This window comes from Roseateles sp. UC29_93 (assembly GCF_042695725.1).
GTDB classification, from domain to species: domain Bacteria; phylum Pseudomonadota; class Gammaproteobacteria; order Burkholderiales; family Burkholderiaceae_C; genus Roseateles; species Roseateles noduli_A.
Map to the genome: position 1 here is coordinate 4,248,243 of NZ_CP170545.1, position 225,434 is coordinate 4,473,676.

Here is a 225,434-nt window from a genome sequence, read left to right on the forward strand (position 1 = left end):
AGCACCAGGCCGATTACGGCATCGCGCTTGACGGCGATGCCGACCGCCTGCAGATGGTCGACGGCGAAGGGCGGCTCTACAACGGTGACGAGCTGCTCTATGTGATGGTCGCGGACCGCCTGGCTCGCGGTGAGCGGGTTCCCGGCGCGGTCGGCACGCTGATGACGAACATGGCGGTCGAACTGGCCTTGCGCCAGCGGGACGTCGAATTCGTCCGCGCCAAGGTCGGCGATCGCTACGTGCTGGAGGAACTGGCCGCCCGCGGCTGGCAACTGGGCGGGGAGGGCTCGGGTCATCTGCTGTCGCTGGATCGGCACACGACCGGCGACGGCATCGTGAGCAGCCTGCTGGTCCTCGAAGCGGTCTGCCGCAGTGGCCGCCGCCTGGCGGACCTGCTGGACGGTGTGACGCTGTTCCCGCAGACGCTGATCAATGTCCGCCTGCAGGCGGACCACCAGGACTGGAAGAGCAACCCTGCGCTGGCCCGCGTCGAAGCCGAAGTCACGGCCGAGCTGGGCGACCGGGGGCGGGTCTTGATCCGCAAGTCGGGCACCGAACCGCTGCTGCGGGTCATGGTCGAGGCCAGCGACGCCGACCTGGCGCAGCGCTGTGCCGAACGCCTGGCGGACGCCATCCGCGGCGGCTGACCCCTCCACCTCCAGCAAAAAGAAGGGCCGCCGGCGCGGGAGCGTCGGCGGCCCAATTTGCATTGGTCGGGTCGCGTCGAGCGCGACTTCTTCGGGAGCGGGGCGGGCAGATCCTTTCGCCTCATCCCCGTCGCCGTGGCGCCGTCATGAGGTCCGGAGGGTTTTCCCGCACGTCCCGAAGGCTAGAGATCGAAGATGACAGCGGGGTGAATCGAATATGACAATGATCGATCGACGACCGCCGAAGTGCCGTTTCTCCTCTGGGCGCTGTACGTAACGACATTTTTCCGGATCCTGGGTGGCGTCACGGATGTGTCACATTGAGGTCATAGCATCCGCTCCGTTCGCCAACCAACCCAAGCGATAGGACTGAATGATCATGAATCAACTGCGTGCTGGCCTGCTGTTCGCCGCGTGCGCCGCGATGTTCTCCGCGGCCCATGCTCAAGAGGTGACCGGTGCGGGTGCTTCGTTCCCGGCCCCCGTGTACGCGAAGTGGGCTGATGCCTACAACAAGGCCACCGGCGTCCGCATCAACTATCAATCGGTCGGTTCCGGCGCCGGCATCAAGCAGATCCAGGCCAAGACCGTCGACTTCGGCGCGTCCGACGCCCCCCTGAAGGACGACCAACTGGCCAAGGACGGCCTGGTCCAGTTCCCCACCGTGATCGGCGGCGTGGTGCCGGTGATCAACGTCAAGGGCATCGCCGCGGGCCAGCTCAAGCTGGACGGCAAGGTCCTGGGCGACATCTACCTGGGCAAGGTCACGAAGTGGAATGACCCGGCCATCGCCGCCCTGAACTCGGGCGTCGCGCTGCCGGACGCCGCCATCGCCGTGGTCCGCCGCGCCGACGGTTCGGGCACCAGCTTCCTGTTCACGAACTACCTGTCCAAGGTCAACGCCGATTGGAAGGACAAGGTCGGTGAAGGCACGGCCGTGAACTGGCCCACCGGCGCGGGCGGCAAGGGCAACGAAGGCGTGTCGGCCTTCGTGACGCGCCTGCCGAACTCGATCGGCTACGTCGAATACGCCTACGCCAAGCAGAACAAGATGACCTACGTGCTGCTGAAGAACGCCAGCGGCGCCTTCGTCAGCCCGAGCGACGACGCCTTCAAGGCGGCCGCGGCCGGTGCCAAGTGGGAGCAGTCGTTCTACCAGGTGCTGACCGAGCAGGCCGGCAAGGACAGCTGGCCCATCACCGGCGCCACCTTCATCCTGATGCACGCCGCCCAGGACAAGCCGGCCCAGGCCGCCGCGTCGCTGAAGTTCTTCGACTGGGCCTACACCCAGGGCGACAAGATCGCCGACGAACTGGATTACGTCCCCCTGCCGGCGGCCGTGAAGGACCTGGTCCGCAAGCAATGGACCGGCCAGGTGAAGGACACCGCCGGCAAGGCGGTCAGCTTCAAGTGATCGTCGTCTGACGAAGCAGCCCGGTGCTCCTGTTGCGGGACACCGGGCTTTCGTTCAAGACGAGTTGAGGCGCGAAGGTGCAAGGGCGCCAGAAGAAGATCTCGACAGAGACATCGTGACGGACGCGTCGGACCGGCCGGAGGAGGCGGGCGGCGCGCCAGATTCCAAACATTTCAGCGGAGGCCCCGTGGCCGCAATACTTCCAGCCAATTCCCTCGATCGAGGCCAGGAGCGCGCCAAGCCGGACGGACGTCCGCCGCAGCGCCGCCGCGTCGCTCCCTGGGCCGACACCGTGTTCTCGCTGCTGACGCATGCCGCGGCCTGGGTCACGCTGGCGCTGCTGGTCGGCATCATCGGCTCGCTGCTGGTGGGCGCCGCGCCCGCGATCAAGCAGTTCGGCCTGGGCTTCCTCGTGTCCACGGACTGGGATCCGGTGCAGGAGAAGTTCGGCGGACTCGTGATGATCTACGGCACGCTGATGACCTCGTTCATCGCGCTGCTGATCGCCGTCCCGGTCAGCTTCGGCATCGCGCTGTTCCTGACGGAACTGGCCCCGGGCTGGCTGCGCCGCCCGCTGGGCATCGCGATCGAGCTGCTGGCCGCCGTGCCGTCCATCGTCTACGGCATGTGGGGCCTGTTCGTGTTCGGCCCGCTGCTGGCCACCTACGTCCAGGCGCCGCTGCAGAGCCTGCTCGGCGGCGTGCCGGTCCTGGGCGGACTGGTCTCGGGCCCGCCGGTGGGTCTGGGCATCCTCTCGGCCGGCATCATCCTGGCCATCATGATCATCCCGTTCATCGCCTCGGTGATGCGTGACGTCTTCGAGGTCACCCCCGCGATGCTCAAGGAGTCCGCCTATGGCCTGGGCTCCACCACCTGGGAGGTGGTCTGGAAAGTCGTGCTGCCGTACACCAAGACCGGTGTGATCGGCGGCATCATGCTGGGCCTGGGTCGCGCGCTGGGCGAGACCATGGCGGTCACCTTCGTGATCGGCAACATGAACCAGCTGAGCTCGCTGTCGCTGTTCGAGGCCGCCAACACGATCACCTCGGTGCTGGCCAACGAATTCGGCGAATCCGGTCCCGGCAGCCTGCATCAGGCCTCGCTGCTGTACCTGGCCCTGGTCCTGTTCTTCATCACCTTCGTGGTGCTGGCGTTCTCCAAGGTCCTGCTCAACAAGCTCAAGAAGAACGAAGGAGCCCGCACATGAGCGCCACCACCGCCGACCGCATGGCGATGTACCACAAGCGCCGCCGGGTCAACATCATCGCGCTGACGCTGTCGCTCGCGGCGATGTCGATGGGCCTGGTCTGGCTGATCTGGATCCTCTTCGAAACCATCACGCAGGGCATCGGCGGCCTGAACTGGGCCACCTTCACCCAGATGACGCCGCCGCCGAACACCGACGACGGCGGCCTGGCCAACGCGATCTTCGGATCCGCGCTGATGGTGGCCCTGGCCACCCTCGTGGGCACGCCCATCGGGGTGCTGGCGGGGGTCTACCTGGCCGAGTACGGCCAGAAGACCTGGCTGGGCAGCTGCGTGCGCTTCATCAACGACATCCTGCTGTCGGCCCCGTCGATCGTGATCGGCCTGTTCGTGTACAGCCTGATCGTGCTGCGGTTCAAGGGCTTCTCGGGCTGGGCCGGCGTGATGGCGCTGGCGCTGATCGTGATCCCGGTGGTGATCCGCACAACGGAGAACATGCTGAACCTGGTGCCGAGCGCGTTGCGCGAGGCCGCCTATGCGCTCGGCACGCCGAAGTGGAAGGTCATCATGACGGTGACGCTGAAGGCCGCCCGCGCCGGTGTCCTGACCGGCGTGCTGCTGGCCCTGGCCCGCGTCTCCGGCGAGACCGCGCCGCTGCTGCTGACGGCGTTCAACAACCGCTTCTGGTCGACCAACCTGTCGGGTCCGATGGCCAACCTGCCGAAGGTGATCTTCGACTTCGCCATGAGCCCGTACCAGAACTGGCAGAAACTGGCCTGGGCGGCGGTGTTCATCATCACCATCGGCGTGCTGCTCCTGAACATCCTCGCGCGCTTCGCCTTCAAGCAGAAGCATTGATCCGAACCCGGTCCACGAATCCAACGAATCGAGAAACAACATGGACGTCAAAGTCGACATGCCGGTGACCGAGAAGGCGAAGCTCTCGGTGAAGAACCTGAACTTCTACTACGGCAGCTTCCACGCGCTGAAGAACATCAACCTGGACATCCCCGAGAACAAGGTGACCGCGTTCATCGGCCCGTCGGGCTGCGGCAAGTCCACGCTGCTGCGCACGCTGAACCGGATGTTCCAGCTCTATCCGGAACAGCGCGCCGAAGGCCAGATCCTGCTGGACGGCGAGGACATCCTCACCAGCAAGGAAGACGTGTCGCTGATCCGCGCCAAGGTCGGCATGGTGTTCCAGAAGCCGACGCCGTTCCCGATGTCGATCTACGACAACATCGCCTTCGGCGTGCGGCTGTTCGAGACGCTGTCGCGCGTCGAGATGGACGAGCGCGTCGAATGGGCGCTGAAGAAGGCCGCGCTGTGGAACGAGGTCAAGGACAAGCTGAACCAGAGCGGTTCCGGCCTGTCGGGCGGCCAGCAGCAGCGCCTGTGCATCGCGCGCGGCATCGCGATCAAGCCGGAAGTCCTGCTGCTGGACGAGCCGTGCTCGGCGCTGGACCCGATCTCGACCGGCAAGATCGAGGAGCTGATCCACGAGCTCAAGCACGACTACACGGTCGCGATCGTGACCCACAACATGCAGCAGGCGGCGCGCTGCTCGGACTACACGGCCTACATGTACCTGGGCGACCTGATCGAATTCGGACCGACCGCGGAGCTCTTCATGAAGCCCAAGCGCAAGGACACCGAAGACTACATCACGGGTCGTTTCGGCTGATCAACAGGGAGCACACACCATGACCGACAAGCATCTCTCTACCCAATTCGACGCCGAGCTGAGCGGCATCTCCACGCGCGTCCTCGAGATGGGCGGCCTGGTCGAATCGCAGGTGGCGCAGGCCGTCGAGGCGCTGGGCAGCTTCAGCGGCGACATCGCCAGCCACGTGCTCAAGCAGGAAGAGATCGTCAACACGATGGAGATCGAGATCGATCGCGACCTGTCGACGATCATCGCCCGCCGCCAGCCGACCGCGCGCGACCTGCGCCTGCTGATCGCCGTGTCCAAGACGATCGCCAACCTCGAGCGCGTCGGCGACGAGGCGGCCCGCATCGCCCGCACCGTGCAGCGCCTGATCAACACCGGCGTGTCGAGCCGGCTGCGCCTGCCGATGTCGGACCTCTCGTACGAGGCGGAGCTGGCCACCGCGCAGCTGCGCAAGGCGCTGGACGCGTTCGCGCGCCTGGACGTCGATCGCGCGCTGGAAGTGCTGAAGGCCGACGACCAGATCGACAAGGAGTTCGACGGCCTGATGCGCAAGCTCATCACCTACATGATGGAAGACCCGCGCACCATCTCGTCGTCGATCGACCTGGTGTTCGTCGCCAAGGCGATCGAGCGCGTCGGCGATCACGCCAAGAACCTGGCCGAAGTCATCATCTACGTGGTCAAGGGCACCGACGTCCGCCACAACTCGCCGGACGCCGTCGAGAACATGGTGCGCTGAGCACCGACAAGCGATCACCCGTCCGGCCCGCCCGCTACGGGCACGCCGGCGGGACCCAATAAGAGGAGTTACCCCGCATGAGTCGCATCCTGGTCGTCGAGGACGAATCCGCCATCGCCGAGCTGATCTCCATCAACCTGCGCCACGCCGGTTACGAGGTCACATTGGCCGGCAATGCCGAACAGGCCCAGCTGGAAGTGGACCGCGTGCTGCCCGATCTGGTCGTGCTCGACTGGATGCTGCCGGGCCAGACGGGCCTGGCGCTGGCGCGTCAATGGCGCGGCGCCACCCGCACCCGCGAGCTGCCCATCATTCTGCTGACGGCGCGCGCGGAAGAGGTCGACAAGGTGTCGGGCCTGGACGCCGGCGCGGACGACTACCTGACCAAGCCGTTCTCGACGAACGAACTGCTGGCGCGCATCCGCGCGGTGCTGCGCCGCAAGGCGCCCGAAGCGCTGGACACGGCCGTCGAGGTCGGCGGTCTGGTGCTCGATCCCGGCACGCGCCGCGTCAGCCGCGAAGGCGTCGAGGTGAAGCTCGGTCCGACCGAGTTCCGCCTGCTGCACTTCTTCATGACGCATCCGGAGCGCGTGCACAGCCGCTCGCAGCTGCTGGACCGTGTCTGGGGCGACCATGTGTTCATCGAGGAACGCACCGTGGACGTCCACGTCAAGCGCCTGCGCGAGGCGCTCGAGAAGGTCAGTTGCGCGCGCATGATCGAAACGGTCCGTGGCGCCGGCTACCGGCTGACCCAGCAGAGCAGCAGCGCCCTGTCGGCCTGAGGGCGCATCCATGGCATGGATGTTCTCTCGCGTCCTGATGCTGGTGCTGGGCACCAGCGTCGCGGGCGGCCTGGGGTACTGGTTGGGCGAGTGGACAGGGATGCCGCATCTGGCCGCGGCGCTGGCCGCGGCGACGGCCGTCATCCTGATGGCGGTCTGGGACGCGGCCCGGGCGCACCGGCTCGTGCACTGGCTGCGCGGCGATCAGGACGACGATGCGCCGCGCCTCGGCGGCCTGTGGGGCGAGATGGCCTACCGCGTCGAGCGCGGCCTGCGCGACCGCGAGCGCCGTTATGAGCGCGAACGCCAGCAGCTCGAGCAGTTCCTGCTCGCGATCGAGGCTTCGCCCAACGGCGTGATCCTGCTCGATGGGCAGGACCACATCCAGTGGTGCAACGTCGTGGCGGGCGATCATTTCTCGCTGGATCCGCAACGCGACAAGCTGCAGCGCATCACCAACCTGGTCCGTTATCCGGCCTTCGTGTCCTATCTGCAGAACGGCAACTTCCAGCAGCCGCTGACACTGACCAACACCCGCGCGAAGTCGACGCTGCAGGTGCTGGTCCGCGATTACGGCGTCGGCGGGGAGTCGCGCAAACTGGTCCTGTCGCTGGACGTCACCGACCGCGAACGCAATGAAGCGATGCGGCGCGATTTCGTCGCGAATGTCTCGCATGAGATCCGCACGCCGCTGACGGTGCTGGCGGGCTTCATCGAGACGATGGCCAGCCTGCAGTTGACCGAGGCCGAGCGTAGGCGGGTGCTGCATCTGATGCAGCAGCAGACGACGCGGATGCAGACGCTGGTCGGCGACCTGCTGACGCTGGCGCAACTCGAGGGCAGTCCGCGGCCGGGCGCGGATCACTGGATCTCGCTGGATCCGCTGTTGCAGCGCGTCGGCGCGGACGCGCAGGCGCTGTCGAACGGGCGGCATGAGCTCGTCTGCGAACGTCATACGGGCGTCGAGCTCGCGGGCGTCGAAACGGAAATCCTCAGCGCGATCGCGAACCTGGTGAGCAACGCGGTGCGCTACACCCCCGAGGGGGGGCGCATCGAACTGCAGTGGCGATGGCTGCCGGACAACGGCGGCGAGATCTCGGTCATCGACAACGGACCCGGCATCGCGCGCGAGCACTTGCCGCGACTGACCGAGCGCTTCTATCGCGTCGATGGGAGCCGCTCGCGGGACACCGGCGGCACCGGTCTGGGACTGTCGATCGTCAAGCACGTCGTGCAGCGCCATGGCGGTGAGCTGCGCATCGAGAGCGAGCCCGGGAAGGGCTCCAGGTTCAGGTTGCTGTTCCCGGCGGCGCGTGTGCGTCTCGTCGATGCGTCGGCCATGGGCGATGAAGCGGCGCCGGCCGCACTGGCGGGGGGCGACGATCTCTGAGGTCGCCTTTGAGCGTCCACGAAAGAATGGCTCCGCTCGGAGCCATTCTGCTTTCGGGAGGTCGGCGCGCTTGGCCGCGGATGCATGGGGCCCGGACGGCAAGCGTCCAAACCCCATGCATCCCCGTCCCCGAACCACCGAGGACTTTCACGGTCTGGGACCGAGGGATGGCTCGATGTTGGATCGAGGACTGCGCGGGAGGGGCGCTGATCAGCGATCCTTCTGCATGACCAGGTAGGTGCCGAAACGGTCGGTCGGGCGGCGGACCACGCCGAGTACGCGCCAGCCGCTTGGCGGCATCGGGGTGCTCTCCGCCTGCACGGTGATCGCAAGGGGGCAGGTCGTGCGGTCGAGGCCCTGTGTCGCGTCGACCTTCCAGTGGCCTTGGAACTCCAGGGCCGCCAAGGCATGGGTCGGGAGGCCGGGGGCGGCGATGCACTCGACGTTCGCCGGCACATGCGCGGCGATGCGGTCGATCAGCGGCTTGTTGCTGCGCGCGTAGTTCAGCGTGTGCAGTCCCAGTGTCATCGCCAGCAGCCAGGCCAGCGCCACGCCGCCAGCCGGCAGCGCGAGGCTCTTCCAGAGCGCGTGACGGTGCCGCGCAGTGCGCCAGCGCACCAGCCACAGCCAAGCCAGCGTGCCCAGCACGGCCACCACGAAGGTGAGCAGGCTGAACTGCGGCTCGTAGCCCTGCGCCAGCTTGCGGACGTTGGCAAGGAGCTTCGCCGGCCAGCCGATCTGCAGGGCCATGTAGTACAGCCACAGGAAGATGGCGCCGACGGTGAAGAAGAAGACCGAGAACCAGTCGAGGAGGGCACTCGCGCTGCGCTGGAAGGTCGGCAGCGCGAAGCTGGCCAGCACCGCGAGCGGCGGCAGTGCGAGCAGCATCGCGCGGTCGTCGGCCCCCATCAGCAGGCTGGTCAGCAAGGGCACCAGCGAGGCCAGCAGCGGCACCGACAGGTGGCGGCGCATGAGGTGGGCGCGCCAGCGCCACAGCGACCAGGCCGCCAGCGGCCAGGCCGGCCAGCAGAACCAGCCCAGGAGCCGCAACCAGTCCAGCACGCTGCGTTCGCTGGCCTTCACGCGCCAGGCCCAGCCGTGCATCGGCCATGCGACCAGCGCGGCCAGCACCATCGCGGCGAGGATCCAGGGCAGGAACTTGCGGGCGTCCTCGTAGGTGGAACGGAAGCACAGCCACAGGGCGCCGACGGCCAGCGCCAGCGCGACGACGGGCGCGCCGCTGGTGGCGAGCACCGGCAGCGCCACGAGCATCGCCGTGCGGGCCTTCCAGGCCCGGAAGGGCAGCGCCGCAAGGCTGTAGACGAACAGCGTGATGCCGAGCAGCTGGAGGATCTCCGGCGTGATCTCGTGCCCCAGGCGCAGCAGTCCCAGGCTGGCGATCAGCGCGAGCAGGCAGCCGTCGGCCATGGCGCGGGCGTAGTCGACCGCGTGGGCCTCGCCGCCGAAGGCGAAGGCCACCGGTTGCGCGGCCTCGGTGCGCGCCAGGTGCAGGCAGCTGTACCAGGCCAGCGCCAGCACGGCGGCCAGCATCAGTCCGAAGGGGATGCGCGCCGCGACGGAGGGGATCGAGGAAGGGCAGCAACTTGACGCCGAGCGCGCCGACCCAGTACGGCAGGAGGCCGCCATCCGCGGGCAGGCCGGCGATCGCGGGCTGCAGCCACGGGGCGTGGCCTTGCGCGATGCTGGCGATGAAGCCGAAGGCGGTGAGGTCGGCATTGCGCCAGGGATCGCGGCCGAACAGGCCGGGCAGCACGTAGGCGGCGCACAGCAGCAGCAGGGCCCAGCGCGGGATCGGGTGCGTGCTGCGCTCGGCCACGACGGCCGGGGTGGGCAGATTCATGCGCGTCTGTCTCGTTGTCGTTGTGGATGCCGGTGCGCATCATGCCGCAGCTTCGCCGGGCTCAGGACGAGTCTCCTGACACCCTGCGGTAAAGGCGGGCGAAGCCATGTCCCGGGACGCGACGACGTATCGCGCCCCTCAGTCCGGCATGGCGGAGGCGGGCTCCGGAGCGGCCATGAAAAAAGGCAGCCGGTGGGGCTGCCTTTTTGCGGTGACCGGATCAGATCCGGTCGGGGAGGGCCGCTCAGGCCTTCTGCGCAGGTTCGCAAACTTGTTGCGGAACTTCTCGACGCGACCGCCCAGGCTGTCGACGCTCTTCTGGGTGCCCGTGTAGAACGGGTGGGATTCGCTGGAGGTTTCCAGCTTGACCAGCGGCAGTTCGCGGCCGTCGTCCAGCTTGATCGATTCCTTCGTCTGCACCGTCGAGCGGATCACGAACTGGGAACCATTGGACTGGTCCAGGAAGACCACGTCGCGATAGTTGGGGTGAATGCCTTCTTTGGCCATTTGAAAATCCTCGCTGCAGTGCCGCCAGCCACACTGCCCCTTGCAGCGCACTTGTCGACAGCGGAAAAACGCGGAGTATAGCTGAAATGAGAGAAGCCGCCCAGGGGCGGCTTCCGTGAAGTCCGGAGACCGGGCTGAATCAGCCCCCGCGTCTCATCATGTCGAAGAAATCGTGGTTGTTCTTCGAGGACTTCATCTTGTCGAGGATGAACTCCATCGCCTCGATCTCGTCCATCGGATACAGCAGCTTGCGCAGGATCCAGGCCTTCTGGAGGATCTCGGGCTTGAGCAGCAGCTCCTCGCGGCGGGTGCCCGACTTGTTCAGCAGGATCGACGGATAGACGCGCTTCTCGGCCATGCGACGGTCCAGATGGATTTCGCAATTGCCGGTGCCCTTGAACTCTTCGTAGATCACCTCGTCCATCTTGGAGCCGGTGTCCACCAGCGCGGTGCCGATGATGGTCAGCGAGCCGCCTTCCTCGATGTTGCGCGCGGCGCCGAAGAAGCGCTTGGGGCGCTGCAGCGCGTTCGCGTCCACCCCACCGGTCAGCACCTTGCCGGAGCTGGGCAGCACGTTGTTGTAGGCGCGGGCCAGGCGGGTGATCGAGTCCAGCAGGATGATCACGTCCTTGCGCAGTTCCACCAGGCGCTTGGCGCGCTCGATGACCATTTCCGCGACCTGCACGTGGCGCGCGGCCGGTTCGTCGAAGGTGGAGCTGATGACCTCGCCGCGCACGGTGCGCTGCATCTCGGTCACTTCCTCGGGGCGTTCGTCCACCAGCAGCACCATCAGGTGGGCGTCGGGATAGTTGGCCGCGATCGAGTGCGCCAGATGCTGCATCATCATCGTCTTGCCCGACTTGGGCGGGGCGACGAGCAGCGCGCGCTGGCCTTTGCCCAGCGGGGCGATCAGGTCGATGATCCGGCTGGTGATGTTGTCGTCGCCGCGGATGTCGCGTTCGAGCTTGAACTGCTCCTTCGGGAAGAGCGGCGTCAAGTTCTCGAACATGATCTTGTGCTTGGACTCCTCCGGCGTCAGGCCGTTGACGCGGTCCACCTTGACCAGCGCGAAGTAGCGCTCGCCGTCCTTGGGCACGCGCACTTCGCCTTCGACCATGTCGCCGGTGTGCAGGTTGAAGCGGCGGATCTGGCTGGGCGACAGGTAGATGTCGTCCGTCGAGGCCATGTAGCTGGCCTCGGGCGAGCGCAGGAAGCCGAAGCCGTCTGGAAGGACTTCCAGCACGCCGTCGCCGAACACCTGCTCGCCGGCCTTGGCGCGCTTTTTCATGATCGCGAACATCAGCTCCTGCTTGCGCAGGCGGGCGACGTTGTCGATCTCCAGCTCTTCGCCCATCTGGATCAGGGCGGAGACGTGAAGCGCCTTCAGTTCAGAAAGATGCATGGGGGGTTTGACCCGGTCTGTCGTCCAGGGCCTGCCAAGGCCAGAGACACAAACAACGGCGAGCCCAAGGGACGCGCATCCGCGTTGCGGCGGACTTGAGGAAAGCGTGGAGACTTGGGCGCCGAGTCCACGCGCTCACCCGGAAGATCGACGGCGTCCGGAAGACGCCGTTGGGCCCGGGAGGGCGTGGTGGCAAGTTGTTCGCCAGGACCGCTTGGGCCCCGACGAATGGAATCATTATAGGTTGGCGTCGAGGAAGGACGTCAACTGGGCCTTGGACAACGCGCCGACCTTGGTCGCGGCGAGCTGGCCGCCCTTGAACAGCATCAGGGTCGGGATGCCGCGGATGCCGAACTTGGCGGGCACTTCGCGGTTGTCGTCGACGTTCAGCTTGGCGATCTGCAGGCGGTCGCCGTAGTCCTTGGCGACTTCGTCCAGGATGGGGGCGATCATCTTGCAGGGGCCGCACCACTCGGCCCAGTAGTCGACCAGCACGGGTTTGTCGGACTGGATGACGTCGCTGTCGAACGAGGCGTCGGAGATGTGTTTGATCTGTTCGCTGCTCATGGGAATGGTCCTTGCGTGATGTCCCTGCCGGGCGGATGCCACGGACGGGCGGCCAGCCGGGCGACAATGTGTACCGCCTCGGGGGCCCCAGGGTTGCAGGGTGAGACGATTCTCACACAAGCCCGGAAACCTCGGCCCGAGTAGGCGCTCATCCGACATGCAGGTGCGCGGGCGGATCTCAAGTCGCCGGGCGCCTGGTTTTCACTATCGTCGCGATGCGCGGAATCTTCGGCGGCGCCTCCGGGCCCGCCGCCGTTGCCGCCGTTGCCGCCATTGCCGCTGTTGCCTGCCGCCACCGCCACCATCGTCACCGCCAGTCCCACCGCCTTGTCGACCACGCCGCCGCCCTCGATGACGTCTCCGCCGCCGGTCGGCTTTCCCCAGTCGCCGGTCGACTTTCCGCAGTCGCTGGCCGACTTTCCGTTGTCGCCGGCCCACACCAGCGCCGCGATCTGGGATGGCGTCGCACGCCGCGCGGCCGAATGGCTGGAGGCCCACGGGCTGTCCGCGCGGGACGCCGTGCTGTTGCTGCCCTTCGCGCAACATCTGGCACCGGCGCGGCGCGCCTGGATGAAGCTGTCGCGCTGGCAGCCCCGCATCGAGACGACGCACAGCCTCGCGTCGGCGCTGGGGCCGAGCGCGCTGCCCCAGGCGGACCAGTTGACCGGCGACGCCGCGATCGATGCGCTGGCCGCCCGCGCCCTGATGCGCGGCCAGAGCTGGGCCGAGGCGCTGCGCAAGGAAGATCCCCGTGCCTATGACGCCGCGGTGCAGCGGCTGGTCGAAGCCGCGCATGCGCTGGCGCGGGCCGCCGCGCTGCGCGATCCGGTGCATCGCCATGAGTTCTGGGAACAAGGCCGGGCGGCGCTGGCGCTGCAGAGCGGCGTCGGGCACCTGGAGCGCGCGCTGCTGGCGGTGGCGCTCGAATGGGCCGCGGCCGACCCCCCGCGCGCCGGCCACCGACGCGCTTTTCACGCTGCGTCCGAGCGCCTGGCTGCACCTGCAGTGCGGCGGGCCGGATCCGCTCGCGCAGGCGCTGCTCGCGAGCGCGGAGGCTGGCGGCGTTCCCTGCCTGCGCCTGAACGCCGATCTGCCGCTGGACGCCGCGTTCGACGGCGGCGCGCCGGTCGGGCGCATCGAACAGGCCGTGTGCGACGACTTCGAGGACCTGGCGCAATGCAGCGCCGCGTCGGTGCTCGATCACCTGCAGGCGGGCCGCGCGCCGGTCGCGCTGATCGCGCAGGACCGCGTGCTGCTGCGGCGCGTGCGCGCGCTGCTGGAGCGCCAGGGCCTGGGGCATCCAGGACGAGACCGGCTGGACCCTCGCGACGACCGCGCCGGCCGCCCAGCTGATGGCGATGCTGCGCGCCGCGCGCCGCGAGGCGACCGTCGACGATTGGCTCGCCTGGTTGAAGACACCGCTGGCCTCGTCGCTGCGCGAGCGCGGCGGCAGTGCCTCGCTGAGCGCGCTGGAGGCGCACTGCCGCAAGCGTGGCTGGTCCACGCCGCAGGCGGTGCGCGCCGATCGTCTCCCTCCGGGCAGCGAGCGGCTCTGGAGGCCGCGCGCGAGGCGCTGGTGCCGCTGCAACTGCGCGGCGCGCAGGCGCTCGACGCCTGGATTGCCGCGCTGGGGCAGACGCTCCAGCAGCTCGGTGCCGACGAGCAGCTCAAGCGCCAGCCCGCCGGCGGTCCGCAGGTGTTGGAAGCCCTGTGGCTGAGCAAGACGCCCTGGCCGGGTTCCGGCCACGAAGCGGTCCTGCGAGGCGCGCAGCTGACCGCCTCCGAGTTCGTCGACTGGGTGTCGCAGACGCTCGAGGCCGGCGAATACAAGCCGCCGCTCGAAGGTGGTCTACAGATCATGATCACGCCGCTGGCGCGGACGATGCTGCGCCCGTTCGGCGCCATCGTGCTGCCGGGCGCGGACGCCGCGACGCTGGGGCCGGTGCCGCCGGGGCCGGTGCTGATCGGCGACACGTTCGCGCGCGAGCTCGGCCTGCCGACCGTCGAAGGCAAGCGTCATGCGCTGGCCTGGCAGTTCGCGCAGCTGCTGCGCGCGCCGGCGGTCACGCTGCTGCGTCGCGGGCATCTCGGCAGCGAGCCGCTGGCGGCGAGCCCCTTGCTGGACCGGCTCGACCTCGCACTGCAGGCGGCCGGCCACGTGCTGCCGCATTGGCACGATCCGCGCCTCGACGCGACCGTGCCGGCCGCGCAGGTCGACCGCGCCGCCGCGCAGGCGGAAGGTCGGCTGCCTGCCGCGCTGAGCGCGAGCGCGGTGGAGTCGCTGCGCCAATGCCCGTACCAGTTCTTCGCCCGCGTGCTGCTGGGCCTGCGCGAAGCGGGCGAGCTCGATGTCCAGGCCGACAAGCGCGACTACGGCACCTGGCTGCACGCGGTGCTGCACCAGTTCCACACCGAGCGCGCGGAGCGCCGCGATCCCCATCTCGACGACGACGCCCGCCTGCAGCGCGCCGCGCAGGACCAGATGCGCGAGCTGGGCCTGGCGCCGGCGGAGTTCCTGCCGTACTCGGCGAGCTTCGCGCGTTTCGTGCCGGCCTACCTCGGCTGGCTCGCGGAGCGCGAGGCCGAGGGCCAGCGCTTCGAACGCGGCGAGGTCGACCGCCGCGTGCGTCCCTGGGCGGAGATCGAGCCTGCGCTCGCGGAACTCGCGCTGCTCGGACGCATCGACCGGATCGACGACGCGCCCGATGGCCGGCTGCTCGTCGACTACAAGACCGGTAGCGTGAAGGGGTTGAAGGACAAGGTCGCCAATCCGCTCGAAGACACACAGCTCGCCGTCTACGCCGTGCTCATGGGAGTCGGCCAGTTGCACGACCTCGGCCCGCTGCGTGCGCAATACCTGGCCCTGGACGACGCCAAGGGCATCGCGGAGATCGAGCACGACCACGTCGAAGAGACGGCGGCCGTGATGCTGGACGGCTTGCGCCGGGACCTGATGGCCATCCACGCCGGCGATCCGCTGCCGGCATTGGGCGAGGGCGTCGCCTGTGCCTACTGCGAGATGCGCGGCCTGTGCCGTCGCGACGATCGGGATGGAGCCGCGCCGTGACCGCCCCGACGAATGCCCCGATGAACGCGCCGATGACGAACGCCGCCACGTCGAACGCCGCCACGGCGGATCCGCTCGGCGCGGCCGCCTACACGCTCGACGGTGCGCCGGTCGCGCGCGAGCGCTTCTACGAACTGGCCTGCGACCCGGCGCGCAGCGTCGTCGTCGAAGCCTGCGCCGGCGCGGGCAAGACCTGGATGCTGGTCTCGCGCATCCTGCGCGCGCTGCTGGACGGCGCGCGACCGCAGGACATCGTCGCGATCACCTTCACCCGCAAGGCCGCCGGCGAGATGCGCGCGCGCCTGAACGAATGGCTGCACGAGTTCGCCCACTGCGACGACGCGGGTCGCGTGCTCGCCCTGCGCCAGCGCGGGCTGCCGCAGGCGCAGGCCGTTGAACTCGCGCCGCGCCTGGCCACGCTGCAGCAACGGCTGCTGCAGGACGCGCGGCCGGTGGAGATCCGCACCTTCCACGCCTGGTTCTCGCAGCTGCTGCGCGCCGCGCCGCTGGAACTGCTGCGCGCGCAGGGCCTGTCGCCGGAACTCCAGCTGCTGGAGGACGAAAGCGACCTGATGCCCGAGCTCTGGCAGCGTTTCCACGCCGCGGTGCTCGAGGACGACGCGCTGCTGACGATCTACCGCGACCTGAGCCTGATCCACGGCCGCAACAAGCTGCTGGACTGGCTGACGTCGGCCTTCGAGAAGCGGGTGGAACTGCGCCTCGCCCACGCGCACGGCCGCCTGATGGACAGCATGCCGACGGCGGCCGAGGTCGTGCCCGAGCTCGCCGCATTCGCCGCGCCGATCGAGGCCTTCGCGCCCCTGCGCGCCGAGTTGCAGGCGCTCGCGATCGAGCTCGGCCAGTCGACCAAGGTCACGCCGAAGAAATGCGCGACCGCGCTCGAGCAGGCGCTGCAGCTGCCTGACGAGGAGGCGCTCGCCGGCGTGCGCCAGGCGCTGTTCACGGCGGAGGGCGCGCCGCGCAAGAACCTCGGCGACTCACCCACGTTGTCGGCGGCGATGGACCGTCTCCAGCGGCTGCTGCTCGCCATCGAGCAGGACCGCGCGCGCCTGTGGCACCAGCAGATGTGCGCGCTGGCCTTGACGCTGCTGGATGCGTTCGACCGCCTCAAGCGCGAGCGCGGCATCGTCGACATGAACGACCTGGAGCACGGCGCGCTGGCCCTGCTCGGGGATGCGGACCTGTCGGGCTGGGTGCAGGAGCGGCTCGACAGCCAGGTCCGGCACCTGCTGATCGACGAATTCCAGGACACCAGCCCGCTGCAATGGCACGCGCTGCACGCATGGCTGTCCGGCTATGTCGGCGCGGGCGGCGGCGCCAGCGGACAGCGCCCGCCGTCGGTCTTCATCGTCGGCGACCCGAAGCAGAGCATCTACCGCTTCCGCCGCGCCGAGCCCCGCGTCTTCGCGGCGGCGCGCGATTTCGTGCGCGAAGGCCTGGACGGCGTGCTGCTCGCGTGCGACCACACGCGGCGCAACTCGGTCCCGGTGCTGGCGGCGGTGAACGCCGTCTTCGAATCGGCGAGCCTGGCGCAGCAGTACAGCGGTTTCCGCCCGCACACCACGGAGTCGGGCAGTGGCGATCCGCTGGACGGTGTCTTCTTCATCGCCGGCGACCAGACCTCCGATGACGAAGCGACCGAAACGACGCGGGAGGAGGGCACCTGGCGCCCGAGTCTGACCGAAGCGCGGCGCGAGCCGGAGCTGCATCGCCGCGAAGCCGAGGCCGGGCGGATTGCCGCCTGCATCGGTGATCTGCTGGCCAAGCGCGAGGTGCAGCCGGGCGAGATCTTCGTGCTGGCGCGCAAGCGCGAGGGCCTGCGCGTGCTCGCGCAGATCCTCAAGGGCCAGGGGATCGCGCATGCGGCGCCGGAGGACATGGCGCTGCTCGACGCGCCGGACGTGCGCGATCTGCTGGCGCTGCTGGATGCCTTGGCGTCGAGCGGCCATCAGCTGTCGCTGGCGCACGCGCTGCGCAGTCCGCTGTTCGGTGCGAGCGAGGCGGACCTGCTGTGGCTCGCCGCCGAATCACGTTCCGTGAAGTGGCTCGGTCAAGAGCAGCAGGAGCAGCAGGAGCAGCAAGCGGAGCAGGCGGAACAGGAGCAGCAGGAGCAGCAGGAGCAGCAGGAGCAGCCTCCCGCGGACAGAGAACCAACGCAGGCAGCGGGTGCTGCAGGACCGGCATGGGGCTTGGGGGTCCTGGAGGGATCCCCCATGCCCCGTGGAGGGCCCGCTGAGCCGGAGCAGGTGGGCGATCTCCCGCCTGCGGACCCACGTCCGGAGGCGCCGCAGCAGGAAGGTCCGACGACCCGCTCCTGGTGGGAGACGCTCCTCCAAGCCGATCCTGAGGCCCTGAGCGAGCCACTACGCCGCGCGCAGGGGTTGCTGTCGCGCTGGGCGTCGACGGCGGTGCTGCGCAGCCCGCACGATCTGCTCGACGCGATCGTCCATGAGGGCGACCTGATGGCGCGCCTGGCGGCTGCCGTGCCGGCCAGCGAGCGCCGCGCGCGGCTGCATGCGGTGGAGGCGCTGCTCGCGCTGGCCCTGGAGCTGGATGGTGGCCGGTACGCCGGCCTGTATGGCTTCGTCCGCGCGCTGAAGAGCCGCGCGCTGAAGCTGGCGGCCCCCGCCGAGCCCGATGCCGTGCAACTGCTGACGGTGCACGGCGCCAAGGGGCTGGAGGCGAAGGTCGTGATCCTGATGGATGCGGAGGCCGGCCCGGCGCGCTCGGAGAGCATGGCGCTGGCGATCTCCTGGCCGGTGCAGGAGGCCGTGCCGCGGACGGTGGCCTTCCTCGTGTCGGAGGCGAAGCCGCCGCCGTCGTTGCAGGCCCTGCTCGACGACGAGAAGGACCAGCGCCAGCGCGAGGAGCTCAACGCGCTGTATGTCGCGATGACGCGCGCGCGGCACCGGCTGCTGCTCAGCCGCACGCCGGCGAAGCGTCAGAGCTCATCGGGGACGTGGTGGACGCGGGTGCAGCCGCAGGCCGAGGCGATGGCGGTGCCGGAGGTCGCGGATGGCCTGCGCGTGCCGGACGAGGACGTCGCGCGTCTCAAGGTGCTGCCGCGGGTCGAGCCGCTGCCGGCGGAGGTGGCGAACGCCGGCGCGGACGTCGGCCAGAGTCCCGACGAGGTCGACGACAGCGCCGCCCTCGGCGAGGCGCTGCATCGCGTGCTCGAATGGCACAGCGGGCCGCAGGGCGGCGCGCATGCGCTGGACCGGCTGATCGGCGGCCGCGGCGCAGATGTACGGCCTTGACGCGCGCCGCACGGAGCGCCTCGAGCGCAGCGTGCGGGCGATCCTCGGCAGCGGGGACTGCGCGCCGTTCTTCGATGCCGCCGCGCTCGACTGGCACGGCAACGAGGTGCCGCTCAGCTGGAACGGCCACGACATGCGGCTGGACCGGCTCGTCAGCCGCCGCGACGGCGCGGGCGTGCGCACGTGGTGGGTGCTCGACTACAAGCTCCACCCGGCGCCGCAGCGCAATCCCGAGTACATCCAGCAGCTGTGGCGCTACCGCGAGGCCGTGATGGCGCTGCAGCCCGGCGAGCCGGTGCGCTGCGCCTTCATCACGGGGCATGGCCGGTTGATCGATTGCACCGAGGCGGTGGCCGGCGCGGCCGACCTCTTCTCCTAGTGCTCTCCCTCTCCCGCTTGCGGGAGAGGGCAGGGGTGAGGGCGAGCTGCGGTGGAAGTACGCCAGCTCAGGCCGGCGAGCCGTAATCCCCTTCGGACGGCCGGCTGTGCCAGGCCACCGACGTCGTCGTCGGCCACGGTCCGCCGTCGCCCAGACGCTGATGCACCGCCTGCGCGCTCAGCGCCGCGGCCTCCAGCACGCGCGTCAGCGCCTGGAGCTCCGCCATCGCCGGCTCCGCCATCGACGTGCGCAGATAGACGTTGCCGCGCAGGCTCAGCAGCACGAACGGACGTCCCTCCACGAGGATGTCCTGCGTCGCCTGGGCCAGCCGCTCGGACAGGTCCTTGTCGAGCCAGGCCATGACCAGCTCGCGGTTGATGCCCACCGCGCCGAAGCGTTGCCGCACGAGCTTGGACTCCATCTGCGAGTGCTTCGGGAACATCACCAGCCAGCGCATCTCCTCGGGCGTGTCCGTGTCCACGCGCGTGCGCAGCGTGTCGGTGTAGGCCTCGAAGACGCTGCTCTCCAGACGCTCCATCAGCTTGCGCTCGATGAGCATCATCTGCATGTCCGGATTGATCTTGAGCTCGCAGCGCATGCGCAGCTCGAAGCCGTCGATGTAGCTGCGCTGCGAGGGCCCCCACTCGATGCGGGTCAGGCCGGGCAGCGTGCGGGGCAGGTCGATGACGAAACCGCGCCCGTCGCGGGCGTGGCGCAACTGGCCGCCGCGTTCCGAGGCCCACTCGCTCAAGGGACGCCACCGGGCCGCGTTGGCACGGGCGGCGAACCACTGTTTGATTTGTTTGATTACCATGAGGCGGGACGATGCGCGTGGGGCCCGGGGTCCGTGCATTGAAGCGTCGACGGAGTGGTCGATCGACATGTGGACGAACAGGGCTTCGCGCCCGAACGGAGAACGCTTGATGATCGAAGTGTATTCATGGCCCACGCCCAATGGCCACAAGGTGCACATCATGCTGGAAGAGTGCCGCCTGCCTTACCGGGTGATTCCCGTGGACATCGGCGCCGGCGACCAGTTCGATGCGAAATTCCTCGCCATCAGCCCCAACAACAAGATCCCCGCGATCGTCGATCCCGACGGGCCGGACGGGCAGCCGATCTCGCTGTTCGAGTCCGGCGCGATCCTGCTGTACCTCGCCGGCAAGACGGGGCAGTTCCTGCCGCCGGACACGCGCGGCCGCTACGAGGCGCTGCAGTGGCTGATGTTCCAGATGGGCGGCGTCGGACCGATGCTGGGCCAGACGCATCACTTCCGCATGTACGCCCCCGAGAAGATCGAGTACGCCATCGACCGCTACACCAACGAGGCCAAACGCCTCTACGGCGTGATCGACCGGCGGCTGGCGCGCAGCAAGTACATCGCGGGGCCGGCGTACGGCATTGCCGACATGGCGATCTTCCCGTGGCTGCGCGGCGCGAAGAACCAGGGCGTGGAGATGGCGGACCACCCGCACCTGAAGGGCTGGTTCGACGAGATCGCGAAGCGGCCCGCGGTGGTCCGCGCCGTCGAGGTGCTGGCCGAGAAGCGCCGTCCGCTGGTCGACGACAAGGCGCGCGAAGTGCTCTTCGGCAAGACCCAGTACGAGCGGCGTTGAGGACCGCAGACCCGGTCCGGCCGGGCGCCGGCGCACGCTGATGTGGCCGGATCGACCGAGGCCGCGCCGCTTCGTCGGCGGGGTCAGATCTTGCCCAGCCGCGCGCGGTCGCCGAGCTCGGTGAGCCAACGGCGGCCGTCCTCGCGGATGGCCGTCGCCAGGCCCTTGTCCTGCAGCCGCTGCTGCATCTCCTCGCTGACCGGCATGCCGCCGGGCGATTGGGGGAGGAAGTACAGCGCGGCGCGCTCGTCCTCGGTGATCACCAGGTCGGGGGGCGGGACGGGGAAGCTGAAGGTCGGCGGCGTGGACATGCGCCGCAGTATCCCTCAGGGTCGGGCTCCGTTCAGACCGTGGCCGCGGCCTTGATCGCGCGGGTCCGGCGACGGCCCGCGAGGCCCGCCGCCAGGGCGGCGATGCCCAGCAGCGCCAGCGAACCCGGCTCCGGCAGCTCACCCGCGGCGAAGGCCAGCGAATTGGCCATCAGCAGCGCGCCGTCGCTCGACGGGACCCAGCCGCCGGGCGACACGTCGCTGGAGGTGGGGAACATGTTCAGCCCGACGACCACGCCCTTGTGGTCCATGCGGTAGCCGGCCAGCGCCTGTCCGTTGCTCCAGTCGGCGACGATCTCGGTGCCGGCCTTGGCCGTGAGGCGGTAGCACAGCGCGGACGCGCCGCCGTTGAAGCTGGTGATGTCGCGCATCAGCGGGCTGTCGGACCGGACCACCTGGCCCAGGCCGCCGCAGGAGTTCTGGTTGTTGCTGGTGTTGAAGACGTCGTAGTTGGCGGAGACGAAGCGGCCTTGCATGCCCTTGAATCCGGAGGTCGCGTGCGACAGGCCGGCTTCCACGACGCCGCCGCCGAGGTCCACGTAGTCCGCCAGCACGTTGCCCAGCTGCAGGGCGCTGGCGAAGGGCACGGTGGCGCTTTCGTTGTAGACCAGCACGGCGTCGTAGGCCGTCAGCATGGCGAGCGTGGGGGTGCCCGTGGCGACGTTGAAGACGTCGACCACGCCGCTGACCACGCCGGTGGCGGCGATCTTCGACTGCACATCGGTCAGGCTGCCCGCCTGCACGGGCGCACCGAGGATCAGCACCGAGGCCTGCGCGGCCGCGGCGGTCGCGCACAGCAGGGTCGCGGCCAGGGTGGCGCGGAGAGGGGAAGGAGGGTCGAGCGCTTCATCGGGGGTTCTCTCTCGGACGGTCGTTCTTGTGGTCGTTGGCGGGAGGCCACGGAAACGGGAGGCTAAAGCAACATCCAAGCCATTGGGTGCGAATTCCCGGTGCCTCAAGCACTTGCGCCGGTTGTCCCCGGAGCAGGGGTCAGCGGGTGTAATCAATCCCGACACTTCCGGCGTGGAAGTTGCTTCGCGGAGCGCCCGGCCGGGCGCTTGCCGGCCTCCCTTGTAATGCGGGGGTAAAACACCGTCGGCGCGCGTGGCGCCGGGCGACGGTTGGAGGGAAACTTGCCCAGGCGTGAAGGTGCAACCTGCTTGTCAGCGGGGCGCGATCCTGATCACACCGCGATCACAACGCAAAAGGAGTCCTCATGTCAGCCAAGCCAGACCACACCGACGCCGTCGGGGGCGTCGAGAGTCACAACGGACGCTGGTTCGTCCGCGAAGTCGTCGGCGAGGCACCGCCGTTCCGGGCCCGTTACCTGGTGATCGCCGCGCACGCCGCGAACGGCGGCAAGCCGGAACTCAACGGCTACTGGCACGAGCTCGAACGCAGTTTCGACACCTGGAGCTATGCGGCCGACGCGGCCTTGGAGGCCGCGCAGCGGACGATCGATTTCAGGCCCTGAATCAGGGCCGCGTTGCTCGGCTTGGCATGTTCTTCGGCGCTCGATGAGCGTCCCAGGCCAAGCGGCGCGCGCTACATCGCGCGGCCAGGCCTCACGGCGCCGGCGCGCAAGGCCGCAGTGCCGTCACATGCCCGCGGTGATCTTCTTCTGCAGCGCCTTGTACTGCTCCAGGCGCGGGCCGCCGAGCGCGACCGCGCGCTCGATCGCGAGCGAGGCCTTGTAGCGCTCACCCTGTTCCATCAGCACCTGCGCCAGGTTGTTCCAGCCTTCGGGCAGGTCGGGCCGCACGTCCGTGAGCCGCGCATAGTGCCGGGCGGCAGTGCGGCGGTCCTTGGCCGCGTAGGCGGTGTTGCCGGCGCCCAGCAGCAGCACGGGCTCGCCGGGCCAGCGCGTCAGCGCGGCCGTGTAGCCCTTGCGCGCGGCCGGCGCGTCCAGACGTTCAAGCGCCGCCAGCGCGGCGCCGGTTCCCGCACCGTCCAGCGAGGCCGGCAGCAGGTCGGGCGGGAGCGTCGTCATCGCCCAGTAGTCGCCACGCGCCCAGGTCCGCTCGAAGACCGGCAGCTCGATCTCCTGCCGCGCGGTCTTGCCGCTGTGCAGCAGGATCGTCCGGCGCTGCTTGTCGTAGCCGACGGCGACGGCGTAATGCCACACCGGCGCGACGTCCAGCGACAGGTTCTGGAACACGATCACCGGATGCCCGGCGGCGACCTCGGCCAGCAGCGCGTCCAGCCGCGGCGGCAGCACATAGGCCGGCAAGCCCTGGCGGCGCGTCGCGACCAGCATCTCCGTCTGCAGCGAGCCCTTGCGGCCCGGCAGGAAGACCTGCGGCTTCAACTGCTCGACCGTCGTGGACTTGCCCGCCGTGCGCAGCAGCATCGCGAGCGCGGCCGGGCCGCATTCGTAGTCGTCCTGCGCGATGAACGGCGTCTTCGCGGACAGGTCCACGCGCGCCGGCAGGTCGGCGGGCCATTGCCGTTCCAGCGCTTGCAGCTGCGGCGGCGTGCTCGCGCAGCCGCCCAGCAGCAGCGCCAGCGCCAGCATCGGCGCGGCCAGCGGAATCAGCGAGCGGGAAGTCCGCGCGGAGCGGACGAGCCGGACGGGCCGCATGATCGACATGAAGACCTCAGCGGATCGATCGCGTGAACGGGAAGACCTTGGTGAAGCCCAGGATGTCGGTGATCAGCAGGATCACGAACACGGTGAAGATCAGGCCCAGCACCTCGCCGCCGGCGGGGGCTTCGGCGATGCGGCCGTCGAGCGCGCGGATCTCGTCGTCGGACATCGCGTCCACGCGCGCCTGCGCGGCGGCGGCATCGACGCCTTCCTTGACCATGGCCTGACGCACATCCTCGCGGGCGAAGAAGGCGTTGACGCGGACGCGGCTGTCGGCGGCGGTGCCGGTGGGCGCGGCGGGCTGCACCAGCGCGTCGGTCGGCACGACCTGCGCGCTCGCGTGCATCGGCAGCGCCATCAGCGTGCAGGAGGCGATCAGCGTGGACGCGATCGCGCGCTTGGCCAGGGAGGGGCGCGAAGCGGTCACGGTAGCGATGGCGCCGGAGCAGGCGGTTTGGGAAGCTTGTTCTTGTCGGTTCATGGTCGGACCTGGAGGGAGGATGGAGAAATCCTAGGTCCGCGCCCGATGCTGTTACAAGTTCGATTACCGGGCGTCACATCGGATGCAATTCCCGGGTGATCGGGTGTCAGGACAGGCTTGAAGAACGTGATAAGGCGATGCCGCGCCAACGCGGGTCACGCTCCGCGCGTTGCCGCTCCCATCGGGCTTCAGTGGCTCAGTGGCTCTGTACTTCAGCGCTTCATCGATCGCAGCGTTGGCCGCTGGCGCTGCGCAGGATCCAGCGCTCGCCCTTGCGGGACAGCAGCGCGGTGGAACTGAGCGTGCCGAGGTCGCAGGTCGTCGCATCGACTTCGGCGAACTGCGCCAGCTCGACGGTGTCCGCGTCGCGCCAGCGCATGAAGCGGAAGCTGATCGCGGTCTGCTCCGGCGTGGGCTGGAAGCGGTAGCGCTCGACGAGGCGGCCGTCCTCGCCGGCTCCAGAGGACCACGCCGTTGAACTCCTGGCCCGGCGACGCGTGCGTCACCACCAGGAAGCGACCGTCCGGCGACGGGTTGACGTTGCCATGCATCTCGTAACGCGTGCCGTCGGCGCGGGAGATCCACAGCAGTTCACTGCCGGCCGGCAGCGTCGCGCGCACGACGTAGAACTGGCCGTCGGGCGACAGGCCGTCGAGGCGGAAGTCCACGGAAGGCAGTGCCGGATCGGCGGGATCCGATCGCTGGCTGTCGAGGACCACCGGGCGGCCCTTGACGACGGGCAGCCACAGGCGCAGGTCATCGCGGCGTGCCGCCACGCCGAGCCGGCGTAGCACCTCGGCCTCGGCCTGGGCGCGGAACTGTTCGTCGGAGCCTTCCTCGGCGACGACTCCGCCAGCGGTCGCGGTCGAGGGCGCGAACAGCATGCCGCGAGGCGCGAGTCCCACCGAACCGACGGGGCGGGGCGGTGCGGGCCAGGCGTTGGAGGAGGCTTCGGCGGCGACGCCCGTGAGCATCAGCGCGACTGCGATGGCGGCACGAAACGCGCGGCCGACGCGGACGGCGGGAACCATGGCGGAAGCGGCGGCCGGGAGAACGGCTGGCAGGGCAGCCGGAACGGCGGGCGAGGCGGACAACATCGGACGAAGGCGCGGGCGCGGGCGGAACGGGGGGACGGAGTGACCAGGCGCCGCAGTCTAAAAGGGCCTCCGTGCGCTGGCCCACACACGTTACGCATGGTGACAAGACCTGCCCCCGGGCGGGGTCAGGTCGTGAGGTCGGCCCCCCCGAACGGGCAGGTCAGCGCTTGCAGCGCGGCGCCGTGACGTCCTTGAGCGACCAGTTGTCGCCCTCGCGGGTGAGCACGACCAGCGTCTCCTCCATCGCGTCGCGGCAGGTGAGGGGATCACCCTGCGTGGTCCGTTCGAGCTCGATGGTCCGGTTGTCCTTCCAGCGCATGAAGCGGTAGAGCGCGTAGCGCTCGCCGGGTTCGTGGCGGAACTTCTCGACCAGTCGGCTCGAGGCGCGCTCCCAGATCAGGATGCCGTTGAAGTCCATCAGCTCGGAGGCGCTGACGACCGCGAGCAGGCTGCCGTCCGGCGAGGGCTTGGGCGTGGCGCGCAGCCGGTAGCGCTCGCCGTCCTGGCGCGAGACCCAGATGACGTCGCTGCTCTCGTAGTAGGTCGCGCGCACGACGAAGAACTCGCGATCCGGCGACAGGCCGTCGAAGCGGTAGTCCTCGTAGGCGGCCTCGCTGTGACCGCTGGCGTTGGGCCAGACGCTGTCGAAGATCTCCGGCCGGCCCGACACGGTGGGCAGCACCAGCCGCGAGCCGGTGCGCTTGATGAGGTCGTGCCGGCCCGCCGCGTTGGCCTTGCGGATCGCGTCGGCCTCGGCCTTGGCGCGGAAGGCCTCGTCGGAGCCTTCATTGCCGGCGGCCTGGCCCGGGTCCGCCTCTGGCCGCGCGCGCTGCAGGTCCTTCGTGAAGTCGCCCTTGGGCGCGATGCCGGACGGCTTCGGCAGCGGGGGCGGCTTGTAGGTCTGCTGCTGCGCGGGACGCGGGACCGGCGGCCGCCGCCACCAGGACGGCGAGCGCGGCCAGCGCGGTCGACACAGTCGACGCGCGCGGGGCGGCGGAGCGGGCAACGGATCGGACGAAGGAGCGCATGAAGGTCTGTTCAGTTCAACCGTGTATCGCCGCGGCGACGATCTGGCCGATGGAGATGCACATCGCCGCGACCACGACGGCCAGGGCCATGTTCTTGTGCTCGACGATCTCTTCCCACAGCTTGTACGGGGTCAGCTTGTCGATGACGACGAAGCTGATCCAGAACACCAGCACGCCGATGAGGGCGTACAGGATGGAGCCCAGCACGATCGCGGGCTTGAGCCATTCGAAACCTTCCATGTCGTTCTCCTGATCGGTCCTGATGTCGGACGTGAAGTCGGTGGGGAACGGCGGGCGGAGATCCGAGCTGCCGGAGTGTCTCCGCGATTGCCGTCGTCGTCGTGGTGACTCTGGGTGAGACTGGTGACTACTTGTGGCCGCCGCCGCCGCTGCTGTAACCGCCGTACGAGCCGCCGCTGGAGCCCACGTAGCCCACGCCGGAGCCGCGGCTGCTGCGCTTGCACTGCTGGTACTCGGCGCTGGTCTCGCCGTAGGTGTCCTTGTAGCGGTCGCAATCATCCTTGCTGCAGGCGCGCAGCATCGCGAACAGCACCGCGATGATGAAGATCCCGATGATGATGTTGCGCAGCAGCTTGCCCTGGTCCATGCCCGACGTCACGTCGCGGCGCAGCGCCGGCATCTTGTCCTCGGGCAGCGCGGAGAAGCGGCGCACCTCGGCGGCGTCCACGGCGCGGCCGTGGCTCCAGGTGACCTCGTTGCCGGCCTGCTCGCTGCTGAGCAGCTCCAGCCGGGTGCCGTTGCGCCATTCGTAGTCGCGGACGAGGGCGCGTTCCTCGCGCTTGACGCGCCAGTAGAACTCGCCGAGCACATAGGTGACCTTCGCGGTGTAGGTCCACTTGTGCTTGAAGTCCTTGTCCTTGTAGCGGACGGATTTCGCTCCCGCGTTCGACGGCGCGCCGGTGATCGGGCGCACGACGCTCCAGCCGTCCTCGGTGTCGACGAGGAAGGCGAAGCCCTCCATGCGGCTGAACAGCAGGTACTCGCGCCAGAAGGTCTGTTCGTCCTCGCTGGACTCGGGGAGGTCGCAGCGCTCCAGGTAACCGACGACCTGCCAGGGCTTGGGCGTGCCGCCCTCGATGGCGAGCATGCCGGTCGTGCCGAGCGGGATCTGCGGCTCGCCGCCGGTGTTCTGGCGATAGGCGGCCAGGTCGGCGCCGGCGCCTGTCGAAACATCGACGACGGACTTGCACTGGCCGCAGACGATGGACTGCGTCGTGCCGAGTTTCGGTTCGAGCGCCGCGCCGCAGTTGGGGCAGGGCAGCGCCTTGGATTGCAGCGTGGCACCGCTTTCCTGGCGCAGACCGGTCAGCGCGAGATCGGCGAGCTGGACCGCGCGTCCGATCGACCAGGTGGGCTGGGCCGGATCGCCGTACTCGAGTGTCGCGACCTCATCGGCGGTGTTGCGCAGGTCGACGACGGGGTAGCTCTTCGCGAGCTGCGGCGGGTGCGGCAGTTCGCCTTCGGCGGCGGCCAGCGTCGCATCGACGATGGACGCGACCTGCCACGCCGTGCCGGCCAGCATCTGCAGCCCGCCGGGCCGCAGCGTGGCGGGATCGGGCGCGCGCTCCTGCAGCGGCGCCTCGAAGCTGATGACGAAGCTGCCGTTGTCCTCGGCCAGCCAGCCGCTGCGGGGCGGCTGGTCGGCGCTGGCGTCGAAGAGGATGTGCCACTCGTTCCAGCTGCCGTCGGCATAGGCCATCTGCAGCCGGCCGGCCACGACGAAGCCCGCGCCCGCGTAGCGCCCGGCGGCGCCGAGCTGCAGCGGCGAGTAGTCCTCGAACAGTTCCGAACTGGTGCCGATCTTGCGCAGCGCGTCGCCCTCACGCAGCAGCGTGGAGCGGCAATAGCTGCAGACCGCGCTGGCGGACGCGGCCGAGGCGAACTCGACCGGCGCCCCGCAGTTCGGGCAGTGCGCCTGCCAGCGGCGCTGGGGGGAAGCGGTAGCCAATCAGGACCCGGAACGAGACGCGCCGGGTGGCGTCAGCTGAGCTTCTTGAGCAGCTCGGCCTTCTTGGTCGCGAACTCCTCGTCGGTGAGGATGCCCTTGGCCTTGAGGTCGCCGAGTTTTTCCAGCAGCAGGAGCACCTCGTCGGCGCTGGCGCTGACGGGTTGCGGCTGCACGGGAGCGGCGGCTTGAGCGGCCGCCTGGTTGGCGCCGGTCAGGCCCTGCTGCAGCTGTTGCGCCATGGTCTGGCCGAGCGCCAGCCCGGCGCCCAGGCCCATCGCATCGCCCGCGATGCCGCCGCCGCCCGAGCCCACGCCTTCGGCGAGCTTGGGGATGGCCTGCGCGGTCTGGTACTGCATGAACTGGCCCATGTTCTGGCCGATCATGCCCATGCCGATCTTCTGGTCGAGGATCTTCTGCAGCTCCTCGGGCAGGGAGACGTTCTGCAGGGTGACCATCTCGAGCTTGAGGCCGAGCGCGTCGAAGGACGGCGCGGTGGCTTCCATCAGCGCCTTCGCGAACTCGACCTGGTTCGCGGCGAGGTCCAGGAAGGGGATGCCGGACTGGGCGACCGCGTCGGAGATGTGCTGCAGCATCAGGCCGCGGAGCTGGCCGTCGAGCTCGGTGACGGTGTAGCGCTCGCGGGTGCCGGAGATCTCGGTGTGGAACTTCTTCGGATCGACGATGCGATACGAGTAGTTGCCGAACGCGCGCAGGCGCACGGCACCGAAGTCCTTGTCGCGGATGGTGACGGGCTGGGTGGTGCCCCAGCGCTGGTCCACCTGCTGGCGGGTGGAGAAGAAGTAGACGTCGCTCTTGAAGGGGGACTCGAAGAGCTTGTCCCAGTTCTTGAGGTAGGTGAGGACCGGCAGCGTCTGCGTGGTCAGCTTGTACATGCCGGGGCCGAACACGTCGGCGACCTTGCCTTCGTTGACGAAGACGGCCATCTGCGACTCGCGGACGGTGAGGGAGGCGCCGTACTGGATCTCGAAGTCCTGCATCGGGTAGCGGACCGCGAGGACGCCGTTGTCGTCCTCCGTCCACTGGATGATGTCAATGAACTGTTTCTTGATGAAGTCCATCAGGCCCATGGCGCTGCTCCACGAAAGGCACGGTCCAAGTCGACCGTCGCGAGGGAGTATCCCTCAGCGGCGGGGCGACCTTGGTCACCCTGAGGGGGGAGGTTTGTGCGGATGGAGCGACGCCGTCCGACCTACCTCGAGGTTCCGCAACCGGCCGCCGTCGGCGTCCATAGGGTCGGCGTCGAGGCCGGGTTCCAGCCGGCGCCGGCCCACGCGGTGTGCGTGACCAGGGCCTTGTAGGTCTTGCCCTGGTAGCTGACGACGGTGCCGACGTTGAAGGTCTTGCCTTCGCTCCATGCGGGGCAACTCGGCGCGGGCGCGGGCGAAGGGGCCGGTGCGGGCGACGGTGCCGGGGCCGGTGAGGGCGCTGGAGAGGGAGCCGGAGCAGGAGACGGCGCTGGGGACGGCGCAGGAGAAGGGGCGGGCGCAGGCGGCGGCGGTGGCGGCGTGGCCCCGCTGGTGTCGGTGCCGTGGGTGGCGGTGGTCCAGCCGAGGAACTCGAACCCGCCCTGGTCGGGGCCGTGCGAGCGCACGTACGACTGGAAGTTGGGGATGGCGACGCCGCGGCTGACGTAGCCGTTGAGCGCCAGTTCGGTGTAGCCCGATTCGGTGTGATAGCTGCGGCAGTCGCGCACGCCCGATCCGTTGTTCAGCGACCTGGCCATGTACTCCAGGCCCATGGCCAGGCGCGGGAGCGCGTCCTTGGCATTGGGCTTGTGCATCCAGACCGAGTTGTCGCCCTGGTTCGCGGCCATCTCGGCGGCTTGCGCGATGCCGATCAGGTTGTACTGCGGGTGCCAGCAGTCGCGGGCCTTCAGCTCGTTGATCTCGCCGTTGCCGTAGATCGACACCGGGATCATCTCGATCAGCCGCGTCAGCCCCGCGGCATAGCGTGTCGGGTTGTCCTGGAAGACGCCGGTGGCCATCATGCCGAGCGCGGCCGAGACGGCCCAGTTGTTGACGCGCGATTGCGCCTTGGCGGTCTCGGTGTAGAGGCGGTCAACGAAGCCGTTGAAGCGCGTGACTTCGGCGGCCGGCCAGTTGCCCAGGCCGCCGCCGTGATGCCGCAGGATCTCGGCCGCGCTGATCCATACCGGCAGCATCCACGCCGCTTCCAGCTGGACCTGCGCGGCGTTGGTGCCGGAGGCGACGGTGAAGCCGCGGAAGGTCGTGGCCCAGTCGTTGAGGATGGCGACGGCCTTGTCGCGATGGCGCACGTCGTTGGTCTTCACCCATCGCAGGGTGTTGAGGTAGGCGGCCATCGCATCGTTCTTGAAGCGCGATTCCTGCGGACCGCGGGCGCTGCCGACGACCTCCACGGTGGTCAGGGCCTGATGCGCATACGTGTAGTTGCTGCGCGAGTCGGCGAGGACCACGGCATAACCCGTCTTGATGCCGCTTCCGGACGGGGAGTTGGCCGAGGCCTTGAACGTGTCCAACCGCGCCTGGCTCATGAAGATGCCCGGGTGCCGGAACTTCGCGGGGGCCTTGGCCTGGATCGTGGCGCGATCGCCGTCGTCCTGCGCGTCGGGCGCGGGCGCCGCGTCCTGTGCGGCGACGCGCGGGTCGAGTCCCTCGCCACCGCCACAGGCCGTCAACGCGGCCAGCAGGATGGGCGTGAGCGTCCATCGGAAACGTCGGGCCAAGGTCGCTTGTGGCGAGTGTGCGTGGCGCTTGGAAGTGTCCAGTCCGATCATGTTCGTGAAGCTCCGCTGATGAGGGCGAGGCGACTTTACGAACCTGAAATCCTGAGGGATGTGACGGTGGGTAATGAGATGCGAAGGGTGAAACGACTGCGCGGCGGAGCTACCCAGAAAGGGGTAAGCGGGCGGTGTTCACTCGCCCAGATAGCGGTATTGCTTCGTGAACGGAACGCCGTTGAACGTGTGCGTGCAGCAGCGGCAGGTCGGCGCCAGCGTGGACGGACCGAACTCGGGATTCACGATGCGCAGGACACCGTCGTCATCGACGTAGAGGCCGCTGAAGTAGGTCGATTCGCCGGTGCAGACATAGTCCTCCCGATCTTCCTCGCGCAACGCGACCATCCAGAAGATCGGATCGGCGCGATCGAGTCTTTCCGATGGCCTCCGAATGGACGGCCGACCAGGGTTGGCCCACCTTGGACAGCAGGAACCGATAGAGCGGCGTGTAGTCGCGGCCACGCTGCTTCTTGCCATGCATGGGGCGGCGATTGGCTTCGGATGTCTGCTCCGCCTTGGTGTTCCGCGCATCACCGAAATCGCGAGCCCGATGCCGGCTGCGCATCGTGTGCGCGGTCGTGTTCTCCTTGCGATAGAGCGGCGGCTTGGACTTGTTCATCAGGGACTCTGGCTTGGATCACTGCCGTGGGCCGGCGCGTCGCGATAGAGCCGCAGGAAGCGGAACATCTTCGGCCACTCTTCGCGCGGCTTGAAGGCGATCGCGACTTCTTGATGACCGAGCGCTGATTCGGTGAGGACGACATGGTCCTCGACCTGCTTGGCCTGTTCAAACTCCTTGGCGCTCACCTTGCAGACCGCCTTGAAGAACGGGCCTGGATCCAGCCAGCGGGCCACCTCGGGGGTGTCACGGAACTTGAGGTATCCCGCCAGGGAGGCATGCGCGGCCGCGACCATCGCGAATCCGAGGGGAATGTCGTCTCGTATGAGGATGTACATCTTCATGGGGCGCCTTGATCCGATGCTCTGCGGGTTTGGATGCTCGTTGCCCGTGAGGGAAGAGCGCTTGCAGCGTTGTAATCGAATCGTCCGTTGAATCGGCAAGGCGTGTCACGGCCTGCGGATGGCGCCGGTGAACCGACGCGTAAGGCGGCTGGATGGGGCTCGTCCTAGTCGCTTCGAGCTCGACCCCATCGTTTCAATCCTCGGGCGCAGATGCGCCAAGCTGCGACCACGGCAAGGATCACCGCCACCAGGATCAGCGGGATGACGAACAGCAACTCGCGCCCGAAGAACTGGACGAAACCGAAGAGGTCGGGCCGCTTGCCGCTGGGAAGCGGATAGTTCCACCACCAGAACATGATGAGCACCATGAGGACCAGAGCCAGTGCAGCCTTGACCAAGTTGCCGAGCTGCCGATCCTCTTCTGACGGTGGTATCTGTTCCTTCATGTCCGGGTCCGCTGAAGTCGAAGGAATCTACCTCACGCCATGCGATCTGATGGGCATCAGGGTGCCAGTGATGGCCGTGGACGCAAGGCCGAAGAATGGCCCTGTCAGGCCAATCGCCCTTGCGCCGCTTCCACCCGCGCGAGCACAGCGGCCACCTCGAAGAAGACGAGCCGGCGCCGCGTCTCGATGCGGGTGAACTCTTCCGCCGACGGCACGAGCTCCAGATCGCCGAAATGGGCGTGGCGCAGCCAGCCGCTGAGGCAGGCCTGCGCGATGAGCAGGGCGCGGTCCGTCGACACGCCGTCGGCGGCTTCCCCCGCGATGCCGAAGATCGCGCGCAGCGGGATACCGGCCGCGTCGGCGGCGAAGAACTCCTGGGGGACAAGCGCCGGCGCTCGTCGTGACGAGTCGCCGGGGAGGCGGTCGTTGGCAGTCACTGGCGGCGCCCGTTGGGAAGGGATCGCCAGTCTGTCGGGCCGCCGCCCGCCTCGCGTCCGTGGAAACCCGCCGCAAGCGTTTGGCTTTGAGCGTTGCCCGCACGGAGCGGCGCGACGGAGCGACCGGCGCGCAGAGCGCGCCTCGACATCGTCATCCGGAGGGCGCAGCCGTGACGATCCTGGGGAAGGTCAGTAGCCACTAGTCTCCGCCGGCGGATTCCCCAGCCGCACCTGCTCGCGGGCGCGCGCCTCTTCCTTCATCAGGCGGCCGTTCGCGACGTGTCGCACCAGCCACGGCAGCGTGCGCAGCTTGGCGCCGCTGGCCGTCGCCGGGATCCAGGCCTTCGCGCATTTCTCGAAGAGCTCCGCGTTGAGCGCGAGCCGCGACGGCGTCATCCCCAGCAGCAAGACCTGACCCGCATGCAGCGCCACGTTGCCGCCATCGGCCAGCGCGGCCGGCAGTTGCGACAGGTCGTCGGTGGGCCGCGCCATGTGGCCGAGTTGTCGGATCTGTTCGTCGAAGACCGGCGGCATCGATCCGCCGAAGGCCGCCATCTGCCGGCAGAACGGGCCTCCGCCGACGAGCACCGCGCAGACGTCGGGCCGAGCGGCGTAGACCGTTCGATGAAGCGCCAGCGCGCCCGTGCCGCGGCCCTCGGCCGGCGCGAGCGGCATCGTCCGCATCGAGGCGTCCGTGGCCGTTCCCCATCCCAACTGGCCGTTCGCGGGATCGCGCAGCGAGAGACTGTCCGCGGCGTCCGGCATGAGTCCGCGCGCCAGCAGCCGCTGCCGGAGGCTGAGCCACGCATCGCGGAGCGCGTCGTCGCTCATACCAGCGCCATCACGTCGTCGAAGCGGTTCAGCGCGTCGTCGATGACCTCGTCGGTGTCGGCCAGGCTCGTGTAGAGACGGCTGCCCGCGACCGAGATCAAGCCGTGCGCGGTGAACGCCGCACCCATCTCCTCCATCATGTGCTTGCGACGCTTGGCCTCGTCCTTGACCTTGATGAGCTTCCACAGGCTGCTCGTGTCGAGCAGCAGCACGCCCGAGGTCTGCAGATGCACGATGGAGCCGAGGTTGTAGGCCACATATGGCAGACCGCGCCGCTGGATGATCTCCTCCAGTCCCCTGCGCAGGCGCTCGCCGGCCCGACCGGCCACGGCCGGCGCGTTGGTGCGCTCCACCTCCAGGAGCGAGTGATAGCCCGCCACGCAGCTGAGCGGATTCGCCGACAAGGTCCCGCCGACGAAGGCGCGCCGCGAGGTCGTCCCGATCCCGCCGACGAGCGACATCATGATCTCCCGCTTCCCTCCGATCGCGCCCGCCATCGGGTAGCCGCCGGTCAGGCACTTGCCCAGCACCGTCAGGTCGGGCGTCACGCCGAAGTAGGCCTGCGCGCCGCCCATGCCGGCGCGGAAGCCGGTCACCACCTCGTCGAAGATCAGCAGCGCCCCGAACTCGTCGCAGAGCGCGCGGACCTGCGCATTGAACTCGCGGTGCACGGGCCGCGTGCCGCTCTCCGGCCCGAACGGCTCCAGCAGCACCGCCGCCGTGCCGCCGCGCAGGCGGTTCCAGCGCAGCAGCCGGCGCAGCGCCTCGGGATCGTTGGGCAGGCACTCCTGCGTGTGCGCCGTGGCGCCGCGCGGGATGCCGATCGCTTCCATGCGGCCTGTCTTCGGCAGCCGCATGCCGTAGACGAGCTGGTCGCTCCAGCCGTGATACGCGCCGCCGATCTTGATGACGCGCTGACGCCGGGTGAAGGTGCGGGCCAGCCGCACCGCGCCCATCACCGCCTCGGTGCCGGAGCCCAGCATGCGCAGCATCTCCACGCCGGGCATGTGGCGGCAGACGAGCTCGGCCAGCTTGACCTCGTACTCGTGCAGCAGGCCGGTGACCGGGCCGCAGTCGTCGAGCAGCGCGTGCACCGCCGCGCGCACCGCCGGCGGATTGCTGCCGAGCAGCGTCGGGCCGCCGGCCTGCAGGAAGTCGATGTAGCGATTGCCGTCGATGTCGGTGAGGTGCGCGCCCTCGGCGCGCGTGATCGCCAGCGGGAACGGGTGGTTGAAGGCGAGGTTGTGCTGCACGCCGCCCGGGATCACGGCGGCGGCCTGCTCCGCCAGGCGCTTCGACCCGGCGCAGTGATCGTCGAACCAGCGCAGGACCTTGGGCATCGCGTCCGGCCGGATCGGCCGCATCGGCTGGTTCACGAGCGCCGCAAAGCGCTCGTAGAGCGCGTGCGTGTCCGGCCAGGTGGGCACGGCGGGCGCGTCCGGCGGCAGGGCGCCGGATGGCGAAGCGGCATGTCCCCCGCCTTGCGCGGGCGCGGCGATGCCGGCGGCGGTGGGCGAGGTGGGGTCTGCGGGCGAGGTGGGGGCGGAGGCAAGCGTAGACATCACGGTCCCTTGAGATGAAGCAGCAGATCGCGCACCGGGGCGAGCCTGCCTCGGAGGGCGGGCTCGCGGTGGGCGCGTTCGTCGATGCGCGCCGCCAGCAGGTCGCGGGCGAGCGTCTCGAGGCGCTCGACGGCTTCGAGCGCGGTGGGGCTGTCCGCGGCGCAGCACAGGATGCCATGGTTGCGCAGCAGGTAGACCTGTCGATCCGGGCTGACGGCCTTGGCGAGCTTGCCCGCCAGCCAGGCGGTGCCGGACGGCGCATAACCGACGACCGGCACCTCCTCGCCGAGCCAGCGCCGCAACGCTTCCGGCACGACCAGCGGCTGGCCGATCAGCGCGCAGGCGCTCGCCAGCGGCTGGTGCGTGTGGATGCTGCAGCCGACGTCCGGTCTGGCGCGCAGCACGCGGGCATGGAGGGCGGTCTCGACGGAGGGCTTGCGGGCGCTGCTCCTCGCATCGATGCTCGCGTCAGTGCTCGCGTCAGTGCTCGCGTCAGTGCTCGCGTCAATGCGCGCGGTCGTGCGCGCGTCGTCGACCACGGCCAGGTCCGACAGCCGCAGCACGCAGACGTCCTCGGGCCGCATGACGAGGTAGTCCGTGGCCGACGGCGTGACGGCGACGAGCTCGTCATCGATGCGCAGCATCAGGTTGCCGCCCGTGCCGGCGAAGTAGCCGCGCTCGGACAGGCGCAGGCAGAGGTCCACCACGTGCCGGCGCTCGACCTCGTGTTTCATGTCGCGGCTCCTGTCGCCGGGGCGGTCCTGACGCCTGCCGCCGCGTCCGTCTCGGGGACCCGGTTGATCCGGTGGTACAGCGGCGCCAGGCGCATGCGGACTTCCTTGAAGGCTTCGAACTTGTCGCCGTAAAGCCGGCTCAGCGCGGTGGCCGGCTCATAGAGGCGGCGCGTGCGGCGCAGCGTCGCCAGATCGCCGAAGCGCAGCGCGCCGGTGCCGATGCCGGCGAGGAAGGTCGCGCCGATCGCGTTGGCCTGGATCGGATGCTCGAGCTGCCGGATCGGCTGGCCGGTGACGTCCGCGAAGATCTGGCACCAGACGTCGCTCTGCGCGCCGCCGCCCACCGCCGCGATCGTGCCGGGCGAGCGCCCCAGCAGCCGCGCGAAGGGCTCCATCATCCAGCGCGTGTTCAGCGCGACGCCCTCCAGGAAGGCGCGGAAGATGTCCTCCCGCGAATGTTCCAGAGAGAGGTTGATCAGACCCGCCCGCAGCAGCGGATCGTCGACCGGCGTGCGCTCGCCGAAGAGCCACGGCGTGTAGATCAGCCCGCGCGACCCCGGCGGCACGCGCGCCGCGATCTTGTCCAGCAGCTCGTAGACGGCGGGGTGTTCCTCGTCGGAGGCCAGCTCGTCGGGGTGGTACAGGATGCGGTCGCGCAGGAAGGACAGGTTGGCGCCGGCCGTCGACTGCAGCGCGAGCGCGAGATAGCGATCGTCGACCGCGCAGGGCACCGCGGCGATCTTGTGGCGGACGTCGGTCCGCATCTCCGGCACGTGCGCGCCCAGCCACGACGAGGTGCCCAGGTACAGGTGGGTCTCGAAGTCCGACACCGCGGCGCCGACCGCGACGGCGGAGGTGTCGACGGCGCCGGCCACGACCGGCGTGGACGCGGAGAGTCCCAGCGCCGCGGCGACGTCGGGGAGCAGCGGGCCCAGCACGTCGGTGGACCGCACGATCGGCGGCAGCTTGCCGGCGTCGAGTCCCAGGCCGCGGATCAGCCGGTCGTCGTAGCGGACGCGTGAGGGATCGCGGTTGTCCGTGACCCAGCTGGTGAGGATGGAATCCTGCGTCGCGCAGAGCCGTCCGCAGAGACGGTAGTTCAGGTAGTCGAGCGCATTGAGGAAGCAGCGCGTGGCGTCGTGAACGGCGGGCATCTCATCGCGGATGAAGGCCATGTGGCCGGCGGCATCGCGCCCGCTGAGCGACGGCGCGCCGCCGGTGAGCCGCAGCCAGCGCCAGAGCTTGTGCGGCGCGTAGCCCTCGATGTTGAGCCAGCGCCCGCGCAGGCGACGCTTGATCGCGGCGGCGCCGCGCGCGTCCAGCCAGCTGAAGGCCGGACCGATCGCGCGGCCGTCGTGGCCCAGGCAGACGGTGACCTCGGTCTGCGTGGAGCAGCACACCGCCGTCACGCGCCGCCGCCGCGCCGCGTCGGGCGCAAGCACCTCACCGGCGGCCTCGAGCAAGGCCCGCCACCAGGCTTCCGGATCCTGTTCGGCCCGCGCGCCGTCGACCACCAGCGCAACGGGACGGAAGGCCCAGGCCAGCACCTCGCCGTCCAGGCTCACCAGTGCGCATTTGCAGCCGCTGGTGCCGAGGTCCACCGCCAGCACGAGCGGCGAGTTCGGCGAGGTGAACGAGGGGAACGAAGGGACCGACGATGTCATCAGAACTTGCGCGACACGGAGACGACCAGCGTGTTGTTGTCCTGGCGCTTCCAACCGTCGCCGTCGGGGATCATGAAGAGTTCGGGCCGATGCGTGCTGGTGGCAACCCATTCGGCGGTGAAGTTGAGGCCCCAGCGCTGATGGGTGATGCCGATCGAGTAGTCGCTGAAGTCCGCCTCCTTGAAGTGGCGGATCTTCTGCGTGCCCGCGTGCAGGTTCAGCGTGGTGGTGGGTGTGAGCGGATGGCGGTAGGTGAGGTCGTAGAGCAGGCTGCCGCGCGAGTTGTGGTCCCCGCGCGCATAGCACTCGAGCGCCGGCGTGGGATCGACGGCGGCGACGAGGATCTGGCCGCAGACGCCGCCGGTGTCCGCGCCGCGGTAGGTGCGCGAGAGCACGTTGAGGACGCGCCCTTCGAGCCTGCCCCAGCCGATCTCCAGCACGGCGTAGGCGGTGTCGTAGCGCGTGCGGCGGAAGTCCACCGGCACGCCGGCTTCCATGTCGATGCCGTGCGGCGCGTCGAACTTCGCGCCGGGGAAGAACTCCTTGGCCAGGCCCACGCCGAAGTGCCAGCCGTCCGGATCGCCGAAGCGGTAGCCGGTGCCGAGCAGCAGGTTGACGCCGTCGCCGTCGGTGAAGGCCTTCTTGCTGACCGTGGAGAGTTGCGCGAGGCCGATGATCCCGGACTCGTGCGCGAGCTGCACGCCCAGCTGCAGCGACGGCTTGCGGCCGGAATCCGACACGCCGCGGTTGCGCAGGTCGGAGAGCAGCTTCACTTCGGTCTCGACGCCCATCGTGGCGGTGCCGGTCTCGTCGGCGCGGGCGGTCAAGGGGCAGAGCGCGCCGAAAGCGGCGGCGAGCAGGAAGGCGGAGGTCGTGCGGGTCATCTCGGGTCTCCTCGTTCTGGTGTTCAAGATTTGCAGACGGGCGAGCCGGGCAGCTCCGCCACGCGCTTCATCTGCTCGGTCTGGCCGAGGATCTCGGTCCCGATGTAGGCGCGGATGTAGAGGTCGCCGCTCTTCACGCGCAGCGCGCCCTTGTATTTCTTCTTGTCGCGCGGGTCGTAGACCCAGCCGTCGCGCCAGGCCTCGTTTTCGTAGCGGTCCAGCTGCGCGATCTGGATGCCGCAGGTGTCGTTGGCCTTGCCCGCGTCCTTGTCCCAGACGATGCGGCCGCACAGCGCGGCCGGCTTGTCGTCGCAGGGCTTGAACTCGATGACCGCGCCTCCATCGGCGCTCAGCCATCGGCCCTTGGCGTCGTCCGGGCCGGCGGCCATCGACAGGCCGGGGATCAGCGCGGCGCACAGCGTCGCGATCACGATTCCCGTGGCGGGCCAGGGCCGGATCCCAGGGAAGCTTCGTCGAGAAAGGGCTGGTCGAGCTGCCATCGCGTCCTCTCCGGAGGGGTTCGCCCTCTCGTCATTTGGATAGTGATGGCTATGGTATAGCGATGACTATCGAATTTGATTTGCGGAGAAACCCTGGCGGACTGCGGTCGTCGGTCGCTGTGGCAGAGCTGAAGCCTTCTTGCTGACTGCGCAGGCTGCTGGCCCTCACCCCCACCCTCTCCCGCAAGCGGGAGAGGGGGCAAGAGGAGCCAGCGCCGCGGGTCGAGCCGGTCGGACTCCCTCTCCCGCTTGCGGGAGAGGGCGGGGGTGAGGGCCAGCGGCGGTGGCAGTGCTGAAGCCTTTTCGATCAATCCGCCAAAGGCCGGGCGGGCGCGCGCGTCAGCGGCAGCGCCAGGATCGCCAGCGCCGCGAAGCCCGCCGCCACGAAGGGCACGGGGGCGACCTCGTCGCCGGTGACGACCAGCGAGGCCATGAGCGGCCCGAATGCGCTGCCGAAGAGCTGGGCGGCGGGCACCAGGGACGCGACGCGTCCGCTGCCGTCGACGCGGAAGGCGAGCGCCATCTGGAAGGGCAGCATGAACAGCCAGGTGAAGGTGAACAGGCCGCACAGCGCGGCGAAGACGGCAGTGCCGCCCGGCCCGGTTCGCGCGATGCCGAGGGCGCAGAGCCCGAGCACGACGGCGCATCCCAGCAGCACGGGACGCACCGGCAGACGCCGCACGAGCCAGGTGCCGGCGCTGCCGCCGACCACCTGCATGCCGAGCCCTGCGGCGATGAGCGTCTGGACGGCCAGCGCGGAGAAGCCGGCGCGGGTGCCGAGCGGCTCGGCATAGGCCCACAGCGCGCCGAGCGTGGCGAGCTGCAGGAAGACGACCAGCAGCGTGCCGATGCGCGGCCGGGTCCAGGTCATGCCGATGCCGACCTGGCTCACCGTGGGCGTGAGCGGGCCGAGCGGCCGCGCGAACAGCAGGGCGAGCAGGGCGGCGAGACCGCAGAGCCCGCCGAGCACCGCGAAGCCGCCCGGCCATCCGTGCGAGGGAATCACGAGATGCGCCAACGCGAGGCCGAGCAGGGATTGCGCCAGCGTCTGCACGACGAAGAAGAGCCCGGCCAGCCGCTCGGGCACGGCGGCCCTCACGATGACGGCGGTCGTGCTCCAGACCATGAGGCCTTCGGTGAGACCGGCGCCGGCGCGGACCAGTCCCACCGCCAGATCGCCCGCGACCCGCATGGTCATGAGGTCCAGCGCCGCGGCGGACAACGCGGCGATGACGGTGATGACGCGCAGCGACCGCACCGGCAGCGCCAGATCGCCGATCAGGACGCCGAGGCCCAGGGCCACGATCTCTCCCATGGCCACGAGGCCGACGCCCTCCAGGGTGACATGGCCGGCTTCCAGCAGCGCGCCCAGCAGCAGCGGCTGCAGGCCGAGCATCAGCAGCGCCACCGAGCCGACGACGATCGCCAGCGTCTGCGCGCCACGGGTGCTGGTCGAAGCCGCGGCCGGAGTCGTGAAGGGGAGTGTGCTCATCTCGGCGCAAACCATACGTTGGAAGATGGCTGGAGATCTTATAGTCATGGCTATCGTTCCGGGGTGCTCGCCAACCCTGGAACAATCCCGCAGAGCCCACACCCGCCCATGCCCATGCCTGCTTCGCGCCGCAAGACCTCCGAACCTGCTCCGGCTTCAGCCCTCCCGGTGGGGTCGGCGATCGCGCTCGGGCCCGACACCGAGACGGACACCGAGTCCACGCCGGATGCCGTGACGGCGCCGACGCTCGCCGCCAAGAAGCTGCCCGCGCAGCAGCGCGCCACGGAGACCTATGAGCGCATCCTGGAGGCGGCGGCGCAGACCTTGATCGAGGTGGGGGTGGAGCGGCTCTCCACCAACCTGGTCTGCATGCGGGCGGGGCTGTCGCCGCCGGCGCTGTACCGCTACTTCCCGAACAAGTACGCGCTGCTGTTCGAGCTTGGGCAGCGCCTGATGCAGCGCCAGAACGAATGCGTGGCGAAGTGGATGTCGGTGGAGGTGGTCCAGCGCGGCGTGCCGGCGCTGGAAGAGGCGCTGGCGGGGCTGCTGCTGGACACCTACGCGGCGACGCGCGACACCCCGGCGGGCGTGTGGATCATGCGGGCGATGCGGGCCGTGCCCGCACTGCAGGAGGTGCGGCTGACCTCGCACGCGGCGGTGACCGAGGCGCAGACGCGGTTGCTGGTGAAGGCCTTGCCGGGGGCGAAGCGCGCGGAACTCAAGCTCGCGAGCCGCATCGTCGTGGAGCTGATCTACGCGACGGTGGAGATGCTCTTCGACGAGAGCCTGAAGCCCAAGGAGGTCGCGCGCATCGCGGCGGGGATGATGGCGAGTCACCTGGCGAAGGTGATGCGCTGAGAACTCATGCTGCGCCTCTTGCTCCCTCTCCCGCTTGCGGGAGAGGGTCGGGGGTGAGGGGCGCGCCAAGCGCGCGGGCTCTCGGCAGTCATGCAGCAAAGCTGCTCTCCGAAGCCTCAGCGGCAAACCTCGTCGATCCACTCGCGGGAGCCGGGTTTCAGCGGGACCAGCCGCTGGCCTTGCGCGCCGTCGGCGGCGAGGCAGAACTTGGTGCCGTAGCCATGCGTCGGATCGGACGGATCCGACGGGCGGCCGTTCAGATAGACCAGATAGACGCGGTCGGGCTGCAAGGGGGCCGGCGGCGTGTTGGTCTCCGCGCCGGGCGGCACCTGGCCATAGGCGATGCAACTGGCGTTCGACATCGGTGCGCCCTGCGCTGGATCCACGCTCAACGACCACACCTTGGCCACCGGCTTGGAAGAGGCATCGGAGACGACCACCGTCTGCAGTCTCACGCCGGGATCGCGCTTCGCTTCCTTGGCTGTGAGCGTGAAGCAGGGCTTTCCGCCTTCCATCCGGACCTCGGCCTCACCGCGGCGGGACGTGGCGCAGGCCGAGCAGATCCAGGCGGACAGCGCGAGCAGCAGAAGCGGCTTCAGCGGTTTCATCGACTTCATGGACGTCATGGGCTCAGGGCAGGTTGGCCTTGTCGGCAGGATTGGCGATGAAGGTCTGGAGCACCTCTTCGAAAAGGGGCAGGCTCTTGGCGTATTGCTTCTGGCTCATGGCATCTGACGAACCCAGGTGCTTGAGCGCGAAGTAGTCGGCGAGCAGGTCCCCCTGGGCTTCCATGTTGTAGTCGCCCAGGCTCTGCCCGGACTTCAACTCGTACTGGTAGGACAGGCCGATCCGGATCGCGCCGCGCAGGCGCACCCAATAGCCGAGCTGGTGTTGCCACACATGGACCATCTCGTGCATGAACCAGTGCTTGTCGCCGTCTTCGCCTTGGGAGAAGTCTTCCTTGAAGTAGCTCTTGTTGAAGTACATCTCGCCATTGGGCGTCATGGCGGTGTCGTCGGGCTGCAGGCCGAAGGGCAGGTACTCGTCCTTGTGGACCTTGATGGCGGTGTAGTCGAGCGCGTCCTTGAAGAGCAGGCGCGCCATCGCGATCTCGCCGGTGGTGAGCCCGCGGGCGGCGCCATCGGGCGTGGCGAGGGGCTTCTGCGGCGCGGGCACGTACGGGGCGTTGGCCGGTGGCGTGAAGTCCGCAGCCACGAGCAGCCAGTTGTCGCCCGCGGACGCGTCCAGGCCGATCGGCCCGGGGCGGGGCGAGTCGCCAATCCACTTCGTGCCCGGATCGGACATCAGTCGAGCGACGTCCAACCCGATCGGACCAGGAACGACGGCACGTGCCATGTGAAGCTCCCTGCAGGGCGCCGCGGAGAAGTCCGGCGGCGAGCGGCCCATGTTGCCCGCTCGGCGGGGTGGGCGCAAATGACTCTTGGCTAGTCGCGACGCGGGCCGCCGGGCAGCGAGGGCGGCCAGGGCTCTGGGGGCCGTCGACGGCGGGTTTTGCCGACCCTTCGGGACGGGGAGCGGAGGAGATACTCCGCGCCGTAGCCGCGCGTCGCGGCGCTCGTCGGGGTAGGGAGTCATGAGTATCCAAGTCGAGGCGGCCGGCGAGATGCTGGTGGGAGCCGCCGTTGCTCAGGAGATCGCTGGCGGCAGCGGCGCCGGAGCCGAGGCCGATGCCTCCAGGCATGCGCACGGGGCCTGCGCCAACTGCACCGCGCCGCTGCAAGGCGCGTTCTGCCACCGCTGCGGCCAGGCGGCTCATGTCCACCGCTCGCTGGCGCATCTGGCGGAGGAGTTCCTGCACGGCATTCTTCATTTCGAGACCAAGGCCTGGCGGACCGTGCCGATGCTGCTGCTGAGGCCGGGCAAGCTGACCCGGGAGTACATCGACGGCCGACGCGTCCGTTACGTCTCGCCGCTGGCGCTGCTGCTGTTCCTGCTCTTCCTGATGTTCCTCGTGTTCTCACTGACCAGCCCGACCGTGACGTTGGGGGGCAACCTGAACCCGGAACAGATGGCCAAGCTGAACCAGACACTGGAGGCCAGCCGCGCGAAGCTGGGCGAGCTGGAAGCGCAACTCGCCGCACTGCCGGCAGGGGACACGTCGCGCCGCCGCGTCGAGTCGGCCATTGCCGAGCAACGGGAGGAGGTCGCCGGGATCGAGCAGGCGCAGCTGTTCCTGGACCCTCAGCAGGCCGCGAAGGATCCCGAGGCCGCGCGTGCCGCCGCGCAGCAGGTCCGAGCCTCGCTCGCGCGTTATCTGCCGTGGCTGTCCGCGCCCGGCATCGAAGGCCGGATCGACCGCGCGCTGAGCCAGGCGCAAGGGCCGATGCTGCAGATCGAAGGCACGTCAGGGATGCCGGTCTTCGAGCGCAAGCTCAAGCATGCGCTGGAGAACAAGGAACTCGCGCTCTACAAGATCAAGGGCGCGGCGGCCAAGTTCGCATTCCTGCTGATGCCGATCTCGCTGCCGTTCCTGTGGCTGCTGCTGGTGACTCGACGCCGCTTCGGCATGTTCGACCATGCCGTGTTCTCGCTCTATTCGTTGTCGGCGATGGCGTTGCTGATGAGCGCGGTGGCGATCTGCGGGTACTTCGGGTTCGCGGGCGTGGCGGTCCTGCTCGCGACGGTGGTGCCGCCGCTGCACATGTTCGCGCAGTTGCGCGGCACCTACGCGCTCGGCATAGGCGCCGCGGCGTGGCGCACGGTGGCGCTGCTCTTCATCGCCGGAGGATCGATCCTGATCTACAGCCTGATGATCGTGCTGGCGAGCATGTGAGGGGCGTCCTGAGACGTGGTCCCAAGCGCTTACCACTTGCTCCAGCACACCACGGTGGCGATACCCAGCACCAACGCGAAACAGGCGGCGATCTTGATCCAGCGACGCCAGAAGTCTTTTGGATCGTCGGATCGCCGCACGATGCGTTCCGATTCGGTGCGGATCTGACCGGTCATCAGCGCCCAGAGAGGCCCCAGCGTACAAGTCCCCAACCAGAGCAGCCAGATGACCAGGAGGGCGGGGCGACGCATCGCGCCCGTTGGCAGGCCAAGCTTCGCGACGACGCAGGTCGCGATGAGCGTGAACGCCATGAAGGACAGTGCTGCCCACTGGCGCCCTGTCATCGCGTGGGACGGTCGTCGCCTGCGTGCATGGACGTCCGGCTGTGTCCGCCAGATTATTCTCGCCAACAGGAACAGGACGCTCAGGAGGGTGGCGTGCGCCAGCGTGTTGACGATCAGCATCCCTGGCGAGTCGGCCCAGGTATATGAGCGTCCTGTGGACAGCTTGCTGAACTCGACCATGCGCCCGTCCACAAGCAGAAGCAGCAGGGCGACGCCATAGACCACGCCAGTGCCGGCAAACACGGCAGTGCATATCCAGGTGAAGAAACGATCGAGGCGCATGGATCGGGGGAATCGAGGAGGCGAATGATAGTGGTGAGCGCTCAGCAGGCCGGGGGCGGACCTCGCGGTCGAAGGTCACACGAGTCGCACCGCTTTGGATGAGCAACTGTTTGCTTCTGCCTACCTCGGTCAAGCACCTGTTCTCCGATGAACAGGACCATCGCTCCCGCGGATCGGGCCTGCACACGCTCGTGGCCTCACTCGGGCGATACCCCGCGAACACGCATCACGTCCAAGGCGTGGGTCGCCGCGGCTTCGAGGTGTTGCCACTCCCGCAAGCCGAAGGCTGCCTCTGAATCCTGGATCGTTTGAGGCGTAGCGGCGCAGAACCGCTCGACCGCTTCTCGGACCTCACCTGCAGCCAGCGCTTCCTTGGCCGTGTAAGCCGGCTCGCCATAGAGTTGGACGTCGGACAACTCCTCGACGTTCCAGTCGTACCACTGGTTGATCACCTCGTTGAGGTCGACAGGCGTTGGGTCGCGCCTGATATCGACGATCCTCTGGAGCCAGAACATCACTTGGTTCCGCACCCTTCGGTGCACGATGTCGCTGTCATCGGACATGAAAACCCCAGGCGGCGAGATGGCCGCGGCGGCCGGTTGAACGTCGCGTTTCGCCTGCCACCCGGGGCAGGCGCTCGCAAGCCGAAGTTTAGTGACCATGGACGTATCAGCTCATGCGGCGATGAATGTGGATGACGAGATTCTCAGAGTGCGCACCGGCGAGACCGCGGGGACGTCAACCTGAGACGAGTTGCGTGGGCCTCCAGACCTCACTGACAAGTCCTGACCCTCAAAGGTAGGAGCCCGTCCCCCCAATTCCCTCTATGGAACGAACCGCCAGAAGTCTTTGACATAGATCAGAGATCGAAGTCCCGATCGGACGCAGCATGGACTCCGGTGTTTCAAAAGCGCCGTGCAATTCCGGCACCGATCCTGCGATCGGTGTCCGCGTCCCTGATCTCTCGATCATGGGCGAGATGGGCCACTCCGCGAGGACGGCCATCACGTCATTGCCGTGCTTTTGACATCTCGCCCACCTCTCCGGTCGATCCGAAGGCATGTCGCCTTCAACGTCGGAGCCGGTGGTGTCCAACATTGACCGGGGTACGACGACATGGGAAGTTTCCAACAAGCACGCATCGACGAGTCCGACAAGCCGATGCGCCAGCGCCTTCCGCTCGCGGGCTGCGATCAGCAGACGCTGATTCACCTGCAACACGACTGGGGCATGACCGAGCCGCAGATTTTCGGCCCGCGACTCGGCTCCGATGCGATCTGCCTGCGCGCGGATCTGACGATGGGCTCGGCGCTGGCCAACCTGCGCGCACTGCTGGTGAGCGGCGCGTCGATGCTGTCCATGCTCTCCGACAACTGCGCGGAGGGCGATCCGGCCAAGCACGTGGCCAACGCAGTGAAGGAGTCGCTGCGCGAGGGCCTGGGAATGCTCGGCGTGGTGGAGCGCGCGGTGGATGAGGATCGGAGGAAGGTCGCGTCTTGAGAGCGAGTTCCGGAGGCCGCGAGGTGAGGGGAGTTCACCTCGCGTGGGTCAAAGGCTCAGCCTCGCGAATCCGGAACGAAAAGCCCCGATGCTTCATCACGCTTGAACGCCGAGCCCGCCGGCTCGTCCAGAAGGTGAAGGACCGAATCGTCCCTCGACAGCACGGCGCCCAGGGACACGTAGCCGATGTTGCCGGTGTCCTCCATGTACTCGTCCGTCTCGTCGCCGGCCGTGAACCGCCAGCCGCTGTCCTGGTCTTCGTCCGGTGACTCTCGATAGAGGAAGCAGATCGCCTGGCCGTCATGAAGAATCCGGTTCGTCACGAAGGCGCGCTTGATGAACCTGGCGGTGAAGTCGTGGGGATCGCGGTGCTCGGTATTGATGATGTGCCGCGCCTCGAAGCTCACCGGATCGCCAGCCTGGAGACCCCTGATGTGGCGGGGCTCGTTGTCCAAGCGGCCATCGAAGCGTGCGCCAGGGTGGACAGCGTCGACCAGGACCCACATGCGCTCGACGTGGACGTCGTCAGCGTCGTCGCCACGACCTCGGAAGATCAGCTTCACGACCTCGCCGACCGCGACCTTGGCGAGGACTTCCGGCGACGGCTTGTAGAAGGTGTACCTGTTCGCCGCCGCGGTCTCGGTGGGATCGTCGAGCTGCCAGTTGAGCATGGGAAAGGAACGGTAGAGCGGACAACGCAGCCATTGTGATCGCGCTGCGGCGCAGAGGATCAGCGGTGCCCCAGCCTCGTTGGCTACGGCACCGCGACGCGCAGCGTGCGGAACTGCTGCTTCGCCTTGTCGGTTGAACCACAGGTGGCCTCGGGCTGCTTTGATCCGTCATCGCTGAGTAGGTCGACCTGCTTGGATCCAGGGACCGGGAGGAGGGCCTCGGGGAAGTAGCCTGCAGGCAACTTGAGCACCCTCTCGGGCCGCTTGCCGGGATCGCCTGACCAGCGGAACAGGGCGAAGCTGCCTGTGTCTGCGACCGGCCCGCCGACGATCAGGTAGGTGTTGCCCACCTTGTCGATGCTGCGGATGCCTCGGCCACCGAGGTCGACAAGAATGGGCCTCTCGAACTTGGCCGGGATGCCCTCTCCCTTGATCAATTCAGCGGGGTTCCTCAGCGGCACGAGGGGCGCCTTCCCTTTGACCAGCGGGTTCCGGAACCCGATCAGAAGGCCGTCGCCCTTCCAGGTCGCGAGCCCTTCGATGTTGAGGCCGCCGGGCTGTTCGGGCAGTTCCTTCGCTGCGGCGGCGAGTTGAAGCTCGCTCAACTCGGGAGACCGGATCATGGCGTCGAGCAGGCCGGTGTACGGGTGCAGGTGCGCGACCAGGGACGGTGTGCCGTCGACCTTGGCGACCCGGGTGGCGAAGAACTGCTTGCGCCAGTCGCGAGGCTTGCCGGACTTCGGCAGGCTGTGCGACGAGATCCAGTAGACGATGTCGCCGATGATGGCGCCGCCCTCGATGTCGGAGGCCTTGTCCCCGGTCTTCAGGAACTCGGCAAGGTCGAGTCCGGAGCCGATCGGCTGGGACTGGCCGCGCGCATAGACGAGCAAGGTGTTGCACTCGTCCTCGGCCACTGCGAAGTGACGCTCGTCGAGCATGACCGCCGCCGAGGCCTCGGCCATGCCGCGGTAGGACGTGCCCGCCGCTGGTTGGGCGCTGCCATGGAGGGCAACGAGCGCCAGCGCCGCGGCTGGCCAGTGCGCCCATGGCGCCCGTTGACTTCTTGCTGCCATGGGACCTCACTGTCTGGAACCTTCGAGCGGACTCAGAACTTGAAGTTTCCGTCAGAACGGGCCTGGGAGCCACTCGCGCAGCTCGTGAACTCGCGGTTGCCGCTGCCGGTGGTCTGGTTGCTTTCCCAGACGGCGGTCGAGCCGTTCCACTTCACGTACTTGTATTGGATCGCCGTGCCGGCGGGCAGGTTGACGGTCCCCGCCCACGGCACGTTGGCGCCCGAGCCCTGGATGGTCAGCGCGAAACCCGAGCCCGGCGCCCAGGCGCCCAGGCCGGTCACGTTGCCCACCACGCGCAGGTTCTGGCCGACCACCGTGTTGGCGTTGGCGATGGTGAAGGTCACGGCGCAGTTGCCGGTGCCACCACCACCGCTGATCTTCTGGCCCGTGTAGATCGCCACCGCGGGCGTGCTGCCGCTGGTGTTGGCCGGCACCGTGAAACTGGCGTTGCCGCTGCCGTCCACGGTCACCGAGTCGGCCGTGCAGCCGGTGCCGGCGGCGTTCTTGGTGCCGTTGATGACGTTGCAGTACGTGCCGGCGGGCAGGCCGGTGGCGAAGCCTCGGGTCCAGGCGCTGCCGCTGTTGTTCAGCGCGACGAAGCCGACGTTGCCGCGGCTGAAGGCGACCTGGTTGCCGTTGTCGCCGACGATCCAGTTCTGCTGCGCCTGCCCGATGCTGGCATTGCGGAAGCCCACCATGTTGGCCAGCGGCGTCCAGCGGTGGGCGAAGTCCCACACCACGTTGATCTGCGGCACGCCGCCGCTGTAGGGGCTGGTCGTGGGGCGGTCGGCGTCGGTGTTGCTGAACTTGAAGCCGGAGTACAGCTGCGCCTCGGCATAGCCCTGGGCCAGCATGAAGATGTTGGCCAGCGTGTAGCGCTGGTTGGCGGCGTCGTTGCTGGCGGCGTTGTTGATGTTCAGTGAACTGCCGTTGCGCTCGGTGTCCCAGTTGGTGACGAAGACCGTGGCGTTCTGCGGCTGGATGAAGCCCCAGCTGCCGCCCCAGTTGCCCCACGTGCCCATGATGCCGGGGATGCTGGACAGGGTGTTGCCGTTGTTGCCCCGGAACACGTCGCGCATCGCGTACGGGAACTGGAACTCGTTGATCGTGCCGATGGGGAAGTAGCTGGGCCGGTCCACCTCGCCGTCGTTGATGATCTCCTGCGTGACCCAGATGTTCTCGCCCTGCAGCGTCGTGGGGTAGGTCGTCTTCACGGCGCTCATGATGGACGTCCAGGCACCGGCCGGCATGTGCTTGGCCGCGTCGATGCGGAAGCCGTCGACGCCCAGCGCCAGCAGGGCCTTCAGGTAGTTGACGATCTGGCCCTGCACGTAGCTGCTCTCGGTCGCCAGGTCGGGCAGGCCGCCGAGGCGGCAGTTCTGCACGTTGCTGCGGCCGGCCGGCGAGTTGTAGTCGGCGTCGTTGATGGTGCAGTTGGCGTGGAAGTCGCTGGCGCTGAAGAAGGGGTAGCTCAGCGTCGCGGCGTTCCACGTCGATCCGTCGGTGGCCGTGCCGCTGCCATCGGCCATCTGATTGACGACGATGTCGGCATAGACGCGCACGCCGGCTGCGTGGCAGGCGTTGATCATGCTCTGCAGCTGCGCGGGCGTGCCCATGCGGCTGGTGAGGTTGGCGTAGTTGACGGGCTGGTACACGCCCCACCAGCCGTTGGCGTTCTTGGACGCGCCCGGCGGCGAGAGCTGCACGCCGCCGAACCCCTTGGGACCCAGCCATTGCGTGCATTCGGTGGCGATGTCAGGCCAGGCCCATTCGAACATCTGCACCGACGTGGCGTTCGGATTGAGCGCCTGCGCGGGGTTGGCGAAGGCGGCAAGCGCGACGCTGGCGGCGGCTGTCAGGGCGTGGGCGAGCCTGCGGCTCGAGAAGGGCAGCTGGGGCATGTTGTCTCCGGTATTGATAGGCCGCCGCCCTCGTCGCGGGGCGGCTGGTTCGGGCCATTCGACTGCATGCCATGGCCGGCTTTCCGAGGTCGGAAGGTGGCTCGACTTTAGACACGCTCTCGCCAGAATTCCGTAGGAAAACTACCAAGTCGCGCCGTTTGCCCCTGGTAAAGAGACTGATGAGTTGTTTCTGCCCGTAGTTTCGCTACTCAACGGCAGCCGCAGGCTCGTTCTCCGTATGCCGCTCAGGCTCCGTGGTGCGGAGGATTTCGTTCAGGACGGACGTGGCGTAGTTCCCCGCGGGCAAGGAGAACGTGAGCACCAGTTGATCGGCTTGCGGCCATTCCCATGTCATGTCCACCGGGCTCGCCACCAGGGAGCGGCGCTCCTGATCCAGCCCCGCGTGTTCCATGCCGTCGCACAAGGTGGCGTGAGGCTGCGCCACGCCGTTCTCGAGCGCCTGGGCTTCATCGGTGGTGCTCACGCGGCCGCGTCCCCAGAGCGGTCCGGTGGGCCGGCCCGCCTCGTCCATCACGTCGCCGGGCAGGGTTTTGCCCCAGAGTCCCTGCCGGATGCGCAGCGCCAGCACCTCATTGAAGACGAAGGAGCGCACCGCCGACAGGTAGATGCCTTTCTTCTTCGGGTTGCGCACGCGGATCTCGCGCGCCAGCATGGCCCGGCCCTGCTCGACGTTGCCGCCGTCGTGGCCGAAACGCTGAGCGCCGAAGTAGTTGGGCACGCCATGCGCCGCCACGGACTTGAGATTGGTCTCGATGGCGTCGCGGTCGCCGGTCACGTCACGCAGCACGATGCGGAAGCGGTTGCCCTGCAGATCGCCCGGGCGCAGCTTCTTCACGTGGCGGGTCTGGCTCAGCACCTTGAATTCCGGGTGCTGAAGCAGGGTCAGGTCTGGCGTCTCGCCCTTCGGCAGATAGATGCTGAACCACTGACGGGTGATGGCGTAGCGGTCCTTGAGGCCGGCATAACCCACGTCCCTTTCCTGCACGCCGGTGGCATCGGCCAGTTGCAGGGCGATGAAGGCGGTGTTGGCACCGTTCTTCTCGATGTCCAGCCAGATGTGCTCGCCCTCGCCGGAGGGCAACTGCAGCGGCAGTTCGGTGACGATGAAGTCCTCGTTGTGGAGCTTCAGCGTGGCGCTGGCGCCGCTGGCCGGGTAGGCGTTCGGGCCACTGCGGCAGGGTCGTGTATTGGGCGTCGGTCATGGGCCGGGATTCTCTCCCGGCACGCATGCCTGTCGAACGTCCTCGTCCGGCAGGAGAAGCGCTAGCGCACGAGCGCCTTGGCAATCTGGCCCAAGGTCCTGAGCGCGCCCTCGACCTGCGCATTGTCCGGATGCCCGAAGTTGAGCCTCAGGTGGTGCGTGAAACGGTGGTCGGCCGAGAACAGATGCCCCGGCGCGATGCTGATGTCATGAGACAGGGCGACCCGGTGCAGTTCCAGCGCGTCGATCTCGGCGGGCAACTCGACCCAGACGCAGTAGCCGCCCTCCGGTTGCGTGACGCGGGTGCCTGGAGGAAAACACTTGGCGATGGTCCTCAGCATGGCTTGACGGTTCGTGACGAGCGCTTGCCGGAGCTGCCGCAGGTGCCGGTCGTAGCCGCCACGACTGAGGTACTCGCTCAAGCCCTCCTGCATCGGCACGGGGGTGGCCAATGAACTCATGAGCTTGCGACGGCTGACATCCCGGGCGAACCGGCCCGCGGCCGCCCAGCCGACGCGGAATCCGGGCGCCAGCGACTTCGAGAACGAACTGCAGTGCAGCACCAGGCCGGTCTTGTCCCAGCCCTTGGCGGGCCTGGGGCGTGAACCGAAATACAACTCGCCGTAGACGTCATCCTCGATGAGGGGAATCTCGCGCTCGGCGAGCAGCGCCACCAGCGCCGCCTTGGCGGCATCGGGCATCAGGCTGCCCAACGGGTTCTGGAAATTCGGCATCAGCCAGCACGCCTTGACGGGGTGGCGATCGAGGACGGCCGCCAGCGCCGCCACGTCGACGCCGGTGCGCGCATGGGTGGCGACTTCGACCGCCTTGAGCCCGCGGCGCTCCAGCGCCTGCAAGGCGCCATAGAAGGTCGGCGACTCGATGGCGACGAGGTCTCCCGGCTTCGTGACCGCTTCCAGGCACAGGTTCAGGGCCTCCATCGCGCCGTTGGTCACGACGATCTCGTCCGCGTCGACCTTGCACCCTGCGCCCAGGTAGCGCAGGCCGATCTGGCGCCGCAGTTCGGCGCTGCCCGGCGACAGGTCCTCGACCGTGCGCCACGGGTCCAGCCCGCGCGCGGCCTTGCCAAGCGCCAGGGCCAGCTTGTCCAGGGGGAACAAGGTCGGGCTCGGAAACGCCGAGCCCAGCGGCACCACGGCCCGGTTGCGCGACAGCCCGAGCACCTGGAACACCAGCTCCGACACCTCGATGCTTCGCTCCTCGGCCAGCGGATCCGACGCGTGGGGCTCAGGGTGCGGGATCGCCGCCTGACTGACGAAGTAGCCGGACCGCGGCCGCGCTTCGATCAGGCCGCGGGCCTCCAGCAGGTAGTAGGCCTCGAAGACGGTGGAGGGGCTGACACCGCGGTCCTTGCTCGCTTGGCGGACCGAGGGCAGGCGGTCTCCGGGTCGCAGCTGCCCCGCGGCGATGGATGCCGCCAGGTCATCGGCCAGGACTTCGTAGCGCTTCATGAGGTGGGGTGCTGATATGGTCTGTCGCGTGGAACGACCGCACTGTATCGGCTGCCTCCCGGCCACTGTGATTTCCCTCTCAGTCGCCCATCTGATCCGGTGTTCTTACAGGAATCTGAATCTGTATTTATCGGACGGGCGGGCGCACAGTCACACCATCATGGAATGGGTCCCTACACTCTTCATCGCCTTCAAGGCTACCGTGCTGTGCATCGGCATGTTCTACGCCGTCAAGTGGCACTACGACCAGGGCAAGAAGAACGGCGCGGAAAAGCAGCGCGCGGTGCTCCTCGCGTGCGCCAAGCTGGTCGGCATCTTCCTGGTGCTGGCCGTGGTCCTGTTGGTCCTGACCTTCGGCGTCGGCAAGTGGCTCGGGCTGGATCTGAACTTCTGACGGGAACGCCGAACGGAAGCGGCGCGATTCCGTACCAGACGTCAGCGCCAACGCAACGCGTCCAGGTCGAGGGTGAAGGGTCGGGTGTTGAGGGTCGCGCTTTCCTCGTCCCCGACCTTCGTAACCACCTGGCCACCGGTCACGACGATGTCTCGATCTGAGCTGAGCGCTGCGCGGTGCTTGTGAATCCAGCCCGGACCTTCGCCTGCAATCGTGAGGCGTTCCATGTGCCAGTCGCGGATGTTCAGTGAGAACACTTGTGTCGCACCATGCGCGCGGGCGCTCGGATAGCCCAGTGAGCCGATCACGATGATGCGATCACCCACTAGGGTCGCCGTGTGGAAGTCGGTAGGCGGGAACAGCGATTCGGGTACCCGAAGATCTGCAGTCGACCATCGGGATGATGGACGAAGACATCGTTGTAGATGCAGAAGTCGGGATCGTATCCATCCTCGTGTTCGCCAGCGATCTGGACCACTCGGCCGTCCGGCAGGAGCGTGAGCGACTGACCCCATGCGATCGGCGCACCAGACCGGGCGGGCGCGGTCGCACGCCTCTGCGCCAAATTGATTGGCGGCCTGGTATCCGGTCAACCCCGAGCGCACCATGGCAAGCCACAGCGGAACTTGCATGGGCTGCGCATTGCACTCGCCGAAACGGCGTGTGCGATCGCGCTCGAAGTCGACAAGGGCGAGCCCTTCGAACGGATCTCGTTCAGCGCCGATGGTCGCCTCCAGGAACAGTCGCTGTTGCTCTTGGCGCAACGCAGAGGGATCGGCGCCAGCCTCCAGCAGGCGAATCGCCATCGTGCGGGATTCGACACAGCCTAGAGCCGGAAAGCCGACTTGCTCGTGGTCCGGATCGGCGCCGGCAGACAGCAGCAGCTCCACCATCGCGTGATCGTCCGTTTCCACCGCGTCCACGAGCGGGGTGCTGCCACCGTCGTCCGTCGCATCCACCTTCGTCTCGCCACGCTCAAGCAGCCAACGGACGACTTCCGTCCGCCCGGACATCACGGCATGAAAGATCGGAGGACGGCCGACGTGATCGGTGGGCTGGCTGTCTGCTCCTGCATCAAGCAGCACTTCGGCCACGTCGAGTCGCCCGAGCGCAAGGGCAAGCACATAGGCGGTTCGCGACCAGCGGTCTTTCGCCTCCAGCTCATTCGGACAGGACTCCGCGCGTGTTCGAACAGCCTCGACTGTTCCGTAAGCGACTTCGCGGAACAGCGGCGACCAGACCAGCAGGCCCTCCGGCGCTCCAAGCTCCAGCAGGACTCGAATCGCGTCGAAACGGCATTTCCGCGACAGGACGCTGAGGCCGATTCGCCGTGCGACGACTGGGCATCGAGAGGAACACCGTGTGATGCCAGCAGACGAATGAGGTCGGGCAGCTCGACATCGCGCGCCGGGCCGCGTCCAAACACCACCGTCTGCATCGCGTCGTAACCATACTGGTCACGATATCCGACCACGTCCGCACCCGCATCGATGGCGGACTGGATGTCGGCGAGCCAGCCGCTGCGCAACAGGTCGCCCAATGAAGGACTTGCAGTGGAGGGAGTCGCGGAATCAGACATGGTCTGGACGCCAGTGGTGGTGCGCAGGAGCATACCGTTCGAAGACGTTTCGTCTCCGCGCAATCCGCGCCTCAGTGCGTTGACAGGCGGATCACATGCCACGTGAGCGTTTGGGTCTCGCCGCCGACGAACCGTTCCTCACCCCCTTGACGAGCCCCACCGTCACGATCCCCGCCGCGGCCAGCAGCAGCGACCCGCCCAGATGCATCGTCACCGCGATCGCCGCCATGGCGGGGCGCTCGCGAATTTTTGGAATGCTCATGGTCCATTGATTGGACAGGCCACCGTGAGCGACCGAGAGAATACGAACGTGCGCCCTAGTCGAGAGTCTTCGGAGCTGGAAGCGTGAGTAGGACGCCAACGGAAGGGTAGAGCTCGCTACCTCGTGTCCGAGTGGGCTTTGGTGGCGCCTTTGCGCAGGAACACTAGTTTTCGACCAATCCTCGCGAGGGGGCAGGTCTTTGCCGAACCCTTGTCGCGGGATGCTCTGAGTGCTTTCCGCTTCGCGCGAAGACTTTAAGTTCTGACCGGGAAGACTGATGTTGATCCACCAATCTTCGACGCCTGCGGGCATAGCCGTGCGCTTAAATCGGCTGCCCTATCCCAGGGCAGGCCAGATGCGTTCCGGCGGTCGTGGAGGTCGTTGGCTAGAGGTACTCAGTTCCTGGCTTGTCCGCATAGAAACTCAGTACTCGCCTCCTTTTCGCAGAGATTTGCTAGTCTTGGATGGGGAACAGGTTTTGGCTCAGCGCCTGATCAGCGCTTTCAGCGCCGCACCTTCCCGTCATCCGTCAGGATGGTCATGTCCACATACCGCGATCCGGCGTGGCGTTGGCCCGAGAAGCTGATGAAGAAGCCGCCCAGGTCGAGCTGGCTCTGTGCTTCCAGGCCGGTGATGATGTTGGCCGGCGTCGGGTCGTTCCCGGCGCGCTTGAGGCCTTCCACCATCGTCTTGGCGGCGACGAAGCCTTCCATGCCGGTGTAGCTCACGTCCACCTTCGCGGCCTTGGCGCGCTGCAGGTATTCGCCGGCGATCGGCGTCAGGCCCGAGAACGGGAAGGGCACGACCTGTGACACCACGACGCCGCGCGCGTCCTTGCCCAGCTCCGACGCCAGCGCCTGCGCGCCGACGAACGAGAAGTTGTAGAAGTTGCCCAGGAAGCCGGCCTTGCGCGCGCCCCGGATGAAGGCCGCGCAGGACTTGTAGGCCGCCACCTGCACGATGCACTCGGGCTTGCCCGCCATCACCGCCGTCAGCGACGCGGCCACGTCCACGGAGTTGCGCTCCACCGTGCCTTGCGACACCGGGGCCAGGTTGTGCTGCTTGAGCGCCGTCGTCACCGCCGCCAGGCCGGCCTGGCCGTAGGCGTCGTTCTGGTAGAAGACCGCCACGCGCGTGATGCCCACCGAGGTCAGCTGCTTGACGATCTCCGCCGCCTCGTCGTTGTACGACGCGCGGATGTGGAACAGGAAGCGGTTGAACGGCGTGCGCAATGCCTCCGCGCCGGTGAACGGCGCCACCAGCGGGATCTTGGCCGCCGTCAGCAGCGGCACCGCCGCCAGCGTCGTGGGCGTGCCCACGTAGCCGAACAGCGCGTTGACGCCGTCCTCGATCAGGCGCCGCGTGTTGGCGGCGCAGCGCTCCGGCTCGTAGCCGTCGTCCATGCTGCGCAGCTCGATGCGCTTGCCGTTCACGCCGCCGCGCTGGTTGACTTGGTCGAAGACCAGCATCGCACCTTCCTTGAACTGCTCGCCCAGTTCCTTCGCCGGGCCGCTGAAGGGCGCGGACTGGCCCAGCACGATGCGCGAGTTGTCGGCGAAGGCAGGCAGGCTGCCGGCGCCGGCGAGGGCGGCGAAGTTCTGAAGCAGGTGGCGGCGGTTCATGGGGCTGACTTCCTGGCGCTTTTGGAAAGGCCAGGATCTTCGGTGACGACGCTGACGGATTCGCTATGCAATAACCGCAACCCCGGATTTTCCCGTTCAGGTGTGGACAACGTCACATCCGCTTCATCTTGAAACATGTCCCCTCGGGCGGGGTATTGACGCGCCGCCGGCGGGCGGCAACGGGCAACAGCGGGTGGTCTTTATGCAATCTTGATACCCCGGCCTCCAGCTTCTACAGGCCCTTGAGGCCGCCGTTCCTAGAGTTCATCCATCCCATCACGCCCTCATGGAGGGGGCATGGGACCCCAAAAAAATGGATGCACTCTTTCTCGGATTGAGCGTCGTGCTGTTCCTCGTGGCGGTGGGCCTGGCCGTGGCCAGCCATCGCCTGGAGGCCAAGCCATGAGCGCGCTCTACTGGTTGACCGGGCTGATCTCCGCCGGTCTGTTCGTCTATCTCCTGGTCGCCTTGTGGCGGGCGGAGGAGTTCTGACATGACGAACCTCGCGTGGGCCAACCTGGCCCTCTACCTCGCCGTCACGCTGCTGCTCGCGTGGCCGCTGGCCCGCTGGATCACCGCACTCACCAAAGGGCAGATGCCCGGCTGGATCGCCGCGATCGAGCGCCCGATCTTCCGCCTCGCCGGCGTCAAGCCGGAAGAAGGCATGGGCTGGAAGCAGTACGCCATCGCGCTGCTGATCTTCAACTTCATCGGCGTGATCGTCGTCTACGCGCTGCAGCGCCTGCAGGGCGTGCTGCCGTTCAACCCGCAGGGGATGGGCGCCATCAGCCCGGACTCGTCCTTCAACACCGCCATCAGCTTCGTCGCCAACACCAACTGGCAGGGCTACGGCGGTGAGTCGACGATGAGCTACCTCACGCAGATGCTCGCGCTGACGGTGCAGAACTTCCTGTCCGCCGCCACCGGCATCGCGGTCGTGTTCGCGCTGATCCGCGGCTTCGCTTCGCGCCTGAGCGGCCACGTGGGCAACTTCTGGGCCGACATCACGCGCTGCACGCTGTGGCTGCTGCTGCCGCTGTCCATCGTGATCGCCGTCGTCTTCGTCCAGCAGGGCGTGATCCAGAACTTCGACGGCTACAAGACCGTGCAGACGGTCGAAGCGCAGGACTACCAGACGCCCAAGCTCGGCGCCGACGGCCAGCCGCTGAAGGATGCCAAGGGCGAGCCCGTGATGGAGAACCAGCACACGCAGGAGCAGTCGCTCGCGATGGGCCCGGTCGCGTCGCAGGAAGCCATCAAGATGCTGGGCACCAACGGCGGCGGCTTCTTCAACGCCAACTCCGCGCATCCGTACGAGAACCCGACCCCGTTCACCAACCTGCTGCAGATCGTCGCGATCTTCGTGATCCCGGCCGCGCTGTGCCTGAGCTTCGGCCAACTGGTCGGCGACCGCCGGCAGGGCGCCGCGATCCTCGCCGCGATGAGCGTCCTGTTCGTCGCCGGCGTGCTGGTCGCCACCCCCGCCGAGCAGGCCGGCAACCCGCTGGTCGCCGCGCAGGGCGTCGACATCCAGGCCACCGAGCTCCAGGCCGGCGGCAACATGGAAGGCAAGGAAACGCGCTTCGGCATCTCGGCCAGCTCGCTGTTCGCCGTCGTGACCACCGCCGCCTCCTGCGGCGCGGTCAACGCGATGCACGACAGCTTCACCCCCATCGGCGGCGCCGTGCCGCTGGTGATGATGCAGCTCGGCGAGGTCGTCTTCGGCGGCGTCGGCACCGGCCTGTACGGCATGCTGGTCTTCGCGATCCTGGCCGTCTTCATCGCCGGCCTGATGATCGGCCGCACGCCCGAGTACCTCGGCAAGAAGATCGAGCCCTTCGAGATGAAGATGAGCGCCGTCGCCATCCTGGTGACGCCGATCGTCGTGCTCGCGGGCACGGCCATCGCGGTCCTCGCCGCGGATGGCAAGGCCGGCATCGCCAACCCTGGCGTGCACGGCTTCAGCGAGATCCTCTACGCCTTCACCTCCGCGGCCAACAACAACGGCAGCGCCTTCGCCGGCCTGTCCGCCAACACGCCGTTCTACAACACGCTGCTCGGCATCGCGATGTGGCTCGGCCGCTTCCTGGTCATCGTCCCGGTGCTGGCCATCGCCGGCAGCCTGGCCGCCAAGAAGCGCATCCCCGTCGGCGAGGGCACGCTGCCCACCCACGGTCCGCTGTTCGTCGTCCTGCTCATCGGCACCGTCCTCCTGGTCGGCCTGCTGAACTACGTGCCCGCGCTCGCGCTGGGTCCCGTCGTCGAGCACCTGATGCTCTGGAAGTAAGCCTTCGGAGCCCGTCATGACCAATCAACTCAAGACCCTTCATACCTCGGTGCCTGCCTCGGCACGCACCGAGGTCCTCGGCGGCGCCAAGGTCTCCACGGGACCGCAAGGTCCGCAAGGATCTTCCGGCCCGCAAGGACAGGACCCGCAGCCCCCGCGCCCCAACGCCAGGACCGGCATGTGGGACCCCGCGCTGGTGAAGCCGGCGATCCGCGATTCGTTCGTCAAGCTCGCGCCGTCGGTGCAGCTGCGCAACCCGGTGATGTTCGTCGTCTACGCCGGCAGCATCCTCACCACCGGCCTGTGGCTGGCGAGCTTCGCCAAGCCCGAGCTGGCCGGCGCCGAAGGCCCCGGCTTCATGCTCGCGATCGCACTGTGGCTGTGGTTCACCGTGCTGTTCGCCAACTTCGCCGAGGCGCTGGCCGAAGGCCGCTCCAAGGCGCAGGCCGCGTCGCTGCGCGGCTTGAAGGCCAAGACCTGGGCGAAGAAGCTCGAGACCCCGCGCCATGGCTCGTCCTGGCATCCGGTGCCGTCCGAGGAGCTGCGCAAGGGCCACGTCGTGCTCGTCGAGGCCGGCGACCTGGTGCCGCTGGACGGCGAGGTCATCGAAGGCGTCGCCTCGGTCGACGAGAGCGCCATCACCGGCGAATCCGCGCCGGTGATCCGCGAATCCGGCGGCGACTTCTCCGCCGTCACCGGCGGCACGCGCGTGCTGTCGGACTGGGTCGTCGTGCGCATCGCCGTCAACCCGGGCGAGGCCTTCCTCGACCGCATGATCGCGATGGTGGAGAGCGCCAAGCGCCAGAAGACGCCCAACGAGATCGCGCTGACCATCCTGCTGGTCGCGCTGACGCTGGTGTTCCTCGTGGTCACCGTGACGCTGCTGCCGTACTCGCTGTTCAGCGTGGAAGCGGCCGGCGCCGGCACCGTCGTGTCCATCACTGCGCTGGTCTCACTCCTCGTCTGCCTGATCCCGACGACCATCGGCGGCTTGCTGTCCGCGATCGGCGTGGCCGGCATGAGCCGGCTGATGCAGGCCAACGTGATCGCCACCTCCGGGCGTGCGGTCGAGGCCGCCGGCGACGTCGACGTGCTGATGCTCGACAAGACCGGCACGATCACGCTGGGCAACCGCCAGGCCAGCGCCTTCGTGCCGGCGCCGACGCTGCAGGAGCAGCTGCTGGCCGACGCGGCGCAGCTCGCTTCGCTGGCCGACGAGACGCCGGAAGGCCGCTCCATCGTCGTGCTGGCCAAGCAGCGCTTCAACCTGCGCGAGCGCGAGCTGGCGACGCTGCAGGCGCACTTCGTCCCGTTCACCGCGCAGACCCGCATGAGCGGCGTCGACTTCGGCGATCCCGCGGCGCCCAAGCGCCAGCTGCGCAAGGGTGCGGTGGAGGCGATCCGCCGCTTCGTCGAGCAGCACGGCGGCCAGATGCCGGCGCAGGTCACCGCGGTGGCCGAGGAAGTCGCGCGCCGCGGCAGCACGCCGCTGGTCGTGGCCGACCTGAACGAGGGCCAGGCCCGCGTGCTGGGCGTGGTCGAGCTCAAGGACATCGTCAAGGGCGGCATCAAGGAGCGCTTCGCGCAGCTGCGCAAGATGGGCATCCGCACGGTGATGATCACCGGCGACAACCGCCTCACCGCCGCGGCGATCGCGGCCGAGGCGGGCGTCGACGACTTCCTCGCCGAGGCGACGCCCGAGGCCAAGCTCAAGCTGATCCGCGACTACCAGGCCGAAGGCCGCCTGGTCGCGATGACCGGCGACGGCACCAACGACGCCCCCGCGCTGGCGCAGGCCGACGTGGCGGTGGCGATGGCCAGCGGCACGCAGGCCGCGAAGGAGGCCGGCAACATGGTCGACCTCGATTCGAATCCGACCAAGCTGCTGGAGATCGTCGAGACCGGCAAGCAGCTGCTGATGACGCGCGGCTCGCTGACGACCTTCTCCATCGCCAACGACGTGGCCAAGTACTTCGCCATCATCCCGGCGATGTTCCTGGGCGTGTATCCGCAGCTGGCCGCGCTCAACGTGATGGGCCTGCACAGCCCGGCGTCCGCGATCCTGTCGGCCGTCATCTTCAACGCGCTGATCATCGTCGCGCTCATCCCGCTGGCGCTCAAGGGCGTCGCGTACCGGCCCATCGGCGCGGCCGCGCTCCTGCGCCGCAACCTGTGGATCTACGGCCTGGGCGGCCTGATCGTGCCGTTCGTCGGCATCAAGGCGATCGACCTGCTGCTGGTCGCGCTCCACCTCGTGTGACGCGGAGGACTCCATCATGACAACCGCGCAATCCACCGCTTCGTCGGCTTCAACGTCGACCTCGGCGTCGACCTCCCATTCGCCGTTGCGCATGCTGCGCCCCGCGCTCGTCGGCTTCGTGCTGCTGAGCGCCGTCACCGGCCTGCTGTATCCGGCCCTGGTGACCGGCGTCGCCAAGACGATGTTCCCGTTCCAGGCCGAGGGCAGCCTCATCCTGCACGACGGCAAGGTGGTCGGCTCCGAGCTGATCGGCCAGAACTTCTCGTCGCCGCGCTACTTCTGGGGCCGTCCGTCGGCCACCGGTCCGATGGCCAACAACGCCACCGGCTCCAGCGGCTCCAACCAGGGCCCCACGAACCCGGCGCTGGTCGATGCCGTGAAGGGTCGTCTCTCGGCGCTCAAGGCCGCCGATCCGGGCAACACCGCGCCGGTGCCGGTCGACCTGGTCAGCGCCTCGGCCAGCGGCCTGGATCCGCACATCAGCATGGCCGCGGCGCGATACCAGGCCGCCCGCGTGGCCCGCGAACGCGGCCTGCCGATCGAGGCCGTGCAGCGCCTGATCCAGGCCAACACCGAGGCCCGCGACCTCGCCGTCCTCGGCGAACCGCGCGTCAACGTGCTCAAGCTCAACCTCGCGCTCGACAAGGCGCAACCCGCTCATTGAACTTCATGAAAACTCGTCTTCTCTCGCTGTTCCTGATCTCGTCCTGCTTCCTGCACGCCGCCGCGCGCGCCGAAGGCGAAGCCCCGGCGGCCGCGCCCGCGCCGGCGCCCGAGCACACCTTCACCGGCAACGTGGCCTTCGTCAGCGACTACCGCTTCCGCGGCATCAGCCAGACCTGGAAGCGCCCGGCCGTGCAGGCCGGCTTCGACTACAGCCACAGCAGCGGCCTGTACCTGGGCACCTGGGCGTCCAACGTCTCGGGCAACAGCTACAACAACGGTGCCGGCATGGAGTGGGACCTCTACGGCGGCTACAAGCTGCCGGTGACCGAGGCCGTCACGCTGGACGTCGGCGCGCTGGCCTACGTCTATCCCGGCGCGCGCCTGAACGCCGCGCCCGGCCAGCCGACCTCGAACAAGTACGACAACGTCGACGTCTATGCCGCCGTCACGGCGGGCACGTTCTCCGCCAAGCTGTCGGTCGCCGCGACCGACTACTTCGGCCTGGACAGCGAGACCGCCGGCTACGCCTACTTCAACGCACTGCCGGCCAAGGGCTCGTCCAAGGGCACGGCCTACCTGGACCTCAACTACGGCTTCGAGCTGGGGCAGGGGGTCAACGCCGGCGTTCACCTCGGCCACCTGTGGGTGCGCAAGTACGGCGACCTGTCCTACACCGACTGGAAGCTGTCCGTGAGCAAGGAGATGAAGGACCTCGGCGGCCTGACGCTCAGCCTGGCCGTCGTCGGCACCGACGCCGACAAGGCGCTGTACCAGGCCGGCGACTCGTCCGCGCAGCGCGCGAAGCGGCTGGGCGACACGGGCGTCGTGCTGAGCGTGTCCAGGACCTTCTGACGCGACTCGCGCAACGCCGCGGGGCATTCGCACACTGATGCGCGATGGATCGACTCGCGAGCCCCGTGGCATGAACCCCAGTTCCTTCAACAGCTCGTTCGACCGCTCGTTCAACAGTTCGTTCAGCAGCTCGGACGACAGCTTTTGCGACAGTCCGCATGACGGCCCGCATCACAACCCGCAGGGGCGCTCGTTCGAAGAGACGGCCGGCGACCTGCCGTCGAGGCGCGGGCCGTTCCTCTCCGGTGCGCGCCCAGGGGCCGTGGAGGTGTTCGGCTCGACCTTGGGGCCGCCTCATGCGTTGATGCTCGAACGACCCGCGCTGTGCGTCGATCCGGACTCGCGATCCGGCGACGAGGCGGTCCGCATCCGGGCGGACGGGGCGCGCTGGGACCTGTCCACGGAAGGGCAGGCGGCGCTTCACGCCCGCGTGCCCGTCGAGCAGGCCGCCTGGACACGCCGCCTGGTGTTCGCGGAGATGCCCGATGCGCAGGACTGGCGATGGCTGCCCGCGTATGTGCAACGTTGCCCGAACCTGGTGGAGATCGTGCTGCCCGGCGGCAGCGAGCGGGTGGTGCCCGATCTGCGCACGCACGGCGACCGGACACCGGACGGTCGCTGGCTGCTGCGCATCGCCAGGCGCGAGGACGGCGTGGGCGGTCATGACCTGCTCTGCGCCGCGCTGCGCCGCACGCTGGGCGATTCGGTGCGACGGCCGCAAGTCCTCGGCGCGATGGGGCGCCCTCCGCTGTTCGAGCGTCTGGCGCGCGATGTCGAGGCGATCCGCGCCGCGGCGCCACCCGATCCCGCCTTGGGCGATCGGATCGCCGCGTTGGTGCGCGCCATCGTCGATGACGATCAGATCGCCATCCATTGCGCGCTGATCGCGAAGGAGCAGCGGACACCCCCGGACCGTCTGGCGGCGATGGAGGAGATGGTCGCCGAACTGCAGCGCGCGCCGCTGGTCACGCTGCCATCTCCGCGCGTCGAGGGACTGTCGTTCGGGAGTTCGCATGCCGCCGTCGGCTTGATCGTCCGCATGAACGCGACGCATGCCCGTCCGCGCGGGCGCGCGGCCCATGGCCGGATCGGCAGCGACGAAGCGTCGCGTCCGACATCGCTGACCGCCACGGAGCGCTGGACAGCCGTGGAGTTCCTGAATCGCGTGCCCGCGTCGGTCATGACGGCGACGATGCGTTTCGTTCGCGACTGCGCGTTGCGGATCCTGCAGGCGGACAGGGCCTTCGCCGACACCGTGTTCCTCTCCTTCGCGGAGGAGGATGTCCTGATCGACGCCCTCCATCTGGCCCTCCAGCCCGAGTGCCGCGTGATCGGAAATCCCTGGCTCGAACGCGCCAGGCTGGAGGCGCTTCCTCCAGAAGTGCGCGCGGCGCTGGCGGCGTTGACGGACTGGGTGGCCGGCGCGACCGGCATCGACGGCCTCCGCCGCGAGCGGTGGCATTGGCACATCCTCAGCCAGACGCATTGGCACACGCGGGAGCGGACACCGGTGCCCGGCCTGCTGCGTGGCAAGCCGGGCGAGCCGGATCTGGATGCGCCGCCGAGCCCGCCCATCGCCGCCATCGCGACCTTCTGGGGGCGGGCGCTCTGGCTGGATCTGCACTGGCTGGGAGAGCCCGTGACGAGTGCCGATGCGGTGAATCGCGTGCTGGCGGAGCGCTTCGCCTTCGGGTTGGGGATCCGGCGCGCGCGTCTCGTGGGCGACCGCATCCCGGAGCGCTTGCGCTGGGAGGATGCGGAACGGGTGGAGATCCACCTGACGGAGCAGGAATTCACCTGCCCGGACCGCCTTCTCTACATTCAAGCGATCAGGCAGGCCGTGGCCGCCGATCTTCCGAACGCGGTCGCGTGTCAGTTCTGCTGTCCGACCCAGGACGTCACCGTGGTGATGGACACGCCCGTCACCTTCGACCGGGCCGCGTGGGACAAGCGGGTGGACGACATCGGCGGGCGACTCCCCGGCGTCCTGTGGAATGGCCGGCAACGCAATCGTCTGAGGACGCAAGCGGCATTCCGGGACTGGTTGCACGGGCTCTATGCGCTGTCGGACAGGTCGAACGCCGGACCACCCCTGGCGGCACTGGTCGCGCCCGTGGTGCTCCGCGTCATCGAGGACGAGGCCTTCGCGGCGCGTGGCGCGGACCAGATCCTCCAGCAGGACGGGGGATGCGTCGATGCCTATCGCCGCTCGCTGTATCGACTGGTCGTGTTGAGCAATGGCGGCCTGACCGGCGATGCCCACACGGCCGTGCTGGCCGCCTTCCAGCTGGCCTGCATGCTGCGCGCCGACGGCGCGGCCCAGGCGGCCGACCCCGAGTACCACGAGAACCTGGAGGACGCGCTGCTGCTGCGTGTGGCCGTCGCGCAGCGCCTGCGCGACCGGCTTGGCGACGATGTCCAGGTGCTGGAGGACGTGAGCTTCGGCCATCTGGGCAGGGAGGGCGCCCGGTGGAACGACGCCTCCGGGCGCGCGGCGCGATCGCGGCGGGCCGACGCGATCATCGAGGCGGAAATCGCCAGCGGCTTCGCCACGTCCTTCGATTGCCTGGACCCCGACGGCCTGATCGGCGACCTGTTGACGAGGCGTCTGGATCAGGAGATCGGCAATGCCGCGCTGGAGGAAGGGCTCCGCGCGGAGGCGCGGGCGCGCTATGAGCACGCGTCCGCGCAGGCCGGCGACGATGCCGTGGCCCAGCAGGCCGCCGACGATGCCATGACGCGGGACCTGGACGGCCTGAGCGCCGCGCTGCAGGCCCGGCGTCGACAGCATCTCGACGGCGCCATCCGGACGCTGAAGGACCGCCTGTCGGCCACCCGACCCACCGACACCTTGCCGCCCGCGATCTGATGCATGCCGCTGCGTCGATCCGGCCACTGACCCTGCGTCGATCACCTCGATCGCTCAGCAGGAGACTCCGCGTGCATCCGATGTCCAACAACCCCTTGTCCCCCTGGATGGTCGACGCCTCGCCGCGGACGTCAGCGGGATCTTCCGGTCCGGTCCCCGCAAAGAGGCCCCGGCTCGAAGCGGGACTGGCGTGGCAGTCGACGCTCCAACTGGAGCGGCCGGCCCTCATCCAGCCTTTGGGGTCGACCGCCGCCACGACCGGCAACAGGACGGGCAACACGACCGGCAACACGACCGGCAACATGGCGAACGACCCGGCGGACGATTCAGCGGACGACTCGGCGGACGATTGGCTCTCCACCTTCATCCGCCATCGCCACCCCAACGCCCCGGAGAACGATCGAATCTCTCCGGCTGGCCAAGCCTGGCAACTGGGCACCGCCGCACTGGACACGCTGTCCGGGCGGCTGCCCGCGACAACGGCGGCCTGGACACGACGCCTGGAGTTCGCCGGATGTCCGGACGTCCAGGACTGGCGATGGCTGCCCGCCTATCGGCAGCATTGCCCGAACCTGATGGAGATCGTGTTGCCGAAGGACAGCCACCTGGTGGTGCCGGCGCTGATGGACCATGCCCGTCGTGAGGAGGACGGTCGATGGGTGCTGAGCACTCCGGGTCGCCACGACGGCGTCGGCAAGTTCCAGCGCCTCTGCAAGGTCCTGGGACGATCCCTTCGCGATGTCGTGGATCGACCGGACGTGCTGGGGTCCTGCGGGCGTCCGCGGGTGTTCGACCGGCTGGCCCGGGACGTCGTGGCGCTGAGCGGCACGGCGCCGGTCAAGCCCGCGCTCGCTCAGCGCATCGAGAGGCTGCTGTCCGCCATCGTCGACGACAGTCAGGTCGCCCTGCGATGCGGGCTCGTCGCGCAGGCGCCAGGGACCCCCGCGGATCGGCTCGCGGCCATGGAGGCGATCGCCGCCGAACTGCGAAGGGCGCCCTTCGCCCTCCCGAGGAGCACCTGCCCCTTGGACGTGCAGGACGAGGTGGCCGGCATGATCGACGGGCTGTCCCGCGCCACGGACGTCGGCGCGTACACCAGCGAGACGCTCTTCTCCCCCGAGGCGACCGCGGTGGCTGGACCGCGCCGAGGCCGCCGCCATGTCCCGATGCCTGAAAGCCGTGCCGGCCGCGGCGCTGACTCCCGCCCTGCAGGCGCTCCGCGATGCCGCCGTGCAGGTGTTGAGTCCTGACCCCGTCTTCGAGGATCTCGTGTTCCTGTCCCGGGAGGAGGAGGACGTGGTGAGCGACGCGCTCCATCTGGTCCGCCTGCTGGGCCTGCGCATGGTGCTGCGGCCCCCTGGAGGCCTGCTGCCAGAAGCGATGCCCGGCAGCTCGAGGCGGCCCCTGGCGGCACTTCGCCGGTGGATGGACGAGGCCCCGTCCCGGGGACGCCCTGCGGCGGGAACGCTGGTATGTCCATCTGGCCGGCCAGGCGCATCACGGCGCGTGCCAGTCCTTGCCGACGGCGGGACTGCTGCGCGGCAACGCCTGGGTGGCCGACCTCGATGCGCCACCGGCGGCCTTGATCGCGGACATCGCCCGCTCACGTGGCGAGGCGCTGGGATTGACGCTGGACTACCGGGGAGAGGCCGTGTTCGATCCCGGCGAGGTCAACCGTGTCCTGGCCGAGCGGTTCTCCTTCGGCATCCGGTTCAGCGGCGCGCACCTGGAGGCGGAGCGCGCGCCGGCAGCCCTGCGATGGCCGGAAGCGGACTCGCTGGACATCGACTCGGCGGGCGAGGGATGGCCCCGGGACGCCTGGCGACGGCGCGTGGTCGCGGGGCTGGTGAGCGACTTCCCCCGACTGTCCCGACTGTTGTTCGGCGGCGGCGAGTTTCCTCGCGGCGACGATCCGGAACTGGTCCGCGACCTGGATGTGCTGTCGGTACGGGGCCGGATGCTGGACGAAATCATCCGGCTGACGCCGAGCCTGATCTGGACGGGCAGGCAACGCGGTCAACTGACCGATAGGCCGCACTTCCTGTCCTGGCTGGTGCGGCTCATCCGGTGGCACCGGGGGGCGACGGAGCGCGACGAGAGGGCCGCGCTGCGTGCGCGCGTCGGTCCGGTGCTCCTGCGCGTACTGGACGACGGGGCCTTCGCGTCGCAATGCGAGGCGATGATCCGCTCGCAGGACGGCGGCTGCGCGGACGCGTACCTGCGGGTTCTGCATCAGATGGCCCTGCTGAACGACGCCGGGGAGGCAAGCGACACCGCCGCGGCGGTCGAGATCGCGCTGCGTTTCGCCTGCGGGTTGCGCGCCGATCAGTGGGTGGTGGAGACGCACGGCGACTTCAACGAGACCCTCGAGGAGGCGATGCTGCTCCGGCAGGCCGTGCGGACCCGCCTGGGAACGCGACTGGGGCATGCGCCGGCCGAGGCCGCCGACGTCGGCGACACGCCGATCTATGCGCACCTGGGCATCGCCGGCGACCGGTGGCGTGATGACGAGGTGACGCGACGACGCGACCGGCAGGCCGACGCCTTGATCGACGCGGAGATCGAGAGCGGCTTCGCCACCTCGCACGACTGCCTGGTGCCGGGCGGACTGGTCGGCGACCACCTGTCGAAGGTGCTGGACCGCGAGTCGGGACATCGCGCGCACGAGGCTCGCCTGCTGTCCGAGGCGCAGGCCCGGTTCGACGCCGTGATCGACGCCGCCGGGGACGACGACGAGGCGGTCCGCGCCGCCAACGACGCCGCGTCGCAGGCATACGCCGACATGGTCGCCGCCTTGGCGACGAGGCGGCGGGAACAGGTCCTCCCTCCTCTGGCGGCGCTGGCCGCACGCCTGTCGCCACGACGAACCGATGACACGCCGTCCGCGGCGCCCTGACACGACAATCACCTTCCATGCGCAGCCCCACCGACGACCGACCCGACCCCGACGCGCTGCTGGCCCACCTCCAGCGGCAGGAGCAGTCCGAGGCGCGCGGCCGCCTGCGGATCTACTTCGGCGCCTCGGCGGGCGTGGGCAAGACCTTCGCGATGCTGCAGGCGGCGCGGCACCTGGCGGACCAGGGCCGCGCGCCGCTGATCGGCGTCGTCGAGACGCACGGCCGGGCCGACACCGCCGCGCTGCTCGACGGCCTGCCGCGACTGCCGATGCGGCAGGTCGACCACCGCGGCCGCGCGCTGCCGGAGTTCGACCTCGACGGCGCGCTGGCGCGTCTGAAGGACCAGCCGGACGCGCTGATACTGGTCGACGAGCTGGCGCATTCCAACGTCGCCGGATCGCGGCATCCGAAGCGCTGGCAGGACGTCGAGGAACTGCTCGCCAGCGGCATCAGCGTCTACACGACGGTCAACGTCCAGCACCTGGAGAGCCTCAACGACGTCGTCGGCGGCATCACCGGCGTGCGGGTGCAGGAGACGCTGCCCGACACCTTCTTCGACCGGGCCGACGAGGTCGTGCTGGTCGACACGCCGGCCGACGAACTGCTCGCGCGGCTGAAGGCCGGCAAGGTCTACCAGGGCGCGCAGGCGGAGCGCGCCGGCCAGCACTTCTTCCGCAAGGGCAACCTGATGGCGCTGCGCGAGCTCGCGCTGCGCCGCACGGCCGACCGCGTCGAGGACGACGTGCAGGCCTGGCGCAGCAACGAGCGCATCGCGCCGGTGTGGAAGACCGAGGCCGCGATCCTCTGCGCGATCGGGCCCGGCGACGAGGCCGAATCGGTCGTGCGCAGCGCCGCGCAGCTCGCGCAGCAGCTGGCGGTGAGCTGGCATGCGGTCTACGTCGAGACGCCGGCGCTGCACCGCCTGCCCGACGCGCGCCGCGAGCGGTCCCTGCGCGCGGTGCGGCTGGCGCAGGACCTCGGCGCCACGACGGCGGTGCTGGCCGCGCAGGATCCCGCACAGGCGCTGGCCGAGTACGCACGCGAGCACAACCTGTCCAAGCTGCTGATGGGGCGGGGCGCGCCCTCGCCGCGGCGCTGGGGCAGCCGCGACCTGGCGGCGCACCTCGGGCGCGCGGCGCCGGAGCTGGACCTGATCCAGGTCGGCGCGTCGGCGACGCAGCGCAGCAACGAGGACGACCCCGGCCCGACCTTCGGCGCCGCGCCGCGGCGCTACGTCTGGGCGACGCTGGCCTGCGTCGGCGTGGCCGCGGTCTGCTGGCCGCTGTCGCACCGCATCGCCAACGACAACATCGTCATGCTGTTCCTGCTCGGCGTGGTGGGCGTCGCCATGCGCTGGGGGCGCGGACCGGCCGTGCTGGCCAGCTTCCTCAGCGTCGCGCTGTTCGACTTCCTCTTCGTCGCCCCGCGGCTGAGCCTGGCGGTCAGCGACGTGCAATACGTGATCACCTTCGTCGTGATGCTGGCGGTCGGCCTGATCACCGGCCAGCTGACGGCGGGACTGCGCTATGAGGCGCGCGTGTCGTCGGAGCGCGAGGCGAGGGCGCGCGGCCTGTTCGAGCTGACCCGCGAACTCGCCGGCGCGCTGCAGACCGAGCAGGTCGTCGCGACGGCGGAGCAGCAGCTCGCGTTGCAGTTCGGCGGACGGGCGCTGCTGCATGTGCTCGACGACGACGACCGCCTGCAGCCGTCGCCGACGGAGGAGACCCTGGCCGTCGGCGATCGCTCCGATGCCGGGACCGCGCGCTGGGCGCTGGATCACGAGCAGGCGGCGGGCCTGGGCACGGACACGCTGCCGGGCAGCCAATGGTTCTATCTGCCGCTGCGCGCGCCGATGCGCACGCGCGGCGTGCTCGCGCTGCGCCCCGGCGACGCGCAGACGCTGATGCTGCCGGAGCGCCGCGCGCAGCTGGAGACGGCCGCGCGCATCGCGGGGCAGGCGCTGGAGCGCGTGCACTACGTCGAGGTCGCGCAGCAGGCGCTGCTGCAGATCGAATCGGAGCGGCTGCGCAACTCGCTGCTGTCGGCGCTGTCGCATGACCTGCGCACGCCGCTGGCCGCCCTGCAGGGGCTGGCCGAGACGCTGGCCAAGCGCGATCTGGACCCCGGCGCGGCCGAGACCGCGCAGGCGATCGAGCAGCAGTCGCTGCGCATCAACGCGATGGTGCACAACCTGCTGGACATGGCCCGGCTGCAGAGCGGCGCGCTCAAGCTCAACCGGCAGTGGCAGCCGGTGGACGAAGTCATCGGCAGCAGCCTGCAGCTGATGGGCACGGCGCTGGCGCGGCATCGCGTGGTGCTGGACGTGCCGGCGACGCTGCCGCTGGTGGAACTGGACGCGGTGCTCATCGAGCGCGTGCTGGCCAACCTGCTGGAGAACGCCGCGAAGTACACGCCGCCGGGCAGCGAGATCCGCGTGATCGCGCGCACGCACGGCGCGGGCGATGCGGGCGACTTGAGCGTCTTGAGCGGCTCGCACCGGTCGAGCGGCTTGAACGTCGACGGCGACGTCGTCGCCGGCCGGGGCGAGATGCGCCTGTCCGTCGAGGACAACGGCCCCGGCCTGCCGCCCGGGCGCGAAGAGGCGCTGTTCGAGAAATTCACGCGCGGCCACAGCGAGTCGCACCTGCCCGGCGTGGGGCTGGGGCTGGCGATCTGCCGTGCCATCATGCAGGCCCACGGCGGCCGCATCTGGGCGGAGCGCGCGACGCCGCAGGGCGGGGCGCGTTTCAGTCTGGCGCTGCCGCTGGGCGAGCCGCCGGCGCTGCCGGCGTTCGAGGAAGACAGGGAACTCCAACCGTGAGTCAATCGTGAGCGAGTCGCCGCTGAGCGTCGTCCCCGTGGCGCTGATCGTCGAAGACGAACCGAACATCCGCCGCTTCGTGCGCCTGGCCCTGGAGGGCGAGGGCTGGTCCGTGCACGAGACCGGCACCTTGCGCCAGGGCCTGATCGACGCGGGGACGCGGCGGCCGGATCTGGTCATCCTCGACCTGGGCCTGCCGGACGGCGACGGCCAGGACTTCCTGCGCGACCTGCGCGCGTGGTCGGCGGTGCCGGTGATCGTGCTGTCGGCGCGCGGCGCCGAGGACGACAAGATCGCGGCCCTCGACCACGGCGCCGACGACTACCTGAGCAAGCCCTTCGGCGTCGGCGAGCTGATGGCGCGCGTGCGCGTCGCGCTGCGGCGCAGCCAGGCGCGGTCCGGCGAGCAGCAGGACCCGGTCTTCCGCTTCGGCGACGTCGAGATCGACCTGGCCGCGCGCCGTGTGCGCCGCGCCGCCGAGGACGTGCACCTCACGCCGATCGAGTACCGCCTGCTCAGCCACCTGATCGGCAACGCCGGCAAGGTGCTGACGCACCGCCAGCTGCTGAAGGCGGTGTGGGGGCCGTCGCAGGTGGAGCAGAACCACTACCTGCGCGTCTACATGGGCAACCTGCGTCAGAAGCTCGAGGCGGAACCGGCGAGTCCGAAGCACCTGCTGACGGAGACCGGGGTCGGGTATCGCCTGATGCCCTGAGCGGCGCAAACCACATGCCCGCGCACGAAGCGCGCGTCGCCTGTAGCATTGGCCGCACGCCCGCATCGGGGCGCTGGACCGACCCTTCCGGTCGGCTCCGCTCAACAAGGAGACATCTCATGATCCAACAGGCTCAGGTTGAACTCGCCAAGACCTTCTTCGAGCAGTCGAAGAAGGCGTTCGAACAGAACTACGTCGCGTGGAGCACCGTGCTCTCATCGCAGAAGGCCATCCTGGAATCGATGCGCGCAGGCGGCCCGCCCTTCGACGTCGCCGCCGACCAGTTCCAGAAGCTGATCGATTTCCACGAGCAGCAGTTCCGCGTCACCACCGACTTCATGACCAAGCTGCAGGCGGACTACGTCAAGGTGGTGCAGCAGAAGACCAAGTGAACGGATCGAGCGCGTGAGCGCTCGAACACCATCCGTGGAGCGAACTGCGGCGGGTGTCGTTCGACTACGGGATCTCCATTGCAGGAGATCCCATGCGCATTCCATTTTCATCTCTCGAGGTCGTCGGGCACCGCGTCGGCGAACCGGTGGATCGTGCGCCCGCCGCAGATGTCGCCGCGGTGGACGTCGCTTACGCCGGTCTGCCTTTCAAGGTCCGCGCCACCCATGATGCTGCGATCGCCGAGCGATTGCGAAGGCAGTTCGCCGGACGCGCCCAGCGGAGTCATGCCCAGATCCTGCAAGGCCAGCCCGCCGGCCCTTTGAGGACGTACGGCGCCCGCGCGCAAGATGCGAAGGCGGCAGAGTCGGCCAGCGCGGAAGCGCTGCGACAGGTGCATCTTGCGCTCTACAACCGCAGATTCGGAGCGCTCAAGTCGGACAACAAGATGAGGTCGGGGGAGGCGCCGCCGATCTTTCCGAGGGAGTGCTATTCGGGAGCCACCAGCTTCGGCTACTCGCCGGTCGCCGCCGTGGCTCACTCGGCCAGCGTCTGGCAGGCCACCACCCACAACTGCACCGAGCTGGCGATCGCTGCACAAGACGTGTTGGCGCATCGCCATCCCGAGCTCCCGACCAGCCTCGTCATGCTCGCGGGAGCGCATTCCCTGGCCGTGATCGGAGCCCTCGACGCGGAGACAGCGTCCCGCCCCATGGCGACCTGGCCGCCGCATCTCCAGGTCTGCGACCCCTGGGCCAATCTCAACTGCCGCGCCTGCGACTACCCCCGCTTTTTCACCGAAAAGATGGAGCAATGGGCAGCGGGCAGGAAGCTGATCCGTGAGGGGAGCGATTGGCACCCTGCGAATGACAAGGCGTGGCTCGACATCGTGAACCAGGCCCCGCAGGTGCTTGCGCGCCTCACCCATCGGAACGGGCAGTTCAGGAACGTGCTGCTGCAGAGCAGTGGCAGCTCACAGGAGCGAGATACTGGCATCTGAGGCGATGGCGCTGGCGATCTCCGCAACAGCGACGATGCCATGGATCGAATGAACTCTTCCCCGTTCTCCTTTCCGTTCAACCGCGCGCATGCTCGCGTCTTTCGGCCCGGCCGGCTCACGGTCGGGCTGATGACGCCCGTCGACGCCAGCCCCGACCGGATGGCCGATGTCGGCGAGGCGATCGCGCTGGCCGCGCTCGCGGACCGGCTCGGCTTCGCGGCGCTGTGGACGCGGGACGTCCCGCTGATGGTGCCGCAAGGCAGCGACAACACGGCGAGCGCGCTCGACGATCCCTTCCTCTGGCTGGCCGCGCTGGCCGGCGCGACGCGCGACATCGCCGTCGGCGCCGCGGCGATCGTGCTGCCGCTGCGGCATCCGCTGCATGTGGCGAAGGCCGCGCTGTCGCTGGACCGGCTCAGCGGCGGACGCTTCATCCTCGGCATGGGGTCGGGCGACCGGCCCGCGGAGTTCGCGGCCTTCGGCGAGGACCTGGACCAGCGCGCGGAGAGCTTCCGCAGTCGTTGGGCCATCGTGCGCGCGGCGCTGTCGCCCGACGCCGATGAACGCGCGGCGGTGGTCGCCGCGACCGGTGGTTTCGAGGTGCTGCCCGCGCCGGCGCAACGGATCCCGATGATCGTCGTGGGCTCGGCGCGGCAGTCGCTGCAATGGACGGCGACGCATGCGGATGCGTGGGCCACCTATCACCGCGAGGAAGCGCGGCAGGAAGGCCGCATCGAGCTGTGGCAGCGCGCGCTGGAGCAGAAGGGTGTCGGCGCCAAGCCGTTCGTGCAGTCGGTGCAGCTGGAGCTGCTCGCCGATCCGGATCTGGCCCCGGAGCCGCTCGAGCTCGGCCTGCGCACCGGACGCCACGCGCTGATCGGCTATCTGCGGCGCCTGCACGCGATGGGCGTGGCCCATGTGCTGTTCAACCTTGGGCGAGGGCGGCCGGCGCGCGAGGTCATCGAGGAGCTCGGCCGCGAGGTGTTGCCGGCGCTCGCGGAACCGTTGTCTGCCGACGGCGACTGAGTCTCTCCCGACACTCGCGACTGGTCAGCATGCTCCCGCCCTGGAACCCATTCACTTCGCGAGAGCTGTCTCACGATATCGGCAAAGACCGGCGGGATGCCGACGAAGACTGGCGGATGTTGCAGTCGTTCCGATCTGACGCGGGGCTCGCTTGCGATGCATGGCCGCCTGCTCTCCCTCTCATGGGATCGGCTGCCGATGCGGAGAAGGCCAGTCGATTGCGGACGCATGGCGCCTCGAGGGCCTGGAATACCTTGCGACGGGTCGACGCAGGTGAACCGGCGGGTGTTCCCCGCGAGGTCGCGGATGGCGATGACAACTCACAGGCGGATATCAACCGATTGGCAGCATCCGAGGCGTTGGAGGACGTCCGGCTGGCGCTGCACAATCGACGGTATGTAGAGAGAAAGTCGACGAACAAATGGTCGGTCAACGATCGGCGAGATCCGGCATTTCCAGGAATCCGCCACCTGACCCCGGGTCTGCAATCAGACACCCGACTCAACGCCCGACGTTCGGTGGACGTGTGGACCAATGACGTCAGCAACTGCGAGCGATTGGCTTGGGCGGCCCAGGACCTGATTGGGGAGCGATTCCCCGGTGTGCAGACATCGAGAGTCCACTTCAGCGTCGATCATCTGGCGGCCGTGGTCGGCACCTTGGATCAGCGTTTCATCACGCGACCATTGGTCGATTGGCCGAAGCACCTCTACATCTGCGACCCTTGGGCCAACATCGCCTGTCCGGCGCCGGAGTACCCGGAGCAGTTCGCGAGGAAGATGGATAAGTGGATGCACGACGACAAGCGGATCCGGACGCGCGAGAGCCCCGCCTGGGGGCTGCCCGCCCCCGCGTTCAGTGCCGGCATTGCAAGCGCGCCGAACCTGCTGCTGTTGCGCACGACGTTCTCCAGCGGTCAGATCCAGGAGCACGTGCTGACGGCCGATGGTAAGAAGAAGGATCGGACCATCACGTCGTGATGACACTGCGTCGCTGTGTTCCCGTTTCCGACCAAGGCCGCCCGAGTGGCCCGTGCCCCCGATTCCTGTGTCGGATCCATGCGTCATTGCTGTTTGGCGCGGGTTGACGCGACGAACCCCGCGTTGAAGAATCGCGCCCACGCCGGACGGCTCCGTCCGCGCGCGTTCCAACCTCTTCACTGTCCAGGAGGTGCCCCATGAAGATCCGTACGTCCATCCACTGCTGATTGCCGACGACTGCATCTCTGCAGCATCGTGTCGGCGCCGTCTGCGCCCGCGAAGGCTGCGGCACCGGTTCCTGACGCCCCCGACGCCTGCCATGAGGCCGGCGGGGCACGAAACCTCCCGCGACTTCCCCCAGCGACTCTGCCCGCTCCTGCGGAGCGGCAGCGACTCGACCGCGCCCGCGACACGTCCGTCGGTTTCCTGACCCCACCAGGACCCGCGCGCGCCAACAACGCGGCGGGTGACGGACCCGATGCATTTGCAATCCCTGCCGCTGCTGCGCTATCCACGCACGGCGCACCTCGCGGGCAGCCGCCTGCAGGCGGGCGACTCCGCCCATGACCAGATGCCGCTCGCGGCGCTCGACGGCTGCCAGGTCGTCATCGAAGAAAAACTCGACGGCGCCAACGCCGGCATCTCGTTCAGCGACGGCGGCGATCTGCTGCTGCAGTCGCGCGGCCACTACCTCATCGGCGGATTCGGCGAACGCCAGTTCAACCCGATGAAGATCTGGGCGCTCGCGCACGAGCACCGGCTGATCGAGCGCCTCGAGGACCGCTACGTCCTGTACGGCGAATGGGCCTACGCCAAGCACAGCGTCTGGTACGACCGGCTGCCGCATTACTTCAACGAGTTCGACGTCTACGACCGCGCCACGTCGCGTTTCCTGTCGACGCCGCGCCGTCATGCGCTGCTCGCCGGATCGCCGGTCTTGTCGGTGCCCGTGCTGTATGCGGGACCGATGCCGACCGATCCGAAACTGTTGTGGAAGCTGGTGATGCGCTCGCTGGCGAAGTCGCCGGACTGGCGCAACGCGTTCGAGGCCGCGACGCGGCGCGAATCGCTGCCGCTCGATCTGTGCTGGAAGCAGACCGACAAGTGCGACCAGTCCGAAGGCCTCTACCTGAAGATCGAGGACGACGAACAGGTGCTCGGTCGCTTCAAGCTGGTGAGGCCGTCCTTCACGCAGACGATCCTTGACAGCGAGACCCACCATGCCCGGCGACCGATCTTGCCGAACGCGCTGGCGCCGGGGGCGGATCTCTTCGCCGAACGGCCGACGGTGACGTGGGGCGATCTCGGGTTGGAGACGATCACGTCGTTGTCCGCGCTGAAGGCCATGGCGGCGATGAAAGCCGCCTCGCGCAACGAGTACGAACGCCGATGTCCCTGAACGGGACGGAGGAGAGAAGCATGAACATTCAATGGAAAGACATCCAGGCCCTGGTGCCTGAAGCGGGCCGGTCTCCGGACTTCGCGGCCTGTCTGGCTGCGTTCCCGGTGCTGGAACTCGCGAAGACCACGCCGCAGGATCCGCGCCATCACGCCGAGGGCGACGTCTGGACGCACACGATGATGGTGATCGAGGAACTGCTCGCCTTGCCTGACTACCAGGCCGCGAGCCGCGCCGACCAGGAGGTGCTGTTCCTGGCCGCGCTGTTGCACGACATGTCCAAGCATGCGACGACCGTGATCGATCCGGAGACGGGCGCCATCGGCCAGCCGGGCCATTCGCGCATCGGCGCGATCGATGCGCGCGTGCTGCTGTGGGACGCGGGCATGCCGTTCGAGCAGCGCGAGGCGGTCTGCCGCCTGATCGCCGTGCACCAGGTGCCGTTCTTCGCGCTGGCCGATTCGAAGCGCGGTCTGTCGCCGGAGTTCATCGTGCGCGAGCTGTCGTGCCGGCTGAGCCTGCCGCTGCTGGCCGCGCTGGCCGAAGCCGACATGCGCGGTCGCGTCTGCCAGGACCGCGACCGGGTGCTCGATCACATCGAACTGTTCCGGGAGTTGGCGCGGGAGGAGGGCTGCTACGGACGGCCGCGCGCGTTCGTGAACGCGCACACGCGAGTCAGCTACTTCCGCGGTGCGGACGTGCACCCCGAGTACGCGCTGTTCCAGGAGTCCGGCGCTCGCGTCACGGTGATGTGCGGTTTGCCTGCGTCAGGCAAGGACACGTGGATCGCGGCGCACCGGCGCGGCCTGCCGATGGTGTCCTTCGACGACGCCCGCTCGGAACTCGGCCTGCGGCACGGGCAGAACGAAGGCAAGGTCGCGCACGCGGCCGTGGACAAGGCGAAGTCGCTGCTGCGCGCCCGGGCGCCGTTCGTATGGAACGCGACCCACCTCAGCCAGCAGATGCGCGACAAGACGCTGGATCTGCTCTTCGCGTACGGCGCGGAGGTGGAGATCGTCTACCTTGAGCGGCCACGCGCGGAGCTGTTGCGTCGCAATGACCGGCGGGATACGTCGCTCTCCAACAGCGCGCTGCAGGGCATGCTGCGGAAGTGGGAACTGCCGGTGCCGACGGAGGCGCATGTGGTGCGTTACTGCCCGGCGGACTGAGGCCAGTCCGCCATCCAGCGGTCGACGACCGCGCCGAGCGCGGCGCGCAAACCCGTGCCATGCGTGGCGGCGTCGCGCCGCAGCGCGTCCAGCGGCACGCGCGCCTGCGCGAGCTCGCCGGCGTGGCCGATCAGCCATTGCTCCAGGCGTGCGGGATCGCTTTCCAGATGGAACTGCAGCGCGAGCGCGAAGCCCTCGATCGCGAAGGCCTGGTTCGGACACAGCGGCGTGGTGGCCAGGCTCGTCGCGCCTGCCGGGATCTCGAACTGGTCGCCATGCCAGTGCAGCACGGGTTGGTCGACCACGCCGCTCGCACCGCTCGCAGCACTCGCGAGCGGCGCGAGCGCGGAGTCGCGGCCGGACCCGGTGAGCGTCAGCGGCGCGAAGCCGATCTCCTTGCGGCCATGCGGCATCGGCCGCACGTCGGCGCCCAGCGCCCGCGCCATCAGTTGCGCGCCGAGGCAGATCCCGAGCAGCGGCCGCCGCGAATCGAGGCGTCGGCGGATGAGCGCGATCTCGTCGTTCAGATACGGATACAGCGCGTCGTCGTATGCGCCGATCGGGCCGCCGAGCACGACCAGCAGATCGACCGCATCGAGGTCCACGTCGCGCAGATCATCGACACCTGCGTCCCGCGTGAGGAAGCGATCGAAGCCGCGCTCGGCCAGCACGGGCTGCAGCAGGCCGAGGTCTTCGAAAGCCAGATGGCGGACGGCAAGGACGGTCTTGGGCGTGGACATCGGAATGACGCGCGACGGGCGCGCGAGGAGGTGAGGACGGGCGCAGTATCCGTGCCCGCCACGCCCGTCACCGTTCAGGACGCATCCGATCGTCCAGCCGACGCGTCCATTCGTCCATCGGACCCTCCGCCAATTCGGCAACTCGTCCTTGCGTCAACTCGTCGATTCGCGCCGACGCTGCCCGACGTGATCTTCAGCGGTCCGGGCCGGGAGGTGATCCGGATCGGATCAGGCGGGATGCGGCTGCCGTCCCGCCGAGGGGCCCTTGCGGATGCGCCAGGCCTGCACGGCCATCAGGATCACGAAGAGCAGGAACACGACCCCGATCGCCTTCTGCAGCGCCGGGTCGTCGGGGCCGGTGAACAGCGGGGCGCCGACCGGCACGCGGGTGAAGGTCTCGTTCAGGCCGGGGATCATGTGGCAGAACAGCGTGAAGCTGTAGCCCAGCGTCTCCGCATACGGCGAGAGGCCGCCGAGGAAGCGCGTGCGATGCGCCGCGACGGCGACGGCCAAGGTGACCAACGTGACGATCGCCAGCACGTGGGCGATGTTGAAGCCGCCATGACGGAAGATGCCGAACGCCGTCAGGCAGGTGATGACGGTGCACCAGAGGTAGGTGCGACCGAGCGTGGACTGGCCCTCGATGCGGCCGGTCCGGAAGATCAATGCGTAGCCGGCCACCAGGGCCACCAGTGCGAACGCCGTGTGGACAGCGCCAAGGAGGGTCAGACCGAACATGTGTGCTCCCTGCTGAGCCGCGTCGCCGCGGCGGGCCGGAGCGCGGCGCGCTCCTGCGGACACCTTAGGGGGTGCCCGGGGGCGCGCGCATCGGTCGGATGGGGGAGGACTCAGGGCGGGGTTTCCCGGAGGCGATCACCCGCAGTAGACGGTGCCGCCCGGCCGCCGGTTCAATCGATCTCACTCTGGCGATATCGGCGAGCGGGGAGCTCCGGCCCGTTGCCGCGACCGACATCGCCAACGACGCCGAGTCGCCCCGTATTTCGCAGGGCAGTGCCCTCGAAGACGTCCCCATGGCGACGCGCTTCGTCAACTCGCGGGGTCCGTGCCGGCCGCAAGGTCGCGGGACGATCCATGCTCGGCGTGGGCGCGGCATACGCGCCGGACGCGCGGTTGGAGATGCTGGGAAGAACGCCGTTGCCTGCAGGCAGCGCGGCGAGGCCCGACGGCAGGTGGGTGGCTGGCGCCTTTTCCAGTCGCATCGGGTCGTTCTGCCCGTTGGCGACTCGGCCTTGCTCGCCGGGCACCTGGTTGGACGGCAACCCGGCTGCCCCCCGTTGCTCCCACGGTGTCCGACAGTCGCTTTCGGCCTGCTGGTAAGGGGCCATGTCCTGGTAGTCGGACAGGGAGCTGTAGTCGGTGGTGCGGCTGGTTTTCATTGATGATTTCCTGCTGGTTGATGACACGCGTGCGTCACTCATGGGCGGCGGCGCACGGGGTCAGTGGAAATCCATCGACGTTGATTCGACCGCTGCCCCGTCGGAGTAATCAATTCCGATCAGGCCGGTCGGATGCCACAGGGGAGGGGGGCAGGTACTCGACCGCCATGCGAAGAAGACCGGTCAGGATCAGGCGGCGCGTGCGCGACCGAAGACGGGTGGCCGCTCCAGTTGTCCGATCCAGTGTCGATAGACGCTCGTCGCCGCGCCGCGCAGGCGCGCGAGGCGCTCGGGCAGGGCGGCCAGGATCTCGGCCTCGCTCTGCACCGTCACGCCGCGTCCGCGGCTCAGCTCTTCGCGTCCCTGCGCGCACCAGTCGCGCAGGCTTTGCTCGGTCACTTCCAGGTGGCTCTGGAGTCCGATGTGCGGGCCCAGCGAGAACCCCTTGTTCAGACAGTTCGAGCCGAACAGCGTCCGTGTCGCGCCCGCCGGGATCTGGAAGCTGTCGTAGTGCCAGTTGAAGCTGAGCAGGCGATCCTCGCCGCCGAACAGTCCGCGCGCGCGGCGGGCGTGATCCACAGCTCGCGCCAGCCGATGTCGGGCCGCGGATTGCGGGCCACGCCGGCGCCCATCGCGCGCGCCAGCTGCTGTGCGCCGAAGCAGTGGCCCAGGATCGGCCGGCTATGCCGCAGCGCGTCGATCAGCAGGGCCTGCTCCGCGCGGATCCAGGGCGTGCCGTCGTTGACGCCGTGATCGCTGCCCAGCAGCACCAGGCCGCTGAACGCGCCTGCGGTCCGCGGCAGGGTGTCGCCCAGGTCGGGCCGCAGCAGATGCACCGGCACGTCGTGCGCGCGCAGGCACTGGAGCAGGTAGCCCGGACCTTGCGCGGGTTCGTGCTGAAGGATCAACACCGGTCTCATGCGAAGGGGCGCGGCGTGCGCGCCGTTGTTGCGAGGTCTCCAGCGTAGGGAGCCGCGCATCAAGGTCGGGGCAAGACCCGGCCCTCGTGTCTCAAGAATGCATCAAGAGCCTGGGCCAGCATCACTTCTCGGCCCAGACAGACAGGAGTTCCTCGAACTCTCGCGCCAGACGATCGTTCTCGGTGACCAGGGCCGCGTTCTCATCCTTTAGGCGGAGCAATTGTTCGTGAGAGCCGGTCTTGATCTGCATCACATCGCGAGGGCCGCGAATCCGTTGGTTGCCGGGATAGAGGTTGTGCGCCGGATCGAACCAGACCAAGTTGAATGCTGTATTCCATAGGAACCCGTGCAGGCGCCCCTGGTTCTTGCCCATGCTGACCTCAAAGGCCTGTTGAACGATGTGGAGCGCGTCCTGTTCAGGGTCCAGGGAACCCTGTTCCCTGCTCAGCATCGTGGCGATGCGGGCAACGATACGTCGTGGAAATGCGTCGCGGCTGCCAGTGTCCGTCTTGAAGATCGCTTTGCACCCGAGGCCGGGAATATGCCGCTTCGACATCTGCTCAACCGTGCAGGTCTGGATGGTCTGAAGGCAAGTGAATAGGCGCACGTAGAACTCGGCGTCGAATCCATGCAGGAAGAACAGGTCTGTCTCCCAGTCAATGAACTCGAATGACACGCGCAGGAGCGGCGGCTTCTGTTTGTAGGTGGCGGCTCGATCGAATCGAGGGAAGCTATCGTTCATCTTCGGGGAGCTGCGTGAGGAAGTACTTCCGCATGGCGTCCTTGCTGATGAGTTCGCGGCTGCCCATGTTTTCCGGCAGGCCATTGCGCGCATCGAGCCAGGGAGCCTCGTTGTGGGTCATGTTCGACAAGGCTGCCCCGTCGAACCGGCCAAAGGCGGCAACGACTTCTCTCACGGTCTGATAACCCGGAGCGTCTTCCAGCGGCGTGTGCCACTGCGCATCGATCGGGTGCCATTGAAGACTCCCATACTTGGCGTGAAGCTCCGCGATGGTGGGGCCGTTCTGACGCGCCTCGAAGTCCTCCGGAAACAGTGCGCGACCCTCCGCCAAGCTGTAGCCCTGGGCGTAGTAGCAGAGCTTCTGCAGCTTGTTGGGGGAGGGGCTTTCGTCGAAATACTTGCGATGGCATTCGATGATCAGTCGGTGGATGGCGTCCAGTTGCGGTGAGATCGACATGAGGCTTCCTTGAAGACTGGAACGGCAGATCTTGAGAGCTGTTGGTTTCATGCGAAATGGCTCGTACAAGTGCAATCCAATCGTCCACCCACTGATGTCGATGGCGACGCCCACTTGAATCGGTGGGCGAGCGGGCCTGCGGACGTCAGGCGCGGTCGACGCAGCGCCCGAGGCCGTGAGGGCGCAATGCCACAATCCCGGAATGAACTTGCAGTTCCCGCGCCCGCCGCGCGCCATCGTCCAGACCGCCGACTTCGACCTCAGCGCCGAGACGCTGGCGCTGCGCGCCGAGGACGGCGGCGTCGGCGCGGTGGTGAGCTTCGTCGGCACGGTGCGCGATGGCGCGGACGGCACGCCCGTCTCGCTGATGGAGCTCGAGCACTATCCCGGCATGACCGAGGCCGCGATCGAGGCCATGATCGACGAGGCCTTTCGGCGCTTCGACATCCGCGGCGCACGGGTCATCCACCGCGTCGGGGCGCTGCAGCCGCGTGACCAGATCGTGCTGGTGCTCGTGAGCTCGCGCCACCGCGGCCAGGCGTTCCAGGCCTGCGAGTTCCTGATGGATTACTTGAAGACGCAGGCGCCGTTCTGGAAGAAGGAACACGGACCGGACGGCGCCCGCTGGGTGGACGCGCGCGTCGCCGACGACGAGGCACTTGCGCGGTGGGGCATCAACGTGGAGGGGAACGGTCGATGAGCTGGATGCAAGTGGCGGCGGTGTCCGTCGGAGCGTCGGGCGGCGCGCTCGCGCGCTGGGGCGCGGGGTTGATGCTCAACACGAAGTGGCAGGGTTTTCCGCTCGGCACACTGGCCGTCAACATCGTCGGGGGCTTCCTCATCGGCATGGCGCTGGAGTGGTTCGGGCGCTATCCCAACGACATGCTCAAGCTGCTGCTGGTCACCGGCTTCCTCGGCGGCCTCACGACCTTCTCGTCCTTCTCCGGCGAATCGCTGTCGCTGCTGCAGCGCGGCGAGTTCCTGATGGCGCTCTCGCACTCCGCCGCCCACGTGGTGGGATCCCTGGCCGCCGCGGCGGCCGGGCTCAAGGTCATGCAGATGCTGACCCAATCCCTCGCATGAAGTGAATGGCTCCCGCCCCGTGGGGGCGGGCGGGGGGTGGGGTGGCTGCGCCCCGCCCGCTTGGAGGGCGGGGATGGGGTGGGAGCGAAACGATAAAATCTTGGGCGCGTCTCTTGCCGGAGCCTCCTCTTGAAAATAGGGGTCACACTCCCCACTTCGGTCGCAACGGAGGTTATTTCCCATGCGAGTCGACAAGCTCACCACGAAGTTTCAGGAAGCGCTGGCCGAGGCCCAAAGCCTGGCGGTGACGCGCGAGAACCCCTACATCGAACCCGTCCACGTGCTGGCCGCGATGCTGGCCCAGGACGAGGGCCCGAAGGCGCTGCTGGAGCGCGCCGGCGTGAAGGTCCCGGCGCTCAAGAGCGCGCTGGACGGCATCCTCGGCGGCCTGCCGCAGGTGCAGGGCGAGGGCCAGCAGGTCCAGCCCAGCCGCGACCTGATCGGTCTGCTCCAGAACGCGGAGAAGGAAGCCTCCAAGCGCGGCGACCACTTCATCGCCAGCGAGATGTTCCTGCTGTCCCTGGCCGACGCCAAGAGCGACCTGGCCGGCATCGTGCGCGGCCACGGCCTGACCCGCAAGGCGCTGGAGACGGCGGTCGAAGCCGTGCGCGGCGGCCAGAAGGTCGACAGCCAGGAATCCGAAGGCCAGCGCGAGGCGCTGAAGAAGTACACCCTGGACCTGACCGAGCGCGCCCGCGCCGGCAAGCTCGACCCGGTGATCGGCCGCGACGACGAGATCCGCCGCGCGATCCAGGTGCTGCAGCGCCGCACGAAGAACAACCCCGTGCTGATCGGCGAACCCGGCGTCGGCAAGACCGCCATCGTCGAAGGCCTGGCGCAGCGCATCGTCAACGAGGAAGTGCCGGAAAGCCTGAAGGGCAAGCGGGTGTTGTCGCTGGACATGGCCGGCCTGCTCGCGGGCGCCAAGTTCCGCGGCGAATTCGAGGAACGCCTGAAGTCGGTGCTCAAGGAAGTCGCCGCCGATGAAGGCCGCATCATCCTGTTCATCGACGAGATCCACACCATGGTCGGCGCCGGCAAGGCCGAGGGCGCCATGGACGCCGGCAACATGCTCAAGCCCGCGCTGGCGCGCGGCGAGCTGCACTGCATCGGCGCGACCACGCTCGACGAATACCGCAAGTACGTCGAGAAGGACGCCGCCCTGGAGCGCCGCTTCCAGAAGGTGTTGGTCGACGAGCCCACCGTCGAGGCCACCATCGCCATCCTGCGCGGCCTGCAGGAGAAGTACGAGGTCCACCACGGCGTCGAGATCACCGACCCGGCCATCGTTGCCGCGGCCGAGCTCTCGCATCGCTACATCACCGACCGCTTCCTGCCCGACAAGGCCATCGACCTGATCGACGAGGCCGCGGCCAAGATCAAGATCGAGATCGACTCCAAGCCCGAGGCGATGGACCGGCTCGACCGCCGCATGATCCAGCTCAAGATCGAGCGCGAGGCCGTGCGCAAGGAGACCGACGAGGGCTCCCAGCGCCGCTTCTCGCTGATCGAGGAAGAGCTGCTCAAGCTCCAGCGCGAGTACAACGACCTGGAAGAGATCTGGACCACCGAGAAGGCGCAGGCCCAGGGCTCCGCGCATGTCAAGGAAGAGATCGACCGCATCAAGTTCCAGATCGAGGAACTCAAGCGCAAGGGCGACTTCAACAAGGTCGCCGAGCTGCAGTACGGCAAGCTGCCCGACCTGGAGAAGCGCCTGAACGAGGCGCAGGCCAAGGAGATGGGCAAGGCCAAGGACAAGAGCCAGCCGCAACTGCTGCGCACGATGGTCGGCGCCGAGGAGATCGCCGAGGTGGTCGCCCGCGCCACCGGCATCCCCGTGGCCAAGCTGATGCAGGGCGAGCGCGACAAGCTGCTGCAGATGGAAGAGAAGCTGCATGAGCGCGTCGTCGGCCAGGACGAGGCGATCGTCGCGGTCGCTGACGCGATCCGGCGCTCGCGCGCGGGGCTGTCCGATCCGGACAAGCCGCTGGGCAGCTTCCTGTTCCTCGGCCCGACCGGCGTCGGCAAGACCGAGCTGTGCAAGGCGCTGGCGGGTTTCCTGTTCGACAGCGAGGACCACATGATCCGCATCGACATGAGCGAGTTCATGGAGAAGCACTCCGTGAGCCGCCTGATCGGCGCGCCTCCGGGCTATGTCGGCTATGACGAGGGCGGATACCTGACCGAGGCCGTGCGCCGCAAGCCCTACAGCGTGCTGCTGCTCGACGAGGTCGAGAAGGCGCATCCGGACGTGTTCAACGTGCTGCTGCAGGTGCTGGACGACGGCCGCCTGACCGACGGCCAGGGCCGCACGGTCGACTTCAAGAACTGCGTGATCGTGATGACGTCCAACCTGGGCTCGCAGCACATCATGGCCTTGCAGGGCGAGCCCGACGAGGTGATCCGCGACGCGGTGTGGGGCGAGGTCAAGGCGCATTTCCGGCCCGAGTTCCTCAACCGCATCGACGAGACCGTGATCTTCCATGCGCTGGGCGCGGACCACATCAAGTCGATCGCGCGGATCCAGCTGCGTCAGCTCGAGCAGCGGCTCGACAAGCTGGAGATGAAGCTCGACGTCAGCGAGGAGGCGCTCGCCGAGTTGGCCAAGGTCGGCTTCGATCCGGTCTTCGGGGCGCGGCCGCTCAAGCGCGCGATCCAGCAGCGGATCGAGAACCCGCTGTCCAAGCTGATCCTGCAGGGCCGCTTCGGTCCGAAGGACGTGATCCCGGTGAGCGTCGAGACCTCACCCGCCGGAGAGCCCGGCGAGTTCAGCTTCGGACGCGTCGTCCACTAAGCCCGCAGCCCCGCTTTGGGCGCACCGCGTCGTTGCAAATCCTCGCCATAGCTGGGCTATGGCTGCGGTTTGCGCCTAGCGGTGCATCCCAAATCGGGGCCGCGTGCTTCGTGGACCTGATCAGCTGCACAGAGCCCGTTTTAGCGGAGCTTCTCGAGCACTTCCGATCTGAACTCGCGCTGGTACAGCACGTAGAGCACGCCGGCCGTGGACAGGGCCAGCGCCCAGGGCGAGAAGAACCAGGCCACGACGGGGAACGCGAGGTAGTAGCCGCGCAAGCCGTCGTTGAAGGCCTCGGCCGCCATGCCGACGACCGCGCCGGCGCGGTCGGCGAATTCCTCCCGCGCATCCGGCCCCAGTTGCGCGAACTGGCCCGCCTCCGGCGCGGACGCCACCAGCAGCGCGCCGAAGGTGTACTGCCGCATGCTCCAGGTGAAGCGGAAGAAGGCGTATACGAAGATGCCGGTCAGCAGCGCGAGCTTGATGTCGAAGACCAGCGTGCTCGTCTTGACCGCGAACGGCAGCCCCAGCACCAGGGCGCTGGTCTGCTCGCTCGCACCCAGCGCGGCCAGCAGGCCGCCGATGATCAGGATGGTCGTGGAGGCGAAGAAGGACGGGCTCGACAGCAGCGCCTGACTGACCGCGCCGTCCAGCACCCGCATCTCGCGGTAGGTCAGCTGCAGCATCCACTGGCGCCGCACGCGGTTGGTGATGGCCAGCAGCGAGCCGCGCCCGTCCGCATGGCGCTTGGAGAACTGGGCATAGCCGATCCAGGCCAGGAAGAACAGGCCCAGCGAGGCCCAATCGAGCAGCGGCAGCGCGGCCAGCAGTTGTCGAAGCGATTGCATCGCGCGAGTGTAGAGGCGCCCTGCGAGCGCCAAGGGGCGCTTCACGGATGCGCTCCCAGAGCGCGGTGCCAGGGCCAGCGCCAAGGCCGCGCTCAGTCGGCGTTCAGGCGGCGCGCTTGCGGCGCACGGCGTCGGGCAGGACCGCGGAACCCGCGTCGTCGAGCGCGATGCCGCCGGCATCGGCCAGCGCGGCCCAGTGGGGCCAGCACGGCTCGAGCAGCGCGATGGCGGCGTTCAGAAGGGCCGTCGCCGCCGCGGCGCTCAGCCCGCGGATCACCGCGACGACGAAGCTGCCTTGCGCTTCGTCCGGTATCGACGTCGGCAGCATGAAGTCGATCGTCTGGCAGTTGGTGCACTCGTAGTGGCCGGTCGAGGGATCGAACAGGATCTCGACCACGTGCCTGGACGTGGCGACCCGGGCGTACACCAGCGGCGCGTACTGCCCGCGCTGGCGGACGCGGATGCCGTGGTCCTCGGGCCAGTCGGCGAGGCCCGTCAACTGGCGGATCAGCGACGGCAAGGCGGCCGGGAGGGCCGCACCGACGGGATCAGCCGTGAGGGGTGGCATCGGGAAGGTCAGGGCGCCGGGCTTCATCCGCAATCTCCATCCGTCGGCGGCCCGCCGCGGCATGCGACGGGTCCGCCTCTCGGAGTGAAGCGACGAAGTGCCGGGCCCGGGCGGGCAGGTTCACACCCGCCCGCCGGGCTCAGACCGGCAGGTCGAACACCAGCACCTCGGCGTCCTGGCCGGCTTCGACCGTCACGCCCGCCTCCTTGGCCAGCTGGAGCGCGTCGCCGGCGCCCAGCGCTTCGCCGTTCACGGTCGCCTGCCCGCGCACGACGTGCACGTAGGCGATGCGGTCCGCGGCCAGCGGCAGCTCGGCGCGTTCATCGCCGTTGAACAGTCCGGCGTACAAGCGCGCATCCTGGTGGATGGACACCGAGTCCTGCGCGCCGTCCGGCGAAGCGACCAGCCGCAGCTTGCCGCGCTTGTCGGCGTCGGCGAAGTGCTTCTGCTCGTAGCCCGGCGTCACGCCCTGGCGGTCCGGCATGATCCAGATCTGCAGGAAGTGGGTCTGGCCGTCCTTCGAGTGGTTGAACTCGCTGTGCCGCACGCCGGTGCCGGCGCTCATCCGCTGCACGTCGCCGGGACGGATCACGCCCGCGTTGGCGCCGCCGGGCGTGCCGTTGCCCATGCTGTCCTGGTGCGCCAGCTCGCCGCTGAGCACGTAGCTGATGATCTCCATGTCGCGGTGGCCGTGCGTGCCGAAGCCGGTGCCGCCGGCGATGCGGTCCTCGTTGATGACGCGCAGCGGGCCGAAGCCCATCCGGCGCGGGTTGTGATAGTCCGCGAACGAGAAGCTGTGGAAGCTCTTGAGCCAGCCGTGGTCGGCGTAGCCGCGATCCGAGGACTTGATGACTTCACGCATGTCGATGCTCCTTGTGTGGCCCCCCGGTGTGGTGGAGAGGGCCTGCTGGTTGGCGATGGACTCACTGTAGGGAAGCAGGCCTCTGCCGAGGGGGAGGGGGCTTGAAGCCAGCATTCAAATAAGATGAAGGAATGGCTCAACAAGACAAACGACGGGTGCTGACGCCGGAAGCGCTGGCGATGATGGACAGCATCGCGCGCAGTGGCAGCTTCGCCGCGGCGGCGCGGGAGATGGGCAAGGTGCCGTCGGCGCTGACCTACTCGGTGAGGCAGCTCGAGGACGCGCTGGACGTGCTGCTCTTCGACCGCAGTTCGCGCCAGGCGGTGCTGACGGCGGCCGGGCACGAGCTGCTGACCGAAGGTCGCCGGCTGCTGCAGGAGATGGATGCGGTGGCGAACCGCGTCAAGCGCGTCGCCACCGGATGGGAGAGCGAACTCACCATCGCCTTCGACGATGCGATCGCGCGGCGCGCGATCTTCGACCTGATGGAGGCCTTCTATCTCCAGGCCGAGGACGGCAAGCCGCCGCCGACGCGTCTGAAGCTGCGCACCGAGGTGCTGTCGGGGACCTGGGAGGCGCTGATCTCCGGCCAGGCGGATCTGGCGATCGGCACCAGCGCGCAGCCGCCGGGCAGCTCGGTCGTCTGCGAGGTGCTCGGGCCGATGGAGATGGTGTTCTGCGTCGCGCCGCATCACCCCCTGGCGGGGTTCGAGGGGGTGCTGACCTCGGCCGAGATCGCGCGGCATCGCATCGTCGCCGTGGCGGACACGGCGCGCAGCCTCGCGCCGATGACCGTCGGCGTGGTGCCCGGGCAGGAGGTGCTGACCGTGCCGTCGATGGCGATCAAGCTCGAGGCGCTGCTGCGCGGCCTGGGCGTGGGTTCGCTGCCGACGCCGATGGTGCGGCGGCACGTGGACGCGGGGCGGCTGGTCCAGAAGGAGACCTTCCAGGGCAAGCGCATCTCGCCCATGCACTACGCGTGGCGCAACGGCCATCGCCCGGCCAAGGCGCTGGCCTGGTGGCTGGACCGGCTCCGGAGCGAGACGACGCGGCGCTCGCTGATCGAGCAGCACGAGGGCCTGCTGCTGTGATGCTGGCGGACCGAGCGGCGGACCGGGCGGCGGGCCGCGGCTACGTCGGCCGGTTCGCGCCGTCGCCCACGGGGCCCTTGCATGAGGGCTCGCTGGTCGCGGCATTGGCGAGCTGGCTGGATGCCCGGGCGCATGGCGGGCGGTGGCTGATCCGGATCGAGGACGTCGACCGGCCGCGGTGTCCGGCGGGTACCGATGCCGTGGTGCTGTCGCAGCTCGCCCAGGTCCGGCTGCTGCCGGACGAGCCGCCGATCTGGCAGTCGAAGCGCGATGCGGCCTACCAGGCTGCGTTGGATCGGCTGATCGCCGCGGGCTGGGCCTACCCGTGCGGATGCTCGCGCAAGGACATCGCTGAAGCGATCGCCGCCCTGGGCGGCCAGCGGGAGCGGCATGGGGAACTCGTCTATCCGGGCACCTGCCGGCATGGACTGCACGGCAAGCCCGCGCGGGCGTGGCGGCTTCGGAGCACGTCGACCGTCGATGGCGAGGCGCCTCTGCGCATCGACTGGCGGGACCGCCGCCTCGGCGGGCAGTCCCAGGACCTGACCGACGAGGTCGGCGACTTCGTCCTCCAGCGCGCGGACGGGCTCTGGGCGTATCAGCTGGCAGTCGTCGTCGATGACGGCTGGCAGGGCATCACCGACGTCGTCCGCGGCGAGGACCTCGCCGACAACACGCCCCGGCAGATCCGGCTGCAGGAATTGCTCGGCCTGCCCCAGCCCCGCTATCTGCACACGCCGCTGGTGCTCGGCGAGAACGGCGAGAAGCTCTCCAAGCAGAACGGCGCCCAGGCCCTGGACCTGGGCGACCCGCTTGCCGGATTGCGGCGCGCCGGCGCTCGACTCGGGTTGCCGGCGCTGGAGGCGCGGACGGTGTCCGAGTGGCTCGCCCGCGCCGTGGCGGCGTGGCATGTACGGCAGCGCCCGGTGTAAGGACCTTCGGCGGCTGGCATGATCACGCCTTTGCGTTTCGGGACGCGAACCAGCGTCCCCCTTTCCCTTTCAAGGAACCTTCGATGAAGACGACCGACAGCGGCCTGCAATACGACGACACCACCGCCGGTACCGGCGCGACCGCCCGCGCCGGCCAGGACGTGAAAGTGCACTACACCGGCTGGCTCTTCAAGGACGGCGAGAAGGGCACCAAGTTCGACTCCAGCAAGGACCGCGGTGAACCGTTCGAGTTCGAACTCGACGGCGGCATGGTCATCAAGGGCTGGGATGAAGGCGTCCAGGGCATGCAGGTCGGCGGCACGCGCGTGCTCGTCATCCCGCCGCAGCTCGGGTATGGCGCGCGGGGCGCCGGCGGTGTGATCCCGCCCAACGCGACGCTGATGTTCGAGGTGGAGCTGCTCGGCGTGTCCGGCGGCGTGGAAGCCATCGAACTGAACAAGCTGGCGACCACCGCCAGCGGACTCCAGTTCGAAGACGTCAAGGAAGGCGAAGGCGCCGTCGCCGAAGCCGGCAAGCGCGTCACCGTCCACTACACCGGGTGGCTCTACAAGGACGGGCAGCGAGGCCGCAAGTTCGATTCCTCCAAGGATCGGCGGGATCCGTTCCGCTTCCACCTGGGCGCTGGGGAAGTCATCAAGGGCTGGGATGAAGGCGTCCAAGGGATGAAGGTCGGGGGGACCCGCTTCCTCGTCATTCCGTCGGAACTGGGCTACGGCGCTTACGGCGCCGGCGGTGTGATTCCGCCGCATGCAACGCTGCTGTTTGAAGTGGAATTGCTGGCTGTTTGATCGGGTGAGGGGATCGGCCGATCGGCTGATCGGCTGATTCTTGATCGGCCGGTCGGCTGAACTTTCTGCTCCCTGCACCCCGCCGGGTCTCGGCCCGGCTGCCGAGTCCCTTTGTCAGCCGACAAAGGAACCAAAACGGCTCTGACGACGCTCATATGCGCTCGCTGTGTGGCCGTCGTCGCTCTCACGCTACGCTCGCGAGACTCCTCCAACGATGCCCTCGAACGGCCACCACCGGAGTCCTCGCACCGCCTCTCTCTACAGGCTTGCTCGCTTCGCTCGTCGCGCCAGCCACTCAACGCGGTCCGCGTCCGCCTTGCACGCTCGCCCCTAGCGGGGTCTCGCAGCGAAGCGGTCCTCTGTCGTTGTCGTTATCGTGGCGGTGGCCGTTGCCGTTGCCGTTGCCGTTGCCGTTGCCGCTGCCGCTGCCGCTGCCACTGCCGTGGTCGTTGCCGTCGAGTCGTGGTGTGATGAATGGCATCCGCCATCGAGGGTGCGAGACTGGCTGGTGACGCTCCGATGGCGTCAGCGGGGAGGCGTCATGAAGCAACGGATCATGTACATCGAGTCGAAGAGTGGTGGACTCACTGGGCCAGCACGCATTGGTCGCGTCACGTTCTCGAAGACGGGCGCGACGCTGTACTACGACGGCAGGTCCTTCCAGAGTCAGAAGGGCCAAGGCTTCAAGTCGAATTACTTCGACGTGGAAACGGGCGACATCTACTGGATCTCCGGTCCGCGCAAGGATGGACAGGACAGTCTCTATGCGACTCACCAGCGACCCGCGGTCGATGCCGATGTCTGGGACGAGTACTGGACCACGATACGCGGACACGAGCGGCCGCCGAAACGCCGAAACCTGGACGACCTCTGAACCAGACAGTCGAACGTGAGCTGCCGAACGTGGGCTCCCGAACGGTGAGACGTTGCGAGACCCCGCTAGGGGCGAGCGTGCAAGGCGGACGCGGACCGCGTTGAGTGGCTGGCGCGACGAGCGAAGCGAGCAAGCCTGTAGAGAGAGGTGGTGCGAGGACTCCGGTGGTGGTCGTTTGAGGGCATCGTTGGAGGAGTCTCGCGAGCGTTAGCGTGAGAGCGACGACTGCCACACAGCGAGCGCATATGAGCGTCGTCAGAGCCGTTTTCGGTTCCTTTGTCGGCTGACAAAGGGACTCGGCAGCCGGGCCGAGACCCGGCGGGCTCTCACGCGGTGAGCAAGCCTGATTTCACCCGCGAGCCAACGCGATGACTTCTTGAGCGGCCTTGCCGGTTTCCCCCCCGCTACCGTCGAGCATGGTGACCCGCGGCGCATTGGCGAGTTGCGGAAAGTGGTTGGTGAGCGATCGTTCATATCCGGGGTCGTAGTGATCCCGCATGAGCTCCCCGAAGACTTCCGCCCACTGTCCGCTGAGTGCCATGGCTTGCCACCGCCCCACGCGGTCCCGGCCGCGCAGCGCGACCAACCCTCCGATCAGCGAGTTGAACGCCTGCGGATCCGCCTTGAAGTGGGCGTAGTCTTCCAGCAGCAGTTGCACCCGCCCTGGGTCGGCCATGTCGATCCAGACGCAGCGCCCGTGCTGCCTCAATCGCAGATGAAGCGGTTCGGGCAACTGCACCCCGCCGATCTTGCGGCTCTCGCTTTCGACGAACACCGGCCGTGACGGATCGAGCTTCACCATCGTCTGCCACAACGCCGTATCGAAGGCCTTCTGGCTGGGCTGCGGCTGATCGGGCAGGCCGCCCAGCACCGAGCCGCGATGGCGCGCGATGGCCTCCAGGTCCAGCACCTGCTCGCCGCCGGCAGCAAGCGCCTGCAGCAGCCGCGTCTTGCCCGATCCCGTCCGCCCGCACAGCACGACGAAGTCGAATCTCGCCGGCTGCTCCGCCAAGGTCTTGATCACCTCGCCGCGAAAAGCCTTGTAGCCCCCCACCAGTTGCAGCGACTTGAACCCGATCTGGTTCAGGAACCAGTTCATCGCGCCGGACCGCTGGCCGCCGCGCCAGCAGTAGACCAGCGGCCGCCAATGCTTGCGCATCAGCGGCCGGTTGGCATCGAGATGGTTGGCGATGTTGCGCGCGACGATCGCCGCGCCGAGCTTGCGCGCTTCCAGCGGATCCTGCCGGTAGAGCGTGCCGACGACGCGCCGCTCGTCGTTGTCGAGCACGGGCCAGTTCAGGGCGCCGGGCAGGTGGTCTTCCTCGAACTCCCCGGGCGACCGCACGTCGATCACGCTGCTGAACTCGTCGAGCCGGGCGAAGGCCTCGGCCGACGGGATCACGTGGTACTGGCTCATCGCCTCACTGCACCGCGAGCGCGTCCAGCAATTCCGTTTCGATCTGCAGCTGCATCCTGTTCTGCTGCAGAGCCGCGCCGTCGAGCAGGAACGTGTCTTCGACGCGCTCGCCGAGGGTCGAGACCTTGGCGAGCTGCAGGTTGATGCCATGCCGCGCCAGCACGCGGGCGATGGCGTACAGCAGACCCGCGCGGTCGGTGGCGCTGACGGACAGGAGCCAGCGTTGCGCGCGTTCATCGGGCCGCAGCGCGATGCGCGGGGTGAAGGGGAAGCTCTTCACGCGCCGCGAGAGCCGACCCTTGCGGGGCTCGGGCAGCGGCCCCGGGGCGACCAGCGCCTGGCCGAGCTTGGACTCGACCAGCGCGGTCAGGTCGCGGTGGTGCAGATCGAGCTCGGGCGCGATCACCTGGAAGGTGTCCAGCGCATAACCGCTGCGTGTCGTGTGGACCTTGGCGTCGAGGATGTTGAAGCCGGCGCCGTCGAAGTAGCCGCAGATCCGTGCGAACAGGTCCTGCTGGTCCTTCGCGTAGACCAGCACCTGCAGGCCTTCGCCGACCGGTGACGGCCGCGCGTGGACCACGGGCACGGTGCTCTCGACATGGCGCCACAGCGCCCGCGCGTGCCAGGCGAGGTCGGGCGCGTCATGACGCGCGAAGTAGCTCAGGTCCAGCGTCTTCCACAACGCGTCCTCGGTGCCCGGCAACTGCGCCTTGAGCGCCAGCTCCTGCCGCGCCTCCTGCTTGCGTGCCTCGATCTCGGCGGCCATGTTCAGCTTCGCACCGCCCAGCGCGCGCAGCGTCAGCCGGTAGAGGTCCTCGAGCAGCTTGCCCTTCCACGCGTTCCAGACCTTGGGTCCAGTTCCCCGGATGTCGGCCACGGTCAGCAGATAGAGCGCCGTCAGCGTGCGCTCGTCCTTGACGAGCCGGGCGAAGTGCTGGATGACCTCGGGATCCGACAGGTCCTCCTTCTGCGCGACGCGCGACATCGTCAGGTGGTGCTCGACGAGGAACACGACCAGCGCCGCGTCCGCCTTCGGCAACCCGTGCGCGCGGCAGAAGCGTTTGGCCTCGGCCGCGCCGAGGTCGGAATGATCCCCGCCGCGACCCTTGGCGATGTCGTGGAACAGCGCCGCGACATAGAGCGCCGACGGCCGGTCGAACTGCGCCGCCAGCTGCGAGCAGAACGGGTACTCGTGCGTGTGCTCGGGGATGAAGAAGCGTCGGATGTTGCGCAGCACCATCAGGATGTGCTGGTCCACCGTGTAGACGTGGAACAGGTCGTGCTGCATCTGCCCGACGATGCGGCGGAACACCCACAGGTAGCGCCCCAGCACCGAGGTCTGGTTCATCAGCCGGAAGGCGTGCGTCTGGCCCTGCGGCTCCTCCAGGATGCGCATGAACGTCGCGCGGTTGGCCGGATCGCGCCGGAACGCGCTGTTCATCTGTCCGCGCGCGTTGTAGAGCGCGCGCAGCGTCTTGGCCGACAGCCCCTTGATGCCGGGCGTCTGCTGGTAGATCAGGAAGGTCTCGAGGATCGCGTGCGGCTCGCGCTCGTAGAGATCGTCGCTCGCGATCTCCAGCATGCCGCTGCGCTCCAGGAAGCGCTCGTCCACCGGCCGCAGCTCCTTGCCGAGGGTGCCGTTGATCTGTTCTTCCAGGTTCAGCAGCGTGATCTGGTTCAGCTGGGTGACCGCCTTGGCCGCCCAGTAGTAGCGGCGCATCAGCTTCTCGGAAGCCCGCAGCGAGCGCGTCGACTCGTAGCCGAAGCGTTCCGCCACCGAGGTCTGGAGGTCGAAGACCAGCCGGTCTTCGCGCCGCTTCGCCGCCAGGTGCAACTGGCAGCGGATGCTCTTGAGCACGCCCTCATTGCGCTGGAGCTGCCGCGCCTCGAAGGGCGTGATCAGGCCTTTGGCGGCCAGCTGGGGCCAGGTCTTGCCCAGTCCGGCCCCTCGCGCGATCCAGATCAGCACCTGCAGGTCGCGCAGACCGCCGGGGCTTTCCTTGATGTTGGGTTCGAGCGCGTAGGGCGTCTCTTCGTACTTGGTGTGGCGCTGGCGCATCTCCAGCGTCTTGGCGCGCATGAACGCGCGCGGATCGACGGCCGCGCGGAAGGCCAGGTCGAAGCGCTTGACCAGCGGCCGGGCGCCCGCCAGCCAGCGGGACTCCAGCAGCGCGGTCTGGATCGTGACGTCGCCCGCGGCCTCGTCCAGGCATTCCTTGACCGAGCGCACCGAGGAGCCGATCTCCAGCCCGATGTCCCAGCAGGCGGTGATGAAGGCCTCGATCGCGTGCTTGAGCGGACCAGGCTGGTCCGATGTGACGCCGTCCGGCAAGGTGTCGGGCAGCAGCAGCAGGACGTCGACGTCCGAATGTGGGAACAGCTCGCCGCGTCCGTAGCCGCCGACCGCGACCAGGGCGGCTTCAGGCGCCGCCGCGGCGATGCCCGATTGCGTCCACAAGGCCTGCAGCGTGCCGTCGACGTGTTTGGCCAGCAGCCGCATCAGGCGCGCTGCCGCGGACACGCTGGCCTTGGCGGCCGCGAAATCGTCCAGCAGCAGCTGCTTGCCGCTCTTGAAGTGCTGGCGCAGTTCGGCGACCGACAGGGCGGCGGACGGAACGTTCGACGGAACGCTCGACGCGACGTCTGAAGAAACGCCGACCTCGCCGGGCGTCCTGGCGTTCATGGGCGACCTGCGCGGATCAGGCCGGAACGGCCTGGGGCTGGACGAAGGCCGGCGGCGGCGGCGTGCCGGCCGACTGCGTGAGGATCTCGAAGCCGGTCTCGGTGACCAGCACCGTGTGCTCCCACTGCGCCGACAGCGAACGGTCCTTGGTGACGATGGTCCAGCCGTCGCCCATCTCGCGGATCTCGCGCCGGCCGGCGTTGATCATCGGCTCGATGGTGAAGACCATGCCGGGCACCAGTTCCTCGAGCGTGCCGGGGCGGCCGTAGTGCAGCACCTGCGGCTCTTCGTGGAACTTCTGGCCGATGCCGTGGCCGCAGAACTCGCGCACGACGCTGAAACCGGCGTTCTCCGCGAAGGTCTGGATCGAATGGCCGATGTCGCCCAGTCTGGCGCCCGGCTTGACCTTCTGGATGCCCTTCCACATGGCCTCGTAGGTGAAGCTGCACAGCCGCTTGGCCGCGATCGAGCCCTCGCCGACGACGAACATCCGGCTCGTGTCGCCGTGCCAGCCGTCCTTGATGACGGTGACGTCGATGTTGACGATGTCGCCGTTCTTCAGCGGACGGTCGTTGGGGATGCCGTGGCAGACCTGATGGTTGATCGAGGTGCAGATCGACTTCGGGTAGGGCGTGTAGCCGGGCGGCTGGTAGTTCAGCGGTGCGGGGATGCCCTGCTGCACGTTCACGATGTAGTCGTGGGCCAGCTTGTCGAGGTGGTCGGTCGTGACGCCCGGCTTGACGTGCGGGGTCAGCATGTCCAGCACCTCGGACGCCAGTCGGCCGGCGATGCGCATGGCGTCGATGTCGGCGCCGGTCTTGATCGTGATGGTCATGGGGCCAATTTTAGCTGCCGCCGGATGAAATCGCCGGGCCTCCGGCGGAGGCCCCGGCGGTGGCCGACTTTTCAAGCGGAGCCGGAGATCTGGCGCTGCCAGGCTCACGGGCGCGCCCCCTTGGGGAGGGGCGGCGAAGCCGGCAGGGGGAGCCTCATTCAGCCCAGACGATGACGCCCGTGTAGGCGGTGACGAGCACCACGATGCCGAAGGCGATCCGGTACCACGCGAAGGGCACGAAGCTGTGGCTGGCGATGTACTTCAGCAGCCAGCGCACGCAGATCCAGGCGCTGACGAAGGAGAAGAACAGCCCCACCGCGAACAGCGGGATGTCGCCGGTCGACAGCACCGAGCGCTCCTTGTACAGGCTGTACAGGCCGGCGCCGATCAGCGTCGGGATCGCCAGGAAGAAGCTGAAATCGGTCGCCGCCTTGCGCGACAGGCCCAGCAGCATGCCGCCGATGATGGTCGCGCCGGAACGGCTGGTTCCCGGCACCATCGCCAGGCACTGCACCAGACCGACCTTCAGCGCGTCCATCGGCGACATCTGGTCGACGTCCTGGATGCGCACGGCGGACTGCTGTCGGCGTTCGGCCCACAGGATGATGAAGCCGCCGATGATGAAGGTGCTCGCCACCACGATGGGGGTGAACAGGTGTTCCTTGATCACCTTGCCGAACAGCAGGCCCAGGATGACCGCCGGCAGGAAACCGATCGCCACGTTCAGCACGAAGCGCCGGGCGCGGACGTCGCTGCCCAGACCGGCGGCCGTCTCGCGCAGGCGCTGCCAGTACACGATGATCACCGCCAGGATCGCCCCGGTCTGGATCGCGATGTCGAACACCTTGCCCCGGGCGTCCTCGAAGCCGCCGAGCAGCGCGCCCGTCAGGATCAGGTGACCGGTCGACGAGATCGGCAGGAATTCGGTCAGGCCTTCGACGATCCCCATGATCGCGGCCTTGATCAGCAGCACAGTGTCCAAACTACGACTCCAGAATGCCGCCTCGCTCGGGGTGGAGGCGGGTCGGCGGGGATCATAGCCGTGGCTCGAACCGGGTTTGCGGCGGTGCAGCACCCGGATGGGCGGTCTCGCGTGAGGGGGGCGTGAAGGTTCGCAGTGCCTTCCGCAGTCCCTTCAAAAGGGCGCCCTGCGGGGAGGGCGCTTGACCGGCCCGAAAGCCGGCCGCTACATTACTGACCGGTTAGTCAGTTAGTCCCCCGCCGTCCACCATGCCTCGCGCCCCCGCCAAGCCCGCCGCCCCGGCGCCGTCGTCCCCCCGACAGCGGCGGAAGGAGGCGCGGCCGCAGGAGCTGCTCGAGGCCGCGCTGTCGCTGTTCGTCGAGAAGGGCTTCGCCGCCACCCGTTCGGAGGAGGTCGCCGCCAAGGCGGGGGTATCCAAGGGGACGCTGTACCTGTACTACCCCTCGAAGGAAGAGCTCTTCAAGGCGGTGGTGCGCGAGGCCATCGGCACCAAGATCGCCGAAGGCGTCTCGGAACTGGGCAAGCACCAGGGGTCGATGGCGGAGCTGCTGACCTGGATGCTGTGGAGCTGGTGGGAGCGCATGGGGCTGACCCCCGCGGGCGGCATCCACAAGATCATGATGAGCGAGGCCGGCAACTTCCCGCAGCTGGCCGCGTTCTACAACGACGAGGTCATCGAGCCCAGCTGCGCGCTGCTGGCCGAGGTCGTCCGGCGGGGCGTCGCCTCGGGCGAGTTCCGTGACGTGGACCCCGATGCCTGCGTGATGGTGCTGATCGGTCCGGTGCTGCATCTGGTGCTGCATCAGCATTCGATCGGCGCGGCGGGCGTGGTGCACGATCACAAGCCCGAACCCGAGACGGTGCTGAAGCTGCAGCTCGAATTGATGTTCGAGGGACTCCTCAACCGCCCGCACCGCCCCATCGATCCGGCCACGCCCCGGCCGGCCGCCTAGAATACCGCCCGCATTCCCGACCGCATTGGCGCGCCGTGCGGCGCCAGAGGACTGAACATGAATTTCGAACAAGCCCGCTTCAACATGATCGAACAGCAGATCCGCCCCTGGGATGTGCTGGACACCTCGGTGCTGGCCCTGCTGGCGGTGGTCAAGCGCGAGGACTTCGTGCCGGCCGCCTACCGCAACGTGGCGTTCACCGACGTCGAGCTGCCGCTGGCCCATGGCCGCAAGATGCTGCCCCCGCGGGTCGAGGCCCGGTGGATGCAGGAGCTGCAGATCGAGCGCCACGAGAAGGTGCTGGAGATCGGCACCGGCGCCGGCTACCTGGCCGCGCTGCTGGGCCACAAGGCGCAGCAGGTCTTCAGCGTCGAGCAGGACCCGCAACTGGTCGGCGCCGCCCGCGACGCGCTGCGCCGCAACGGCGTGCTGAACGTGACGGTGGTCGAGGGCGACGGCGCCAAGGGCCTGCCCGGCGAGGCGCCTTTCGACGTGATCCTGCTGTCGGGCTCGGTGGCGCAGGTGCCGCAGGTGCTGCTGGACCAGCTCAAGGTCGGCGGTCGCATGGGCGTGATCGTCGGGGAAGAGCCCGCGATGACCGCGCGCATCATCACCCGCACCGGCGAGCGCGAGTTCGCGACGAAAAACCTGTTCGAGACGGTGGTGCAACGACTGGACGGTTTCGACACGGGCTCGCACTTCACGTTCTGAGGACGCTGCAGTCGGCGCTTGCAGCCCGTCGCGCGTAATTGCCGTCAGGGGGTGCGAAGACTGCAAGTCGTCGCATTTCTTTCGAGAGAGGCGGGGGAGGTGATCTATAACCTCGCCCGCGGCACCGGGGCCGGATCGGAGGCGATCGATCCGGCGGTGCCGAGGTACTGAATCCCGGTCGCGGCCTGTCCGCGGCCGGTCCGCAGTTGGATCGATCCGAAGAACATCACATCGACACGAGGATGCCTCATGGCCGCTGAACGCCGTCCGTCTCCGATCTCCCGCCTGCCGCGGGTCACGCTCCTGGCCGCGGCGCTCGCCTTCGCGGCCGGCGCGGCCCAGGCGCAGAGCCTGCAAGAGCTGTACGACGCGGCCCGTGCCTACGACGCGACCTTCCTCGCCGCGCGCGCGGTGGCGGATTCGGCGCAGTACCGCTACGGCCAGGCGCAGGCGCTGGCACGTCCCAGCGTGGGCCTGGGCGTGGGCGCGACGCGCAACGAGGTGGACCTGCCGGCTATCTCCAACGGCCAGGGCGGCACGGTCAATTCCGGTTGGCAGGGCAACACGGTCAGCAACGCCGGACTGAGCGCGAAGTACGCGATCTTCAACCGTCCGAACGCCGGCAGCATCGAGCAGGCCCGCCTGGGCGTCGACGTCGCCCAGTCCGACCTGGAGACGGCGGAGCAGGATCTGATCGTCCGCGTGGCGCAGGCCTACTTCGACGTGCTGGCCGCCAAGGACACGCTCTCGACCTCCAGCGCCAACAAGGCCGCGATCGCGGAGCAGCTCGCCTCGGCCAAGCGCAACTTCGAGGTCGGCACCGCCACCATCACCGACACCCGCGAAGCGCAGGCCCGTTATGACCTGGCGACCGCGCAGGAACTCGCCGCCGACAACGACCTGCGCGTCAAGCGCGTGACGCTGGACCAGCTGGTGGGTCGCGTCGGCGTCGAGCCGCGCCCGTTGGCCGTGCCGGTGGCGTTGCCGCCGGTGGCGCCATCGTCGGTGGAGCCCTGGGTCAGTCAGGCCGAGGGCGCCCATCCGGCCATCCGCAAGGCCCAGTTGGGCCTGGACATCGCCAGGATCGAGATCGAGCGCGCCCAGGGCGCCCGTTGGCCGACCGTCGACCTGAACGCCTCGCTGGGCGTGCAGCGCCAGACCGGCGAGGGCGTCAGCTACACCGGCAACACCAAGCAGGGCTCGCTGGGCGTGTCGGTGAACCTGCCCGTGTACACCGGTGGGCAGATCACCAACCGCATCAAGGAAACGATGTCGCTGGAGGAGAAATCCCGCAACGACCTCAACTTCGCCCGCCGCAGCGTCGAGGAGAGCACCAAGCGCGCGTTCTTCGGCGTGCAGTCGCTGCAGGCGCAGGTGAAGGCGTATGAGGCGGCCGAGTCGTCCTCGAAACTGGCGTTGGAAGCGACGCAGTTGGGCTACAAGGTCGGCGTGCGCGTCAACCTCGATGTGCTCAATGCGCAGACGCAGCTGTACACGACGCAGCGCGACCTGGCCAAGGCGCGCTATGACGTGCTGGTGAACAGCCTCAAGCTGCGTCAGGCGTCGGGGCAGTTGCGGCCTGAGGACATCACGGCGATCAACACGCTGCTCGCGAAGTAATCGCGACCGAGCGCCGGCGGAAGATCACCCGGGGCCGGCGGAGCGGCCTCGCTGGGCGCCAACTCGCGCCGCTCACCTGCGGTTCGCTTTGCTCGAACAGACGGCGCCCCAGTCAGTCCAGGGCTCGGCCACTCCGCCGGCCCCGGGTGATCCTCCGCCGCAGTGACACCGCTCAAGCCGCCTTCGGGCGGCTTTCGTCCATCAGGAGGGATGGTGACAGGTCTTGCGTCGTGGACGCGCGACAATCCGGGCCATGCTTTTCGTGATCTCACCCGCGAAGTCCCTGGACTACGACACTCCGACACCCGACGCCGTCGCCGCGCTGGCCAGTCGTCCCCAATTCGTGCCGCAATCGGCCGAACTGATCGAGATCCTCAAGACCCGCTCCACCTCTGACATCGGCGGGCTGATGGACATCTCCGAAGCCCTCGCAAGCTTGAACGTCGCCCGCTACCACGCATGGTCGACACGCTTCACCGACAGGAACAGCAAGCCGGCCGTGCTCGCTTTCAATGGCGACGTGTACGACGGACTGCAGGCATCGACCCTGTCGCTGGACGACCTGCAGTGGGCGCAGCGCCATCTGGCCATCCTGTCCGGCCTTTACGGCGTGCTGCGGCCGCTGGACCGGCTTCAGCCCTACCGTCTCGAGATGGGCACGGCGCTGAAGAACGACAAGGGCGGCAATCTCTACGCCTACTGGGGCGACACGATCGCCGAGCACCTGAACGCCCAGAGCGCGCAGTTGCAGTCGCCAGTGATCGTGAACCTGGCGTCGCAGGAGTACTTCAAGGCCGCCGCCCGCAAGGTGCTGAAGCCGCGCGTCATCGAATGCCAGTTCGAAGACTGGAAGAATGGCCGCTACAAGATCATCAGCTTCTTCGCCAAGCGCGCGCGCGGCCTGATGGCGCGGTATGCGATCCAGCATCGCATCGGCACGCCGGCCGGATTGCAGGACTTCGCCGTCGACGGCTACGCCTATGCGCCCGACGCGAGCGAGCCGGAGCGGCTGGTCTTCCGCCGTCGTATCGTCGAGTGATGGCAGAGTCATGGCCGATCGTCATGGCCCAGCGTCATGGCTCAGCGTCGTGGCCGGGTGCTCGACGACGAATGCGCAGCGAAGCGTAAGCGGCGCCCCTTGTCGGGCACACCGGGATACAGGCAGACACCGATCAGTTTGATACCGTCGCGGATATGAGTAACTCGCAATACCTCACGCCGGAGTTGCGCGAATGGGTGGCCGCGCAGCTGCGCAACGGCATCACCCGCGAAGCGCTGTACCAGGCCATGCTGACCAGCGGCTGGCAGTCCGACTTGGCGCAGCAGGCGCTGGCCGAGCATCGACCCTTCGAGGCGCCGTTGACGCTGCCCGAGATCCCGGAGCCCGCGATCGAAGCCGGCTCCCTGCCGGAGCCCGACCTGGGCGAGCAGCGCAGCGTGCTGCTGCCCGACGGCCATCGCGTCGAGATCCTGATGGCGCTGCAGCGGCCGCGGGTGATCGTGTTCGGAAACCTGCTGTCGGAGCAGGAGTGCGACGCGATCGTCACGAACGCCGGCCAGCGTCTGGCGCGATCGGAGACGGTCGCGGCGCAGCGCGAAGGCAGCGAGGTCAACTCGGCCCGCACCAGCGAGGGCATGTTCTTCGAGCGCGGCGAGAACGAGGTCGTCGCCCGCATCGAGCGCCGCATCGCGACGCTGCTGAACTGGCCGGTCCGCAACGGCGAGGGCCTGCAGGTGCTGCGCTACCGCGCCGGCGCCGAATACCAGCCGCACTACGACTACTTCGACCCGCGCCACGCCAGCAGCAAGGCGATCCTGGAGCGCGGCGGCCAGCGGGTCGCGACGATCGTGATGTACCTGAACACGCCGCCGCGCGGCGGCGCGACGGTGTTCCCCGACATCAAGCTCGACGTGATGGCGCAGAAGGGCAACGCGGTCTTCTTCAGCTACGACCGGCCCGATCCCGCGACGCTGACGCTGCATGGCGGCGCGCCGGTCGTCGAGGGCGAGAAGTGGGTCGCCACGAAATGGTTACGTCAGGGCGAGTTCGTTTGACGCGGCCTTCACCGGCCGCCCGCTAGACTCCCCTCATCATCACGAGCGCCGGCCCCGGTCGGCGCGTCCCGAAGAAGGAAATCCACATGAAGTCGTTGATCGCCGTCCTGGGCACCGCACTGCTGACCACGCTCGCGCAGGCGCAAGCCCAGCCGCAACCGGCGCCTCCCGCCACGGCGCCGATCGCGGCCGCGCACGCCGACATGGCCGCGCCGGCGTCGCCCGCAGCCAAGCCGGCCAAGGCCGGCGGCAAGCACAAGGCCACCGGCAAGACCGCGAAGCAGGGCGGCAAGCACGCCGCCGCCAAGAAGTCCGGCGCGAAGAAGAAGCCGACGCAGCATGCCTCGTCGGGCAAGTCGGGCTCGAAGAAGGTCGCGAACGCCAAGCCGAAGAAAAGCAAGCAGCGTCACGCCGCCGCTTGAGGCCGGATCCCGGAAAGCAAAAAAGCAGCCCTCGGGCTGCTTTTTGGTTGGTGCCGGGCCGCTGGGCCCGGGCACGGTGCAGGCGTCTCAGACGCGCTTGCGGTACTCGTGCGTACGCGTGTCGATTTCGATGTTGTCGCCTTGCGCCACGAAGATGGGCACGGGGATCTCGAAACCGGTGGCGATCTTGGCGGGCTTCAGGACCTTGCCCGAGGTGTCGCCCTTGACGGCCGGCTCGGTCCAGGTCACTTCACGCACGACGCTGGTCGGCAGTTCCACCGAGATGGCCTTGCCGTCGTAGAACACCACTTCCACTTCCATGCTGTCCTGCAGGTAGTTGATGGCGTCGCCCATGTTCTCGGCTTCCACCTCGAACTGGTTGTACTCGGTGTCCATGAACACATACATCGGATCGGCGAAGTACGTGTAGGTGCACTCCTTCTTCTCCAGGATGATCTGGTCCATCTTGTCGTCGGCCTTGAAGACGACTTCGGTGCCCGAGTTGTTCAGCAGGCTCTTCAGCTTCATGCGCACGGTGGCGGCATTGCGGCCACCGCGGCTGTACTCGGTCTTCAGCACGACCATGGGGTCCTTGCCGTGCATGATCACGTTGCCGGCGCGAATTTCTTGAGCGATCTTCATGATGATTCCGGGAGATTGGGTCCGGGCACAGTCATCTGGATGCTTGGAGATCCGAACTGTTCCGGCGGTGTGAGGCGTTCCGTATCGGATCCCGCAGCCCGTGGCCATCGCCTGGAGCTGTTCGAGGAGCCGCGCAGTCAGAACGCGGAAAAGCCGCGCATTCTAGCCCGAAAGGCCCCTCACGCGCCACTCGACAGCCCGGCGAAGGCCTGGAGCCGTGAGCTCAGATCCAGTTGCCCGCCCAGTTCCGCACGCCAGGCCCGGGCGTGCGCCGTGGCGGCGGTCAGTTCGCGGAGCGCGTCGGCGGCCTGCGATGTCCACGGCGCCAGGCCGTTCCAGGCGCGGGAGAGGGCGCTCCAGTTCGTGCGCAGCGCCTCGGGGGCGCCGGCCAGCGACTGCGCGAGAAAGGCCTCCAGCTTCGGCCCATGGGCGCCGTCGTCCTGGAAATAGATCTGCCAGAGCATGGGTTGGCCGGCCCATTGCGCGCGGACGAAGGAGTCCTCGCCGCGCACGAGGTTGAGGTCGCATGACCACAGCAGCCGGTCGTAGTCGGCCTGGCTGAGGTGGGGCAGGGCGATCGCGCGCTGCCCCGTTCGCAGCAGCGGCGGCGCTTCCGCCTGCGGCGCACCGGGGCAGAGGAGGAGCAGCCAGCCCGGGCCCAGCGCTTCCAGGAACTCGGCCAGTGGCGCCCGCGGATACGCGAACAGGCTCAACACCCTTTCGCCGGGTTGGCGCCCCCAGCCGCGCGTTGCGAGCCAGGCGTCGCCGTGATGCGAGGTCGCCGCCTCGATGAGGCCGGGCTCGCGCAGCAGTCCGCCGGTGCGCTCGTTGAAGCCCGGGTAGAAGAAGCGCTTCTCCAGGCCGGCGCCGGGGCCGGAGAACTGCGGCGACCTCAATCCGTGGCTGCGCTCGACGTAGCTTTCCGCGCTGAGGTACTCGAGGTTGATCCACGCCGGCGTCACCGGCCGTGCGGCCATCGCCGCGACGAACGCCTCCGGCAGCTCGCAGCCGAAGGTCTCGACGACGACATCGCCCGGCTCGGCGCGCGCGCTGTCGGCCCAGGGCCGGCAGGACAGTCCCTCGACCGGCTCCGGCTGCATCCAGGCCAGCGGCGAGAGGTCGTCGCTCCACAGACGCGCCTGCGCGCCGCGTTGCGCGAGATCGCGCGCCAGACGCAGGCACACGCCGAGATCCCCGTAATTGTCGATGACGCGGCAGAAGATGTCCCACGTCGGCTTGTCAGGAGTCTGTGCGGCGGAAGAGGATTCGGCGGGGCTGTCGGGCATCGAAGAATTATCAGGCGGCACAATCGCCCCCCATGAGCACGACCCCCGCCGGCGCCAGCGAAGTGCCGGAGCCGATCCCCCGATCCTTCCCCGCAGCCGCTGCGCCTGCCGCCTCGCACGCCGACGAGTGGAACGCCCAGTCCGCAGCGATCGAGGCCGCCGAGTCGCGCCGCGTCGCCGACATGGAGCGCGCCGCGCGCGAAGGGCGCGACCGCCTGCTGGCCGAGGTGCTGGCGCTGCCGGCGCTGCCCGGCGTCTACCGCTACTTCGACGCGCAGGACCACGTGCTCTACGTCGGCAAGGCGAAGAACCTCAAGCGCCGCGTCTCGAGCTATTTCCAGAAGGACCACGGCGGCACGCGCATCGGCATGATGATCGCGCGCATCGCGCGGCTGGAGACCACGGTGGTGCGCACCGAGGCCGAGGCGCTGCTGCTCGAGAACAACCTGATCAAGGCGCTCAATCCGCGGTTCAACATCCTGTTCCGCGACGACAAGAGCTACCCCTACATGCGCCTGTCCGGCCACGCCTGGCCGCGCATCAGCTACTACCGCGGCGCGGTGGACCGGCGCCATCGCTACTTCGGCCCGTTCCCCAGCGCCTGGGCGGTGAAGGAGTCGATCCAGCTGATCCAGAAGGTCTTCCAGCTGCGGACCTGCGAGGACACCGTCTTCAACAACCGCAGCCGGCCCTGCCTGCTGCATCAGATCCATCGCTGCACCGCGCCCTGCGTGCCCGAAGGGCAGAACGACGACTACCGCCGCAACGTCAGCAACGCGGAGCGATTCCTGCTCGGCGAGACGCAGGAGGTGATGGACGCGCTGCAGGCGCAGATGATGACGCACGCCGAGCGCTTCGAGTACGAGCAGGCGGCGGGCATCCGCAACCAGATCACCGCGTTGTCGAAGGTCCTGCAGCAGCAGGCCGTCGACGAGAACAGCGCGACCGGCCGCGACCGCGACGTCGACATCCTCGCGGTGAAGCTGCAGGGCGGACGGGCCTGCGTGAACCTGGCGATGGTGCGCGGCGGGCGGCACCTGGGCGACCGCGCGTATTTCCCGAAACACGTCGACGACGCGACCGCCGTCCAGCTGCTGGACGACGACGAACTGACGCCGGTCGAAGGCGAGGACGGCCGCATCCGCGTCGAGCCCGCGAGCCCCGAGCGGCTGGTGCTGGAAGCCTTCATCGCGCAGCACTACCTCGAGATGGCGGTGCCGTCGCTGCTGGTGCTGTCGGAGGCGGTCGATCCGGCGCTGGCCGAGGCGCTCAGCGCGCAGGCCGGTTACCGCGTCACGACGCAGGCCCAGCCGCGCGGCCAGCGCCGCATCTGGCAGGAGATGTGCGTCAAGGGCGCGGAGATCGCGCTGGCGCGGCTGCTGTCGGAAGAGGGCTCCCAGCAGGCGCGCACGCGGGCACTGATCGAGGCGCTGGACCTCAGCGTCACCGAGCTCGACAAGTTCCGCATCGAGTGCTTCGACATCAGCCACACGGCCGGCGAGGCGACGCAGGCCTCGTGCGTCGTCTTCGAGGGCCACCAGATGCAGAGCGCCCAGTACCGGCGCTTCAACATCGAAGGCATCACCGGCGGCGACGACTACGCGGCGATGCGCCAGGTCCTGACACGCCGTTACAGCAAGATGGCCGAGGCCGCCCAGAATGGCACCGGTCGCATGCCGGACCTGGTGCTGGTGGACGGTGGCAAGGGGCAGGTGTCGATGGCGCGCGAGGTCTTCGAGGAACTCGGTGTCGACCTGAGCCTCATCGTCGGCGTTGAAAAGGGCGAGGGGCGCAAGGTCGGCCTCGAGGAACTCGTCTTCGCCGACGGGCGCGAGAAGGTGTACCTCGGGCGCGACTCGGCGGCGTTGATGCTCGTGGCCCAGATCCGCGACGAGGCTCACCGCTTCGCCATCACCGGCATGCGGGCCAAGCGCGCGTCGATCCGCACCGGCGGTTCGCGCCTGGAGGACGTGCCCGGCGTCGGGCCGAAGAAGCGCGCGCAGTTGCTGCAGCGTTTCGGCGGCGTGCGTGGCGTGGCCGGCGCCAGCGTCGAGGAGCTCTGCAGCGTCAAGGGCATCTCGCGCGAGCTGGCGGAAGAAATCTATCGCGCGCTGCATTGAACGGCGCGCGGCTTGTTGGGAACAGACATGACAACGATCGATCAGATGACCCCGGTGAGCCTGCGACACGTCGCACGCTGGAGCGGCAAGCTGGTGCTCGCGCTGTCGCTGGCCGCATGCGGCTCGCCGACGCAACGTCAGCCGGTGCGTCCTCCGGTACAGGACGCGCCGCGCGAACCGGCCGCGACCCCCATCGCGCCCGCCGGGCCGGTGCCGACCTCGCCGGCCGTGCGCCGCGGCCTGCCGCTGCCGGCACCGCATGCGGTCAGCACGCATGAGGACCTGCGCCGCCAAGCCGCGCAGCGCATGGTCGCCGCCAACCCCGACGGCACCTACATGGGCGAGGTGCCGCCGGAGCTGCTGGCCATTCCCGTGCTGGAGGTCGAACTCAACCACGACGGATCCATCAAGCACATCCGCGTGCTGCGCAAGCCGACCCAGGCCGAGGACACGATCGAGGTCGCCATCGCGGCGGTGCGCCGCGCCGCGCCGTTCGGCGACGTGAGCCGGCTGCCCAAGCCCTGGAAGTTCGTCGAGGTCTTCCTCTTCGACGACGACCGGCGCTTCAAGCCGCGAACGCTGGACGATTGAGGCTCGACGATTAAGAAGCGGCCGACGGTTTCGCGCCGTGAAACCTGGGCACAATGCCGCCCATGTTCTGGACGCTGCCAACCCTGCTGACCTGGGCCCGCATCGTGGCCATCCCGCTGATCGTCGGGGTGTTCCACCTGCAGATGTCGCCCGCCCATCAAAACCTGCTGGCCACGGTCCTGTTCATCACGGTGGCGCTGACGGACTGGGCGGACGGCTACCTGGCGCGCAGGCTCAACCAGACTTCGTCCTTCGGCGCGTTCCTCGATCCGGTGGCCGACAAGTTCCTGGTCTGCGCCGCCTTGCTGGTGCTGCTGGAGCAGCAGCGCGTGGACGCGCTGGTGGCGCTGGTCATCGTCGGGCGAGAGATCGCGATCTCCGCGCTGCGCGAGTGGATGGCGCAGATCGGCGCCTCGCGCTCGGTGGCGGTGCACGTGCTGGGCAAGCTCAAGACGACGGTCCAGATGGTGGCCATCCCCTTCCTGCTGTTCGACGGCAAGCTGTTCGACGTGATCAACACGCGGATCTGGGGCACCTGGCTGATCTACCTGGCCGCGGTGCTGACCATCTGGTCGATGGTCTACTACCTGCAGAAGGCGCTGCCCGAGATCCGGGCCAAGGCGCGCTGAGCGCGCGGCTCAGCGGCCGCGCCATCCGCACTCATCCCCCGTCGTGCCTCATCGGACCTCATCGGGCCTCATCTGTCCCGGTCGATGCCAGTCCAAGTTTCCGGACGATCCCCCGTTCGCGGGGAGCGATGAAACAGCGTGTGACGAGTGCGTTCGAATGCGGCGTTTCAAGCGGGGCGCTGTCCCCTGGGCGACTGTCGGGCGCCCCCCTTGTATCGGGACTTCCCCCTTGTCTGAGCCCGAGGGCAATGCGTCTAGAATCCGCTTCCCGCGCCGTTCGGGCGGCCTGGCAAACCAATGAGGGGGTACCTTCGTGAACAAGTCCGAATTGATCGAGCACATCGCCAAGCAGGCGGACATTTCCAAGGCGGCCGCGGGGCGCGCACTGGAAGCCGTAATCGGCGGTGTGAAGACCACGCTCAAGAAGAACGGCACCGTGTCGCTGGTGGGCTTCGGCACCTTCAGCGTCACGAAAAGAGCGGCGCGCACCGGCCGCAATCCGCGCACGAACGAGGCGATCAAGATCAAGTCGGCCAAGGTGCCGAAATTCCGTCCGGGCAAGGCCCTCAAGGACGCCGTGAACTGAACAGATTCCGGGCGCTTAGCTCAGTTGGTAGAGCACCTCCCTTACACGGAGATTGTCGGCGGTTCGAGCCCGTCAGCGCCCACCAGAAAACCGAGGCCTGTCCACGTCATCCGTGGACTAGAATGCCGCGGCCCAAAGGCGAACCCCGGTTCGCCTTTGTCGTATGTGAAATGACCTGAGGTTGTTGATGTTTGATTTCGTACGCAAGCACACGCGGTTGTTGCAGTTCCTGCTGCTGATCCTGATCGTGCCGTCCTTCGTGCTGGTCGGCCTGGAGGGCTACAGCCGCTTCATGGAAGGCGGCAACGCGGCGGTCGCGTCCGTCGACGGCCACAAGATCACGCAGGCCGACTGGGACGACGCGCAGAAGAAGCAGGTCGAACGCATGCGCATGGAAGCGCCGACGATGGACCCGAAGGTCTTCGATTCGCCGGAAGTGCGCAAGGACGTGCTCGAGAACCTGCTGCGCGAACGTGTGCTGGCCGCCAAGGCGGCCGACGAGCATCGCACCATCAGCAACGACCAGTTGCTCGAGCTGATCCGCACGGATCCGCAGCTCGCGCCGCTGCGCGACGTGGAAACGGCCAAGCGCATCGCCGCGCAGCAGGGCATGACGGTCGACGGCCTGTTGCAGAGCGTGCGCCAGAACCTGCAGATCAACGGCGTGCTGGCCCCGATCGCGCAGAGCGCGCTGCCCACGCAGTCGAGCGCCGGCCTGGCCTTCGACGCGCTGCTGCAGCAGCGTGAACTGCAGTTCCAGACCTTCGCCGCGAAGGACTTCGCCGCGACGCTGACGCCCAAGGACGCGGACCTCGAGTCCTACTACAAGGACCCGAAGGTCGCCGCGAAGTTTCAGCTGCCGGAAAGCGCGGACATCGAGTACGTCGTGCTGGACGTCGGCGCGCTGCAGGCCGGCGTGACGATCAATCCGGAGGACGTGGAGAAGTACTACAAGGCCAACGAGCCGCGCTTCACGACGGACCAGGAACGCCGCGCGAGCCACATCCTGATCAAGGCCGGCGCCGACATGTCGGCGGCGGACAAGGCCAAGGCGAAGGCCAAGGCCGACGAGCTGCTGGCCGAGGCGCGCAAGAACCCGGCCGGCTTCGCCGAACTCGCGAAGAAGAACTCCGAGGATCCGGGCTCGGCCCCGAACGGCGGCGACCTGGACTTCTTCGGCAAGGGCGCGATGGTCAAGCCTTTCGAGGACGCGGTCTACGCGCTGAAGAAGGGCGAGATCAGCAACGTGGTCCAGTCCGACTTCGGTTATCACATCATCATGCTGACGGACGTGCGCGGCGGTCAGCTGCGTCCGTTCGAGACGGTCAAGGCCGGCATCGAAGCCGATCTGCGCCGCGAGCTGGCGCAGAAGCGCTTCACCGAGCAGGCGGACAGCTTCACCGACGCGGTGTACAGCGATGCGGACTCGCTGAAGCCGGCGGCCGACAAGTTCAAGCTGCCGATCCAGAAGGCGACCGTGCAACGCAAGGCCGCGCCGGACGCGACCGGTGTCCTGGCTTCGCCGAAGCTGCTGGAGGCGGTGTTCGCTGCGGACTCGCTGAAGGACAAGCACAACACGGCCGCCATCGAGGCGGGCGGCAACCAGCTGGTGTCGGCGCGCGTCGTCGCCTACAAGCCGGCGCGCGTGCCGCCGCTGGCGGAGGTCAAGCCGCTGCTGACGATGGCCTGGGTGCAGGACAACGCCGCGCAAGCCGCGAAGAAGGCCGGCGAGGCCCGTCTGGCCGAGCTGAAGAAGAGCGGCGATGCCAAGGGTCTGGGCGACGCGGTGACCGTGTCGCGCGCCAAGCCGGGCGTGCTGCCGCAGAAGGCGCTGGACCAGGTCCTGCGCGCGGATGCGTCCAAGCTGCCGGCCTACGTCGGCGCGGATGCGGGCAACGGCGACTACCTCGTCGTGAAGATCGACAAGATCCTGCCGCGCGATCCGGCGCTGATCGACGCGAAGCGGGCGGCGGAGCAGTACGCGCGTGCCTGGAGCGCGGTCGAGATGGCCAGCTACTACAACGTGCTCAAGGCCGAGTACAAGGCGGCGATCAAGCCGGCGGTGCTGAAGGCGACGGCCGCCTCGGCGCCGGCGAACTGAGCGCGCGGCGACAAAGGAAAAAGGGCGGCACTCGCGCGATTCAAGCTATTTGCAGAAGAATCGCAGAAAGTGCTTCCCACAGAGGAGAATTTTGGCCATAATCTAAGGCTTCTCCAGTGGTGGCTGTAGCTCAGTTGGTAGAGTCCCAGATTGTGATTCTGGTCGTCGTGGGTTCGAGTCCCATCAGCCACCCCACCGAATAAAGAACGCCCGCAAGACGCAAGTCCTGCGGGCGTTTTGTTTGGTACTTCCAGCTTGCTGCTTCGCGCTTCGGAAATGGATCGGACGGGATCGCACCTGTCCCGACCGAGTCGCCATCACCGTGCTGGCGGCGGCTCCCAGATCGGCAGCGTGAGGCAGAACTCGCTGCCCCGACCCGCGCCCGCGCTGAAGACCTTGAGCGAGCCGTCGTGCAGCTCCACGATCGCCCGGGCCAGGGCCAGTCCGAGGCCCAGTCCGCGATACACCGCGCCGGGCGGGCGATGGCCCTGCACATACGGTTCGAAGATGCGCGAGATCTGCTCGACGCCGATGCCTTGGCCGTTGTCCTTCACATGCACCACGCACTGGCCGGCGTCCTGCGCCGTCCACAGTTCGATGCAGCCGTCCTCGGGCGTGTACCGCGTGGCGTTCGAGAGCAGATTCCCGACGACCTGCGACAAGCGCGTGCTGTCCCCGCGCACCTGCACGGACACCTCCGGGAGGAAGGCCATCAGCCGGTGCCGCTTCGTCTCGCGTCCGGGCGCGGTGGCCTCCAGCGCGGTCGACAGGAAGCCGCGCACCGGGATCGGCAGGCGATGGACCGTCAAGGTGTTGCGCGAGACCAGCGATTGATCCAGCAGGTCGCCCACCACGCGCAGGCAGGTGCCCAATTGCCGCTCGATGATGGCGCGTTCCGCGGCGTCCTGGGCATTCGCCCTGAGCTGGAGCACCTTCAAGGCGGAGCCGATCGCCGCCAGCGGATCCCGCAGCTCATGCGCGACGAGCGCCAGGATGTCGCTGCGCTTCTGCTCCGCGACGTGCACGCCCAAGGCGCCGGGCTTCAGGCCCTGCTCGTAGCGCGTCCAATGCTGCGACAGCACCGCGGCGCCCTGATCCAGCAGCCATTGCTGCCGGCCATCGCCCAGCGTCACCATGGGCGTGTCCGACGGATCCACCGCCAGCAGCTCCGCGACAAAGGGCCGCCAGGCGCCCGGGCGGGTGAGAAAGGCCGATGGCAGCGCGGCCACCAGGCGCCGGGCCATCTCGTCGGGATCGTCGAGGGAGGCGCAGGGCGCGTGGCCCGCCTCCACGCCGAAGACGCGAGGCGAGGTGGATTCCTGGAGCAAGGACATCGAGGTTCCTGAAGCGAAGACACCTCACCTTGAGTCCCATTCGCCGCCGAGTCTGTACGGCGGCGAACATCCCCCGGATTTGCTCAGATCCCCCGGACGAGCGGCGCCTGCAGCAGCCGGTTGTATTCGTTCTTGACGACCGCGTAGCACTCGCAGGTGCGCAGCTCCAGCCCCGGACGGTCGAGCACCGTGATGTGGCCGCGTCGATAGCTGATGAGGCCCGCGTCCTGCAGGTTGCCCGCCGCTTCCGTCACGCCTTCGCGGCGCACGCCCAGCATGTTGGCGATCAGCTCCTGGGTCATGACGAGGTCGTCGCCGCGGAGCCGGTCCAGGCTCAGCAGCAGCCAGCGGCAGAGCTGCTGGTCCAGCGAATGATGGCGGTTGCACACCGCCGTCTGCGACATCTGCGTCAGCAGCGCCTGCGTGTAGCGCAGCAGCAGCTGCATCACCTTGCCGGCCCGGTTGAACTCCGACAGCATCAGATCGGACCGCAGCCGCAGCAACTGGCCGGCGCTCTGCACCACCCCGCGGCTCGGCGTGGTCTGGCCGCCCATGAAGAGCGACACCCCCAGCACGCCCTCGTAGCCCACGACGGAGATCTCGGCCGAGCCGCCGTCCTCGAGCACGTAGAGCAGGGACACGATGCAGGTCGTGGGGAAGTAGACATGCGACAACTGCCCGCCCGATTCATAGAGCACCTGCCCGAGCGGGGCGTCCACCACTTCCAGGTCCGGCAGCCACCGGGACAGCTCTTCATCCGACAGCGCGGCGAGGAGCCGGTTCTCGCGCGCCAACTCCATGCTCACCATCAGCGCATCCTTGCGGCGTAAGGCCGTTGATCGAGTATAGGGCGCGGGTCCGGAGCGCCAGCCGGCGAGGGCGCGCGAGGGCGCCCGCGGCCGACCCGCCGGATGGGTACGGTGGCGCACCGACCCCGGCGGGCGGATCGGCGCAGGCTCCAGGCTCAATCCCTCATCCGTCCAGGAGCACCCATGTCCAAACGTCAACACGGCAACAAGGAAGCGAAGAAGCCCAAGCAGGCGAGGCCGCCCACGCCGTCGCCCGAGTTGCCCGGTCCCGTGACCCCCCCGGTGGCGCCGTCGCGCGTCGGCCGGCGGTAGATGACCGCGTCCTGCCGCGGCCGATTGAACAGCCTGAGCCTGCTCCAGCGCTGCAAGGTGACCGGCAACGACGGCGACATCGGGCATGTGCGCCTGGCGCTGTTCGACACGGTGGACTGGCGCATCCACTTCCTGGTGCTGGAGTCCAGCCCCTGGCTGTTCGGCCGCTGGGTGCTGATCCTGCCGTCCCTGCTGCTGCAGCCGATCGAGCGCGGCAGCATGCACATGGATGTCAGCCGGCGCACGGTCAGGACCAGCCCGACGCTGCATCCGCTGCAGGACATCTCGGTGCAGCAGGCGCGGAGCGCGTTGCTCCACTACGGGCAGCCGGTGCCGCCGGCGGCGGACGTCCCGCTCCTGATCGAGACCGCGCTGCTGGATTGCGAACTGTCCTCGGGCGGCCTCGGCATCGGCCGCGTGGTGGACCTGGTCTACGACGACGTGGACTGGACCCTGCGCTATCTGCTGGTCGACACCGCCGCGTGGTGGCCGGGCGGCCATCGCGTGCTGATCGGCGTGCGCTGGATCGAGGCGATCGACATCGAGGCGAAACAGCTCCGCCTGTCCGTCGATCGCGCGGCCATCCGCGCCAGCCCGCCGTTCCAGGACATCGCCTCGATCGACCGCGAGTACGAATCCCAGCTGCATCGCGGTCACGGCCGCGACCGGTACTGGATCGAGCCGCCGCTCGCCGCCTGAGCGCCGGCGGTCCGCAACGGGAGACCGTCGAGTGAGCTTCCCGCGTGGATGCTGGTCCTGGGCGTGCTGCTGCTCGGCATGGTCCTGGTCGGGACGCTGCTCGGCCGCATGCAGCTCACCAGCGCCATCATTTATCTGGGCGTCGGTTGGATGCTCGGGCCGCAGGTGCTGGACATCCTCCGGCCCGATCCCTTCGAGCACGCGGGCCTGCTCATGCGCCTGGCGGAACTGGGGCTGATGATTTCGCTGTTCGCCGTCGGGCTGCGGCTGGGCGTCCCCTTGCTCGATCGCCGATGGCGCCTGCCGCTGCGCCTGGCCTTCTTCTCGCTGGCCGCCATGGTGGGACTGACCGCCCTGGTCGGCGTCGCGTTGCTGGATCTGCCGCTGGGCGCCGCGGTGCTGCTGGGCGCGATCCTGGCGCCCACCGATCCCGTGCTGGCGTCCGGCGTGCATACCGACGCGGGCGAGGACCCGGAGCGCATCGGCTTCAGCCTCGCCGCGGAAGGCGGACTCAACGATGGCGCCGCGCTGCCCTTCGTCCTGCTCGGCCTCGCGCTGTTGGCGGGCGGTTCGACGACCGGCGTCGACTGGCTGCAATGGATCGCCGTGGACCTGCTCTGGACCCCGGTGACCGGTGCGGTGCTCGGCGCGACGCTGGGCGCGGCCGTCGGCTGGTGCGTGGTGTTCCTGCGCAGCCGCTATCAGCAGGCCGTCGGGTTCGACGCCTTCCTCGGTCTCGGCCTGATCGGCGTCGCCTACGGCGCGGCGCTCTCGATCGACGCGTCGGGCTTCCTGGCCGTGCTGGCTGCGGGCATCGCCTTCGGGCGGGTCTCGGAGCAGCCTGCGCCGCGCGAAGCCCCGCTGGGCCGTCCCGAGGACGTCGCGGGACATCCGCATGAATCGTTGGAGACGCACTCGCACCATGCGAGCGCGACGATGAAGGACTCCGTCGGCCGCTTCAACGATCAGGTCGAAGAGGTCGCGGAGATGGGGCTCGTGCTGATGGTGGGCGCGATGCTGCCCTACGCGCCGCTGTCGCCGTCGGTGCTGGGCATGGCCCTGCTGAGCCTGCTGGTGCTGCGCCCGGCGTCCGCGCTCGTGGCCACGGTGGGCGAGCGCCTCACGCGCCGGGAGCACCTGATGCTGGGCTGGTTCGGTATCCGCGGCGTGGGCTCGGTGTACTACCTGCTGTTCGTGCTCCACCACGGCATCCCCGGCGTCCCCGACGAGGTCGGGACGACGCTGGTCAGCGTGACGCTGTGGACGGTGGCCTTGTCGATCCTGCTGCACGGGCTGACGACCCGCACGCTGACGGACTGGCACGACGGCCGGCGCTGAGCGCCGCCGTCGCGCGACGCGTCACTCCTCGGCGGCTTCGCGGTTCACGGCCGCTTCGGCGAGCTCCGACATCAGCTCGTCCGCGTCGTACATGTCGTCGACGGCATCCTTCAGCTGGCGGCTGTCGTCATCCAGCTGCAGCGCGTTCGCGAACGCCGCCACCGTGCCGAAGCCGGTGATGCCGTAATGCGTCATGCGCTGGTACTGCGCAATGATCGCGGCGTCCAGCACCGGGCCCTGTTCCGGCGCGTCCTCCACGGTGTGCTTGAGCGCCTCCTTCACCAGGCCCTCCATGCCCTTGCAGTGCTCCTTCGACACGTCCTCGCCCTGATTGGCGATCAGCGCCTTCAGGAGGTCGGTGTGGTCGGCGATGCCGGCCTGCGCGTCCTCGAGCATCTGCGTCAGCTTCTCGTTCGTGGCGCGCGGCGCGATGGCCTTGAGGGCGCGTGCCATCTGGTCGTTGGCGGACCAGAGGTCTTTCAGTTCGTCGATGTACAGGTCGGACAGGTTTGAGATGTTGGCCATGGTGGCGCTCCAGAAAGTGGGGGGAGGAAAGGGGAGGGGGGGAAGGGCAGGCGAACGGGCGGACGCCGCGGGACCGGGCGCGCGGGGACGACCCGACGCCGACGGTCCGCCGCGATCACGCGTCGCCGGTGCGCGGATGCGCGGAGAAGAAACAGATCATCTGGCCGGCCGCGTCCGGGCCTTGCCAGTCGGCATGCGAGCCGCGCCGGTCGCCGCCGGACCAGGCATGGCCGGCGCCGTCGATGAGCCAGAGCTCGGCGAGCGCGCGTCCATCCGTGGCGACGGTGGTCTTGCGCGTGTAGGCCCGTCCGCCTTCGCGGCCGTGCTCGACGCGCTCCGTGCCCGTGAGGCCCGTGATCGCATCGGCGTAGACGTGCTCGCCGTTGAGCGGGTGGACCGTCATGTCCCGCGTGCCGTGGAAGACGATGGTCGGGATCGGTCGCGGCGGCGAGGTGGTCATGCGCGCGGTGCTCCGCGTGTCCTGGCCGGTCCGCATCATCGCGAGCGCTTCAGGCGCACTGGCGACCGCGCCGCTGGGCAGTCCCGAATGCACGCCGACCGAGGCGAACAGCTCCGGATAGGTCTGCCCCAGCACGGCGGCCATCGCGCCGCCGGCGGACAGGCCCGCCACGTGCACCCGCCGCGCATCGACGCGGTGGTGGGCCATGACGTGATGCGTCAGCGCCGCGAGCAGCGCCGGCTCGCCGCGACCGCGCTCCTGGTGGCTGGTCTTGAACCAGTTCCAGCAGCCCTGCGGGTTGAGCTTGGTGGACTGCTCCGGATAGAGCACCAGCCAGCTGTTGCGCCTGGCGACCTCGTTCATGCGGGTCCCGATGGCGAAGTCGTCCGGGTTCTGCGTGCAGCCATGCAGCATCAACAGCAAGGGACGCGGCACCGACGGATCGCCGGGCGGCACGTAGAGCTTGTAGTCGATGGAGGCGCGGCCGCGCGCGTAGGTGGCGGCGAGGAAGCGCTCCTCGTCCATCACCGGCGCCCGGGCTTCGCGAGGCGGCTCGTGATGTTCACGAGTCGTGGACCGCGACCGCAGGCTCTCCGTGGCGCCGATGCCGATGGGGTGATCCTCGATCACGCGCGCGTCGACATCGATGACGTCGCGGTCCTGCGTCGCTGCCTCGGCCTCAGCCGCCGCCTCGACCGTGCCGGCCAGCGCGTCCTGGATGGAACGCGTGGCCGCCATGAGGTCGCCGCCGCGCGTCTGCTGCGCGGCGCGCGCCATCATTCGTTGAAAGTCGGGATTCATCAAGGTTCTTTCTTGACGCAGGGACAGCGGGCGAACCCTGCAAAGGCCGCCGAGGCGGCAGAGAAGGCGAGGCGGGCGCGACGCATCACCGCGCCACGTGCTGGCCGTTGGCGGCGGTCCAGCTGCGTTCGAAGTGCTCCGCGTCCTCGTCGTTCTTCGCGCGCAGGCCCATCAGGATGCCGCCGTTGCGCACGCCTTCCTCGTATTGCTTGACGCGTTCCTCCGGCATGCTCCAGCCGATCAGCGCGCCGATCAGGCCGCCGCCCGCCGCGCCGGCGCCCGCGCCCGCGGCAGCCGCCGCGAGCGGACCCGCGATCACCAGGCCCAGGCCCGGCAGCACCAGGCTGGTCCCGACCGCGGCGACCGCGGCGGCGATCGCGCCCACGGTGCCACCGATGGCGCCGCCGATGCCCGCGCCTTCAGCGGCCTTGTTGCCGAGTTCGGTCTCCACGCTCTTGTCGCTGAAGTGGCGCTGGCGGGTGTCGTCGGACATGACCAGGTCGATGTCCTTCGGGTCGTAGCCGCGCTCGCTGACCGAGCCGTACGCGGACTCCGCGCTGGCGCGATCGGGGAAGAGGCCGGTGACCAGGCGGTCTTGGGAAGTGGTGCTGTTCATCGTGATTCCTGAGGGTTGAGAGGACCGGATGTGGCCCGCATGCCCGGACATGGCATACCAGGCCCCCGCCCGTCCGCGCCGGCGTGCCCGGCCCGTTTGCCTATGAGCGCGGCCCATCCGGCGAGCGTCGACCCGGGAAGTTCTCTCTGCGGTTTCCTGGTATCGGTGCCGATTACCGATTGCGCGCGGACCTCGCGATCGGTCGCGATGTCGTTGCACAGGCAAGGGTTGACGACGCGAGGCATGACGCCAAGCGCATCGCGTCTTTACACGATGAACACGGGGAACGGCCTCGATCTTGCGTATGGGAGGGCACCGGACTCTCCGGACGCTCAGAGGCCCGCGCCTCATCGCCTTCCCCTCCCATCCACTCACGCCAGGCAAGCCCGACGGGCTTCCCAGCCAAGGAATTTCCATGCCCGCAAGCACCACCAAGACCGCCAGCAAGACTCCCGCAAAGACCGGCCCCGCCAAGTCCTCGGCGTCTTCCGCCAAGACATCGACCCAGGGGGCCGACAAGCCCAAGGCCGCGACCCGCGACGCCGACGGCGGGGTCGACGCGATCAAGCTGCTGACCGATGACCACAAGGAAGTGCAGGCGCTGTTCAAGGCCTACCAGAAGCTGGTCGACGACGATGGCGAGGACGATCTGCGCGAGCAGCTCGCCCAGGACATCTGCGCCAAGCTGACCATCCACGCGACCATCGAGGAAGAGATCTTCTATCCCGCCGCGCGCGACTCGCTCGAGGACGATGAAGGCGACGACCTGCTGGACGAGGCCGAGGTCGAACACGCCAGCGCCAAGGAGCTGATCGCGCAGATCGCCGAAGGCTCCGCCGCCGACGAGCTCTACGACGCCAAGGTCAAGGTGCTCGGCGAGTACATCGCCCACCACGTCAAGGAAGAAGAGAAGGAGCTGTTCCCGAAGGTGCAGCAGTCCGACCTCGACCTCGACGCGCTCGGCGACGAGTTGAGCGCCCGCAAGGCGGAACTCCTCGTCGAGTTCGAGGAAGAAGCCGCCTCGTGAGGCTGTCGCCCACAGGCATGACACCGACCGGCGCTGCCGGTCTCGACGCGCTCGGCAGGAACGGTTTCTGCCGCATACCGTCGAGCTTTCCGAAGAACCAAGAGGACGACCATGCCTAAATCACCCACTCCGCCCGCTGCTCCCTCCCGCAAGGGAGCGGCCAGCAACGCCCCAGGTAATGCCGGCCCGAAGGCCGCCGCCCGCAACACCGACAGCGGTCCGTCGACCGCGCCGTCCGATGACGGCGGCGATGTCGCGCTGCAGAAGGCCGTCGAGACCGGCCAGCTCGCCGCGGCCTTTCCGTTCAACGCCAACAAGGCCGGCGAGCACGGCTTTGACCAGGGCGTGCGCCCGCAGGCCGGCGCCACCGCCACGCCGCCGTCGCGCGTGCCGCTGGGCAGCACGCTGTCCGAACGCCAGACCAACGACAAGGTCGGCACGCAGGCGCCCGAGGGCCGCAACGCCGCCATCGCGCCGCTCGACCGCGTGCGCGTCGATTCGTCCGGCCAGATGCTCACGACCAATCAGGGCGTGCGCATCGCCGACAACCAGAACTCGCTGAAGGCCGGCCCGCGTGGCCCGGCCCTGCTGGAGGACTTCATCCTCCGCGAGAAGATCACCCACTTCGACCATGAGCGCATCCCCGAGCGCATCGTGCATGCGCGCGGCTCCGCGGCCCACGGCTTCTTCGAGTGCTACGACGCGCTGACCGACCTCACCAAGGCCGCGCCCTTCAAGGAAGCCGGCAAGCAGACGCCGGTCTTCGTCCGCTTCTCGACGGTGCAGGGCGAACGCGGCAGCAAGGACACGGCACGCGACGTCCGTGGCTTCGCCGTCAAGTTCTATACCGACGAAGGCAACTGGGACCTGGTCGGCAACAACATCCCGGTGTTCTTCATCCAGGACGCGATGAAGTTCCCCGACCTGGTCCACGCGGTGAAGCCGGAGCCGCATCACCAGATGCCGCAGGCTGCCAGCGCGCATGACACCTTCTGGGACTTCGTGTCGCTGATGCCGGAGTCGACGCACATGCTGATGTGGGTGATGAGCGACCGCGGCATCCCGCGTTCCTACGCCACGATGCAGGGCTTCGGCGTGCACACCTTCCGCCTGGTCAACGAGGCCGGCGACAGCGTCTTCGTCAAATTCCACTGGACGCCCAAGGCCGGCACGCACTCGCTGGTCTGGGACGAGGCGGTGAAGATCTCAGGCGCCGATCCGGACTTCCATCGCCGCGACCTGTGGGAACGCATCGAAGCGGGCGCCTTCCCCGAGTACGAGCTCGGCGTGCAGGTCTTCACCGAGGAACAGGCGGACCAGTTCAGCTTCGACATCCTCGACGCGACCAAGCTCATCCCCGAAGAGCTGGTGCCGGTGCGTCCGGTCGGCCGCATGGTGCTGAACCGCAACCCCGACAACTTCTTCGCCGAGACGGAGCAGGTCGCGTTCTGCACGGCCCACATCATTCCCGGCATCGACTTCAGCAACGACCCGCTGCTGGCGGGGCGCATCCACTCCTACGTGGACACGCAGATCACGCGGCTGGGCGGGCCCAACTTCCACGAGATCCCGATCAACGCGCCGGTCGCGCAAGTCCACAACAACCAGCGCGACGGTGCCCATCGGCAGGCGATCCCGCGCGGCCGCGTGTCCTACGAGCCCAACTCGCTCGCGGGCGGCTGTCCGTTCCAGGCGGGCGCGGCGCAGGGCTTCACGTCCGTCGCCGCGCGCCAGCGCGGATCGGACGAGCAGGCCAAGGTGCGCGCCAAGCCGGAGCTCTTCGCCGAGCATTACAACCAGGCCAGGCTCTTCTTCGACAGCCAGTCGCCGGCGGAGCAGGCCCACATCGCGGCGGCCTTCCGCTTCGAGCTGAGCAAGGTCACGGTGCCCGCGATCCGCGAGCGCATGCTGGCCTCGCTGCGGAACGCGTCGGAAGCACTCGCGGCCAAGATCGCCGAGGGCCTGAACATGCCGCTGCCGCCGGCGATGCCGCTGGCCATCGAGCAGGCGCCCGAACCCGAAGTGCGCGTGTCGCCGGCGCTGTCGCTGATGGCGCGTCCGGGCGACGGCTCGATCGCGGGGCGCAAGGTGGTGATCCTCGTCGCGGACGGCGTCAACGGCCAGGGCGTCACCGACGTCCATGCCGCGCTGTTCGCGAAGGGGGCCGTGCCGCGCTTCGCGGCGCCGCGCATCGGACCCGTGCAGACGGCCGACGGCGTTGCCGTGGAAGCGGACGTGTCGCTGGAGAACGAATCCGGCTTCCTGTTCGACGCACTCGTCGTGCCGGATGGCGAGGAAGCGATCCGCGCCCTCGGCCGGGACGCCCACGTCTACGAGTTCATCCGCGACCAGTTCCGGCATTGCAAGCCGATCCTGGCGCTGGGCGCGGGTGTCTCGCTGCTGCGCGCGGCGGGTCTCGGACCGGCCCTGGAGCCGGACGTCATGACGCCGGGGCTCATCACCAGCGACTCCGCGGCTGCCGGCGCCAAGGCGCTCATCGAGGGCCTGGCGACGCACCGCCACTTCGAGCGCGAATCCGACCCGCCAAAGGTCTGATGCGTGCGTCTTGAGGCCCTGTGAGAAGGGCTTTCTGACTGCCTGCGCCGTTGGCCCTCACCCCCACCCTCTCCCGCAAGCGGGAGAGGGAGTGAGAACGCACTGAGATGACCGTGTCGCTCCCTCTCCCGCTTGCGGGAGAGGGCAGGGGTGAGGGCCAGCGGCCGTGGCAGTGCACCCGCCTTCTGGCTCCCTCTCCGCATCCCGTCACGAGGGCGGCGCCGCGACGGGATGCTCCGACACGTCGAAAGACGTCGGCTTCTCCAGCGGCATCCGCACGAGGAACTCGCTGCCCTGGCCGACGCCTTCGCTCTTCGCCTCCACGGTGCCGTGGTGCAGCGACACGATCTCCTTGACCAGCGCCAGTCCGATGCCCAGTCCGTCGCCGCGATGCGTCGTCGCGCCGTCGGCCTGCGTGAACATGTCGAAGATGCGCGGCTGCAGTTCCGGCCCGATGCCGCGCCCGGTGTCCTGCACCTTCAGCACGAGGTGCGACTGATCCACGTTCAGCAGCACCGACACCTGACCGTCTCGCGGCGTGAACTTGATGGCGTTGTTCAGCAGGTTCATCACGACCTGCTGGAAGCGGCCCGGATCCACTTCCACGACGACCGGCATCGGCGGCAGCACGCCGATCAGGGTGACGCCGCCCGTCTCGGCAATGTCCCGGCTGGCGTCGATCGTGTCCTGAAGCAGCCGCTGCAGGTCCACGCGTTCGTAGACGAGCGTCATCTTGCCCTGGCCGGCGCGCGTCATGTCGATCAGGTCCTCCACCAGCCGGTCCATGAGCGCGAGCTGTCGCGTCAGGATCTTCACGGCCTGATCCTGCCGCACCGGTTCCGTGGGCGGCGACAGCAGCCGCGTGGCCAGCCGCATCGGATGCAGCGGGTTGCGCAGTTCATGCGCGATGGTGGCGAGGAAGACGTCATGCTCCTGCCGCTCGCCCGTGAGGCGCTGCGCCTCGTTCTCCAGCCGCAAGGTCCGCAGCTGCAGGTGGGTGGCATCGCGGAACAGCTTCGCGAAGCCGTGGAAGCGTTCGCCGTCGTGCATCGGCAGCGTGAGCCCGCTGGCCCAGAAGCGCGAGCCGTCCTTGCGCATGTGCCAGCGCTCGTCCTCGGCGGCGCCGAGGGTCCGCGCCGCATTCAGCTCGTGGAGATCCTGACCGTGCGCGACGTCCTCGGGGACGAACAGGATGGCGAACGCCTGTCCGATGACCTCGTCCGCCGTGAAGCCGGTGACCGCGTGCGCGCCCTCGGTCCAGCCGGTGATCGTGCCCGCCGGATCCAGGAAGGCGATGCCGTACTGGCATTCGTGCACCGTGAGCAGTGCCAGCACCAGGTCGACGTCGGTGGGCGACCAGGCGCCGTGTTCGGTGCGATGCAGCGTCATGGCTCTGCTCCCGGGAACTTCTCGAGGATGAACGACCCGATCGCCAGCGCATCGATCGGCGTGCTGAAGAAGGCTTCGATGGCGGCCTTCGGCGTGCCGACGATGGGCTCGCCGCGCACGTTGAAGGAGGTGTTGACCAGCACCGGCACGCCGGTCGCGGCACCGACCGCCGTCAGCAGGCGATGGAACAGCGGGTTCGTGTCCGCATGCACCGTCTGCACGCGGGCCGTGCGGTCGGTGTGCAGCGCGGACGGGATGCGCGCGGCCTGTCCCGGCCGCACGCCGTAGACGAAGAGCATGAACGGCGACGCGCCGCCGTTGGCGTCCGGCGGCTCGAACCAGTCCGCAAGGTCCTCGTGGTTCACCGACGGCGCGACCGGACGGAAGTCTTCGCGGTCCTTCAGGTCGTTGAGCCGGGCCTGCATCGCCGGATCCACCGGCGAGGCCAGCAGCGAGCGCGCGCCGAGCGCCCGCGGGCCGAATTCCATCCGGCCCTGGAACCACGCGACGATCTTGTTCTGCGCCAGCAACGCCGCGGTCTCCGTCGCCACATCGTCGACGCGCCGGTAGCGCAGCTGCGCCCACTGGAGCAGGCCCTCGATGTGCTCGTCGTCGAAGGCCGGACCGAGGTAGGCATGGTCCATCTGCCAGCGGCGCGGACCGAGCGCGAAGATGCCGCTGTCGCTGCTGTCGCTGCTGTCGCTGCTGGTGCCGACGTCCGCATCGAGCCCGCGCCGCGCCCGCGCATCCACCCACAGCGCCGCGCCCAGCGCGGTACCCCCCATCGCCTGCCGCGGGCTGCACCCACACGGCGCCGGAAGATGCCGGCGTCGCGCAGCTTCGCGTTCATCACGCAGTTGAGCGCGACGCCGCCCGCCATCGCCAGCTGGTCCTCGCCGGTGCGCTCGCGCAGCCAGGTGGCCAGGCGCAGCACGGTCTCCTCCAGCACCAGTTGCACGGAGGCGGCCAGGTCCAGGTAGCGCTGGTCCATCGTCGAGCCCGGCACGCGCGCCGGACCGAACCGCGCCACCAGGTCCAGCGGCAGGTGGCGGTACTGACCGTCGGCATCGACGACCAGGTGCTGGCGCAGCACGTCGATGTGGCGCGGCTGGCCCATCGCCGCCATCGCCATCACCTTGTACTCGTCGCTCGAATGCAGGAAGCCGAGGTAGGTCGTGACCCGCTCATACATCAGGCCGAGCGAATGCGGCACCTGCACCTCGCCCAGCGATTCGTAGCGGCCGTCGCGATAGCGGCCGTAGGCGGTGGTGGCCCGCTCGCCCCGGCCGTCCAGCGTCATGACGGCGCAGCGCGAGAACGGCGCTGCGAGGAAGGCGCTCGCCTGATGGCACAGGTGATGCGGCACGAAAATGCCAGCGGTACGGCGCGTCGGCGTGACGCACGCCGGCGAAGCGCCGCCGCAGGTGATGCGGCACGCCGTCCGTCAGCAGTCGCGGCGCGCTCAGCACGTAGGCCGCGAACAGCGGGTCCCAGGGGTTCTCCCAGGCGTGGCCTGACGCGTGCTTCGACGCGTTCCCGGCCGCGGCGTCCGACGGTTGCAGCGGCAGCGTGAACCTGCCCTCCGGCGCGCGGTCGCCGATGAAGCGCTGCGGATCGAAGCTGTAGGCCACGTCCGTCACCTCGGCCAGCGTCGCGCCGGCCTGCTTCAGGCAGTCGTCGATCGCATGCCAGGGCAGCTCCCAGGCGGTGAAGGGCAGGGGACGCTTGCCGTGCTTGATCCGGGTGAAGCGTTCTTCCTCGACGGCGGCGATGACCTCGCCGTCCCGCATCAGCGCGGCGGCGGAGTCGTGGAAGCTGGCGTTGATGCCCAGGGTCAGGACGCGCGGGGTCGAGGCGGCGGGGACGGCCGGCGGCGGGTGGGGTTTCATGAGTTCCTCGCAGTGTTCGTCAACTGGGCACGAGCGCCATGTCGTGCAGCGCGCGGATCAACTCCTGCGGCATGACCGGCTTGGCCATGTGGCGCTGGAAGCCGGCCACCAGCGCGCGCAGGCGGTCCTCCGGCTGCGCCATGCCGGTCAGCGCGATGGCCGGCAGGCGCCGCCCGAGCGGCACCTCCCGACGGGCTTCCAGCACCCGGATGCCGCGCACGACGGCATGGCCGTCCTCGTGCCCGAGGGCGATGTCGCACACCAGCGCCTGCGGCCAGGCGCTGGGGTCGCGTTCGTTGAGCCGGCGCAGGGCCTCGTGCCCGCTGCTGATGCGCTCCGTGCGCGCGCCTTCGAGTTCGAGCAGCAGGCCCAGCGATTCCAGCGCGTCCTCGTCGTCGTCCACGCACATCACCTGCAGCCCGGCCAGCGGATGCGGCGACAGCCCGAAGCCCGTCTCGATCGCCGTCGTCTCGGCCGCCAGCGCGGCCTCCACCACGGCCTCGGGAGAGGCGCGCAGCGCCTCGCGCGACAGCGGCGCGTCGGCCAGCGCGGGCAGGGGCAGCTCGAGTTCGTACCGCTGCTCCCCACCGGCCGCGTCGCGCTCGATGGCGAGGTGGCCGCCGGCCTCGTTGATCAGCGTGCGCAGCTCCAGCGTGTCCGGCGGCGTGGTGCCCGCATCGAGCCGGCCCTGGACGCCGACGGTCAGCCGGCTCGCGCGTTCCTCGCGTGCCAGCCGGCCTTCCATGCGGCCGCGGCTGGCGCCGTGCAGCGCGAGCAGGCACATCAGCTGCACGATGCGCGCCAGGCGGCTCGCGTCGCCATGGACGCTGGCGACGTCCAGGTCGATGTCGGTGTAGAGATCGATGTCGGCCTCGGCCAGCGTCTCGCGCAGCGCGTCCAGGCTCAGCACCAGCAGGCCCGCCAGGTTGACGGGGTGGTGGGCGATGCGGCGCTCCAGCGTCTGCGCCTGCTGCTGCTGGCGCTGCAGCTCCCACAGCTGCGCGTAGAGCCCGCGATGGGCCAGCAGCTCCTCGTGACGTCCGCGCTCGGCGATCTCGCCGCGGTCCATCACGATGATCTGGTCGGCGTCGACGACGGTGGACAGCCGGTGGGCAATGATCAGCGAGGTCCGGTCCCGGGCCACGCGCGCCAGCGCGCCCTGGATGGCGCGCTCGGCCTTGGAGTCCAGCGCCGAGGTCGCCTCGTCCAGCACCACGATGGGCGGATTCTTCAGGAAGGCCCGCGCGATCGCGATGCGCTGCTTCTCGCCGCCGGACAGCCGCGCGCCGCGCTCGCCGACGCGGGTGGCGTAGCCGTCGGGCAGCAGGGCGATGAATTCGTCGGCCTGTGCGGCCTGCGCGGCGGCGACGATCTCGTCCTCGCGGGCGTCCGGACGGCCATAGCCGATGTTGTAGGCGATGGTGTCGTTGAACAGCACGGGATCCTGCGGGACGACGCCGATGGCCTCGCGCAGGCTGCGTTGCGTCAGGCCCTTGAGCGGCTGGCCGCCGATGCTGACCTCGCCGCCGTCCGGGTCGTACAGGCGCATCAGCAGCCGCGCCAGCGTCGACTTGCCGGAGCCGCTGCTGCCCACGACGGCATAGGTGTGCCCATGGGGAATCTCCAGCGTCAGGCCGTGCAGGATGCGCCGCTGGCGGTCGTAGCCGAAGTCGATGCCGTCGAAGCGCACCGTCGTGTCCGCGCCCGCCAGCGGCCGGGCATCGGGCGCGTCGCGGATGTCGGGCTCGCGGTCGAGCAGCGCGAACAGCGTCTCCGTGTTGAGCAGCGCGTCGCGCGTCTCGCGGAACACGAAGCCCAGCGTGTTCAACGGCAGGAAGACCTGGATCAGATAGGCGTTGACCATGACCAGGTCGCCGATGCTCATGCGGCCGGCCACCGTGTCGCGCCCGGCCATCAGCATCACCGCGCCCACGCCGACGGCGATGATCGCGGCCTGGCCCAGGTGCAGCAGCGACAGCGTCCTCTGGCTGCGCACGCTGCCGTCGATCCAGCGCGAGAGCACGCCGGCGTAGCGGTCGCGCTCGCTGGCCTCGCGGCCATGCGTCTTCACCGCCTCGTAGTTCAGCAGGGTGTCGACGAGCAGTCCGTGCGCCTGGGAGTCATGCGCGTTCATCACGCGCTGCCGGGCCACGCGCGTGCGGGTCATGGTGGTGGTCCATGCACCGTACGCGAGCATGCTCGCGCCGATGACGAGCACGTACGGCACGCCGAAGCTGGCCAGGATGATCAGCAGCACCGCGGCGAATTCCACCGCCGTCGGCACGACCGTGAACACACCGGCACCGAGCAGATAGCCCAAGCCATCGGTGCCGCGCTCGACCTCGCGGATCAGCGCACCGGTGTTGCGTTCGGCATGGAAACGCGGGCTCATCGCCAGCAGGTGCGCGAAGGCGCGTTCGGAGAAGCTGCCGACGACCTGCTTGCCGACGCGCGCGAACGCGAGGTCGCGCAACTCGGTGAACAGGGTGCTCGCGTAGCGCAGCAGCGCGTAGCCGATCAGCAGGGCCACCGGGACGGAGAGGCCGATGACCAGGCCCTGCGCGGCGGTGCCGGACGACGACATGGACGACGTCGGCTGCGTCGGCTGCAACGGCGTCAGGTGATCGACGATCGCCTTGAGCATCGCCGGCACGCCCACCGCCGCCAGCTTGGACAGCACCAGCAGCAGCACGGCCAGCAGCGTGCGCGCACGCCACCGCCACAAGGCCCGCCCCAGACCGAGCAGGGCGCGGCGACTGGGCGAACCGGAGGAGCTGGGGGAAGCGGACGAACTGGCAACGGGGGTGTCCATCGTCCTGGTCCTTCGCAAGACGGATGCCCGGGGAAGTCGGTTCAGATGACCGAGAACCCCGATGGAATCGGTAATTCGAGCCGATCGACGATTTCCGGATGGGCATGTCGACGGCCGATCCGACCTGCATCGCGTCGCGTCGGCGCGGCATGCCGGCACGGGAGGCGAGCAGGTCGCCGACGCATCGAACGGGTCAGCGCTTCTCTGAGAACCGGTGCTCGCCGCAGGTCATCGAGCCGACGGCATCGCGAGGCATGACCGGGCATGGGCCCCGCTCTTGCCAAACCGTTGTTCACAAGCCCTCCGTGGCGTCCCCCCACATCCAGACGGGGCCGCCGGACAACGAGGAGGGACCTTGCCCCCGTGGTCGGTGCCCCGGCCCGCCACGTCCTTCACCCAGGCGCAGCGCCAAGCGCGCCAACGGGAATCCCAATGTCACCCTTGATCGTGTTCTCGCACCTGCGATGGAACTTCGTGTTCCAGCGTCCGCAGCATCTGATGTCCCGCCTGACGGCCGACCGTCGCGTGATCTTCATCGAGGAGCCCATCCTCGATGCGACCGCGCCCCCGCGCATCGCGTCGAGGTGGGAAGGCGTGCGAGGCGCGGAGGTGGAGGTGCTGGTGCCCTTCACGCCGGTCGCCGCGCCCGGCTTCGACGACGCCCAGCTGCCCGCGCTGCTGCCGCTGCTGGAGCGCGAGCTCGCCCGGCGCGACGTCGTCGATCCGCTGGTGTGGCTGTACACGCCGATGGCCCTGCCGCTGATCGCCAGCCTGGGCCCGAGGGCGCTGATCTACGACTGCATGGACGAGCTGTCCGCCTTCCGCTATGCCCCCGCGCAGCTGCGCCAGCGCGAACGCGCGCTGATGGCGTCGGCCGACCTGGTGCTGTGCGGCGGTCCGTCGCTGTACGAGGCACGCGAGGGCCTGCATCCGAACCTGCACTGCCTGCCCAGCGCGGTCGATCCGGCCCACTTCGCGCCGACGACGCCAGCAATGGGCGGAGGCGAGGATGAAGGCGAGATCGAGACCGAGACCGAGACCGAGACCGAGACCGAGACCGATATCCTGGCCGCGCGGGCGAACGAGCTGCAAGGCGACCTGGCGCACCCGCGGCTCGGCTACTTCGGCGTCATCGACGAACGGATGGACCTCGAGCTGGTGGCGGCCCTCGCGGACGCGCGTCCCGACTGGCAGATCGTCATGGTCGGCCCGGTCGTCAAGATCGACGAGGCCTCGCTGCCGCGCCGTCCCAACCTGCGCTGGCTGGGCATGCAGAGCTACGCGCAGCTGCCGCACCTGCTGGCCGGCTGGGACCTGTGCCTGATGCCGTTCGCGCTCAACGAGTCGACGCGTTTCATCAGTCCGACGAAGACGCTGGAATACCTGGCCGGGGGCAAGCCCGTCGTCAGCACCGCGATCCGCGACGTGATCAGCCTGTACGGCGGCGCGGTCCGCATCGGGCGCGACGCGGCGGGCTTCATCGCCGCCTGCGATGCGGTGCTGTACGAATCGCCCCAGATGCGTGCGAGCTGGCGGAAGGCCGCGGCCGCCGTCGTGGCGGCGGGCACCTGGGACGTGGCCGCCGATCGCGTGCGGGGCTGGCTGGCCGAGCTCCCCGCCGCCGCCCGGCCGAGTGCGCCCGCGGCGACCGCGCCGGTCCCGACCGTGCCGGCAGCGGCGCCCGCAACCGCAACCGCAACCGCGCTACGGGCCGCCTGATCATGATCATCGACGCCCATCTCCATTGCACCGGCCGCGAGACGACGGACGACGTGCTGCATACGCTGGACGAGGCGGGTATCGACGTCGGCGTGCTGCTGGCGCCGTTCCTCGGCGATGGGTATTCGCTCGACGATGCCGCCTCGCTGCGACGCGGCAATGCCCACCTGTCCCGCCTGGTCCGCGATCACCCGGACCGGCTGATCGGCCTGGCCGTGGTCGATCCGCGCGATCCAGACGCGCCGGCGGACCTGCGGCATGCGATCGAGGACCTCGGCCTGCGCGGCGCGAAGATGGTGCCGACCGGCTGGTATCCGCATGAGGAGCGCGTGCAGCCGGTCTTCGCCGTCGCCGACGAGCTCGCGCTGCCGCTGCTGTTCCACAGCGGCATCTTCATCGACGGGCGGTCCGGCCGCTTCTGCCGGCCGACCTACTTCGAGGCGCTGCGCGACCATCCCCGCACGCGGGTCGCGCTGGCCCACATGGGCTGGCCGTGGACCGACGAGGCCCTGGCCGTCGCGCTGATCGACCGCATCCACGGCGTGCCGCACGCGCAGGCGCAGTTCCGGCTGGACATCTCTTTCGGCCCGCCGCCGCCGTACCGGCTCGAGGTGCTGTCGCGGATGCTGGCGGTGCTCGGCGCGGGCTCGCTGCAGTTCGGCAGCGACTGCTTCCTGCCCTGTTCCGGCGCCGAGCTGCGCGAGCGCAGGCAGTGGGTCTCGGACCTCATGGACCAGCTGGCGCTGGGCGAGAACGATCGCCAGCAGATCTGGCGTGGCACCGCGGCCGCATGGCTGGGACTCGACCAGTCTGAACGTCCCGCGGATCCCCTCCCCAGTGCTCACAGCGTCGATCCCGCCCATTCGTCCGCATCCGTCGACCCTGTCCCGACTGGCGCGTCCATCGGCGCCGTCGCCTCTGCCGTGCCGCGCGCGTCCTTCGCTTCCCTCGTGTCCCGCGCGTCGGAAGGCCTCGAACGCCTCGACGCCGGCGCCCGGCGCTGGCGGCCCGTGTGCTGCTGACCGTCAAGGCCCGATCCCCCGTCACCCACCAAGACCCATCATGGACATCGCTTCCCCCCACGCCGTCGCCGCCTTGATCGAGGACGGCCACGCCTCGCTGCACCCGGTGCCGAGCACGCAGGCGCCGCTGCATGTGCTGGAGGTTGTCGGCAACGACATCGTCGGCGGCATGGAGCGTTGCGTGGAGCGCCTGGTCGCCCACCTGGGCCGCGAGGGCGGTTTCCGCTTCACCGCGCTGTGCCCGTCGGAGGGCGCCTTCGCGGAGCGGCTGCGCCAGGCCGGCGCGACCGTCGTCATCGTCGCGATGCCCGACGATCCGCCGTGGTCCGCCATCCAGATGGTGGCCAGCCTGATCGCCGCGGAGCGCGTCGACCTGCTGCATGCCCACCTGCCCAACGCGCATGTGCTGGCGGGACTCGCGGGCCGGCTCGGCGGCGTGCCGGTGATGGCGACCATCCACGCGCGACAGGCGGGACTGTCCGACCTCGAAGTGCATCGCGCCACCGGCAGCTTCCTCAGCGTGGTCTGCCGCCAGAGCTACTACCACGCGCTCGGTCTCGGCGTGGAGCGCGGCCGCCTGAGCCTGGACCCCAACGGCGTCGATGTCGACGCCTTCCGGGCCCGGCGCGCGGCCGGTCAAGGGCTTGCGCGCCTCGCTCGGGCTGGAGGGGCAGGTGATGCTCGCCGGGCTCGTCGGCCGCCTGTCGCCCGAGAAGGCGCCGGACGTCTTCGTGCGCGCGGCGGCGATCCTGCGGCAGACGCTGCCCGACGCGCACTTCGCCCTCGTCGGCGAGGGGCCGATGAAGTCCGGGCTGCGCGAGGCCATCGAGCGGCAGGGCCTGGCCTCGCATGTGCACATCGTCGGCGGCGTCGACGATGTGCGGCCCATCTATCACGACCTCGACCTGCTGGTGTCCAGCTCCCATTCCGAGGCGATGCCGCTGGCGCTGATGGAGGGCATGGCCAGCGGGCTGCCGGTCGTGGCGACCCGCGTCGGCGGCGTGCCCGAGATCGTCGAGCACGGCGGCACCGGTTGGCTGGTCGCGCCGCGCGACGCCGAGGACCTGGCCGGCCGCATCCACCAGATGCTGACGCAGCCCGAGTTGCGCCAGCGCATGGGCGAACAGGCGCGGGCCCGCATGGTCCGCCACCACCGGCTCGACCGGCACCTCGACGCGCTCGGCGATCGCATGCGGCACATCACGCGACCGGGCAGCGCGCTGGAAGTCGCCCGCGCCACGCGCGTCACGGCACCGGCGCGCAAGCGCTGAACCTTCTTCGAATCCCCACCCCTGGAGCCGTCCATCATGGAAGCACCTTTGAGAGTCGCGCTGATCAGCGAACACGCCTCCCCGCTGGCCCAGCAGGGCGGGGTGGACGCCGGCGGCCAGAACGTCTACGTGGCGCATGTCGCCGCGGCATTGGCGCGGCGCGGGCATCACGTCGACGTCCTGACGCGGCGCGACCAGCGCGCGCTGCCGACCGCCGTCGACATGCGGCCCGGCGTGCGCGTGTTCCACATCGATGCCGGCCCGGCCGCCTTCGTGCCCAAGGAGCAGCTGCTGCCGCACATGCGCGCCTTCGGCGCCGCCGCGCTGCGGCTGATGCGCGGCAGCGTGCGCCATGACGTGATGCACGCCAACTTCTTCATGTCGGGACTCGTGGGCCTGCGGCTGCGTCGCATGCTCGGCGTGCCGCTGGTGCAGACCTTCCACGCGCTGGGCGCCGTGCGGCGCCTGCATCAGAAGGAGTCGGACCGCTTCCCGCAGGAGCGCATCGCGATCGAGCGCCGCATCGCCGAAGAGGCCGATTGCGTCATCGCGGAGTGCCCGCAGGATGCCGACGATCTGATCCGCCATTGCGCGCGCGCCGCCCGATCGGATCGCGCAGGTGCCTTGCGGCGTCGACCTGGACGAGTTCGGCCCCGGGGACCGCGCCGAGGCGCGACGCAAGCTGCACCTGGCGGGGGACGAGTTCATCGTGCTGCAGCTCGGCCGGCTGGTGCCGCGCAAGGGCGTCGACAACGTGATCCGCGCCGTCGCGCGCCTGCCGTCGGGGGTGCCGTGGCGGCTGCTGATCGTCGGCGGCGAGTCGACGTTGCCGGACGAGGCCCGCACGCCCGAGATCGGCCGGCTGCGCCGCGTCGCGCAGGACTGCGGCGTGGAAGCGCGCGTGACCTTTGTCGGGCGCCGCGACCGCGACCAGTTGCGCGACTACTACCGCGCCGCCGATGTCTTCGTGACGACGCCGTGGTACGAGCCCTTCGGCATCACGCCGCTGGAGAGCATGGCCTGCGCGACGCCGGTGATCGGCGCGGCGGTGGGCGGCATCCAGCACAGCGTCGTCGACGGGCTGACCGGCTTCCTGGTGCCGGCGCAGGATCCGGCGATCCTCGCGCTGCGCCTGGACGACCTGCGCCGCCAGCCGGAGCTCGGCCGCCTGATGGGCCGCGCCGGGCTGCAGCGGGCGCAGCGGGAGTTCACCTGGGACAGCGTCGCCGCGAAGCTCGCCGCGGTCTACGGCGGGCTGGCCGCGCGGCGGGCGCCGCGGCAGGCGCAGGGCGTCCACCGCCTCGCGGCGGCACGTGTGCCGGTCGGCGCCGGGTCGTCCGTCGTGGAGGCGAAGGGATGACGCTCGAGGCCGAAAGGACTGACGAGCGCCGCGCCCATCGCTGGCGCGCGGCGCGCCGCGTGCTGCTGATCCGGCTGGACAACCTGGGCGACGTGCTGATGACGACGCCCGCCATCGCCGCGGTGCGGGAGTCGCTGCCCGGCGCTCACCTGACCCTGCTGGCCGCGCCGTCGACGGTGGCGCTGGCGCCGCATCTGCCGATGGTCGACGAGGTCATCGGCTTCGACGCGCCATGGACCAAGGCCGGCGCGGCGGCGGCGGACCGCGGCGAGACCCCGCGCGGCTGGACCGAGCGGCAACTGGTGCGACGCCTGTCCGGCGCCGACGGCGGCGACCGGGAGCGCCCGGACGCCGCGATCATCTTCACGGTGTGCACGCAGAGCGTGTTCCCGGCGGCGACGCTGTGCCGGCTGGCCGGCATCCCGCTCGTGCTCGGACATGCGCGCGAGCGCGCCTATGGCCTGCTCAGCGACGAGGTGGCCGATCCGGACCGCATCGGACCAGGCATGCGCCATGAGGTGCGACGCCAGCTGGACCTGGTGGCCCGCGTGGGCTGCCGCACGCAGGACGAGCGCCTGCGCTTCGCGCTGGTCGCGCGCGATCGCAGGGCGGTCCGCGCGACCTTGCGCGGGGCAGGTCTCGCGGACGGGCGGCCCTATGTGCTGTTCCATCCGGGCGCGAGCGCCCCGTCGCGCCGCTATCCGGCGGACCGGCTGGGCGAGGCCGCGGACCGGATCGTCCGCGAGGACCGCACCGGCCGCACCGTGGCCGTCCTGTGCGCGGGACCCGGCGAGGTGGCACTGCTCGCCGAGATGCGGCGCGCGATGCGCGGTCCCGCCATCGTGGTGGCGACGTCCGCCTGCATCGGCGAACTGGCCGCGCTGATCGCGGATGCGCGCTTGCTGGTCGCGAACAACAGCGGCCCGGTGCACCTCGCCGCGGCGCTGGGAACACCGGTAGTGGACCTGTACGCGCTGACGAATCCGCAGCACACGCCGTGGCAGGTGGCCTCGCGGGTGCTGAGCCACGACGTGCCCTGTCGCAACTGCCAGCAGAGCGTCTGCCCGGAACTGCACCACGCCTGCCTGCGTGGCATCGCGCCCGGCGAGATCGCCGAGGCGGCCGGCGCGCTGCTGCTGCCGGCGATGGGAGCCGTGGCATGAGCGGGCGCGGGCTGGACGTCTCCGTCGTGATCCCGACCTATGGGCGGCCCCAGTTGCTGGAGCGCTGCCTGCTGGCCTTGCTGGCGCAGACCCTGGCGCGCGAGCGCTTCGAGATCATCGTCGTCGACGACGGGCACGACAGCCGTTGCCGCGACCGGGTGCAGGCGATCGCCGCGCTCGAAGGCGCGCCGCTCATCCGCTACCTGTGTCCCGTCCGGGGGAAGGGGCCGGCCGTGGCGCGCAACGCCGGCTGGCGCGCGGCCACCGCGCCCATCGTCGCCTTCACCGACGACGACACGCGGCCGGAGACCGGCTGGCTGCGGCTGGGCCTCACCGCGATGGCGCGGCATCCCGACTGGGTCGCCGCGTCGGGCCGCGTCCGGGTGCCGCCGACCTCGCGCCGCCGGCGCGGCGTGCATCGCGCGCCGACCGACCATGAGCTGATGACCCGCGGCCTGGAGACCGCCGAGTTCGTCACCGCCAACGCCTTCGTCCGGCGCGCCGCGCTGGTGGCGATCGACGGCTTCGACGAACGCTTCCGGCGCCCGTGGCGCGAGGACTCGGACCTGCAGTTCCGACTCGAACGCCTGGGGCCGGTGGGGCACGCGACGCGCGCGCTGGTGTGGCATCCGGTCCGGCCGGAGCGATGGGGCGTGTCGCTGCGCCAGCAGCGCAACGTCTTCTTCGACGCGCTGCTGTATCGCAAGCATCCCGCGCTGTACCGCCGCCGCATCCGCCGCGTGCCGCCGTGGGACTACTACGCGATCGTGGCGCTGACGCTGGCCGCGGCCGTGCTGGCGGGGTCGGGGCGCATCGGCGCGGCGGCGCTGCCCATGACCGTCGCGCTGCTGCTGATGCTGCGCATCGCCGCGCGGCGCCTGCTGCACACGTCGCGTTCGCCCGCGCACGTGGTGGAGATGCTGTGCACGTCGGCTGCCATCCCGTTCCTGTCGGTGTACTGGCGCCTGCGCGGCGCCTGGCATTTCCGGACGCCGTTCCTGTGATGACCGCCGCCATCACGTCCCCGATCGAACGGTCGATGGAAGTGTCGACCGACGCGGCCGCCGCGGCCGTCGACGCGGTCATTGAACCGGTCATCGAAGCGCCCATCCTGCGTGTCCTCGTGCTGCGCGCCCTAGTCTTGGGCGATCTGATCTGTGCGGTCCCCGCGTTGCGCACGCTGCGCGAGGCGTGGCCGCATGCGCATATCGCCTTGATAGGCCTGCCCGCGGCGCGCGAGTACGCCTCGCGCCTGGACTGCATCGACGAGTGGATCCCGTTCCCCGGCTGGCCGGGCCTGCCCGAGCACCCGCCGGACCTGCGCGAGCTGCCGGCCTTCCTCGCGGCGATGCAGGGCGGCAACTGGGATCTCGCGATCCAGCTGCACGGCAGCGGCGAGCGGACCAATCCCTTCCTCGCGCTGCTCGGCGCGCGTTGCAACGCCGGCTTCCACGGCCCTCAGGCCTGGGTGCCGGCGCGGGATGCCGCGCGCTTCTTCCCCTGGCCCGAGGTCGGTCACGAGACACAGCGGCTGCTGTCGCTGTGCCGCCATCTCGGCCTTCCGCCGACGAGCGAGCACTTGTCGTTCCCGCTGCGCGACGACGACGAGCAGCACCTGCGCCAGGCCTGGCCCGGTCGGGACGAGGTCGCCTCCTATGTCTGCCTCCACGCCGGCGCGCAGCTCCCGTCGCGGCGCTGGCCGGTCGCGCGCTTCGCCGCCGTCGGCTGGGCCTTGCATGAAGCCGGCCACACGGTCGTGCTGACCGGCACCGCCGACGAAGGTCCGCTGGTGGCGACGCTCGCATCACGGCTCGCGGCGTTCCACGTGCCCTGCGTCAACCTCGCCGGCCAGACCTCGCTGTGGGCCTTCGGCGCGCTGCTGCGCGGCGCGCGGCTGCTGGTCTGCAACGACACCGGCGTGTCGCACGTCGCGGCGGCGCTGCGCGTGCCCAGCGTCGTGACTTCCTGCGGCGGCGATGCCGAGCGCTGGACGCCCGTCGATCACGTGCTGCACCGCGTGCTGTCCAAGCCGGCGCCATGCCGGCCCTGCGCGTTGTCCGACTGTCCCTACGGCCATCCCTGTGCCGAGGCACTGACCGTGGCCGAGGTGCTCGTCGCGATCGAGGACCTGCTGCGGCAGCCGCGCCTCGCCACCGGACCAACGATCAAGGAGGGCCACCATGCCCCGACGCTTGCGCATCCTGACGTGGCATGTCCACGGCAACTACCTCTTCAACCTCACGCAGGTTCCGCATGACTTCTACCTGGTGACCGATCCGGGGCGCACGCCGGGCCAAACGCCGGGCCAAGCGCCGGGCCAAGCGCCGGGGCGTGCCGGCCGCGTGGGCGCGCTGCCGTGGGGCGACAACGTCCACGAGGCGCCGATCGCCGAGATCGCCCGCATGCCCTTCGACGTCGTGCTCTACCAGCACCGCGCGGGATGGGACGAGGACCGCGAGCGCTGGCTCGACGCGGCGCAGCAGCGCCTGCCACGCATCTACCTGGAGCACGATCCGCCGCAGCAGCATCCGACCGACACCCGGCACTGGGTGCAGGACCGGGGCGCGCTGCTGGTCCATTGCACCCACTTCAATGCGCTGATGTGGGACGCGGGCGACACGCCGTCGCGCGTGATCGAACACGGCGTGCAGCCGCTGACCCGGCAGACCTGGACGGGCGAGGTCGAAAAGGGATTGGTGGTCGTGAACCATCTGGCCGACGCGGCCGACGCCTCGGCGCCGACCTGTATCGGGAACTGGGCGGGCGCCTGCCGCTGGCGCTGGTGGGCATGGGCAGCGAGGAGATGCCGGGCGGGCAGGGCGAGGCGTCGCCGCTGGCGCTGCCGGCGTGGATGGCCTCGCATCGCTTCTTCTTCCATCCGGCGCGCTACACCAGCCTGGGCCTCGCGCTGATCGAGGCGATGCTGGTCGGGCAGCCGGTGATCGGCCTGGCGACCACCGAGCTGAGCACGGTGATCCGCAGCGGCGAGAGCGGCTTCCTCGACAACCGGCCGGACGTGCTCGAGGACGCCATGCGGCGCCTGCTGCGCGATCCCGGACTGGCGCGGGAATGGGGACAACGCGGCCCGCGCGCTGGCCCGCGAGCGCTTCAACATCGACCGCTTCGTCGCGGACTGGATGCAGACCTTGCACGAGGTGAGCACATGAACGACTCCGCGCAGGGCGCATCCGCATCCACATCCGAGAGTGCCGACACGTTGCCGGCCGAGTCCCGCCGCTCCGCTCACACCGTGCTCGTCACCGGCGCCGCCGGCTTCGTCGGCAGCCACCTGTGCGAGGCGCTGCTGCGGCGCGGCGACCGCGTGATGGGCGTGGACAACCTCAGCACCGGCGACGCCGACCATCTGGAGCACCTGCTCGGACACCGCGGCTTCACCTTCCAGCGCCGCGACATCTGCCAGGAAGTGACGCCCGAGATGGCCGGCGCGGACTGGATCTTCAACCTGGCCTGTCCGGCGAGCCCGGCGTATTACCAGACGGCGCCGGTGGACACGGTGCTCAGCAGCGTGCTCGGCGTGTGGCGGCTGGCGACGATGGCGCAGGCCAGCGGCGCGCGACTGCTGCAGACCTCGACCAGCGAGGTCTACGGCGACGCCGAGCGTCATCCGCAGCGCGAGGACTACTGGGGCAACGTCAATCCGAACGGCGTGCGCTCCTGCTACGACGAGGGCAAGCGCTGCGCGGAGGCGATGCTGATGGCCTACCACCGCGAGCAGGGCGTCGACGTGCGCCTGGCCCGGATCTTCAACACCTACGGCCCGCGGCTGCGGCCGGGCGACGGCCGCGTGGTCAGCAACTTCATCGTGCAGGCCTTGCAGGGCGAGGCGCTGACGGTCTACGGCGACGGCGGGCAGACGCGCAGCTTCTGCTTCGTCGACGACACGGTGCGCGCGCTGATCCGCATGATGGACGGCCCGCACATCGGCCCGATCAACGTCGGCAATCCCGGCGAGCACACGATGCTGGCCCTGGCCGAGATGGTCCTGCGCCTGACCGGCAGCCGGTCGCCGCTCGTGTTCATGCCGCTGCCCGAGGACGATCCGCGGCGCCGCTGCCCGGACATCGACCTCGCGCGGACCGAGCTGGGGTGGCAGCCGGAGGTCAGCCTGGAGGACGGGTTGACACGGACGATCGAGCACTTCCGCGCGGTGCTCGGGGTTCGACGTCAGACGGTGGCGTAGCGGCGAGGCGCCGCTGCGGCGCCGTGCTACAGGTTGGCGGCCTTGAGGATGCGACCCGTCTTCGCCGGGTCGGCTGGTTGGCCGAGTCCGTCGACGCTCCCCGCGCCCAGCACGCGCTGATAGGGGTCAGCGGAGACCCGCAGGGCAGCGATGCGCGCCGCCGCGCGTCGGGAGGCCACGGCGGCCTGCCGGCCCTTGGGCGTCACTGCCCGGGCAGCGAGCTGGCCGACGTAGTCGAGATCGAATGGATGCATGGATCCTCGCCATGATGAACACGGGCCATCAGGGCAGGCGGCGTGCCAGGGTCGGTCGACACCAGCGACGCCGGACCGGAGCGAACGACGCCCTCATTGACGACTCAGCGCCGCCAACGCGCGCGCGTATCGATGCACCACGCGCCGGCCGTGGACCTCGCCGCGCGCGTCGCGCGTCGCATGCCACACCCCGCTGCGGTGCCAGCGTTCCGGCTCGTTCCAGTCCGGCCGGTCGAGCAGCGGATAGAAGCACACGCCCAGCAGAGGCAGGCCGAGTGCCGAAGCGCGTCGGGCCTCCGCCGCGATGTCCTCGAGCCAGTCCGCGCGGCCGCGTCCGAAGTGGCCGGTCTCGGCGACGACCATCGGCCTGCCGTAGCGCTCGAACACGAGCCGCAGCATCTCCGACAGCGGCATGCGCCGCGGATCCTGCAGATGCCAGGCGAGCCGCCGCTCGGTCGGCACTTCCCACTGGCTGCTGTGGTAGTGGTTGAGGCCGATGAGATCGAGCGCGTCGGGATGCCCGCCGATCTCCGGCGAGAGGCGGCCCGAGAGCATGTCCAGCGACTGCCATTGGTAGGACGCGATGCGATCGGCAAGCGCGCGCAGCTCGTCCGTGTCCTCCGCCGGCACGACGTGCACGACCGGCTCGATGTGGAGGAAGCGCGCCTCGGGGTCGACCTCTCGGATGGCGGCCATGCCGGCGAGCGCGGCATGCGCGAGCCGGCGCTTCATCTCGAAGCCGCTCACGCCCGTGTCCTCCTGACCGGCGTCGCCCAGCACGCCGGCCGGTCCCATGCCGTTGGTCGCGGACGCCGCCCAGGCGAGGAAGCTGATCTCGTTGACCGGCGTGTAGATGCGCGGCGCGGGGCACAGCGGCCTCAGCGCGCGCGCCGCCTCGGCCGCGAATCGCGCGAAGCGCGGGATCAGGCGGTCGTCGCGCAGCGAGAGGTCGGGCGGGACCCCGTAGTGCATCAGCGTCCACAGCACCTGCAGGCCTTCGCGCCGCGCGGTGCGTGCCATCTCGCAGGCGCGTGAGAAGTCCCAGCGGCCGGGCTCGCGTTCGCTCAGGCGCCAGCCGACGCTCTCGCGCACGCAGCGCAGGCCGAGGCCGCGGGCCGCGGCGTAGTCGCCGCGCAGCTGGCGGTCGTGGCCGGTGACGCGCACCATGTCGAGCGCGTCGCCGCGTGCGTTGACGTGATCGGCGCCCTCGTAGCCGCCCATCCAGAACGACCGGAACGGCGACGCGATGTCCTCCGGCGGGCCGCTCACGACGGCGTGGCGAGCGCCTGCTCCACCAGCGCACACCAGCTGTGCCCGATGAAGATGTGCGCCTCCTGGATGCGGGCGGTGTCGCCGTGCGGCACGACCACGCAGAGGTCGCACAGCGCGTTCATCGCGCCGCCGTCGCGTCCGCTCAGGCCGATGGTGCTCATGCCGAGCTGCCTGGCCTGCGTCAGTCCCCGCAGCACGTTCGTGGAGTTGCCCGAGGTGGAGATCGCGATGACGCAGTCGCCCGCGACGCCGAGGCCCGCGATCTGCCGCGCGAACACCTCGGCGAAGCCGTAATCGTTGCCGATCGCGGTCAGCGCGGAGCTGTCGGTCGTCAAGGCCAGCGCGGCCAGCGGCGCGCGTTCCGCGTGGAAGCGGCCGACGAACTCCGCGGCCAGATGCTGGCAGTCGGCGGCCGATCCGCCGTTGCCCATGAGCAGCAGCTTGCGTCCGGCGCGCAAGGTCTCGGTCATCAGGATCGCCGCGTCGGCGATGGCCGGCCACATCGCGTCGAGGCGGTCGAACAGCGCGCGGTGGTCCCGCAGGCCTTCGTCGAAGAGGGCCGTCGCCGGCGACGGACCGGGCGGTGGTCGCGGCGACGCGCGCCGGCCCCGCGCGGCCGGCAGCACCGGCGTGGTCGAGTAGGGCGCCCGGAACGGCGCGGGGAAGGACAGGGCTTTCATGCAGGCACTCCGAGTTCGTCCAAGGTGACCGAGGCCGTCCCGAACTTGCCGACGACGAGACCCGCCGCCTGGTTGGCGGCGCGCACGGCGTCCTCCAGCGTCTCGCCGCGGGCGAGGAAGCAGGTCAGCGCGGCCAGCACGGTGTCGCCGGCGCCGCTGACGTCGTAGACCTCGCGGGTATGGGCCGCGATGTGCAGGCCGCCGCGGCCGCGCGAGTACAGGCTCATGCCGTCGTCGCCGCGCGTCAGCAGCAGGTGCTCGATGTCGAGCCGCGCCAGCAGCGAGGCGACGCGGTCGCCGAGCTGGGCCTCGTCCGGCCAGTCGCCGAGCACCTCGTGCAGTTCGGCCAGGTTGGGCTTGATCAGCCAGGCCCCGGCGTAGGCCGCCAGGTCCCGGCGCTTGGGATCGACGAGCACCTGGCGCGATGTCCCGCGGCAGCGCTCGATCAGCACGCCCGCGTCGCGCAGCGCGCCCTTGGCGTAATCGGACAGCACGATCCAGCGGTGGCGTTCGGCCAGCGTGCCGGCCAGCCGGGTCAGTTCGTCGACGGCGTCGGCGGGCGGCGCGGACTCGACGTCCATGCGCAGCAGCTGCTGGCGCCGGCTGACCATGCGCATCTTCTGCGTCGTGTCGACGCCGGGACTGCGCACGAAGTGCTGCGTGATGCCCGGCTGGTCCAGCAGCGCGATCAGGCAGGCGCCCGCGTTGTCCGCGCCGACCAGGCCGGTGAGCGTGCACGGGCAGCGCAGCTGCGCCAGGTTGAGCGCGACGTTGGCCGCGCCGCCGGCCCGCTGCGTCTGGCGATGCAGCCGCAGCACGGGCACCGGCGCCTCGGGGGAGATGCGCTCCACGGCACCTTCGAGGTACACGTCCAGCATGCAGTCGCCGACGATCAGGACCTCGGGCCGCGCCAGCTCGGGGATCATCGCGCCGTCGCCTGCAGATGTTCGATCAGGCCGGTGCTCGAATGCCCCGGCAGCAGCGGGCCGATCGTCACGCGGCCGCCCCAGCTGCGCACCAGCGGGGTTTCCGGCAGATCCTCGATGCGGTAGTCGCCACCCTTGACGTAGACCTCCGGCCGCAGCGCCTGCAGCAGCAGGGCCGGCGTCGCTTCGTCGAACCAGGTCACCCAGGACACGCAGGCCAGCGCCGCCACGACGCGCGCCCGGTCGGCCAGCGTGTGGAAGGGCCGATCGCCGGCATGGTCCGATTTGCCGAGGCCGCGCGCCGAGCGGTCGCTGTTGAGCGCGACGACCAGGCTGCTGCCCTGCGCGCTGGCGGCTTCCAGGTAGGCGACGTGGCCGGCGTGGAGGATGTCGAACACGCCGTTGGTGAACACCAGCGGGCGCGCGACCCGCGAGACCGTTTCCCGCAGCCGCTCGGGCGGCAGGACCTTCAGCGCGCTGTTCCACTTGTCGAGCATGAGGAGCTCCCTTGCCATGAATCGCCGATCCGCGCCAGCAGGTGTGCCGCCAGCGCGTCCCAGTCGGTGAAGACGGCGTCCGGCTCGCGCAGCGGCGAGCGGCGCCAGACGGTTTCCCCGCCGCTGTCGAACAGCAGGCCGCCCGCGCCGGCCCGGTGGCCGGCCTCGACGTCGTCGAGCGTATCGCCCACCATCCACGAGCGCGTCAGGTCCAGGTTCAGCCGGCGCGCCGCGCCGATCAGCATGCCCGGCGCGGGCTTGCGGCACAGGCAGGCGGGACGGCCCTGGGCATCGGGTTCGTGGGGGCAGAGCATGAGATCGTCGATGGCGACGCCGGCCTCGTCGCGCAGACGTTGCAGCAGCACCTCCTGCAATTGCGCAAATTGCGCGCGCGAGAAATGGCCGCGCGCGATGCCGCTCTGGTTGGTGACGATCACCAGCGCCAGTCCGGCCGCCTGCAGCCGCGCGAGCGCCGCGCCCACGCCCGGCATGAAGCGCAGTTGCCGGGGATCGACGTTGTAAGGCACGTTCTCGATGAGCGTGCCGTCCTTGTCGATGAACAGGCAGGGCCGCAGCGGCGCACCGCGGGCGCGCTCCGCGGCCGGCGCGGCCAGGTCCAGGTCCTGGACCGGCAGCATGCCGAGCGGATCGAGGGGCAGGCTCATGGCCAGGAGCTTTCGCGCATCGGCAGCACCGTCACTTCGGGGATGACGGTGCCGGCGGGCTGCGTCAGCACCCAGCGCACCGCGCGCGCGACGTTGATCGGGTCCTGCAGCGTGGCCACGTCGATGTCGGGGAAGCGGTCGAGCAGGAAGGGCGTCTTCATGCCGCCGGCGACGATCGCCGAGACGCGCACGTTCCGGTCCCGCAGCTCCGCATGCAGCGCGTGAGACAGGCCCAGCAGGCCCCACTTGGTCGCGTGATAGGCGCTGGCATTGGGCCAGGCGCGCTTGGACGCCGTCGAGGCGATGTTGACGATGTGACCGCCGCGCGGCTGTCCGAACATCCGCGCGGAGGCGAACTTGGCCATCAGCAGCGGCCCGGACAGGTTGGTGGCGAGCACGCGCTGCCAGTCTTCGACGCTGAGTTCGGACAAGGGCGCGGTGACGTCGATCGCGGCGTTGTTGATCAGCACGTCGAGCCGGCCCAGGTCCCGCACCGTGTCCGCGACCGCCTGCTCGCACTGCCGCGGGTCGGACACGTCCAGCGCCAGGGGCACGGCCTGGATGTCGAGTTCCGCGAGGACCGCGGCGCGGTTGCGGGCGCGCTCCACGTCGAGATCGGCCAGCACGACGCGCATGCCCGATTCGCCGAGCACCTGCGCGATCGCCGCGCCGAGGCCCCGGCTGCCGCCGGTGATCAGGGCGACCTGGCCGGCCAGCGACGGCGTGTCGGCGGTTTCAGCCGCGGAGGCCGGTGGGGAGGGGCGGTCGTCGGACGCGCGTGGCAAGGGGAACGACGAGGTCGTCGCGGCGGTGTCGATCATGGCGAGGCTCCAGGGAACGGGCGGCAGGCGGGCAGCCATCGCCGGCCGGAACTGCGCACGATGGAAGGAGGCGAGGGGCGGACACCAGTGACCCCACGGTCTACCCAGCAGAAGCGGCTCGGATCGATCTCCCTTCAGCAAGGGGCGTACCCGGGCCTTCCACGCCGGCGACGACGCCCGCAACTGCCTGCGATGGCCCGGGCCGACGCCTACGCCTGCAACTACCTGCGCCTATGCCTGCGCCTGCGCATGCTGCCCGAGCAGATGCGCGATCTCATCGGGATCCGCGGGCTTGGTGAGGTAATGCGTGACGCCGGCCTCCGGCCCCGATCGACGTCGTCCAGCTGGCCGTAGCCGCTGACCGCGATCACCAGCGTGTCCTCGTGGCCGGGCATCTCGCGCAACTGGCGGCAGACCTCGTAGCCGTTCATGCCCGGCAGACCGATGTCGAGCACCACGGCGTCCGGACGGAAGTCCCGCATCTGCGCCAGCGCGGACGGTCCGTCGTCGGCGATCTGCACGTCGTGCCCGGCGAGCGTCAGCAAGGCCGCCGTGCTCTGGCTCGCGTCGGCGTTGTCGTCGACCACCAGCACCCGGCGCGGCGACTTTGCGACGGGCTCGGCCGGCGGCTGCGGTCGCGCATCGGGCAAGTTTGCGGCCTCCTCGCGGTACGGCAGTCTCACGACGAAGCGGCTGCCCTGGGTCAGGCCCGCGCTGAAGGCGCTCACCTGGCCGCCGTGCAGCTCGACGAGCCGGCGCACGACCGCCAGCCCGATGCCCAGCCCGCCCATGTTCTGGCCCGCCGAGCGGTCGGCCTGGACGAACACGGTGAAGAGCTCGGCCTGGAACGCCTCGGTCATGCCGATGCCGTTGTCGGTCACGGTCAGCACGGCTTCCTGCTCGCCGCGCTGCAGCGACACGTGGATGACGCCGCCGGCCGGGGTGTACTTGATCGAGTTGCCGATCAGGTTGGCCACGATCTGCTCCAGCCGCACCGCGTCGCCGTCGACGAAGACCGGTCCGGGGGGCAGGGTCACGGTGAGCTCGTGGCGACGCGCCTCGATGGGCTGGCGCAGCGCGTCATGCGCCTGCCGCACGATCTGCGACAGGTCCAGGCGCTCCATGTGCAGCGACACCATGCCGCGGCTGATGCGCGAGACATCCAGCAGGTCGTCCACCATGCGGACCTGATTGCGCAGCTGCCGCTCGATGGTCGCGACCGCCTTGTGCCGCGTCGCGTCGTCGGCGCCTTCATGCCGCCACAGGTGCATCGCGTTGGTCATGGCGGCCATCGGGTTGCGCAGCTCGTGCGCCAGCATCGCCAGGAACTCGTCCTTCTGCCGGTCCGCCTGCGTCAGCCGGTCGAAGGCGCGGTGCTTGGTCGTGACGTCGTCGATCGTCAGCAGGATCAGGGTGCGGTCCGGCCAGGCCACGCGGGCCGCGTTGAGCTTGACCGTGCGCGCCCCGATGTGGGGGAAGACCGCGGTGAGCTCGTAGTCGCGCACCCGCGTGTGCCGCGGGACCAGGGTCTCGAGCAGTTCGCGCAGCGCGGGGATGTTCCATTGACCGTCGCCCAGTTCGTACAGCACGTGCTGGAGGGTCTCGCGCGGACTGGTCTCGTAGGCGGCGTAGAAGGCCTGGTTGGCGCGCGTGACGCGCAGGTCCGTCGTCAGCACCAGCAGCGGCTGGACATTGTCTCGATGATCGCGTCGGCGAAGTCGCGCCCCTGCGTCACCTCGTCATGCAGGACCTTGAGCTCGCGGTTGCGGAAGCGCAGCTCGTCGTTGGTCGTGGACAGCTCCTCGTTCAGGGACTGGAGCTCCTCCTTGGCGGTCTCCAGTTCCTCGTTGGTGCTCTGGAGCTCCTCGTTGCTCGACTGCGTCTCCTCTTCCAGCGCCTTGAGCGACTCCATGGCGCGATCGTGTTCCTCGAGCATCACGCGGGTCTGCTCGCGGGTCGCGCGCAGTTCGTCGGTCAGGCGCCGGATCTCGCCGCGGTCCACGTCGTTGCGGCGCGCGGAACCGCCCGCCAGCCGTGCCAGCACCGCCGCCTTGACGGTCTGCGTCAGCCCCGTCCGGACGACGGTGTCCGGCAGCGGCAGGGGCGTGTCGGACAGGAGGAAGAACACCAGGAACCAGCGCGGCCCCGTCTCGCCGGGGTACAGCGGCACGACCTCGATCGCGGCGTCGCGCAACTGGCCCGGGCCGGTCTCGACGCGCAGTCCGGTGCGGCGCACGGGCGAGGCCTCGGTGCGGGCCTGGCGCAGCGCCTCGCTGACGGCGATGAACACGCCCGGCCGCGCCAGGCGCTGCAGCTGCTGCGTCGGCGCCCCCGCGGGCAGGGCGAGGAAGGCGCCGGTCTCGCCGCGGAATTCGAGCACGTTGAGGTCGTCGTCGCAGAGCACGCACGGCGGCGTGAAGCGCGCCATCGAGATCCGGTCGATCTCCCGCCGCAGCGTGTCCCGGTCCGGCGGCAGGGACGTGCCGTTGCGGCGCGGGCTCGGCACCGCCGTCATCGCGGGTCGCACCGGCTGGCCCATCGCGGCCAGGACCCGATGCGGCACGGCCTTCTTCAGGTAGAGCCGGGTGCGTTTGCCCTCCAGCGCGCTGAAGAGTTCGGAGTAGGCGCCGACCGTTTCCGACAGGCCCAGCATCAGCATGCCTTCGCGCTGCAGCGCGAAATGGAAGGCCGGCATGATGCGCTTCTGCAGCGTCGGGTCGAGGTAGATCAGCAGGTTGCGGCAGCTGATCAGGTCGATGCGGGAGAAGGGCGGGTCGTAGGCGACGTTCTGGCGCGCGAAGGTGCAGCAGTCGCGCAGGCTCTTGGAGACGCGGTAGTGATCGCCGTCCTGGATGAAGAAGCGGGCCAGGCGCTCGGCGGTGACGTTGCGGGCGATGTTCTCGATGTAGCGGCCGTTGCGCGCGATGGCGAGCGACTCCTCGCTGACGTCGGTGCCGAAGAGCTGCACCTGCCGGTGCGGCGCGTGTTCGGCCAGGTGCTCCAGCACGCAGATGGCGATGGAATAGACCTCCTCGCCGGTCGCGCAGCCGGGCACCCAGATGCGCAGCGGCAACGCGGGGTCCACATGCTTCAGCAGCCGGGGCAGCGCGGTGTCCGACAGCGCGACGAAGGACTCGGGGTCCCGGAAGAATTCGGTGTAGCGGATCAGCAGGTCGTGGCACAGCGCATGCGCTTCCTCGGGGTCCGATTCGAGGACCGGCAGGTAGGCCGCCAGGTGCTCGAGCCCGTGGAGCGCCAGGCGACGGCCCAGGCGCCGCTCGACGGTGCCGCGCTTGTAGTGGGTGAAGTCGATGTGGCAGACGGCGTGCAGCCGGCGGAACACGCGGTCCATGTGGGCGCCGTCGTGCGAGCCGCCGCGGTCGTCGGCATCGAGCGCCTGCACGTCGAGGAAGGGGTTGCGCACCAGCCGCAGCAGCGCGGCGGCGATCTGCGCGGGCGGGAGCGTGCGGTCGACGCCGCCCAGTTCCACCGCGGCGCGCGGCATGCTCGTGTACCGCGCCGAATCGTCGTCCTGCGCGAAGCCGATGCCGCCGCAGCCCTTGATCGCCTGCATGCCGATGGCGCCGTCGGTGCCGCTGCCGGAGAGGATGACGCCGATGGCCTTGCTGCCCTGGTCCTTGGCCAGCGAATCCAGCATGTCGTCGATCGGCATGGGCGGGCCCAGGGTCTCGCCGCGGGGGCGGAGCACCAGGCGGCCGTGGGCCACCGACATGCTGGTGTCGGGCGGGATGACGTAGACGTGGTTCTCCTCGACGAGCTGGCCGTCCGTCGCTTCCTCCACGGCGAGCGGCGTGCGCTGGGCGAGGATCTCCGTCAGCAGGCTCGGATGCGAGCGATCGAGGTGTTGCACGACGAGCAGCGCCATGCCTGCGTCCGCAGGCAGCAGGGAGAGCAGTTCGCTCAGGGCATCCAGACCACCAGCGGAGGTGCCGATGCCCACGATGGGGTAGGCCTGCTGGGTCACATCGGCGCTTTCGAGAGGGGATGAGCCGGACCGGGGGTGGTCAGGGGGAACGCCGCTTGTCCCGATCGGGCACTGCGGCTTGTCTTTCAGTCGACTGCGATGCTACGCCACTAACGGCGATGCCAGGGGATCAAGTGCCGCCGGCATCGGCGTCAGGCGGTGAGGGGCCTCCGGTCGGACGAGGCCTCGCCGTGTCGGGAGGCCCGGGTGTCCTCGGGGACCGGCGAGCGGACGAACAGCACCGGCACGGCGCTGTCGCGCAGCACGAGTTCGGCGTCGCGGCCCAGCGGCAGCCTGCTCAACGGGCGACGGCCATGCGTGCCCAGCACGATGAGACCGCAATGCTGGGCTACCGCTTGCGCGACGATGATCGCCGCGGCATGGGACTCGACGGTCTCGTGCAGGAAGTACGACACCTGCAGTCCGCAGTCCTGGACGGCCACGGCGGCCTTCCCGAGCAGTTCTTCCCCGTAGGCGCGGAGCGTGCGGCGATGCTCGTTGAAGTCGTCGGCGGTCTGCAGGAAGAGCGGCTCCGCATCGATCACGTGCAGCAGCACGACGCGGGCCTTCAGCGCGACGGCCAGGCCGAGCGAGTAGGCGAGGCTGGCGTCGGCGGCCCGGCTGCCGTCGATCGGCACGAGGATCGCATCGTTCATGGGGGCCATCGGTGTCATCGGTGTCATGGCGCGCTCCTCACGCGATGCGGCGGATGCAGGTCATGAAGGCCGCGTACAGGGACAGCGCGGTGGCGTCCTGGCGCTTGTATTCGGCCCACGCGTCGGCCAGGAAGCTCACCTGGCTCAGCGAGATGGCGACCAGCCAGAGCGACATGCCCCAGCCGAACGAGCCGTAGGCGATGAGCACGGCGCCCAGGACGGCGAGGGGCGCGACCGACAGGATCAGCAGGGCGTTCATGAGCGGGACTCCGGCGATGGGATCGAGGGGACACCCGCAGCTTGAGGTCGCGGCGCCGCGGGGTCTGTGGGCTGCCGCACGCTGGAGGTCCCCGCGATGTCCCTGCCTGCTCCGAGCCGGGACGCGGCGCCGGAGGCGAATCCGTCTCCGTCCCGGGCAGAAAAGAATGGCAATGCCTGCCCAGGCATCCGTGCTTCAATGATCGCCACTGACCGCACGCGCACCTGGGCCTCCCAGACCTCGCGTCAGCCAGGCGCTGCGGGGGAACGGACGATGAGCCAGTCACTGATGGTCGACTTCCAGCACACGTTTGAAGACACGGGCCGATCCGTCAAGGTCTGCGCCGACGTCATCGCGAGGGACAGCTTCCTGACCTGGATCGCGACCTTCCACATGGCCCCGAAGGTCTTCGAGATGACGGGCTGCGTGTGCAAGGCCGACGACGAGAGCGCACGCCACGCCGTGATCTGGTCGATCGGCCAGGCGCTCGACGTCAGGCGCTTCGACTGAAGTCCTGGCGGTCGCTCACGGGGTTGTGTCTTTTGCGCCTGGCTTCTGCGCCAGGTCTCGGCGCAGGCCTCGGCGCCAGTCCTCGGCGTGCAGGCCATTCGGGCCGCTACGTACGGCGCCGGACAGACGCGCCGTGTCGCGCGCCCCATGCTGGGTGCTCACTGCCCTTGGAGGCACCCCCATGACTATCCCCCATTCGCTGACGCGGCATGCCGCGTTGACGCTCATCACCTTCGCTGCGCTGGTGCTTGGCGCCTGCGCCACCACGCCGGATCCCGTCGCCCAACTGGCGGTCGCCGAAGCGGCCGTCCAGGGCGCCAACACGCCGGACACCGCGCGGCTTGCCGGCGCGCAACTGCAGCTGGCCGTCGGCAAGCTCAGCGCGGCGCGCGCCGCCCAGACGGCCAAGGACTACGTCGGCGCCCGCAGGCTGGCCGACGAGGCCCAGGTCGACGCGCAGGCCGCGGTGGCGCATGCGCAGTCCGCGCGCTCGCAGCAGGCCTCGGCCGAATCGCAGGCCGCCGCGCGCGCCCTGGACGAAGAGGCGGCCCGCCGCACGCCGCGTTGATCCGCCCCCATCGAATTGAAGGACTCCCCATGAATGCCTTGACCCCGCTCCATCTCCTGCTCGTGTCGACCCTGGCCGCATCGCTGGCGGCATGCGGCGCCTTGCCCGATCGCCATGCGTCCCTGGACCGTGCGCACGCGCGCCATGACGCGGTGCGCGCCGACCCGCAGGTCGCCAGCCTCGCCCCGAACGAGCTGATGCGCGCCGACGCGGCGTTGACCCAGGCGGACGCCGCGGCGAAGGCCGGCGCCGACAACGCGGACGTCGACCACCTGGCCTACGTCGCGCAGCAGCGCGTCGTCATCGCGCAGGAGGCCGCGACGTCCCGCGCCGCGCAGGCGCAGGTGGACCGCATCGCCGCCGAGCGTGATCAGAAGCGCCTGATGCTGCGCACGCAGGAAGCCGAGACGGCCCAGCGACAGCTGGCCCAATCGCGACGCGACAACGTCCGGCAGGACGTCGCGCTGAACGCGGCGAACACGCAGATGTCGCGCGATCAATCGGAGCTCGCGAACAAGGAGGTGCGGGTGAGGGAGCTGGAAACCCAGCTGACCGACCTGCATGCGGTCCGTACCGATCGCGGCATGGTGCTCACGCTGGGCGACACGCTGTTCGAGACCGGCCGATCGACCTTGAGCGCCGAGGGAGGACGCAGCATGGGAAAGCTCGTCGACTACCTCAAGCACGATCCGACGCGCGGTGCCGTCGTCGAAGGGCACACGGACAACGTCGGCTCCAAGGCGTCCAACCTCGCGCTGTCGGAACGGCGCGCGGAAGCGGTGCTGAACGCGCTGGTCCGCCAGGGCGTCCGCAACGATCAACTCAGCACGCGTTCCTACGGATCCGCGCAGCCCGTGGCCTCCAATGAGACGGCGGCCGGCAGGCAGATGAACCGGCGCGTGGAGGTGTTGTTGAGTCCGGTGAAGGTGCAGTGAGGGCGGGAGGGCCGACAGGCCCTCAGCCGACGACTCACCGACGCGCGGTCCGCGCGTGCGCGTGGGCGCGGCGCGTCCGGAGGCCGATGACCCCCAACCCCAGCAGCACCAGCGCCGCGGTCGCCGGCTCCGGCACCGCCGACGCCGTCACGTCGAACGTGAGGCTGCCTCGCAGCCATTCGCCTTCCGCGACGTCGAGCGCGAAGTCCTTGTACGCCTCGCTGAACTCGAGGCGCAGCAGGCCATCCGCGCCGACGCCCAGCCCGAACGGGCTCAGGTCGAGCGAGCCGCTGTAGCTGCCGGTGCCGCTCGCGAAGTCCGCGCCGCCGGGCGCGAACGTGAGCAGGTCCAATCCGCTCGACCCGCCGAAGCTCACCTGCATCTCCGACAGCACGCTCGGCGCGAAGGCGTTCAGATCGAGCGACCAGGACAGCGAATTCAGCACCGCGTTCGCCCCCACATCGATGAACCAGACCGTGTTGCCGGCTTCGCCCTGCAGGTTGATGCTTTGCGCGCCGCCGACGTCGATGACGACGGGCGTCGCCTGCGCGGGTGCGCTGGCGAGACCCAGCAGCGCGGAAGCAGCCACGACGGACGCAGCGACCAGGTGTTGAAGTGTCTTCATGACGTCGGCTTTCAGTGGGAAGCGGAGGAGGGGACCACGAACACGACCGCCGTGCGCGCCGGCACGTTGAAGCGGCCGGTGGTCCGGTCGAAGCTGGCCTGGCGGGCACGCGAATCGGCGGCCGTAGGCGCCGTGTGGACCGGATGCAGCGCCAGCGCATGTCCCGCGAGCGCCGGCAGCGTCAGTTCCTTGGCCGTCTTGTCGACGTTGATCAGGTAGACCAGCTCGTCGAAGTTGGCGCCGGGATAGCCCATGCCATCGAGCTTGCCGACCAGCACCGTCGCCTCCTGCGACGAGCCCGTGTTCAGGAACGTGAGCCGCGCCTTGATGTCCTCGGCCGTGCGCAGCCGCAGCAGCGTCGAGCTCTTGCGGATGCGCAGCAGGTCGCGGAAGACGTCGCGCGTCCATGCGATGTCCGCCGCGGCCGGCTTGATCAGCGGGTTCGCCAGCAGCGGCTTCGCATACGGCCAGTTGTCCGCGTTGTCGCGCGATGGCGGCAGGCCGACGCCGAAGTTGTTGTCCGTGTAGGTCCAGTCCAGGCGGTTGAACCAGTCACCGCTGTCGTAGCTGTTCCGGTCCAGCGACTTGCTGCGCAGCGTGTCCGTGCCCGCGTGGAAGTACGCCACGCCCTGGCTGAATGCGTTGATCGCGCTGGCGAGGATCTGCACGCGCGCGCGGTCCTCGCGGCTCGTGCCGACCGGCAGCCGGAACGCGTTGTTGTCGAACAGCGTCAGGTTGTCGTGGTTCTCCACGTAGTTGACGACCTCGCCCGGCTCCAGCACCCAGCCCGCCGGAATGCCGCCGACGTCGATCTGCTCCAGCCGCAGCGTGGCGTCCCAGCTCGTCTGCATCTGGAAGCTGCGGATCGAGCCCGCCAGCGCCGCACGGATGCGGTCCGCCTGCCACATCAGTTCCCCCCGGGTCTGGCCGCCGTTGTGGCCGTTGCCGTCGTAGAAGAAGCCGTTCACGTAACCCTGGCTGGCGAGCAGCGCCTCGCCCGAATCGCAGCAGCCGCCGCCGCGCACCGCGTCGCGGATCAGCGGGTTGAAGCTGCCGATGCCCGAGCCGTTCAGCGACAGCATCTCCGCCTGCACGAAGCGCGCGCCGTTGGCAACTTCGCCGAAGTTCCAGCCCTCGCCGACGATCTGCACCTCGCGACCGGCGGCCTGCTTCACGCGCGCCTTCAACGCCTCCATGACCGCGCGCGGGTGGTGGCCCATGATGTCGAAACGCAGCGAGCTGATGCGGTAGTCCCGCGTCCACGTGACCGCCGAATCGATCATCAGCTTGGCCATCATCAGGTTCTCGGAAGCCGTGTTCTCGCAGCAGGTCGAGCGCTCGATGCCGCCGGCCGCGTTGTAGCGGAAGTAGTAGTTGGGCACGACCTTGTCGAGCACCGAGGTGGCGTTCTGCCCCGACGAGGTGGTGTGGTTGTAGACGAGGTCCATGCCCACGCGCAGGCCGGCGGCGTTGAGCGCCTGCACCATGCGGCGGAACTCGACGACGCGCGCGAGCGGATCGTTCGCGTTGCTCGCGTAGCTGCCCTCCGGCGTCGAGAAGTGCTGCGGGTCGTAGCCCCAGTTGAAGCAGTCGGTGCCGGCCGTGGCGGCGACGGCGGCCTGCTGCGTCTCGCCGTCCGGCGCGCCGGCGGGCGAGGGCGTGACGCAGCCCTTCTCGTTGACGGTGGCGAAGTCGAACACCGGCAGCAGGTGCACATCGGTCAGCCCCGCGGCGGCGAGGGCGCTCAGGTGGCGCATGCCGTTGGAGCCGCTCTCGGCGAAGGCCAGGTACTTGCCGCGCCGGGCGGCGGGCACGCTGGCGTCGTTGATCGAGAAGTCGCGGACGTGCAGCTCGTAGATGCTCAGGTCCGACGGCGCGGAGACCGTGGCCGGCGGCGCGCCGGCGTCCCAGCCCGCGGGTTTGGTCGACGCGGACTGCAGGTCCATCACCACGCTCTGCTGGCCGCCGAGCGTCACGCCCAGCGAGTAGGGATCGGCGACCAGGTTGCGCACCAGTCCCACCCCCTTCACGAAGACCTGCACCTGGTAGCGATAGGTGGCGCCCTGCAGGCTGCCCGCCTTGGTGAGGCGCCAGACGCCGGTCGCGGCGTCGCGCGTCATGGGCTCGGTGGTGGTGCGCGTGAGCGTCGAGCCGGCGATCGGCGTCGTCAGCACCAGGGCCACGTCTTGCGCGGTCGGCGCCCACAGCTTGAAGCTGGTCGAGCCGTTGGCCACGACGGCGCCGAGGTCCGGCACGTCGGCGGCGGCCGCGTAGAGATCGTCCAGCGCGCCGGCGATCTGCGCGGCGGTCGCGTTCTGGACGCGGCCGTCGGCGTCCTCCTGCACGAGCACGAGCTGGCGCTGATGCAGCGACGGCAGCCGGCGCGACATCGGCCTGGCGGACCGCGAAGACCGCACCGCTCGCCACGTACTTGAAGCGTTGCGCATCGGCCGGCGGCACGGTGCCGGTGAAGGCATCGAGCGTGATGAAGCCGTCGGCGCCGCTCACCGGCGCGTTGGCGGCGACGCTGATCTGTCCGTCGCCGAGTGGTACAGGCGCACGGTGCCCGAGGCGCTGATGCGCGGCCATTTCACGAGCGTCCTGTTGAGCCACACGGCGCGCGCGTCGGTGCTCGACACCTGGCGCAGGTCCGGCGTCGCGGTGTAGACCGTCGCATCGCGTTCCACCAGCCACACATGACCGACCTGGTTCTGGATCGTCAGCGCGGAGAACTCGACGCGGATGTTGTTGTCGCGGCCGTCCTTGTCGTTCTCGTTCGGCGGCATGCCGTGGACGATGAATTCGAGTCCCTTGCGGCTCGCGTCGCCTTGGGGATTGAGCACCGGGATGTCGAAGACGATCTCGTCGCTGCCGGCCGAGTAAGCCGGCATGGCGCTGAAGGCGACGGGCTGGTTCCAGTTGTCGATGGTGACGCCGCCGGGCAGCGCCGCCGCGTTGAGGCCGCTGCCGTTCCACAGGTGCAGGCCCCAGGCGCTGTAGGCGCCGTCGAAGCGCTTGTAGTGGACCCGCAGCGTCGTGATGTCGGGCGTGGCCAGCAGCAGCGGATTGCTCGGGTAGTTGGTGCTGTCGCCCTGCAGGCGCCAGACCTCGTTGGCGCCGGCCTGCAGCACCAGGCTCTGGTCGGCGCCGCCGTTGTCTTTGTTGTCGCCGTTGTGGAAGAGGAAGCCGACGGTGCCGCTCGTGGCGGCCAAGGGCACGTCGTAGTAGACGCCGAAGTCGTCGCTGCCCGCGGCGTTCCAGCCTTCATTCCAGTTGGGCCCCTGCGCGGCGCCCCAGGTGTGGATCTGCCAGCCGGCGTGGTTGCCGTCGGCGCGCCGGTAGTGGACGCGCAGCGAGGTCGCCGGGGTGTCAGGTGTTGCCACCGCGGCCGCCCGCGCACGCGACGAGGTGGGTGACTCGGGAACGCCCGCGATCAACGCGACGCCGTTCTCATCGACCACCGCCGCGCCGGTGCCGGCCGCCTTCTGCTGAGCGAGCCCTGCCTCGCCGCCGCCGCACGCCGACAGCAGCCCGCACAGGCCGATCGTCAAGGCGCCCACCACCCGTCGCGCCGTGCGCGACCAACCGTCAGCCCATGCCTGCATGTCCAGCCCTCCTCAAAGGTGGCTGGATGCTAAGGAAGTAAAACTACATCACAAGACGGTGGAATCCCGAAGTCGGATTACATGTCGATGGTTCATGGGACAGGCAGGAGGCAGGCGGGAGACAGGGTTTGGGCGTCCCGCCAGGGCCGCCGGACGAGGCTCGATGTAGTTTTGCTTCATCGAGAGGGCGCTCCCTCGCCCGCTTGCGGGAGAGGGTGGGGGTGAGGGCCAGCGGACGCGGCAGTCATCCGCCGCCCCTCGGCGCCCCTCAGGTCAAGGCCGAGTACCCCGACACGAATCGATGCGGCGTGCCATCGGCGTCGTAGGTCGACCGCTCGATGCGGCCGATGTCGGCGCCATAGACGTGGATGCTGATCGAGACCTGACCCTCGATCGCGTTGTGCACGCGGTGGATGTCGCCCAGGCGCGGCGAGACGGCCTCGACCTGACCCGGTGACAAGCGCACCGGCGGGCCGTCCGGCACCAGCTCGTGCGGGCCGGTGAAGCGGTAGCCCTGCGAGTCCTCCGCGCCGCGCAGCATGCCGATCAGGCCCCACACGGTGTGATCGTGGATCGGCGTGGCCTGGCCCGGTCCCCAGACGAAGGACACGATGGAGAAGCGCCCCTGCGGGTCGACGTGCAGCGGGTACTGGCGGTAGCGATCGGCGCCTGGCCGGGCGTGGGTTGGCGGCAGCCAGTCGTCGCGCGCGACGAGCTCGGCGAGCAACGGGCGCAGCGACGTCAGCAGCTCCGGCTCGCGCAGGCCCTGATCGAGCAGATCCCCGGTGCGATCGATGAAGCGGGCCAGTGGCGCCGGCACGGCGGACTTCGCCGACGCGGCCTCGCGCGCCTCGACCTCGAGCTCTGGCATGTCGATTCCCCTCATGTGCCGGACCCAGTGTGGACAAGGCCCTGACCTCTGTGAATCCTGCATTCCGAGCATGGAAAGTCGGATTCGTTCTTTGCGGAGAACCGCACCGGTCTCTACGTTTCGGTCCTGTCCGACCCACGCAGAGGCCACCAGCATGAGCATCCAATTCATCGGCATGATCCAGTCGCAGAAGACCTCCGAGATCCACCCGGCCAGCGGCCCGGTCGTCGATCCGGACTACGTCACCGCCTTCGCCCAGGCGCACGAGGCGGCCGGCTTCGACCGGATCCTGGTGCCGCACCATTCCACCGGACCGAGCGCGCAGTTGACGATTGCCCACGCGGCGGCGCACACCTCGCGCATCGGCTTCCTGCTGGCGCACCGGCCCGGCTTCGTCGCTCCGACGCTCGCGGCGCGGGAACTGGCGACACTGGACCAGTTCACCGGCGGACGGCTGGCGGTGCATGTGATCTCCGGCGGCTCGGATGCCGAGCAGCGCCGCGATGGCGACTACCTCGACCACGACCAGCGTTACGAGCGGACCGACGAATACGTCGGGTTGCTGCGGCAGCTCTGGACCAGCGACCAGCCCTTCGATCACGAGGGCACGCACTACCGTTTCGACGGCGGCTTCAGCGAGGTCAAGCCGCGCCAGCAGCCGCACATCCCGGTGTTCTTCGGCGGCGCGTCCGACGCGGCGTTGCCGGTGGCCGGCAAGCATGCGGACGTCTACGCGCTGTGGGCGAATCGCTGGAGCAGACCGCCGAGCTGACGCGGCGCGTGCGCGCGGAGGCGGCGCGGCATGGGCGCAGCATCGGGTTCTCGGTCTCCTTCCGACCGATCCTCGCGGACACCGAAGAGGCCGCCTGGGCGCGCGCCGAGCGCATCCTGGAGGACACGCGCCGGCTGCGCGTCGCCGCGGGCTACAGCCGCGGCGGCCCGCAGCAGAGCGAGGGCGCGCGACGCCTGCTGGCGGCGGCGGAGAAGGGCAGCCGCGTCGACAAGCGGCTGTGGACCGAGATCGCGCGCGAGACCGGCGCGCGCCACAACAGCACCGCGCTGGTCGGCACGCCGGAGCAGGTGGCCGAGGCGCTGCTCGACTACTACGACCTCGGCGTCACGACTTTCCTGATCCGCGGCTTCGATCCGCTGGAAGACGCGATCGACTACGGCCGCGAGTTGATCCCGCGCACGCGGGCGTTGGTCGAGCAGCGGCTGGCGCAGCGGCAAGCCGCTTGAACCCGACCCGCTCTTCCCTCTCCGATTCGAGGACCGCATGAGTTCCCATTCCAACGACTTCTCGCGCCGTCGAGCGCTCACCGGCGGGGCCGCGCTGGCGGCTCTGGCCGCCATCCCGTACGTGCGCTCCGTGCGTGCGCAGGGCCGTGTCGTGGTGAAGGCCGGCGACCAGAAGGGCAACCTGCGCGCGCTGCTGGAAGCGGCGGATGAGCTGCGCCAACTTCCCTACGACATCCAATGGAGCGAGTTCCCCGCCGCCGCGCCGCTGGCCGAGGCGCTCAACGCGGAGGCCGTCGACTTCGGACCGATCGGCGATGCGCCGCTGCTGTTCGCGATCGCCGCCGGCACGCGCATCAAGGCCTTCGCCGTGAACCGCTCCGATGCCTACGGCACGGCGGTACTGGTGCGGCCGGACTCGCCGTTCAAGACGGCTGCGGACCTCAAGGGCAAGTCGATCGGGACGAACCGCGGCTCGATCGGGCACTTCATCGCGCTGAAGGCCCTGGCATCGGCGGGCTTGAAGCCGGACGACGCGCAAGTCCGCTTCCTGCCGCCGGCGGAGGCCAAGCTCGCATTGACGCAAGGCTCGCTCGACGCATGGGCGACGTGGGAGCCGTACACCGCGCTGGCGGAAACGGCCGGCCACGCACGTGTGCTGGTGAGCGGGCGAGGGCAGTGGTCGGGGCTGAGCTTCCTGGCGGCGACCGACAAGGCGCTGGCGACCAAGCGCGAAGCGCTGGCGGACCTGGCCCAACGCGTGAAGCGCGCGCAGGCCTGGTCCTACCAGCACGTGCCGGAGTTCTCCGCGACGCTGGCGCGCATCATCGGCATCCCTGTCGAGGCCGCGCGCCTGCAGTTCGAGCGCCGCGCCACGCGCTGGATCGCGCTCGACGAACAGGTGCTCGCGGACCAGCAGCGCAGCGCGGATTTCTATCTGCAGGCGGGGCTGCTGAAGCAGCGGCTGGACGTGCGGCCGACCATCACGCTGGTCTGACCGCGACACGCGTCAGCAGGACTTGTTGTCCGGCGTTCGCGCGCGGGGCTTGGCCCGACCGTGCCAGGCCAGCGCGGCGCTGCAGGCGAGCAGCAGCGCCGACCCCAGGAAGTTGCCCAATGCCTCTTCCGGCTGCGACGGCTGGAGTTCCCACCCCACCTGCGCATTCCATACCGCGATCGCCGCCATGACCACCGCCGCCAGCCCGTGCGTGACTCGCATCCCGACCCCTCGTTCTTGTCCGGCGATCGTATCGGGAAATGTTCGGTAGCGAACATAGGGAGTGGCACGGGTGCCTCGCGGTTCCCTGGATACGATGAGCGACCATGCGCTCCAGCGTCCCCATCCAGATCTCGCGGTTCGTTGACGAACACTTCCCGGGCTTTGTCGAGTGCGTGCTGGTCGACGCATTCGGGAAGTCCCACGTCTTCATCGAGAAGATGCCCGTCGTCACGACGGAAGCCCTTCTGTCGACGAGCAGTTACCCGCGCCCGGGCTCCATCGATTGCGAAGTCGTTGCCGAATGGACCGACGACAGCGGGCGGGCGCTGATGCGGGTCAACACCGAACGACCGTGGGGCGTCGAGTCCACGGAGGGACTGACGGAATTCGTCGTGGCGTTGCCGACTCCCTCTCCCGCTTGCGGGAGAGGGCAGGGGTGAGGGCCAGCAGCCTCACGCAAGAACCGACCTCAAAGCTCGATCTTCGCGTTCACCCCCAGCGTCCGCGGCGCTCCCACGAACGTGTAGCCTGACGCCAGGAACCCCCAGTAGTTGCGGTTGAACACGTTGTCCACGCCCGCGCGCAGCGTCACCGGGTGATGCGCAACGTTCGTCTGGTAGCTCACGCCCAGGTTGACCAGCGAGTAGCTCGGCAGCCGGTACTTGTTGTTGGCGTCCGCGGTGAGGCCGTCGAAGTAATGCACCTCGGCGTTGGCGCTCAGGCCCTCAACGCCTGGCACCTTCTGCGTCACCCCCACTGACGCCTGCCACTTCGGAATGCCTTCCAACCGGTTGCCCTCCAGGCTCGGATCGGTCCGGCGATAGGTGCCGGTCGTGTACGCGGCGCTGGCGGTCAGGCGCGTGCCCGTGTCCACGTTGACGTAGCCGTTGAGTTCCGCTCCGCGCAGCCGCACCTGGCCGTTGGAGACGTAGTAGTTCTGCGCGTTCGCGTATTCCGCGCCGCGGTCGATCTCGAACAGCGCGCCCGTCACGCCCCAGCCGCGGCCGTCGTGCTTGGCGCCAACCTCGTACTGCTTGCTCTTCAGCGGCGCGAGCACCTCGTCGGCGTTCGCGTAGGTCGTGCCCACCGTGCTGCCTTGCTCGAGCGCCTCCACATAGCTCGCGTACACCAGCGTGTCCGCGCGCGGACGGAACATCACCGCCACCGTCGGCGTGACCGGCGTCTTCCTGTACTGGTTGGTCACCGCGCCCGCGGTGTTGTACGAAGTCTGGTCGTAGTCCGAGTAGCGCAGCCCCAGCAGCACCGACCACTGGTCTGAGAACCCCACCGTGTCGCTGGCGAAGACGGCCTTCTGCGCCGAGTGGTAGTTGTGATACTGCAGCGAGTCGTCGTAGCTGCCGTTCCACGGCAGCGGCGTGATGGGCTGGTAGAGGTTCTCATCGCCGATCGGCGTGTACAGCGACTTGGGCACCGTCTGCTTGTTCAAGCCCTGCCACGCGAGACCCGCCGTGACTTGGTGCTGGAGGCCGGCCGTCGAGAAGCTGCCTTCGATCAGCGCCTGCGCCTGCTCGTAGGTCGCCGCGCCTTGCGCCTTGTTCAGGTAGACCGTGTAGTCGCCGGCCTCGTTGAGCAGGCCCATCCATTGGCCCGAGTAGCGGCGGCGGTCCTGGCTGCGGCTGACGTCCAGCTTCGCGGTCCAGGTGGGATCGATCTTCCACTGCAGGCCCGTGGACACGAAGAACACGTTGGAGTTGAAGAAGGTCGTGTCGTGCGCGTTCAGGTCCTTGCGGCCGCTGGGCGCCTTCGGGATCTGCGTGCCGACGAAGTCGTCCAGGAAGAAGTCCTGCACGCCGCCCTGGACGCGTCGCGATTGGTAGATCGCGTCCGCGGTCCAGGTCAGCGACGAGGTGAGCCGCGTGTCCACCGACACCGAGCCCGAGTTGCGCTGCACATGCGCGCCGTTGTAGGTCTCGCCCTGTTCGTGCGTGAGGTTCAGGCGGTAGCCGTAGCGATCGTCGGCGCCGACGCGGCCGCCCGCGTCGACGTGCTCGCTGAAGACGCCGTCGGAGCGATAGCCCACGTCGAAGCTCAGCAGCGGCTTGTCGGTCGGCTTCTTGCTGACGAAGTTGATGATCCCGCCCGGCGCGCCGAAGCCGTACATGAAACCGGACGAGCCCTTGAGCAGTTGCACCGACTCGAAGGTCTCGATCGGCAGCTCGACGGTGGTCATGAAGAACGGCAGGCCGTTGATCTTGTAGCCGTTGTAATCGTCCAGCGGAATGCCGCGCACGTTGATCGAGTACGCGTTGAACGAATAGGTGTCGCCCAGCGACATCACCGATGCGTCGTTGGCGAACACCTTGCCGAGCGACTTCACCTGGCGGGCGTCGAGGTCCTCCGCATCGACCTGGCGGGTGGAGAAGGGCGTCTCCAGTTCAGACCTGGCACCGAGCGCGCCGGCGCCGAGCGAGCGCTCGCGCGTTCGCGAGCCCTGCACGGTCACGGTGGACAGGGCCGTGCTGGCGGCGGTGGTGGGGCCAGCGGCTTCGGGTGCGTTCTGGCCGCCCGTTGCGGCATCGGCGTTGGACTGGGCCGAGGCGTTGCCGACCGCGCCGAACGAGCCGGCGACCAGCGTGGCGACAGCCAGGGAAACTGCTTTCAAATGGGTGTGCATTAGGGTGTGCATTATTCTTTGGCGTTAATAAGACGTGAATATGTGCGATTACTGCAAAATGCTTTGCGGCTCACGTTTCACTCTATTCAGGCGCCTGGAAATGCAGAGAAACCTTTCGGCGTATCGATATTCGAATGCGGTGTCCCGATGTGCGCTAGTCCAGGGGGAAACGAGCCGCAGAGCGCCCGAGGCGGCCGCTTGTGCGTATATCGATGCGCCGATTCCTTCGTCGCACGGAATCCGCACGATTCCTAAAGTCGCCGCTGGCCCGGAAATACAGCGGCCACCTTCGGCGCCCGCCACGGACGTGCACGGGACCCGCCGAGGTCAGATCAACAAATGACGAAGATCGGGATCGGTATGCGAGTGGGTATGCGAGTGGGTGTTCGAAGTGAATTGAAAGCGGTGTCCGCGGCCGTGCTGGCCGTGCTGGGCACCTCGGCGATGGCGCAAGGCGCGCCTGCGACGGCCGCTTCAACGGCGACGCTGGACCGCGTCGAGGTGACCGCGCAACGGCGCTTCGAATCGGCGCAGGAGGTCGGCGTGGCGGTGAGCGTGCTGTCCGGCGACGAACTGCGCGCCAAGGGCATCACCAGCGTCAACAAGCTGCAGAACGAAGTGCCGAGCCTGGAGATCGAGCCCGCCTTCGGCAGCGGCCAGCCGCAGTTCCGCATCCGCGGCATCGGCTTCCAGGACTACGGCAGCAACAACTCCTCGCCGGTCGGCGTCTATCTGGACGAGGTGTCCTTCGCCTTCCCGGTGCAGACGCAGGGCCTGCTGTTCGACCTCGAGCGCGTCGAGGTGCTGCGCGGACCGCAGGGCACGCTCTACGGCAAGAACACGACCGGCGGCGCGATCAACTTCGTGTCCAAGGCGCCGACGAAGCAGACCGAGTTCGGCGGATCCATCGGCATCGGCTCCTACGGCGCGAAGACGGCGCAGGGCTTCGTCTCCGGCGCGCTCAGCGACACGGTGCGCGGCCGGCTTTCCGCCGCCACCGAGCAGGACGGCGGCTGGCAACGCAACCGGACCACCGGCGAGAAGCTCGGCGACAAGAACATCAGCGCGCTGCGCGGCCAGCTCGAGTGGGACGTGACCCGCGACCTCACCGCGAAGCTCAGCGTCAACCACAACGTCGACAAGTCCGATGTCCAGGGGCTCTACCTCTTCACCGCGCGGCCGAGCTACGGCTTCGCCGCCGATACGAGCCGCCGGTCGACCGGCTGGGGCTTCGCGAGCGACTTCGCCGCGCTGGTCGGCGAATCGGCCGACGCGAAGCCGCACAAGGACAACAGCGCCACCAACGTCGCGCTGACGCTGAACTGGGACCTGGGCGCCACGCAGCTGACGAGCATCACCGCGCACCAGCGCTTTGACCGCAAGGAACTCGCGGACTGGGACGGTACCGAGGTCAACCATTCGGACGTGTTCTGGAAGGACAAGGCCACCACGCTGAGCCAGGAGTTGCGGCTCGCCTCGAAAGGCACGGGCAGCTTCAACTGGGTCGGCGGCGTGTATGCGTCGCGCGAAAAACTCAGCGAGGACTGGACCACCGACTTCCGCCGCGACTACGGCCTGATCACGCGCACACGCTACGACCAGACCGGTCGCACCTGGGCCGTGTTCGGGCAGGTCGACCAGGCGCTCAGCCGCGACCTGAAGCTGGTCGTCGGCCTGCGTCAGGAGCACGAGAAGCGCGCCATCGACGACTTCAGCACCAACACGACGCCGGTCGTCCCGGGCCTTGGCGTCAACGGCGCGGCGCAGTCGCTGTCGAAGAACAACACCTCGGGCAAGCTGGCGCTGGAGTACACGCCGGCGGCGGGACAGCTGCTGTACGGGTCGATCAGCCGCGGCGTGAAGTCCGGCGGCATCACCGCGCACAACACTTTCAACACGCTGGCGCTGGAGCCCTTCCAGCCCGAGAAGCTGCTGGCCTTCGAGCTCGGGTACAAGGCCGACCTGAGCCGCAGCCTGCGCGTCAACACGGCGCTGTTCCACTACGACTACCGCGACCAGCAGTTCCAGGACGTGACGACCACGGCCACCGGCGCGCTGGTCGGGAAGATCATCAACATCGACAAGTCCAAGGTCGACGGCGGTGAGGTCGAGCTGCAATGGCGCCCGCTGGCCGGCCTGACGATCGGGCAGGCGCTGGGCTACAAGCGCGCGAAGTTCGACCGCTTCAACTCGCCGCTGCTGGGCGACCTGTCGGGCCGCGACCAGTTCCTGCCGAAGGTGAGCTACGGCGGCAACGTCGCGTATGCGTGGACAGCGGCCAGCTTCGACTGGCGCGTCGCCGCCGACTACAGCTATCACGCGAAGTACCCGTCCTGGCTGAACCTGCTCAACGTCGACGGCGGCAAGACCTACGACATCCCGAGCTACTGGCTCGCCAACGCGCGGGTGGAGGTGGCGCCGGTCAGCTCGCCGTGGTCGGTGCAGCTCGGCGTGCAGAACCTGTTCAACAAGCAGTACGACCTGACGCGCAACTTCTTCGGCAACCGGCCGAGCACACAGGATGATCTGAACGTCGCTGCCGCAGGCGCGCCGAGGACGGCGACACTGACCCTGAGCTACAACTACTGAGCCGCGGCCCCGATTCGGGCGCGGCGCGTCGTTGCAAATCCTCGCCATAGCGCTGCTATGGCTCCGGTTTGCGCCTAGCTCCGCACCCGAATCGGGGCCGCGGAAGTTGCTCAGGGAAGGACTGTCATGTTGCTGAACGACGAGTTGGGAAATCCGTTCCGCGCCGCGTCCTCGGATGCGCGCGCGGGGATCAACGATTTCATCGGCGGTCTGCTCGCGTACGAGACGCGCGCGGAAGGCATCCTGGCCGCCGCGCAGGCGCATCCGGATGCCGTGCTGGCGCAGGTCTACGCCGGCTGGCTGTGGATGTTCCTGGAGTCGCCGCAGGGGCCGCCGCAAGCGCGGCCCTTCCTCGAAGCCGCGGAGCGGGCGCTGCGCGACCAGCCGCCCGTCGCCGGCAGCGGCTCGCCGGACGAGCGCGCGGCGGCGGAACGGGAAGCGCGCCATGTCCAGCTGCTGGCGCATTGGGTGGACGGCGACGCGCCCGCCGCGCAACGCGAAGCCGACGCGTTGATCGAGCGCTTCCCGCGTGATCTGCTCGTGGTGAAGCTGCGGCAGTACTTCGCGTTCAACCGCGGCGACTCGCCCGCGATGCTGCGCGCGATCCTGCGCGTGCTGCCGCTGCACGCCGAGAACGCCTCTGCCCATGGCATGGCCGCCTTCGCGTATGAGCAGTGCCACCTGCTGGAAGAGGCCGAGGCGGCGGCGCGTCGCGCGCTGGCGCTCAGCGCGAACGAGCGCGAACCCTGGGCGCAGCACGCGCTCGCGCACGTGCTGCTGACCCAGGGCCGGATCGAGGAGGGCACCCGCCTGCTCGACGGCTGGCGCTCGGGCTGGACCGGCTTGAACTCGTTCATGTCGACGCATCTGGCCTGGCACCTGGCGCTGTTCTACCTCGCGCGCGGACGCGACGCCGAAGCGCTCGCGCTGTACGACGGCGCGGTGTGGGGCGTGTCGCGGAGCTACTCCCAGGATCAGGCCGGCGCGGTGCAGTTGCTGGCGCGCCTGGAATGGTGCGGCGTGGGTGTTGGCGATCGATGGTCGGAACTGGCCGGCTTCATCGCCGAACGCGGCATCGACACGGTGGAGCCGTTCCTCACGCTGCTGTATCTCTACGGCCTCGCGCGTGCCCAGCGGCCCGAAGCGGAGGCGCTGCTGGCGGCCGTGCGCGAGGCCGATCAAGGCCGACGCGACGTGTGGTCCGACATCGTCTGGCCCGCCGCCGTCGGACTGGTCGCGCATGCGCGCGGCGAGCCGGAACGGGCCTGGCATCCGTTGAGCCAGGCGCTGCCCGGCCTGGTGCACATCGGCGGCAGCCATGCGCAGCGGGATCTCTTCGCGCTGCTGCACGTCGACGCGGCCGCGCATGCCGGCGCGCTGGTCGATGCGCAGCAGGCGCTGGAGTCGAGGCGCCGCGTCGATCCGGACGAGGTGGCGGTCAACCGCCGGCTCGCCGACGTCTATCGACAGCTCGACCTGCCCACGCTGGCGGATGAGGCACGACGGCGCGTGGCGCGCGTGACGGCGGAATCGGGATGGCGCGCATGACGAGGGGAGAGGGGATGACTGCCGCCTTCCGGCGCCGTGCGCAGGTGATGATCGCCAGCGTGCTGATCGCGTTCTCCGGCGCGTTCTTCGGCGCGTTCTCCGGCGCGCTCGCGGCGGCGCCCGCCGATCGCGAGGTCCGCATCGCGATGCAGCTGGAACCGCCGATCCTCGACCCCACCTCCAGCGCCGCCGCGCCGATCGGGGAACTGGTCTACGGCAATCTCTTCGAAGGTCTGCTCACGCTGGGTGAGGACGGGTTGCCGAAGCCGCGCCTGGCACAAAGCTGGGACGTGCTCGACGGCGGTCTGCATTACCGCTTCCAACTGCGCGACGGCGTGCGCTTCCACGACGGCACAGTCTTCGATGCGAGCGTCGCGAAGTTTGCGATCGACCGCGCCAGGGCGCCGGAGTCGCCCAATCCGCAGCGCACGTCGCTGGCCGCGATCACGCGTGTGGTCGCGAGCAGTCCGCGCGTGCTCGACATCTGGCTGCGCGAGCGCTCTGGCCGCCTGCCGATCGCGCTGTCGAGCGCCGCGCTGGTGATGGTCGCGCCCGCGACCGCCGACAACAACCGCACGACGCCGGTCGGCACCGGGCCTTGGCGTTTCGACCAATGGCGCCGCGGCGACTCGGTGACGCTGCGACGCAATGCCGACTACTGGGGGGCGGCATCGACGCAGACGTCGACCTTGGAGCGCCTGCGCTTCCGCTTCATCGCCGATCCCACGGCGGCGTATGCGGCGCTGATGGCCGGCGACATCGACCTGTTCCCCAACTTCCCGTCGCCGGAGAACCTGGCGCAGTTCCGCGCGGACCGGCGCTTCGCGGTGGAGATCGGCAGCAGCGAGGGCGAGACGATCCTCGCCTTCAACCACCGCAACCCGCTGCTGGCCCAGCTCGCGGTGCGGCGCGCGATCTCCCATGCCATCAACCGCCAGGCGCTGATCGAGGGCGCGATGTTCGGCTACGGCGAGCCGATCGGCAGCCACTTCCCGCCGCGCAACGCGGCTTACGTGGACCTGACGGCCGCATCGAACTTCGACCCCGCGCGTGCGCGGGCGGTGCTCGCGGAGGCCGGCATCGCGCCGGCGACGATCCCGCCGCTGCGGATGAAGCTGCCGCCGACGTCCTACGCGCGGCGCTGCGGCGAGATCCTCGCGGCGCAACTCGCGGCGATCGGGCTGCGGGTGCAGATCCAGAACCTCGAATGGGCGCAGTGGCTGGACCAGGTCTACACGCGCCACGACTTCGACCTCACCGTCATCGTCCATGCCGAGCCGCAGGACTACGACATCTACGGCCGCGACGGCTACTACTTCGGCTATCGGAGCCCGGCCTACCAGTCGCTGCTGCGCGCGCTGGACGCGACAAGCGATCCGGCGGAACAGCGCGAGCGGCTCCACGCGATCCAGCGCCGGCTCAGCGACGACGCGGTCAACGGCTTCCTGTTCCAGTACCCTCGGCTGCTGGTGCGTCGCGCGGACCTGCACGGGCTCGGCACCAACGGCATCGGCGGCGTGGAACTCGCGGGCGCGTTCTTCGAAGGCGCCAGTGTGGACGGGCAGGGCGCGTCGGTCGGGAGCGGCTCGCGCGCCGCGAGTGGCCCGGCGGGCGCGCGCTGGTCGTTCCTGGCGCTCGCGCTCGTCGGCGCGGCGCTGGCGGCGGCGTGGCTCGCGTGGGTCGGTCGCCGCTGCGATCCCGGCTGGCTGGCGGCGCGCGGCGTGAGCCTCGCGCTGACCCTGGTGCTGGCGAGCTTCGTCGTCTTCGCGCTCGTGCAGCTGGCGCCGGGTGATCCGGCGCGACAGATCCTCGGGCTGCAGGCCGACGAGGCGACGGTCGCGCAGTTGCGACGGGAGCTCGGCCTCGACGCGTCGTGGCCGGGTCGCTACCTCGACTGGGTCGCCGGGCTGCTGCGCGGCGACTTCGGCAACAGCATCACCTACCGCGTGCCGGTGTCCGGCCTGCTGCTGGAGCGCCTGCCGCTGAGCGTGCCGCTGGCGCTGTACGCGCTGCTGCTGGCGGTCGCGATCGCGGCACCGGCGGGCCTCGGCGCCGCATGGCGGCCCGGTAGTCGCCTGGATCGCTTCATCGACCAGCTCAGCCAGTTGGGCCTCGCGGTACCGAACTTCTGGCTGGGCCTGCTGTTGAGCCTCGTCTTCGCCGTCGGGCTGCGCTGGGTGCCCGCCGGCGGCTTCGAAGGCTGGGGTCAGGGCTTGTCCGCCGGACTGGCGTCGCTGACGCTGCCGGCGATCGCGCTCGCCTTGCCGCAGGCGGCCATCCTGGCGCGCGTGCTGCGCGGCAGCCTGATCGACCTCGGCGGAGAGGATTTCCTGCGCACCGCGCGCGCCAAGGGCGCCGGCGACTGGCGCGTGCTGTGGCGCCACGCGCTGCCCAACGCGGCACTGCCGCTGCTCACGCTGCTGGGTCTGCAGCTGTCCTTCCTGCTGGCGGGGTCCGTGATCATCGAGAACGTCTTCTTCCTGCCCGGCCTCGGCCGGCTGCTGTTCCAGGCGGTCGCGCAGCGCGACCTCGTGCTGGTGCAGAGCGTGGTGCTGCTGCTGGTCGCGACCGTGGTGCTGCTGTCCTTCATCGTCGATCTCAGCGGGCGTGCCGCCGATCCGCGCCTGGCGCGCGCGGGAGGCCGGTCATGAGCGCGCATCCGTCACGTCCCTCACGTCCTCCACATCTTCCAGGCAGGCTCATCGGCGGTCTCGGCCTGAGTGCCGTGCTGTCGGCGCTGGCGCTGCTGTCGCTGTGGTGGACGCCGTGGGACCCCGCCGCGCTGGATCTGCCCGCGCGCTTGCAGGGACCGTCGTGGACGCACTGGCTGGGCACCGATGCGCTCGGCCGCGATGTGTTGTCGCAGCTGATGCGCGGCGGCGCGACATCGCTGGGCGTGTCGCTGGTCGCGGTGGCGCTGGGGGCCAGCGTCGGCGTGCCGCTGGGCCTGTGGGCGGCGGCGCGGGGCGGCGTGGTCGACGAGCTGCTGATGCGCGGCAACGACCTCGTCTTCGCGTTTCCGTCGCTGCTGCTGGCCGTGCTGCTGAGCACGGCGCTCGGGCCCGGCGCGATCAACGCGATCCTGGCGGTGGGCGTGTTCAACATCCCCGTCTTCGCGCGGCTGACGCGCGGCGCGGCGCTGCCGCTGTGGCAGCGGGAGTTCACGCTGGCCGCGCGCGTGGCCGGAAAGGGCGCGTGGCGCATCTCGATCGAGCACGTGCTGCCCAACCTGGGCGGATTGCTGCTGGTGCAGCTGAGCATCCAGCTCGCGCTCGGGCTGCTGGCCGAGACGGGGCTCTCCTACCTGGGCCTGGGCACGCAGCCGCCGCAACCGAGCTGGGGCCGCATGCTGGCCGACGCCCAGACGCTGACGGCGCTCGCACCGACGCTGGCGGTGTTTCCCGGTCTGGCGGTGGCGCTCTCGGCGCTGGCTTTCCAGCTGGTGGGGGACGGGCTGCGTGAGCGGCTGAACCCGCGATCCGCCCGATCGCATGGATCGCATGGATCGCATGGATCGCATGGATCGAACGGATCCCTCGGATCTCATGCATCACTTGGATCGGATCGATCGAATCGATCTGACTGGACCTTCCCATGACGGTGACTCTTTCCCCGCCCGGCGCGGCGCTGCTGCGCGTGCGCGATCTCTCGCTGCAGGCCGGCGAGCGCCGCCTGCTCTTCGTTCCGGAACTGGACGTGGCCGCGGGCGAGATCGTCGGCCTCGTCGGCGAGTCCGGATCCGGGAAGTCGCTGACCGCATTGGCCCTGCTGGGCCTGCTCCCGCCGGAGCTGTCGCGGCGGGGCTCGTTGCACTTGGAGGGCGTTGATCTGGGCGCGCTCGACGAAGCCGGTTGGCGGCGCGTGCGCGGCGCTCGCGTGGGACTCGTGTTCCAGGAGCCGATGACGGCGCTGAACCCGTTGATGCCCGTCGGCGCGCAGATCGAGGAGGCGCTGCGGCTGCACGGTCGGGGCAATGCCGCCGAACGGCGAGCGGAGGTGGACCGGTTGCTGGAGCGCGTCGGTCTGCGGACTTCAGGCGTCGCAGCGGACAAAGCGACGGGCGTGGACGCGCGCCGCTATCCGCATGAGCTGTCCGGCGGTCAACGCCAGCGCGTGGCCATCGCGGTCGCGGTGGCCTGCCGGCCGCGCCTGCTGATCGCCGATGAGCCGACGACGGCGCTCGACGTCCGCAGCCAGGCGCAGATCCTCGATCTGCTCAGGCGCCTGGCGCGGGAGGACGGCTGCGGGCTGCTGCTGATCACGCACGACCTCGGCGTGGTCGCGGAGATGGCCGACCGGCTGGTCGTGCTGCGACAAGGCGAGGTGCAGGAACAAGGCCCGATGCGGCAACTGCTCGATCCGCCGCGTCATCCGTACACGCGGGCGCTGGTCGAGCAATCGCGGCTGACCTCGGCACTGCCGCGTGAGACGCCGATGGCCGAGACCAGCGAGCGCGACGTGCCCGTCGTGCCCTTGCTGTCGCTGCGCGCGATCGTGTGCGAGTACCCCGCGGCCGACCGCAGCTTCTTCCGTCCGCGCCGGCGCGTGCGGGCCGTCGATCATGTGAGCTTCGACGTGTTGCCCGGCGAGCGCGTCGGCCTGGTCGGCGAGTCGGGCAGCGGCAAGTCCACGCTGCTGCGGACGGTGCTCGGATTGCAGCGGCCGGCGTCAGGCGAGGTCCGACTGGCCGGAGAGCGATTCACCGGCGCCGAGACGGCCTTGCGGCGGCGCGTGCAGATCGTGTTCCAGGATCCCTACGGCAGCTTCGATCCGCGCTGGCGCGTGGAGCGCCTGCTCGCCGAACCCTTGCACCTGCTGCGACCGGCGTTGAGCGAGGCACATGCGCGCGATCGCGCCGTGCATCTGCTGGAGCAGGTCGGACTGGGCGCCGATGCGCTGCGGCGCTTCCCGCACGAGTTCTCCGGCGGACAGCGCCAGCGGCTCGCGATCGCGCGGGCGCTGATGGTCGAACCCGACCTGCTGGTGCTGGACGAAGCGGTCTCCGCGCTGGACGTCTCGCTGCGGGCGCAAGTCCTGACCCTGCTGGAGCGCCTGTGCCGCGAGCGCGGCGTGGCCACGCTGTTCGTCACGCACGATCTGGCGGTGGTGCGCGCGGTCACGGATCGCGTGATCGTGCTGCAGCAAGGCCGCGTGGTGGAAGCGGGCGCCACCGCCGAGGTCTTCGCCGCGCCGCGGCAGGCGTACACGCAGGCGCTGCTCGCGGCGGCGCCGGACCTGGACCGCGCGCTGGCCTCAAGGCGACGTGCGGAGGCAGACGCCGCGTAGAGGCCCGGGCGCTCAAGCGGGCGCCGAAGGTCGCTGCCGGCCATTTCGAAGTGACGGCTGTGCGATTGCCATCAACACGGCACGACTCCCTCCTATACTCCGCGCCCATCACGCCAAAGCGGTCCCGTTCAGAGGACTTCGGCGACCGATCTTTCAACGGGGAGGAACCCATGATTTCAGCGAAGCGCACGCATGCCGCCATTCTGGCGGCGATCTCGACCCTCATCGTCGCGGCCTGCGGCGGCGGTGGCGACGCCGGTCCGGACTCGGTCGCCCGGGCCTCGTCGGTGCCGACGACGCTCAGCGCCAACCAGCAGATCTTCGAAAGCTTCATCCTGGCACCTGCCGAGGGCAGCTATTTCCTGCACTGGAACCTGAACTACTCCGGCGCGCAGACCGCCGGCGTGAGCTACGCGTATTCGGACTTCGGCCTGCTGACGGCGTCGCCGTTGACGAGCGGTCCGCAGCCCAGCCCGCAGAGCGCTCCCCACAACATCACCAGCACACTGGCGCTGCCCACGCCGGGCGCCACGCGCGTGCTGAAGAACGGCGCCGTGCTGGTCGCGAGCAGGTCGAGCACGGTGTCGTACGTCGGCGACGACGTGCGCGTGGACTCGCTCGCCGCGGACGGCGTCACCGTGGTGTTCTCCGAGGTTCGCAGCAACTACGAAACCGTGGCGCTGACCGGCCTCGTCAAGTCGGCGCCGGCGGACTTCGCGCACTTCCACAACTCGTTCTTCTCGAACGCGAACGTGCTCGACGCTACCGCGACGTATCTGCCCGGCGCGGCCTACCTCAAGTTCGACCAGACCAACAAGGGCGACCGCTACAACGCCTTCGACTGCACGACGGCGACCACCGGCACCAACATCACGCCGTGCCGCACCGCCACGACGCTGACGGCCGCGCTCACTGCGGGCATCACGTCCAACAGCGACGGCACCACGTATCGCCTGGCCAACGGCACCATCAGCACGGTCGACGGCGTGTCGGTCTGGGTGGCGACCAATCCGCGTCCGCAGTCGGCCACGATGACCTCGACGGTCCAGTACCGCGTCTACTTCGAGCTGAACGGCAACGTCTACACCGGCGGACTGACCAAGGACGGCGCGCTGATGGGCGACAGCTACTACGTGTCGAATCCGGCCGGCACCACGGTCACCCAGCGGCTCACCTTCCTGCCCTTCGACATCCGCATGAACAAGGCCGCGCATGACAGCATCGCGGCGGCGATGAAGATCTGATGGGGGCGCCTTCGGCACGCCGCCCCTGAACGCATGGCGCCGGGCACTGCTCGGCGCGATCATCTTCTGGGGCATTGCCGCTGTGCTGTTCCCCATGCTCCTGATGACCGGCATTCCGTACTACCAGGCGCACGGGCGACTTTTCGAGATCCTTCCCGGTCTGGCGACGCCCGCGCGGTAGCTGACGACCCGGGTCAGCGGACCGGGCGACGCCGACCGTCCTCATCGACCCAGTACCGGCCGCCGTTGCCGTCGGAGTAGACCTCGCGCTCGCGTCCGTCGACGAGCAGCCGTCCGATGACTGCGCCCGCGACGGCGCTGAGGAACGCGGCTCTCACTTCACACACGCAAAACAAAGAGAAAAACAAAGAGAAATAGTGCGCGCCCGGCTCGCGGAATGGGCGATATCCGCCTCCTATACTCGCCGCCGCAAAACGCCGGAGCGGTCCCGTCGATGGACCGCCAGGCAGTCGATTTCAACGGGAGGAGGACCCCATGGTCTCAGTGAAGCGCAAGAACGCTGCCGCATTGGCAGCCCTGTCGGTCATCGTCGCGGCCTGCGGCGGTGGCGGTTCCGACGACGGCCCGGCGCCCGTCATCGCCACGCAGCCGATGAACGCCACTGTGCTCACCGACGGCACGACGATGTTCACGGTCGTGGCCACGGGCAGCGGTCTCGGCTATCAATGGCAGAAGAACGGCGTGGCCATCGCGGGCGCCACGTCCGCGTCGTACCAGACGCCGGCCGTCACGTCCGCGGACAGCGGCGCGAAGTACACGGTCGTGGTGACGAACTCGTCCGGCAGCGTCACGAGCTCGGCCGCGCAGCTGACGCTGCAACTGAGCGCCAACCAGCAGGCCTTCGAGAACCTGATCCTGGCCCCCAGCGCGGGCAGCTACTTCCTGCACTGGAACCTCAACTACTCGGGTCCGCAGATCAATGTCACGAACTACGCCTACTCGGACTTCGGCGTGCTGACAGCGTCGCCGTTGACCAACGGTCCGCAGATCAACGCGCAGAGCGCCCCTCACAACATCACGAGCACCTTGGCGCTTCCCTCGCCGGGACCGACGCGGGTGCTCAAGAATCGGCGTCGTTCTCGTCGTGCCGGCTACCGCAGGGTCGAACAAGGTGAGCTACGTGAACAGCGACGTGCGCGTCGACTCGCTCGCCGCGGACAACACCACGGTGGCGTTCTCGGAGATCCGCAGCAACTACGTGACCGTGCCGCTGACCGGCACCATCGCCGCGACACCGGCTGACTTCGCGCATTTCCACAACTCGTTCTTCTCGAACGCGGGCGTGCTCAACGCCGCGGCCACCTATGCGGCGGGATCGAGTTACGTCAAGTTCGCGCAGACCAACAAGGGCGACCGCTACAACGCCTTCGACTGCACGACGGCGACCACCGGCGCCGCGGTCACGCCGTGCCGCACGGGCATGACGCTGACGGCCGCGATGACCGCCGGCATCGTGTCCAACAGCGACGGCACGACCTACGTCCTGGCCAACGGCGCGGTCCGCACCGTCGACGGCGTGCCGGTCTGGGTGGCGACGAATCCGCGTCCGCAGTCGGCGACGCTGAGCTCGACGGTCCAGTACCGCATCTACTTCGAGCTCAACGGCAACGTCTACACCGGCGCGCTGATCAAGGACGGCACGCTGCTGGGCGGCAGCTACTACGTGTCGAATCCGAGCGGCGCCACGGCCGTCGACCGGCTCACCTTCCTGCCCTTCGACATCCGCATGAACAAGGCCGCGCATGACAGCATCGCGGCGGCGATGAAGATCTGATGGGATCACCGTTGAGCTGAAGGCATTCGGCTCCTCCGTCGCCGCCGGCTTGCGCATCGACTGCGCAACACCGGCGGCGATTTCCTTTCAGGCCGTCAACAGACTCGGCCGCACCTGTTGCCAGCGCTTGCGCTTGGCATCCGCCTCGCCGAGCTCGGTGGCCGCCACGTACGCGATGAACTCGTAGCGCGGCAACTGCTCGGTGTTCACCTCGCCGCGCAGCACGTACGTGGGCACGAGCACGCTCTGCACTTCGGTGGGCGGGATGGCGAGCAGGCCCAGTTCCACCGAGGCCACGGTCACCCTGGCGCGTTCGTCCAGCCGGGCCAGCGCCTCGCTGGCGGCGAAGCGGCGCATCGCCTCCTCGGGCTCGACGCTGGCCCGCGCGCCGATGCGCTCGACCGCCCGGGCGAAGCGGTAGGCCTGCATCATCTGCCCGTCCGCCGCGACGGTGACCTGGGCCTTGGCGCCCGGTCCCACGAGCGGCAATCCGTCAAGCGCGTAGCGGTAGTTGACCTGCAGGCCGACCACCTTGCGTTCGCCCTCGCGCTTGTCTCGCGTGGCCTGGAGCACTGACAGCTCGGTCACCGAGTGGACGTCCGGCCGTGCGTATTCGTCGCCGATCATCGCCATCACGCGCTTGGCCGTCTCGAGCGCGCGCTCGCGATCGGGCGGATCGAGCACCAGGTGGCGGCCTTCCGCATCGATGTCCAGGCGCTCGATGCGCAGCGAGTGGCTGGCCTGGTAGACCTCGAGCGCCGAGGTCTCGTTGCGGCAGACGTACCACGCGCCGGCATCGGCGACATCGCCCTTCATGTCGAAGCGCGCGGCCAGGCGGGCGACCTTGTCCGGTGTCCAGGTGGGCGGCAGGGCCGCATACACGGGCAGCTCGCGGTTCACGCGCGGCAGGTCGGGAAACTGGATCTTCACACTCATCTCGTACTCCTTGAACTCAGCAGGCGCCGCGGGCGTAGTAGAGGACGTTGGGGCTGTCCGGATCCGCCGAGACGCTGCCCTTGCCCCACCAGTGGTCGTTGTAGGTGTCGGTGCCTTCGGCGTCGGCGCGCAGGTAGGCCCATTGCGTGTCCGAGCCCTCGGTGTCCTGACAGGCCTTGATCCAGGCGCGGCGGACGGTCTCGCCGTTGTTCAGGTACTGCGCGAGGATGCGGCCGCGGTCGGCCTCGTCGGAGGTGGTGGTGTGGAAGCCGAGGATGTAATGCAGGCCCTTGAAGACCGGCCATCCCCAGCGGCTGAACACGCCGCTTTCCTCCAGCACGTTGCAGGCGTCCAGCGCGATCCATTCGAGGTCCTGGTCGCCCCAGCGGATCTCGGTGGGCCGGGCGAGCGCGTCGTCGATCTTGACGCCGAAGTGGAAGCCGCCCGGCGAGCCGTGGCCGGAGAAGAACACCATGTCGACGTTGTCGGCCCAGATCGTGTCGGAGCCCGAGGCCGGCGAGCCGACGCCCTGCTGCTCGAAGTCGCGGTCCCACGCGAGGTCGTCGCCCCACTGAAAGCGGCGCGTGGCGCTGAGCGTGTTGTAGAACCCCTCGGCCTGAGGCTTGGTGTTGGTGAGGTCGGACGCCAGCCCGTGGTACTGGCGCACCCATTCGATTCCGATACTGCCCATGTGAACTCCCCTTTGAACAGCGCGACGGCTGTGATTGCGAGGGCGCAAAGATGCGCCGGGGAGGGCAGGGCGGGCAACGCTGGAACTAGGGAGGCGGCGCGGGAGTCGGGGATCAAGCTAGGGGGGCGTGTGGACAGCGGCGACAGGATCGGCCTCATGCCGGGCAACACGTTTGCCCCGATCGGATCGGGCCGCTCCACGGTGGAGGGCCGCCGGAAAGGAACACGACGATGTTGATCATCATGGGTGCATTCGGGCATGTGGGATCCGAGGTGGTGAAGGCCTTGCTGCGCGATGAGCAGGACGTCATCGTCGTGACGCATGACCCGGGGCACGCGTGGCGATGGGAAGGGACCGGCGCGCAGGTCGCGCTGGCGGACGTGAACGATCCGGATGCCATGCGCGCGGTGTTCAGGCAGGGACGACGAGCGGTCGTCACGCCGCGGGAGCAGTGGGAGGCGTCGTTCCGCGGACTGGGGTTCTCGCAGGCGGCGGCGGAGTCCTATGCGCGGATGACCGGCGCCACGCTGGATGGCCTCGATCTGCCCGAGGTGTCCGTCAAGGGCCGCGTCACGATCGACGAGTACGTTCGCGATCTGGTGGCGGCGACGCGTCCTTCGGCGTGAGCAGCGTTGGGGGCAACGCCTCCAGCGCGTGACGCGCGAGGACACGAAGCGGAATCCAGGCCGGGTGCTGCATGGCAGCGAGGTTCGACGCCCGGCCTGAGCCCGCTGGCAGCGTCGTCGCGGGCACCGCGTCGAGCGCGCACACGAGGGCCAAGATCCAGGCTTCCTGCTCGGCGTCGAGATGGCCCTTTCCAACGAGGTACTGACCGGCTTGCACCTCGTCCTTGAGCTCCCAGGCGACATTGAAGTCGCTGACGGATTCGCATTGCTCCTCGGCTGTGGAGGCGAGGATGGCGAGCGCTTCGGCGAAGACGCGATAGGTGTCGGGGACGTGGTCGTCGGACATGCGCGATCGATCGTTGCTCACAAACATTGCCCCTGCACCGCGCATGCCGCGATCAGGAGAAGCACCGGGGCCATCGCGCCGGAGAAAGCCGAGAGGGTCAATCCCGCGGCGATCTTTCCCGGCAAGGACCAGCCTCGTAGCAGCGTCCGCATGAGGACGGACGCGCCTAGCAAGGGAACGGCATACGCCGCGGCAAGCGTCGGGAAGTGAATCAGGCCGTCGTTGGGCGTGACCGCCCGCATCGTGACGTAGAGCAATGTGGCCGACGCGAGCAGTATGGCCATCGAAGCGGCGCCGTACGCCAGGAGCGTGGACCTGCGCATGTCAAACCAGGCCAGGCCGATCATTGCGATCGCGAGCGGCACGAAGAAGAAGAGTTGCGCACGGAGCATCAGCAGCCGAACGCCGTCAGATAGGTCGTCGGCGGGTTCTTTCCTGGCCGGGCCCGGCTCGACAGCACCAAGGCCTCATGGGACGAGTTCGGGCCGTTGAGGTGGAACAGGAAGTCCGGCCGACCGTCACCGTCGAAATCGCCCAGCGCCTCGATGGTCACGTCCCATCCATAGCCGCCGAGATCGTATTCATACCGTTGGCCTTCGATCTCCAACGTGAACTGCGTGCCCTCGCCATACGGACGGCCATCGGCGGTCCGCAAGCCGTTCTGCAGCGTGAAGGCATAGGACAGTTCGGCGAGTTTGAGCTGGAAGCGATGGCCAAGTTCCGGCACCAGGCGCGTCGTGCCGTTCTTGAACCGATGCAGCGGCACGACGCCCGCTTTCAGTCGCGAGCCGGGAAGTCGAACGTAGAGATCCCCGTCGTCGGAAGCGCCACCCCGATCGTCCAGCTCGATCTCCTGTTGCTGCTCGGCGATCTGTCGATGCGCGAGGATGGGCTTGAACACGGTTTTCGCCTCGTTCGTCGGGAGCAGCGTCAGCGTCATCGTGGCGGCCTTGGCGTCGACGCGCATCGCCACCCACCCGTCCATCGGCCACTGCGCGGCGGGGATCTTGTCGAACGGAGCGGGCACCTCGTAGCTGCCGACGGAGCCGCGCCACTCGCCCTGTTGCAGCATCACGCCGGGCGGCGCGAGTGGGGGATCCGCCGCGTTGACTGCCGTGACCGCAGCGATCAATCCGACGCTCCACGCGAGGCATCGCACCCGACGGTGGCAAGCGAGAGAAGACAGGGGTCGAATGAAGCGGTTCATGCGGTCCTGGGGTGCTGACATTCAGTGGTCGGGATCGGTCCAGCTTGGGCGCAAACCACGGGCGGACTCGTCTCGTACTTTATCCAGCGATTGCGGGTCGCCCATGCGGGCTTCGATCTCGCCGACACATCCCCAACAGTCACCGCCGCAGTCGGTTGACAGCGGATCGTCGGGCTGGCCGAGCAGCCGGTCGCAGAGCTTGCACTTCATCGATCTCTTGGGCCGGAGTTCCGCACTGTGTCGTCCGTCACCACGTCATTGCCGCCGTCGAGTGCCATCTCCCGGCCCGTCCACCGGGTGATGCGGGCTCCGTCGAGCTGCATCACGCTCATCTCAGGATTCATGGACCGCTCTTTACCAGTTGATGTTGGCCGAGCGGCATTCACACAAAGACACGCCTTTCGGCACCCCACGCCCGCACTTGTGGCAGGCGTTGTCCACCGCGAGATGAAGGGCCAGGGCTTTCGCCGCTCGCGGTTCGAGGCCGAGCAGCATCTCGGCATGCTTCGAAGCCTCCAGGCGATCCCGTTGAGCGAGTGCGCCAAGCAGGGCCGCATCTTCCTCCCTCAGGTCCGAGGGCCACACGACGACGGCTCGACATTTGAGGCACTTGATGTGCGGGCGGCCGGCGGGGTCGATCAACGGCGCGCGCGTTGAAGTGATGCTGCTCATCGCGGTTCCCAAAGCGTCTGGTCGCGCCACGTGAAGATCACGAACCACGGCAGTCCGCCGATGTCGACGAGGATGGCCAGGAGCGCGAGGAGCGATGTACCCAAGGTGCCCGAGCCCACGATGACGGCCATGACGGCGATCACGTTGCCGACAACGGGAATGCCGGAGACGTGTCGATGCTCAAACTGTGGATGCCGCCAGCTCAAGTACAACGGCCGGCCGAACGCAAGCCAGATGTTGAAGAGCGCGAACACCAATGCGAGAGTCGCCAGGCCCAAGGCGGTCCAGGAAAAAGAGGCGGGGAGCGTCGCGGTCGCCATCGAGTGCAACACCAACGCGAACGGCAAAAACGCCCAGCGCTATCCCGGCGAGTCTGCGAGCGATCGTCATGCATCGAGTGTCGAAGGGGGCATGGCGATAGAGTTTATCGGTGGCGACCTTAGAGCAATCCGTGTTTCCGAACCGGTCTCCTCAAATCACCGCCACGCCGCGAGGAACTCCCCCACATCCTTCGCCGACTGCTCCGGAATCTCCCGCTGCGGCAGGTGACCCACGTTCGGATAGACGATCAGCTTCGCGCCAGGGATCGCCGCGGCGAAGCGGCGCGAGTGCTCGACCGGGATCAGCGGGTCGTAGTCGCCGTGCAGCACCAGCGTCGGCACCTTCACGGTGGCGAGCAGCTCCTTGGTCGCCGTCGCATGACTCGCGGGCGAGGCCGACATCAGGATGTCCCGATGGCCCGGATAGCGCTGGTAGCGGGCCCAGCGGTCGATCACCGCGTCGGTGATGAGCGCCTTGTCGTGGACCTGCGCGGTCAGGCCTTGCTTGATCAGCGGACGGTTGTCGATGCTGGCGAGCAGGTCGCGGCCCCACTTGTATTGCAGCAGGCGGAAGGCGAGTGAAGGACTTGCGCCGGTGGCATCGCTGGGCCAACCGGCCGCGGACACCAGCACCAGCGCCTGCACGCGCTCCGGCGCCGCCAGCGCGAGCTTCCACGCCACGCCGCCGCCCATCGAGTTGCCCGCCACCGCGAAGCGCTTCACCCCGATCTTGTCGGCGAAGCCCAGCACGATCGCGGTGAAGGCGTTGCCATCGAGCACGAAGCCCGCCGGCGCGGCCGTCAGGCCGTGGCCGGGCAGGTCCAGGCTGATGACGCGCCACTTCTCGCGCAGCACCGGCGACCAGCCTTCCCAGGTCGCATAGGAATCGCCGTAGCCGTGGAGCAGCAGCAGGACCGGCGCGTCGGCCGGCCCTTCGTCGCGGTAGTGCAGCCGCAGGCCGGGGCTGACCTCGACGTAGTGCTCATGAGGTGTCTGGAACTCGCGCTCCAGCTGCTCGGCGGGCAGGTCGGGCGCGCGCAGCGACCACCACGCGATCGCCGCCAGCGCGACCAGCGCCAGCAGCACGACGAGAACGACATACGAAAGGATCTTCAGCAAGGCGGGACTCCAGTAGGAGGCGAGAGCCTAACCACCTGCGCGCCTGTCGCGCCAGTGCCGCTTGGACGCATGCCGCATATGCAGATGCGGACGACTTCCTTGGGCGCTGGGGCGGCGCTGCCCAGAATCCCGGCCAGCGCCGCTTGCGGCATCACGGGCTCGTCCGTCCGGTCGACCGATCGACTGATCGACCGACCGATCGACGGATAGACAAATGGACGGGGCGAGCTCTCCGACTTCAAGGGAATGCGATGAAACGATCTTGGATCCGCGTGTTGACTGCCGGGTTGAACGGCGCATTGGCGGGTGCGTTGGCGCTGTCCTCCAGCGCGTGGGCGCAGACGCGCGAGGTCACCTTCGCCTATCAGGACATGCTGGTGCCGCTGCGCACGCTGATCGAGTCCGGCGAGCTGGAGAAGAGCACCGGCTACAAGATCCAGTGGCGGCAGTTCGGCGGCGGCGGCGACGTCATCCGCGCGATGGCCTCCGGCGACGTGCAGATCGGCGAGGCCGGCTCCAGTCCGATCGCCGCCGCCGCGAGCCAGGGTCAGGACCTGCGCCTGTTCTGGATCCTGGACGACATCGCCGACGCCGAGGCGCTCGTGGCCCGCAACGGCAGCGGCATCCAGTCGTGGAAGGACCTGAAGGGCAAGAAGGTCGCGACGCCCTTCGTCAGCACCTCGCACTACCAGCTGCTGGTGGGGCTGAAGCTGGAAGGCGTCGACCCGAAGGACGTGCAGATCGTCAACCTGCGTCCGCCCGAGGTCGCCGCCGCCTGGGAGCGCGGCGACATCGACGCCGCCTTCGTCTGGGATCCGGCGCTGGCCCGCATCAAGGCCAGCGGCAAGGTCATCGCGACCTCCGGCAGCATCGGCCGCAAGGGCCATCCGACCTTCGACGGACTCGTCGTCAACGCGCAATGGGCGGCGAAGCACGAGGCCTTCGTCGTCGCGCTGGTGCAGGCGCTGTCGCGCGCCGACGCGACGTACCGCACCCAGGGCGCGCGCTGGACGCCCGACACGCCGGAGGTCCGCGCGATCGCGAAGTGGAGCAAGGCCGATCCGAAGGACGTGCCCGCCGCCATCGCGCTCTACCGCTTCCCGACGCCGCAGGAACAGCTCTCGCCCCAGTGGCTGGGCGGCGGCGCCGCGAAGGCGCTGGCCAACACCGCGGCCTTCCTCAAGGAGCAGGGCCGGGTGCAGGAGCTCAAGCCGGACTACGGCGCCTTCGTCACCGGTGAGTACGTGAAGAAGGCGCTGGCGGCGCGCTGAGGCGCCGAAGACGACGCCCAACGATGACGACGCTCGAACTGCGCGGACTCGAGATCCGCTACGCCGGCCCCGACGGCGCCGCCGTGCAGGCGCTTGCGCCGGTGGACCTGCGCGTCGCCGGCAGCGAGTTCGTCGTGCTGCTCGGCGCGTCGGGCTGCGGCAAGACCAGCCTGCTCCATGCCGTGGCCGGCTTCCTGCCGCCGAGCGACGGCGAGATCCTGCTCGACGGCCAGCCGGTCGAAGGTCCGGGCGCCGATCGTGGCGTCGTGTTCCAGCGCCATGCCTTGCTGCCGTGGCTGAACGTGCGCGACAACGTGGCCTTGCCGCTGCGCATCCGCGGTGTCGGCAAGGCCGAGCGACATGAGGCCGCCGAGCGATGCCTCTCCCTGCTCGGGCTCGCCGGGCAGGGCGCGCGCCGCATCTGGGAACTCTCGGGCGGCATGCAGCAGCGCGTGGGCATCGCGCGGGCGCTGGCCAGCGATCCGGCCCTGCTGCTGATGGACGAGCCGCTCGGTGCGCTCGACGCCTTCACGCGCGAGCAGGTGCAGGAGCAGCTGCTGCGGGTCTGGCAGCGGACCGACAAGCTGGTGCTCTTCATCACGCACTCGGTCGAGGAGGCGCTGTTCATGGCCACGCGGCTCGTGTTGATGAGCCCCGGCCCGGGCCGCATCGTGCGCGAGTTCGACGCGCTGCCGTTCTCGCGCCGCTTCCTCGCGCACGGCGATGCGCGCGCGGAGAAGTCCAGCCGCGAGTTCATCGAGTTGCGCGAGGAGGTGCTCGCGCAGTTGCATGGGCGTCACGTCGCGCCGCTGTCGGCGCCTGCCAAGCCCGGTGAAGACCCTGTCCAGGGCGTCCGCCAGGACCCCCCCGTGGAGCTGCGGCATGCCGCCGCCTGAGCGCGCGGCGGCGACGCCGGCGAAGACCGCGCCGGCCGCGCGGGTCAGTCGCTTCATCGGATTGGAGGAGGGTTCCACCCGATGGATCAGTGTCGGCACGATCGCCGCGCTCCTGCTGCTGTGGTGGCTCGTGACCGCGGCGGGTTGGGTCAAGCCCTTGTTCCTGCCGTCGCCGCAGGCGGTGGGTCGACAGTTCGCCGAATACCTCACCGGCCAGGCCAACGACCTGCCGCTGTGGCGGCACCTGGCCGCCAGCCTGGCGCGCGTGATGGGCGCCTTCGTGCTGGCGTGCGCGACGGCGATCCCGATCGGTCTGGCGATGGGCATGTCGCGTTGGGCGCGCGGGCTGCTCGATCCGCCGCTGGAGTTCTACCGCCCGCTGCCGCCGCTGGCCTATCTGCCGCTGATCATCATCTGGTTCGGCATCGACGAGATTCCGAAGGTGCTGCTGATCTACCTGTCGTGCTTCGCGCCGCTCGCATTGGCCGCGCGCTCCGGCATGCGCAGCGCTGCGCCGGAGCAACTGCAGGCTGCGCTGTCGATGGGCGCGAGCCGCTGGCAGCTGCTGCGCCACGTCGCGCTGCCGGCGGCGTTGCCCGAGATCCTTGTGGGCATGCGCATCGCGGTCGGTTTCGGCTGGACCACGCTGGTCGCGGCCGAGATGGTGGCCGCGTCTTCCGGGCTCGGCCAGATGGTGCTCAACGCCTCCAACTTCCTGCGCACCGACATCGTCGTGATGGGCATCCTGGTCATCGGCGGCGTGGCCTGGGCCTTCGATCTGCTGATGCGCCGCGTCGAGCGTCACCTGGTGCCCTGGCGCGGACGGGCCTGAGCCCCTCATCGCCAAGGCCCGCGTGCACGGGTCTCAGTGGGGCCGGAATGGGGCTTGAGGGTCCAGGAGGGAGCCCTCATGCCCCGTGGAGAGCCCGCGCCTGGCCTTCCGAAGTCGGTCGGCGCTGACGCGGGCATGGCGCTCATTTGATCGAGTAGCTGTCCCCGTACACCTTCCAGTTCAGCGGTGTCTTCAGGTCCAGATTCCCCGCCTTGAGCCACACGCGCTGCGCGGTCTCCACGCGGCTGACGTCGCTGTGCGCCTCTTCGGTCTTCATCGCGGCCACGCGCGCATCGAGGAAGGCGTTGAGGTAGGTGACCTCATTGCCGCCCTGCGCGGGCGTCTTCGCCTTGGCCATCGCCGCCTTGCGGATCCCGCCGAAGCTCACGCCGCTGTTGCCCGGGCCGTGCATCACGATCGCGTCGTAGTAGATGAACTGGCCGAGCGCCTTCAGCCCGTCGTTCTTGGCCTGCTGCACCGAGGGGTTGAAGTAGACGCGGTCGCGCTCGTGGTCCTGGGCCTGCTGGAAGAGCGTGTCGCTCGCGGCCGTCTTCCAGTCGCCCTGGAAGTTGGGATCGAGGCCGGCATGCGAGTCGCTGCCGTTGACCGATCGCAGCGCGTTCAGGTACTTCGCGAGCACGTTGCCCGGCTTGACCGAGTTGTAGTACTGGACCAGCTCCAGCATGTCGCCGGTGCCGGAGCAGAAGCCGATGATGCCCGCCGTGTAGCCGCGGCCGTCGCGGATGTCCTGGATGTAGCGGTACTGCGCCTTCCAGTCGAGTGACGAGTTCTCTGCGCTGGAGACGATCTGCATGGCGATGTCCTTGACCTTCGGGTCGGACAGGCCGGCTGAAGGTGCCGGAGCGGGCGCAGGGGCCGGTGCCGGGGCGGGAGCAGGTGCCGGAGCGGGAGCCGGCGAAGGAGCCGGCGCCGGCGATGGCGCGGGCGCCGGAGCGCCCACCGCTTTCAGCTTCCAGCGCTGGTTCGCGCCACCGGTGCAGTCCCATTGCTGGATCGCACCGCCGGCAGCCGTCGAATGGTCCTTCACGTCGACGCACTTGCCGCTGTGGCGCGCCTTCAGCGTGTAGCCGTCGGCGGAAGGCGCGACCAGGAAGCGCTGGTTGTCCGTCGGCGCCGTTGCCCATTGCTGGATCAGCGCGCCGTTGGCGGTGGAGACGTCCGTCACGTCCAGCGACTTGCCGCTGGCGACGTTGACCAGCCGATAGCTGCCGCCGGTGTCGGCGCGCAGCTCGAAGCGCTGCGAGGCCTGCGTGCCACAGCGGTTCTGCTGCAGCTTCGTGCCGTTGGCGCCGACGGTGCCGGCGATGTCCAGGCAGAGACCGGACTCGCCGGACTCGATGGTGTAGAGGCCGGCCGCGACGGTGACCGCGCCGGCGGCGAGGGCACGTGCGTCGGGCGCGTTCTCGCTGGCGGCGTCGGAGGCGGCCGATGCCGCCGCAGCGGCGGACTGCGCGAAGACGCTCTTGCCGGCGTCGTCACCGCCTCCGCCGCCGCAGGCGGTCAGGCAGGCGCTGGCGACCGCGAGCAGCGCGGGCGTGGCCAGGAAACTCGAAGCACGCGGTGGCCGCGGAGCGGCGGGAAAGTGATGGTTCATGACGGAGGCTCCTTATTTCCACTCGGAAGATTGCAGCAGCGGATCCGCTGTGAGGCCGAACGTCGAGCCGACCTTCTGGCCGACGGTGCCAGGTGTTGCCAGCGGCGCGGCGCCGCAGGTGCCGCCCCCTGTCTTGATGATGGCCCACAGCATCGCGCCGTCCCGCGCGTTGCGGTTGGGGCGCGCTGCCGTTCAGCACCGCGTTGGTATAGCGCTGCACCGAGTACGGCTGGTTGAGGGGGGCGCCGTACTGGCTCTTCAGGTTGCGCGAACCGGTGCACTGCGCGTCGCCGTCGTTGACCACCAGCAGACCGCCGGCCCAGCCCTCGGGCGCCGGCTCCAGGCCGATGGACACGATGGTCTTGGCCGGGAACAGCGAGCGGTAGTCGTTGTACGCGGTCACGCCGTCGTAGTTCTCGAAGCGCGCGTCGTAGCTCATCACGTTGACCATGTCGAGCATGTTGGCCACGGCCGGGAACTTGCGCACCACCGCGCGCTCGCGGCCCGCGTTGCCGCCCCAGAACGAGACCTTGCCCGCGCAGGACGCGTCGGCGGAGGTCGCCGCCGTGCAGTCCGCGCCCGTCGACCAGCCGGCCAGCGTCAGCACGCGGCCGTTGCCGGCGATGTCCACCGCGCGGCGCAGCGCCTTGATGACGTTGGCGTAGCGGTCCACGTCGCCGTCGGTCTCGTAGTCCACGTCGAGACCGTCGAAGCCGAGCTCCGTCTGGATCTTCGCCAGCGCGTTGATCGTCGGTCCGTTGCCAGCCGCGCCTTCCGCGGCGAGCGTGCCCCAGTTGTTGTAGGTCGCGCCGCCGACGGCCAGGATGACCTTCTGGTTGCGCTGGTGCAGCACGTCGATCGCGGCCTTGATGTCACGCGGCGTCGCGTTGAAGTTGATGCCGGTGCCCGAGAAGGTGTTGGCCGACAGCCCCGCCCACGAGAAGGCCGGATCCGCGAAGGACACCATCACATGCGTGTAGGTGGCCGGCGTGCGCGCGAACTTGCTGGCCTTGTAGACGTCGTTGGCCGACTTGCCGGTGGCGTCGAACCAGTTGTCGCTCCAGGTCGGGTAGTAGCCGACGTAGACGCGGCGCGTCTGCGTCGCCTTCAGCGCTTCGGGCAGCGTCAGGGCGCCGCCGGGCGAGGGCGCCGGCGCGGGGCTCGGCGATGGCGCGGGCGAGGGCGACGGGGCCGGAGAAGGCGAGGGTGCCGGCGAAGGCGCGGGCGTCGGTGCGGGCGCAGGCGCCGGCGAGCCGTTGCAGCTCGCCGAGGTCGGCGTCCACAGCGACGGTGTCGCGGCCGGGTTCCAACCGGTGCCGACCCACGCGGTGTGCGTCACCAGCGCCTTGTAGGTCTTGCCCTGGTAGCTGACCACCTGGCCGGCGGTGAAGGTCTTGCCTTCGGCCCAGGCCACGCAGGTGCCGGGGTTTGGCGCGGGAGCGGGCGAAGGACTCGGGGCAGGGCTCGGGCTCGGAGCAGGAGTGGGCGACGGCGCGGGCGCCGGCGGCTGCGGCGCCGGAGAAGGCGCGGGCGAGCCGCTCTTCGCCGCGGCGAAGGCCTGCCAGTACTCGAAGTCGCGCGTGTTGGCGCGGCTGTACTCGCCGAGAGCGCCGTTGCCGACGCGGTCGCGCTGCGCGGCCCAGTAGGACAGCAGGCCCACGCCCTTCTGTTTGGCGAAGTTGGCCACCGTCACGGCATCCGCCGGGGTGAAGACCTCGGACGCCACGTCGTTCTGGCCGATCATCGGCGTGATGCCGATCATGGCCCACAGCTGCGCATCGGTCTTGCCGGGATACAGCGGCTTGAGCTGCGCCACCGTCTGCGTCGCGGCGGAGACCGCCAGGTCGCCCATGCGCTTGCCGTTGCTGTAGTAGCCGCCGTAGTCCATCGTCATCAGGTTGACGATGCTGATCTTCACGCCGGCGTTGACGGCGCTGCGCAGCAGCTCGACCGCCTCGCGCTGCAGGCCGCCGGTGTCGTTGGCGTTGACGTAGGGAACGACCGGCAGCGTGAACGAGGTGTACAGGTCCGGATAGATGGACTGCAGCTGCTGGATCGCGGCGTTGCGCACGTTGTTCAGGCGCGTGTCGCCGAGCTGGCCGCCTTCGATGTCCCAGTCGATCGAACGCGTGCCGTTCGCGTCGATCAGGCGGCGCAGCTGCGCGACCAGGTCGTTCACCGAGCAGGTCGATTCCAGGTAGGTGCCGTTGGCGCCGCCCAGGGACAGGATGACCCGGCCGCCGGACTTGATGTAGGCCTTGATGTCGGCTTGGAAGCTGGGGTTGCTGATCGTCGTTTCCAGACCGCCGCCGACCGTGCAGCCGCCGCCGGACACGCCGAAGGCCAGCGTCACGGCGTCGATGCCGGCCTTGGACTTCGCCTCGCTCAGCGTCTTGATGCCGTACGCGCCGCTGCCGAAGCCCCAGGTGAAGAAGTAGGGCGCGACGATCGTGCCCGCCTGGGCCTGCGATCCCGCGGCCAGCAGCGCGGCGGCCAACGCCACCGCCTTGATTTGTCCAGTACGCATGTGCAATCACTCCTGCTGTCTCGCACCGGTGGGCGTGCGGGCTTGTTGTTCGCGATAAAACCACCATGAAACCAGTGGCGGAATGTAGGAACAGCAGGAAAGTCACGCTGTGACAAGCAGTATGCGGATGCGGTGTCGGAGTGTGTCGAATACTGCAAAACATCACGTCGCCGTCGGCACTCCCTATTTTCCTGTGGCTGGAATATGGGACGACGGCACCCGAGCGGTGCATTCACGCCGACGAGCGGCGAAAGTCCTTGATGTGTAAGGGAGTGAAGGCGATCCGACGAACGGTGAATCAAGTCGGAAACCGTGTGGCGAATCCTCCTACCTCTTTCGGGCGAAGAATTGACAGGTTTGAAAACATTTGTGCGGACCGGCCCCGTCATTGCGGGGGAGAGGGGGTATTTCCGACCGCTGATCGGAAACAGCCGGACACGGTCGAAGTATTGGATTGGTATTTCTTCTTCCTAGACTCGCGCCACTTTCAGGAAGGAGATTCGTCATGGCATGGAATCAAGGACGGGCGTGGCCCCTGCACGCGCTGCTGGCGGCCGGCTGGATCGCCGCGCTGACGCTGTCGGCGGAGGACGCCGACGCGGCCACGCTGCGCGCGGCGGCCAACAACAACTTCGTCAGCGCGACGGCGACCGGCTCCTCATACCTCACGGCGACCGCCGGCGCGGCCAACAGTTGGGAGCAGTTCGACGTCGTCAACAACGGCAACGGCACGGTGTCGTTCCGGGCGCGCATCAGCGGCAACTTCGTCTCCGCCGACATCGGCCTGGCCGCGCCCAACACCGGCCGCCTGATCGCCAACCGGCGCACCGCCGATGCGTGGGAGCAATTCGTCGTCGTGCCGCAGGCCAACGGCACGGTGGCGCTGCGCTCGGTGGCCAGCGGGCTGTACGTCAGCGCCGACCTGAACCTCGGCGGCGTGCTCGTGGCCAACCGCAACGCGGTGCAGGCCTGGGAGCAGTTCGTCATCGCGGACCAGCCGACGACGCCTCCGACGCCGCCCACCACCGGAACGCCGCCGGACTTCGGGTCCAGCGTGCACATCGTCAGCCCGACCACGCCCAACCTGCAGGGCGTGATCGACGGCATCTACAACGCGCAGCAGCCGAATCATTTCGGCCCGCGCCGCGACGCCATCCTGCTGACGCCGGGCACCTACAACAACCTGCGCATCCCGGTGGGCTTCTACACGCAGGTGCTGGGCCTGGGCAGCCATCCGGACCTGGTCCACGTCAACGGCGACCTGCGCTCCAACGCCTTCCTGGGCGGCGACAACGCGACGCAGAACTTCTGGCGCGGCGCCGAGAACTTCTCGGTCACGCCCAGCCTGGGCATCGGCAACAACACGATGCAGTGGGCGGTCTCGCAGGCGATCCCGTTCCGGCGCATGCACGTGCGCGGCAACATCAAGCTCAACCAGAACAGCGGCTGGTCCAGCGGCGGCTGGTTCTCCGACGTGCTGGTGGACGGGCAGGTGAACTCCGCCAGCCAACAGCAATGGATCTCGCGCAACAGCCAGTGGGGCAGTTGGACGGGCTCCAACTGGAACATGGTCTTCGTCGGCGTGCCCAACGCGCCGGCGGGCAGCTTCCCGACCGCGGGCCAGCGCTATACCAAGATCGCGCAGACGCCGGTGGTCCGCGAGAAGCCCTTCCTCTTCATCGACACCGACGGCAGCTACGCGGTGCGCGTGCCCGCGCTGCGCCAGAACAGCAGCGGCATCTCCTGGAATAACGGCGGCGCGACGCCGGGACGCACGATCCCGATCGGGCAGTTCCACATCGCCAAGCCGGGCGACACCGCGGCCACGATCAACACGCAGCTGGCGGCCGGCAAGCACCTGCTGTTCACACCTGGCACCTACGTGCTGACGCAGCCGCTGCGCGTGAACAATCCGGACACGGTGGTGCTGGGCATCGGCTTCCCGACGCTGCGCTCGGACAACGGCCAGCCGCTGATGCAGACGGCGGACGTGGACGGGTTGACGATCTCGGGCCTGTTCTTCGACGCGGGCGCGGTGGAATCGGGCGTGCTGCTCGAGGTCGGCCCGAACGGCGCGGCCGCCAACCACGCGGCCAACCCGACGGTGCTGCATGACCTGTTCTTCCGCGTCGGCGGCGCGGCGGCGGGCAGGGTCCGCATTGCGCTGAGCGTGAACGCGAACAACACCATCGTCGATCACACCTGGGTCTGGCGCGCCGACCACGGCGCCGGCGTAGGCTGGACGCAGAACCCGTCGGAGAACGGCCTCTGGGTCAACGGCAACGACGTGACCATGTACGGGCTGTTCGTCGAGCACTTCCAGAAGCACCAGGTGGTCTGGAACGGCAACGGCGGCCGCGTGTACTTCTATCAATCGGAGATCCCGTACGACCCGCAGAGCCAGGCCGGCTGGAACAGCCCGACCGGCCGCGGCTGGGCCTCGTACAAGGTGGCGGACAGCGTCACCAGCCACGAGGCCTGGGGACTGGGCGTCTACAGCGTGTTCACCAATGGCGGCATCCTGCTGGATCGCGCGATCGAGGCGCCGGTCAACGGCAACGTGCGCTTCCACAACATGATCTCGGTCTGCCTGGGCAACAACGGCGGCATCGTGCACGTGATCAACAACACCGGCGCGCAGACCGGCTGCAATGCCTCGTTCACGCCGACGGTGACGAACTTTCCCTGAGCGGAAGTCGACACGTCGTTCACGGGTGAGGCCGCCGGGAGGCGGTCCGCCGTGAGCGAAGGTGCCGCGACGGCCTGAATGGCAACGCCCGCACGACGCGAGTCCTGCGGGCGTTGTCGTCGGCGGGCGGTGGCGGGATCAGGGCGCGTCGGTCGCGCCTTCCAGCGCGTCGACGAACTTCGTCATCAGACGCACCAGATCGTCGAGCTCTTCCTTGCTCCACTCGCCGAAGATCTGATGGCCCATGCGCTGGCGCGCATCGTCGATGCGATCGGTCATCGCCTGACCCTCGGCGGTGACGACGGCCTCGCGGACGCGGCTGTCCTGAGCGCTCTTCTGGCGGCTGACCAGGTTCAAGGACTCCAGCTTCGCCACTTGGCGGCTCACCGTCGTGTAGTCGCGTCCCACGCGATCAGACAGGTCCACCACGCCGATCGGTCCGAAACGCTCGATGCCCACGAGCAAGGGGAACAGCGCCCGGTCCAGCAGCACGCCCGCTTCCTCGATCAGGCGCTCGTCGTTGCGCGGGCGGTTCATCACGCTCGCGATGCGGATCAGCGCGCCGTGCAAGGCCTTCAGTTGGGTCGACATATGTGCGGATCTTGCACATTTTTTCGAGCCGGCATACCATCCCTTCAGTTATGTGCAAACTACACTCAATTGGAGCGACATGAACGAATCCTTCCTCCCGTGCGCCTTGCCTGCTACCACCCAGGTCCTCATCGTCGGCGCCGGCGCGGCGGGGTTGACGCTCGCCATCGACCTGGCCCGTCGGGGTGTCGATTTTCAACTGATCGAGCAAGCCGCCCGGCCATTCCACGGCTCGCGCGGCAAAGGCATCCAGCCACGCACGCAGGAGGTCCTGGAAGACCTCGGCCTGCTCGACCGGCTGGTAGCGACCGGCGCGCCGTATCCGCCACAGCGCCACCATGCGGCGGACGGCAGTTTCACCGAAACGAGCTTCGAGACCTCGCCGCCGACCTCGTCCGAGCCGCATCAGATGCCGCTCATGGTGCCGCAGTTCCTGACCGAGGCGGTGATGCGCGAGCGGCTGGCGGAACTCGGCCACGCGCCGCGCTACGGCTGCGCGCTGGTGGACTTCGAGCAGGATGAAGAGGGCGTCACCGCACGCGTGGCGGTCGGGACCCACGAGGCCGACGAGGCCGACGGGACCGACGGGATGGTGGGCGGGGCGGACATCCGCCATGAGCGGATTCGTGTGCGCTACCTCGTCGGCGCCGATGGCGGCCGCAGTGACGTGCGCAAGCAGTTGGGCATCGATTTCCCCGGCAAGACGCTCGGTGTGCGCGCGGTGGTGGCGGACGTGACCCTGAGCGGACTGTCGCGCGACGCCTGGCATCAGTTCAACGACGGATCGATGGCGCGGCAGCTCGCGCTCTGTCCGCTGGCGGGGACGGCCTTGTTCCAGCTGCAGGCGCCGGTCCCGCTGGAGGGCGAGGTCGACCTCGGCGTCGACGGGCTCAATGCGATGGTGAAGGATCGTTCGGGCCGCGACGACATCCGCATCGAGGCCGTGTCCTGGGCCTCCGCGTACAACATGAACGCGCGCCTGGCCGAGCGCTATCGGGTGGGGCGGGTGTTCCTCGTCGGCGACGCGGCGCACATCCATCCGCCGACGGGCGGTCAGGGCCTCAACACCAGCGTGCAGGATGCCTACAACCTCGGCTGGAAACTGGGCGCCGTGCTGCACGGCGCGCCGCAGGCGCTGCTGGAAACGTATGAGGAGGAGCGCAGGCCCGTGGCCGAGGGCATGCTCAAGCTCTCGACCCGGCTGCTCGACGCGGCCAAGCGCGGCGACAACCGCCGCGGTCGCGAGGTGCATCAACTCGACATCGGGTATCCGGAGTCCTCGCTCGCGCTGGAAGTGCCGGCCCGCGAGCGCGGCCCGCTGGCCGGCGACCGCGCGCCCGATGCGCGCCTGCGTGGCGCGGCGGGGCAGGGGACGCGGCTGTTCGAGCTGTTCCAGGGACCGCACTGGACGCTGCTGGCGTACCGCAGGTCGCGGACTTCATTGAACTCGCGCAGGGGCCTGCCCGCGCGAGCTGGTCTTCGTATCCACGCGATCGGCGAGACGGGCGAAGGCGGCGACTACGTGGACGAGCACGGCGACTTCCGCGACGCCTATGCGTTGCAGCCCGGCGACTGGGCGCTGGTGCGTCCTGACGGCTACATCGCCGCGATCGTGTCGTCGTCGAACCTCGAGGCGCTCGAACGCTTCCTGAGCGCCTGCGGCCTGCCGCGGCCCTGAGGCAGGCGAAAAAAGACCCGGGACTCAGCCCGGGTCTTGAAGTGCAGGAGCGTCAGGGCGCTCTCGAAGCGCGTTGAACGTGCGTTGACCGCACGTTGACCGCGCCTCGATCGGCGCTTGTCAGAGCTTGTAGTCCAGCGACACGCCGTAGTTGCGCGGCGCGCCGTAGATCGCGCCGTAGGCCAGCCCGCCGATGTACTTCTTGTCGAACAGGTTGTTGACGTTGGCGCGCAGCGTGGCCGACTTGGACAGCTCGTAGGACGCGAACGCGTTGGCCACGACATAGGCGCCTTGCTTGGCGCTGCCGATCTTGCTGACTTCCGACTGCCAGCGGCCGCCCAGGCCGACGCGCAGCGCCGGCAGCATCGGCACGCGGGTGTCGACGCGGAAGTTCAAGGTGTGGCGCGGCACCCATTCGTAGATGTCGTTGCCGTCCGGGCCGGTCAGCATCAGGCGGGTGTAGCCCGCGGTCAGCTTCGTGTCCTTGCCGATGCGGCCGGTGGCCTCGACTTCCCAGCCCTTGGACTTGACGTCCTTCGGCACGTACCAGTACTGGCCGCCCGAGGTCATTCCGCCGTAGGTCGCCAGGCCTTCCTGCTTCGACGTGAAGACGGCGGCGGTGGTCAGCAGCGCCTTGTTCAGCCACTCGGCCTTCACGCCCACTTCGCCGTTCACGCCCTTCATCGGCGCGAGGTAGGTGCCGTTGATGTCGTACTGGTCCTGGTTCTGGAAGATGTTGGAGTACGACGCGTAGGCCAGCACGTCGGACGTGATGTCGTAGGTCACGCCGAAGTAGGGGCTGGTCTTCTTCGTGTCCGGATAGTCCGTGCCCGTGGCCGGATTGCCGTAGACCGTCGAGCCGGCGCGTTCCAGCTTGACCGCGTTGACCCCGACGATGGCCTTGAGCGAATCGGTCACCGCGATGCGCGACGCCGCGTACAGGCGCGTCAGCGTCTGCTCGCCGCCTTCGCCGGCCGCGCGCGGACCCCATTGCGGCTGCGTGTAGGCGTCGCCGTCGTACGGGAAGGCCGGCAGCGGATCCAGCATGTGGTCCAGCACGGCGTAGGTGTCGGTCTTGGTTTCCTGGTGCGACCGGCTCAGGCCCACCAGCACCGAGTGCTCACGGCCGAACAGGTTGAACTTGCCGTTGACGTTGGCGTCCAGCACGTTGTTGTCCGAGCTGCCCAGGCTGCGGTACGGCCATCCGACCAGACCGGTGTTGTCCGGGTTCAGCACGCCGCTGTTGGAATAGGCGTACAGCAGGCGCGTCGCCTCGTTGCCATGGCGGTAGTTGTAGGTGACCTTGGCTTCCCAGTTCTTGCTCAACTGGTGGGTGTACTCGGCGAAGGCGTTGTAGGACTTGGTGTTCCAGTAGGTCCACTTCTGCGAGGTCGACGAGCCCACCGGGAAGTCGGCCTGCGTGCCGTCCGAGCGCAGCAGCGTCAGCGAGCCCCACATCGGCGAATCCTGCTTCGCGTCCACCGCGGTGATGCCCACGGTCAGCACGCCGTTCGTGCCGATCTGGCCGTCCACGACGCCGTAGACCGAGGTGCGCTTGTCCTTGAGGTCGCGCAGGTAGGAGTCCTTGTCCTCGGTCGCGACGACGAAGCGTCCGGCCCACGAGCCGTCCTCGGTCAGCACCTTGTTGTAGTCCAGCGCCGCGCGCTTCTTGCCGTAGGAGCCGAAGGAGACGTTGAACTCGCCGCTGTCCTCGTTCTTCGGACGCTTGCGGATGTAGTTGATCGTGCCCGACGAGTTGCCCACGCCGGTCAGCAGGCCGTTGGCGCCGCGGATCAGCTCGATGCGCTCGAACAGGAAGGTGTCCTCCCTGCCGACGACCGTGCCCCAGGAGTTGGTCATCCCCAGGCCGTCGACCTGGGTCAGCTGGATCTCGAAGCCGCGGGCGTTGAAGGTCGCGCGGTTGGTCTCGTACTGTTCGACGTTGATGCCGGTGGCCAGGGCCAGGGCCTCGTTGCTGCCGGTCAGGCCGAAGTTGGCCATGTCTTCCTGGTCGATCGAGCTGATCGTCTGCGGCGTGTCCTTCACGTCCATGGGCAGGCCGGTCGCGCCCTTGGAGACGCGGTTCGCGCGCTTGCCGGTCACGACGATCTTGTCGAGCGTGGCGTCCTGGGCGTAGGCCAGGTCGCCGATCGCGAGGGACGCCGCCAGGGCGCACGCGGTCATCAGGAATTGCTGCTTCATCGAGTAGTCCGGAAGAGGGAGGAGGTGACTTTCGGCCGGGACTTTAACGCAGGTGAGATTGATTCGCATTAAGTGAAATGGCAAAAACGAGTCATCTCGCGCAGCACGTGGTAGCGATACCACGGAGCGGTGGCGCCTCGAAGGACGGGCGGCGGGCGTCAGCCGGTCAGCGCACGGCCTGACGAAGGAATGCGTCGGATGGATGGACGAGATCTTCGATCGGAGCCAGGCATGAACGCGCGGTGGCAGGTCTTGCTGAAGAGCAAGTGGACGAAGTGGGCCGTCGGGGCGGACGTGCTCGTCAAGGTCGGGCTGCTGGTCGTGGCGGCGATGGGAATGCTGGGGCAGGGCGGATGAAACCTGTCGTCAAACGCCCCGTTGGGCCTGATCACCACTCGGCACGGCGGCGAAGGAGGACATGAAGACGCCGGAGGAATTCATCCCGACGACCGCGGGAATGGTGGCTGATTCGAGGCGCTCAGTGCAGGCTGCTCAATGCCACTGCCGCAGGGACGATGACGAGAATCAGGATCGCGTACAGGACAACGATCGGCGTCCGCTGGGAGATGGCGTAGGCCACATACGCCTCTCTGGGGTTGCGCCGTGCCGCCAGGGCCTGCAATGGCAAGGTCAACAGACCCAGCGCGCTCCCACCGCCAACGCTCAGGGCCAGTCCGCGCCAGTCGTTGTGCGCAAAGATGCCTGTCTGGTAGAGGCCGATGCCGACGAGGAGTCCGGAGAAGATGATCGCATTGCAGACCAAGATGGCGACGCGATTCTCTCGAACCAGCGTGGCCGCATTCTTTCCGTTGCTCACGGTCGGGACCCACCGCGCAACGGCGGCACAGAAAACCATTGCCGCAGCGCCACCCAGGACGCCGCTGATGACAGGTCTCAGCGTCTCGAATTCAAAGCTCATGCTGCGTGTTCCGCTCGCCTCATTGGTCCGAATTCTCGCCGTTGCTGAGGACCGGAAACCCTCTCGGCTGCCGGATCCTCAGCCTTGGCGTCTGCACCTCACCTGATCCGCCTCCGTGAAGCCGGAGCGGAGCCCGGGCGAAACCACCTATCCTCGCGCCAACTCCTGGAGGAATCGGTTTGTCCCGCTCCGCACGCCTGCTCGACCTGATCCAGACCTTGCGCCGCCACCGTCACCCCGTCACTGGCGAGGCGTTGGCGACCGCGCTGGACATCAGCCTGCGCACGCTCTACCGCGACATCGCGACGCTGCAATCGCAAGGCGCGCGCATCGACGGCGCGCCTGGCCTGGGGTATGTGCTGCGCGAAGGTTTCGTGCTGCCGCCGCTGATGTTCTCTGTCGACGAGGTCGAGGCGCTTGTGCTCGGTTCGCGCTGGGTCGCCGGTCGCAGCGACGCGCGATTGAGCATCGCGGCGCGTGACGCACTGGCCAAGATCGCGGCCGTGCTGCCGCCAGCCATGCGCCATGAACTGGACAACACGTCGCTGCTTCCGGGCCCCTCGGATCCACCGGACGTCGACCGAGACGTCCTGTCGCTGATGCGCCGGGCGATCCGCCACGAGCACAAGCTGCGCATCCACTATCGCGACCTCAAGGGCAAGGACAGCGAGCGCACCGTCTGGCCCTTTGCGCTGGGGTATTTCGATCGCGTCCAGGTGCTCGTGGCCTGGTGCGAACTGCGCGAGGAGATCCGCAGCTTCCGCACCGATCGCGTGACCGGTCCGGAACTGATCGAGGAGCGCTATCCCCAGCGCAAGGCCGCCTTGCTGAAGGCCTGGCGGGAACGCGAGGGCATCGCTGCTGCTGACGGAAATTGACAGACCTGGTTCCTAGCATCCGCTGCGTCAACCCAACCAGGAACCTGTCATGAGTCACCCCAACTTCATCCTCCTGTACGTCGCCAGCCCGGCCGAGAGCAGCGCGTTCTACAAGCGCCTGCTCGGCAAGCCGCCGGTCGAGAACTCGCCCACCTTCGCGATGTTCGCGCTGGACTCGGGCGTGATGCTGGGCCTGTGGGCCTCGGCGGGCGTCGCACCCGCCGCCACGCCGGCAGGCGGCAGCGAGCTGGCCTTCGCGGTCAAGGACGCCGCCGCCGTCGATGCGCGCTTCGAGGACTGGAAGACCTCCGGGTTGCCCATCCTGCAGACGCCGACCGCGATGGACTTCGGCTACACCTTCACGGCGACCGATCCTGACGGTCATCGCCTGCGGGTGTTCTCGCCGGCGGCGCGCGGGTAAATGCCTGGCCGCCGCTGAAGCGCGGCGGTCCGTTCACCCCTCCCGCCCGATGCTCATCGCCTTGTCCCCCATCCGATCCGCCTCCGCCTCCAGCCCGGTGTCGTCGTTGATGTCGACACCCTGCATCTGCATCGTCGGCTGCACGCGGCCCTCGCGCTGCTGCACCACGTGCCAGGCCTCATGCGGGAGGTGCTGCTCCTGACCCGGGCCGAGGTGGATGTCGTTCCCCTGCGCGTAGGCGAGCGCATTCAGCTGCGCCGGCTGCGACGAGTTGCGATGCACCCGCACGTCCGACAGGTCCGTGCCGGACAGCGATTCGATGCCGGACTTCAATCCATCGGGCATCCCCGTCCGGTTCTCCTGGCGCTGCACCGGCTCAGCCTTGGCCTGCGCCGTGCCGAGCTCCTCGTCATCGAGCATGCCGGTCTCCCGCTGAGCGACCTTGGCCTGCGCCGTGCCCAGCTCGTCCTCCTCCAGCCCGGTCTCGCGCTGCGCGACCGGCCCGAACGCCGCATCGATGCGCCGGCGCTGCGCCAGCTGCCGCGGCGATCCGTCCAGCATCGCGGACAGGTCGCCGCCCTCCAGCGCTCGCCGCTGCGCCGGCGAGGCCGCCGGCGCATGCTCGAACGCGCTGTTGTCGTTGGTCGAGTCCTTCATCGGAGGCTCCTCTCGTGGTCGATGTGCGCGTGTCTTTGCGCGTGTCTTTGCGCGTGACTTGCGCGTGGCTTGTGCGTGACTGGTGCGTGTCCTGCGTGTGTCTTCCGGGCGCTCAGGGGGCTTCGACCCTGGGCTTGAACGTGACGATCAACCCGCCCACGATCAGCACCAGGATGATCACCACCAGCAAGGTGTTCCCCGTCCTCAGCTGATTCAGCGACGGGTCGCAGGAGAAGATCGCGCTGGCCACCGCGAGCGTCACCAGCGCCCCCGCCCACAGCACCATCAGGATCACGTGACCCATCCGCCGCACGCGGCAGTTCCAGCCGTAGAGCAGCAGCGTCGTGCCCACGATCACCAGCAGCGCCTCGAGTCCCAGCCGCAGCGGCATGCGCATCGGGCAGACGATCTTGCAGAAGCGGGTGTCCTGGTCGAGGAAGGACCAGAAGCGCGTGTCCAGCAGCTCCACCACGGTCTTGCCGGCGCCGATGCTGGACACCGGCAGCGGCCAGAACGCCACGCCGCCGAAGGACCAGCCGATGTAGACCAGGTCGCGGTCCATGCTCTCGGCCCCCACGAAGTCGACGGGCTTGCCGCCCGGGTACACCAGCACCGGCATCACGCTGACGAGCAGCGCCATGCGGTCCGGCCCGCTGAGCTCGTCGGTGAAGTCGGTGCGGTTGCGAAGCTGCATCTTGTTCACGTCCGACCCCATGCCCAGCGGCGTCAGGATGCGCACCGTGATCGGGCTCTTGCCGACGTAGTCGGGCGTCGACTTGTAGGAAGCCGTCGCCGCGCCGCGCTCCTTGTATTCGCCGGGGGAGGCCTCCGCCCGGTTGCGCTCCGCCGTCTTCATGATGGCCAGCAGGTTCCTGAACCGGAATGCCGTCCCCTTCTCGCCGAGCAGGTGCTGCGGGATCACCAGGTTCAGTTGGAAGGCCCGCGGCGCCCGCTTCTGCATCTGGGTCACCAGCGACTGCACGTAGTCGATGAAGAAGCGCTCGAAGCGCGGGTCCTCCGCCTCCGCGTCCGTCGGCTCGAAGAACACCGTCAGCCCGTCGTAGACATGCGCCTCCTCGCGCCAGCCCGGCGGCAGCAGGGCCTCGAACCGGCCCTGCAGGTCGCTGTGCCGGATGTCCAGCATCGCGCCGATGGCCGCCGCGCTGTTGGCCAGCACGTCGTCGCGCGCCGGCTTGACCAGCCGCATCAGCACGTGGAAGTCGCGGCGGTACAGCACCAGGTCCAGGCCGACGTCGTGCTGGTTCACACGGCGCGCGAAGCCGCCCCCCGGGCTCTCGACACCGGGCGGCGCCTGATAGCTGCCGTCGTTGCGCAGGACCGCGCCCATGTACTGCATGCGCGTGAACTTGTCGAAGCGCACCGGGATGGCCGCATCGCTCGCGCCCTGCATCCAGAAGGGCAGGAAGGCGTACACGTCGGTCTCGATGGCCTGCAGGCTGCAGCCGCAATCCTCCGGGACGAGGTTCAGCGGCTTGACGCCCGTCATCGGATGCTCGACGCCGGCCGCGTCGGTGATCTCCTCGCGCAAGGTCGCCGGCATCAGCATGTCGAGGAAGGTGTCCACCGCCAGCCGTCCCGGCGGCAGCGTCGGCACTTGGCCGGGCTTCGCCGCCTTCTCCTCTTGCTTCTGCTGCTGTTTCTCCTTCTCCAGCTGCTGCTTGCGCTCCAGCTCCGCGGCGGCGATGCGGCCGTCGATCGCGTTGTCCTGGTCCGGCGCGCGCCCGCTCCCCGGTGACGGTCGCAGCGGCGGCGGCTCGCGGTCGCGTTCCGCCAGATCCTCCTTGCGCGGGCAGCGCTGGATCTGGTCCTTGTCGAGCTCGCGCGTGAGTTCGTTGACGTGGCGCAGGAAATACTCGCACTGCCGCGCCCGCAGCGAGTCCTGGAACACCGCGCGCGTCGGGTGTTCCACGTCCTTCAAGGGCATCAGCATCTCGCGCAACTGGTCGAGCGTGGGCCCCATCACCGGCGGCTTCACCGCGAGCGCCTTCGGGCCCGCCGGCTCGCCCTCAGCCGCGGCTTCGCCCGCGGCGGCCGCCGTCATCAGCGACTCGCCCGCCGAGGCCTCCGCGTTCTTGAAGATCTCGGCCAGCTTCGCCTCGGTGAGCACGTAGGTCATCGGCATCGGCGGATCGGCCGGCACGACGCGGTTGGTCTGGTCCTCGGTGATCGACGTCAGCGGATTGGGCGGGCGAGCCCGTGCCGTCGCGGGCGCGCGCGCCGGGACCGATGCCGGCGCCGCGGCCGGCCGTGCGACCGGCGCGGGCTTGGGATCGACGACGCGGATCTCGTACAGCGCCTGCTCGAGGTTCCTCGTCCGCGAGGCGTCGGTCGCGGTGAGCAGGAAACGGAACGTGCCGGTCTTCGTCGGCGTGCCGGCGAGCGCGCCGTCCTCCTCGACGAACATGCCCGGCGGCAACGCGCCGTCGATGGCGATGCGGTAGGGCGGCCTGCCGCCGCGCACGAGATCACGCGCCTTGTACGGGCGGTCGAGCCGGCCGGACGGCAGTGGAATCGTCTGGTAGACCAGCCACATCGGATCGCGACCCGCGGCAGAGGCCGCGGCCGAAGCGGCTGAAGCAGGCAGGGGAGCCGAGGCGATCGGCTGCTCGGGCCGAGGAGGCAACGGACGCGGCGTCGCGACGTAGGTCGTCGTGTCGGACGCCGAGGACGCCGGCGCTGCCGCCGGCGACTGCGCGCTCGCGTGCAGCACCAGCAGCGCCGCCGCGAGCAGCATGCCGCCGACGAACCAGCGCACGCGGGCGCAGTGACGGCAAGGCGACGACACGCGCCCGGTGTCGGGCGCGTCATCGGCCGATTCGTCGACGGACCACCGCCGACGCATCGATTGGAAGAAGGAGCGTGTTCCCATGGCGCCTACACCGTGCGTCCTTCCTTGCGCAGTTCCTTGGCGATGCCGCGGCGCAGGTCGGCGGCCAGGATGCGGTCGCGTCCCGCCTGCATCGCGTTGATCGCGCCGAAGCGCACCACGTTGGCGATCGCGCCGCCGGCCAGCTCATGCCGCTCGGCGAATTCCGCGAGGTCCACGTCCACGTCCAGCCGCCCCGTGTGCCGCACCATGCCTTCCCACAGCCGCAGGCGCTGCTCGGCGTCCGGCATGGGGAAATACACCGCCGACTGGAAGCGCCGCGCGAACGCGTCGTCGATGTTGCCCTTGAGGTTGCTCGCCAGGATCACCGTGCCGGGGAAGTCCTCGACGCGTTGCAGCAGGTAGGACACCTCCTGGTTGGCGTGCCGGTCGTTGCTGCTGGAGGTCGCGGTCCGCTTGCCGAAGAGCGCGTCCGCCTCGTCGAAGAACAGGATCCAGCGCCGGTGCTGCGCCTGGTCGAAGACCTGGGCGAGGTTCTTCTCCGTCTCGCCGATGTACTTGGAGACCACCATCGACAGGTCGATGCGGTAGACGTCCGCGCCGACCTTGTCGCCGATCAGCGTGGCGGTCAGCGTCTTGCCCGTGCCCGGCGGGCCGAAGAACAGGCAGCGGTATCCCGGCTTGAGCGCCTTGTCGAGCTGCCAGTCCCGCATCAGCGTGTCGCCGTGGCGGGCCCAGGTGATGATCGCCTCGACCTCGTCCATCACGTCGGGATCGAGCACGAGGTCGTTCCAGCCGAGCTTGGTCTCGATCAGCTTGGCCGGGAACTGCGTGCTGTAGTCGGGCTTGCGGGCCTCGCCGGTGCACAGCAGGTCCAGCGTGTCCGCGCCGGCCAGCAGCGCGGATCCGTACCAGGGCTCTCCCGGCGCCTCATGCGCGAGCCGCACCATGCCGAGCCGGCGCAGCGGCGCCGTCTCATCGAGCATCTGCCGCAGCGCGAAGCGGCGCGCCAGGTCCTCGCCCGCGATCAGGAAGGCCGCCGTCTCCACCGTCGGCAGGAAGCCGCCGTGGTGCCGGCCCTTCCAGCCGCCGAACTCGCAGAAGCCGCGATCCAGGTTGCGGTTGCTGACGAAGAGCAGGTCCATCAGCTGCGGCCGCAGGTGCGGCGCGAGCGCGAGCGCGAGCACCAGCCGCTCCGCCGGGCCGAGCTCGCCTTCGCGGATCAGCCGCGTGAGGTCGTTGTCCGGCTCGGCCGCCGGCGGCGGCAAGGCGGGCGGCGGGGGCAGCTCGCCGCGATCTGCGAACCGCGGCGATGCCGACCTCGGCGGCGCGACCACCTCTTCCTGCCCGAAGTGCCCGGCCAGGCGCAGCTGCAGCACGCGGTCCAGCCAGTGCAGCTCGGCCTCCAGTGCGCGCGCGTTGTTCGTCGCGCGCGGCGACGGGTCAGCGCCAGTCCACATGAATCACCCTTTCCATCCACGGGTGCCGCAAGGTCGCGTAGCCCCAGGGCAGTTGATCGATCAGCATGTCGAAGGGGCCCGGCTCGACCGACAGCTGCCACGCGTCGTCGCCGCGCTCCAGCTGGCCGGCGCGGCGCAGGAAGCTGCCGCGCAGGCCGTCGATCGACGTGGTGCCCAGGATCCGCCAGTGCTGGATCACGGCGCCGAGCAGGCCGTCGATCGCTTCGCGCTCGGCGTCGGAGAGCTCGATCAGGCGCGGCACCGTCGTGTCCAGCGGCACGCCGCACAGCAGCTTGTTGAGCACGAGCTCCGGCTCGGGCGCCGCGGCATGGCCGGTCGCCAGCGCCTGCAGCAGCAGCACGGCCCGCGCGGCGGCCTCCGGTCCGGTGAAGGCACGGTCGTCGGCGAGGCCGAGCATCGAGAACAGCCGCGGCAGGTAGGGCGACACCAGCACGAGCCCCGCGTTGCCGACGGCGATCTGCGCGCTTGACGCGTGGGCATCGGCATCAGCGCCGGCATGAGCGTCGACGTCGATCGACGAGCCGGGCGTCCTCGACGCATCGGAGTCTCCCTGTCCCCGCGTCGCGCGTGACGTGGCGGAGGACTTGCGCCACGGCAGGCGCAACACGGACAGCGCGGCCGACAGCACGGCCGTGGCGGCGCGCACCGCGCGGTCGAACCAGCGCGCGGGCGGCTCCGATCCGGGCGGGGCATGGCGCTCCAGGTCTTCGCGGACCTCGGTCTCATAGCGGGCCGGATCGAAGCTCGACGACGGATGGCGCACCGCGTGGCCGAGCGTCGCCTGCCAGAGCCGACGCCGACGTGCTTCGATCGTCGCGCCGTCGGTGGTCGATGGAGCAGGGTGCTTCGATGAAGGAGACCGGCCCGTCGCATGGGACCCCGACATCCCCGCCGCAACGTCGCTGAATCTATCGCCTGCCATGTCGCCTGCCATGTCGGCCGACACCTGGCCGGCCGCGACGGCGGCGATCCACGCGGCGACGGCTTCGGCGGCGGGCTCGGCCATCCACAGGCTGAGCAGGCGCGGCAGCAGCCGTTCGGGCAGGGCCTGCACCAGGCGTTCGCGCACGATCGCTGTCTCACCGACGCGCTGCAAGGTGGCGCGTAGCCAGTCGCGGTCTTCGCGCAGCAGCGGTGCCCACGCGTGCGCGACGCCGTGCAGCGGATCGCTGCCGCTCGAGAACGCCGCGCCCGCATCCAGCGCCGCGAGCAGCTGCGCGCGCAACAGCATCAACGCGGCGGGCCGCGGCGCCACCGCGTGGTCCATCGCCTGGCCCAGCACCGATTCCCACAGCGCCGCCTGCGTGCGCGGCGAGCGGCCGTTGCGGCGGGCCTGCGCGACGATGTCGAGCAGTCGCGCCGCAGCCGCCGGCTCGCCGGGCATGAAGGCGTGGACCAGCGTGCCCAGCAGGTCCTCGTCGAATTGCGCGGCCAGGCGCTGCAGCAGCGCCGCGCGGTCCGGCGTGGCGCGCAACGCGGCGACGAGCGCGCCCGCGTCCTCGCGCAGCGCGTCCCGGGCGAGGCTGACCGGATCGTCCCCGCGTCCCTGCCAGGGCAGCCGGCCATGACGCAGGAAATGCAGCAACGCGTCGCGTCGCGCCTGCGGCCGTGTGCTGACGCGCAGGCCGGTCGCGCGGCCGGATGCGCTGGTCGCGCCGGGGCCGCGCAGTTCCTGCAGCACGCGGCGCAGGCGCTCGCGCAGCAGGCGCGGCGCTTCGGTCTCCCACTCGGCGGCTGGCAGCTCGCCGAGGTCGATCTCCAGCTCGTCCAGCCGCCAGTGCTCCTCGGCCGGACAGCATTCGTCGAAGACTTCGTCGATCACGCGCAGCAACGGTCCCTGCACGCAGGTGACCAGGCGCGCCTCCGTCTCGCCCGGGCTCATGCCGAGGGTCTGGCCGACGCCCTGGCCGAGCCCCAGTCCGGTGCCGAAGTCCGCGTCGACCGTCATGCGCTCGACCAGATGCGGCAAGGCGCGTTCGGCGTCACGCATGGCCTTGCACGATCGGCCCGTGGCCGTCGTCCTCTCCGCGTGGGCCGCGGTCGGCGCCGCCGCCGTTGCCGGTCATCGCTGCGTCGTCGATCCCCAGGCGCTCGATCACGCGGCACGCGGTCTCGTCCGCCAGCGTCCGCGCGCGCTCGTCGTCGGGGGCGCCGGCCCACGCGAGTCGCGCCTCCAGCCAGGCCGCATAGGTGTCCTCGAATCGCTGCATCGGCTCGGCGTCCAGCCACACGCAGCGCAGCGTCAGGTGGGCGGGGCAGCTGATGCGCAGCGTCTCTTCCGCGAAGTGGCGGAAGGCCGGTTGCGACGTGCGATGCGTCCACCCCGGCAGCACCACCGTCACGCGCAGTTGATGGAAGTCCTTCGACAGCCCCAGGCGCGCATGCGAAAGCGCATCCTGGCGCCAGCGGCCGCAGCAGCACGTGCTCGACGACGTGCATGCCCTCGCTCTCCTGGTCCAGATGACGCAGGAACAGCCGCAGGCTGGCGGCGCCTCGGCGCGCGGCGGCGGCGTCGGGGAACTCGCCCAGCAGCCACCATTGCTGGTTCTCGTCGGGTCCGAGGATGAGGCGGCGCGCTTCGCCGCGGCCCGCGGCCGGCATCAGCCGGTAACGCGCGCTGTGCTGACCGGCGCGCAGCAGCCCCGCCGGAATCGGCAAGCGCAGCCAGGGCATGCGTTGCAGGTCCTCGCGCACCTGCGCGCGGTCGGACGGCTGCACGGCGTGGCCCGCGGACGGCGCCAGCCGCACGGCGTCGTCCTGGTCGTCGAGCAGCCAGGGCTGATGTCCGGCGCCCGGCCTGGCGACGAGGGTGAAGCGCTGCTCGCGCAGCGCGCGCGTCAGCGGTCGGTCGTGCCACTGCTTGAAGCCCAGCAGCAGGCTCGCGCGGCGCTGCAGCCCGCCGCAGTTGTCCGGCACGTCCCACGACGGCCGGGTGGGATCGAAGCCGCCCGCGCGGTCGCGCGTCAGCTGCACGATGTCGCGCAGCCAGGTGGCCTTGTTCTCCAGCAGCAGCGTCTCGGACTCCTCGGGGCTGAGGTGGCCGAGGAACTGCCGCATCGAGTTCTGCGTGTAGGTCTCGCCGTGCAGCGCCAGCAGGTGGTCGAGCGCGCGGTTCTTGCGCCGCGCCGAGCGGTCGAAGGGCCGGTACACCGCCTCGGCCACGGCCTGCGGCGCTTCCTTGTAGAGCTGGTCCAGCCCCGGCACGGCGTCGGCGCCGATCATCTGCGTCCACAGGCCCTGGCGCGCGCCCGGCGTGACGGAGAACAGCTCGCGCAGATGCTGCAGCTGGGCCAGGCCTTGCGCGATGGCCTGCTCCTGCATCACCAGGTAGGCCTTGAGCTGCCGGGCGCGCGCCTGCCGCTGCGGCGGCGCGGTGGACGGCACGCCGTAGCGCCCCAGGCCGTAGATCGCGGGCAGGTGGTCCTGCACCGAGACGTAGGTGTCGAGCCGGCGGTGCACGCCGCGCGGCAGCAGCTCGGCGGCACGCGCGGCCTGCTCGGTACGTCCGCGCGCCTGATGGGAGCGGCCGGCCGAGCGCAGGTCCTCCAGCCGCCGGCGCAGGTCGTTCCAGGCCACCGGCACCACGTTGCCGCGCCGGCGCACGCTGATCGTCGGCGGCACGTCGCGGTCGGGCAGGCGCAGCGACAGCGCCCAGTCCCGGCCGCGCCATTCGACCGAGCCGGCGTTCGTCTCACGGCCCTCGGCGCGCAGGGCGACCACGCGCGCGTCGACGACGCCCGGCACCGACAGCACCACCGTCGTCAGGTCCGAGAGGAACAGCCAGTCGACCGCGTAGCCCGCCTCCGGTGCCGGCGCGTCCTCGATGAAACCGTTGCGCAGCTCGGGCCCGGTGTAGATGCGCTCCAGCGACTGGCCTTCGCGCAGCAGCTCGTCCAGCGTGCGCGAGACCGCCGCGCGCGCGATGTGCCGCGCGCAGCGGTCGTAGACCTCGGCCAGGATGTCGACGCCGTCGCGTGGGCCGGCGATGTCGATGTCGGCATGCAGGTCGCAGGGCACGTCGCGCATGCGGACGATGTCGGGATGCAGGTCCTCGCCGAGGTTGCGGCGCTCGAAGTAGGCCGCGCGCGCCGCGGCGATGCGCTCGGCGGCGACTTCGTCCGACAGGACGGCGCGGCCGGACGATCCGGACGCGGAGCCGTTGGCCGAGCCGCTGGCCGAGCTGCTTCCGGAGCCCTTCGTCGACCCGTTCCCCCGGCCGTTCGTGGCAGCGCCCGTGTCGCGCGTCAGCTGCAGCTGCAGCCGGTACAGGCCGGTGCCAGGCTCGGCCAGCAGCGTGGCGTCGTCGAGTCCGGGCGCCGCGTCGAGCAGATGACGCCGATAGTCCGCCGGCGTGGTCGGCCGGCAGGGGAAGACCTCCGCCGGCGGATGCAGCGACAGGGCTTCGTAGTCGATGGTGCCGTCGGGTCCGGTCAGATGGTCCGCCACCGGGAAGCCGGCGCGGTAGACGACATCGGTGAGGCCGAAGCACAGCTGCTCCAGCATCGTGATGCCGGGGTCGTGCAGGTTGTGGTCGGTCCATACGCCGCCGCTGAGCTGCTGCAGCAGGGCGATGCCGCGCGCGCGCAGCCCGTCGAAGCCGACGTCGCGCTCCTCGTCGGTCGTCGGCGTCAGCTTGACCGGCGTCGTCGGCATGACCGGAGGCGCGGACGGCCCCGGCAGATCGGACGGGAACGCCGAGGGATGCGACGTCGCGCCGCCCGCGCTCATGTCGAGCCTCCCGTCATCTCGGGGTCGAACCACAGCTGCGACACGGAGGCCTGGATCACCTTGCCCTCGCCGTAGTCGCACTGCGTGCGGATCTGCAGCCGGTAGCTCGCGCGCCGGCCGTGGCCGCCCGCCCAGCGCAGCTGGATGCGGTCGCAGCGGCGGCCGTACCAGGCGTGCTGGCTGCGGATGCGCTTGCGCGGCGACAGGAACTCCAGCCAGCCCGGCAGCGGGTTGTAGGTGTTCATCGCGATCGCATGCAGCATCGCGAAGCGCCCGCCGTCCTTCTGCCCGACGCCGGCCATCACCTCGAACGCCTGGCAGCCGCTCAGCGCGCCGGTCAGGTCGTGCCACTCGCCGTCGGCCTTGAGCGGCTGGCCGGCCTCGTCCTCGCGGCGCAGGTCGCCGAGCCGGCCCGACGACGCGACCACGCCCGCCACCTCCAGCGCCTGTCGCGGCTTCGCCGTGCCGATGCCGACGCGGCCCTCGGTGTCCAGCGCCAGCACCGGGTCCCGCGTGCCGGCGGCGCGCGCGTCGCCGTGGTGGAACAGCAGCTGGTCGCGGTCGCCGCCGTAGGCCATCGACCAGATCGCCTCGCGGCCGCTCTGCTCGCGGTAGAAGCTGATCAGCGCATCGTGGCTGACCGGCGTGGAGACCTCGAAGCCGTTCTCCGGCGTCTTGCGGAAGCCCTCGTCGCTCATGTTGAGCATCGAGTCGATCAGGTCGCCGAAGTGGTCGCTGGTGGGCAGCCGACCTTCCTGGAAGAACTGCTTGAGCGTGTCGCGGTTGCGGGTCGTCATGGCGCACCCCTGCCGATCACGACGGCGGGCCCGGCGTCCTGCCGCTCCGGTCCACCGATGATGAAGGTGCTGCCGACCGCCAGCCGGTCCACGCCGGTGGCGCGCGGCGACACCGTCTCCGGAAAGCGGTCGACCGCGGTGAGGATGTGCTGCGGCATCGGCAGTGCGATGCTCCACGGCAGCCGCGCGCGCGCATGGGCCGCGCCGGTGGCCGGCGGCGCGCTGTTTCGGCCGCTGCCGCTGCTGCCGCCGCCGCTATGGCCGTTCCTGACGTCCTGGCCGTCCTGGCCGTTCTGGGCGCTTCTGCTCTCCCTGCCGTCCTTGCCCGGCCGACCCGGCGGCGGGACGTCCAGCGGCCCGCGGGCGGTGTCGGACAGCGTGTAGACGTCGCGGTCGTCGCAGGCCACGGTGATCAGCGACAGCTGCGTCACGAAGCTCACGCCCTCCAGCGCGCGCAGCCGGGCCTCGAGGTCCTCGCTGCGCACCAGCCAGTCGAAACGCGCGCCGTAGCCGTCGTCGAACCACGGCGACAGGTAGTGGACGATGGCCTCGTTGACGCGGCGCAGCGTCGCGCCTTCGTGCGCGCCGCGCGTCAGGCCGAGCGTCGCGCGCAGCTGCAGCCGGTCGTAGGCGGGATTGCGCACCTGGAAGCGCGCGAAGGGCGAGCCGATCTCCGTCAACGCGGCGGTCATGCGGGCCAGCTCGACCGCGTTGAAGCGCGGCGCCGCGCAGGCCAGCGCGGGCAGGTTGCGCGGCAGCGTCGGGATCACCACGGCCGTCACGCCGCCGCTGCCGTCCTGCGCGGGCAGGCAGCGCGCCTTCATCACATCGGGGAAGCGCGAGAGCAGCAGCCGCTCGACGTCCCAGCCCAGCGACGCGCGGCCTTTGTGCTGCAGTCGCTCGCCGGCGCGCGTGATCATGGCGCGTTCGTCCTCCTCGCGCTGCAGACTGAAGGAGCGTCCGACCTGCGTCACCGAGGCCAGCCCCGGCAGCGTCGCCGACGGCCGCACGATGGCGCCGTCCACCAGCGGCACCGGCGGGGGCGGGCGGCGCGCTGCCGGTGCGCGGCGGCGCAGCGCCCGTCATCCCCGTATCGCCCGGCATCTGCCGCCGCAGCCGCACGCCCTGCGTGCGCACGGACACCAGACCGGCGAAGGAATCGAACTCCGCGGCCGCCGACAGCCGCAGCCAGTACAGCCCGGCCGGCATCACGGTGTGGTCGGTGCTCATGTCGCGCGGCAGGTCCAGCGTCACGATGCCGGAGGTCAGGCAGCCGTGCGTCGTGTCGCCGAGCACGCGCGACGCGGCCAGCGTCCGCCACTCGTCGTTGGCCAGCGTGGCCCATTGCACGGCGCGCGGCCGCGACCCGTTCAGCAGGCTGCGCGCCGACGACTCGCGCAGCTGGAACAGCAGCGTCAGCACGCCGCCGGGATCGCAGGAGGACAGGCCGATGTAGAGGTTGCCGTCGACGCCCAGGCGCGGCAGCAGGTCGTGACCACCGCCCGACATCGCCGAATACAGCGTCTGCAGGCCGAAGGGGTGGAGGTGGAACAGCCGCTCGCCGTCGACGCCCTCGGGCGGATCGTCGTCGCGGTCGAGCGCGATGACGCTGGCGGCCTCGTAGTTCAGCGAGATGCGCTCGATCACCGGCGTGTACGGCGGATTCGGCAGCGGGCTCGGGCGCTTGGTGCGCGCGTTGGCGGCCACCGTCGCGGCCAGCTCGACCGGATAGGCCGCATGGCCGAAGGCCGAGCGCGGGCCGCTGAGCTGCAGCCGGCACAGGCCGTTGCGCGGCATCGGCATCGTGGACCAGTCCTCGTCGGTGGCGCGGCTGAGCTTGCGCACCGAGCCGGGATCGATCTCGATGTGCTGCGTCGCGATCAGCTCGCCGGCCGCGTTGGCGCCGGCGAACAGCGGCTGGTGGGCCGAGCGGTTCGCGCAGGCCTGCCATTGGCTGTCGCGCAGCCAGGCGATCTCGGTGCTGAACTGGCCTTGGCGCAGCTCCTTGCCGGCGGTGCCGCCGTAGCCGGCGTAATGCGTGTCGAAGCCGCCGGGCTCGAGCGGCAGGCCGCCCCATTCGATGTCCAGCGAGAGCCGGTCCAGGGTCTTGCGCGCCGCCTCGGGCGAGCCCACGACCAGGTAGGAGGACAGGCCCGGCAGCGGACCGAAGGGCGCGAAGGCCTTGGTCGGATCGAGTGGGCCGAGGTTGTTGGCCAGCCGCACCTCGCGCACGCCGCGCACGCACACGCGCAGGTCGACCTCCGCCAACGGCAGCCGCGCGAGCAGCGAGTACGGATAAAGCCGCCCCTGCGTCGCGACCTCCAGTTGCAGCACCGGCAGCCGCGTCGGCCATTCCGCGCCATGCACGGCGGGATCGCAGCCGGTGATGGCCGGCGCGTCCGCGCGCAGCCGGATCAGCAGCGACAGACCGGCACCGGCGGCGCGGTCGAGGCGGCTCTCGACGGTCCACCAGCCGGCCGCCGTGCTCAGGCTCAGGCGGAACGCGCCCTGCAGCAGCCGGTCGAAGATCAGCGCGCGGTTGGGCGCGCCGGAGCCATCGAACATCGCGGGCAGGCCTTCGCCGAGCAGGCGGTGCGCGGCGTTGCGCATGGAGACCCAGTCGGTGTCGGCGCAGGTCCTGGTTGACCTCCGCGGTGGTGCCAGGTCTTGCGTCGCCGCCGGCCAGCAGCCATTGCGGCACCAGGTCCCCGAAGGCATCGCGGAAGGCGTCCGCGGTCTTGGCGCGCAGCACCGCGTCGCGCAGGCCGCGCAGGTCCGGCGCGGCGCCGGACGAGGTCTGACGCAGGATCACGCGGATCTCGCGCTCGCCTTCGCGCAACAGGAGCAGCGGCGACGCAATGGCCAGGCCGATGCGCGCATCTTCGGCCCCCGCGCCGCCGGCCGCGCCGAACAGCGGCCAGACGGTGCGGCCGTCCGCCACCGGCTGCGCGACCTTGGCGCGGGTGACGTAGTCGAGGTCGCGCTCGGGCGCGATCAGCCGGTCCCGTTCCAGCCGCAGCGTGCGCAGCGTCTCCACGCGCGCATCGGTGACGGTCAAGGGACCCTCGCTGACGAAACGTACCGGCCGGCCCGCCGCGTCCTTGCCCGCGTCGAAGGCGGTGCCCGCCGGCACGTGCACGTCGCCGGGCGCGCGCAGGTCGCGCTGGCAGGCCAGGTAGACGGTGTCGGCGCGCGACGGCGCGAGGTCGAAGCCCAGGCAGTCGCGGTAGTAGAACGCGGTGTGCCGGGCGGGGAAGCGGTTGACCTCGCGCTGCGCCGTCTCGCAGACCTTCAGGAAGGCGACCAGCAGCGCCGCCGCGGGCTCGTGGTTGGCCGTGGCGATGCTGTCGGGCAGCAGCTCGCGCGCCAGCCGGCGCACGTCGTCCACCGCGCTGAGGAAGGCGAAGAAGCGTTCGCGCAGCCGCTCGCGGTCCTCGCGCTCCGCGTCCGGATCGACGGCCGGCTCCTCGCTGATCTGGCGGTGCCACATGCGCGAGAGCTCGCGCTCCACCGGTCCCGGCGGACGCGGCGCGGCCGGCGCGTCCTGCTTGTCCTCGCGCTGGAGGAAGCGCCGCTCGACCCAGCGCAGGTCGGCCGCCAGCTGCTGGTCGACCAGCAGGTGGATGCGCTCGCGCAGCACGCGCGGCGCGGTGTCGTGGATGCCGGCCAGCGCGCGCCACCACAGGTCCAGCCAGCCCGCCAGCGTCAACACCTGGCGCGCCAGGTGCGGCAGCGGCGCCGAGTCCACCTCGCGTCCGAAGCGCTGCTGCAGCGGCCACGGATCGACCGCAGCGATGCGCGCCATCACCAGCGTCGGATCGGTGGCGAAGAGCGAGCTCCAGTCGCCCGCGTCGTGGTCGTCCAGGTCGATGAAGCGCAGATGGCGCGCCAGCTGCGCCGTCATCTCCACGCGCTGCTCGAAGTCCAGGTCGTCCGGGCGGAAGTAGCCCGGCGCCAGGGCCATCGGGAAGCGCTCGCGCTGTTCGGTGCCGGTGCTCATGCGGCGATCCTCCCTGGCGCGTCGCGCCCCGGGTCCTCGGTCCCCAGCACCTCGCCTTCGCGCAGGTAGAGCGGGAACACGAAGTTGTAGCGGCTGTTGCTGCTGCGCAGCGTGTAGTCGAGCTGGATGCGCAGCACCCCGTCGTACAGCCCGGAGGTGTCGATGTCGATCGCGTTGAGCGCGATGCGCGCCTCGAAGAACAGGATGGCCTGCTGGATGAGGCTGCGGATCTCCGTCAGCGTGCTGTCGTTCATCGTCTCGAAGACCATGCGCCGCAGGCCGCAGCCGTAGGTCGGGTGCATCACGCGTTCGCCCGGCGCGGTGGTCAGCAGGATGCGCAGGCTCTCCTCGACGTCGGTCACGCCGGACACCATCACGCCGCCGCGCGTGCGCCGGTCGAAGGCCGGCGGGAAGGCCCAGCCGGTGCCGAGGAAGTCGTGTTCGCCGTCCATGTGCAGGTGTCCGTGAGCGGGTCCGTGGAGGAGTCGGAGGGAAGTCGGAGGGGCGTCCGGGCGGCCGCGTCATCCGCCGATCAGCACGGTCGGCAGGCCGATCGCGATGTTGCCGCCGTGCGCGGTGGGGTCGCCGACGCGCGCCGCCGGCTTGTTGCCGATCAGCACCGTGGTGGAGCCCATCACGATCGCGTCCGGCGGACCGACGCAGGTCGCGTTGTCGCCCAGCACGGCGGCGGGCAGCGAGCCGATGAGCACCGTCGGCACGCCGGGCCCGATGACCGGGCCGCCCACATGCGGGATCGGCGGCAGGCCGGGCGTGACCATGGGGCAGACATGCAGGTCGGTGAGTCGGGCGGCGGGCGGCATGGCGTGTCCTTCCTCAATTGATCATGACCATCGCGCCCTTGACCACGGTCTGACCCGAGGCCGAGAGTTCCGCGGAGGCGTTGCCCTTGGCGGAGAAGGCGATCTGCGCCTCGTTGTTCACGTTCATGCCGGCGGTCTTCACGTCGGCCTTGGACGTGATCGATACCGCGCCGACGGCGTCCAGCTTGATCTGGCCCTTGGCGGTGACGGTGATGTCCTTGGGGCTGTCCAGCGCGATGCCGGAGGGACCGAGCTCGACCGTGTTGCCGTTCTGGTCCGCGAGCAGGATGGACTTGTCCTTGTCGCTCAGCACGATGCGGTTGTTGCCCGGCGTGGTGACGGTGATGACCTTGTCCTTCTCGTCGAACTCGAGCTTGTGCTTGCAGCGCGTGACGAAGGCCTTGGTGTCGTTGGGCGCGGCCAACGCATAGGGCGGCGTGCGGCTGCTGCTGTAGAGGCTGCCCAGGATGACCGGGTGCGAGGGGTCGCCGGCGAAGTAGCCCAGCACGACCTCGTCGCCGACCTCCGGCAGGAAGAACGCGCCGAAGCCGCTGCTCGCATGCGACTGCAGCAGCCGTGCCCAGACGCCTTCGGTCTCGGCCTGCAGCACGGGGACCTTGACCTGGATGCGCTGCTCGCCGGCCGGGTCGGCGTCGAGCTTCATCACCACGCCGACCTGCAGGCCCGGCACGGGCGGCAGCAGGCCGGCCGCCGGCAGCGCCGGCACGTCGGGCCGCGCGCTGAACCAGTCGGGATCGAGGCCGAAGTCCGCCTCGGTCGTCCACGCGCCGTCCTCGATGTGGTGGCGCAGCCCGGTGATGAAGACCGTGCCGCTGAAGCGCTTGCCCACGCCCTGCAGATCGATGAGTCCGCCGACCTTGGCCTTGGCGCTGCCCTGGAAGCTCAGGTGGCCGCGCAGGCGCGCCAGGCCCGACTTGAGCTGCTGCGCCTTGGCCCACTGCGTCAGCATGTCGCGCGACTGCGGCGCGCCGGCCTGCAGCCGGAAGCTCGCCAGGCCGATGACCTCCGACAGCGTGCTGGTGTCGAGGTCGCCCTGCACCGGCAGCGTCGCGGGATCGGCGGCGGTGCCTTCCAGCGCGGCCTGCGCCTTGGGGTCCCAGGACACCGCCATCGCGCTGCCGTACTGGTGCCTCGCGTCGACGTCGCCCTCGAACGAGATCAGGTCGACGCCGTAGGTGACTGACAGCGCCGCTTCGCCGCCGGCCTTGGGCGCGGCGACGGCCAGCGCGCCGTCGTTGACGAGGACCAGCATGCCGTTGGCGTCGGCCCGCGTCAGCAGGAAGTCCCAGTCGCTGCAGAAGTGCTGCACCAGCTCGGGATGCGTGATCGTGGTCGCCTCGACGTCCGCGGACAGGCCGTGCGCGCCGGCCAGCGTGCTCATGATGTCGCTGTCGAGCTGGTCGATGTAGTTCACATTGCGCCGGCCCACCGTCATCTTCACCGCCTTGTCGCGGCAGTCGACGACCAGGCGCGCGTCGTTGTCGCCCTCGACCCGCAGGCCGTGGCGCACGACCAGGCCTTCGAAGATCGTCTCCTCCTGCTGGCCGTAGCCGGCCTGCACGGTGAGCGCGGCGCCGGGCTTGAAGTGGGCCGCGTCGCTGAGCGGGAACTCGCGGTCCGGCATGTCGCCGTCGTTGAAGACGAGCCGGGCGCTGGGCACGGTGTTGGCGGCGCGGCGCACGGTCACCGACATGAGGTCGGCGCTTTCGGGCAGGCGCTCGCCGTCGACGAGCACGCTGAGCGTGACGACGCCGACGGTGTCCTGGAGCGGGGAGACGCCGGGCATGTCACTTCCCCACCGGTGGGAACTTCAGCACCGTCCCGGGCGGGATGGCGCGGAAGTCGTTCAGGCCGTTGTAGCGGGCGACCTTCATGAAGGCGGAGGAGTCGCCGTAGATCTTCTCGCAGAGCGCGCCCAGCGAATCGCCTTGCTTCATCTTCACCGTCTGCGTCAGGTCGGAGGTGCTGGCGCGGCTGGTGACGCGGCGCTCCTCCTCCTTGCTCATCGCGCCGACGAAGGCCAGGTCCACCTTCGCGCGCAGCGGATCGCCGCCCGGCTTGAACAGCGTGTACTGCGCCTTCAGCGACTCCAGCCGGCCGAAGAAGATCAGCGTGCCCCACAGCACGCGGACGTAGGGCGGCTCGGTGCGCAGGTCGATGTACTCGTACACGACCTTGTTGAGCTGGGCGAGCTGGCCCTTCACGTCCGTCGGCTGGCCCGGCACGGGCGGGACCACGCCGGTGCTGTCCAGCACGATGGAGAAGTTGACCCGCTCGTCGTCGATGGCGCTGAACTTCGGCTCCACGCCCGGCGAACCCTGCGACTTGGTCTTGTCGTAGCGGATGCCGAAGCTGTGGCTGAACTCGGACGGGTTGATCTGCGCCTGGAAGGTGACGTCCTTGTCCAGCTCGACCGTGCCGGTCTTGCTGAGGTTGTAGCGCGTCAGCAGCAGCCGGGTCAGCTGCGGCGAGGCGGACATCGACGATGACGACGTCGATGAGGACGACGACGAAGCCGAGGACGACGAAGCGGTGGCGGGCGCCGGCATCTCAACGCTCCCGTTGCGCGCGCAGCCGGTCGGCCAGCCAGGCGCGGCATTCGGCGAGCAGCTGCTCGCGCAGCCGCTGCAGGTCCCGCTGGGCGATCGCGGGCGCGGGCGGCGCCGGTGCGGGCGTCACCTGCGAGCGGATCAGCAGTTGTCTGACTTCGATGCTCATGGTCTTTCTCGATCGGGGGTCAGGTCTTGATCCCGGGGCGGTCGTGGTCGTCCTGCCGTGCCGTCACACCAGGCGGCTCGATCCGGCGTAGGCCAGCTCGACGCGTTCGATGGCGACCTCGTTGCGGGTGGACTGGAAGGCCTCGACCGACCACTTCACCGGATACGCGTTCCGCACCGACCACACCCGCAGCGGCCCGCCGTCCTGGTCGAGCAGGAAGACGTGCAGCAGCTGCGGCACGATGGGCTGCGCGAAGCCGCCTTCCAGCACCTCCTGGCACCACTGCAGCAGGCCCGACTCCATCGTCGCGACGCCGCGCGAGAGCACCAGCTTCGGATGCTTGGCCGGCTTGGGCAGCTGGTGGACGAAGGTGTTCTGTCCGCCTTCGACCACCGTCTCCGTGTCCAGCTCTGGCCCCAGGCCGGTGACCTCGCGGAAGGCGTTGTCGCTGTTCCTGCCGGCCGACCCGAAGGTCACCGCGAAGCGGAAGGCCGGCGGCGGGTAGAGCATCTCCGCCCGCAGCGCGGCCGAGGCCGACGCGGTGCCCGGACCCGCCGCGCCGGCCGCCGCGGACGGCCGCTTCGCCGCCGCCGGCGTCGGGCTCACCCGCGCCGACGGACGGGCCGCGGGCGGCAGCGGCGGCGCGGGCGGGACCGGTGGCATCAGGCGTTGGCGATGACGAGGCCTTCGTGCGCGATCACGATGGTCTCGATCGCCACCTCGTTGCCGGTGGACTTCAAGTCGGTGCTGGTGATCTTGGTCGGCCAGGCGTTGGCCAGCGTCCAGACCATCGTGGGCTTGCCGGCCTCGTCCAGGAGACTGATGGTCACCGGCTTGCGCTTGATGGTGTTCATCTTGATCTCGTTGAACCAGTCCCAGAACTTGTTGTCGCCCTTGAAGACGCCTTTCTTCATCGTGACGTCGCTGTACTTCTTCATGCCCGGCATCTTGAGCACCGAGAACGCGGGGCTGTCCCCGTGCCGGTACTCGATGGGCTGGGCTTCCACGTCCAGGCCGGAGACCTCCTGGAAGGACATCACCGCCGAGTCCCACTTCACTTCGAAACGGAACTTGGGGAGGGGCCACACCGTGCCCGATTGCGCTGATCCGTCGTCTGCCATTGCCTGCCTCCACGAGGGTTATGAGGTCGAAAATTCGAAGGTGCGCGCGATACGGCACCGCGATATGGCGCCGCGATACCGCGCCGAGATCCGGGGACGCCCGCGATGCCGATGGCATCGGGGACGCGCCGCATCACGACTTCTGCATCTGCTGCTGGAAGGTGATCTCGATGAACTCGGCCGGGCGGCTGATGGCGACCAGGACGGTCACGCGCAGGATGCCCTCGAGGATGTCCTCGGCGGTCATCGTCTCGCCCAGGCCGACGTGGACGCTGAAGGCGTCGTCGGGGACCGCGCCGGCCAGTCCGCCGCGCTTCCAGATCCCGGTGAGGAAGCTCGAGATCATGCTCTTGATGGTCACCCAGGTATTGGCCACGTTGGGCTCGAACACCATCGCCTTGGACGCCAGCCGGCAGGACTCCTCCAGCATGATCATCGTGCGGCGCACGTTGATGTAGCGCCAGTCCAGGCTGTTGCCGTCCAGCGTGCGGGCGCCCCAGACGAGCACGCCCTCGCCGATGAAGGACCGGATCGCGTTGATCGACTTGCCCTGCGTCGTGACGTCGAGGTCTTCCTGGTCCTCGTGCGAGATGGTCACCTCGGGCGACACCACGCCGTTGAGGCTGACGTTGGCGGGCGCCTTCCAGACGCCGCGGCTGTTGTCGACCATCGTGTACACGCCGGCCATCGCGGCCGAGGGCGGCAGCAGGTTGAGCCGGTTGCGCGCCTCGGTCATCACGGTGTTGTAGAGCGGGCTCATCGAGACCAGGCTCTTGTGCAGCAGCGACTTGTGCGTCTCCACCGCGACGGCGAGCGCGGCGGGCGTCAGCGCCTTCTGCTTCTCGAGGTCGGACTTGGTGGAGGTGTTGACCAGGTCGGTGACGTACTTGGTCCAGTCCTCGTCGGTCTTGAGGATGTCGGCCACGGCCTGCGTCTGCTGCGCGGCGCGGGGGGGCATCGCGGGGTCGACGGCGTCGGGCAGCGACAGCTCCTTGCGCAGCAGCTGGGCCAGCAGCGCCGGGTTGGCGATGCGGGTGTAGTCCAGGTCCTTGTCCTGCACGACGGTGGTGTTGACCCACGGGTAGTAGGCCGCGGCGAAGTCCAGGAAGTTGACGCCCAGGTCGTTGCGGAAGCCCTCGATCGGATCGCCGCCCGGGTCCTTGCGGTCCAGGTAGCCGTTCCAGACGTCGAGGATAGCGATGCGGTTGCGCATGCGGCCGCCGCAGTGCTGCAGCATGGCCTGCTGGACCGCGACGCAGTCGGCGCGCTTGAGCAGCACCGCGTCGGGGATGACCAGCATGGTCGGTTCCTGCTCCTTGATCAGCGTGTCGATGCCGTCGGTGAGCGCCTGCGCCTCGACCAGGCCGCCGTAGTTGCCCACGGAGACGATGTAGCAGGGACCGCCGCCGTTCTGGAAGAAGTGCACCATGCCGTGGTACAGCAGGAAGCGGCCGCCTTCGGCGCCGTCGGCCTGGGTCAGGGCGTAGTCCTTGTCGTCGCCGCGGAAGTCGGAGCGCGTGTTGGGCGGCGCCTCGGCGATGGTCAGGTGGGGGTCGGGGCCGTGGCCGAAGTAGGTGTGGTACTCCGCCATCGAGCTGATGCGCCAGGGCTTGTTCAGCAGCGACTTGCCGCCGTTCTCGGCCCGGCGGGTGTAGCCGACGAAGGCGGGCACCGCGGTGGCCACCTCGACGACCGAATTGGGAAAAGCATTCTTCTCGACGATATAGACACCGGGTGTCTTCATAGCCATGGCGGCCTCCTCTGCGGGTTAGCGATGCACGTGGATCTCGGAGACGATCGCCGGTTGGCCGTCGATCATTTCGCGGGCGAGCAGTTGCGCCGCTGCCGTGGGCAGGCGGCGGATCAGCACCTTGTCGTTGCCTGCGCCCGCCTCGATGCGGCTGCGCAGCTGGAATCGGCGCGGCGAGCGCTGCGCCAGCGGCACGCGGCCGCGGGACCGGATCGCCAGCATCGGCGTGCCGTCGTCCAGGCGCTCCAGCGCGGGCGCGGTGAAATCGGTCTCGCCGGCCAGGTCGACGACGGCGAGCGCGGGCTCGGTCCAGTCGCCGAGCAGGCAGTACTTCCAGACCGTGGCGCGCGGCGCCAGCGGCCAGCGGTGGCGCACGGGCCAGGCCGCGGGATCGCGCGAGGGACCTTGCGCCGGCAGATGCGCCAGCGGCAGGTGCAGCAGCGCGAAGGGCGGCAGGCGACGGTCGCGCTGAGTCAGCAGCGGCTGGCATTCGGGCGCGTCGATCGCTCTTGGCGATGCATCGAGGACGACCGAGGGATCGTCGTCCGATCGGCCCGGCTCGACCCACAGCAGCTCGCGTGGCCGGTCGGCGGCGTCCTCGGTGCCGCAGGCGAAGTCGTCGTCGGTGGCGAACACGCACCAGCTCAACGCGGCGTCCTCGGCATCGGCGCGCAGATGCTCGACCGCTTCGGCCGGGCCGTCGATGCGGAGCGATCCGCCGTCGGCCCGCACCAGCGCGTCGGCGCGGCGCAGCCGCTCGGCGGTCGATCCGGCGGGGACGAAGCGCAGACCGCGGCAACGGCCGTCGGCGTAGTAGCCGTGGTCGACGTCCACCTGCAGCAACGGGAAGTAGGGGCCCCTGTGACTCATGCCGTGCTCCCGCCCGTTCAGCCGTGGACACCGACCGCCGGCGTGCGCACCGGCGGCAGTTGCGCGTCGGGCTTGCGGGCGTCGATGGTGAGGAGCCGCACGCGGTAGAGCACCGACGGCACGTAGCGGCCGCCCAGCACGCCCCACAGCGTGGACAGGTCGTGCAGGGTGAGCGGCTCGATGTTCAGCGTGAGCTTGTCGATGCGCGGGTCCAGGCCGGGCGAGTTCTGCGGATCGAGCACTGGCGTGGCCTGGAAGCAGGCGATGGTGCTGGCGACCAGTTTGAGCGCCTCCGGATAGGTGCTGCCGCCGTAGTTGGCCGCGAACATCACCAGCAGGTTCAACTGGACCGGCGGGGCGGAGCGCGCCATCCGGTCGCCGCTGGCCAGCGTGTGCGCCGGCATGCCGGGGACGGCGTCGCGTTCCAGGTTGACCAGGAAGGCGCAGAGCCGATGCGCCGCGCCGGCCGCCGGGGCGCCGTCCGCTTCATGCAGCGCGGTCACGGCGACGAGGTCCTCCGCCGACTGGTGCGAGCGGCGCAGCACGGCGTTCAGGTGGCCGGCGATGTGGAGGAGGGCGGCGTCGATCATGGTGGGCCGGTGGGTTGAGGCTGCGGGTGAGGGAGCGGATGAAGGAGCGGGTGAAGGGGCGGCGAAGCGGTGGCGAAGGGGCGAGTGGGGGAACGGCTGGAGGTGCGGAGGCACCGGGCTGTCGATGCGTTGAACGATAGGAGCGCGCGCCCTCGCGTCCCATCCGATGGATGCCGATGTTGAGGGCCGGGTTTGCGGAGATTCGGCTCGGACCGCCGCACTGGCGGATCGCGGTTGCGGCGCAAGCGCGCGTTGTCCCCTGTCAAGCTGTCAACCCTTTCGGGGTGGACATGCACACGTGCGGGGCCGCCGCTCCTAGACTCCGCGCTCACGGTCCGAAGAGGCCGGGCTCAGGAGGTGAAGCAATGGATCCGAGGACCGAGGAGGGTCCGCCGCCCGCGACGTCCGCTCGCGGGATGAAGGCGTGCGAGCCGCTGAGCTTCCTGCTCGGCGACTGGATCGTCGACGTGCCCACGCGCCGGCTGCGTCGCGATGACGAGACCGTGACGCTGGAGCCGCGTCCGATGGCGGTGCTGGCCGCGCTGTGCCGTCATCCGGGCGAGGTGGTGTCCGCCGAGGCGCTGCTGCAGGACTGCTGGCCGGAGGCCACGACCCTCGGGGACAACCCGGTGCACAAGGTGGTGGCCGGCCTGCGCCGGGCCCTCGGCGACAGCGCCACCTCGCCGCGTTACCTGGAGACCATCCGCAAGCAGGGCTACCGCCTGGTGGCGCCGATCGGCGTGCTGTCGGCGGAAGGGCCGCGCAGCCACGCCGGCGGGTGGCGCGGGCTGTCGCCGTTCCGCGGGCTGGAGCCGTTCGACGCGGCACATGCGAGCGTGTTCTTCGGCCGCGACGATGCCGTCGCGGCGCTGCACCTGCGTCTGACGCGGCAGTGGCGCTCGGGCCACCCGCTGGTGGTGCTGCTGGGGCCGAGCGGCTCGGGCAAGACCTCGCTGGTGCAGGCGGGCCTGGTGCCGGCGTTGACGCGAGGGGCTTCGGGGTCGACTTCGACCTCGACCTCGGGCTCGGGCTCGGGCTCGGGCTCGGGCTCAGGCTCAGGCTCAGGCTCAGGCTCAGGCTCAGGCTCAGGCTCAGGCTCAGGCTCGGCGCCGGTGGTCGGCGGTGCGCCGGACACCGGCCTGGGCGGCTCCAGCGGCCCGTTGCTGCGCGTCAGCGCGGCGGCGCTGGTGGACCTCGGCGCGTTGGGCGGGTTGGACGCCTGGGCCGGGGTGGCCGGTGCGATGCTGGACTGGGAATGCCAGGGCGTGCCGCTGCTGTCCGGCTACAGCATCGACACGCTGGCTGCGGATCTGCGCGAGGCACCGGGCGAGGTGCTGCGGCAGCTCGAGATCGGGCTGGACGCCACGCGCGCGCTGCGCAGCGGCGCGCAGGCCCCGCCGCTGCTGGTGCTGGACCGGCTGGAGGCGATCTTCCAGGACGACGACGGGCATCTCCGCGCGTGGTTCGCGATGCTCGACCGCCTGGTGACCAGCGCGCGGATGGTCGTGCTGGCGATCTGCCGCAATGACTTCTATGCCGCGCTGGCCCGCTGGCCGTCGCTGATGCGCGGCAAGGAGGACGGCGCCCACCTGGACCTGGCGCCGCCGGACGCGCGCGCGATCGCGCAGATGATCCGCCTTCCGGCGCGCGCCGCGGGCCTGAGCTACGGCGCCGACGAGAGCGGCCTGAACCGCCTCGACGACCGGCTGTGCATCGACGCGATGCAGGCGGCGGATGCCTTGCCGCTGCTGCAGTACACGCTGCAGCAGCTCTACCTGCACCGCGCGCCGGGGGACGTGCTGGCGTGGTCGGCCTACGAGGACCTCGGCGGCCTGGAAGGCGCGATCGGGCGCCGTGCGGAGGCGCTGCTCGGCGAGCTGCCGGCGGCCCAGCAGGAGGCGTTGCCGCGGCTGCTGCCCCGGCTCGTCACGCTGGGCGGCGAGGAGGCGTCGCCGACCAGCCGCTGGATCGCCGCGTCCGAGCTGACGGACCCGCAGGAACAGGCGCTGGTGCGTGCCTTCGTCGATGCGCGACTGCTGGTGGCGGACCTGGCCGGCGGCAACGCAGGCTTGAACGCAGGCACGAACGGGGCGATCAACGGAGGGCTGAGCGGAGGGGCAAGTGCAGGCGTGAGCGGCTACCGCGTCGCGCACGAAGCGCTGCTGCGACGCTGGCCCCGCGTGACGTCGTGGGTCGCGCAGCACCGCGCGTCGCTGGCCGCGCGCGACGAACTGCGGCCGTGGGTCGCGCGCTGGATCGAGGCGGACCGGGCCGGCCCGCTGCTGATGCCGCGCGGCTCGACGCTGTGGACGGCGGCGCGCGCGCTGGCGGAGGCGCCGCAGCTGTTCGGCGACGAGGAACGGGATTTCATCGAGCGCTCGCAGCGGCGCCTGCGCCGCCAGCGCTGGGGTCTGGGCGCGGCGAGCACGGGCGCCTTCCTGCTGGCCGGCATCGCGGGCATCGCCGCGATCGGCTATGCGCGGCAGGCCGAGGTCGCGGCGGAACGCCAGCGCCAGAGCCGGCAACTGGCGTCCTTCATGCTGGGCGAGCTGGCGGACAAGCTGCGGCCGATGGGGCAGCTCGACGTGCTCAGCCGCATCGGCGAGCAGGGCGTGAAGCTGCTGGCGCCGGCCGAGGGCGGCCGCGAGACGCCCGCCGACGCGCTGCAGCGCGCCCGGGCGCTTGTGGTGATCGGCGAGGTCAACAGCAGCCGCGGACAGGGTCGCACCGACATCGCGATCGATGCGCTGCAGGCGGCGCGGCGGCTGCTGGCGCCGCTGTCGCTGGCCGCGCAGCAGGATCCCGCCGCCTACTACAAGACATTGGGCGCCGCGTCGTTCTGGCTCGGCCAGATCGCCTACGACGCCGGTGACTTCGACACGGCCTCGCAGGAGATGACGCGCTACCGGCAGGCGTCGCAGACCTGGCGCCAGGTCTTGCCCGACGACGCGGACGCGCCGGTCGAACTCGCGTTCGCGGTGAACAGCCTGGGCTCCATCGCGGTCCGGCGCGCGGCCTGGGACGAGGCGCAGCGCTGGTTCGAGCAGGCGCTCGCGATGAAGCTGGCGACGCTGGCGCTGAAGCCGGAGAACGCCGAAGCGCAGGAGTCGGTGGCGAGCTCGCGCATCTGGCTCGGGCGGGTCGCGTATGTCCGGGGCAATCCGGTGGAGGCGCTGGCGCTGTTCGACCTGGCGCGGCAACCGCTGGCGACGCTGGCGGCGCGCTCGCCCGACGCGCTCGTGCGCCAGCGCGATCTGGCGACGGTGGAGGCGCGGCGCGGCGATGCGTTGTGGGCGATGGGCCGTGTCCACGAAGGACTCGCGGTGATGAGCGCGGCGGTGGAGCTCCTGCGCGATGTGGAGCGCCGCGATGCCAGCAACCGCTACTGGTCGGCGGACCGGCTGCATGCGCAGGCCAGTCTCCTGCTGCTGCAGACGGACGCGGGGATGGCGGTGCGCGAGGCGCTGGACGCGCTCCGCGGCCAGGTGCCCGCGCGGCCCGACGCGGAGCCGAGCCGCGAGTTCATGCGCCGCGAGGTGCTGGCGCGATTGGCGGTCGCCGAGACGATGCTGGCGGCGCGCGGTGGCGCGCGCGAAGACTTCCAACGGCTGCATGCGGCGGCCGGCGACGAGGTGCAGTCGCTGCTCGCGCTGGCGCCGCGGCATTGGCAGACCCTCGAGCTGAAGGCGCGGCTCGGGCTGATGGCGCTGGCGACTCCTGAGGCGCACGGACAGCGCGACGGCGCGCGAGATGGCGCGCGAGACGAAGTGCGGGATGGAGCGCGAGACGGAGTGCGAAACAACGCCGCGACCGGCTCGCGAGGCGTCTGCCTGCAACTGCGCGACGGTCTGGGCTCGGCGGTGATGGCCGGGCAGGGCGGCCTTGTGCTGGAAGCCTGGCTCGCGGCCCGGCGCTGCCTGGGCGAGGCGGCGGCCGACACCGAGGCGGCGGTGCGCCTGCGCGCGGGCGGCTACGCGCCGAACCGGCTCACGATTTCCGCACTTCCTTCGACCCCTATTTCAACCTCCACTTCAACCCCAACCCCAACGACGACAAGGAAACCTGTGTCATGACTGATTTCGCAACGACTGACGACACGACGACCGAAACAACCCCTGGCACGCCGGGCGTGGCGCAGTTCTATGTGGTGCCGTGGTCCCTGCAGACGGTGCCGAACGGCGACGTGGAAACGACCCTGGTGGAGTGCCGCTACTTTGACCATTGCTGGAACCGGGTCGATCACAAGCCCATGCGCAGCGATTTCTACTTCTTCCAGCTGAGCCAACGCGCCACGACGCAAAAGGGGGAGAAGCCCAAGGAGGAGCTGGACCTCACCCTGATGTCGGCCGTGGCGAAGACGCTGGACTCGCCGTGCAACCTCAACAACAGCTTCATCGCGGCGGGAAATCCGAAGGAGACCTCGCTGGTCATCCCGGTGCTGCCGGGCAAGACGCGAGGCGTGATCCTGGTGTTCCGCTCGCCGGCCGCCGGCGACAAGGTGGATTGGCTGGTCGCCACCGCCGATCCGGAGATCAAGAACGGGAGCAATTGACGGCTCCTTCCGGGTCGTCACTCTGCAACTTGTCCCCAAGCCTGGGGATTCCAGGGCCGCCCTGTTGCTGTAGGGTCTGAGCACACTACGCAAGGGATGGTTCCTCATGTTGTCCGGAGTCCTGAGGCGCCGCGCCGCCGAGCGTGCCGCCGCGGCGAAGGTCGCGCAGCACGACGATCCGGCCGCAGAGCCGGGCAAGTCCGCGCTGGACATCGTCAAGTGGGTCATCCCGTCCATCGGGGCGTTCGCGGCGCTGGTGGGCTTCGTGTCCGAGTCGGCCCACCAGGCGCTGCTCGGCGTGGAGCGGGGCGACATCGGCGCGGCGGCCTACATCTGGTCGGCCGGCGAGTTCATCCGCGCGGTGATCCGCGCGGTGTCCTCGGCGGTCTTCCTGCCGCGCTTCTTTTCCGCCGATTCCACGGCCGAGTTGTGGCTGCTGGCGGTTGCCATCGGCACCGGCCTCGCGCTGTACCTGCTGCGGCGGTTGAGGGATGGGGGCACCCGCCCGCCGCTGTGGCGCCGCGTCGTGTTCAGCGCCTTGCTGATCGCGCTGGTGGCGTGCCGCCTGCTGATCGTCGAAATGCCGCTGGCGCGGGTGGAGAACCTGCTCGTCGGCGGCACGCGCGTGGTGGAGAACTCGCTGCGATTCGACCAGGTCACGCAGGCGGAGCAAGCCATCCTGAAGCGCTCCGTCGTGTTCTATTCCTTCTTGCTGTGCGACCGGCAACAGGACACTGTCGTGCCCGAGCTGAAGCTGCAGTGCGAGCGCGACCGGCAGTACGCGACGGACGCGGTGCGACTGTTGCTCGTTGTCATCGGCATCAGCATCGCGACGCTGGCCATCGTCGGCCTGCTGTGGGCCGGCGCATCCACGACGACAGCCGCGGTGCTGCTGGCGCCGGTGGCGCTGTATTGCTGCCTGGCACCGGCCTTCGTCTACGGCAAGCTGGTGAAGCCGCCGCTGTTCGAGAGCGCGCTGATCCAGGTGAAGACGGGGCTGGAGCAGATGCCGGCGCAGACCTCTTTCAAAGACCGACCGGCCGTGCAGGACACCAGCGCGGGCCGGCTCCTGACGGCCATCATCCTCGGGCGTGACGACAAGATGCTGTCGCTCTACGTCAGCCAGAGCAAGCCCTGCGGCGCCGGGCCGTCGACCTACGAATGGGTGCCCTGGCAGATTCCCGTTTCCGAGTTGATCGCGATGCGGGAGATCCAGAGCCTGGACGTGGTCGCGGAGCGCTTCAAGCAGGTGCCTTGCCCCGACAGCCCGCCGCCGCCGTGACATTACTCAACGGAGTCTCCATGACCAAGTTGCTCGCCGTGATCTCCATGGTTCTCGCATCGACCGTGCAATCCGCTGCCTCGGCCGAGGCGAACTCGCCGGAATTCGCCTTTCGCAACGAGCCGCGCCCGACGATCACTCGGGCCATCGACGTCGTGAACGAAGGCTCGCCGCGGGAGGTCAACGCGGGCGAGGACGTCGTCTTCTCGGCCCGTGTCGGCACGCAGGCGATCCTGAAGGAGGGCTTTCAGGTGCGCATCTTCACGCTGCCCTCGCTGAACGCCGACCCCGTCGAGGCGGCGCCGGCCATCGAGGACTGCCTGATCTACTTCTCGACCGTCTATCCGGTCGCGCCTTCGGTGGGCCCCAAGATTCCGCTCGTCACCAACGCCTCCGAGGGCTGGCTCTCGGTGCAGCCGGACAACACCGTGGGCAACGGTTATTTCCTGCTCGTCTTCGAACGCACCGGCATCCGGGAGACGGTCTTCCGCATCAAGCGCGGCGACGCCAAGACCTACTTCGCCACCGGCCTCCGCCTGATCATCAAGGCGACCGACAAGTCGCGCCTGTCGGAGGTCGTCGCACGCAATGTCAACCGCTTCGCCCAGCGCGCCACCGATGCAGGCAAGCTGACGCAGAACGACAGCAAGATCCCCCTGCTACGGCTACGAGAAGATCACCAAATTCGCCGGGCTCGCGGAAGAGGTGGAGCAACTGGCCATGGCGGTTTGCGAAAAGTCAGCGCGGTCCTAGGACTTGGCAACACGAGCGCAAACCACCAGCCACCAGCCACCAGCCATCGGCGAAGCGGATGAGACGGCTGCCCAGTCTGATCTTGCTGGCAAATCCTGACCCTCCTTGAACCCGGCGTCCCGGAGGCGATGTCGTCGAGTTGCCGACCCTGCTCGTCGAGCCGGCAGAACATGGTCTCGCAAGACACCACGCCCGCCGCGCCGTCCGTTCAGCGCGCGGCCTGCGCGCTCTGCTGCGCCGCCCGGTGCACGACGTCGGCCACGACCTTTGCCTGCGTCATGAACACCGCATGACTGGCCTTCACCTCCGTCACGGACGCGCCGATGCGCTTGGCCATCGACTGCAGCATGCGCTGGTCGAAGGCCTTGTCGTCGGTCGCGATGACCGCCCAGCTCGGCCTGCTGCGCCAGGCGGCGTTCTGCAGCTTCGTGCCGAACGAGGCCATGTTGATCGGCACCTGGCTGTCGCGAAGGAAGGCGGCGTCCGCATCGCTGGCGTCCGCGGCAAAACCGGCCTTGAACTTGTCCGGACGGACGATGCCGAAACCGTCGGGCAGTGTGTCGAGCACGAACTCCGGCGGCGTGGCGAAGCCGGTGTACTGCTGCGCCGTCGTTTCTCCGGCGTCCGGCGACAAGGCCGACACGTAGACCAGCGCCGTGA

At 69.3% G+C, this 225,434-nt stretch carries 200 protein-coding genes, 2 tRNA genes and 9 pseudogenes (2 of these 211 cut by a window edge); 96 read left to right on the forward strand and 115 right to left on the reverse strand.

The window, feature by feature from the left end; translation table 11 throughout:
* From glmM to phoR, 8 genes and pseudogenes are all read left to right on the forward strand, one after another.
* Nucleotides 1-647 (forward strand): annotated as a pseudogene (gene glmM / locus ACFJIX_RS19840) (phosphoglucosamine mutase) (it extends 692 nt beyond the left edge of the window).
* A gap of 379 nt (nt 648-1,026) precedes the next feature.
* Nucleotides 1,027-2,061, forward strand: coding sequence for a phosphate ABC transporter substrate-binding protein PstS (gene pstS / locus ACFJIX_RS19845; protein ID WP_377154053.1), 1,035 nt, complete (start codon nt 1,027-1,029; stop codon nt 2,059-2,061).
* A gap of 187 nt (nt 2,062-2,248) precedes the next feature.
* A complete protein-coding gene (gene pstC / locus ACFJIX_RS19850; protein ID WP_377154055.1) occupies nt 2,249-3,268 on the forward strand; it encodes a phosphate ABC transporter permease subunit PstC in 1,020 nt (339 codons plus the stop codon).
* The gene (gene pstA, locus ACFJIX_RS19855) at nt 3,265-4,125 is read left to right on the forward strand and encodes a phosphate ABC transporter permease PstA (RefSeq protein ID WP_377154057.1); all 861 of its coding nucleotides are present in this window, start codon (nt 3,265-3,267) and stop codon (nt 4,123-4,125) included. The genes pstC and pstA overlap by 4 nt, the downstream gene beginning before the upstream one ends.
* A 40-nt stretch (nt 4,126-4,165) precedes the next feature.
* Nucleotides 4,166-4,951: a phosphate ABC transporter ATP-binding protein PstB gene (pstB, locus tag ACFJIX_RS19860; RefSeq protein ID WP_067270340.1), complete on the forward strand. Its 786-nt coding sequence runs from the start codon at nt 4,166-4,168 to the stop codon at nt 4,949-4,951.
* A gap of 19 nt (nt 4,952-4,970) precedes the next feature.
* On the forward strand, nt 4,971-5,678 hold the full coding sequence (phoU, locus tag ACFJIX_RS19865; RefSeq protein WP_067270342.1) for a phosphate signaling complex protein PhoU: 708 nt from the start codon (nt 4,971-4,973) through the stop codon (nt 5,676-5,678).
* A 77-nt stretch (nt 5,679-5,755) separates the two neighbouring features.
* Nucleotides 5,756-6,460, forward strand: coding sequence for a phosphate regulon transcriptional regulator PhoB (gene phoB / locus ACFJIX_RS19870; protein WP_067270346.1), 705 nt, complete (start codon nt 5,756-5,758; stop codon nt 6,458-6,460).
* A 10-nt stretch (nt 6,461-6,470) separates the two neighbouring features.
* The gene (gene phoR / locus ACFJIX_RS19875; RefSeq protein WP_377154060.1) at nt 6,471-7,850 is read left to right on the forward strand and encodes a phosphate regulon sensor histidine kinase PhoR; all 1,380 of its coding nucleotides are present in this window, start codon (nt 6,471-6,473) and stop codon (nt 7,848-7,850) included.
* 210 nt (nt 7,851-8,060) lie between these two features.
* Here the strand turns inward: phoR and ACFJIX_RS19880 are convergent, their stop codons facing one another.
* The 5 genes and pseudogenes from ACFJIX_RS19880 to ACFJIX_RS19900 form a co-directional block, all read right to left on the reverse strand.
* Nucleotides 8,061-9,401, reverse strand: a complete 1,341-nt coding sequence (locus tag ACFJIX_RS19880) for a hypothetical protein (protein WP_377154063.1) — start codon at nt 9,399-9,401, stop codon at nt 8,061-8,063.
* Between the two features lie 568 nt (nt 9,402-9,969).
* Nucleotides 9,970-10,218 (reverse strand): annotated as a pseudogene (locus tag ACFJIX_RS19885) (type B 50S ribosomal protein L31); the annotation flags it as partial.
* 139 nt (nt 10,219-10,357) lie between these two features.
* Complete coding sequence (rho, locus tag ACFJIX_RS19890) at nt 10,358-11,620, reverse strand: transcription termination factor Rho (RefSeq protein ID WP_067270357.1); 1,263 nt, start codon at nt 11,618-11,620, stop codon at nt 10,358-10,360.
* A gap of 237 nt (nt 11,621-11,857) precedes the next feature.
* A complete protein-coding gene (gene trxA, locus ACFJIX_RS19895) occupies nt 11,858-12,187 on the reverse strand; it encodes a thioredoxin TrxA (protein ID WP_088406647.1) in 330 nt (109 codons plus the stop codon).
* Nucleotides 12,184-12,927 carry a hypothetical protein gene (locus ACFJIX_RS19900; protein WP_377154066.1) on the reverse strand — a complete coding sequence of 248 codons (744 nt, stop codon included), beginning with the start codon at nt 12,925-12,927 and terminating at the stop codon, nt 12,184-12,186. The genes trxA and ACFJIX_RS19900 overlap by 4 nt, the downstream gene beginning before the upstream one ends.
* Before the next feature lie 98 nt (nt 12,928-13,025).
* Here ACFJIX_RS19900 and ACFJIX_RS19905 point away from each other — a divergent pair, with 98 nt between their 5' ends.
* The 3 genes from ACFJIX_RS19905 to ACFJIX_RS19915 are packed head-to-tail and all read left to right on the forward strand — an operon-like array spanning nt 13,026 to nt 18,911.
* Entirely contained in the window at nt 13,026-15,254 is a 2,229-nt protein-coding gene (locus ACFJIX_RS19905; RefSeq protein ID WP_377154068.1) for a PD-(D/E)XK nuclease family protein, read from the forward strand.
* A complete protein-coding gene (locus ACFJIX_RS19910) occupies nt 15,251-18,532 on the forward strand; it encodes a UvrD-helicase domain-containing protein (protein ID WP_377154070.1) in 3,282 nt (1,093 codons plus the stop codon). Before ACFJIX_RS19905 ends, ACFJIX_RS19910 begins: the two co-directional genes overlap by 4 nt.
* A complete protein-coding gene (locus ACFJIX_RS19915; RefSeq protein WP_377154072.1) occupies nt 18,519-18,911 on the forward strand; it encodes a hypothetical protein in 393 nt (130 codons plus the stop codon). The genes ACFJIX_RS19910 and ACFJIX_RS19915 overlap by 14 nt, the downstream gene beginning before the upstream one ends.
* Before the next feature lie 67 nt (nt 18,912-18,978).
* Here the strand turns inward: ACFJIX_RS19915 and ACFJIX_RS19920 are convergent, their stop codons facing one another.
* Nucleotides 18,979-19,725 carry a hypothetical protein gene (locus tag ACFJIX_RS19920; RefSeq protein ID WP_377154074.1) on the reverse strand — a complete coding sequence of 249 codons (747 nt, stop codon included), beginning with the start codon at nt 19,723-19,725 and terminating at the stop codon, nt 18,979-18,981.
* 109 nt (nt 19,726-19,834) lie between these two features.
* Between ACFJIX_RS19920 and ACFJIX_RS19925 the strand changes: the two genes are divergently transcribed.
* Complete coding sequence (locus tag ACFJIX_RS19925; protein ID WP_377154076.1) at nt 19,835-20,527, forward strand: glutathione S-transferase N-terminal domain-containing protein; 693 nt, start codon at nt 19,835-19,837, stop codon at nt 20,525-20,527.
* 83 nt (nt 20,528-20,610) lie between these two features.
* Here the strand turns inward: ACFJIX_RS19925 and ACFJIX_RS19930 are convergent, their stop codons facing one another.
* Complete coding sequence (locus ACFJIX_RS19930; RefSeq protein WP_377154078.1) at nt 20,611-20,838, reverse strand: hypothetical protein; 228 nt, start codon at nt 20,836-20,838, stop codon at nt 20,611-20,613.
* Between the two features lie 32 nt (nt 20,839-20,870).
* Nucleotides 20,871-21,620 (reverse strand): PEP-CTERM sorting domain-containing protein, encoded by a 750-nt coding sequence (locus tag ACFJIX_RS19935; RefSeq protein ID WP_377154080.1) that lies wholly within the window; start codon nt 21,618-21,620, stop codon nt 20,871-20,873.
* Nucleotides 21,621-22,072: 452 nt separating this feature from the next.
* On the opposite strand from ACFJIX_RS19935, the gene ACFJIX_RS19940 reads away from it, so the two are divergent.
* On the forward strand, nt 22,073-22,330 hold the full coding sequence (locus ACFJIX_RS19940) for a hypothetical protein (RefSeq protein WP_377154082.1): 258 nt from the start codon (nt 22,073-22,075) through the stop codon (nt 22,328-22,330).
* A 123-nt stretch (nt 22,331-22,453) separates the two neighbouring features.
* Here ACFJIX_RS19940 and ACFJIX_RS19945 read toward each other — a convergent pair whose 3' ends face one another.
* From ACFJIX_RS19945 to ACFJIX_RS20035, 19 genes are all read right to left on the reverse strand, one after another.
* Nucleotides 22,454-23,446, reverse strand: coding sequence for a PA2778 family cysteine peptidase (locus ACFJIX_RS19945; protein ID WP_377154085.1), 993 nt, complete (start codon nt 23,444-23,446; stop codon nt 22,454-22,456).
* 7 nt (nt 23,447-23,453) lie between these two features.
* The gene (locus tag ACFJIX_RS19950) at nt 23,454-23,870 is read right to left on the reverse strand and encodes a PA2779 family protein (RefSeq protein ID WP_377154087.1); all 417 of its coding nucleotides are present in this window, start codon (nt 23,868-23,870) and stop codon (nt 23,454-23,456) included.
* Nucleotides 23,871-24,136: 266 nt separating this feature from the next.
* Complete coding sequence (locus ACFJIX_RS19955) at nt 24,137-24,955, reverse strand: hypothetical protein (protein ID WP_377154089.1); 819 nt, start codon at nt 24,953-24,955, stop codon at nt 24,137-24,139.
* A gap of 226 nt (nt 24,956-25,181) precedes the next feature.
* Nucleotides 25,182-26,027: a hypothetical protein gene (locus tag ACFJIX_RS19960; RefSeq protein WP_377154091.1), complete on the reverse strand. Its 846-nt coding sequence runs from the start codon at nt 26,025-26,027 to the stop codon at nt 25,182-25,184.
* 37 nt (nt 26,028-26,064) lie between these two features.
* Complete coding sequence (locus ACFJIX_RS19965) at nt 26,065-26,289, reverse strand: DUF350 domain-containing protein (protein WP_297525741.1); 225 nt, start codon at nt 26,287-26,289, stop codon at nt 26,065-26,067.
* 127 nt (nt 26,290-26,416) lie between these two features.
* Complete coding sequence (locus ACFJIX_RS19970) at nt 26,417-28,018, reverse strand: DUF4178 domain-containing protein (RefSeq protein WP_377154093.1); 1,602 nt, start codon at nt 28,016-28,018, stop codon at nt 26,417-26,419.
* A 32-nt stretch (nt 28,019-28,050) separates the two neighbouring features.
* Nucleotides 28,051-29,106 carry an SPFH domain-containing protein gene (locus tag ACFJIX_RS19975; protein WP_377154095.1) on the reverse strand — a complete coding sequence of 352 codons (1,056 nt, stop codon included), beginning with the start codon at nt 29,104-29,106 and terminating at the stop codon, nt 28,051-28,053.
* Between the two features lie 122 nt (nt 29,107-29,228).
* Nucleotides 29,229-30,743 (reverse strand): carbohydrate-binding protein, encoded by a 1,515-nt coding sequence (locus tag ACFJIX_RS19980; protein ID WP_377154097.1) that lies wholly within the window; start codon nt 30,741-30,743, stop codon nt 29,229-29,231.
* A 189-nt stretch (nt 30,744-30,932) separates the two neighbouring features.
* Nucleotides 30,933-31,142, reverse strand: a complete 210-nt coding sequence (locus ACFJIX_RS19985) for a hypothetical protein (protein ID WP_377154099.1) — start codon at nt 31,140-31,142, stop codon at nt 30,933-30,935.
* A 273-nt stretch (nt 31,143-31,415) separates the two neighbouring features.
* The gene (locus ACFJIX_RS19990; RefSeq protein ID WP_377154101.1) at nt 31,416-31,760 is read right to left on the reverse strand and encodes a hypothetical protein; all 345 of its coding nucleotides are present in this window, start codon (nt 31,758-31,760) and stop codon (nt 31,416-31,418) included.
* A gap of 164 nt (nt 31,761-31,924) precedes the next feature.
* The gene (locus ACFJIX_RS19995) at nt 31,925-32,206 is read right to left on the reverse strand and encodes a hypothetical protein (RefSeq protein WP_377154103.1); all 282 of its coding nucleotides are present in this window, start codon (nt 32,204-32,206) and stop codon (nt 31,925-31,927) included.
* A 104-nt stretch (nt 32,207-32,310) separates the two neighbouring features.
* Nucleotides 32,311-32,643 (reverse strand): hypothetical protein, encoded by a 333-nt coding sequence (locus tag ACFJIX_RS20000; RefSeq protein WP_377154105.1) that lies wholly within the window; start codon nt 32,641-32,643, stop codon nt 32,311-32,313.
* A 189-nt stretch (nt 32,644-32,832) separates the two neighbouring features.
* Nucleotides 32,833-33,474: a hypothetical protein gene (locus tag ACFJIX_RS20005; protein ID WP_377154107.1), complete on the reverse strand. Its 642-nt coding sequence runs from the start codon at nt 33,472-33,474 to the stop codon at nt 32,833-32,835.
* A complete protein-coding gene (locus ACFJIX_RS20010) occupies nt 33,471-35,036 on the reverse strand; it encodes an aspartate aminotransferase family protein (protein WP_377154109.1) in 1,566 nt (521 codons plus the stop codon). Before ACFJIX_RS20010 ends, ACFJIX_RS20005 begins: the two co-directional genes overlap by 4 nt.
* Nucleotides 35,036-35,770 (reverse strand): class II aldolase/adducin family protein, encoded by a 735-nt coding sequence (locus ACFJIX_RS20015; RefSeq protein WP_377154112.1) that lies wholly within the window; start codon nt 35,768-35,770, stop codon nt 35,036-35,038. The genes ACFJIX_RS20010 and ACFJIX_RS20015 overlap by 1 nt, the downstream gene beginning before the upstream one ends.
* Complete coding sequence (locus tag ACFJIX_RS20020; protein ID WP_377154114.1) at nt 35,767-37,434, reverse strand: FGGY-family carbohydrate kinase; 1,668 nt, start codon at nt 37,432-37,434, stop codon at nt 35,767-35,769. The genes ACFJIX_RS20015 and ACFJIX_RS20020 overlap by 4 nt, the downstream gene beginning before the upstream one ends.
* Nucleotides 37,434-38,318, reverse strand: coding sequence for a TorF family putative porin (locus ACFJIX_RS20025; protein WP_377154117.1), 885 nt, complete (start codon nt 38,316-38,318; stop codon nt 37,434-37,436). The genes ACFJIX_RS20020 and ACFJIX_RS20025 overlap by 1 nt, the downstream gene beginning before the upstream one ends.
* Nucleotides 38,319-38,341: 23 nt before the next feature.
* Complete coding sequence (locus ACFJIX_RS20030; RefSeq protein WP_377154119.1) at nt 38,342-38,749, reverse strand: DUF2147 domain-containing protein; 408 nt, start codon at nt 38,747-38,749, stop codon at nt 38,342-38,344.
* Nucleotides 38,750-39,125: 376 nt separating this feature from the next.
* Nucleotides 39,126-40,310, reverse strand: a complete 1,185-nt coding sequence (locus ACFJIX_RS20035; RefSeq protein ID WP_377154121.1) for an MFS transporter — start codon at nt 40,308-40,310, stop codon at nt 39,126-39,128.
* A gap of 114 nt (nt 40,311-40,424) precedes the next feature.
* Here ACFJIX_RS20035 and ACFJIX_RS20040 point away from each other — a divergent pair, with 114 nt between their 5' ends.
* Nucleotides 40,425-41,168, forward strand: coding sequence for a TetR/AcrR family transcriptional regulator (locus ACFJIX_RS20040; protein ID WP_377154123.1), 744 nt, complete (start codon nt 40,425-40,427; stop codon nt 41,166-41,168).
* Nucleotides 41,169-41,284: 116 nt separating this feature from the next.
* Here ACFJIX_RS20040 and ACFJIX_RS20045 read toward each other — a convergent pair whose 3' ends face one another.
* Nucleotides 41,285-41,785, reverse strand: a complete 501-nt coding sequence (locus ACFJIX_RS20045) for a hypothetical protein (RefSeq protein ID WP_377154125.1) — start codon at nt 41,783-41,785, stop codon at nt 41,285-41,287.
* A gap of 13 nt (nt 41,786-41,798) precedes the next feature.
* Nucleotides 41,799-42,524, reverse strand: coding sequence for a hypothetical protein (locus tag ACFJIX_RS20050; protein ID WP_377154127.1), 726 nt, complete (start codon nt 42,522-42,524; stop codon nt 41,799-41,801).
* A 238-nt stretch (nt 42,525-42,762) separates the two neighbouring features.
* Between ACFJIX_RS20050 and ACFJIX_RS20055 the strand changes: the two genes are divergently transcribed.
* Nucleotides 42,763-43,962 carry a DUF3667 domain-containing protein gene (locus ACFJIX_RS20055; protein ID WP_377154129.1) on the forward strand — a complete coding sequence of 400 codons (1,200 nt, stop codon included), beginning with the start codon at nt 42,763-42,765 and terminating at the stop codon, nt 43,960-43,962.
* Between the two features lie 29 nt (nt 43,963-43,991).
* Here ACFJIX_RS20055 and ACFJIX_RS20060 read toward each other — a convergent pair whose 3' ends face one another.
* Together ACFJIX_RS20060 and ACFJIX_RS20065 are read right to left on the reverse strand one after the other, a co-directional pair.
* The gene (locus tag ACFJIX_RS20060; protein WP_377154131.1) at nt 43,992-44,588 is read right to left on the reverse strand and encodes a hypothetical protein; all 597 of its coding nucleotides are present in this window, start codon (nt 44,586-44,588) and stop codon (nt 43,992-43,994) included.
* Nucleotides 44,589-44,785: 197 nt separating this feature from the next.
* Nucleotides 44,786-45,250 (reverse strand): hypothetical protein, encoded by a 465-nt coding sequence (locus ACFJIX_RS20065; RefSeq protein WP_377154133.1) that lies wholly within the window; start codon nt 45,248-45,250, stop codon nt 44,786-44,788.
* Between the two features lie 454 nt (nt 45,251-45,704).
* Here ACFJIX_RS20065 and ACFJIX_RS20070 point away from each other — a divergent pair, with 454 nt between their 5' ends.
* Nucleotides 45,705-46,088, forward strand: a complete 384-nt coding sequence (locus ACFJIX_RS20070; protein WP_377154135.1) for a hypothetical protein — start codon at nt 45,705-45,707, stop codon at nt 46,086-46,088.
* 56 nt (nt 46,089-46,144) lie between these two features.
* Here ACFJIX_RS20070 and ACFJIX_RS20075 read toward each other — a convergent pair whose 3' ends face one another.
* From ACFJIX_RS20075 to ACFJIX_RS20095, 5 genes and pseudogenes are all read right to left on the reverse strand, one after another.
* Nucleotides 46,145-46,759, reverse strand: a complete 615-nt coding sequence (locus ACFJIX_RS20075) for a DUF2185 domain-containing protein (RefSeq protein WP_377154138.1) — start codon at nt 46,757-46,759, stop codon at nt 46,145-46,147.
* Nucleotides 46,760-46,842: 83 nt separating this feature from the next.
* Complete coding sequence (locus tag ACFJIX_RS20080) at nt 46,843-47,721, reverse strand: DUF3616 domain-containing protein (protein WP_377154140.1); 879 nt, start codon at nt 47,719-47,721, stop codon at nt 46,843-46,845.
* 143 nt (nt 47,722-47,864) lie between these two features.
* On the reverse strand, nt 47,865-49,733 hold the full coding sequence (locus ACFJIX_RS20085; protein ID WP_377154142.1) for a carbohydrate-binding module family 20 domain-containing protein: 1,869 nt from the start codon (nt 49,731-49,733) through the stop codon (nt 47,865-47,867).
* Between the two features lie 205 nt (nt 49,734-49,938).
* Nucleotides 49,939-50,889 (reverse strand): annotated as a pseudogene (truD, locus tag ACFJIX_RS20090) (tRNA pseudouridine(13) synthase TruD); the annotation flags it as partial.
* A gap of 128 nt (nt 50,890-51,017) precedes the next feature.
* On the reverse strand, nt 51,018-52,427 hold the full coding sequence (locus ACFJIX_RS20095; protein WP_377154144.1) for a PLP-dependent aminotransferase family protein: 1,410 nt from the start codon (nt 52,425-52,427) through the stop codon (nt 51,018-51,020).
* 160 nt (nt 52,428-52,587) lie between these two features.
* Here ACFJIX_RS20095 and ACFJIX_RS20100 point away from each other — a divergent pair, with 160 nt between their 5' ends.
* A complete protein-coding gene (locus ACFJIX_RS20100; RefSeq protein WP_377154147.1) occupies nt 52,588-52,821 on the forward strand; it encodes a hypothetical protein in 234 nt (77 codons plus the stop codon).
* Nucleotides 52,822-52,862: 41 nt separating this feature from the next.
* Here ACFJIX_RS20100 and ACFJIX_RS20105 read toward each other — a convergent pair whose 3' ends face one another.
* From ACFJIX_RS20105 to ACFJIX_RS20115, 3 genes are all read right to left on the reverse strand, one after another.
* Nucleotides 52,863-53,945 carry an ankyrin repeat domain-containing protein gene (locus tag ACFJIX_RS20105; RefSeq protein WP_377154149.1) on the reverse strand — a complete coding sequence of 361 codons (1,083 nt, stop codon included), beginning with the start codon at nt 53,943-53,945 and terminating at the stop codon, nt 52,863-52,865.
* Nucleotides 53,946-54,491: 546 nt separating this feature from the next.
* Nucleotides 54,492-54,662: a hypothetical protein gene (locus ACFJIX_RS20110; protein ID WP_377154151.1), complete on the reverse strand. Its 171-nt coding sequence runs from the start codon at nt 54,660-54,662 to the stop codon at nt 54,492-54,494.
* A gap of 503 nt (nt 54,663-55,165) precedes the next feature.
* A complete protein-coding gene (locus ACFJIX_RS20115; RefSeq protein WP_377154154.1) occupies nt 55,166-56,284 on the reverse strand; it encodes an ABC transporter substrate-binding protein in 1,119 nt (372 codons plus the stop codon).
* Between the two features lie 402 nt (nt 56,285-56,686).
* Between ACFJIX_RS20115 and kdpF the strand changes: the two genes are divergently transcribed.
* From kdpF to ACFJIX_RS20195, 16 genes are all read left to right on the forward strand, one after another.
* Nucleotides 56,687-56,776: a K(+)-transporting ATPase subunit F gene (gene kdpF, locus ACFJIX_RS20120; RefSeq protein ID WP_297525706.1), complete on the forward strand. Its 90-nt coding sequence runs from the start codon at nt 56,687-56,689 to the stop codon at nt 56,774-56,776.
* A 1-nt stretch (nt 56,777) separates the two neighbouring features.
* Nucleotides 56,778-58,571 carry a potassium-transporting ATPase subunit KdpA gene (gene kdpA, locus ACFJIX_RS20125; RefSeq protein ID WP_377154157.1) on the forward strand — a complete coding sequence of 598 codons (1,794 nt, stop codon included), beginning with the start codon at nt 56,778-56,780 and terminating at the stop codon, nt 58,569-58,571.
* Between the two features lie 178 nt (nt 58,572-58,749).
* Entirely contained in the window at nt 58,750-60,831 is a 2,082-nt protein-coding gene (gene kdpB, locus ACFJIX_RS20130; RefSeq protein ID WP_377161872.1) for a potassium-transporting ATPase subunit KdpB, read from the forward strand.
* 16 nt (nt 60,832-60,847) lie between these two features.
* Nucleotides 60,848-61,495 carry a potassium-transporting ATPase subunit KdpC gene (gene kdpC / locus ACFJIX_RS20135; protein WP_377154159.1) on the forward strand — a complete coding sequence of 216 codons (648 nt, stop codon included), beginning with the start codon at nt 60,848-60,850 and terminating at the stop codon, nt 61,493-61,495.
* Nucleotides 61,496-61,500: 5 nt separating this feature from the next.
* Entirely contained in the window at nt 61,501-62,349 is an 849-nt protein-coding gene (locus ACFJIX_RS20140) for a TorF family putative porin (protein ID WP_377154161.1), read from the forward strand.
* Between the two features lie 70 nt (nt 62,350-62,419).
* Entirely contained in the window at nt 62,420-65,218 is a 2,799-nt protein-coding gene (locus tag ACFJIX_RS20145) for a hypothetical protein (RefSeq protein ID WP_377154163.1), read from the forward strand.
* Nucleotides 65,219-65,289: 71 nt separating this feature from the next.
* The gene (locus tag ACFJIX_RS20150; RefSeq protein WP_377154165.1) at nt 65,290-66,468 is read left to right on the forward strand and encodes a hypothetical protein; all 1,179 of its coding nucleotides are present in this window, start codon (nt 65,290-65,292) and stop codon (nt 66,466-66,468) included.
* Nucleotides 66,469-66,734: 266 nt separating this feature from the next.
* A complete protein-coding gene (locus tag ACFJIX_RS20155; protein ID WP_377154168.1) occupies nt 66,735-68,114 on the forward strand; it encodes a hypothetical protein in 1,380 nt (459 codons plus the stop codon).
* Between the two features lie 17 nt (nt 68,115-68,131).
* Entirely contained in the window at nt 68,132-70,936 is a 2,805-nt protein-coding gene (locus ACFJIX_RS20160) for a DUF4118 domain-containing protein (RefSeq protein WP_377154170.1), read from the forward strand.
* A gap of 7 nt (nt 70,937-70,943) precedes the next feature.
* Nucleotides 70,944-71,651, forward strand: a complete 708-nt coding sequence (gene kdpE, locus ACFJIX_RS20165; RefSeq protein WP_377154173.1) for a two-component system response regulator KdpE — start codon at nt 70,944-70,946, stop codon at nt 71,649-71,651.
* 119 nt (nt 71,652-71,770) lie between these two features.
* Nucleotides 71,771-72,043 carry a hypothetical protein gene (locus ACFJIX_RS20170; RefSeq protein WP_377154176.1) on the forward strand — a complete coding sequence of 91 codons (273 nt, stop codon included), beginning with the start codon at nt 71,771-71,773 and terminating at the stop codon, nt 72,041-72,043.
* A 92-nt stretch (nt 72,044-72,135) separates the two neighbouring features.
* The gene (locus tag ACFJIX_RS20175) at nt 72,136-73,041 is read left to right on the forward strand and encodes a hypothetical protein (protein WP_377154179.1); all 906 of its coding nucleotides are present in this window, start codon (nt 72,136-72,138) and stop codon (nt 73,039-73,041) included.
* Between the two features lie 39 nt (nt 73,042-73,080).
* Nucleotides 73,081-74,067: a TIGR03571 family LLM class oxidoreductase gene (locus ACFJIX_RS20180; RefSeq protein ID WP_377154181.1), complete on the forward strand. Its 987-nt coding sequence runs from the start codon at nt 73,081-73,083 to the stop codon at nt 74,065-74,067.
* A 182-nt stretch (nt 74,068-74,249) separates the two neighbouring features.
* Nucleotides 74,250-75,047, forward strand: coding sequence for a hypothetical protein (locus ACFJIX_RS20185; protein ID WP_377154183.1), 798 nt, complete (start codon nt 74,250-74,252; stop codon nt 75,045-75,047).
* Nucleotides 75,048-75,525: 478 nt separating this feature from the next.
* Nucleotides 75,526-76,446, forward strand: a complete 921-nt coding sequence (locus tag ACFJIX_RS20190; RefSeq protein WP_377154185.1) for an RNA ligase family protein — start codon at nt 75,526-75,528, stop codon at nt 76,444-76,446.
* Between the two features lie 20 nt (nt 76,447-76,466).
* Nucleotides 76,467-77,615, forward strand: a complete 1,149-nt coding sequence (locus ACFJIX_RS20195; RefSeq protein ID WP_377154188.1) for an AAA family ATPase — start codon at nt 76,467-76,469, stop codon at nt 77,613-77,615.
* Here ACFJIX_RS20195 and ACFJIX_RS20200 read toward each other — a convergent pair.
* From ACFJIX_RS20200 to ACFJIX_RS20225, 6 genes are all read right to left on the reverse strand, one after another.
* Nucleotides 77,597-78,355 carry a glutamine amidotransferase gene (locus ACFJIX_RS20200; protein WP_377154191.1) on the reverse strand — a complete coding sequence of 253 codons (759 nt, stop codon included), beginning with the start codon at nt 78,353-78,355 and terminating at the stop codon, nt 77,597-77,599. The two genes, ACFJIX_RS20195 and ACFJIX_RS20200, sit on opposite strands and share 19 nt — an antisense overlap.
* A gap of 228 nt (nt 78,356-78,583) precedes the next feature.
* Nucleotides 78,584-79,093, reverse strand: coding sequence for a hypothetical protein (locus tag ACFJIX_RS20205; protein ID WP_377154194.1), 510 nt, complete (start codon nt 79,091-79,093; stop codon nt 78,584-78,586).
* Between the two features lie 170 nt (nt 79,094-79,263).
* Nucleotides 79,264-79,752: a hypothetical protein gene (locus ACFJIX_RS20210; protein ID WP_377154197.1), complete on the reverse strand. Its 489-nt coding sequence runs from the start codon at nt 79,750-79,752 to the stop codon at nt 79,264-79,266.
* Between the two features lie 449 nt (nt 79,753-80,201).
* Complete coding sequence (locus tag ACFJIX_RS20215; protein WP_377154200.1) at nt 80,202-80,672, reverse strand: type 1 glutamine amidotransferase; 471 nt, start codon at nt 80,670-80,672, stop codon at nt 80,202-80,204.
* Nucleotides 80,673-80,793: 121 nt separating this feature from the next.
* Nucleotides 80,794-81,414, reverse strand: coding sequence for a hypothetical protein (locus ACFJIX_RS20220; protein WP_377154203.1), 621 nt, complete (start codon nt 81,412-81,414; stop codon nt 80,794-80,796).
* The gene (locus ACFJIX_RS20225; RefSeq protein WP_377154206.1) at nt 81,404-81,871 is read right to left on the reverse strand and encodes a Panacea domain-containing protein; all 468 of its coding nucleotides are present in this window, start codon (nt 81,869-81,871) and stop codon (nt 81,404-81,406) included. The genes ACFJIX_RS20220 and ACFJIX_RS20225 overlap by 11 nt, the downstream gene beginning before the upstream one ends.
* Before the next feature lie 202 nt (nt 81,872-82,073).
* Between ACFJIX_RS20225 and ACFJIX_RS20230 the strand changes: the two genes are divergently transcribed.
* The 3 genes from ACFJIX_RS20230 to clpB all read left to right on the forward strand — a co-directional run bounded on the left by ACFJIX_RS20230 (nt 82,074) and on the right by clpB (nt 85,748).
* Nucleotides 82,074-82,571 carry a molybdenum cofactor biosynthesis protein MoaE gene (locus ACFJIX_RS20230; RefSeq protein WP_377154208.1) on the forward strand — a complete coding sequence of 166 codons (498 nt, stop codon included), beginning with the start codon at nt 82,074-82,076 and terminating at the stop codon, nt 82,569-82,571.
* Nucleotides 82,568-82,954, forward strand: coding sequence for a fluoride efflux transporter CrcB (gene crcB / locus ACFJIX_RS20235; RefSeq protein ID WP_377154211.1), 387 nt, complete (start codon nt 82,568-82,570; stop codon nt 82,952-82,954). The genes ACFJIX_RS20230 and crcB overlap by 4 nt, the downstream gene beginning before the upstream one ends.
* 181 nt (nt 82,955-83,135) lie before the next feature.
* Complete coding sequence (gene clpB, locus ACFJIX_RS20240) at nt 83,136-85,748, forward strand: ATP-dependent chaperone ClpB (protein WP_377154214.1); 2,613 nt, start codon at nt 83,136-83,138, stop codon at nt 85,746-85,748.
* Nucleotides 85,749-85,888: 140 nt separating this feature from the next.
* Here the strand turns inward: clpB and ACFJIX_RS20245 are convergent, their stop codons facing one another.
* The 3 genes from ACFJIX_RS20245 to ACFJIX_RS20255 form a co-directional block, all read right to left on the reverse strand.
* On the reverse strand, nt 85,889-86,596 hold the full coding sequence (locus ACFJIX_RS20245) for a DUF599 domain-containing protein (RefSeq protein WP_377154217.1): 708 nt from the start codon (nt 86,594-86,596) through the stop codon (nt 85,889-85,891).
* A 103-nt stretch (nt 86,597-86,699) separates the two neighbouring features.
* A complete protein-coding gene (locus tag ACFJIX_RS20250; protein ID WP_377154220.1) occupies nt 86,700-87,191 on the reverse strand; it encodes a hypothetical protein in 492 nt (163 codons plus the stop codon).
* 112 nt (nt 87,192-87,303) lie between these two features.
* Entirely contained in the window at nt 87,304-88,026 is a 723-nt protein-coding gene (locus ACFJIX_RS20255) for a pirin family protein (RefSeq protein WP_377154222.1), read from the reverse strand.
* A 131-nt stretch (nt 88,027-88,157) separates the two neighbouring features.
* Between ACFJIX_RS20255 and ACFJIX_RS20260 the strand changes: the two genes are divergently transcribed.
* The 4 genes and pseudogenes from ACFJIX_RS20260 (at nt 88,158) to ACFJIX_RS20275 (ending at nt 90,858) form a co-directional block, all read left to right on the forward strand.
* Nucleotides 88,158-89,117 (forward strand): LysR family transcriptional regulator, encoded by a 960-nt coding sequence (locus ACFJIX_RS20260; protein WP_377154224.1) that lies wholly within the window; start codon nt 88,158-88,160, stop codon nt 89,115-89,117.
* Nucleotides 89,117-90,049, forward strand: coding sequence for a tRNA glutamyl-Q(34) synthetase GluQRS (gluQRS, locus tag ACFJIX_RS20265; RefSeq protein WP_377154226.1), 933 nt, complete (start codon nt 89,117-89,119; stop codon nt 90,047-90,049). The genes ACFJIX_RS20260 and gluQRS overlap by 1 nt, the downstream gene beginning before the upstream one ends.
* Nucleotides 90,050-90,132: 83 nt before the next feature.
* Nucleotides 90,133-90,477, forward strand: a pseudogene (locus ACFJIX_RS20270) (FKBP-type peptidyl-prolyl cis-trans isomerase); the annotation flags it as partial.
* A 33-nt stretch (nt 90,478-90,510) separates the two neighbouring features.
* Nucleotides 90,511-90,858 carry an FKBP-type peptidyl-prolyl cis-trans isomerase gene (locus ACFJIX_RS20275; protein ID WP_231993353.1) on the forward strand — a complete coding sequence of 116 codons (348 nt, stop codon included), beginning with the start codon at nt 90,511-90,513 and terminating at the stop codon, nt 90,856-90,858.
* A 295-nt stretch (nt 90,859-91,153) separates the two neighbouring features.
* Here the strand turns inward: ACFJIX_RS20275 and ACFJIX_RS20280 are convergent, their stop codons facing one another.
* Complete coding sequence (locus ACFJIX_RS20280; RefSeq protein WP_377154228.1) at nt 91,154-91,339, reverse strand: hypothetical protein; 186 nt, start codon at nt 91,337-91,339, stop codon at nt 91,154-91,156.
* Nucleotides 91,340-91,399: 60 nt separating this feature from the next.
* Here ACFJIX_RS20280 and ACFJIX_RS20285 point away from each other — a divergent pair, with 60 nt between their 5' ends.
* On the forward strand, nt 91,400-91,732 hold the full coding sequence (locus ACFJIX_RS20285; protein WP_377154230.1) for a 1-deoxy-D-xylulose-5-phosphate synthase: 333 nt from the start codon (nt 91,400-91,402) through the stop codon (nt 91,730-91,732).
* A gap of 349 nt (nt 91,733-92,081) precedes the next feature.
* Here ACFJIX_RS20285 and mnmH read toward each other — a convergent pair whose 3' ends face one another.
* From mnmH to ACFJIX_RS20305, 4 genes are all read right to left on the reverse strand, one after another.
* Nucleotides 92,082-93,149: a tRNA 2-selenouridine(34) synthase MnmH gene (gene mnmH, locus ACFJIX_RS20290; protein ID WP_377154232.1), complete on the reverse strand. Its 1,068-nt coding sequence runs from the start codon at nt 93,147-93,149 to the stop codon at nt 92,082-92,084.
* Nucleotides 93,150-93,153: 4 nt separating this feature from the next.
* Entirely contained in the window at nt 93,154-95,832 is a 2,679-nt protein-coding gene (locus ACFJIX_RS20295) for a [protein-PII] uridylyltransferase (protein ID WP_377154234.1), read from the reverse strand.
* Nucleotides 95,833-95,848: 16 nt separating this feature from the next.
* Nucleotides 95,849-96,667, reverse strand: coding sequence for a type I methionyl aminopeptidase (map, locus tag ACFJIX_RS20300; protein ID WP_377154237.1), 819 nt, complete (start codon nt 96,665-96,667; stop codon nt 95,849-95,851).
* Between the two features lie 154 nt (nt 96,668-96,821).
* Nucleotides 96,822-97,649 (reverse strand): undecaprenyl-diphosphate phosphatase, encoded by an 828-nt coding sequence (locus ACFJIX_RS20305; protein WP_377154240.1) that lies wholly within the window; start codon nt 97,647-97,649, stop codon nt 96,822-96,824.
* A gap of 248 nt (nt 97,650-97,897) precedes the next feature.
* Here ACFJIX_RS20305 and ACFJIX_RS20310 point away from each other — a divergent pair, with 248 nt between their 5' ends.
* From ACFJIX_RS20310 to ACFJIX_RS20335, 6 genes are all read left to right on the forward strand, one after another.
* On the forward strand, nt 97,898-98,602 hold the full coding sequence (locus ACFJIX_RS20310; protein ID WP_377154242.1) for a TetR/AcrR family transcriptional regulator: 705 nt from the start codon (nt 97,898-97,900) through the stop codon (nt 98,600-98,602).
* 57 nt (nt 98,603-98,659) lie between these two features.
* Nucleotides 98,660-99,313 (forward strand): protein-L-isoaspartate O-methyltransferase, encoded by a 654-nt coding sequence (locus ACFJIX_RS20315; protein WP_377154245.1) that lies wholly within the window; start codon nt 98,660-98,662, stop codon nt 99,311-99,313.
* A 249-nt stretch (nt 99,314-99,562) separates the two neighbouring features.
* Nucleotides 99,563-100,933: a TolC family outer membrane protein gene (locus ACFJIX_RS20320; RefSeq protein ID WP_377154247.1), complete on the forward strand. Its 1,371-nt coding sequence runs from the start codon at nt 99,563-99,565 to the stop codon at nt 100,931-100,933.
* A gap of 253 nt (nt 100,934-101,186) precedes the next feature.
* A complete protein-coding gene (gene yaaA, locus ACFJIX_RS20325) occupies nt 101,187-101,972 on the forward strand; it encodes a peroxide stress protein YaaA (protein WP_377154249.1) in 786 nt (261 codons plus the stop codon).
* 155 nt (nt 101,973-102,127) lie between these two features.
* On the forward strand, nt 102,128-102,988 hold the full coding sequence (locus ACFJIX_RS20330) for a 2OG-Fe(II) oxygenase (RefSeq protein WP_377154251.1): 861 nt from the start codon (nt 102,128-102,130) through the stop codon (nt 102,986-102,988).
* Nucleotides 102,989-103,074: 86 nt separating this feature from the next.
* Nucleotides 103,075-103,410 (forward strand): hypothetical protein, encoded by a 336-nt coding sequence (locus tag ACFJIX_RS20335; protein WP_377154253.1) that lies wholly within the window; start codon nt 103,075-103,077, stop codon nt 103,408-103,410.
* A gap of 87 nt (nt 103,411-103,497) precedes the next feature.
* Here ACFJIX_RS20335 and efp read toward each other — a convergent pair whose 3' ends face one another.
* Together efp and earP are read right to left on the reverse strand one after the other, a co-directional pair.
* Nucleotides 103,498-104,052 (reverse strand): elongation factor P, encoded by a 555-nt coding sequence (efp, locus tag ACFJIX_RS20340; protein WP_088383725.1) that lies wholly within the window; start codon nt 104,050-104,052, stop codon nt 103,498-103,500.
* Between the two features lie 179 nt (nt 104,053-104,231).
* On the reverse strand, nt 104,232-105,338 hold the full coding sequence (gene earP / locus ACFJIX_RS20345; protein ID WP_377154255.1) for an elongation factor P maturation arginine rhamnosyltransferase EarP: 1,107 nt from the start codon (nt 105,336-105,338) through the stop codon (nt 104,232-104,234).
* Between the two features lie 182 nt (nt 105,339-105,520).
* Here earP and uvrC point away from each other — a divergent pair, with 182 nt between their 5' ends.
* The 7 genes from uvrC (at nt 105,521) to ACFJIX_RS20380 (ending at nt 111,560) form a co-directional block, all read left to right on the forward strand.
* Complete coding sequence (gene uvrC / locus ACFJIX_RS20350) at nt 105,521-107,458, forward strand: excinuclease ABC subunit UvrC (RefSeq protein ID WP_377161875.1); 1,938 nt, start codon at nt 105,521-105,523, stop codon at nt 107,456-107,458.
* Nucleotides 107,459-107,485: 27 nt separating this feature from the next.
* A complete protein-coding gene (locus tag ACFJIX_RS20355) occupies nt 107,486-108,049 on the forward strand; it encodes a hypothetical protein (protein ID WP_377154258.1) in 564 nt (187 codons plus the stop codon).
* Between the two features lie 62 nt (nt 108,050-108,111).
* Nucleotides 108,112-108,678: a CDP-diacylglycerol--glycerol-3-phosphate 3-phosphatidyltransferase gene (gene pgsA, locus ACFJIX_RS20360; protein WP_377154260.1), complete on the forward strand. Its 567-nt coding sequence runs from the start codon at nt 108,112-108,114 to the stop codon at nt 108,676-108,678.
* Nucleotides 108,679-108,991: 313 nt separating this feature from the next.
* Nucleotides 108,992-109,264, forward strand: coding sequence for an HU family DNA-binding protein (locus tag ACFJIX_RS20365; protein WP_067270581.1), 273 nt, complete (start codon nt 108,992-108,994; stop codon nt 109,262-109,264).
* A gap of 9 nt (nt 109,265-109,273) precedes the next feature.
* Nucleotides 109,274-109,349, forward strand: a tRNA-Val gene (locus ACFJIX_RS20370).
* Nucleotides 109,350-109,451: 102 nt separating this feature from the next.
* On the forward strand, nt 109,452-111,365 hold the full coding sequence (locus ACFJIX_RS20375; RefSeq protein ID WP_377154263.1) for a peptidylprolyl isomerase: 1,914 nt from the start codon (nt 109,452-109,454) through the stop codon (nt 111,363-111,365).
* A gap of 119 nt (nt 111,366-111,484) precedes the next feature.
* Nucleotides 111,485-111,560: transfer RNA gene (locus tag ACFJIX_RS20380), tRNA-His, on the forward strand.
* Nucleotides 111,561-111,682: 122 nt separating this feature from the next.
* Here ACFJIX_RS20380 and ACFJIX_RS20385 read toward each other — a convergent pair.
* Nucleotides 111,683-112,699: a sensor histidine kinase gene (locus ACFJIX_RS20385; protein WP_377154265.1), complete on the reverse strand. Its 1,017-nt coding sequence runs from the start codon at nt 112,697-112,699 to the stop codon at nt 111,683-111,685.
* Between the two features lie 83 nt (nt 112,700-112,782).
* Nucleotides 112,783-113,508 (reverse strand): Crp/Fnr family transcriptional regulator, encoded by a 726-nt coding sequence (locus ACFJIX_RS20390; protein ID WP_377154267.1) that lies wholly within the window; start codon nt 113,506-113,508, stop codon nt 112,783-112,785.
* A 183-nt stretch (nt 113,509-113,691) separates the two neighbouring features.
* Between ACFJIX_RS20390 and ACFJIX_RS20395 the strand changes: the two genes are divergently transcribed.
* The 3 genes from ACFJIX_RS20395 to ACFJIX_RS20405 are packed head-to-tail and all read left to right on the forward strand — an operon-like array spanning nt 113,692 to nt 115,857.
* A complete protein-coding gene (locus ACFJIX_RS20395; protein ID WP_377154269.1) occupies nt 113,692-113,820 on the forward strand; it encodes a hypothetical protein in 129 nt (42 codons plus the stop codon).
* Nucleotides 113,821-114,519 (forward strand): hypothetical protein, encoded by a 699-nt coding sequence (locus tag ACFJIX_RS20400; protein WP_377154271.1) that lies wholly within the window; start codon nt 113,821-113,823, stop codon nt 114,517-114,519. It begins immediately after the preceding gene.
* A gap of 48 nt (nt 114,520-114,567) precedes the next feature.
* Nucleotides 114,568-115,857 (forward strand): cation:proton antiporter, encoded by a 1,290-nt coding sequence (locus ACFJIX_RS20405; protein WP_377154273.1) that lies wholly within the window; start codon nt 114,568-114,570, stop codon nt 115,855-115,857.
* 21 nt (nt 115,858-115,878) lie between these two features.
* Here ACFJIX_RS20405 and ACFJIX_RS20410 read toward each other — a convergent pair whose 3' ends face one another.
* The 3 genes from ACFJIX_RS20410 to ACFJIX_RS20420 all read right to left on the reverse strand — a co-directional run bounded on the left by ACFJIX_RS20410 (nt 115,879) and on the right by ACFJIX_RS20420 (nt 118,259).
* On the reverse strand, nt 115,879-116,382 hold the full coding sequence (locus ACFJIX_RS20410) for a ferritin-like domain-containing protein (protein WP_377154275.1): 504 nt from the start codon (nt 116,380-116,382) through the stop codon (nt 115,879-115,881).
* A 115-nt stretch (nt 116,383-116,497) separates the two neighbouring features.
* Complete coding sequence (locus ACFJIX_RS20415; protein ID WP_377154278.1) at nt 116,498-117,643, reverse strand: alpha/beta hydrolase family esterase; 1,146 nt, start codon at nt 117,641-117,643, stop codon at nt 116,498-116,500.
* Between the two features lie 85 nt (nt 117,644-117,728).
* A complete protein-coding gene (locus tag ACFJIX_RS20420; protein ID WP_377154280.1) occupies nt 117,729-118,259 on the reverse strand; it encodes a hypothetical protein in 531 nt (176 codons plus the stop codon).
* A gap of 415 nt (nt 118,260-118,674) precedes the next feature.
* Between ACFJIX_RS20420 and ACFJIX_RS20425 the strand changes: the two genes are divergently transcribed.
* Both ACFJIX_RS20425 and ACFJIX_RS20430 read left to right on the forward strand, forming a co-directional pair.
* Nucleotides 118,675-119,286, forward strand: coding sequence for a hemerythrin domain-containing protein (locus ACFJIX_RS20425; protein ID WP_377154282.1), 612 nt, complete (start codon nt 118,675-118,677; stop codon nt 119,284-119,286).
* A 111-nt stretch (nt 119,287-119,397) separates the two neighbouring features.
* On the forward strand, nt 119,398-121,842 hold the full coding sequence (locus tag ACFJIX_RS20430) for a catalase (RefSeq protein WP_377154284.1): 2,445 nt from the start codon (nt 119,398-119,400) through the stop codon (nt 121,840-121,842).
* Nucleotides 121,843-122,049: 207 nt separating this feature from the next.
* Here ACFJIX_RS20430 and ACFJIX_RS20435 read toward each other — a convergent pair whose 3' ends face one another.
* From ACFJIX_RS20435 to ACFJIX_RS20445, 3 genes and pseudogenes are all read right to left on the reverse strand, one after another.
* Entirely contained in the window at nt 122,050-123,231 is a 1,182-nt protein-coding gene (locus ACFJIX_RS20435) for an ATP-binding protein (RefSeq protein ID WP_377154286.1), read from the reverse strand.
* Nucleotides 123,228-125,120: pseudogene (locus tag ACFJIX_RS20440) on the reverse strand (carbamoyltransferase). Before ACFJIX_RS20440 ends, ACFJIX_RS20435 begins: the two are co-directional and overlap by 4 nt.
* Before the next feature lie 19 nt (nt 125,121-125,139).
* Complete coding sequence (locus tag ACFJIX_RS20445; RefSeq protein WP_377154288.1) at nt 125,140-127,932, reverse strand: ATP-binding cassette domain-containing protein; 2,793 nt, start codon at nt 127,930-127,932, stop codon at nt 125,140-125,142.
* A gap of 432 nt (nt 127,933-128,364) precedes the next feature.
* On the opposite strand from ACFJIX_RS20445, the gene ACFJIX_RS20450 reads away from it, so the two are divergent.
* The 10 genes and pseudogenes from ACFJIX_RS20450 to ACFJIX_RS20495 all read left to right on the forward strand — a co-directional run bounded on the left by ACFJIX_RS20450 (nt 128,365) and on the right by ACFJIX_RS20495 (nt 138,668).
* Complete coding sequence (locus tag ACFJIX_RS20450; RefSeq protein WP_377154290.1) at nt 128,365-129,651, forward strand: glycosyltransferase; 1,287 nt, start codon at nt 128,365-128,367, stop codon at nt 129,649-129,651.
* 2 nt (nt 129,652-129,653) lie between these two features.
* On the forward strand, nt 129,654-130,673 hold the full coding sequence (locus ACFJIX_RS20455; RefSeq protein WP_377154293.1) for an amidohydrolase family protein: 1,020 nt from the start codon (nt 129,654-129,656) through the stop codon (nt 130,671-130,673).
* Between the two features lie 169 nt (nt 130,674-130,842).
* Nucleotides 130,843-131,223: pseudogene (locus tag ACFJIX_RS20460) on the forward strand (glycosyltransferase family 4 protein); the annotation flags it as partial.
* A 52-nt stretch (nt 131,224-131,275) separates the two neighbouring features.
* On the forward strand, nt 131,276-131,944 hold the full coding sequence (locus tag ACFJIX_RS20465) for a glycosyltransferase (RefSeq protein WP_377154296.1): 669 nt from the start codon (nt 131,276-131,278) through the stop codon (nt 131,942-131,944).
* Nucleotides 131,945-131,980: 36 nt separating this feature from the next.
* Nucleotides 131,981-133,304 (forward strand): annotated as a pseudogene (locus tag ACFJIX_RS20470) (glycosyltransferase family 4 protein).
* Nucleotides 133,301-134,467, forward strand: a complete 1,167-nt coding sequence (locus ACFJIX_RS20475; RefSeq protein WP_377154298.1) for a glycosyltransferase family 9 protein — start codon at nt 133,301-133,303, stop codon at nt 134,465-134,467. Before ACFJIX_RS20470 ends, ACFJIX_RS20475 begins: the two are co-directional and overlap by 4 nt.
* Nucleotides 134,464-135,471, forward strand: a complete 1,008-nt coding sequence (locus tag ACFJIX_RS20480; RefSeq protein WP_377154300.1) for a glycosyltransferase — start codon at nt 134,464-134,466, stop codon at nt 135,469-135,471. The genes ACFJIX_RS20475 and ACFJIX_RS20480 overlap by 4 nt, the downstream gene beginning before the upstream one ends.
* Complete coding sequence (locus ACFJIX_RS20485; protein ID WP_377154302.1) at nt 135,471-136,724, forward strand: glycosyltransferase family 9 protein; 1,254 nt, start codon at nt 135,471-135,473, stop codon at nt 136,722-136,724. The genes ACFJIX_RS20480 and ACFJIX_RS20485 overlap by 1 nt, the downstream gene beginning before the upstream one ends.
* Nucleotides 136,648-137,634: pseudogene (locus tag ACFJIX_RS20490) on the forward strand (glycosyltransferase). Before ACFJIX_RS20485 ends, ACFJIX_RS20490 begins: the two are co-directional and overlap by 77 nt.
* Nucleotides 137,631-138,668 carry a UDP-glucuronic acid decarboxylase family protein gene (locus ACFJIX_RS20495; RefSeq protein ID WP_377154304.1) on the forward strand — a complete coding sequence of 346 codons (1,038 nt, stop codon included), beginning with the start codon at nt 137,631-137,633 and terminating at the stop codon, nt 138,666-138,668. The pseudogene ACFJIX_RS20490 and the gene ACFJIX_RS20495 overlap by 4 nt, the downstream one beginning before the upstream one ends.
* A 26-nt stretch (nt 138,669-138,694) precedes the next feature.
* Here ACFJIX_RS20495 and ACFJIX_RS20500 read toward each other — a convergent pair whose 3' ends face one another.
* The 11 genes from ACFJIX_RS20500 to ACFJIX_RS20550 all read right to left on the reverse strand — a co-directional run bounded on the left by ACFJIX_RS20500 (nt 138,695) and on the right by ACFJIX_RS20550 (nt 148,683).
* The gene (locus ACFJIX_RS20500; protein WP_377154307.1) at nt 138,695-138,922 is read right to left on the reverse strand and encodes a hypothetical protein; all 228 of its coding nucleotides are present in this window, start codon (nt 138,920-138,922) and stop codon (nt 138,695-138,697) included.
* Nucleotides 138,923-139,015: 93 nt separating this feature from the next.
* The gene (locus ACFJIX_RS20505) at nt 139,016-140,191 is read right to left on the reverse strand and encodes a hypothetical protein (RefSeq protein WP_377154309.1); all 1,176 of its coding nucleotides are present in this window, start codon (nt 140,189-140,191) and stop codon (nt 139,016-139,018) included.
* Nucleotides 140,188-140,874, reverse strand: a complete 687-nt coding sequence (locus ACFJIX_RS20510) for a D-sedoheptulose 7-phosphate isomerase (protein ID WP_377154311.1) — start codon at nt 140,872-140,874, stop codon at nt 140,188-140,190. Before ACFJIX_RS20510 ends, ACFJIX_RS20505 begins: the two co-directional genes overlap by 4 nt.
* On the reverse strand, nt 140,871-141,800 hold the full coding sequence (locus ACFJIX_RS20515) for a bifunctional heptose 7-phosphate kinase/heptose 1-phosphate adenyltransferase (RefSeq protein ID WP_377154313.1): 930 nt from the start codon (nt 141,798-141,800) through the stop codon (nt 140,871-140,873). The genes ACFJIX_RS20510 and ACFJIX_RS20515 overlap by 4 nt, the downstream gene beginning before the upstream one ends.
* Nucleotides 141,797-142,297: an adenylyltransferase/cytidyltransferase family protein gene (locus tag ACFJIX_RS20520; RefSeq protein WP_377154315.1), complete on the reverse strand. Its 501-nt coding sequence runs from the start codon at nt 142,295-142,297 to the stop codon at nt 141,797-141,799. The genes ACFJIX_RS20515 and ACFJIX_RS20520 overlap by 4 nt, the downstream gene beginning before the upstream one ends.
* Nucleotides 142,270-142,962: a D-glycero-alpha-D-manno-heptose-1,7-bisphosphate 7-phosphatase gene (locus ACFJIX_RS20525; RefSeq protein WP_377154317.1), complete on the reverse strand. Its 693-nt coding sequence runs from the start codon at nt 142,960-142,962 to the stop codon at nt 142,270-142,272. The genes ACFJIX_RS20520 and ACFJIX_RS20525 overlap by 28 nt, the downstream gene beginning before the upstream one ends.
* Nucleotides 142,959-143,783, reverse strand: a complete 825-nt coding sequence (locus ACFJIX_RS20530; RefSeq protein ID WP_377154319.1) for an SDR family oxidoreductase — start codon at nt 143,781-143,783, stop codon at nt 142,959-142,961. The genes ACFJIX_RS20525 and ACFJIX_RS20530 overlap by 4 nt, the downstream gene beginning before the upstream one ends.
* 221 nt (nt 143,784-144,004) lie before the next feature.
* A complete protein-coding gene (locus tag ACFJIX_RS20535) occupies nt 144,005-145,459 on the reverse strand; it encodes an ATP-binding protein (protein ID WP_377154321.1) in 1,455 nt (484 codons plus the stop codon).
* Entirely contained in the window at nt 145,453-147,768 is a 2,316-nt protein-coding gene (locus ACFJIX_RS20540; RefSeq protein ID WP_377154323.1) for a chemotaxis protein CheB, read from the reverse strand. The genes ACFJIX_RS20535 and ACFJIX_RS20540 overlap by 7 nt, the downstream gene beginning before the upstream one ends.
* Before the next feature lie 152 nt (nt 147,769-147,920).
* Complete coding sequence (locus tag ACFJIX_RS20545; RefSeq protein ID WP_377154325.1) at nt 147,921-148,424, reverse strand: universal stress protein; 504 nt, start codon at nt 148,422-148,424, stop codon at nt 147,921-147,923.
* Nucleotides 148,425-148,461: 37 nt separating this feature from the next.
* Nucleotides 148,462-148,683: a hypothetical protein gene (locus tag ACFJIX_RS20550; protein WP_377154327.1), complete on the reverse strand. Its 222-nt coding sequence runs from the start codon at nt 148,681-148,683 to the stop codon at nt 148,462-148,464.
* 273 nt (nt 148,684-148,956) lie between these two features.
* Between ACFJIX_RS20550 and ACFJIX_RS20555 the strand changes: the two genes are divergently transcribed.
* The 3 genes from ACFJIX_RS20555 to ACFJIX_RS20565 all read left to right on the forward strand — a co-directional run bounded on the left by ACFJIX_RS20555 (nt 148,957) and on the right by ACFJIX_RS20565 (nt 150,696).
* Nucleotides 148,957-149,193, forward strand: coding sequence for a hypothetical protein (locus tag ACFJIX_RS20555; RefSeq protein ID WP_377154330.1), 237 nt, complete (start codon nt 148,957-148,959; stop codon nt 149,191-149,193).
* A 181-nt stretch (nt 149,194-149,374) separates the two neighbouring features.
* Nucleotides 149,375-149,761, forward strand: a complete 387-nt coding sequence (locus ACFJIX_RS20560; protein ID WP_377154333.1) for a DUF4398 domain-containing protein — start codon at nt 149,375-149,377, stop codon at nt 149,759-149,761.
* Between the two features lie 29 nt (nt 149,762-149,790).
* Nucleotides 149,791-150,696 carry an OmpA family protein gene (locus tag ACFJIX_RS20565; RefSeq protein WP_377154335.1) on the forward strand — a complete coding sequence of 302 codons (906 nt, stop codon included), beginning with the start codon at nt 149,791-149,793 and terminating at the stop codon, nt 150,694-150,696.
* A gap of 34 nt (nt 150,697-150,730) precedes the next feature.
* On the opposite strand, the gene ACFJIX_RS20570 is transcribed toward ACFJIX_RS20565, so the two are convergent.
* The 4 genes from ACFJIX_RS20570 to ACFJIX_RS20585 all read right to left on the reverse strand — a co-directional run bounded on the left by ACFJIX_RS20570 (nt 150,731) and on the right by ACFJIX_RS20585 (nt 155,797).
* On the reverse strand, nt 150,731-151,321 hold the full coding sequence (locus ACFJIX_RS20570) for a PEP-CTERM sorting domain-containing protein (RefSeq protein ID WP_377154337.1): 591 nt from the start codon (nt 151,319-151,321) through the stop codon (nt 150,731-150,733).
* 11 nt (nt 151,322-151,332) lie between these two features.
* A complete protein-coding gene (locus ACFJIX_RS20575; protein WP_377154339.1) occupies nt 151,333-153,711 on the reverse strand; it encodes an alpha-1,6-glucosidase domain-containing protein in 2,379 nt (792 codons plus the stop codon).
* 114 nt (nt 153,712-153,825) lie between these two features.
* A complete protein-coding gene (locus tag ACFJIX_RS20580) occupies nt 153,826-154,926 on the reverse strand; it encodes a pullulanase-associated domain-containing protein (protein ID WP_377154341.1) in 1,101 nt (366 codons plus the stop codon).
* Nucleotides 154,927-155,194: 268 nt separating this feature from the next.
* Entirely contained in the window at nt 155,195-155,797 is a 603-nt protein-coding gene (locus ACFJIX_RS20585) for a cysteine dioxygenase (RefSeq protein WP_377154343.1), read from the reverse strand.
* Nucleotides 155,798-155,972: 175 nt separating this feature from the next.
* Between ACFJIX_RS20585 and ACFJIX_RS20590 the strand changes: the two are divergent.
* Together ACFJIX_RS20590 and ACFJIX_RS20595 are read left to right on the forward strand one after the other, a co-directional pair.
* Nucleotides 155,973-157,036: pseudogene (locus tag ACFJIX_RS20590) on the forward strand (LLM class flavin-dependent oxidoreductase).
* Between the two features lie 37 nt (nt 157,037-157,073).
* Nucleotides 157,074-158,030: an ABC transporter substrate-binding protein gene (locus tag ACFJIX_RS20595; protein ID WP_377154346.1), complete on the forward strand. Its 957-nt coding sequence runs from the start codon at nt 157,074-157,076 to the stop codon at nt 158,028-158,030.
* A gap of 12 nt (nt 158,031-158,042) precedes the next feature.
* Here the strand turns inward: ACFJIX_RS20595 and ACFJIX_RS20600 are convergent, their stop codons facing one another.
* Nucleotides 158,043-158,252: a hypothetical protein gene (locus ACFJIX_RS20600; protein WP_377154348.1), complete on the reverse strand. Its 210-nt coding sequence runs from the start codon at nt 158,250-158,252 to the stop codon at nt 158,043-158,045.
* Nucleotides 158,253-158,356: 104 nt separating this feature from the next.
* On the opposite strand from ACFJIX_RS20600, the gene ACFJIX_RS20605 reads away from it, so the two are divergent.
* The gene (locus tag ACFJIX_RS20605; protein ID WP_377154350.1) at nt 158,357-158,692 is read left to right on the forward strand and encodes a hypothetical protein; all 336 of its coding nucleotides are present in this window, start codon (nt 158,357-158,359) and stop codon (nt 158,690-158,692) included.
* 29 nt (nt 158,693-158,721) lie between these two features.
* Here ACFJIX_RS20605 and ACFJIX_RS20610 read toward each other — a convergent pair whose 3' ends face one another.
* Nucleotides 158,722-160,875 carry a TonB-dependent siderophore receptor gene (locus tag ACFJIX_RS20610; RefSeq protein WP_377154352.1) on the reverse strand — a complete coding sequence of 718 codons (2,154 nt, stop codon included), beginning with the start codon at nt 160,873-160,875 and terminating at the stop codon, nt 158,722-158,724.
* 417 nt (nt 160,876-161,292) lie between these two features.
* On the opposite strand from ACFJIX_RS20610, the gene ACFJIX_RS20615 reads away from it, so the two are divergent.
* The 6 genes from ACFJIX_RS20615 (at nt 161,293) to ACFJIX_RS20640 (ending at nt 171,554) form a co-directional block, all read left to right on the forward strand.
* Complete coding sequence (locus ACFJIX_RS20615; RefSeq protein ID WP_377154354.1) at nt 161,293-163,476, forward strand: TonB-dependent receptor; 2,184 nt, start codon at nt 161,293-161,295, stop codon at nt 163,474-163,476.
* Nucleotides 163,477-163,602: 126 nt separating this feature from the next.
* Entirely contained in the window at nt 163,603-165,024 is a 1,422-nt protein-coding gene (locus tag ACFJIX_RS20620) for a tetratricopeptide repeat protein (protein ID WP_377154357.1), read from the forward strand.
* Nucleotides 165,025-165,038: 14 nt separating this feature from the next.
* Nucleotides 165,039-167,675, forward strand: a complete 2,637-nt coding sequence (locus tag ACFJIX_RS20625; RefSeq protein ID WP_377154360.1) for an ABC transporter substrate-binding protein — start codon at nt 165,039-165,041, stop codon at nt 167,673-167,675.
* Entirely contained in the window at nt 167,672-168,622 is a 951-nt protein-coding gene (locus ACFJIX_RS20630; RefSeq protein WP_377154362.1) for an ABC transporter permease, read from the forward strand. The genes ACFJIX_RS20625 and ACFJIX_RS20630 overlap by 4 nt, the downstream gene beginning before the upstream one ends.
* Nucleotides 168,619-170,310: a dipeptide ABC transporter ATP-binding protein gene (locus ACFJIX_RS20635; RefSeq protein ID WP_377154364.1), complete on the forward strand. Its 1,692-nt coding sequence runs from the start codon at nt 168,619-168,621 to the stop codon at nt 170,308-170,310. The genes ACFJIX_RS20630 and ACFJIX_RS20635 overlap by 4 nt, the downstream gene beginning before the upstream one ends.
* Nucleotides 170,311-170,480: 170 nt before the next feature.
* Nucleotides 170,481-171,554 carry a hypothetical protein gene (locus ACFJIX_RS20640; protein ID WP_377154367.1) on the forward strand — a complete coding sequence of 358 codons (1,074 nt, stop codon included), beginning with the start codon at nt 170,481-170,483 and terminating at the stop codon, nt 171,552-171,554.
* A gap of 194 nt (nt 171,555-171,748) precedes the next feature.
* Here ACFJIX_RS20640 and ACFJIX_RS20645 read toward each other — a convergent pair whose 3' ends face one another.
* Nucleotides 171,749-171,892 carry a hypothetical protein gene (locus tag ACFJIX_RS20645; RefSeq protein ID WP_377154369.1) on the reverse strand — a complete coding sequence of 48 codons (144 nt, stop codon included), beginning with the start codon at nt 171,890-171,892 and terminating at the stop codon, nt 171,749-171,751.
* A gap of 157 nt (nt 171,893-172,049) precedes the next feature.
* Between ACFJIX_RS20645 and ACFJIX_RS20650 the strand changes: the two genes are divergently transcribed.
* The gene (locus tag ACFJIX_RS20650; RefSeq protein ID WP_377154372.1) at nt 172,050-172,817 is read left to right on the forward strand and encodes a hypothetical protein; all 768 of its coding nucleotides are present in this window, start codon (nt 172,050-172,052) and stop codon (nt 172,815-172,817) included.
* Nucleotides 172,818-173,436: 619 nt separating this feature from the next.
* Here ACFJIX_RS20650 and ACFJIX_RS20655 read toward each other — a convergent pair.
* Complete coding sequence (locus ACFJIX_RS20655) at nt 173,437-174,285, reverse strand: hypothetical protein (protein WP_377154374.1); 849 nt, start codon at nt 174,283-174,285, stop codon at nt 173,437-173,439.
* Between the two features lie 16 nt (nt 174,286-174,301).
* Nucleotides 174,302-174,976, reverse strand: coding sequence for a DUF6345 domain-containing protein (locus ACFJIX_RS20660; protein WP_377154377.1), 675 nt, complete (start codon nt 174,974-174,976; stop codon nt 174,302-174,304).
* A 230-nt stretch (nt 174,977-175,206) separates the two neighbouring features.
* Here ACFJIX_RS20660 and ACFJIX_RS20665 point away from each other — a divergent pair, with 230 nt between their 5' ends.
* On the forward strand, nt 175,207-175,602 hold the full coding sequence (locus tag ACFJIX_RS20665) for an NAD(P)H-binding protein (RefSeq protein ID WP_377154379.1): 396 nt from the start codon (nt 175,207-175,209) through the stop codon (nt 175,600-175,602).
* Here ACFJIX_RS20665 and ACFJIX_RS20670 read toward each other — a convergent pair.
* The 8 genes from ACFJIX_RS20670 to ACFJIX_RS20705 all read right to left on the reverse strand — a co-directional run bounded on the left by ACFJIX_RS20670 (nt 175,547) and on the right by ACFJIX_RS20705 (nt 179,266).
* Nucleotides 175,547-175,948, reverse strand: a complete 402-nt coding sequence (locus tag ACFJIX_RS20670) for a hypothetical protein (RefSeq protein ID WP_377154381.1) — start codon at nt 175,946-175,948, stop codon at nt 175,547-175,549. The two genes, ACFJIX_RS20665 and ACFJIX_RS20670, sit on opposite strands and share 56 nt — an antisense overlap.
* A 17-nt stretch (nt 175,949-175,965) precedes the next feature.
* Entirely contained in the window at nt 175,966-176,340 is a 375-nt protein-coding gene (locus tag ACFJIX_RS20675; RefSeq protein ID WP_377154384.1) for a hypothetical protein, read from the reverse strand.
* The gene (locus ACFJIX_RS20680; RefSeq protein WP_377154387.1) at nt 176,340-177,080 is read right to left on the reverse strand and encodes a hypothetical protein; all 741 of its coding nucleotides are present in this window, start codon (nt 177,078-177,080) and stop codon (nt 176,340-176,342) included. The genes ACFJIX_RS20675 and ACFJIX_RS20680 overlap by 1 nt, the downstream gene beginning before the upstream one ends.
* A 96-nt stretch (nt 177,081-177,176) precedes the next feature.
* The gene (locus ACFJIX_RS20685) at nt 177,177-177,365 is read right to left on the reverse strand and encodes a hypothetical protein (RefSeq protein WP_377154390.1); all 189 of its coding nucleotides are present in this window, start codon (nt 177,363-177,365) and stop codon (nt 177,177-177,179) included.
* Entirely contained in the window at nt 177,362-177,499 is a 138-nt protein-coding gene (locus ACFJIX_RS20690; protein ID WP_377154393.1) for a hypothetical protein, read from the reverse strand. Before ACFJIX_RS20690 ends, ACFJIX_RS20685 begins: the two co-directional genes overlap by 4 nt.
* A 10-nt stretch (nt 177,500-177,509) precedes the next feature.
* Nucleotides 177,510-177,827 carry a hypothetical protein gene (locus ACFJIX_RS20695; RefSeq protein WP_377154395.1) on the reverse strand — a complete coding sequence of 106 codons (318 nt, stop codon included), beginning with the start codon at nt 177,825-177,827 and terminating at the stop codon, nt 177,510-177,512.
* A complete protein-coding gene (locus ACFJIX_RS20700; protein ID WP_377154398.1) occupies nt 177,824-178,147 on the reverse strand; it encodes a hypothetical protein in 324 nt (107 codons plus the stop codon). Before ACFJIX_RS20700 ends, ACFJIX_RS20695 begins: the two co-directional genes overlap by 4 nt.
* A 156-nt stretch (nt 178,148-178,303) precedes the next feature.
* On the reverse strand, nt 178,304-179,266 hold the full coding sequence (locus ACFJIX_RS20705; protein WP_377154400.1) for an alpha/beta fold hydrolase: 963 nt from the start codon (nt 179,264-179,266) through the stop codon (nt 178,304-178,306).
* A 251-nt stretch (nt 179,267-179,517) separates the two neighbouring features.
* On the opposite strand from ACFJIX_RS20705, the gene tauA reads away from it, so the two are divergent.
* Genes tauA through ACFJIX_RS20720 form a run of 3 tightly spaced genes read left to right on the forward strand, consistent with a single transcriptional unit; the run spans nt 179,518 to nt 182,265 of the window.
* On the forward strand, nt 179,518-180,537 hold the full coding sequence (gene tauA, locus ACFJIX_RS20710; protein WP_377154402.1) for a taurine ABC transporter substrate-binding protein: 1,020 nt from the start codon (nt 179,518-179,520) through the stop codon (nt 180,535-180,537).
* Nucleotides 180,538-180,560: 23 nt separating this feature from the next.
* The gene (locus tag ACFJIX_RS20715) at nt 180,561-181,433 is read left to right on the forward strand and encodes a taurine ABC transporter ATP-binding protein (protein WP_377154405.1); all 873 of its coding nucleotides are present in this window, start codon (nt 180,561-180,563) and stop codon (nt 181,431-181,433) included.
* Nucleotides 181,420-182,265: an ABC transporter permease subunit gene (locus ACFJIX_RS20720; protein ID WP_377154408.1), complete on the forward strand. Its 846-nt coding sequence runs from the start codon at nt 181,420-181,422 to the stop codon at nt 182,263-182,265. The genes ACFJIX_RS20715 and ACFJIX_RS20720 overlap by 14 nt, the downstream gene beginning before the upstream one ends.
* A gap of 142 nt (nt 182,266-182,407) precedes the next feature.
* Here the strand turns inward: ACFJIX_RS20720 and ACFJIX_RS20725 are convergent, their stop codons facing one another.
* Both ACFJIX_RS20725 and ACFJIX_RS20730 read right to left on the reverse strand, forming a co-directional pair.
* Entirely contained in the window at nt 182,408-183,880 is a 1,473-nt protein-coding gene (locus ACFJIX_RS20725; RefSeq protein ID WP_377154412.1) for a chitosanase, read from the reverse strand.
* Complete coding sequence (locus ACFJIX_RS20730; RefSeq protein ID WP_377154415.1) at nt 183,762-186,407, reverse strand: glycosyl hydrolase family 18 protein; 2,646 nt, start codon at nt 186,405-186,407, stop codon at nt 183,762-183,764. The genes ACFJIX_RS20725 and ACFJIX_RS20730 overlap by 119 nt, the downstream gene beginning before the upstream one ends.
* A 505-nt stretch (nt 186,408-186,912) precedes the next feature.
* Between ACFJIX_RS20730 and ACFJIX_RS20735 the strand changes: the two genes are divergently transcribed.
* Nucleotides 186,913-189,096, forward strand: a complete 2,184-nt coding sequence (locus ACFJIX_RS20735; RefSeq protein ID WP_377154418.1) for a hypothetical protein — start codon at nt 186,913-186,915, stop codon at nt 189,094-189,096.
* Between the two features lie 138 nt (nt 189,097-189,234).
* On the opposite strand, the gene ACFJIX_RS20740 is transcribed toward ACFJIX_RS20735, so the two are convergent.
* A complete protein-coding gene (locus tag ACFJIX_RS20740; protein ID WP_377154421.1) occupies nt 189,235-189,687 on the reverse strand; it encodes a MarR family winged helix-turn-helix transcriptional regulator in 453 nt (150 codons plus the stop codon).
* A gap of 106 nt (nt 189,688-189,793) precedes the next feature.
* On the opposite strand from ACFJIX_RS20740, the gene ACFJIX_RS20745 reads away from it, so the two are divergent.
* On the forward strand, nt 189,794-191,365 hold the full coding sequence (locus ACFJIX_RS20745) for an FAD-dependent oxidoreductase (protein WP_377154424.1): 1,572 nt from the start codon (nt 189,794-189,796) through the stop codon (nt 191,363-191,365).
* Nucleotides 191,366-191,485: 120 nt separating this feature from the next.
* Here the strand turns inward: ACFJIX_RS20745 and ACFJIX_RS20750 are convergent, their stop codons facing one another.
* Complete coding sequence (locus ACFJIX_RS20750; protein ID WP_377154427.1) at nt 191,486-193,567, reverse strand: TonB-dependent siderophore receptor; 2,082 nt, start codon at nt 193,565-193,567, stop codon at nt 191,486-191,488.
* 231 nt (nt 193,568-193,798) lie between these two features.
* Here ACFJIX_RS20750 and ACFJIX_RS20755 point away from each other — a divergent pair, with 231 nt between their 5' ends.
* A complete protein-coding gene (locus tag ACFJIX_RS20755) occupies nt 193,799-193,924 on the forward strand; it encodes a hypothetical protein (protein ID WP_377154430.1) in 126 nt (41 codons plus the stop codon).
* A gap of 121 nt (nt 193,925-194,045) precedes the next feature.
* Here the strand turns inward: ACFJIX_RS20755 and ACFJIX_RS20760 are convergent, their stop codons facing one another.
* A complete protein-coding gene (locus ACFJIX_RS20760; RefSeq protein ID WP_377154432.1) occupies nt 194,046-194,486 on the reverse strand; it encodes a hypothetical protein in 441 nt (146 codons plus the stop codon).
* A 179-nt stretch (nt 194,487-194,665) separates the two neighbouring features.
* On the opposite strand from ACFJIX_RS20760, the gene ACFJIX_RS20765 reads away from it, so the two are divergent.
* Nucleotides 194,666-195,364 (forward strand): helix-turn-helix transcriptional regulator, encoded by a 699-nt coding sequence (locus tag ACFJIX_RS20765; RefSeq protein WP_377154434.1) that lies wholly within the window; start codon nt 194,666-194,668, stop codon nt 195,362-195,364.
* Between the two features lie 49 nt (nt 195,365-195,413).
* The gene (locus tag ACFJIX_RS20770; RefSeq protein ID WP_377154436.1) at nt 195,414-195,785 is read left to right on the forward strand and encodes a VOC family protein; all 372 of its coding nucleotides are present in this window, start codon (nt 195,414-195,416) and stop codon (nt 195,783-195,785) included.
* A 33-nt stretch (nt 195,786-195,818) separates the two neighbouring features.
* Here ACFJIX_RS20770 and ACFJIX_RS20775 read toward each other — a convergent pair whose 3' ends face one another.
* From ACFJIX_RS20775 to ACFJIX_RS20810, 8 genes are all read right to left on the reverse strand, one after another.
* Entirely contained in the window at nt 195,819-196,442 is a 624-nt protein-coding gene (locus ACFJIX_RS20775; RefSeq protein WP_377154438.1) for a DUF4157 domain-containing protein, read from the reverse strand.
* 112 nt (nt 196,443-196,554) lie between these two features.
* On the reverse strand, nt 196,555-199,332 hold the full coding sequence (locus ACFJIX_RS20780) for an Ig domain-containing protein (RefSeq protein ID WP_377154440.1): 2,778 nt from the start codon (nt 199,330-199,332) through the stop codon (nt 196,555-196,557).
* A gap of 5 nt (nt 199,333-199,337) precedes the next feature.
* A complete protein-coding gene (locus tag ACFJIX_RS20785; protein ID WP_377154442.1) occupies nt 199,338-200,750 on the reverse strand; it encodes an ATP-binding protein in 1,413 nt (470 codons plus the stop codon).
* The gene (locus ACFJIX_RS20790) at nt 200,734-202,761 is read right to left on the reverse strand and encodes a contractile injection system tape measure protein (RefSeq protein WP_377154444.1); all 2,028 of its coding nucleotides are present in this window, start codon (nt 202,759-202,761) and stop codon (nt 200,734-200,736) included. The genes ACFJIX_RS20785 and ACFJIX_RS20790 overlap by 17 nt, the downstream gene beginning before the upstream one ends.
* Nucleotides 202,716-205,499, reverse strand: a complete 2,784-nt coding sequence (locus ACFJIX_RS20795) for a hypothetical protein (protein ID WP_377154446.1) — start codon at nt 205,497-205,499, stop codon at nt 202,716-202,718. The genes ACFJIX_RS20790 and ACFJIX_RS20795 overlap by 46 nt, the downstream gene beginning before the upstream one ends.
* Complete coding sequence (locus ACFJIX_RS20800; protein ID WP_377154448.1) at nt 205,496-206,296, reverse strand: hypothetical protein; 801 nt, start codon at nt 206,294-206,296, stop codon at nt 205,496-205,498. The genes ACFJIX_RS20795 and ACFJIX_RS20800 overlap by 4 nt, the downstream gene beginning before the upstream one ends.
* Nucleotides 206,293-206,454 (reverse strand): hypothetical protein, encoded by a 162-nt coding sequence (locus ACFJIX_RS20805; RefSeq protein WP_377154450.1) that lies wholly within the window; start codon nt 206,452-206,454, stop codon nt 206,293-206,295. The genes ACFJIX_RS20800 and ACFJIX_RS20805 overlap by 4 nt, the downstream gene beginning before the upstream one ends.
* A 97-nt stretch (nt 206,455-206,551) precedes the next feature.
* Nucleotides 206,552-208,906 carry a hypothetical protein gene (locus ACFJIX_RS20810; RefSeq protein WP_377154452.1) on the reverse strand — a complete coding sequence of 785 codons (2,355 nt, stop codon included), beginning with the start codon at nt 208,904-208,906 and terminating at the stop codon, nt 206,552-206,554.
* Between ACFJIX_RS20810 and ACFJIX_RS20815 the strand changes: the two genes are divergently transcribed.
* Nucleotides 208,905-210,365: a hypothetical protein gene (locus ACFJIX_RS20815; RefSeq protein WP_377154454.1), complete on the forward strand. Its 1,461-nt coding sequence runs from the start codon at nt 208,905-208,907 to the stop codon at nt 210,363-210,365. The genes ACFJIX_RS20810 and ACFJIX_RS20815 overlap by 2 nt on opposite strands.
* On the opposite strand, the gene ACFJIX_RS20820 is transcribed toward ACFJIX_RS20815, so the two are convergent.
* The 10 genes from ACFJIX_RS20820 to ACFJIX_RS20865 all read right to left on the reverse strand — a co-directional run bounded on the left by ACFJIX_RS20820 (nt 210,293) and on the right by ACFJIX_RS20865 (nt 218,187).
* The gene (locus ACFJIX_RS20820; RefSeq protein WP_377154456.1) at nt 210,293-210,748 is read right to left on the reverse strand and encodes a GPW/gp25 family protein; all 456 of its coding nucleotides are present in this window, start codon (nt 210,746-210,748) and stop codon (nt 210,293-210,295) included. The two genes, ACFJIX_RS20815 and ACFJIX_RS20820, sit on opposite strands and share 73 nt — an antisense overlap.
* A 69-nt stretch (nt 210,749-210,817) precedes the next feature.
* Nucleotides 210,818-211,117 carry a PAAR domain-containing protein gene (locus ACFJIX_RS20825; RefSeq protein ID WP_377154458.1) on the reverse strand — a complete coding sequence of 100 codons (300 nt, stop codon included), beginning with the start codon at nt 211,115-211,117 and terminating at the stop codon, nt 210,818-210,820.
* Between the two features lie 13 nt (nt 211,118-211,130).
* Complete coding sequence (gene vgrG / locus ACFJIX_RS20830) at nt 211,131-212,924, reverse strand: type VI secretion system tip protein VgrG (RefSeq protein WP_377154460.1); 1,794 nt, start codon at nt 212,922-212,924, stop codon at nt 211,131-211,133.
* A 1-nt stretch (nt 212,925) separates the two neighbouring features.
* Complete coding sequence (locus ACFJIX_RS20835) at nt 212,926-213,687, reverse strand: peptidoglycan-binding protein (protein ID WP_377154462.1); 762 nt, start codon at nt 213,685-213,687, stop codon at nt 212,926-212,928.
* A gap of 1 nt (nt 213,688) precedes the next feature.
* Nucleotides 213,689-213,856: a DUF5908 family protein gene (locus ACFJIX_RS20840; RefSeq protein WP_297526290.1), complete on the reverse strand. Its 168-nt coding sequence runs from the start codon at nt 213,854-213,856 to the stop codon at nt 213,689-213,691.
* A gap of 63 nt (nt 213,857-213,919) precedes the next feature.
* Nucleotides 213,920-214,519: a phage tail protein gene (locus ACFJIX_RS20845; RefSeq protein ID WP_377154465.1), complete on the reverse strand. Its 600-nt coding sequence runs from the start codon at nt 214,517-214,519 to the stop codon at nt 213,920-213,922.
* Entirely contained in the window at nt 214,519-214,944 is a 426-nt protein-coding gene (locus ACFJIX_RS20850) for a phage tail protein (RefSeq protein WP_297526288.1), read from the reverse strand. Before ACFJIX_RS20850 ends, ACFJIX_RS20845 begins: the two co-directional genes overlap by 1 nt.
* A 166-nt stretch (nt 214,945-215,110) precedes the next feature.
* On the reverse strand, nt 215,111-216,727 hold the full coding sequence (locus ACFJIX_RS20855) for a phage tail sheath family protein (RefSeq protein ID WP_377154467.1): 1,617 nt from the start codon (nt 216,725-216,727) through the stop codon (nt 215,111-215,113).
* A gap of 18 nt (nt 216,728-216,745) precedes the next feature.
* Nucleotides 216,746-217,597, reverse strand: a complete 852-nt coding sequence (locus ACFJIX_RS20860; protein ID WP_377154469.1) for a hypothetical protein — start codon at nt 217,595-217,597, stop codon at nt 216,746-216,748.
* A gap of 17 nt (nt 217,598-217,614) precedes the next feature.
* A complete protein-coding gene (locus ACFJIX_RS20865; protein ID WP_377154471.1) occupies nt 217,615-218,187 on the reverse strand; it encodes a DUF4255 domain-containing protein in 573 nt (190 codons plus the stop codon).
* Between the two features lie 365 nt (nt 218,188-218,552).
* On the opposite strand from ACFJIX_RS20865, the gene ACFJIX_RS20870 reads away from it, so the two are divergent.
* From ACFJIX_RS20870 to ACFJIX_RS20885, 4 genes are all read left to right on the forward strand, one after another.
* A complete protein-coding gene (locus ACFJIX_RS20870; RefSeq protein WP_377154473.1) occupies nt 218,553-222,260 on the forward strand; it encodes a winged helix-turn-helix domain-containing protein in 3,708 nt (1,235 codons plus the stop codon).
* Nucleotides 222,257-222,739: a hypothetical protein gene (locus tag ACFJIX_RS20875; protein WP_377154475.1), complete on the forward strand. Its 483-nt coding sequence runs from the start codon at nt 222,257-222,259 to the stop codon at nt 222,737-222,739. The genes ACFJIX_RS20870 and ACFJIX_RS20875 overlap by 4 nt, the downstream gene beginning before the upstream one ends.
* 106 nt (nt 222,740-222,845) lie before the next feature.
* On the forward strand, nt 222,846-224,021 hold the full coding sequence (locus ACFJIX_RS20880; protein ID WP_377154477.1) for a hypothetical protein: 1,176 nt from the start codon (nt 222,846-222,848) through the stop codon (nt 224,019-224,021).
* A 20-nt stretch (nt 224,022-224,041) separates the two neighbouring features.
* Nucleotides 224,042-224,836, forward strand: coding sequence for a hypothetical protein (locus ACFJIX_RS20885; RefSeq protein ID WP_377154479.1), 795 nt, complete (start codon nt 224,042-224,044; stop codon nt 224,834-224,836).
* Nucleotides 224,837-224,982: 146 nt separating this feature from the next.
* Here the strand turns inward: ACFJIX_RS20885 and ACFJIX_RS20890 are convergent, their stop codons facing one another.
* Nucleotides 224,983-225,434, reverse strand: partial view of an alpha/beta fold hydrolase gene (locus tag ACFJIX_RS20890; protein WP_377154481.1) — the 3' portion only. It continues 346 nt past the right edge of the window; only the last 452 of its 798 coding nucleotides appear in the window; its start codon lies off the right edge, out of view; its stop codon occupies nt 224,983-224,985.

Bases quoted from the DNA above. Each gene is read 5' to 3' on its own strand.
- pstS (WP_377154053.1), top strand. From the start codon at position 1,027: ATGAATCAACTGCGTGCTGGCCTGCTGTTCGCCGCGTGCGCCGCGATG.
- pstA (WP_377154057.1), top strand. From the start codon at position 3,265: ATGAGCGCCACCACCGCCGACCGCATGGCGATGTACCACAAGCGCCGC.
- pstB (WP_067270340.1), top strand. From the start codon at position 4,166: ATGGACGTCAAAGTCGACATGCCGGTGACCGAGAAGGCGAAGCTCTCG.
- phoU (WP_067270342.1), top strand. From the start codon at position 4,971: ATGACCGACAAGCATCTCTCTACCCAATTCGACGCCGAGCTGAGCGGC.
- phoB (WP_067270346.1), top strand. From the start codon at position 5,756: ATGAGTCGCATCCTGGTCGTCGAGGACGAATCCGCCATCGCCGAGCTG.
- phoR (WP_377154060.1), top strand. From the start codon at position 6,471: ATGGCATGGATGTTCTCTCGCGTCCTGATGCTGGTGCTGGGCACCAGC.
- ACFJIX_RS19880 (WP_377154063.1), bottom strand. From the start codon at position 9,401: ATGCTGGCCGCCGTGCTGGCGCTGGCCTGGTACAGCTGCCTGCACCTG.
- rho (WP_067270357.1), bottom strand. From the start codon at position 11,620: ATGCATCTTTCTGAACTGAAGGCGCTTCACGTCTCCGCCCTGATCCAG.
- trxA (WP_088406647.1), bottom strand. From the start codon at position 12,187: ATGAGCAGCGAACAGATCAAACACATCTCCGACGCCTCGTTCGACAGC.
- ACFJIX_RS19905 (WP_377154068.1), top strand. From the start codon at position 13,026: ATGAGTTCTGGGAACAAGGCCGGGCGGCGCTGGCGCTGCAGAGCGGCG.
- ACFJIX_RS19915 (WP_377154072.1), top strand. From the start codon at position 18,519: ATGTACGGCCTTGACGCGCGCCGCACGGAGCGCCTCGAGCGCAGCGTG.
- ACFJIX_RS19920 (WP_377154074.1), bottom strand. From the start codon at position 19,725: ATGGTAATCAAACAAATCAAACAGTGGTTCGCCGCCCGTGCCAACGCG.
- ACFJIX_RS19925 (WP_377154076.1), top strand. From the start codon at position 19,835: ATGATCGAAGTGTATTCATGGCCCACGCCCAATGGCCACAAGGTGCAC.
- ACFJIX_RS19930 (WP_377154078.1), bottom strand. From the start codon at position 20,838: ATGTCCACGCCGCCGACCTTCAGCTTCCCCGTCCCGCCCCCCGACCTG.
- ACFJIX_RS19940 (WP_377154082.1), top strand. From the start codon at position 22,073: ATGTCAGCCAAGCCAGACCACACCGACGCCGTCGGGGGCGTCGAGAGT.
- ACFJIX_RS19945 (WP_377154085.1), bottom strand. From the start codon at position 23,446: ATGTCGATCATGCGGCCCGTCCGGCTCGTCCGCTCCGCGCGGACTTCC.
- ACFJIX_RS19955 (WP_377154089.1), bottom strand. From the start codon at position 24,955: ATGGTTCCCGCCGTCCGCGTCGGCCGCGCGTTTCGTGCCGCCATCGCA.
- ACFJIX_RS19965 (WP_297525741.1), bottom strand. From the start codon at position 26,289: ATGGAAGGTTTCGAATGGCTCAAGCCCGCGATCGTGCTGGGCTCCATC.
- ACFJIX_RS19975 (WP_377154095.1), bottom strand. From the start codon at position 29,106: ATGGGCCTGATGGACTTCATCAAGAAACAGTTCATTGACATCATCCAG.
- ACFJIX_RS19985 (WP_377154099.1), bottom strand. From the start codon at position 31,142: ATGGTCGCGTTGCGCGAGGAAGATCGGGAGGACTATGTCTGCACCGGC.
- ACFJIX_RS19990 (WP_377154101.1), bottom strand. From the start codon at position 31,760: ATGAAGATGTACATCCTCATACGAGACGACATTCCCCTCGGATTCGCG.
- ACFJIX_RS19995 (WP_377154103.1), bottom strand. From the start codon at position 32,206: ATGAAGGAACAGATACCACCGTCAGAAGAGGATCGGCAGCTCGGCAAC.
- ACFJIX_RS20005 (WP_377154107.1), bottom strand. From the start codon at position 33,474: ATGAGCGACGACGCGCTCCGCGATGCGTGGCTCAGCCTCCGGCAGCGG.
- ACFJIX_RS20010 (WP_377154109.1), bottom strand. From the start codon at position 35,036: ATGTCTACGCTTGCCTCCGCCCCCACCTCGCCCGCAGACCCCACCTCG.
- ACFJIX_RS20015 (WP_377154112.1), bottom strand. From the start codon at position 35,770: ATGAAACACGAGGTCGAGCGCCGGCACGTGGTGGACCTCTGCCTGCGC.
- ACFJIX_RS20020 (WP_377154114.1), bottom strand. From the start codon at position 37,434: ATGACATCGTCGGTCCCTTCGTTCCCCTCGTTCACCTCGCCGAACTCG.
- ACFJIX_RS20025 (WP_377154117.1), bottom strand. From the start codon at position 38,318: ATGACCCGCACGACCTCCGCCTTCCTGCTCGCCGCCGCTTTCGGCGCG.
- ACFJIX_RS20035 (WP_377154121.1), bottom strand. From the start codon at position 40,310: ATGAGCACACTCCCCTTCACGACTCCGGCCGCGGCTTCGACCAGCACC.
- ACFJIX_RS20040 (WP_377154123.1), top strand. From the start codon at position 40,425: ATGCCTGCTTCGCGCCGCAAGACCTCCGAACCTGCTCCGGCTTCAGCC.
- ACFJIX_RS20045 (WP_377154125.1), bottom strand. From the start codon at position 41,785: ATGAAGTCGATGAAACCGCTGAAGCCGCTTCTGCTGCTCGCGCTGTCC.
- ACFJIX_RS20050 (WP_377154127.1), bottom strand. From the start codon at position 42,524: ATGGCACGTGCCGTCGTTCCTGGTCCGATCGGGTTGGACGTCGCTCGA.
- ACFJIX_RS20055 (WP_377154129.1), top strand. From the start codon at position 42,763: ATGAGTATCCAAGTCGAGGCGGCCGGCGAGATGCTGGTGGGAGCCGCC.
- ACFJIX_RS20060 (WP_377154131.1), bottom strand. From the start codon at position 44,588: ATGCGCCTCGATCGTTTCTTCACCTGGATATGCACTGCCGTGTTTGCC.
- ACFJIX_RS20065 (WP_377154133.1), bottom strand. From the start codon at position 45,250: ATGGTCACTAAACTTCGGCTTGCGAGCGCCTGCCCCGGGTGGCAGGCG.
- ACFJIX_RS20070 (WP_377154135.1), top strand. From the start codon at position 45,705: ATGGGAAGTTTCCAACAAGCACGCATCGACGAGTCCGACAAGCCGATG.
- ACFJIX_RS20075 (WP_377154138.1), bottom strand. From the start codon at position 46,759: ATGCTCAACTGGCAGCTCGACGATCCCACCGAGACCGCGGCGGCGAAC.
- ACFJIX_RS20080 (WP_377154140.1), bottom strand. From the start codon at position 47,721: ATGGCCGAGGCCTCGGCGGCGGTCATGCTCGACGAGCGTCACTTCGCA.
- ACFJIX_RS20085 (WP_377154142.1), bottom strand. From the start codon at position 49,733: ATGCCCCAGCTGCCCTTCTCGAGCCGCAGGCTCGCCCACGCCCTGACA.
- ACFJIX_RS20095 (WP_377154144.1), bottom strand. From the start codon at position 52,427: ATGAAGCGCTACGAAGTCCTGGCCGATGACCTGGCGGCATCCATCGCC.
- ACFJIX_RS20100 (WP_377154147.1), top strand. From the start codon at position 52,588: ATGGAATGGGTCCCTACACTCTTCATCGCCTTCAAGGCTACCGTGCTG.
- ACFJIX_RS20110 (WP_377154151.1), bottom strand. From the start codon at position 54,662: ATGAGCATTCCAAAAATTCGCGAGCGCCCCGCCATGGCGGCGATCGCG.
- ACFJIX_RS20115 (WP_377154154.1), bottom strand. From the start codon at position 56,284: ATGAACCGCCGCCACCTGCTTCAGAACTTCGCCGCCCTCGCCGGCGCC.
- kdpF (WP_297525706.1), top strand. From the start codon at position 56,687: ATGAGCGCGCTCTACTGGTTGACCGGGCTGATCTCCGCCGGTCTGTTC.
- kdpA (WP_377154157.1), top strand. From the start codon at position 56,778: ATGACGAACCTCGCGTGGGCCAACCTGGCCCTCTACCTCGCCGTCACG.
- kdpB (WP_377161872.1), top strand. From the start codon at position 58,750: ATGTGGGACCCCGCGCTGGTGAAGCCGGCGATCCGCGATTCGTTCGTC.
- kdpC (WP_377154159.1), top strand. From the start codon at position 60,848: ATGACAACCGCGCAATCCACCGCTTCGTCGGCTTCAACGTCGACCTCG.
- ACFJIX_RS20140 (WP_377154161.1), top strand. From the start codon at position 61,501: ATGAAAACTCGTCTTCTCTCGCTGTTCCTGATCTCGTCCTGCTTCCTG.
- ACFJIX_RS20145 (WP_377154163.1), top strand. From the start codon at position 62,420: ATGAACCCCAGTTCCTTCAACAGCTCGTTCGACCGCTCGTTCAACAGT.
- ACFJIX_RS20160 (WP_377154170.1), top strand. From the start codon at position 68,132: ATGCGCAGCCCCACCGACGACCGACCCGACCCCGACGCGCTGCTGGCC.
- ACFJIX_RS20170 (WP_377154176.1), top strand. From the start codon at position 71,771: ATGATCCAACAGGCTCAGGTTGAACTCGCCAAGACCTTCTTCGAGCAG.
- ACFJIX_RS20175 (WP_377154179.1), top strand. From the start codon at position 72,136: ATGCGCATTCCATTTTCATCTCTCGAGGTCGTCGGGCACCGCGTCGGC.
- ACFJIX_RS20180 (WP_377154181.1), top strand. From the start codon at position 73,081: ATGGATCGAATGAACTCTTCCCCGTTCTCCTTTCCGTTCAACCGCGCG.
- ACFJIX_RS20185 (WP_377154183.1), top strand. From the start codon at position 74,250: ATGGGATCGGCTGCCGATGCGGAGAAGGCCAGTCGATTGCGGACGCAT.
- ACFJIX_RS20190 (WP_377154185.1), top strand. From the start codon at position 75,526: ATGCATTTGCAATCCCTGCCGCTGCTGCGCTATCCACGCACGGCGCAC.
- ACFJIX_RS20195 (WP_377154188.1), top strand. From the start codon at position 76,467: ATGAACATTCAATGGAAAGACATCCAGGCCCTGGTGCCTGAAGCGGGC.
- ACFJIX_RS20200 (WP_377154191.1), bottom strand. From the start codon at position 78,355: ATGTCCACGCCCAAGACCGTCCTTGCCGTCCGCCATCTGGCTTTCGAA.
- ACFJIX_RS20205 (WP_377154194.1), bottom strand. From the start codon at position 79,093: ATGTTCGGTCTGACCCTCCTTGGCGCTGTCCACACGGCGTTCGCACTG.
- ACFJIX_RS20210 (WP_377154197.1), bottom strand. From the start codon at position 79,752: ATGAAAACCAGCCGCACCACCGACTACAGCTCCCTGTCCGACTACCAG.
- ACFJIX_RS20215 (WP_377154200.1), bottom strand. From the start codon at position 80,672: ATGAGACCGGTGTTGATCCTTCAGCACGAACCCGCGCAAGGTCCGGGC.
- ACFJIX_RS20220 (WP_377154203.1), bottom strand. From the start codon at position 81,414: ATGAACGATAGCTTCCCTCGATTCGATCGAGCCGCCACCTACAAACAG.
- ACFJIX_RS20225 (WP_377154206.1), bottom strand. From the start codon at position 81,871: ATGTCGATCTCACCGCAACTGGACGCCATCCACCGACTGATCATCGAA.
- ACFJIX_RS20230 (WP_377154208.1), top strand. From the start codon at position 82,074: ATGAACTTGCAGTTCCCGCGCCCGCCGCGCGCCATCGTCCAGACCGCC.
- crcB (WP_377154211.1), top strand. From the start codon at position 82,568: ATGAGCTGGATGCAAGTGGCGGCGGTGTCCGTCGGAGCGTCGGGCGGC.
- clpB (WP_377154214.1), top strand. From the start codon at position 83,136: ATGCGAGTCGACAAGCTCACCACGAAGTTTCAGGAAGCGCTGGCCGAG.
- ACFJIX_RS20245 (WP_377154217.1), bottom strand. From the start codon at position 86,596: ATGCAATCGCTTCGACAACTGCTGGCCGCGCTGCCGCTGCTCGATTGG.
- ACFJIX_RS20250 (WP_377154220.1), bottom strand. From the start codon at position 87,191: ATGAAGCCCGGCGCCCTGACCTTCCCGATGCCACCCCTCACGGCTGAT.
- ACFJIX_RS20255 (WP_377154222.1), bottom strand. From the start codon at position 88,026: ATGCGTGAAGTCATCAAGTCCTCGGATCGCGGCTACGCCGACCACGGC.
- ACFJIX_RS20260 (WP_377154224.1), top strand. From the start codon at position 88,158: ATGGCTCAACAAGACAAACGACGGGTGCTGACGCCGGAAGCGCTGGCG.
- gluQRS (WP_377154226.1), top strand. From the start codon at position 89,117: ATGCTGGCGGACCGAGCGGCGGACCGGGCGGCGGGCCGCGGCTACGTC.
- ACFJIX_RS20280 (WP_377154228.1), bottom strand. From the start codon at position 91,339: ATGCCATTCATCACACCACGACTCGACGGCAACGACCACGGCAGTGGC.
- ACFJIX_RS20285 (WP_377154230.1), top strand. From the start codon at position 91,400: ATGAAGCAACGGATCATGTACATCGAGTCGAAGAGTGGTGGACTCACT.
- mnmH (WP_377154232.1), bottom strand. From the start codon at position 93,149: ATGAGCCAGTACCACGTGATCCCGTCGGCCGAGGCCTTCGCCCGGCTC.
- ACFJIX_RS20295 (WP_377154234.1), bottom strand. From the start codon at position 95,832: ATGAACGCCAGGACGCCCGGCGAGGTCGGCGTTTCTTCAGACGTCGCG.
- map (WP_377154237.1), bottom strand. From the start codon at position 96,667: ATGACCATCACGATCAAGACCGGCGCCGACATCGACGCCATGCGCATC.
- ACFJIX_RS20310 (WP_377154242.1), top strand. From the start codon at position 97,898: ATGCCTCGCGCCCCCGCCAAGCCCGCCGCCCCGGCGCCGTCGTCCCCC.
- ACFJIX_RS20315 (WP_377154245.1), top strand. From the start codon at position 98,660: ATGAATTTCGAACAAGCCCGCTTCAACATGATCGAACAGCAGATCCGC.
- ACFJIX_RS20320 (WP_377154247.1), top strand. From the start codon at position 99,563: ATGGCCGCTGAACGCCGTCCGTCTCCGATCTCCCGCCTGCCGCGGGTC.
- yaaA (WP_377154249.1), top strand. From the start codon at position 101,187: ATGCTTTTCGTGATCTCACCCGCGAAGTCCCTGGACTACGACACTCCG.
- ACFJIX_RS20330 (WP_377154251.1), top strand. From the start codon at position 102,128: ATGAGTAACTCGCAATACCTCACGCCGGAGTTGCGCGAATGGGTGGCC.
- ACFJIX_RS20335 (WP_377154253.1), top strand. From the start codon at position 103,075: ATGAAGTCGTTGATCGCCGTCCTGGGCACCGCACTGCTGACCACGCTC.
- efp (WP_088383725.1), bottom strand. From the start codon at position 104,052: ATGAAGATCGCTCAAGAAATTCGCGCCGGCAACGTGATCATGCACGGC.
- earP (WP_377154255.1), bottom strand. From the start codon at position 105,338: ATGCCCGACAGCCCCGCCGAATCCTCTTCCGCCGCACAGACTCCTGAC.
- uvrC (WP_377161875.1), top strand. From the start codon at position 105,521: ATGGAGCGCGCCGCGCGCGAAGGGCGCGACCGCCTGCTGGCCGAGGTG.
- ACFJIX_RS20355 (WP_377154258.1), top strand. From the start codon at position 107,486: ATGACAACGATCGATCAGATGACCCCGGTGAGCCTGCGACACGTCGCA.
- pgsA (WP_377154260.1), top strand. From the start codon at position 108,112: ATGTTCTGGACGCTGCCAACCCTGCTGACCTGGGCCCGCATCGTGGCC.
- ACFJIX_RS20375 (WP_377154263.1), top strand. From the start codon at position 109,452: ATGTTTGATTTCGTACGCAAGCACACGCGGTTGTTGCAGTTCCTGCTG.
- ACFJIX_RS20385 (WP_377154265.1), bottom strand. From the start codon at position 112,699: ATGTCCTTGCTCCAGGAATCCACCTCGCCTCGCGTCTTCGGCGTGGAG.
- ACFJIX_RS20390 (WP_377154267.1), bottom strand. From the start codon at position 113,508: ATGGTGAGCATGGAGTTGGCGCGCGAGAACCGGCTCCTCGCCGCGCTG.
- ACFJIX_RS20395 (WP_377154269.1), top strand. From the start codon at position 113,692: ATGTCCAAACGTCAACACGGCAACAAGGAAGCGAAGAAGCCCAAGCAG.
- ACFJIX_RS20400 (WP_377154271.1), top strand. From the start codon at position 113,821: ATGACCGCGTCCTGCCGCGGCCGATTGAACAGCCTGAGCCTGCTCCAG.
- ACFJIX_RS20405 (WP_377154273.1), top strand. From the start codon at position 114,568: ATGCTGGTCCTGGGCGTGCTGCTGCTCGGCATGGTCCTGGTCGGGACG.
- ACFJIX_RS20410 (WP_377154275.1), bottom strand. From the start codon at position 116,382: ATGGCCAACATCTCAAACCTGTCCGACCTGTACATCGACGAACTGAAA.
- ACFJIX_RS20415 (WP_377154278.1), bottom strand. From the start codon at position 117,643: ATGAATCCCGACTTTCAACGAATGATGGCGCGCGCCGCGCAGCAGACG.
- ACFJIX_RS20420 (WP_377154280.1), bottom strand. From the start codon at position 118,259: ATGAACAGCACCACTTCCCAAGACCGCCTGGTCACCGGCCTCTTCCCC.
- ACFJIX_RS20425 (WP_377154282.1), top strand. From the start codon at position 118,675: ATGCCCGCAAGCACCACCAAGACCGCCAGCAAGACTCCCGCAAAGACC.
- ACFJIX_RS20430 (WP_377154284.1), top strand. From the start codon at position 119,398: ATGCCTAAATCACCCACTCCGCCCGCTGCTCCCTCCCGCAAGGGAGCG.
- ACFJIX_RS20435 (WP_377154286.1), bottom strand. From the start codon at position 123,231: ATGACGCTGCATCGCACCGAACACGGCGCCTGGTCGCCCACCGACGTC.
- ACFJIX_RS20445 (WP_377154288.1), bottom strand. From the start codon at position 127,932: ATGGACACCCCCGTTGCCAGTTCGTCCGCTTCCCCCAGCTCCTCCGGT.
- ACFJIX_RS20450 (WP_377154290.1), top strand. From the start codon at position 128,365: ATGTCACCCTTGATCGTGTTCTCGCACCTGCGATGGAACTTCGTGTTC.
- ACFJIX_RS20455 (WP_377154293.1), top strand. From the start codon at position 129,654: ATGATCATCGACGCCCATCTCCATTGCACCGGCCGCGAGACGACGGAC.
- ACFJIX_RS20465 (WP_377154296.1), top strand. From the start codon at position 131,276: ATGTCGACGCCTTCCGGGCCCGGCGCGCGGCCGGTCAAGGGCTTGCGC.
- ACFJIX_RS20475 (WP_377154298.1), top strand. From the start codon at position 133,301: ATGACGCTCGAGGCCGAAAGGACTGACGAGCGCCGCGCCCATCGCTGG.
- ACFJIX_RS20480 (WP_377154300.1), top strand. From the start codon at position 134,464: ATGAGCGGGCGCGGGCTGGACGTCTCCGTCGTGATCCCGACCTATGGG.
- ACFJIX_RS20485 (WP_377154302.1), top strand. From the start codon at position 135,471: ATGACCGCCGCCATCACGTCCCCGATCGAACGGTCGATGGAAGTGTCG.
- ACFJIX_RS20495 (WP_377154304.1), top strand. From the start codon at position 137,631: ATGAACGACTCCGCGCAGGGCGCATCCGCATCCACATCCGAGAGTGCC.
- ACFJIX_RS20500 (WP_377154307.1), bottom strand. From the start codon at position 138,922: ATGCATCCATTCGATCTCGACTACGTCGGCCAGCTCGCTGCCCGGGCA.
- ACFJIX_RS20510 (WP_377154311.1), bottom strand. From the start codon at position 140,874: ATGAAAGCCCTGTCCTTCCCCGCGCCGTTCCGGGCGCCCTACTCGACC.
- ACFJIX_RS20515 (WP_377154313.1), bottom strand. From the start codon at position 141,800: ATGATCCCCGAGCTGGCGCGGCCCGAGGTCCTGATCGTCGGCGACTGC.
- ACFJIX_RS20520 (WP_377154315.1), bottom strand. From the start codon at position 142,297: ATGCTCGACAAGTGGAACAGCGCGCTGAAGGTCCTGCCGCCCGAGCGG.
- ACFJIX_RS20525 (WP_377154317.1), bottom strand. From the start codon at position 142,962: ATGAGCCTGCCCCTCGATCCGCTCGGCATGCTGCCGGTCCAGGACCTG.
- ACFJIX_RS20530 (WP_377154319.1), bottom strand. From the start codon at position 143,783: ATGATCGACACCGCCGCGACGACCTCGTCGTTCCCCTTGCCACGCGCG.
- ACFJIX_RS20545 (WP_377154325.1), bottom strand. From the start codon at position 148,424: ATGAACGATGCGATCCTCGTGCCGATCGACGGCAGCCGGGCCGCCGAC.
- ACFJIX_RS20550 (WP_377154327.1), bottom strand. From the start codon at position 148,683: ATGAACGCCCTGCTGATCCTGTCGGTCGCGCCCCTCGCCGTCCTGGGC.
- ACFJIX_RS20555 (WP_377154330.1), top strand. From the start codon at position 148,957: ATGAGCCAGTCACTGATGGTCGACTTCCAGCACACGTTTGAAGACACG.
- ACFJIX_RS20560 (WP_377154333.1), top strand. From the start codon at position 149,375: ATGACTATCCCCCATTCGCTGACGCGGCATGCCGCGTTGACGCTCATC.
- ACFJIX_RS20565 (WP_377154335.1), top strand. From the start codon at position 149,791: ATGAATGCCTTGACCCCGCTCCATCTCCTGCTCGTGTCGACCCTGGCC.
- ACFJIX_RS20570 (WP_377154337.1), bottom strand. From the start codon at position 151,321: ATGAAGACACTTCAACACCTGGTCGCTGCGTCCGTCGTGGCTGCTTCC.
- ACFJIX_RS20575 (WP_377154339.1), bottom strand. From the start codon at position 153,711: ATGTCGCGCCGGCTGCCGTCGCTGCATCAGCGCCAGCTCGTGCTCGTG.
- ACFJIX_RS20580 (WP_377154341.1), bottom strand. From the start codon at position 154,926: ATGCAGGCATGGGCTGACGGTTGGTCGCGCACGGCGCGACGGGTGGTG.
- ACFJIX_RS20585 (WP_377154343.1), bottom strand. From the start codon at position 155,797: ATGCCAGAGCTCGAGGTCGAGGCGCGCGAGGCCGCGTCGGCGAAGTCC.
- ACFJIX_RS20595 (WP_377154346.1), top strand. From the start codon at position 157,074: ATGAGTTCCCATTCCAACGACTTCTCGCGCCGTCGAGCGCTCACCGGC.
- ACFJIX_RS20600 (WP_377154348.1), bottom strand. From the start codon at position 158,252: ATGCGAGTCACGCACGGGCTGGCGGCGGTGGTCATGGCGGCGATCGCG.
- ACFJIX_RS20605 (WP_377154350.1), top strand. From the start codon at position 158,357: ATGCGCTCCAGCGTCCCCATCCAGATCTCGCGGTTCGTTGACGAACAC.
- ACFJIX_RS20620 (WP_377154357.1), top strand. From the start codon at position 163,603: ATGTTGCTGAACGACGAGTTGGGAAATCCGTTCCGCGCCGCGTCCTCG.
- ACFJIX_RS20625 (WP_377154360.1), top strand. From the start codon at position 165,039: ATGACTGCCGCCTTCCGGCGCCGTGCGCAGGTGATGATCGCCAGCGTG.
- ACFJIX_RS20630 (WP_377154362.1), top strand. From the start codon at position 167,672: ATGAGCGCGCATCCGTCACGTCCCTCACGTCCTCCACATCTTCCAGGC.
- ACFJIX_RS20635 (WP_377154364.1), top strand. From the start codon at position 168,619: ATGACGGTGACTCTTTCCCCGCCCGGCGCGGCGCTGCTGCGCGTGCGC.
- ACFJIX_RS20640 (WP_377154367.1), top strand. From the start codon at position 170,481: ATGATTTCAGCGAAGCGCACGCATGCCGCCATTCTGGCGGCGATCTCG.
- ACFJIX_RS20650 (WP_377154372.1), top strand. From the start codon at position 172,050: ATGGTCTCAGTGAAGCGCAAGAACGCTGCCGCATTGGCAGCCCTGTCG.
- ACFJIX_RS20655 (WP_377154374.1), bottom strand. From the start codon at position 174,285: ATGAGTGTGAAGATCCAGTTTCCCGACCTGCCGCGCGTGAACCGCGAG.
- ACFJIX_RS20660 (WP_377154377.1), bottom strand. From the start codon at position 174,976: ATGGGCAGTATCGGAATCGAATGGGTGCGCCAGTACCACGGGCTGGCG.
- ACFJIX_RS20665 (WP_377154379.1), top strand. From the start codon at position 175,207: ATGTTGATCATCATGGGTGCATTCGGGCATGTGGGATCCGAGGTGGTG.
- ACFJIX_RS20670 (WP_377154381.1), bottom strand. From the start codon at position 175,948: ATGTCCGACGACCACGTCCCCGACACCTATCGCGTCTTCGCCGAAGCG.
- ACFJIX_RS20675 (WP_377154384.1), bottom strand. From the start codon at position 176,340: ATGCTCCGTGCGCAACTCTTCTTCTTCGTGCCGCTCGCGATCGCAATG.
- ACFJIX_RS20685 (WP_377154390.1), bottom strand. From the start codon at position 177,365: ATGAAGTGCAAGCTCTGCGACCGGCTGCTCGGCCAGCCCGACGATCCG.
- ACFJIX_RS20690 (WP_377154393.1), bottom strand. From the start codon at position 177,499: ATGAATCCTGAGATGAGCGTGATGCAGCTCGACGGAGCCCGCATCACC.
- ACFJIX_RS20695 (WP_377154395.1), bottom strand. From the start codon at position 177,827: ATGAGCAGCATCACTTCAACGCGCGCGCCGTTGATCGACCCCGCCGGC.
- ACFJIX_RS20700 (WP_377154398.1), bottom strand. From the start codon at position 178,147: ATGGCGACCGCGACGCTCCCCGCCTCTTTTTCCTGGACCGCCTTGGGC.
- tauA (WP_377154402.1), top strand. From the start codon at position 179,518: ATGAAACGATCTTGGATCCGCGTGTTGACTGCCGGGTTGAACGGCGCA.
- ACFJIX_RS20715 (WP_377154405.1), top strand. From the start codon at position 180,561: ATGACGACGCTCGAACTGCGCGGACTCGAGATCCGCTACGCCGGCCCC.
- ACFJIX_RS20720 (WP_377154408.1), top strand. From the start codon at position 181,420: ATGCCGCCGCCTGAGCGCGCGGCGGCGACGCCGGCGAAGACCGCGCCG.
- ACFJIX_RS20725 (WP_377154412.1), bottom strand. From the start codon at position 183,880: ATGAACCATCACTTTCCCGCCGCTCCGCGGCCACCGCGTGCTTCGAGT.
- ACFJIX_RS20730 (WP_377154415.1), bottom strand. From the start codon at position 186,407: ATGCGTACTGGACAAATCAAGGCGGTGGCGTTGGCCGCCGCGCTGCTG.
- ACFJIX_RS20735 (WP_377154418.1), top strand. From the start codon at position 186,913: ATGGCATGGAATCAAGGACGGGCGTGGCCCCTGCACGCGCTGCTGGCG.
- ACFJIX_RS20740 (WP_377154421.1), bottom strand. From the start codon at position 189,687: ATGTCGACCCAACTGAAGGCCTTGCACGGCGCGCTGATCCGCATCGCG.
- ACFJIX_RS20750 (WP_377154427.1), bottom strand. From the start codon at position 193,567: ATGAAGCAGCAATTCCTGATGACCGCGTGCGCCCTGGCGGCGTCCCTC.
- ACFJIX_RS20755 (WP_377154430.1), top strand. From the start codon at position 193,799: ATGAACGCGCGGTGGCAGGTCTTGCTGAAGAGCAAGTGGACGAAGTGG.
- ACFJIX_RS20760 (WP_377154432.1), bottom strand. From the start codon at position 194,486: ATGAGCTTTGAATTCGAGACGCTGAGACCTGTCATCAGCGGCGTCCTG.
- ACFJIX_RS20770 (WP_377154436.1), top strand. From the start codon at position 195,414: ATGAGTCACCCCAACTTCATCCTCCTGTACGTCGCCAGCCCGGCCGAG.
- ACFJIX_RS20775 (WP_377154438.1), bottom strand. From the start codon at position 196,442: ATGAAGGACTCGACCAACGACAACAGCGCGTTCGAGCATGCGCCGGCG.
- ACFJIX_RS20780 (WP_377154440.1), bottom strand. From the start codon at position 199,332: ATGGGAACACGCTCCTTCTTCCAATCGATGCGTCGGCGGTGGTCCGTC.
- ACFJIX_RS20785 (WP_377154442.1), bottom strand. From the start codon at position 200,750: ATGTGGACTGGCGCTGACCCGTCGCCGCGCGCGACGAACAACGCGCGC.
- ACFJIX_RS20790 (WP_377154444.1), bottom strand. From the start codon at position 202,761: ATGCGTGACGCCGAACGCGCCTTGCCGCATCTGGTCGAGCGCATGACG.
- ACFJIX_RS20795 (WP_377154446.1), bottom strand. From the start codon at position 205,499: ATGAGCGCGGGCGGCGCGACGTCGCATCCCTCGGCGTTCCCGTCCGAT.
- ACFJIX_RS20800 (WP_377154448.1), bottom strand. From the start codon at position 206,296: ATGACGACCCGCAACCGCGACACGCTCAAGCAGTTCTTCCAGGAAGGT.
- ACFJIX_RS20805 (WP_377154450.1), bottom strand. From the start codon at position 206,454: ATGCCGCAGCACATCCTCACCGCGGTCGACCGCTTTCCGGAGACGGTG.
- ACFJIX_RS20815 (WP_377154454.1), top strand. From the start codon at position 208,905: ATGGAGACCCAGTCGGTGTCGGCGCAGGTCCTGGTTGACCTCCGCGGT.
- ACFJIX_RS20810 (WP_377154452.1), bottom strand. From the start codon at position 208,906: ATGCGCAACGCCGCGCACCGCCTGCTCGGCGAAGGCCTGCCCGCGATG.
- ACFJIX_RS20820 (WP_377154456.1), bottom strand. From the start codon at position 210,748: ATGGACGGCGAACACGACTTCCTCGGCACCGGCTGGGCCTTCCCGCCG.
- ACFJIX_RS20825 (WP_377154458.1), bottom strand. From the start codon at position 211,117: ATGCCGCCCGCCGCCCGACTCACCGACCTGCATGTCTGCCCCATGGTC.
- vgrG (WP_377154460.1), bottom strand. From the start codon at position 212,924: ATGCCCGGCGTCTCCCCGCTCCAGGACACCGTCGGCGTCGTCACGCTC.
- ACFJIX_RS20835 (WP_377154462.1), bottom strand. From the start codon at position 213,687: ATGCCGGCGCCCGCCACCGCTTCGTCGTCCTCGGCTTCGTCGTCGTCC.
- ACFJIX_RS20840 (WP_297526290.1), bottom strand. From the start codon at position 213,856: ATGAGCATCGAAGTCAGACAACTGCTGATCCGCTCGCAGGTGACGCCC.
- ACFJIX_RS20845 (WP_377154465.1), bottom strand. From the start codon at position 214,519: ATGCCACCGGTCCCGCCCGCGCCGCCGCTGCCGCCCGCGGCCCGTCCG.
- ACFJIX_RS20855 (WP_377154467.1), bottom strand. From the start codon at position 216,727: ATGGCTATGAAGACACCCGGTGTCTATATCGTCGAGAAGAATGCTTTT.
- ACFJIX_RS20860 (WP_377154469.1), bottom strand. From the start codon at position 217,597: ATGAGTCACAGGGGCCCCTACTTCCCGTTGCTGCAGGTGGACGTCGAC.
- ACFJIX_RS20865 (WP_377154471.1), bottom strand. From the start codon at position 218,187: ATGATCGACGCCGCCCTCCTCCACATCGCCGGCCACCTGAACGCCGTG.
- ACFJIX_RS20870 (WP_377154473.1), top strand. From the start codon at position 218,553: ATGGATCCGAGGACCGAGGAGGGTCCGCCGCCCGCGACGTCCGCTCGC.
- ACFJIX_RS20875 (WP_377154475.1), top strand. From the start codon at position 222,257: ATGACTGATTTCGCAACGACTGACGACACGACGACCGAAACAACCCCT.
- ACFJIX_RS20880 (WP_377154477.1), top strand. From the start codon at position 222,846: ATGTTGTCCGGAGTCCTGAGGCGCCGCGCCGCCGAGCGTGCCGCCGCG.
- ACFJIX_RS20885 (WP_377154479.1), top strand. From the start codon at position 224,042: ATGACCAAGTTGCTCGCCGTGATCTCCATGGTTCTCGCATCGACCGTG.